Consider the following 230,686-nt stretch of genomic DNA (forward strand, 5'->3'; position numbering starts at 1 on the left):
TGCCACTAATCCCGAAGGATCCGTTCGACTTGCATGTGTTAGGCCTGCCGCCAGCGTTCGTTCTGAGCCAGGATCAAACTCTCAGGTTTTACTGAATATTAATCCCAACTTAAATCACGTTTCTGTACTCAAATCTAACCGACCATAAATGGCCAATTAATAGACGAGGAACACGCAAATAATTTAGACCGAAATCCAAATCTTTGGTGTTCTGAAAAACGTAAACTAAGTCAGTTATTCCGTAACAGTGCCTTGTTACCAAAACACTCGCGAATAACCGCCGTCCACGTTTCTCTTTCTTCTTCCGTATTCAATTGTCAATGAACAGGGCTTTCACCCACACTCAAAAGAGTAAATCACTCATCAACACAATCATCTCTGATTGTGCATGAGCAATCAATCCTTTCGAGGAACTCAAGAGCGCATCGTGCCGTCGCCGGCAGCGCCGTCGCTCTCGATGAGCTGGGTTATAGGCCTGAGCCCTCCAACCGTCAACCTGAAAACGACAAAAAAACGCAAAAACATCATCTACCTATGTGTAAAACATACCTAATCCGCAGAAACACGCCGTTTCAATTCCACACCAGACCTGTGGGGGACAATTCCATCCAATTAAGCTCACCTAACGGGAACGTTGAGCCGCCTCATTTCCCCTTAATACCACCAGCCACTTTCCGGCTCTAACTCCCAGCCACCAGAGACTCAGGGAGAACATTACAGGAATAGACCGCGATCAAATCAGACTGCACTCTCTCAAAACGCCTGCAAGCAATCTTCGGAGCAATCCGCGTTCTTTGAAAACTGAATAGTGAATGAGAGGGCATGGAGGTCGTGGCTTATGCTGCTGCACCCTGAACTCACAGCAATCCCGACGGGGCAGTGAGCAGACGCCTAGTGAGAAACGCAGTCATTGCGTTCATTTGCGTGATTTTGCGCGAAACAGCGTTTTTGTGCGTTCTTATGTGCACTCACGACAATGGAACAATGCGTTTGGAAAAGCGTAGGACTATAACTGGCATCATCAAACGCCACCTGCTCCGGCCAATTGATAGGCAGGACTTACTCCCCTTCTATCAAATCTTATCCCCCCCAAACAAAAAAACTCCCCCCGCTGCAAATGGCTTTTGATCATTAGCTTCAGGTATGGAAAGGCGGTTATGGCGCATTGCTTAGTTTATTTTTGTGTGATCCCCTCCTTCCTGGGAGTTTTAATAGCGGAAATAACGATGATTTTCAGAGCTTTGAAAGATATGAATGCGTCTGTGCTGGGGTTTGGCTGCTGGGCTGTGGGTGGCACTTGGAATGACACCGAGGATCAAACCTCAATCCGAACCATGCGAAAAGCCGTTGGGCTGGGCATCAATTTCTTTGATGTCGCGCCGGTTTACGGGCTGGGGCATGCAGAAACGCTTTTGGGTGAGGCCCTCAAGACCTTTGAACGTGATCAACTGTATATTGCCACCAAGTGCGGGCTGGTTTGGAACAACCCGGAAAGAGCTGTCAAAAACAATCTGACCAAGGCTTCCATTATAGAGGAGGTGGATCAATCACTCGAGCGCTTACAGACAGAGTATATTGATGTGCTGCAATGTCATTGGCCTGATCCCCATACACCTATTGAAGAGACCGCCGAAGGTTTGCGCGCTGTTGTGGAGAGTGGGAAGGTTCGACATCTGGGCGTCTCCAACTTCTCACTGAAGATGACCAAAGAGCTGATGCAGCATTGTGAGCTGGCAACCTATCAGGGGCTTTATAATCTTCTGGAGCCAAATGCCACGCATTATCATAATATACCGCTGAGTTACCGTAGTCGTGATGAGATCATTCCGCTTTGCGAGGAACATGACCTCAAATACTTGCCTTATAGCCCCTTGATGCAGGGATTGCTGGCAGGAACTTTCAAAGCAAGCGGTAACTTTGATCAAAATGATGATCGTGCCAACAACCCGAAACTGAATTCTCCGCTATTAGAGCAGTATCTGGGCTGTGCTGACGAGTTGAAAGCTTACGCTGAAAAAGCCAGTATGCCTCTGGCCCATCTGGCTATGGGGTGGTTGATGGCACAGGACGCTGTCGGGCCCATTATTACCGGGGCCTATCAGGAATGGCAGGTGAAAGAGAATATAGAGGTGACAACACGCTCTTACGATGCTGACCTTTTGACAGGCGCTGAAGGCATCGTTGCCAAATGGGCGCTTTCTTAAGGTACAGAGAGCGATCCAACAAAACCCAGTTCTGAGGAACTGGGTTTTCACTTCGCAACCCTGAGCCAAAGTGTCTTTAATATATAGGCTGTGCCCTCATAACTTGGTCGACTACATTTAAACGCAGCTACAACACCCGGATCGCTGTCTCCAAGATCAGCATTGGTTTTATTTTCAGACACAAACCCAATCTCCTTCTCTTTCATAAATCGATAGGAAATGGCTGTTGGACCACGGAGCTCCAGAACATGTCAAAGAACCGTTTCGATGCCTGAGTGAACCTATATATCTGGCATGAAACTGGCTGTTTCCCCTTGAATGATATTATCTGCACTGTGTCCGAACCTCAATTCACTCAGTCAGGTTTGCGATGAGAAGACCATTAATGAGAAAGCAGCCCGACTGACGTGCTTCATTGGGCCTGAAATATCTTCATCTTTGCATAGTCAAGACTACATGGAAGAGATCGCTATTCTTTGAACCTGGCAGATTCGAACGGTATGAGGCCTCAAAACAGAATATGAAGATCACGCGCTTAGAGATGTGAGACAGGATTTCTGGTCTCTCTGACATTGCTTTTGCAGGATCGGGCAAATCATCAAAAGCTATCCCCAAGACTACGTATTTTTACTCTTGTGTGTAATGCATTTAAATTTGTAGGTTTCGCGCACACCAAGTGGTGCCTAACTAATCACTGTCAGCGACGGCTTCTTGCTAAGCCAGATCACTTTCGCTGTATGGCATCGCTATCCGTCTGTGCCTCCGCCATGGAGGCAACCGCGTTGCCAGCTTCCGCCCTTTGTGCGTGGAACCCATTTCTGGCAGTGATCGTATAGGCTCGCCCATGAGCTTTCGCGGCAGATGGCTAACAAGCGGATCATGGCTCTTGGCTGAGCTGCTAAATCCACGTGACGTGCGCACTCGGGCTGCATGCGTGGATATCTGCCAATAAACAGGACCAGTATGACTGATCAAACCTGCGCAGATCTTATCCCGGCCCCCGAAGGGCCGTCCAATCTTATTGATACTGATTATGAAGTAGGACAAGACAATATTACGCCGCGAATCGCTGGTGTTGCGTTTGATGTCCACAATATCGTTTTCACCATCTCCAGTATTGCGATTGCAATTTTTGTTGCGATTACTCTGCTCTATAAAGACGCTATTGGTCCGGTCTTTGGTGATCTACGTGTTTGGCTCACTTCTAGTTTTGACTGGTTTTTCCTAATTGCCGGCAATATCTTTGTGTTGCTTTGCCTCTTCCTGATTGTGTCTCCACTGGGAAAGGTTCGCATCGGCGGCAGAGATGCAAAACCAGATTACAGCTACAGCGAATGGTTCTCCATGCTATTTGCTGCAGGCATGGGCATCGGCCTTGTCTTTTACGGCGTGGCTGAGCCACTTGGCCATTTCTCTTCCATCACTTCTGACAGCAGCTGGGCCCCATTGGGCGGTGAAGCGCTGAGCGGTGCGGAAGCAGAACGTCTTGCCATGGCGTCCACCATCTTCCATTGGGCTTTGCACCCGTGGGCAACTTACGCTGTGATTGCGCTTGGTCTGGCTCTGTTTGCTTATAACAAAGGCCTGCCGCTGACCGTCCGCTCTATCTTTTATCCAATTCTGGGTGAGCGCGTTTGGGGTTGGCCGGGTCACGTGATCGATATTTTGGCTGTGTTTGCCACCTTGTTTGGTCTGGCAACCTCTCTGGGTATTGGTGCGGAACAGGCTAATGCTGGTTTGAACCACTTGTTTGGTCTGGAAATCACGACAACAACCAAAGTCATGCTGATCATCGCGATCTCTGGTATTGCACTTTGTTCTGTTGTTATGGGTCTGGATAAAGGCATCAAACACCTTTCCACCTTCAACGTGATCACCGCTGCGTTGTTGCTAGGTTTTGTTCTGCTGGCTGGTCCGACATTGGACATCCTGCAGAAGCTGTTCTGGAATCTGGAAGCATATCTGGAATATCTGCCAGCACTTTCCAACCCAGTTGGCCGCGTTGACGATAACTTCCGTCAGGGTTGGACAACTTTCTATTGGGCTTGGTGGTTCTCCTGGGCACCGTTTGTGGGCATGTTCATCGCTCGCATCAGCCGTGGCCGCTCTGTTCGTGAGTTCATGATCTGCGTGCTGGTTATTCCAAGCGTTGTCACCACTCTCTGGATGACAGCCTTTGGCGGCACAGCGATTGAACTGGAAGCAACTTCTACCCTTGGCAAAATTGCAGGCGCAGCGACTGAAATTCAGCTGTTCGAGATGCTGAGCAACTTGCCACTTGCTGAAATCACGTCTGTACTGGGTGTTGTTCTGATCATCACATTCTTTGTGACGTCTTCAGATTCCGGCTCTTTGGTGATCGACACTATTACAGCTGGCGGTAAGGTGAATGCACCGGTTCAGCAGCGCATCTTCTGGGCCTCTTTGGTTGGTCTTGTTGCGATTGCATTGCTGCTTGGCGGTGGTCTTTCCAGCCTTCAGGCAATGACGGTTTCAACCGGCTTTCCGTTTGCAATTGTCTTGCTTGGCGCATGTTTTGCAATCGTCAAAGGTTTGCTTAGCGAGCCTCGATAGGCAAACTTCATACTGAAATCAAAAAGCGGCGGGATCATTCCCGCCGCTTTTTTGTTTGAAATGAGCGTATGTGAGATCGTGGTGTGACCCGCTCCAAATCAGTGGATGGTCGCGGCCAGCTTCTTGGCATCTGCGCGCATGTTGGCCGGAAGCGGGATGTAGCCGGAGGAAATTGCTGCTCCCCTTGCCTGTCCGCTCAAAACAAATTCAGCAAACTGACGCACCGCAGTGCCTGTTTTCACATCAGGGTAGACGTCTTCCGTCACCAGCCAAAAGAATGAAATGATGGGGTAAGCGCTGGGGGCTTCGGGGTTGTGGATCTCATCGATGGAGAGCGGGTCACCACTTCTGCTGATCTCCTCGATGGCTGCTTCTCCGGCATTGAGTGAAGGTGCTACGAAGTTGCCCTTTTGATTTTCCACCAGTGCCATAGGAATTCCCAAAGTACTGCCGAAGGCTGAGGGGGCGTAGCCGATTGCGCCATTGTTCTCGGTGATCTTGGTGACGACCTCAGAGGAACTTGGCACGAGGACAGCGTCTTTCGGGAAGGTTTCCAGTGGCCAGATGCTGGCGGATTTACCGGACCATGCATTTTCGGCGGTGTACAGGTGCTTGGAGAGGGCGAGGTTTGCGCCGCTGGCATCACTGCGACCAACAATGGTGATCTTCAGTTTTGGCAAGCGCAGGTCCGGGTTCACCATGCGGATTTCGCGGTGGTTCCAATATTGGATAGAGCCGTCGAAGATACCGGAAAGTGCGTTGCGTGTGAGCTTCAAGTGGCCGACGCCCTCAATATTGTAAAGAATGCCGAGCATGCCTGCGGTGATGGGGATCTCCAGCAGTTTGTCCTCTATGGCGACAGGCTCATCGGCAGTATCAACATCGAGGTCTTGCTCCAGGATCGCTTCCAGCGGAGCGCTGGAGACAGCAAAATCGACCTTGCCAGCTTGCAATGCCAACACCCCTGCTCCACTGCCGATCGGGTCGTATCGCACTTCGATTTCAGGGTTGGAGGTTTTGAAGAGGCGCAGAGTTTCATTGAACAGGACGTCGGGGTACATGGAGCCCGCTCCGCTCAGTTCCTCGTAGGGTTCTGCTTGGGCGTAACTGTCCTGAGCCATTGAGGAGTTAATCAGAAAACCGGTTGCCAAAAGCGAAAGGAATGAAGCAGCTAAAATCTGAACGCACAATTTTGGAGAGATCCGGTTGAGCATGGCACATCTTTCTCGGAGATTTTCCAATATGTAGACGCTGGTGTGCGTCATTTTATGCTGAAGGGCGGCTATATAACCGCCCGCGCAAGGCCCCTCATAACTTAGATTTTATAAAGGCTTTCTCATTGTGGGCTGCGGTATTCTTTGAAAACTTTAGCTATAGAAATACAGCATTGGTTTTGCTTGATCTTAGGGAGAGATTTACTTCGCTGAGGCATGGTCTGCACACGCAGAAAATCGTACCCAGACAAAGGTGCGGAGGATGGCAAAGAACAAGAAGCCACTTCAGTGGAGCAGCAAGGCAGACACCACCGCGCATGAGCACAACAAGCAGGTGCTGAAGACGGTGCGCCATTTGCTGCGCGCACACGAGACCGGCTGGTTGGTGAAGCGGCTGAAGAAGTGGCCACCGACGGACCTGCTGCAGTTGCTGACTGCCCTGCCCCTGCCGGACGCTCGCAAGTTGTTTGCGCTGTTGCCTATTCGTCCTTCTACCAAGATTCTTGCCGAGCTTTATCCGGATTTTCGGGCGGAGCTTCTCAAAGACGGGACCACCACGCGGCTGGTGGAGATTCTCAATACGCTGAAGGAGAATGATCTGGCGGATACGCTGGATGAGTTTCCGCAGAGCTTGCTCGACATCATAGTGCCGCAGCTGGATGCACAGGCGGAGATTGAGGAGCGGATACGGCATGGGGAGGATACAGCCGGACGGTTGATGAGCCGGAAGTTTGTGGCGTTTCATGAGGACTACACGGCGGAGAAGGCCATTGCGGCGATCAAGAGCCAGTATGATCTGGTGGGGCGGTTTCGCACGGTGTTTGTGGTTGATGCCAAGCACCGGCTGGTGGGGCGGCTGGATGTAACGCGGCTTTTAACGCTGGAACCGAAGGTGCGCATTGGGGATGTGATGGACGCCAATGTGCTGGCGGTGTCTGCGGAGATGGATCAGGAGGATGTGCTGCGTAAGGCGGCGAAACGGCAGATCTCCTCCATGCCGGTGATTGATGTTGACGGGAAGCTGATTGGGCGGATTACGACTGAGCAGATGAACCAGATTGTGCGGGAGGAGCTCTCCGAGGATCTGATGTTGATGGGCGGGGTTTCGCCGGAAGCGCGGCCATCTGACTCCGTGCGCCGGATCATCAAAGGGCGGCTACCGTGGTTGATGACAGGGTTGATTGGGTCGGCTGTTGCGGCGCTGGTGGTTGGGTCATTTGAGGATGAGCTGGAGAAGGCGGCTATTTTGGCGGCGTTTATTCCGGTGATCATGTCGATGGCGGGTAATTCCGGGCTTCAGGCGTCTGCTGTTGCGGTACAGGGGATTGCGACGGGGTCTATCTGGACGGGCAGCACGCTGTTTCGGCTTTGGAAGGAGTTTTGCGGGGCGCTGTCTAACGGGGTGATTGCGGGAAGTGTGCTGACTGTGCTCATCAGCATTGGGGCCGTACTGTTTGAGATTCATGATCCCGTGTGGCTGGCGCTGACGGCAGCGTCGTCGCTGGTCATCGTCACCACGGTTGCGGCGATGGTGGGGGCGACGGTGCCTGTGGTGCTGGACAAGATTGGCATTGATCCGGCAGCGGCGACGGGTGTTTTCATCACCACCAGCAATGATGTGCTTGGGGTGCTGGTTTACTTCACCACCGCCAGTTTTCTTTATCTCTAGTCGACTTGTGCCCTGCCCTGCTGGTCCCTGTGGTTGGAGCAGGCCTAACTATCCTCTCTTTAAGGCATTCCTACGAGAAAATCAGGCCGACAGCAGACTTTCGAGTCGGCCGATCATGGGTAGATATCAAATCTGACAGGCGGCGTTTATGGACTATTGAGAAACTGGCAACACAGCGCCGCCGCAAGATCCCTTCACAGAGGCTCGGCCATCCCAAAACTCTTACCTGAGCTCTGATAAAACCTAATAGAGCCCCTACAACGATGGAAAACAGACCTGTCCGGCAAGCTTTGTACAGCGGAGCATGCCGGACGACCTAAGTATAGCACGAGCAGAGGCACCTAGCATCTTAGAGCGGACATAGGGACTCGCAACACTGCAAAGGCTACATCGTCAAATTTTTAACAACGGCTTCCTTACCCTGATGGGCCTTTGTTTCGCTACGTCGCGCACGCTCTCGTCGTGCACGCTCTCGCAGGACCTCAACGTTTTGAATTCCATCCCAATAGTTATCAACCCACTGCTCATTCACAGCTGTCTCTGCCTTTGTAGCCGAAAAAACAGCGCGACCAATCTTTCGGTCAAAGGATTTATCCAGGCTCGCATCATCTGTTTTCAGTCGCTCATGACCATCGCCTGAATGCCGGATGAGTGAATCGAGTTCCACATCAATGAAACCCATAGATTGAAGAGTGCATTTCATTCCGATGACGTTGAAGAAGGTACACGATGTTGGATCATAAGGGCCTTTTACTTCACCGGCAGGGCAGAACATCATCGGGTACTGGCTCATCGAAGTGAGAATGCCGCTCTCAACAATCATGGTGCCGCCTGGACTTAGGCATTCTTGAAGCTTTTTCATCACCCAAAATGGATATCTGAGATGATAAAGAACACCGGCAAATATAATGACGTCGAACTTTCCGAATGTGTCTTGGCGGAGGTCATTTACGTTCATTTCCACCATCTTGACCTTCGATTTCCGGGCTGGAATAACGATTTCAACTGCGCCGGTCGATATCAAGTTATCAACCCCAATGACTTCTGAAGCCCCTTTTTCTTCTGCATAAAAGCTAAAGAGGCCATCGCGGCAGCCGATGTCCAGAACCCGTTTCCCAGTGAAATCGATCTTATCGAGAGATTCGATCACCAAATCCCACATGTATTTAAAATGCGGACGTCCGGGTGTCTGAAGTCCAAACGGAAGATCAATGATGTGATAAAATTGGTGCCTTGTTAGTTGTTCTTCAATCTGTGTTCTGGTCAACGCGGTCATTTAGAAGCCTTCGACAGTACAATAATGCCTCCGGAGAGCGGAGAAAAATAATAATGGCGAGAAACTCTACGGTAGATTAAAAAATGGCGCAATTTACTAAAAGTAATGACCGAAAATGCCCAGTGTAACCATGTCAGTTTATGCGATTTGTTGACTTTGTAATGAGCCTACGTGTTGTTGAAGATCTACTGGTTGTACTGCGATTAATGCTCAGTCATGAGACTGAGCCGGGTCTTGGCGGTGCTCTCTTTTCTCTTCGGTAAACTCAAGATAGTTTTTGTTTTATTCGGCACCTACTGAGTTCAGAGAGGGAGGGATTTTTATGGAACAGGAACAGAGTTTCAGCCACAGCGAAGGTGAGGCTGGGGAGTTTGAGGCGCGGGGGTTGCGGAGTTATTTTGAATATCGCGACCTTGGCGTGGCGGATGCCACCAATGGGGCTGTGGTTGCGCATGTGATTAAAGCGCGTGAAGGGCATAATGCGACGGGGCAATGGCATGTGCATGATTGCTCCTTTCAGTTTTATTATGTGCTGAAAGGCTGGGCGCGGTTTGAGTATGAGGGGCATGGCATCCGCACGGTGAAACCGGGGGACTGCGTGGTGCAGCCAGCGGGTATTCGCCACCGCGAGATTGAACATTCAGAGGATTTTGAGCTGATCGAGATCGTCTCGCCTGCCAATTTTAGCACCCGTGCGGAGGACGAGGCGACTGAGTCTGCTGAAGCCTGAAAGCAAAACCGGGGCTTGTGAGCCCCGGCGTGTTTTATAAAATCAGCGCTGCGCAGCTGCTGGTTTTGCGCGGCGTGGTCTGTTGCTCTGACTACGGTTTGGGCCGTTTTTCTGAGCCGGACGCGCATTGGCGTTTGGTTTGCCGCCGCGGCCACGACCTGCGTTTGGCTTTGCACCAGCTGGTCTTGCGCCTGCTTCACCTGCTGGTTTGCTGCCTTGTGCGGCACCCTTGCAGCCTGCACCGCCAGCTGGGCGACCAGCACCACCGGCTGAGCGGCCAGCACCGCCACCTCCACCACCGCTGCGGCGACGGTTGCCTTGCGGGCGTTTGTGGCGCTTCAGCTGTGTTTGTTCGTTTGTTGGGTCATACGCAGGCATTTCACCGCCTGCCCAATCGCCATCCCCAGACGGGATTTTGCGGCCAATCAGGCGTTCAATGTCGCGCAGGTATGGCTGTTCTGTTGCATCACACAGGGAGATGGCAACACCGCTTTTGCCTGCGCGGGCTGTGCGGCCAATGCGGTGAACGTAAGCTTCCGGCACATTCGGCAGCTCGTAGTTGACCACGTGGCTGACGCCATCAATGTCAATACCGCGGGCAGCAATGTCTGTTGCAACGAGGATTTTGATGGAACCGTTTTTGAAGCCATCAAGCGATCTTTCGCGCTGGCGCTGGCTCTTGTTGCCGTGGATGGCTGCGGAGCTGAGGCCTGCTTTGTCCAGATGACCGCTGACACGGTCTGCGCCGCGCTTGGTGCGGGTGAAGACGATGGCGCGTTCGATGTCTTTTTCCGACAGGATTTCCTGCAGGGCAGCTCGCTTTGAGCTTGAGTTGAGGAAGCGAACGGACTGCTCGATTTTCTCAATTGGACGAGAGACCGGCGCCACGGAGATTTCACGCGGGTTGGTCTGGAATTCTTTCGCCAGCTTGCGGATCTGGTGTGGCATGGTTGCGGAGAGCAGCACTGTCTGGCGTACTTTTGGCAGTTTGCCAAGAATACGGCGGATGGCTGGGGCAAAGCCAAGGTCCAGCATCTGGTCGGCTTCGTCCAGTACCACTGTTGTTGTGGCATCCAGCTTGATGCCACCGGTGCTCATGTGGTCTTCCAGACGGCCCGGTGTGGCGATCACAATGTCCAGACCTCTGGACAGGGCGCGCAGCTGTGGGCCGGGCTTTACACCACCAAAAATAACGGCAGTTGATGGGCCGATAAACTGGCCGTAGGTGCGCACGCTATCGGCGATCTGCGAGGCAAGCTCACGGGTTGGCGCAAGGATAAGCGCACGGCAGGTGTGCGGCGCTGGTTTTTTGCGGTCTTCTGCCAGACAGGTCAGCAGCGGCAGCACGAAGGCTGCGGTTTTGCCGGTGCCTGTTTGTGCGATGCCGAGGATGTCCTCGCCCGCTTTCATGTGCGGAATTACTTCACGCTGGATTGGGGTTGGGGCTTCATAGCCCTCTTCTTTTACGGCGCGCAGGATAGGCTCTGCCAGGCCAGCTTCGTCAAAATTCTTCACTCTCGTTCTTCCAAGATGTGCAGAGCACGCCCCCTGATATGGGATCAGGAAGATGCTCATAGATTAAACGCCAGCATGTCCCTCGCAGACAAGTGTCTACGCGGCCAGACTGGCTAAAATTGAGATCCATGGAGTTTGAGAGGAGCTTTGAAAGCGACCTAGAAACGCTGCGGACCACGGTGCGTGCCCGTGTTACATCCCACTCGAGCAGGCTGCCTTGCTGAATATATTGCAGGCAGCGGGGTGGCGCTCCAAGCATTTGCCCGATGAGCGCGTTGCCTCGGGAGATATAGGTAAATGCGCGGGAATGCAAGGGGGTGGGTGTGAGATGATCCACGCAAAGCCCTCCTCGCCGCCGTCATCCTGTGCTTGATGCGGGAACTAGAGCGACCACTAAAGCCCTCACGCTAAGTCCTGATACAGATCACGCCACGCTGGGTTAAGTGTTTCAATCAGCTTCAGTTTCCACGCTCGTCTCCAGCGTTTCAGCTTTTTCTCGCGAGCGATCGCATCACCAATGCGCTCAAACTCTTCGTAATAAACCAGCTGAGAAACCCCATAACGAGCCGTAAATGAGGTTGCCACCTTCTCCCGATGCTCATGAATACGGCGTGCCAGATTATTGGTGACGCCCGTGTAGAGCGTCCCGTTTCTCTGACTTGCGGTGATGTAGATGTAATAGGGCATGTCGTAGTTTGCAGGTGCCCGTGTGGCCTGCCAACTGCGTGATGTGGCTAGGATGTTATCAGGGGTTAGTTACAGCTAGATCCCGCATCAAGTGCGGGAAGACGGCGGTGGGGGCTTTAAGGTTTGCCCAAATGCCCCTAGCCGTCATGCCGGACGAGCGAAGCGAAGATCCGGTATCCAGAGCTAAGCAGTAGGGCGACGCTCACAGCGTATGCCCGATGAATGCGTTGGCTGAGGAGGCGTTTGTGAGCATGCTGTAGTTTGTGGGTGTACATGCAGATTGCCAACCGTGTGATATGGCTAGGTCGTTATCTGAGGTGAGTTCCGGCTGGATCCCGCATCAAGTGCGGGAAGACGGCGGTGGGGGCTTTATGTTCTGCCCAAACGTCCCTCACCGTCATGCCGGACGAGCGAAGCGACTATCCGGTATCCAGAGCAAGACAGGAGAGCGGTGCTCACAGCGTATGCCTGGTGAGAGCGTTGGCTGAGGAGGCGTTTGTGAGCATGCTGTAGTTTGTGGGTGTACATGCGAAATGCCAACTGCATGATATGGCTAGGTCGTTATCTGAGGTGAGTTCCGGCTGGATCCCGCATCAAGTGCGGGAAGACGGCGGTGGGGGCTTTAAAGTCTGCCCAAACGTCCCTCACCGTCATGCCGGACAAGCGAAGCGAAGATCCGGTATCCAGAGCAAAGCGGCAGGGCCCAGCCCACAACACTTGCCTGATGAGTGCGTTGGTTGAAGGGAAATAGGGAAGATTGTGGGAATGCAAGAGGTGGGGCGTAAGACATCTAAGTTAGATTGAAACGCTCTTTAAGCTCCTCGACATAAAGTGTCATCATCAAATAGCTTGGCAATGGAAGCCCCAAACGAGCTGCTTCTTGTTCTGCAGCATCAATCATCACCTGATCTTCCGGGGCTGTCGTTCCAAACATCGCAAGCGAGATAATCGCACCATTATCTGCTCCTTGCTTGAATGATGCACTCATAGGCTTTTGCATGGTAAGCTCGGTAAATCTTTGAGCTATTGCCATACCGCTCATATTGGAGAGAGCAGAAAAGCTTTCTTGGAGTACATAACCTCTATCAGTTCGGCTCAACTTACCTTTGGCAAGTATCAACGCAACCATGCTAGCCATGGACCCAAAGAAACCTACAACAAACTCATCCTGCCAAAATCCTGCAGGGATACCGTGGTGGTGTTGAAATATTGCATACGGCTGCTTAACCATCTCGATGGTCTGTCGTGTCACCTTTTTCCGAAAACCACCAAACATGCAAAATCCCTTTCGCATCACCATGCCAACGTTGCAGCTTAAGGTAACTGTTACTGTCCAAGCATTTTGCAATCGAATTTGGCTAGTCGAACGATGCAAACATAATGAAGAGAACAGCGCCGACCATCACCACTGTCTACATCCAATCTTCGTCGAAGCAGTTATAATTGCAAGAAAATTTTATACAACTAATGCATAATTCATCAATAAACAACAGCAAATTCGAAATACGCATTACTCTCTGAAAGTTATGAGATAATTGTAGTTCATCTGTAAATCATAACTGATCAAGCCAATATCGAAAGAGCTACTGCTTGCTAGATCCCGGCTCGGAGGCAGGGATGACGGTGGTGGGCGTCGTCAGCGTATCCTTGGGGCAACACCTCCGCCTTCTTCTGCAACTTTTCGTTGACAGGGGCACGGTTCCATTCCACATTCATATGTGAGGCGTAGAAACCTCTGAAAAGCGGCTACCGCTCCCGTCAACTAGCGGATTTTTTGTGTCTTTTTTCTAAGGGCGCAAACCCTTTGCTATGAGCGGGAGGGCGGTGAATACAACACCTCCTTCGGGGGGGAATAAACTCGCCTGTCTTTTCCAGGTTTCTAACCTCCCGCTCGCCAGTGGGTCGTAGAAAACTCCTTGTCGTGCGGATCTTCAACAGCCAGAAAAGAAGGCTTTGAATATGGACGACACTGCATGCGCCTGTGGCGCCACAAATACTCTTCAAAATGAAATTGACGAAGTAAACGTTGCTGTTTCTGATCTTCAGAACTTTGCTTACATGCAGCATCTAGTGCTGTGCGAGCGGATGAAGAACAGTTGTGAGCGGGATGCTTTGCTCACTTTGCATTGTGCACTATCTGACCGCCTAGAGGCACTCAACAAGACCTGCGGAATTTTAACTGATGCGTTGTCCGGCAGCTCCTTCCCTAGAGGATTATCCGGTCACGCGACACGCAGCGTCGCCTCTCCAACATTGGTCAACACTAAAACTGTGTCTCTTGATTAGATCACCGTGAACGGCACTCCAAGGGCTGGCAGCACCACCCTTACACAGCCCTTCATGAGTGTCCTGCTGGTCTGCGGCCGGGCGAATTGTGCCCGCAGGCCAGCATCTTTGTGTCTGTTTGGTTGAGGTGGGATGCCGGGGTTACAACTCGAACCTGAATACCATTGAGACCAGTGCGACCAGCCAGAGGAGCTGGACTGCACGCTCCCACAAGCCGACCTGTTTTGCGATGGCCTCCAACTCTGCCTGCGGGGCTCCGGCGGCTCTTCTTGTCGCCAGTTTCTTCCAGTTGCGGCCAATCATAAGACCGCCGATCAACACAATTGCGAGGCTGGCTGCAAACCCCAGCGAGATGGACCATGGCACGGCATCAAAGCCACCCAGAAGATGGATGAGCCAGAACCCGCTGGCGATAACACCCAGACCGATCAAAGAGCCTGCAACGGAGGCTTTGCGCAGGTAGATCTCTGGCGGGGCTGCTTTTGCAAGGTTTTCGCGTGCAAACCATTGGGCTCTTTGCTTGCCGCTTATTGTCATGCCAAACCATGCCGCAATGAGAAGAATGTGCACAAAGCGTGCGATGAGGTAGTCCATTCCTTACTCCAAACTCATGAGGATCCGCAGAACATGCCCCTGCGGCAAACTTCAGGAGACGGATAGCATCGTCCAAATTTCGATTATATGATAAAGAATTGTCATCAGCTGCTCATTTGGAAGACGAATAATGTTCAAAAAACCCAGCGCAGATCGTTTGCTTGAGTTTAAAGCTATCGTGGATTGCGGGAGCATCATGGCGGCAGCAGAGCACTTGCAGATGACGCGGCCCACCCTGAGCCGGCGTCTTGGTGACCTGGAGAAAATGCTTGGTGTGAGGCTGCTGCAGAGGAACACACGCAGTTTGTTTCCAACCGTTGCCGGCAAGGAGCTCTACCACCGTGCCACGCGGGTTGTTGCGGATATTGATGCGGCATGGACGGCGGTCCAGAATTACGACAGTGAGCCCAGTGGTCCGTTGTGCGTTTCCTTGCCCGAGAGCGATATGCTGGCCGTGCCGTTGTTTACCGAGTTTGCTGCCAAGTATCCCAAGGTCTCGCTGGATGTGGTTGTGACCAACCGCAGGACTAATTTTCGCGCTGCGGGTGTGGATGTGGCTATGTGCTTTGGGCCAGTGCGTGATCCCGACCTGATCGTGAAGAAGCTGTTTCTCAGCCGCAGAATACCAATGGCCACAAAGGGCTACCTTGATGCAGCGGGTACCCCTGCAACGCCCGAGCAGCTTGCCGACCACAAGTGCATTACTCTGCGTGACTCTGATGGTTTGCCGGAGACCCGATGGCCGACAACTGCTGGCGGTTCAATTGAGATTCAGCCGCGGTTGCTGAGCGCCGGGTTCCGGCTGATGTTGCAGGCGGTCCATTCCGGGTTGGGGATCGGCCTTTTGCCTGAGAGCGAACTCGCCAAGAACCCGGAGCTGGTTGCGCTGTTTCCTGATGAGGTGCAAAGCCTGAAAAACTTCAGTCTGGTTTATGTGGAACGTGACTTCCAACTGCCACACGTCCGAGCCTTCGTTGATGAGGCAAGCATCTTCTGGAAACGATGGATTGAGGAGTGGTAGGGGCGTTCAGCCGGCACGAGGCCCAGTAGTTCTGGCAGGGCTGTCATGGATTGGAAAGGGTGTGCTCCGAAAAGGTTTGTTGGGGTTGGGATGTTTTCTGGTGAGTACACAAAACAGCGCATGCCGGCGCTGGCGGCGGCCTTCATGCCGGTGGCGCTGTCCTCAATCACAACGCAGTGCTCCGGGCTGATGCCTGCCATTTTCGCGCCGTGCAGGAACAGGTCCGGCGCTGGTTTGGGGATGCCTACATCGGTTGCGGTGAAGACGTTGTCGCCAAACCATGGCAGCAAGCCGGTGATTTCCAGCGACATGCGGACCGTGAACGGATGGCCGTTGGAGCCGACGCAGATGGGAATACCAGCATTTGCGAGTTGCTTTATCACCTGCTGAATGCCGTTGACGGGCTGGACTTCCTTCTCCAACAGAGCGTTTGACTGCTCGTGGAAGTCCTTGTTCCAATGATCGGGCGCGGTTAGGCCCTGCTCCTTGAGGTAGGCCTCTACCTCACGGCTGGTTTTGCCGACGAACATCTCCCAGCATTCCTGGAAGGTCAGCGTCCCTCCGTAGGACAGCAACAGTTTATGCAAGACGCGTATGTAGAGCGGCTCAGAATCCACGAGCACGCCATCACAATCAAAAATCACAAGCTTAGGTGGGACCGATAAAAAAGGCACAGCAATATTCCCAATGGCAAAACGGGAGCGTAGCTTTTGGATGCGGGTGTGGCAAGCGTGGTTTGAATGGTGGATTCTGTCAGGACTATCCAGCGACTTTACGCATGAGGGCTTCGATTGGGCCGCGTTTGAAGTATCTGCTCCAAATGAATGCATAGATTACGCAGAGCGTGCAGAAGATGCCAGAGGCGAGGAAGGCTACTTGCGTTGTCTGGCCGCCGAGCAGGCCAAGCTCGTCCATTACGCCCATTCCCAGTAGGATGTGAGCGAGGTAGAGCGTCAATGTTTGACGGCCTGCCGGGTTGACAACAGTCAGCACGCCAAGGTCTTTCAGCAATGGGGCTGCGCGCAGGCATATCCCGACAACCATCGAGGCAACAGACATGCCTGCCATGAGGTAAAACGGCATGGGTGGGATGGGATTGGTTGTGACCAGATCCACCAATTCCGGCTCTACCATAGCGATGAGTGGTTGCAGGTAAGCGCTGATAGCGTTGACGAGCAGGAAGACCAGAAGGCCGCCGAACATGAGCGCGTCTTGCGTTTTGGTAGACGAGAGTTTTGAGCGACTAAGCATCACGCCAAACAACATGAAACCAAGCCACGGGACGACCGGGTGCCAGCCGTTGAAGAACAGGTTGCGGATGAAGCCGACGGGTGTCCAGAACTCAGGATAGGTCAGGTCGGTCCAGTTCCAGCCAGCCTCATAATCCAGCGTGAGAACCATGAGGACGGCGGCACCTGCCAGACCAGCAATAAGCCAGCCCAGAGCACGGGTGCCCACTGGCAACAGCAGCGCACCGAAGAGGAAGTAGAACGCATAGTAGTGCAGAATGTCAGCATCAAAGATGAGCATGTTGAGCAGGCCCAGCACGAGCAGGAAGGCAGCGCGTTTGAACGTGGTGAAGATGGTGAGATTGAGCTCCCCTTTCATCCCAGCCAGTCCAAGGCCGATGCCAGCTAAAACGACAAAGGTGGCTGCCGCGCGCCCTTCCAGTGCGTGGATGATGTTACTGAGCATACCCTCAGTGCCTTCTGCGCCCATCACGATGGAGAAGTTGACGATCACCATGCCCACGAAGGCGATGAACCTGGCCAGGTCCAGCCCCTCTAGTCGCCCGATTTTTGTTGCTGCAGCCATCACGTTCCTATCTGACCGGATGTGGCCTTTACTGTTCGTTCTGCCTCCTAGAGCACGCTGCGTTCATTTACATTCACGCACCGCACTCTCACATCTTTGTCGGAGCAAATTCTTTTCGTTTGCTTGAATCCAATCAAACGGAACACGCTCTAAACCCCAACGGGTTGTATGCCCTTTACCTTCTTTGTAATGCCGCCAAATAAGGTTTGGATTGCAAGTGCGCTGGCGTCGTTGGTTGCGATGTTTCCGGCCTGCGATGTGCTTGCTGCTGCGTATAAAACAGCGTCCAGTGAGGCGATGATCCAGCTGTTTGGAATGAAGGAGAGAATGTCGCCTTCTTCCTTTGCGCGATCAATTAAATCACAGAGTTCCTTGTCGTGGCGCTTGATTTCTCTAGCAATTTCGGGATCATCCCACACGTCGGGATTCTTCCAGAGGAAGTGACAGGAATCTGCATAAGGCACCAGAGCGCCTACAATGGCTTTGAGCTGTTCAAACGCTTTGCGCTTGCCTTTGATGGCTGCATAAGACGCTTCGTCCATCTGGTCTAAAGCGCGCAAGGCCACGTCACGCAGCAATTCCTCACGTGTGCCAATAACACGGTGAAGAGTTACGCGCTTTACGCCTGCGGCCTCTGCAATATCTGCCAGAGACGCCCGTGGCTGATTGTTGAGCACACGTACGGCTGCTTCCAGCAGTTTGTCTTTTGTGGTGTTGTTCAATGGTATCGACATGATACTTATATGTATCATTAGATACACAACTGTCAATAAAAGTCCTGTAATTTTCTGCAGGAAATAAGAAGGTTAGAAGCCCATGTTTTTTCTCAATACAACGGATTTTTTATGAATATTATCAAAAGAATGCGCCAAGCTTGCTTTATGGCATCGGCTCTTTTCGTGAGCGTGTTTATTAGCCCCCCAGCCTTTGCTGACCATTGGGTGCCCTGGGCGTTTTCGTGGGATAAGAATGGCGCAACTCAGCACCACATCAGCCCACAACAGGGCTTGAGCAGAATAAAGACAACGTCTCTGTGGAGCCCAGATGGGGAGTTGCTGGTAGTTCAGCTGGTGTCTTCCAAAAGCTTCAAAAAGACGGTTGAGCTGCTGGACAAGGACATTTCCTCCAAAAGCAATCCGGAACTGATCGCCCGGTATGGCACGCTTCTTACGTATGGGGCTTATATGTCTGAGGATGAAGGCGAGATGGCTGAGCTGGCAACCCGTGCTGACGCCTACTTTGACCAAGCATTGAGTAAGGATAAGGCCAGCTGGGGTGCTTGGCTTGGGAAAGCAACGCTCTATGGCTTCTCTCAAGAGCGGGATCTGCAAGCCTCCTCTATCAAGATCCTGAAGTCGATGATTGAGGCGCAGCAGAAAACCAAGTCCAACTGGCATCATGTCTACCCCTATCTGGTGCTTGGGGCGATCTATGAGCGAAAGCGAGACATTCTGACTGCTAAGGAAATCTGGACAGAAGGCCTACAGCACTTCCCCAACAACGAAGCGCTGCATACCAAAATGATCGACTGATCCTGATGTGCTGGCGAGATAGCTTCTTGCCAGCCCTCTTCTGCTACTTCTTCTTCAAGGCCTTGATGAACGAGTGCGCCGTTAATCCGTGGAGGATGACACTAAGGCCGATGGTGGTGACAGCAGTTGAAGCGATGATGGAACTGCCCGGTAGGTTCGCATCCAAAACGATGATAGCGAAGACGATGCTTGCAAGCCCTCTTGGGCCGAACCAACCAATAAAGAGCTTTTCCTTTGTGCTCAAAGGCTCTCCGCGCAAGACGAAGTAGACAGGCAGAATTCTGACAACTGTCAGGCTGAGGATGGAGTAGGCCAGGATTTCCCAAGTGAACTCATGCAGGACAGAGCCGATGATAGCTGCACCGAAAATGAGCCATGTCATAAGGGAGAGCGAGTCCCCTATTCCTTCGGCTGAATCCAAGAGCTGCTCTTTGTAGGGCTTCTCCAGCCAGCCGAAAACAATGCCGCCGACAAAGGCAGCAATGAACCCACTGCCGCCTGCCAGCTGTGCGATTGAGAAGCAGCAGATCGCCAGAGCAACAACGGTCACCTGCTCCCACGTTTTGGATTGCTCCTTGGTCTGGAAAGAGTAATCAATGATCTGCCCAGCGAGAATGGCGATGCCGATCCCCACGAGAACACCAAGGCCAATCTGCTCAGCAAGCAGCTGCGCCGCCATTTGGTTCAGGTTGCTAATCAGGGATGGATCGGCTGCGATTGGTAGCAGAGAAAACACGATTGGGACGCAGATACCGTCGTTTAACCCACTCTCTGCATTTAAGGTTCCTCTGATTTTGGCTGGTACAGAGGGGTCAGTCACCACGGCTTTGCCAAGCGCTGCATCCGTTGGAGCAAGCAAAGCGGCCAGAATCGCGATCTCGATGACGGGAAGTTGTGGCAGTAGCGCCATCCCGGCACCGATGCCAAATATGATTGTGAGAGGCAGCCCTACCAAAAGAAGGCGTCGTGGAAGGTCAATATTGGTGGCAAGGACTTTGAGATTTGCTTTGGCAGCGTCCGTGAACAAGACAATGGCAAGGGCCAATTCGGCCAGTGTCTTAATGGATTCATTGGTGAGTTTGACCTGAAACCACTCCAAGCCATCATTGCCAAGCAAAAAGCCAATAATGCAAAACAGCAATGCTCCATTGATCGGCTTTTGCTCCAGCCGTCGGCTCATCACGCTGTACAAGAAAACCACTGCAAAGATGACGGTCAGATTCTGATAGGACATTTGGCCATTTTGATCCCGGCGGTATCCACCATCTGTAATGAGTGGATCGCCTTTAGGTTGCGCATTCCCGATACTCTAAGAAGATAGTCTTTGCATTGGTTTAAGCTGTACAAGCCGATTTGCCTGAGCTTCTCAACAGTCTCATTTGTGTCCGGAGAAAACCTGTGTTGAATAATCAATCACGATTTGCTCGTCCTCAGCCCAATATTCTTGCAGAATCTGATCAAGCTCATTCAGAAAAACTCCGTTGCTTGCTTTGATAGCTGCCTGTACTTTTGAGGAGGATTTGGCCATTTCAACAAAACCTTGATGTGACATGGTACGAGACCAAGGGAACCGCCGGACATCTGCCTTTGCAAAGCCTGCCGTTTGCATTTCCTGCGCATAGTCGAACCTGCGGTAGTCTCTGGAGTAGCCGCTGTTGTGCGTTTCGATCAGAGTTTCATAGGCGTGCATGAAAGCGCTACCTTCCAGCTGCCGATTGTTCTCAATAATCACCAGACATCCTTGTGAGATGAGAACACGCCGCGCTTCTTTGTAAAACTTCGGTCGATCAAACCATTGCGCGGCCTGTGCGACGGTGATGAGATGAAAGGCATTGTCTTTGAACGGAAGCTCTTCAGCAGCGGATAGATGCCAAGAGATTTCTCCCGCCTTATCCATCGCTTTTGCCTGAGACAGCATGTCTTTGTTGACGTCGCAGCCTGTAAACTTGCTACCTGGTGACAGCTCCAGAAGTTGGCGCGTCAAAATTCCGGTGCCACACCCCACATCCAGCAGGCCCCCCTGCTCTGCTCCCCTTGATGCCGCCAACCGATCCACGATGTGGTTTAGCGCATCCAACGGATAGCGCGGACGGGCTTGATCATAGATCTTCTGCAGGCCGGAAAATGCGTGATCATTTGCAACATTCATAGGACATCTCCATATTGCACACATAAGTATACAAAAATATGACCTATCTCAAGTTGTTATTGGCAGATCACGCAAGAGCCCTTCAAAAATGGGATGTTCATTTTCCGAAGTTCGGAAGGATCAACACTGTGATGTTTGACGTAAACTCACTTGTTCAATCTGTGCCGGGCACGTTAGGTTTCTGCCATGAAAACAACGAATGATATCATTGATGGTGTCCCGGTCATCGAGAAGCTCAGTGTTGATGAGCTTGCTGCTGGGAAGCACCGTTTCTTTTTTAAAGCCTCCACGGACTCCTTGGGAAACTATCACCGTATTCCGGTGATCGTGATCAAGGGTGCTGAGCCGGGAACGAAGCTGTTCATTCAGTCAACGCTGCATGGGGATGAGGTTCAGGGGGTGGATGTGATCCATCAAGTCCTGCCGCATCTAGACCCTGATACGTTGAAGGGAACTGTTGTATTGGTACCGGGAGCAAACCCTCCGGGCATGCAGCTGGCTTCACGCTATTACCCTTCGCAGAATGAGACGCAGACCTTCACAAACCTCAATCGCATGATGCCGGGGGATGCGAAGAGCTCAAATGCTGGTAGCCGGTATGCCCATGCGCTTTGGCATAATCTTTACATGGGCAATGCAGATATCTTTCTGGACCTGCATACCCAGTCAACCGGCACTGCATTTCCGTTGTTTCTCTTTGCTGACTTTCGCAGTGCAGATGTGTGCCGTCTGGCAGCGCTTCAGCCAGCTGATCAGATCCTAGAAGATGACGGTATTGATGGCTCGGTTGAGACTGAATTGGTTCGCGCCGGTATTCCATCGCTCACGGTTGAGCTGGGCTGTGCCAATGTATTTGACCCGGATATGACCCAGCGCGGCGTTCAGGGCATTTTGAACACTATGATCGACTACCACATGATTGCGGGTAAAGTGAACCTGCTTGGCATCGAAAGCTATGTGGGGAACGACGATGTGTCGATCACTGCAGATACTGGTGGATTTGCCCGTGTGATGGTGCAGCTCAATCAGGAGGTTTCCAAAGATCAGCTGGTTGCCACCATGACAAACGCTTTCGGCGATGTTGTTGCAAAGTACACTGCACCTTGTGATGGGCGCGTGCTTTCCGTTTGCACAACTCCTTTGCGAGAGCCGGGCGCGACCATCGTACAGATCCTGCGGCGGGTATAGACTTCCAAGTGAGAGCAGGCAGCTTTATATCGGCCTGCTCTCGCCTTTCATTTACGCATATCGTTTGGCACCGACAACGCACCCAACCACAACAACTGTCGCTGCAATCATCATTGAAGAGATCGTCTCCTGAAGCAGCAGCGCTGCGAGCATGAGGCCGAAGAACGGTTGCAAGAGCATGAGCTGGCCAACACCTGCAGCGCCACCCAATGCCAGCCCGCGGTACCAGAATACAAAGCCAACCAGCATGGAGAAGACGGAAACGTACATGAGGCCGTACCACGCGGTGGACTGACTATCTGGCAGCTGAGCAGGTACACTCAGGATTGCAGCGATCAGCATGACTGGAAGAGCCAGTACAAGCGCCCATGAAATAACCTGCCACCCCCCAAGCTTTCTTGAGAGTGTGGCCCCTTCCGCATATCCAAGGCCGCACACGATAATTGCGCCAAACATGTAAATAGAGCCGAGCAGTGAACCCTCTGCATTTTGTGAAAGCGCGAACGCCGCGACTGCCAGACTGCCGACGCCTGAGAACACCCAAAAGAATGGCTTTGGTCTTTCCCCTCCTCTCAAAACAGCGAAGATGGCTGTCGAGAATGGTAAAATGCCCATCAGAACCAGCGACTGCGCTGCCGTCATCTGTGCAAGCGCCAATGCAGAAAGCAGCGGGAAGCCTATCACCACACCGAGGGCAACGACTGCCAACGATATGATATCCTGCCGCTTTGGGAAAGGCTGCCTCAACACGCTCAGCAACGCAATACCCAGCAGTGCAGCAATCACCGCCCGAATGCTTGTCAGAAAAAATGGATCAAATCCGGCGACTGCTGTACGTGTTGCAGGCAAGGAGCCGCTGAAAATTATGACTCCGAGCAGACCGTTTCCCCAACCTGCTGAACCTCTTTGTGCCAGTGATGCTTGCATCATTCACCTCCGTTTTCCGTTTTTTATCGAGGTGGGGCTAGGCACAACAGCCACAAAACAATACAATTACGAGAAACTGTACTGCTACAATCATCAATACAGCAGGTGAGATGTAAAATGGCTTATGGGCAGCAAACACAACGTGTGATGCAGGCGGTGCGCAGCAAGATCAGCAGTCGTGCGTTGGAACCGGGTGAGAAACTGCCGAGCATCCGGGGTTTCGCTTCCACAATGAAGGTCTCCGCCTCCACTGTGGTTGAGGCTTATGACCGACTTGCTGCCGAAGGGGTTATCTTTGCGCGCAAAGGGGCTGGGTTTTATGTCTCCCCAAAAACTCAACCCTTTTCGGTTTCAGAGATTGGTCCGCATCTGGACAGGGAGATCGATCCGTTCTGGGTCTCTCGTCAGTCGCTGGATACCGGAAGGGATATGCTCAAACCCGGATGTGGCTGGATGCCTGCGGACTGGATGCCGAATGCATCCCTGCGCAAGGCCATTCGAAATTTGAGCAAGGCGGATGATCATTTGCTTTCGGATTATGCGAGCACGCGAGGTGCCAGCAATCTGAGACGGTTGCAGGCCCGGCAGTTTGCGGCAGAGGGCATTGAGGTTGATCCGAACCAGATCTTGCTGACTGGTTCTGCTACCCAATCTATTGATCTGTTGTGCCGGTTTTTGCTGCGCCCCGGAGATAAGGTTCTCGTCAGTGACCCATGTTACTTCAACTTTCAAGCAATTCTAAAGGCGCATCAGGTTGAGATTGTGAGTGTGCCCTACACCAAGACGGGCATGGATTGTGAGCAGTTTGAGCAAGCTGTTGTGGAGCATAAGCCGCGTTTTTACATCTCCAACACCTCCTTGCATAACCCTACGGGGGTCACCCTCTCTCCTCAAGGTGCTCATAAGATCCTGAGTATCGCGACCCGGCATGATCTCATCCTTATTGAGGATGATGTGTTTTCTGAGTTTCTACCAGAAATAACACCGCGGTTGACAGCCTTGGGCGGCTTTGATCGCGTGATCCGTCTTGGCAGCTTTTCAAAGACACTTTCGGCTTCTGCACGTTGCGGATACATCGCTGCCAAACCAGAATGGATTGAAGCTCTGGTTGATCTTCAGGTGGCCACGAACTTCGGTGGTCCAAGCCCAATCACCACGGAGCTGATTTATGCCTGCCTGAGCGATGGGTCCTACCGAAAACACATGGAAGCCCTGCGCATTCGCCTTGCCAAAACACGCCGCGAGGTTTCTGCCAATCTGGCCGAGTTGGGTATTCAGACCTGGCTGATGCCAGAAGGCGGCTTTTACCTCTGGTGCTCCCTGCCCGAAGGCATTGATTCAGCCGAACTCGCCCGTGCAGCCCTGCAGCAAAACATGGTTCTCGCTCCAGGTGATGTTTTCAGCCCAACCCAATCTATGGGCCAGTTCATGCGCTTCAACGTCAGCCAGATGGGGAACCCGATGACCTACGAGATACTGGCAGACGTGATGTGCAATCTTTAGAAACTGTCTGGTTGCCTTGTTTGGTGCACCACAAGCTCTCAAAGCTTCGCTCCAAGAGCTTGTGGTTGGGATCACAACGCTACAAATTCATCTGCGATCAAGGCTGATTTTATCTGTGCTTTCAACGCAATTTGGTCCGTAAGCTGAACATAGATGAGTGTGCCGTGTCTGGCAGGTTTCTTTAATTGAAGAGCCTCGTCATTTCCGTCAAGAAGAGCACCTCGCCTGGCAAGCTGTTTTACGACATTTCGTGATATTCCCAGTTCCTGAGCGAGCAATCTGTCCAGCCTCAGGTTAACAGGCACTGCTGCGTTCAGGGTGATTTCGAGATCTGTCCAGTCCTGTACTGTGCCTTCCACGATGTGCTTATGAACGGCAATCGACGTTTCGCCTTCTCGTGACGCAGCTACGGCGGGCAAACCCGTTTTATCAAAGGCATACCTTTTCACTTGCTCAGGGCAATTAATTTGCAGTGCTCCCAGTAAATTCGGCGCGATCTGCTTGCGGTTGCGGCGTTCGATTATCGGGCGATTCCACGTGGCATCGCAAGTCATGCATTTGTAGATAAGCCATGCATCCAGCCTGGAGCCATTTGCATTCAGACGGAACTTACCCGATGGCTTGAAAGGTTTAAGAATGCCGCAGTTCTTACAGGGAATGACTGGGTGTGGTGGGTTTTCTGGTTGAAGGGTCCAGACGCATTTAAGCGATTTCGACATGCTTTTAGGTTTCCACTTGTCAAAAAGCGGATGCGCAACATGACGCCGTTACAGCACACGGTAAGGCTAAGGATTTTATAGAAAGCGGCGCGCAAAAGTGCGCAGGGATAGTGCCAGAAATCACGAGGCCAAACCGGTCTCATGCCACCATCCGCACAACAAAAAGCGCGCCGCAAAAGAGTATCTTTTGCAGAACAATGATAGGCTAAAAGAGACCGGTGATTACATAGGCAAAATTGATTTCTCACGTTGTTAAACTAGGCAGTCAGCCCTAGCAAAACATGCTCATCAGTGAAAGAGGCTTTGAACGCTGCGGAACTTTCCGAAAGCTTGCTGTGGCTTTACCGCAACTTCTACCTAAGCCCTAACAAGGATACTTTTGGTGTCAATATACAAAAACCCCGGAGCAGGTGCCCCGGGGTCTTTTTTCGAGCCGCAATGTTTAGCTTGCAGGATTGGCGTTGGACTTAAGCTTTCGCTTTAGAGGCTTTTTTCGCTTTTTCCTGCGCAAGATCTACAACATCCTCCGCGCGGCCCTCTACGTAGACGCGACCGTAGTAACCATCGAGAAGGAGCTGTTTGATCTCATCGATCAGTGGGTACCGTGGGTTAGCTCCGGTGCACTGGTCATCGAATGCTTCCACTGCGACTTCGTCGAGCTTCGCCATGAACTGCTCTTCAGTGATGCCCAGATCTTTGAAGCCTGCAGGGATCTCAAGAGCCTTCTTGACGCTTTCTACCCAAGCAACCAGTTTCTCAACCTTTGCTTCACGGCTGTCTCCAGCTGCTGTGAGGCCCAGATGGTCAGCAATATCGCCGTACCGGCATTTTGCCTGAGGGCGCGCATACTGAGAGAATGCGGTCTGTTTGGTTGGGTTATCATTTGAGTTGTAGCGGATCACGTTAGAGATCAGCATGGCATTGGCCAAACCATGCGGTACGTGGAACGCTGCACCTACTTTGTGAGCAATAGAGTGACAAACACCGAGGAAGGAGTTCGCAAATGCGATACCTGCGATGGTTGCGCCATTGTGCACTTTCTCACGTGCATTCGGGGATTCAGCACCCTTTTCGTAAGATTCTACGAGGTTCTCTTTGAGGAGTTTGAGAGCCTGCAGAGCCTGACCGTCAGAGTATTCGTTTGCCAGAACAGAGACGTAAGCTTCTGTTGCGTGGGTGATGGCATCAATGCCGCCAAACGCTGTCAGAGACTTCGGCATGTTCATGACAAGGTTCGCATCCACGATTGCCATGTTTGGTGTGAGTTCGTAATCCGCAATTGGGTACTTCATGCCGGTTTCGTCATCAGTCACCACCGCGAACGGGGTTACTTCAGAACCGGTGCCAGAAGTGGTTGGGATTGCAACCATCTTGGCTTTTTCGCCCATTTTAGGGAACTTGTAGATACGCTTACGAATGTCCATGAAGCGCAATGCCAGATCAGCAAAGTCAACTTCCGGATGTTCGTACATGACCCACATGATCTTTGCTGCATCCATTGGGGACCCACCACCAATTGCAACAATCACATCTGGCTTGAATGCCTTACACAGGTCAGCGCCTTTGCGCACGATGGACAGTGTTGGATCAGCCTCTACTTCGTAGAAGACATCTGTTTCCATGCCCAGGCCTTTGAGAACACGAACAGTCTCATCAGCGTAGCCATTCTTGAACAAGAACCCATCGGTTACGATCAGTGCGCGCTTTTTGCCTTCCAAATCACCCAGAGCGATTGGCAGACAGCCGCGACGGAAGTAAATGGATTCAGGCAGTTTGTGCCACAGCATGTTTTCAGCTCGCTTCGCAACGGTCTTTTTGTTGATCAGGTGCTTTGGACCTACGTTCTCACTGATGGAGTTACCACCCCAAGAGCCGCAGCCCAGTGTGAGGCTTGGCGCGAGGGAGAAGTTGTAAAGGTCACCAATGCCGCCGTGGGATGCAGGAGAGTTGATGAGAATACGGGCAGTCTTCATCCGACGGCCAAATTCTTTCACGCGATCTGCACAACGGTCCTGGTCTGTATAGAAGACTGAGGTGTGACCGATGCCGCCCATGGTGACGAGCTTTTCAGCGGTGTCACATGCGTCTTCAAAACTTTTTGCCTTGTACATGGCAAGCGTTGGAGACAGCTTTTCGTGTGCGAAGGCTTCGGCTTCGCTGGCTTCGGTGACTTCACCGATCAGGATCTTGGTGCCAGCAGGAACCTTTACGCCTGCCATTTCGGCAATTTTTGGTGCTGGCTGACCTACGATAGCTGCGTTGAGACCGCCGTTTTTCAGCAGTACATCTTTAACAGCCTGAAGTTCTTTACCTTTCAGCACGTAGCCCTGGTGGCTGGAGAAGCGCTCTTTAACCTGCTCGTAGATTTCCTCGACAACAATGACAGACTGCTCAGATGCGCAGATCACGCCGTTATCGAATGTCTTGGACATGAGAACAGAAGCAACGAGGCGCTTCACGTCGGCAAACTCATCAACCACAACCGGGGTGTTACCTGCGCCCACGCCGATGGCTGGTTTACCAGAGGAGTAAGCTGCCTTCACCATGCCCGGGCCACCGGTTGCGAGGATCAGGTTGATCTCATCGTGTGTCATCAACGCGTTGGAGAGTTCCACTGTTGGAACGTCAATCCAGCCGATGATGTCTTTTGGCGCGCCAGCTTTGATCGCTGCATCCAAAACGATGCGAGCAGCTTCATTGGTTGCCAGTTTTGCACGAGGGTGTGGGCTGAAGATGATACCGTTGCGGGTCTTCAAAGAAATCAATGCTTTAAAGATCGCAGTAGATGTCGGGTTTGTAGTGGGAACGATGCCGCAGATGATGCCTGTTGGTTCTGCAATGGTGATGGTACCAAAAGTGTCATCTTCATCGAGGATACCGCAGGTCTTTTCATCCTTGTATTTGTTGTAGATGTATTCGGAAGCAAACTGGTTTTTGATAACCTTGTCTTCCATGACGCCCATACCGGTTTCTTCAACCGCCATACGGGAGAGTGGGATGCGAGCATCCGCAGCAGCCAAAGCCGCCGCACGGAAAATCTTATCTACCTGCTCTTGTGTGTATGTAGCGTAAGTCCGTTGCGCTTTCTTAACCCGAGCAACCAGGGCGTCTAATTCTTCGCGATTAGTGACAGGCATTCTCTTCTCCGTAGGCAAGATCCGAAGCAGAAACGTGACAGACTATCCGTAGTTGTCACAAAACAGCTCTAGGGAGGAAACCGCTCTTCTGTTCGACACAGATATTATTGGGTCACATTGTACTTTAGGCGCATGACTTAAGTCAAAAATCAGAGATATATGAATAGGATGTCATAAAACTGGCCATCTGAAGGCTGCTTTCAGAGACTGGAATCACCATAAAAGCCAAACTTGTCATTTATTGCATAGCATTGCATACAGTTTTCACTGGTGATGCCAGTGATATTATACTTTTATTTCAATGACTTAATGATGAACGAGAGTAGGCATATGACTGAGAGGCAGCAAGCGATTTGCTTATAGGACAAGTACTCTGTCTTATACTGTGCGAAAGTTCTTTTTCTGCAATAATTTGACGGTAGTTTCACCTAGTGCTTGTGAATAGTGCGCTCTGGCTGCACAAAATACGATATTACCCGTATTTAATGTGACTCATTTTTACAAATTCCATGAGTCTGGCAGGTATTGGCGACTTACAGATCCCAAAACGGACAGGAAGCTGTAAAGGTATTGTATTCACCACCTATGGGATGACGCAGCTCAAGCGTCTGTGCGTGAAGCTGCAATCGCTCTGAGAACATCAGCGCCTCTCCGTTTGCGTAGAAGCGGTCTCCCACAATGACATGCCCAAGCGCGAGCATGTGTACGCGGAGCTGGTGAGAGCGACCTGTGACTGGCATCAGCTTTACAAGGGTCGTCGCTTCCTCACGGCGGACAACTTCCCAGCGCGTGAGTGCTGAACGGCCCTGCTCATGGTCAACCATCTGCTTTGGGCGATTGGGCCAGTCACATCTTAAAGGGAGGTCAACCTCCCCTTGATCCTCAGAGACATGTCCCCACACACGGGCAATATAAGTCTTTCGCGTCATACGCTTTTCGAATTGAAGCCCGACATGACGGTGTGCGTCTTTGTTCATGGCCATAACAAGCAGGCCAGAGGTGTCCATATCCAACCGATGGATGGTTGTTGCTGTTGGGTAGGTGGATTGTGCACGGCTTTCCAGACAGTCCTTATGCTCATCTGCGCGACCGGGTACACTCAGCAAACCACTTGGCTTGTTGAGGACCAGAAGCTGCTCATCCTGATGGACGACATCAAGAAAAGGCTCCATAGGCGGTGCATAGATAAAGGATGGGCTCGGACTGTTCATGGGGGCGCTTATAACGGCTTGCGGGCAAACGTCAACGGATGAGCCACTGCCTGTGTTGTACGAGACTGCGACGGCCCCATATAACCGTCAGTATCCTGTTTTATGAGGCTTTCATGATTGGCAATTTTAATTCTGAGTTTGAAAAGGTCACTGACTACTGGTCCCCTCGCGTCGTCGCTCAAGTGAACGACCAGTATGTTAAGGTCGCCAAGGTCAAAGGAGATCTCGCCTGGCACAAGCATGATGAGGAAGACGAGCTCTTCTATGTTGTGAAAGGCAGTGTCATTATTGAGTACGAAGGGGAAACCGTTACCCTGAATGAGGGCGACTTTCATGTTGTCCCCAAAGGTAAAATGCACAACCCGGTTGCTCAAGAGGAATGCTGGATCGTGCTTATCGAACCTGTCGCCACAAAGCACACGGGCGATGTTGAGACTGAGAAGACGAAGTCTTTGGCAGATCAGCTGGCATAACGCCCTACTAAGGCAGCAGGGCTAATCCCGAATAAGCGGAATCTGGTGTCTTTACATTCAACGCATGCTGAATTACGCTTACGTTAACACGATGCCTGATGCGTAATACGTAGTGCGCTACCTAGGACACCTTAGGCATCTGCCCGGATTTTTCAAACACTGTAATTTAACAGATGGAGGGAACAAATATGAGCATGGACGCACTTTTGAATGACCTGAAAGGCCGCGTAGAATCCAGCGACTTTGACAGCTCAATCAAGTTTGACTGTGGTGACGAAGGTGTTCTGGTGATTGATGGCAATTCCATCTCCACCGACAACAAAGACGTTGATTGCACAATCGGCGTTACCTTTGAAGACCTTCAGTCTCTGATTGCTGGCGATCTGGATCCAACAGCAGCATTCATGCAGGGCAAGTTCACTATTGATGGTGACATGAGCGTTGCAATGAAACTTAGCCAGCTGATGTAATCTCGGCTGCTAAAAGATCGTGCATTCGGGCCAGGTGCCCGGATGCCACATAGACTAAAGTCTACGCGGATTCCTGCATTCTATGCTCGATAAGTTGCTGCAAAAACATCGCCCAGTGCTCGATATAAGCCTGCTTATCTTCTTCTTTCATAAACAAACCATCCGAACTGATCAGACCTGTCATCATCTGACGTGAAGCTGTGATGAGCGTCCGCGCGATTGTTTGACTTATTTTATTACTATCGAATATCGCGAGAATTCGATCGTCAGTCACTTTTGCGAAATTATCGAAGGTGGGTTTGATGCGGCGACGCAGCGAGTCCTCTGTTCGCGCTGCAACAAGAATTTCCACCATGGTGAGATACTCAGGAGAGTTCGCCTGATTCGTCCACCATTTGATAGTCAGCTCAGAAATTCTGCTTTTATCCTCACCGATTTCGTTCAACCACTCCAAAGTTAATCGAACGGATTTGGCGAGCAACCTTTCCAGAACAAAGACCATCAGATCTTCTTTAGTCGGGAAATGATGCTGCAGCGCACCCTGCGAAAATCTGGTCTTTTCGGTAATTTTCTTAATAGATGCACGGTGATAGCCAAATTCGTGCAAACAGCTGATAGCCGCAAGGAGGATCTCCTTACGCATGCGGTCACTCTTCTCTGCCTGAGTAGATTTTCGCGTTTCGCCGGTATCTTGAAAATTATTTTCCATGGAGCCTCACATCAACGCTTGTAAAAAAACCATATGCATGTATTTTTTTCAAGAGATAAGACGAAACACGTAGTGCATAGTTTAGGGAGGAGAAATTATGTATCGGGAGCGTCAGTCCACTGTTGGAACCCTAAGGGAGAAGGTTTCCATGCACACTGTTATTATTGGTGATCCACATCCGGCATTTTCCAGAGCACTTGCGAGTATCTACTCCAATGAATGCCATGGCGTGAATGTACTTGTGACAAAGAGCTTTTCCGAGTTGCAGACTTGGGTAGAACTTCACCCTTCCGCAGTGGTACTTGTGAACCCTCGTATGAAGGGGGCACCAGGACTCGGCACAGCATCCGCGCTGCTGGAGACCTATGAGATTTCCAGCCTTGTCATGCTGCTTGAGCAAGACAATCCGGGCCTTGCGGATTATTTCATCGCCCGCGGTGCAAGTGCAGCTGTTCCAAAGACTGCTGATTTTTCTGTCTTCAAAGCGATTTTGACCGGCGGCACTGTTGAGGTGACCACCGAGTCCGAAGATGCACAGAACGCGTTTGGTATCGACTTTTATGAAGGTCTGGCCAATCTGACACGTCGTCAGGCAACAATTCTGACGTATCTGAAAGAAGGTAAGTTGAACAAACAGATCGCTCATGAGCTCGGTATCTCCGAAGCGACCGTGAAGCATCATGTTTCTGCACTGCTGAGCACTCTGGGCTTTTACTCCCGCTCTCAGCTGGTCGCAATGATCAATGAGCTGGGCATCAACGTGGATTATCGTGGCGGGAACCGCAAAGCGGCGCGTGCCAAGACCAATGCACGCCGCGGAGCCAATGGCTACAAGATTTCAGGCGCAGGCGCTGGTGTGACACCGTCCTCCACATTGCAGCCAACGTATGTTGCAGCTCCTTAAACGGAACTGACACACCTGTGGCGAGAATACCGCTCCCTCGCCGCAGATTATTCTCCTTCCTTTTACGAGTGTTACAGCAACGGCCAGTCCAACAGATGGCGTTGCTGTAGCTCTCTTGCCACAGCAAGCGATTTGTTTCTTCAGTTTGACTGTTTGCGCCTTACACGCACTTGCCGTTACGTCATCTTTTCCTCATTATTGATTTTGTAGGCTCCCAAGGCCCGGCTTCAATCTTTAAGAGGACTAGAAAACTGTGCAGCCAAGCGATTTTGCCAGTTTGAGCGACCTTGAGGTCATTTGGAGCGATCATGGCGGTATATGTCCGATCCCCACGCGCACCCTTGTTGCTTCTGATTTGCTCTTAAGCATCGGTCCCTCACCGGACAGAGAGTTCGACCAGACGTTTCAACGCATTTCTGGTGCGCTTGTACTCGCCTATGGGGATCCGCTTTATAATGGTGGGCTCCGCATTATAGATGAAGCTGTAGCGCCTGAGCAGAACCAGTTGAACCTTGTGTTTTCGTCCAAACATCAAGGCCACTTCAACACGGTTAGCCATGAGGCCTTCTACAACAACGAAAATGCGTTGTATGTTCCGTTTCGCAATTGGAGCGAAGTACATCCAGAGGACGACATCGAAAGTCTGTTTGGGGATTACTCACCCGGCATCTTTCTGAGATACGTAGTGAGTGAACGTACACGGTCCTTCCCAGATATCCTTGTAAGACTTGCAGAACGCGCCACTGGGTTACAGGTGTGTAGTAAGAACCGATCCTTGCTGTTTTCCAGCCTCTCCGAACTTCGGCGAAAACTTCCAAGTGATCTTATTCTTGTCGATGGTAGCGGGTTTGGCGGCCAACCAACATCGCGCCAACAGAAGAAACCTCTGCTTTACACGACAAACTGGATTTCGCGAGAACTGATCGAACCTTCAGAGCTGCATCACACAGAAAGCGATGTACCCAGCCTCTTTGATTTACGGCGCAGGTTCTCACTCAGCTCCTGAGGAGCTTTCCAACTTTTCTTGGCAGGATGCACATGTGCCTTTGATTTCGATGGAGGTTGATTTGGCATCAAAGCCATTCGCGCTGGCCCAACCGCTCAGAATTTCCGCGACATCATTGTCGGCAAATTCCAGCGCCTTGCCGCAGGATTCACAAATCGCAAAGCCAACCATCTCAACAGAATGACATGAAGGGTGTGCGCAAGCGACGAAGGCGTTCATGCTTTCAAGGCGGTGGATCAGACCCAATCCGATGAGTTTATCCAGGGCACGGTAGACTTGTAGTGGCGCGCGAAGTCCCTCAGAGCGAAGTTGATCCAGAATGGAGTACGCGCTCATAGGTGCATCTGAAGCGCACAGCAGATCCAAAACCAGACGCTGATTTTTTGTGAGCTTCACTTCTGCAGTTGCCATTGCCACTTCTTTCACCCTGGAGTTCGTCGCGTTCATATGCATTCACGCATCACGCTCAAACTCTTTCCTCTCAAGCGTATTCTTAATCCGAAAACCGAAACCACTTTTCGGGAATTCGCTATTGCCCTCGCTCCTTTCCCAATACTCCGTTTATGAGCCGGGATGCAAACAATGAAAGCAAAAATAAGCACAAGCTAGCCACAACGATAGATGGACCGGACGCGCTGTCAAACTGCAATGACCCTTCCAGACCAAGGATAACACTCGCCACACCGATGATAGACGAGGCAATGGCCATTTGCTCTGGTGTTCTGGCAAACCAGCGCGCTGTAGCAGCAGGGATGATCAGGAGCGCTGTGATCAGCAGAACACCCACGATTTTCATAGCAATCGCGATAATAGCAGCCATCATGACCATAAAGACCAGCTGTGTCAGGTCAGGATTGAAACCTTCTGCTTCCGCCAGTTCCCGATTAACCGTGGACGCCAACAATGGACGCCAGAGGAAGTACATCAAACCGAGAATGACTGCGGCACAAACATAAATTGCAATGACGTCTTCATTGCCGACAGCGAGGATATCGCCAAACAGCAGTGAGAGAAGATCGAAGCGCACAGAACTCATGAAGGCAATCAGGACCATGCCGAGTGCAAGGGCAGAGTGCGAGAGCAGCCCTAGCAAAGCATCGGTTGAAAGTGAGCCGCGTTTTTGCAAGATGAGCAGGCACAGCGAGACCGTCACAGTCACACCCAGTACACCCACCATGAGGTTGATGTTCAACAGGAAGGCAAGTGCAACGCCGAGGAGCGCTGAGTGGGACATGGTATCGCCGAAATAGGCCATCCGACGCCAGACAACGAAACAGCCAAGAGGTCCGCTTACGAGAGCAAGTCCAATCCCGGCCAACATGGCTCTTAGAATAAAATCATCCATGATTGCAGCAGTCTCCAGAATCCCCTTTGGAAGGAACGATTGTCCCGTCGGCCTTGTGGCTGTGGTCGTGATGGTGGTGGTAGATCGCAAGAGACTGTGACGCCGCATCTCCGAAGAGCTGCTTGTAGGCATCCGAGGCTGCCACATGTTCTGGTGCACCGCTGCAGCACACATGGCCGTTGAGGCAGACCACCGTATCTGTTTGTGCCATCACCACATGCAGGTCGTGTGAAATGAGCAGGATACCGCAGTTCAATTCCTCGCGAATTTTGAGGATCAGGTTGTAAAGAGCGATTTCGCCAGAATAGTCGACACCCTGCACTGGCTCATCCAGAACGAGGAGGTCTGGGCTGCGCAGGATTGCTCTTGCCAACAGAGCTCTTTGATATTCACCACCCGAAAGTTGCTGCACATTGGAATCGATGAGATGGGAGATACCGGTTTTCTCCAGCACTCTATCAATCTCTATCTTCGAGGGTTTGGCGGTCAGGCTCATCAAGCGGCGGACGGTCAGTGGCATTGTCCAATCCACGGCAAGCTTTTGAGGAACGTAGCCAACTTTGAGGTTGGGTTTGCGTTTGATCTTTCCGGCATCTGCTTTCAACACGCCCAATGCGGTTTTTGCAGTCGTGCTTTTACCAGCGCCATTCGGCCCGATGAGCGTTACGATCTCACCAGCTTTCACACTCAGAGTTACATTCTGGATCAACCAACGACCTTGTCGTTTGATCCCAACTCCATCCATCTCAATCAATTGCACAATAGGCACCTCAACTCACCGTGGGCAGCACCACGAAGGGGATGGCTTTTATATGTTATGTAATAATATTACACAAATAAAATATTCGTTGATTTCACAGTGAGTGCAAAAAAGCCGGAGCAATGCCCCGGCTATTTGATGCTTGATTTTCGGAGTTTCGCTTATGCAGGTTCGCGCATTGCCCGGACAGCCGTTTCAACACCGCGCAACTCTGCAAGGCCGCGTAGACGACCTACCGCCGGATAACCCGGTGCAGATTTCATTTGCAGGTCTGAGAGCATGGCATGGCCGTGATCTGGCCGGAACGGGATTAGATCATCAGAACCCGCTGCTTTTCTGCGCTCTTCTTCATCCACCAAAGCTGAGATCACACCAACCATATCAACGTCGCCGGTCAGATGATCTGCTTCGTGGAACGACAGCGGATTGTCTTCGCGTTTGGTCGCCCGCAGATGGACGAAATGAATACGCTGCGCGTATCGCTCTACAATGCCTACAAGATCATTATCAGGCCGAACACCCAGAGAGCCAGTGCAGAATGTAAAGCCGTTCTCAGGTACATCGACTGCCTTCGAAATATATTCGTAATCAGATTCAGTGGAGCAAACCCGCGGCAAGCCCAAAAGAGGACGTGGAGGATCATCCGGGTGGATTGCCATAAGTGCACCGGTTTCTACACACACTGGAATAACCTCTTTGAGGAACAACGCCAGATGCTCTCGCAGTTTATCTGCATCCATGCCGTTGTAGCGTTCCAGGTGGGCGCGAATGTCTGCAACTGTGTAGGATTCTTCTGAGCCTGGAAGCCCTGCAAGGATCGTTTTGACCAATCCGTCTTTATCTTCCTGAGACATCCCCTCGAAGACAGCAGTTGCGCGTGCAACTTCTTCTGCTGAGTATTCTTCTTTAGCGTTCGGGCGCTCAAGAATGAAGATATCAAAGGCTGTGAAGACATCTGCGTCAAAGCGAAGACAGGTCGCGCCTGTTTCCAGTTCATAGGTCAGATCTGTTCGTGTCCAGTCCAGTACAGGCATGAAGTTGTAGCAAATCTTGGTGATGCCACAGGCCACCAGATTGCGGATGGACTGCTTATAGGTCTCGATATACTTTTCGAAATCCCCAGTGCGCGTTTTTATATGTTCATGTACCGGAACACTTTCGACAACAGACCAGACGAGACCGGCAGCTTCGATCTCATCTTTGCGCTTTTGAATTTCTTCAACTGGCCACACTTCGCCATTCGGGATGTGGTGGAGAGCAGTGACAATGCCCGTTGCCCCTGCCTGCCGAACATCTTTGAGGGTGACCGGATCATGTGGGCCATACCAGCGCCAAGTCTGTTCCATGTTTAGCTCTTTGCTTTTCAAATTTTGGGGCCAAGGCCCGGTTTAACATTTCACTTCGGTTATTTTTTGAGATCGTTCACCGCAGCCAGCGGATCTGTATCAAACAGGTACGCATCAAATGCAGGGTCATCGACATCGGAGAGTTCCAGCAGTGTCATTCGCACATTCTCCAGATGCTGCCACATGGCTTGTCGCGCCATTTGTGGGTCCCGGCATTGCAGCGCGGTTAGGATTGCCTGGTGATCATCCAACCATTTGATCTGATAGCCTTGGTCGAAAATGCGCTGGTGCAGTTGCTCCCACATGCGGGAACGCTTGCGCAATGTCCAAAGGTGCTCAACAGATTCGGTCAACACGGAGTTCTGGCTCGCCTGCGCAACCAGTCGATGGAACTCCTCATCAGCTTTATGGCTTCCAGAACCGGATTCTATCTCAACCCGCTCCTTTGCCAGCGTCTCACGCATCTGCATCACATCGGCTTTGGTTGCCATTGTTGCGGCAAATGCTGCGATATTGCTCTCTAGAAGCTGGCGTGCCTGCAGCAGCTCAAACGGCCCGATGTCCTGTTCCAATGAACTGTCTGGTGTCACGTCACCCGGCAGACCAAGAACATAAGTACCCGAGCCTTTGCGCACATCAACGAGGCCCTGCACTTCGAGCATGATCATCGCGTCTCTTACCAATGACCGGCTGACGCCCAGATCTTCAGAAATCTTGCGCTCTGTGGGGAGCTTGTCACCAATGGCAAATGCACCGTTCGCCAAATCGCGAACCAGTTCTTCTGCCACATCCTGATAACGTCTTCTGTTCGAGTCTAATGTCATGGTGCAATCCAGATCAGTTTTTCGCTTTCAGCTCTGCATAAAAATCTGCAAGAAGTTTGAAGGCTGTTTTCTTGGTTTTCTTGTCTGAGGCAATCAAGCCTTTGCGGTTCCAACCTTGCTGGAACATATTCTGTCGACGTTCGACACGGAAATCATAGAGAATCCAAGGTGAGATGCCCTTCACGAATTCTCGCTGGCGCAAGGTTGCAATTTGCTTGCGGTAGACCTCGGCCATATAGCTTTCACTAAAGAAGCCCTTTTCCAGTTTCCCTTCACCGATGTAACCATCAGCACCAGTTTCAGAGATGACCACAGGTTTGCCCGGCTCGGAGTTGTCCAGGAAATCGATCAGGTCTTCGAAGTTCTCCTCATACCAGCCGTAATACTCGTTGATGCCGATCACATTGATGTGCTGGATCAGGCGATCCTCGATACGGTTCTTGGCATGGTTTACGAGACACGCAGCCGAGGTCAGGCGTGTTGGGTCTATCTCTCTTGCGGTATCGACCAGTTGCTTCATGAAGGAGAGGCGCTCGTCTGTGTCCGGATTCTCATTGCCAACAGACCAGATGACGACAGATGCTCTGTTGCGATCACGTTTGATCAGCTCCTGAAGCTGATTTCTTGCGTCTTTTAGGGTATTCGGGTTCTTGAAGTCGATTGCCCAGTAAACCGGTATCTCTTCCCAAAGAAGAATACCTTCACGATCGGCCATTTTGGCGGCGCGTTCATCATGCGGGTAGTGGGCGAACCGCATGAAGTTGCAGTTCAGCTCCTTGGCATGTTGGAACCGTTGCTCCAGATCTTCATCACGTAAGACTTTGCCGGTGAACTCGTCATCCTCGTGCACGGAGATGCCTCGGAAAAAAATTGGTTTGCCATTGAGCAGAACGTCCGTTCCAACCTGCTCTATCTGACGAAATCCGATCATGTCTTCAACACGATCGTCTCCAACTGAGGCTGTTACCTGATAGAGGCGTGGGTGCTCTGGTGACCACAGTTCTGGCCTAGCTGGGATGACCAGTTTTCCGAATCCGTCTTCATCGACGGAAACCTCAGTCTTGATGCCCAGTTCTTTGAACTCGACTGTAACGGATGCCCTGCCCGGACCGCTGACTTGCAGCTCAACCGCGATTTTATCGTAGGAGTTATCGGGGACTAGGTAGGCGAAGAAATCTGAAATGAATGTTTTCGGGGTTCTATAGAGTTCAACATCCCGATAGATGCCACCGTAATTGAACCAGTCTGTATTTCGCATTGGCACGCGGTCGAGGGTGCGGGTGTTGTTCACGCACAGCATTAACCAGTTGCGTCCCGGTTTTGCGTGTTTGGTGAGCTCGACATTGAAGGGAGTGGATCCGCCGTAGTGGTTGCCGAGAAACTCGCCATTCAGGAACACCTTACAATCATACTGCGCTGCTCCAACTCTTAGGAACAAGCGCTCATCTTCTGGCAGTTCTTCCAGATCCAGCGGGCGTGTGTACCACGCACTACCTTCAAAAAAATACCATTTGTCCTTGAGCATAGACCAGCACGAAGGAACTGGAACGGTTTCGCCTGCATAAGGGTCGTAATCGTAAGGCTCAGTCTTATCTTCTGGTGCTTCTGGCGTGAAAGAGAACCATTTTTGGCGCAGGCCAGTATCCAGCAGGTCAACGCAGAAGTTCCACTCTCCGTTTAGCGACTCAGCTTTACGGCCACCTGTGAAAATCAGCGTGCTGCTGTTCAGATTCTGCTTATTGAAAGGGACGTCATAATCCTCATCATGCAAGCAAGCCAGGCCATTATCGGCACCTTCCATCCGCTCAAGCATCACTGATCCTCGTTGACCAATATTGGTTTCGTCGTTGTTGGGACCTCAGTCCGAGTTGGTCGACCTATTTAGGTGTATCTGAACAAACAGGGTGATTACGTCATTGAGTTGAAAACCGTCACACTGGAACTTCTCTACACTCAAAGAGCGCCGTCATTCCGCAACGTATGTATCAAACCAACAACCCAAACTCTCAAGCTACTGTTATAAATAGTTTAAATAGCTAATTGAGAGTTTTCTCCCCTTTCCTTCGCCTCTGAATACATCTTTCAACATACTACCGCTGGTTTGCACCTCGCCCACCTCCACATCTTCTTTTTAAAACAAGAGGTCAGAGCATTTCCACTGGTAACGTTGAAATGTGGAGAAAGGAGATCAACCAAACCTCTCTCCACACATGTCACATTTGTACAAAACTGCGACATTGTCAAACCATTTTATCATATTGGTTGACCAATAATCAAAAATCAGCAATTAATTAGGAGAGAGGTAATTTAATAGGATTCATTGGATATCCGTAGATCTGCAGATCTCCAATTGAAACCCTCTCACGAATTCAAGGTCTCTTGAGCAACACCTCAGGAGAAATTGGTCGCCCACTGTAGATTCTTTCTGCATACTAAGCCCGCGCCTTCACCTGGATTAGGGAAATAAAATGCAAGCGCTGACCAAAATAGTTAACACGATCCTCAAGGCCGTCACGGTGTCGGTTTTTGTCGTGCTCGTGGTGTGTGTGGTTTGGCAGGTTTTTTCGAGATACGTTCTTGGCACGCCAAGTACCGTGACCGATGAACTTGCTCGTTTCATGTTTATGTGGATCGGCCTGATTGGTGCGGCCTATACGCTTGGGATGCGAAGACATCTGGCAATTGACCTTTTAACCGGCTCTCTGGTCGGCAAACGGAAATTGCTCTCAGATTACTTCATCATTCTGGCGATCGCCTTCTTCTCAGGTGTTGTCATGCTTTACGGCGGCGGACAGTTGGTCCTGAAGACACTCGCCAATGGGCAGGTCTCGCCCGCTCTTCGCGTCCCAATGGGTTACATCTACGCAGCTATTCCGTTCTCTGGCGGCATCATGCTGTTCTATTGCGTTGAGTTCTTCATTGGTCTCGTCAATGGCACAGGTACAGGTCCAAACGACCAGATGCCTGACGCTGCTGATCCTGCTGCTAAATAAGAGTAAGTCTGATGGAATTTTTAAGTAGTGAGCTTCAAAGCGGTCTTATTCTGTTTGGCGTGTTTGGCGTTCTTGTCACGCTTGGTGTGCCGATTTCCTTTGCAATCGGGTTGGCTGCCACCGCAACAATCACCTTCCTGATCTCGTTTGATCAGGCTCTTTTTGTTGTTTCGCAGAAGATGGCCAGTGGTTTGGACAGCTTTACGCTGTTAGCGATCCCGTTCTTCATTCTTGCTGGCAACATCATGAACTCTGGCGGTATCGCGCGCCGTTTGATTGAGCTGGCTAAGATCGTCGGGGGGCGCTTGCCGGGGGCTCTGGCACACGTCAATGTGCTGGCGAACATGCTGTTTGGCTCCATTTCCGGCTCTGCTGTGGCCTCTGCCGCTGCAATCGGCGGCATCATGTCTCCGCTACAGCGCAAAGAAGGTTATGACCCTGCCTTTTCTGCTGCAGTGAATGCAGCCTCCTGCCCAACTGGCATGCTGATCCCTCCCTCCTCTACCCTGATCGTTTACTCTCTGATCTCTGGTGGCACATCCGTGGCAACGCTATTCGTTGCAGGGTATTTACCAGGCATTCTGATGGGTCTTGGTGTGATGGTTGTGGCTGGTATCGTTGCAGCGAAACGTGGCTACCCACTGATCCCGCTACCGAGTTTCAAAGAGATCCTCTTCAAGATAGCGGATGCCTTCCTGCCATTGTTGCTCATCTTCATCATCATGGGCGGTATTATTGGCGGCGTCTTTACTGCGACAGAAGCCTCTGCTGTTGCTGTTGTTTATACTCTGCTGCTCGCAGTTGGTATTTACCGGGAAGTTAAAGTCACCGACCTGCCAACCATCATACTTGAGAGTGCTATTACCAGCTCCATCGTGTTGCTGCTGATCGGGTGCTCTATCGGCATGTCCTGGGCCATGACCTTCTCTGACATTCCGTACGCAATTGGTGAAGCTCTGGCGAATGTCTCTGAGAACCCATTCATCATCATGTTGGTGATCAACATCTGCCTGCTGGTAATCGGCACCTTTATGGACATGACCCCTGCGCTGCTGATCTTCACACCGATCTTCCTGCCTGTTGCGACGGAGCTTGGAATGGACCCTGTGCACTTCGGCATCATGATGACCTACAACCTGTGCATCGGCATCATCACACCACCAGTGGGCAGTGCGTTGTTCATCAGCTGCTCTGTGGGCAAGGTTGCTATTCAGGATCTGATCAAACCAATGCTGCCGTTCTATGCTGCAGTGATTTCCATCCTGATGCTGGTGACTTTCATTCCAGAAATTAGCCTGTTCCTGCCACGCGTCATTCTTGGCTACGGCGGATAACAAACAGATACTTTGCAACCATAACAACACCCAACAAAACTGGTTGAAGCATAATGAAAACGCTAGGTAAGTGGTCCTACATTGAGACCGAACAGAACCGGGTAGATCTGCTCGTAGATGACAAGCATCTGCTTTCTCTGTTCGTTCTTGAAGACAAGCTTGTTCGGGTTCTTTTGCGCAAGAATGGTGAGTTCCGGCAAGGACGGACGTGGTCCATAACTCCGGCAGAAACGCCGGTACCGTTTGAAGGCCGGTGTCGTCTTTCTGTCGAAGGCTTTTCGCTGCCAGAGTTTAAGCAGGAGTTTGCAAAGGACACACTTACACTGGAGACGCGGGCTTTGCGCGTCTCCGTGAAAACACCGCTTCAGATAATCTGGGAGGCGAAATACGACGACGGGTCTTATCAGGTCATCGCCAGCGAACGGCCTACAGGCGCTTATGTGCTAGGCGTCAAAGACCACAAGAACTCGCATTTCTTCAGCCAACCAGCAGATGACCGGATTTATGGTCTTGGTGAAAAGGCTGGCAATCTGCTGCGTAATGGCCGTCGCTACGAAATGCGCAATCTGGATGCAATGGGCTATGATGCAGAGATCACCGACCCACTTTACAAACATCTGCCGTTTACGCTGACACGCACCGGTTATGGCATTTCCTATGGCGTGTTCTACGATAATCTAGCAAGTTGCTGGTTTGATCTTGGTAATGAGATCGACAACTACCATCGGCCTTACAGATCTTACCGTTCAGAAGATGGGGATCTGGACTATTACTTTATGCTTGGCCCTTCCCTGCTGGATGTCACCAAAACGCAGGTCTGGCTGACGGGCAAGCATATCTTCCCACCGAAGTGGAGCCTCGGGTATTCCGGTTCGACTATGTATTACACTGATGCAGACAATGCTCAGGAGCAGTTGGAAGGCTTTGTTGACCTGATCAAGGACCACGCCATTCCTTGCGATAGTTTCCAGCTTTCCTCCGGTTACACATCGATTGGTTCAAAACGTTATGTGTTCAACTGGAACTATGAGAAATGTCCTGATCCGAAGGCCATGACCTCGAAGTTTCTGGATGCTGGCGTTCATCTGGCTGCCAACATTAAGCCTTGCTTACTCCAGGACCATCCGATGTATGGCGATGTGGCAGAGACAGGCCTGTTCATACGGGACAGCGAGGCTGATCAGCCAGAGCGTTCCTTGTTTTGGGATGATGAAGGTTCTCACCTCGATTTCACCAATCCAGAGACTGTGAGCTGGTGGAAAGCCAACGTCACCGAGCAACTGCTTGAGCAAGGTATTGGCTCCACCTGGAACGACAACAACGAGTATGAGATCTGGGACTTCTCTGCTCGCTGTCAGGGATTTGGTGAAGAGATTGAGGTTGGACTTATTCGTCCACTTCATTCTTTCCTGATGATGCGTGCCTCTTATGAAGCACAGGTGGAGTATGCGCCAGACGAACGCCCTTATCTTATCTCTCGCAGTGGCTGCCCTGGCTTGCAACGCTATGTGCAGACGTGGACTGGCGATAACCGAACTGGCTGGAACAATCTGAAATACAACATCAAGATGGGTCTCGGCCTGTCGATGTCAGGTATCTACAATGTTGGCCACGATGTGGGTGGCTTCTCAGGTGCTCGTCCTGATCCTGAATTGTTTGTTCGGTGGGTTCAAAATGGTGTCATGCATCCGCGTTTCACGATCCATTCATGGAATGATGATGCAACAGTCAATGAAGCCTGGATGTATCCAGAGGTGACGCCCCTCATCCGCAATGCCATCCAGCTGCGCCAGCATCTCATGCCGTACTTCTATACCATGCTGCACGACATGCATGTGATGGATGAGCCGCTTTTGCGCCCAACGTTCCTTGACCATGAGAGCGATGAACGCACCTTCGCAGAAACGGATGACTATCTGCTTGGCAAGGACCTACTGGTAGCTTCTGTGATTGAGCAAGGTGCGACAACACGTGAGGTTTATCTGCCAGATAATGGCGATGGCTGGTACGAGTTCGATACAGGCGTGTATCACAAGGGTGGGCAGAGCATTGTGGTTGATGCGCCTTTGGAACGCCTACCTCTGTTCGTCCGTGCTGGTACCGTCATTCCGCTTGCGAACCCAACAGCGAAGAACACTACTGAGTGCCATCTTGATGCCTTAGCGATCTTCCCGTTCCAAGGCACCGGAAAGCGAGAGCTTGCTGTGTTTGAGGATGATGGCATCAGCCATAACTGGCTCGAAGGCGAACACAGTACGTTGCATCTCGTTCTTTGCAGCACTTCCGATGAGCAGACCTTAACTCTATGCCGCAGTGGCTCCCTCAGAACTGATGGACGGAAGCTCTCTGTTCACATCAAGGGGAGCTCTCCAAATGGCCTCACCTCGACTGTGGTCGTGAACCGGCAGCCAGTTAAGGACGACACTCTGACTTTCCTCTTTGATGAGCTTTGATAAGGCCGCCTCCTATGACTTTTGACTTTAAGAAACTCGACCTCAACGCGCTTCCAAGTGATGTTGCCGTGCCATCTTACGATCGTACTACGTTGAAACCGCGTGTTGCTCATATCGGTTTTGGTGCCTTTGCCCGTGCTCACGTTGCAATGCATTTGCACGAAACACTTGCTGCCGCTGGTGGTGATTGGGGCTTGCGGGTGATTGAGCTGTTCGGCACGCCAGACTTGTTCGATAAGTTGGCCGAGAATGATCACCTCTACACGCTGGTTGAGACAGCTGATGAAGGCACAAACACGCGGCTGCTCGGCGCTGTTTGCGAAACACAGCATGTGGCACGCGATGGTGTAGCGGCTCTGATTGATGGGCTTGCAGAAGAACAGCTGAAGGTCATTTCTCTAACAGTTACCGAAAAAGGTTATTGCGTTACGAACGGGGCGCTGGATCTGGACAATCCGATGATCCAGCAAGACCTTGCTTCCCCTTCGGCTCCCAAAACCGCAATTGGGTTGATCGTTGCCGGCCTTGCGAAACGCCGGGCACTTGGCAATGGTCCAATCACTGTGATGTCTTGCGATAACTTACCTCATAATGGCCTGCTCTGCGGGATTGCCGTTCGTGAGTTTGCTGCCAAGCAAAATGCAGAGTTAGCGGCATGGATTGAGGACAATGTATCTTTCCCATCCACCATGGTGGACCGCATTGTGCCTGCGCTGACTGACGAGTCTCGAGACCTCATCCGTGACAGCCTTGGCGGACAAGTTGATCTGAACGGTATTGTATGTGAGCCGTTTCGCCAGTGGGTGATTGAAGACAACTTCAAAGCCGGACGGCCACAGTGGGAGCTTGCAGGAGCACAAGTTGTTACGGATGTCGAGCCGTTTGAAGAAATGAAGCTTCGCACTCTGAATGGCTCTCACTCCTTCCTTGCCTATCTTGGCTTCCTTGCTGGCAAAGAGACCATTGCTGATTGTGCTGCCGATCCTGTGTTTTACGCTGAAGCGCGCAAGCTGATGGTGGAGGAACAGTTGCCCACACTGGATGTTCCGGGTGATGTGGATCTGGTGGCCTATGCTGACTCACTTCTCAAACGCTATTCCAACTCCAAATTGAAACACCGTACCTGGCAGATTGCTGCGGATGGAACGCAGAAGATACCTCAGCGCTGGTTGAATTCAGTGAGATTCCATCTGGCAAACGGCACCGACTGCCGTCATCTGCTGCTGGGTATTGGTGGTTGGATGAATTACATCCGCGCGGATCGCAATGGCGAGAGCTACGAAGTGGTTGATCCGATGAAGGAGAAGCTTGCTGAAATTGTCGCCAAAGACGGTGGCGACGCAACGACCTATGTCGATGCACTGCTTGCTATGCATTCTGTGTTCCCATCTGAACTTGTTGCTAACGATGAGTTCAAGAAAGCGGTTCACAAGGCCTACCAAGCAGTGGCAGAAAAAGGTGCCGCGCAGGCTGTCGCTGATTTGGCTGACTAGGTTTTAAGGAAAATCTTGCTCGGCCTCAGGCTGAGCAAACGCTCAAACTCAAGGGTTGATCATAGGATTGATCCCACCACTTTCAGGGCAAAAACGATGCAGCCATTTCTTGGACAAGACTTCCTCCTCGAGACTGAAGCAGCACAAAAGCTTTACCACGACCACGCCGCAGAAATGCCAATCGTGGACTATCACAACCATCTGTGTCCGCAGACCATTGCTGAAGACCGTCGCTTTGATGACATTGGTCGTGTCTGGCTGGAGGGCGATCACTACAAATGGCGCGCTATGCGGTGGGCAGGGATTGATGAGAGCCTGATCACCGGCAAAGACACCAACTTCAAAGAGAAATTCCTCGCCTATGCCTCCGTGATGCCGAAGTTTCTCGGGAATCCGCTGTATCATTGGACGCATTTGGAGATGTATCGCTACTTCGGGCTGGAAGGTGTGACCCTCTCAGAAAAATCTGCTGAGACTGTCTGGGAAGTTTGTAACGCTAAGCTTGCGACCAAACCTTTTTCAGCTCGCGGCCTATTGCAAATGCAGAACGTGAAGATGCTGGGAACGACGGATGATCCTTGTGATGCTCTGCATTGGCATAAGATGATCGCTCAGGATCCAACCTCAACCATGGTTGTCCGCCCAACCTTCCGCCCAGATCCAGCTTTCAAGATCGATAAGCCGACCTTTCCTGATTACATCATGAAACTCAGTAGAACCGTTGGTTTCCATATCGACAAGTATGAGCGTCTGCTTGAAGCACTTTCCATGCGGCTGGATCACTTTGGACGACATGGTTGCCGTGCCGCAGATCATGGTCTGGATTCCATGCTGTTCTGTCCGGTTCCGTCCGGTACTGAGCTGAACCGTATCTTCAAAGAGGGACAAAGCGGAGCAACTCTAAGTCTTGATGATGTAACTGCATTCCAGTCAGCTGTTCAGGTGTTCCTTGGCAAGGAATACGCCAAACGTGGCTGGGTCATGCAAATGCACATTGGAGCGACACGGAACAACCGCAGCCGCATGTTCAAAGCTCTTGGGCCAGACGTCGGCTGTGATGGCATTGATGACCGTGAGCTCGCTAATCCACTCAACCAGTTCCTCGACACGTTGGATCGCGAGAAAGCATTGCCCAGAACTGTGCTGTATTCTCTTGATCCAACCAAGAACGAAGTTGTTGTAACAACTGCCGGAAACTTTCAGGACGGGTCCTTCGGCGGTAAAATACAAGCTGGAACAGGCTGGTGGCATAACGATCAGCTGGACGGCATGGAACGCCAGATGACACAACTTGCGCAAATGGGATTGCTTTCGCAGTTCCTTGGCATGTTGACAGATAGCAGATCGTTCCTATCTTTCCCTCGACACGAGTATTTCCGTCGCTTGCTTTGCAGGATCGTTGGTGAATGGATGGATAAAGGCCATATTCCGGGTGATTTTGAGCTTGCAGGAGGCATGATCAGGGACGTTTGCTACAACAATGCAGCAAACTGGTTCCTTGATGAGAAGTAGGTAAGCTTTGGCCCCTGCTTTATCCCATGAAGCCCCTTGGACCATGCCTCTGGACCAAGGGGTTTCTACTATCAGTAGACTTGCTTTACTCGTCGTGCTTGTAAATTGTTTCAAGAGCGTCGGCGTGGTTATTCAGCACTTTTGCGCGTCTGATCTTGAGTGTTGGCGTCAGTTCGCCGGTCTGAATCGAGAAGCCGTCCGGTAAGATCTCAAACTTGCGAATACGCTCAACCCGTGAGTGACGCGCATTCATTTTTTTTATGCCGGCCTGTATAACACTCCGCAACTGATCTGATTTCAGAACATCTTCCGGCTTAATATTGTTCTCGGTCGCAAATCGCTGTGCCATTGCTCCATCAATGGTGATCAGAGCGCTTAAAAAGTTCTGATTGTTGCCTGCAACAACTGCATATTCGACCAATGGAATTTCCATCAGGTCTTGCTCAAGCAAGGCAGGCGAGATGTTCTTACCTCCAGAGGTGATGATAAGCTCTTTTTTACGGCCTGTGATAAAGAGATAACCTTCCTTGTCGAAGTAGCCAATATCACCGCTGTAAAGCCAACCATCGCGCAGAGATTCATCTGTTGCAGCAGGGTCATGCGCATAACCAGAGAAATTTGTACCTGCCTTACAGAGGATCTCACCATCGGCAGCGATCTTTATCGTGACCCCTTCCATCGGCTTACCGACAGAACCCAGACGGGTTGCACCAATGATGTTGATGGTCGCACCACCACAGTTTTCTGACTGGCCGTAGACTTCACGGATAACAATATCCAGTCCCGTAAAGGCCTCCAACACACGTTTGGATACAGGCGCACCACCGCTCACGAACATGCGCATTTTATCGAGGCCGATCTTGTGTTTGATCTTATCAAGTACGAGACGGTTTGCGATCTTCTTTTTAGTGTTCAGTACCAAGCCAGCAGACTTGCCGTTGATGCTTTCTTTATACCAATCCTTGCTCGTTTGAAGAGACCATTGGATGAGTTTGCCTTTGAAGCCTTTCTCTTTGCTGAGCTGCTTTTCGACTTTCTCATTGATCTTCTCAAAAATCCGCGGAACCCCAAAGGTTACAGTCGGCCTCACCTCTGGCAAGTGCTCGCCGAGACTGGTTACGGACTTGGCGTAGTAAACTGGGTAGCCAGTGTCACAAGCCTGAATAATGGTGCCACACTGCTCTGCGATATGAGCCATTGGCAGATAGGAAATATAGCGGTCAGCTGGTGTCGGCTTAAAGGCCAGATTCAGTGCATCAGATTCTGCACGGATTGCGCGGTGGCTGATCTGCACGGCTTTTGGCAAGCCTGTCGTCCCTGAGGTGTAAATCTGGAGCGCAATGTCTTCTGCCGCGATATCATTGAGGCGTTGGTCAAGTTCTGCATCCAGTCCCGGGCTGTTCTCCCCTAAGGACATAAAGCTGGCCCATGTATATTGATCTGGATTTTCTACGCGCCCATCCAAGCGAATGGTTTTACGCAGATGGCGCATGTTTTCCGCCTGCTCACCAATACCTTTGAGCTGGGCTTTGGTTTCAGCAAGCAGAATGCGGCCTTGAGAGTGGCGCAGAATGTAGTTGATCTCGGGTGCTGCTGCTGTCCAGTAAATGCCTGTTGGCACAGCCCCAATCATCATGGCAGCCACGTCCATGATGGTCCATTCAGGACGGTTGTAACTTAGAATACAAACAGCATCACCAGGATTGACGCCCAGTGCGAGCAGCGCTTTTGCAGCATTGCGTACCTGCTCGCCATATTCAGTCCAGCTCGTTGCTTCCCATCCAGCTTCCCCACGAACTAAATATGCTGGTTTGTCAGCAAGGCGTTCGACAGATTCCATGAATGCTTTGGGAATGGATTTAAACGGGTTTTCAGCTTGTGCTTGAGCAACGGGCCGGGCCTGCGAACTCATGTTATTCTCTCTATTTTTATTATTTCCAGAGCTTTACATCCTCTGAATTTGCTGGTGTCAAATACAGATACCAAGAATACCCCTCAAACCCACAAGAACTACAGGTATTTTCTCTTATTTTCTTCTCTCTGGTTCATGAGCAACGAATATTCATTTTTGATTTGACAGAGATTTTACTGAATCTCTGATATATCTAATTGGAGATATACTTTAATGCTTCTTAGAGGCATTAAAGATTGATCATCATCCAAAGAGTTCTTTGGGGATGCTTCTTATTTAGTTGAGTGGATTCTGCAATTTAGCGGTAAACCAAAAGAATAGATCTCCTATGGTAACAGGGATCGAGAGTTACTCAGTCGGGCAAGTTTATTTATGCAGCAGTTCAGTGTTACGCGCGGTCTAAACCTACCAGATCCTGTTCGCATCAGTCGCTATAAGCGCCTGCCAGAACTCGGCCCTGCCTTGCTGTTCTTCAGCGGTGGAAGCGCACTTAATCCAACTGCTCGCGCTTTGAAGCAGTACACCCACAACTCCATTCACCTGATGACACCGTTTGATAGCGGCGGAAGTTCTGCAGTTTTGCGTCATGCCTTTGGTATGCCTGCGATTGGAGATCTACGCTCGCGTTTGATTGCTCTGGCTGATGAAAGCGTTCTTGGGCAGTCCGAAATCTACCGTCTCTTCACACATAGATTTCCCAAAACAGCTTCTCTTGAGGACCTACACAGCGAGCTAGTGGATTTGCTGGAAGGGCATGATCAGCTGATCGCACGGGTTCCCAATCCAATGCGACGCCTGATCCGGCATCAGCTCGCGTTTTTTCATGATGCAATGCCATCGGGCTTTGATCTGAGAGGCGCCAGTATCGGCAACCTGATCCTTGCTGGTGGGTATCTCAACAACAATCAGAAGCTTGATCCGATTATTTTCCTATTCTCCAAGCTGGTGAACACGCTCGGCACGGTTCTAGCGACAGTTGATGCTCGTCTGCATCTGGCTGTCGAGCTGGATTCTGGTGAGATCATTGTTGGTCAACATAATATGACTGGCAAGGAAACAGCACCCATCGCGAGCCGGATTAAGAGGACCTATCTGACCCGCTCCCTAGCTGGCGGTGATCCAGTGGAGATTGAGGTCTCCCCTAAGAAGCAGCATCTTATCGAGACTGCAGACATGATCTGCTATCCTCCGGGAAGCTTTCACAGCAGCCTGATCGCTAATCTTCTGCCAAAGGGCGTGGGCAAGTCTATTGCACGTAGCTCAAACCCGAAAGTTTATGTACCCAACCTTGGCAATGATCCTGAGCAGTTCGGGATGAGTCCAAACGAGACAGTGGACGCACTCCTGAAACATCTGCGCGCTGATGCGGGGGCAGATACGCCAACAGACAAGTTGCTCAACTTTATCGTCACAGATGAAAAACATGCTGCTGAGTTTGATTGGGCTGAGCTGGAAGCTCAAGGCATATCCCTGATTGGTGCTGATCTGACAAGCACGCATTCGGTTCCTTATTACGACCCGGAAAAACTAGTTTGCATGTTACTGAGTTTTCTCTGAAGTCTTTTTCGTTCAGTTAACTCACTGTATTTTGACAATTTATGCCTTTCGCAGCACACCATCTGACAGAAGTAGATGATTTGCAGTAGCTTGCTTTACCCTATCGCAGGTTGATCACGGCTACATAGTTAGATCACCTCAAATATCATCTTCAACTTTACTTAAAAACACCCCAATGCTTTGCAATATTTCATTTGCGATGACGCTTAATCAAGAAACAGAAGACATGTTGACGCAAGTATACGCATAGATATTAGGTAGCGGTAGTATGTTTACATTCGACACATAACCAAGCGGAAAAGCAAATGTCGAAGTTCAAGTTTCCTACCGCGTTTACAATTCTATTTGCCCTCATCATTCTTGTTGCAATTGCAACCTGGTTCGTCCCTGCTGGTAAATATGATCGGGTGATCAACCCAATCCTCGATAAGGAAGTTCCGGTCCCCGGCACCTATCATCTGGTGGAGGCTAATCCTCAAGGCCCTGTTGAAGTCTTTATGGCGCCAATTGCGGGTCTTTATGACCCGATCTCCTACACGGCGAATGCAATCGACGTTGCAGTCTTTGTCCTTGTGATTGGTGGCTTCCTGATGGTTGTGACCCGAACAGGTGCAATTGATGCAGGGATCGCCAAGATTATGACGGGATTGAAGGGGCGAGAGAACCTGATGATCCCCATACTGATGGCCTTCTTTGCGGCTGGAGGCACGATCTATGGGATGGCGGAGGAAAGTCTTGCGTTTTACGCGCTCATCATCCCGGTTATGATCCGCGCAGGTTACGACTCGATGACAGGTGTGGCCGTTATCCTTCTGGGCGCAGGCATAGGAACGCTTGGCTCAACCATCAACCCGTTTGCAACCGTCATCGCCTCTAACGCTGCTGGCGTGCCGTTTACAGACGGCATCGGCCTTCGTTTCTTAATTCTGATTGTTGGGTGGCTTGTCTGTGTGGCTTGGGTCATGCGCTATGCTGCAAAAGTGAAAGCGGATCACACCTCATCTCTCGTCTCAGAAATGAAGGAAGAAAACGAGAAGCATTTCCTGCAAGGCGTTTCAACGGACGATATTCCCGATTTCACGGCAAAGCACGGCTGGATCATGGCCATCTTCGTCGTCACATTCGGACTACTGATCTACGGTGTTGCTGTCCTTGGCTGGTGGATGGGCGAAATGGCTGCCCTCTTCCTTGCTGCCTCTATTCTCGTGGGCATCGTAGCCCGACAAGGTGAACACGAGTTCGTTGACAACTTCTTAGATGGTGCACGTGATCTGCTTGGTGTCGCACTGATCATCGGGGTTGCACGCGGTATCGTTGTGGTGATGGATGCTGGTTCAATTACCGATACGATCCTTTACTGGTCCGAGCAGGCGGTCAGTGGTCTCAGCAAAGTAGCCTTTATCAATGTGATGTTCTGGCTGGAGCTGGTGCTGTCGTTCTTCGTGCCCTCATCCTCGGGCCTCGCAGTACTGTCCATGCCGATTATGGCTCCGCTGGCAGGCTTCTCAAACGTTGGTGCAGAATATGTGGTCACAGCCTTCCAGTCCGCCAGTGGACTGCTGAACCTGTTCAACCCAACCTTCGCCGTTGTGATGGGCGGCCTTGCGATTGGACGGGTGCCTTATGACAAGTGGCTTCGGTTTGCCATCCCTCTCGTGATCATTCTGTTCGTTTTGATCTCACTCGCGCTGTCGCTCAGCGTTTAGAGGCGGTTTCTTCAAACTTTGCAGAGGCAAACATGCCTCTGCACCGCACAAATCAAACCTCTGAACCAAACATAGAGACGTTGATCTCTCACAAAACAAGAATTCTGGAACGGAGTCTGCAACATGACTGAATTTGGTGTTCATTCGGAAGTTGGCAAACTGAAAGAAGTGATGGTTTGCCGTCCCGGGCTTGCGCATATGCGCCTTACGCCCGGCAACTGTCAGGAGTTGTTGTTTGATGATGTGATCTGGGTTCGAGAAGCACAAAAACACCACTACGACTTCTGCCTTAGAATGGAAGAGCGTGGTGTGAATGTGCTGGAGATGCACAACCTTCTGAAAGAGACGCTGGAGGATCAGGAAGCTCGTAAGTGGGTGTTGGAACGGCGTATCACACACAACCGCGTTGGTTATGGAATGGCCGAGGATCTGCGAGCCTGGCTTTACGAGCAGCCCGAGAAGTTTCTTGCAGATCATCTGATTGGCGGCATTGCGCGGTGTGAGTTGGGGTTCAAGCCAACAGGTGTGTTTGGGAGTTATCTGGACCCGAACGACTTCGTCATTCCGCCTCTGCCAAATACACTGTTCACCCGCGATACGACCTGCTGGATCTATAACGGGGTTACGCTTAACCCGATGTTCTGGCAGGCACGCCAGAACGAGACGCTCCTCACCACTGCAATTTACAAGTTCCATCCTCACTTCAAGGGCAAGGTTAACTTCTGGTGGGGTGATCCCGATGAGGACTTCCATGAATCTACCGTGGAAGGCGGCGATGTCATGCCAATCGGCAATGGGGTTGTCTTAATCGGGATGGGAGAGCGCACCACCCCCCAAGCTGTCGGTCAGGTAGCCCGTGCCCTCTTCCGCAATAAGGCGGCAACTCGCGTCATTGCCTGCCAGATGCCAAAGAGCCGTGCGGCGATGCATTTGGACACTGTTTTCACTCTTCTTGATCGCGACAAAGCAACTGCGTTCTCAGGCGTTTGTGATGAGATCATCTGCTTCTCGATCCGTCCTGGAGACAAACCGGAAAGCGTCGATTACAGGCAGGATGAAGGACATCTGTTTGATGTCATCGCCAATGCACTTGGCATGCAAAAGCTGCATGTGGTGACCACCGGCGGCAATGCTTATGACCAGGAACGTGAGCAATGGGATGATGGTAACAACGTTGTCTGCATCGAACCAGGTGTCGTGGTTGGATATCGCCGAAATACCTACACAAACTCCAAACTCCAACGAGCCGGTGTGGAGGTCATCGCCATTGACGGGTCCGAACTGGGCCGTGGTCGCGGTGGTGGACACTGCATGACCTGTCCAACAGTGCGTGAGGCCGTGGAGTTCTAGTCTTTTCAAACTCCGTTGAACAATAAAAACATCCAAGAGATGGAGAGTAAGGAAAAATGGCTTTCAATCTGAAAGGTCGCAGTTACCTCAAGCTCAAAGACTTCAGCCAACGCGAAGTACTTTACATGCTGGATCTCGCCCGTGATCTGAAACGAGCCAAATACTCTGGAACAGAACGACAAACACTTGTCGACAAGAACATCTGCCTGATCTTCGAAAAAACCTCTACCCGTACCCGTTGCGCCTTCGAGGTTGCCGCACATGATCAGGGAGCACATGTGACTTATCTGGATCCATCCGGCTCTCAGATCGGCCATAAGGAATCCATGAAGGATACTGCACGTGTGCTGGGTCGGATGTTCGATGCCATTGAGTTTCGCGGTTCCGGACAAAAGGCCGTTGAAACCTTAGCTGAGTATTCTGGCGTCCCGGTCTATAATGGTCTGACCGACGACTGGCATCCAACTCAAATGCTAGCCGACATGTTGACGATGACTGAGCACAGCGCCAAACCACTGCATGACATTTCTTTTGCTTATCTGGGAGATGCTCGCAACAACATGGGTAACTCTTTGCTGATGCTGGGCGCTCTATGTGGCTGTGATGTTCGCATTATTGGTCCGCAAGAGCTTCATCCTGAACCTCATGTATTGAAAGCAGCCGAGATCAATGCGAAGCGGTATGGCGCACGCATCACAATTACGGATGATGTCAAAGAAGGCACTGAAGGTGTTGACTTTATCCATACAGATGTCTGGGTCTCCATGGGTGAACCGCCGGATGTCTGGGACAGCCGCATCAAGTTGTTGCGTGACTACCAGGTCAACAAGGCTCTGATTGAAGGCACCGGTAACCCAAACACGTTCTTCATGCATTGTTTGCCAGCCTTCCATAACCGGGAAACCAAGGTGGGCGAAGAGATCTTCCAGAAGTTCGGTATCTCCGAGATGGAAGTGACTGACGACGTCTTTGAATCAGATCGCAATCTGGCGTTTGAGCAAGCTGAGAACCGACTCCACACCATTAAAGCCATCATGGTTGCGACGATTGGAGGTCGATAATGCGTGTTGTCGTCGCTCTTGGCGGGAATGCCCTTCTCCGGCGTGGAGAGGCAATGACTGCCGAAAACCAACGAAAGAATGCGCGGATCGCCGCGGAAGCGTTGGCACCACTTTATGATGATGGCCATGAGGTGGTCATCACTCACGGGAATGGCCCGCAGGTCGGCTTGCTGGCTTTACAGGGAGCAGCCTACGAGCAGGTTGAGGCCTATCCGCTGGATGTGCTTGGCGCTGAAACAGTTGGCATGATTGGCTACATGATCGAGCAGGAGCTTGGAAACCTCCTCCCATTTGAAAAGCCATTTGCTACGATCCTCACACAAGTTGAAGTCGACCCAAACGATCCTGCTTTCAAAGATCCAACCAAGCCGATCGGTCCGCTTTATTCCAAGGAGGAAGCGGAGAAACTTGCAGATGAGAAAGGGTGGTCCATTCGAGAGGATGGAGATAAATGGCGGCGCGTTGTGCCAAGTCCGCTGCCCAAACACATCTTTGAGATCCGGCCAATCAAATGGCTTCTCGACCATGATGTTCTTGTCATCGCAGCAGGTGGAGGAGGCATTCCAACGATGTACAACGAGGAAAAGAAACTCGTTGGCGTGGAATGTGTGATCGACAAAGACAGATGCTCAGGCCTTCTTGCCAAAGAGATTGATGCAGACGTCTACATTATGGCGACGGATGCCGATGCGGTTTATCTGGATTGGGGCACGCCAAGCCAACGCGCAATCAAAACGGCCTCTCCGGATGCACTGGATGCTTATGGCTTTGCTGCTGGCTCTATGGGGCCGAAGGTGGAAGCTGCGCAGACCTTTGCGCGGCAAACCGGCAAGAAATCCGTCATTTGCACACTCTCTGAAGTGCCTCAAGCAATTCTGGGAGAGAAAGGGACTTCGATCACCACAGCGGCTGGTGAAACCAAGTTTTATTGAGATGGTCGCCCCGAAGCTGAATGAGCTTTGGGGCCTCCCTGTTTTCAAATGCATTTGATTGTCCTTGGGCTCCATTTTGCCCATCAAAAACAACAGGAACACAAAGGACGAATTGCATATGGCCAAGGTGCCAGCTCCCTATTCTCAAAAAATGTCGCTGGTCGGGGCAATCATTCCGGTTGCATCACTCATCATCCTGCTTGCGCTTTCTTACTATTTGTTTGGAGATGAAGCCTCCTCTGGACCAAACCAGATTGCACTTTTGTTTTGTGCCTTGATCGCCAGCTTTGTGGCGCTGTTTCATGGCTTTCACTTTGATGAACTGAAGGATGCAGTCGTTGATAGTGTGAGCACCGGCCTTCATGCGATCTTCATTCTGTTTGCCGTGGGCTCCCTGATCGGCACGTGGGCGATGTCGGGCACCATCATGGCCATGGTTTATTATGGATTACAGCTCCTTAGCCCAAACTACTTTTACTTCACGACCGTCATTATTTGTGCCCTTGTTTCAGTCAGCATCGGTAGCTCGTGGACTGTTGCAGGGACCATTGGCATCGGGTTGATGGGGATTTCAACAAAGATGGGTCTCGATCCCGCTATCACTGCCGGCGCTATCCTGTCGGGCGCTTATTTCGGCGATAAGTCTTCCCCACTTTCTGACGCGACTAATCTGGCGACAGCAGCGGCGGGATCCAACCTTTATACGCACATCAAGGAAAATCTCTGGACCTCCATACCTGCACTCATTATTTCGCTGGCCCTCTTCTGGTGGCTTGGGGAACCTGGAGACTTTGTGGCACAAGGTACGTTGACCAGCATTGAACAGCATTACGACATTACCTTGCTCAATTTCCTTCCGCTCTTGCTGGTTTTAGGACTGGCAATGATCCGCTATCCTCCGTTTACAACTATCTTTATTGGCGCGCTGGCGGGTGGTCTTTTTGCAGTCATCATGGATCCAGACAAAGTGATTGGTCTTGCCGCCTCTCCGGCGCTGCCCTACTCGCTTGAGGTGATCAAAGGCGTTTGGATCGCGATGTCCAACGGCTATGTAAGCGTCACAGGAGATCCTTCCATCGATGCTCTTTTAAGCCGTGGTGGCATGGGCAATATGCTGACAACCATCTGGCTGATCATGACTGCTTTGGCATTTGGAGGCGTGGTTGAGAAAGCTGGTATTCTGGATCGGATTATTGGCCCTATCCTGCACGCAGCCAAGACCACTGGTGCGCTAGTATTGTCACTGGTTTCAACTGCAATTGCGACTAACATTCTGGCTGCAGACCAGTACATTGCGATTGTTATTCCGGGTCGGATGTATCGCAAATCTTTCCGCCAACGCCGTTTGCGGCCTGAGGTTCTGTCTCGTGCTGTTGGGGATAGCGCAACAGTGACGTCCGCTCTGATCCCGTGGAACAGTTGTGGTGCTTATATGGCGGCTACGCTTGGTGTTCCAACTCTGGCGTTTGCCGGGTTTGCCTTCTTCAATATTGTCAGTCCCATACTGACAGTTATGTTTGCTGTGATGGGATGGCGGATGTTGACAATGACAGATCACAAACCTGAGCGTATTGTGCTGCCGGATGATGAACAAGAAGCCTGATAAGCAAGAAATGCAGCACCGCCATGAAGAATTTTAGCTGGCACCAGATGCAAGAAAATGATCTGCCGGAGATAGACCAGATCATGCAGCAGACCTATCCACATTTGCCAGAGGATATCGACTGTATTCGGGAACGTGTGCGACTGTTCCCTCATGGCTGTCATGTGCTGCGGCAAAACGATGAAGAGACCATCTTCGGCTATATCATCTCACATCCATGGGAAAATCGCAGCATCCCGCCGCTTTCCAGCTTATTGGGTGCCCTGCCCTTTAAGGCTGAAGTCTATTACATTCACGACATTGCACTGTTGCCTGAAGCACAAGGCGTTGGCGCGGCCCGGGCTATTCTTGAGCAGTTGAGCCAGGTCGCCCGCAGTCTGCACATCAACAAGTTTGCACTGGTTGCCCTCGACAGCGCCTTCGAGTTTTGGCAGGCCCGTGGCTTTCGAGTAATTCACGAGCAAATACTCAAGGAAAAACTCAGAGCGTATGGAGCGAACGCACACTACATGCAACGTGGTGTCGACTAGAACGGCCTGTCTTTGACCTGCTCCATGCAAACGAAGGTGGATGTCTGGGCAACGTAAGGCATCTCAGAGAGCTTCTCTCCGAGTACGCGACGATAACTCCCGATGTCTCTGGTTCTCACTTTCAGCAAATAGTCAAATCCGCTTGCAATCATGTGGCATTCTTCGATCTCTGGAATCTCCCGCGCAGCGGCGTTGAAAGCTTCCAAGGACCGTGAGCGCGTGTCGTTAAGCTTGACCTGCACAAAGGCGATATGACCCGCCCCCAACTTGGTGTGATCTACTTCTGCCCGATAGCCAAGAATGTATCCTGCATCCTCCAACTTCTTCATGCGAATTTGGCAGGGCGTTTTGGAAAGACCTACCTTTTTCGCAAGGTCAGTGACGGTGATGCGCCCGCATTTTTGCAGTTCTTCCACTATCTTACGATCAAAATCGTCCAATTTCTCCATGATATGCCATTTTTTTATTCATAACGACCATTTCGCCTGAATATCAAAGTCGAATAGTCTTTACCATCAAAAAATACAGGAAACATCCCTATGGGTATTTTGCTAATGTCGGATCAACAATAGGTATTTAACAGTAGGGAGCACGGCATGGGTTCAGAGGCTACGCCGGAGATCATCCGCAACAAAATCAGAGATAACTACCTTCCTGACGAAAATCAGGTGGTTCAGGAGCTCATTTCATCCCTGCAAATGGACGAAGCAGCGCGTAAGCGGGCATCGAACAAAGCGGCCGATTTGATCTCGGATTTGCGGGCGAACACCTCTCCAACAATCATGGAGAGTTTTCTCGGCGAATACGGCCTCTCAACTCAGGAAGGCATTGCGTTGATGTGCCTTGCGGAAGCTCTGCTTCGCGTGCCTGATGCTCAGACAATCGATGCATTGATTGCGGATAAGATTACTCCGAGTGCCTGGGGAGAGCACCTGGGTCAGTCTTCTTCCACACTGATCAACGCATCCACATGGGCTCTGCTGCTGACTGGTAAGGTTCTGGCACAGGATGATCAGGGCCTCGTCGGCACCATTCGCGGTGTTGTGAAGCGCCTTGGTGAGCCAGTGGTTCGTACCGCTGTTGCACAGGCAATGAAAGAACTGGGTCGCCAGTTCGTTCTTGGCCGTACCATCCGCGAAGCGATGCGCAATGCGCGTGCTGAGGAAGGCAACGGCTTCACATACTCCTACGACATGCTTGGTGAAGCGGCACGGACTGAGGCTGATGCAAAGCGTTATCATCTGTCTTACTCCAAGGCGATTACTGCACTTTCCAGCAACTGCACGAAGGCGAGTATTCGCGAAAACCCGGGCATTTCTGTCAAGCTGTCTGCCCTGCACCCACGCTATGAGTTTGCCAAGCGCGAACGTGTGATGAAAGAGCTGGTGCCTCGCACCCTCTCACTTATCATGCTCGCGAAGTCCTCCAATATGGGCTTTAACATTGACGCGGAAGAAGCGGATCGCCTCGACATTTCCCTCGACGTGATTGAGGCATTGCTGGCCGATCCTGCAACTGAAGGCTGGGACGGTTTTGGTATTGTTGTGCAGGCATTCGGTCCACGTGCAACTCACGTGATCGACTGGCTCTATGCAGTTGCTGAGAAGTATGATCGCAAGATCATGGTACGTCTTGTGAAAGGCGCTTACTGGGACAGCGAGATTAAACGCGCCCAGACCCTGGGCATTGACGGCTATCCGGTCTTCACCCGTAAGGTGTCCACTGACATCTCCTACACCGCTTGCGCTGAGAAACTTCTGGGTATGACGGACCGGATCTATCCGCAGTTCGCAACTCACAATGCGCACAGTGTTGCAACTATTCTGGAGTTGGGTAAAAATCTCCCACTGAGCTCCTACGAATTCCAACGTCTGCATGGCATGGGTGAAGCGCTTCACGAGCGCACCATGAAGAAGCATGGTTCCAACTGCCGTATCTACGCTCCGGTCGGTGCACACAAAGACCTGCTGGCTTATCTGGTTCGACGCCTGTTGGAGAACGGTGCAAACAGCTCCTTCGTTCATCAGATCCGCGATGAGAACGTCACTCCGGAGGTTATTGCTCAGGATCCACTCGTTCATATCGAAAAGTATGGTGAGCACGTCGCGAATGCAAAAATCGCACTTCCACCAAAGCTTTACGGCGCAGGACGTAAAAACGCAAAAGGCTGGGATCTGAGTGATCCGCGTCAGGAAGCTGAGTATATTGAGAACCTGAAGTCCTTCTCAGCAACCAAGTGGAACGGTCATCCTGTCATTGCAGCTTCCGTCAAAAACGCTGAAGCGGTGAGCGTAAAGAATCCAGCAGATCTGCGAGATGTCGTTGGTAGCGTAGCAACCGCGACGCCTGAGCAGATTGAAGCTGCTCTAACCACTGCACATCACGGCTGTGCTGAGTGGGCAGACAAGAGCGCGGAAGACCGTGCTGTCATTCTGCGCAAAGCAGCAGACCTGTTTGAAGAGAATGCCCCTGAGATCTTTGCTTTGCTCACACGCGAAGCTGGCAAGACCTACATGGATGCCATTAATGAGCTGCGTGAAGCGGTTGACTTTGCACGCTATTACGCGAACGAAGCGATCCGTCTTGATGAGCGAGATGGCAAGGGCGGCCTTCGCGGTCCAATCACCTGTATCTCGCCTTGGAACTTCCCACTGGCGATCTTCTCAGGTCAGATTTTTGCTGCTCTTGCAGCTGGAAACCCAGTACTTGCAAAACCTGCACCTCAGACCCCGCTGATCGCAACGTTTGCTATCGGCTTGATGCACAAAGCTGGCATTCCTGTCGAGACTCTGCAGTTGCTACCGGGTGCAGGTGAAGTTGGCGCTGCGTTGACATCTGACAGTCGTGTAGCTGGTGTCTGCTTTACTGGCTCCACTGGAACTGCGCAGCACATCAACCGTGCTATGGCAAAAGCCCTTTCTCCATCTGCTCCACTGATCGCGGAGACAGGTGGTCTCAACGCCATGGTTGTAGACTCCACGGCTCTGCCTGAGCAGGCTGTTCGTGATGTCATTGCTTCCAGCTTCCAAAGTGCAGGTCAGCGTTGTTCTGCGCTGCGCATGCTTTATGTTCAGGAAGACATCTTTGAAGATTTCAAAGAGATGCTCCTGGGTGCCATGAGTGAGCTGGAACTGGGCGATCCTGCTGTTTTATCAACCGATGTTGGTCCGGTGATTGATGCAGCTGCTCAGAAGAAGATTGCTGCACACTGCGAGAAGTGGGCTGAAAAAGGTCGTGTCATCAAACAGATGAAGGCACCAACCAAAGGTCATTTCATTGCTCCAACACTGATCAAGCTTGAAGGCATCGAAGAGCTGGACGAGGAGATCTTTGGTCCTGTTCTGCACATCGCGACTTTCAAAGCAGAAGAAATCGACCAGACGATTGATGCGATCAATGCAAAAGAGTTCGGCCTGACATTTGGTCTGCACACCCGTGTTGATAGCCGTGTTCAACATATTGTAGAGCGTGTGAAAGTAGGCAACCTTTATGTGAACCGAAACCAGATTGGCGCGATTGTTGGATCTCAGCCGTTTGGCGGCGAAGGCCTGTCTGGTACCGGACCGAAAGCAGGTGGTCCTCACTATGTGGCTCGCTTCCGTCTGGCTGATACGTCAGCTGCGGAAAGTGTGACGCTTGGCAAGTCCATTACTGCCGGGGATATCTTCAAAGCAAAAGGGGCATTACGCACCAGCACATGGGAAGGCAACTTCGGTCGCTTCACCGAGCTGGCAACCCTTTTTGAGAAGGAAACCGGCCTGCTGAACCGCATCGCTGCTGACCATGCACACGACATGCCTGGGCCGACTGGAGAATCCAACCGCCTTTATGCTGCACCACGTGGCACTGTGCTTTGCCTTGGGCCGGACACCGAGAGCCTGAAGCATCAGGTGGCTTTGGCTCTAGCTGCTGGCAACGGCGTCATTGCAGTTGGGCAAGGCGCTGAGAAGCTTGCTGTGAAGTTGCGTTCTCTTTCCGCTCCAATCGTCGCTTTGGAAGGTCATCTGGCCGTTGGTGCACTGACTGAAGTTCAAGGCGTTGATGCGATTGCGTCCAACCACAGCGAGCAAGAGCTGAAAGAAATGAAGGCAGAGCTTGCTGAGCGTGATGGCGCACTGATGCAGCTGATCATGGAACGTAACCAGCCGGAGCGTTATCAGTTGGAGCGCCATCTGTGCATTGACACAACAGCGTCTGGTGGTAACGCGAGCCTGCTTGCCGCAACAGAAGACTAAGCCACTTTGAAACAACAAAAAAAGCCGCCTCAGATTGAGGCGGCTTTTTTCATTTTAAACCACTATCAATGACTATGACGTGGAAGACCTTTTTGCGCGATGCGCTGGTATTTGACGGCAGGCTTTAGCACCATGCCTTCATCAAACTGATCCACGATACCACGTTGGATTTCTTGCCATGGCGTTTGATGTTCTGGGAACTCATAGCCACCGCTTTCAGCCAGCTCTTGTTTGCGTTTCACCAGTTCTTCCTCCGAGATCAATACGTTCGCTTCACCTTTGTTGAGATCAAGACGAACGATATCTCCGTTACGCAGCAGAGCGAGGCCTCCCATGACGGCAGCTTCGGGGGATGCGTTAAGGATAGAAGGTGAACCTGAGGTGCCTGACTGACGACCGTCACCAATGCATGGCAGTGCGTCAATACCTTGCTTCAAGAGCTCATCCGGTGGCTGCATGTTGACAACCTCCGCGCCGCCTGGATAGCCGACCGGGCCGGTTCCTCGAATGACAAGAATGGTGTTGGCATCAATACCAAGAGCCTCATTGTTGATGTTGTGGTGGTATTCTTCAGGACCATCAAACACCACAACCTTGCCTTCAAAGGCATCCAAATCGTCCGGGTTAGACAGATAACGCTCTCTAAAATCCTTTGAAATTACAGAAGTTTTCATGATCGCGGACTTGAAGAGATTGCCTTTGAGGTTGAGGAACCCGGCATCCTTCATCATCGGCTTGTCATAGGGATAGATCACGTCGTAATCAGCGACAGTGCTCTCGCCATAGATTTCACCCGTGGTCTTTCCTGAAACGGTGATCGCATCTTTATGGATGTGGTCGTGTTTCATCAACTCTGAGAAAATACCCGGAATACCGCCGGCACGGTGGAACTCTTCTGAAAGGTAAGCACCAGCAGGTTGGACGTTGGCAAGCAGTGGGATCTTATGGCCGTGGTTTTGCCAGTCATCGTTGTGCAGCTCAACGCCAATATGTCGTGCAATTGCGTTGATATGTATTGGGGCGTTGGTTGAGCCACCAATAGCTGAGTTCACGGCAATTGCGTTTTCAAAGGCCTCGCGAGTGAGAATATCTGACGGCTTTTGATCTTCATGCACCATCTGCACGACGCGCTTGCCAGTCTCATATGAGATCTGGCCACGTTCGCGATATGGCGCGGGGATAGATGCACAACCCGGCAGGCTCATGCCCAATGCTTCTGCAAGCGAGTTCATGGTTGAGGCAGTGCCCATGGTGTTGCAACATCCCACTGATGGTGCAGAGTCTGCAACCATGTCCATAAACTCTTTGTAATCAATCTCGCCAGTCGCATACATCCGACGGGCTTTCCAGATAACTGTTCCAGAGCCAACACGTTCTCCCTTGTGATAGCCATTGAGCATTGGCCCGACAGTCAAGCAGATGGCGGGAATATTGACGGTTGCGGCAGCCATGAGCAGCGCTGGAGTGGTCTTGTCACAGCCGATGGTCAAAACAACACCATCGAGAGGATAACCATAAAGCGTTTCAACAAGACCAAGATAAGCAAGGTTGCGATCAAGCGCTGCTGTTGGGCGTTTGCCGGTTTCCTGAATAGGATGGACAGGAAACTCAAAGCAGATGCCGCCCATTTCGCGGATGCCTTCGCGTACACGCTCTGCCAACACCAGGTGGTGGCGGTTGCACGGGGATAGGTCGGATCCCGTCTGGGCGATACCGATGATCGGTCGGCCAGACTGAAGCTCTTCACGCGTAATGCCGTAATTCAGGTAACGCTCCAGATACAGTGCGGTCATGCCCGGATCGTCTGGCGAGTCAAACCACTCTTGTGAGCGGAGTTTTGTTTTTGGAGCTTCAGTCATAGCTCTTCAGTTCCTTCCCGAACCAGAGCAACCCCTGCTGGAGGCAGCTCCAATCCATCCAATTCCGCTGCATCAGCGAGACGCAGCGCTTTCAAATTCATCTTATTTTTCGAATAGTTATAGTAGAAAGTGCCGGCAGATGTTTTGCTTCTTCTCAATCCATTCGGCAATTCCACCTTATCAATTTTCGCAGGTTTGAAGACCTCATCCAGAATGGCACCCATGAGTGTTGGGTCGGCCCAGGCGGAAACGTAGTAGATGTTGTTTTCGCCCATGAAGACCGGTTGGCCGCTGGTGTCTTCGAACAGGATTGGCAAGCTGGTGGTGACCTCTTCTTGCCAGACATAGGCTTTGCCGCGTTCCTGATCCGCAAGGTCAGCGACAGGTGCCGCGAACGCTTTCGGGCTGGTACTGACACGCAGAACCTCAACGCCTTCAAAGGGTTCAGCAAGATTCAGAGTCTTTTGAGAAATCTGATAGTTCTTGTCTTTTTGGGCCAAACGAGGGCCACCGAGGACAACACCTCCAAACTCAATATAGGCTTTGAGGTTTTCTGAGAGTTCCTCACTCATTGCATAAAGTGCAGGAACAACGACCAGCTTGTAGGGGGATAAGTCCTGTGAGGCTGGTCTGATGATCTCGACATCAACACCCTTCTGCCTCAGCGCACGGTAGTAGGAGAGAACGAGACGGAAATAGCTAAAGTCTTGACCTTGCTGCTGAGTTTCATGTGCCCAGTGACTTTCATAGTCAACAATAAGAGCAACCGGAGCTTCTGACGGAGTGAAGGCGCCAAGCTCCTCTATTTCACGAGCAACCTGAGCAGCCTCAACATAAGCCTGCGCTGGCTTATTATCAGTCTGCTTGAGTCCTGCATGCATTTGCTCCTGAGCGAACGGAGCTTGCCGCCAGCGGAAATAGCTTGTGGTTTCAGCACCATGAGCAAAGGCTTCCCAACTCCACAGGCGTACCATACCTTTTAGCGGGATCGGGTTATACGGCGCCCAATTCACGGGGCCGGGTTGCAGTTCCATGATCCAGAGGCGGCCATGGCCTGCTTGTCTGTAAAGGTCGTGGTGAAAGGCCTGATAGTCTGGGTCACCTTGCTCGAAGTAGTCTTCCCAATAGCCTTCCGGTGTGCCCAGCGGGTCTTCCATCTGATATTGGCTATGGAAGCCAATGGGATAACAATCCCAGCTGGAGATATCGAGCTGGTCGCCGACCTTGTAGTGATCGAAGGAGAACGTGTTGCCCATGAAGTTATGGAGGATTGAGCGGCCCGGCGAGAGCTTGCGCAGGATATCGACTTGCTCTCCGTTGAACTCAGCAACTTGATCTGATGAAAATCGTTTGAAATCAAGCCTATGAGACGGGTTACTCTCTGTCACCGTCAGGTTTGGCAGATCGACCTGCTCAAAGCTGTTGTATTCCATAGACCAGAACACGTTGCCCCAAGCCTCGTTCAAGGCTTTGATATTGCCGTACTTTTGCGCCAGCCAAAGTTGGAAGGCCTTGTGTGCGGAGGCGGACCATGAGCGGACTGTCTCGTGACATCCGTACTCGTTGTCAGTTTGCCAAGCGGCGATGGAGGAGTGATTACCGTATCGCTCAGCGAGGATTTCTGTGATCCGGCGGGATTCCCAGCGGTAGCCTTCGTGGGAGAAGCAGTAGTGGCGGCGGCTGCCGAATTTTCGAGGGTGGCCGTTCTCGTCAACGGCGAGCATGTCCGGGTGTTTATCCACCATCCAGCGTGGAGGTGTAGCAGTTGGGGTGCACATTACGATCTTGAGACCCGCACTTGCGAGAGTCTCAATCGCGCTGTCCAACCAGCCCCAGGAAAAACGCCCGGGCTCTGGCTCTATGCGGGACCATGCAAACTCAGCGATGCGCACATAGGTAATGCCCAGCTCGGCCATTTCTCTGGCGTCTTCTTGCCACAGATCCTCTGACCAGTGTTCTGGGTAGTAACAGATACCTAAGTGTTTCTTATCGCTCATGAGATCACATTTGTAGTTCAGGGTCTGGCAGACCTGGAGTATCAATAGGGACTGCAAAAACCGATCCAGCGAGAGGCTCTTTCGCCAATTGCTCCTCACTCAGGTTTTCGCGAGCCGTGGTAATGAACAGCGTTTTGTAGTCGGCCCCACCAAACGCAGGACAAGATGCCTGACTTGCGTCAATCTCAATAATGCGATCCACCATTCCATCAGGTTTATAGCGAACGACTCTGTATCCGCCCCATTGAGCGTTCCAGAGATATCCCTCAGCATCAACCACGGAACCGTCGGGGCCAAATCCTGTCCCGGAGATATCAGCAAATATCTCCGCGGGCCCTTCTGGCAGGCCAGTTTGCGCATTTAGTGACCATTTGATGATCTGAGATGTCACCGTATCTGAAAAGTACGCAGTGTCCCCATCTGGCGAGAAACAAAGGGAATTCGGGATTGTGATGTCACTGGCGACCCGCGCTAATTCCCCTTTGAAAAAGCGATAAAGACTGCCTGCGCCTTTTTCTGCTTTGCGGCCCATGGAGGAAATCCAGAATCCGCCGGTGCGATCGGTGCGGGCGTCGTTGGAGCGGGTGACGGGGTTTTGGTCCTCGACAGGGAGGATAAGGTTGCGGGTGTGCGTTCCCGGAGACCAGCGATACAGACCTGTTGCAGAGGATAACATGAAGTCATCACTGCTTGGGATCTGCGCAAAGGCGGAGACCGGCTCATCGAACTTCCATGTTTCGATGTCACCGGTTATGCCCTTTTTCAGCACCAGATGATTGTTGATGTCCACCCAAAACAGCGCGTAATGGCGGGCGCTCCAAAGAGGGCCCTCTCCTAAGCTACATTCTGTTTTGGCGAAAACATAGGGCTCACTCATGCACTCTCTCCGAGTTTGAGCGCATCGTATGCTGCAACCATTTCTTTTGCGTTTTCAGAAACCTGCGCGGCAGTGTGCCCCGGCTTGTACAGGTTGCTTGCCATGCCGAAGCCCTGACAGCCTGCTTCCACATACTGCGCAAACTCCGCAGGACCGACACCGCCAACGGCATACACAAGGGTCTCTTTTGGCAGAACTGCACGTACTGCCTGAATGCCTTTTACTCCCACCTGAAAGGCCGGGAAGATCTTGAGCGCATCTGCGCCTGCTTTCAGCGCTGCAAAGCATTCCGTTGGGGTGAGAACTCCCGGATAAGACGCCATGCCTTCTGCTTTGGTGGTGCGGATAACGTCTTCATCGTAGTTGGGAGAGACAATGAAGGTTCCGCCTGCTGCGCGGACTTGCTTAACTTGCTCTGCGGTGAGAACTGTCCCCGCTCCGATGGCGGATAGCTTGCCGAACTTGTCTTGCGCCATCCTGATAGAATTGATAGCGTCCGGTGAGTTGAGTGGCACTTCGATTTGTGAAAACCCTGCTTCTATAAGCACTTCCACAATATCCAGAATTTCGGTTGGCTTTACTCCACGGAGGATAGCCATGAGATTGCGCTCTGGTGTTTGTTTAACTGTTGTCATTGAGTGCCCCTTGTCTGACGGCGGATAGTCCAGTGAGTGCGGCTTTGTCTGCATCATGCACGATCGGTGTTAAGCCGAGATGTTGCAGGGCCAGCGCGTAATTTTGTGCAAGCGTGTTGCCCCCAACGAGGTGGACTTGCTTGGGTGGGTTGTCCCCGCACTTTGCGAGCATGTCGAGAAGCTCTGTTCCGATAACAAGTGCGGAAAGTTTGGAAGCGCCAGCTTGCGGGCTGGTGTCGTTCAACAGCTGTCCAGCGCGCAGGCCAAACAGGTTGCCGAGCAATGTAGCTTCCTGATTTTTCAGCTGATCCAGCGTGGCGAGGAAGACATCCTTGTCCAGCTCTGCCTCAGTCTCCAGCGAGTGACGCAGAATGGATTGCTTGGCGATGAGGGCGAATAACTCGCCGCTTAAAAAGGTGGAGGTCCGAGCAACTGTCCCCTCTTCCATCTCCACCCATTTGCTGTGGGTTCCGGGTAGGCAGAAGACGCCGGATTTGTCGGATAACTCGTCCAGAATGCCGAGCAGCAGGGTTTCCTCACCGCGCATAACATCTGGCTGCTGCTCTGATTTCTGACAGAGACCGGGCACGATGAACGGCAGGATGCGGGCATTACCTGTTTTGGGCGAAACCAGATGCTGGTGCAGTTCTGTCAGTTTGGTTGGCACAGGCACATATTCCGCCTCCTGCCAGCCCTGACGGCTGCCAGCCATGCCGCAAATGAACACTTGCGTTGGTTTTGCGTTGCTGTGTAACCAGTCTCCGATCAGACCCAGCAAAACACCTTCAAATTCAGAAGGTTGCAGTGTTCCTGCACCTTGCGTTGATTTTGCGTTGCTTTGCGTTACACCGTTTTCGTCAATCAGCCATGCACGAAGACTGGAGGTCCCCCAGTCCACGGCGACCCAGCTGCTTGCAGTTGTGATCTGACGGAGGTCGTTATCTGGCGATGCCATATGGTTCACTTATGCCCCCTGTTCCCTTTTATGTTTATTATTAGCTTCAGGCACATTTTCAGGCGCCTTTGGCATTGATGGATTTTTGGAAGCAGGATTGCTTGGGACATTCCTGCTTCCGGTAATTTGTCAGCCCTTGGTCGCCCCCAGCGTTAGCCCTGCAATGAAGTGCTTTTGCATGAGGAAGAACATGATGACCGGCGGCATGGCTGCAACGACAGACCCGGCTGATACCAGATGCCATTGTGCAACCCACTGGCCATTGAGCGAAATGATGCCGCCTGTGACTGGCATGGCGTGTGTGCCCTGCACCAGAACGGTGGCCCAGAAGAAGTCGTTCCAGATGAAGGTGAAGATGAGCACCGACAAAGCCGCGATGGCAGGCCGCATGAGTGGCAGTACAACGAACCAGAAGATGCGCAGTTCCGAGACGCCTTCTACGCGGGCAGCTTCGATCAGTTCACTTGGCAGTGCCTTGATGAAGTTGCGCATGAAGAGCGTACAGAAGCCCGTCTGGAAGGCCACGTGGAAGAGCACGAGACCCGTCACCGTGTCGTATAGGCCCATCTTCAAAGTGAGGTCACGAACTGGCACCATGAGGATCTGGAACGGTACGAAGTTGCCAGCCACGAACATGAAGAACAGCCAGAGATTGGTTTTGAACTTGTAGGTCGCCAGCGCGTATCCGGTCAGGCATGACAGGGCGACCGCACCAATCACAGTTGGGATGGTGACCTTGAACGAGTTCATGATGAACAGGCCCATGGGCGTGTTTTGGAAAACGGTCAGGTAGTTACCCAGCTCAAACGAGGATGGCACACCGAAGTAGTTGCCCATGGCAAGATCTGAGCCCGGGCGAATGGAGGTGACCATGACGCCGATCAGCGGCAAGAGCCAGACTACTAGGGAGATTGGCAGTGCAACCTTGTAGGCGACACGGGTTGGTGCGGATGCATTTGCAACGGGAGTTGGAAACATCTTAGTAGCCCTCCCTTTCATCTTTCAACATACGCACGATGAAGAGCGTGATGAACACCATCATGATGGCGAAGAGCACAACTGCGATGGCCGCACCGTAGCCCATGCGGAAGCCGTATTCAGACAGTGCTTGCTCGTACATGTAATAGGAGAGCACGCGGCTGGAACCGTACGGGCCACCGCTGGTCATGATGGAGACCAGATCAAACGAGCGCAGAGCGCCGATGATTGTGACGACAACCGCGATGAAGGTGGCCGGACGCAGCTGCGGGATGATGACGTACCAAAGCATCTTCCAGCCTTTGGCCCCATCCAGTCGCGCCGCTTCAATCTGGTCTGGCGAGACGTTGTTGAGGCCTGTCAGGTACAGGATCATGCAATACGCGATCTGCGGCCAAAGGCCAGCGACGATGATGCCGTAGGTGACAAAGCGCTCGTCAGCAAGGATGGCAATGCCTTCCATGCCCATAAACTCCAGCAGTTTGGTGAACAAACCGAAGTTGGGGGCATAAAACCATGAGAAGATGAGGCCAACGACGATCTGGCTGATGACAAACGGGAAGAAAAACAGAGACTTATAAATACGGATGCCAGTCACAGTCTGATTGAGGAAAATCGCAATCAGCAGCCCGGCAGGCACTGCCAGCATATACAGCACGAGCCACAACACGTTGTTGTACAGTGCGGTGTAAAACGCCTCGTCATCTATAAGCTCAATATAATTTGCAATGCTGATGAAGGTTTTGACTCCGATGCCATCCCACTCATACAAACTGATCCAGAGTGACTGGCCGATTGGCGCGATTACATAGACCAGAAACATCACAACACCCGGCGCTAAAAACAGCCAGGGTGCAAGTTTGCGCTGGTTGGCAATCCACTTTGAAGATCTGGTTTTGCTGGCGCCTGATGTGGTAGGTCCTCCAGAAAACTTTGGTGAGTTTCCGGAAGATACAGGAGCCAAGGCCTGCTCGCTCATCTATGTCCTCCTGCAGAAGGTCGTGCTTCTGCGCTATTCATTCCTAGAGCATAGGGCGGCGAAATCTTCCGCCACCCTACTTAAGAATTCCGCTTATCTACTACTTGTAGACGCGGGTCCGGATCTTCTCGAGACGGTCCAGAATGGCGTCAGCACGCTCTGGCTTCACCATGAATTCCTGGAAGCCTTCCATGCCAGCTTTTGCCATTGCTGCCGGAGCATCACGGTCGTAGAACTGCGCCAGCGCGTATGCATTGGAGAGCATGTCGAAGCCCTGTTGCAGGATGCGCTCTTCAGGACGCTCTGCACCGGAGTTTACTGGCAGCTGACCGAGTGTGACGTTTGTTGCTGTCTGCACATCTGCACGTGCCATGTAAGCAAGGAACTTCTTCGCATCTTCCTTGTTTTTGGCGTTTGCCGGAATGTGAATGGTGTCAGTCGGAGCATCTTCAGCCATTGGAATGCCCGGTGTGATTTCCGGGAACTGCATGAAGCCGATCTGCTCTTCCTTCAGGCCACCGTTTTTGAACACGTCAACTGCGAAGTTGCCCATCAGGTACATTGCTGCTTTGCCCTGCACGAGTGCTGGTACAGCTTCCTGCCAGTCCAAAGCCGCATGGTTTGCGTTGTAGTAGCCTGGCTTCACCAGTTCTGCCCACTTGTCGAAGGTCGCTTTCACACGCGGGTCGGTGTAAGGCACCTTGCCTGCGGTGAGGTCCATGTGGAACTCGTAGCCGTTGACGCGCAGGTTCATGTAATCAAACCAGCCGCCTGTTGGCCAAAGTGCTTTTGTGCCGATTGTGAACGGGTCAATGCCAGCTGCTTTGAGCTTTGCGGACGCTGCAACCAGCTCGTCCCAGCTGGTTGGTACAGCAATGCCCTTCTCTTCAAAGATATCTTTGCGGTAGTAGATGCCCCACTGGTAGTAGGTGTAGGGCACACCCCATTTTTTGCCATCAATGGTCATGGATGCGGCGGCTGATTTCAGCTGCTCGTTAAGGCCATTTTCTTCCCAGACATCCGAGACGTCTTCAAACAGGCCAGCATTGACGAATGGTGCCATGCGGTTGCCTGCGTACCATGTTGCCAGATCTGGCGCGTCTGCTGTGAGGAAGTTGCGGATGGAGGTTTTATAGCCCTCCTTATGCATCGTGTTGACGATGACGTTCACATCCGGGTTCTCCTTGGAGAAGCCAGCCACGATGTCTTCAAATGCTTTTTTTGGAGCCGGATCCGTCTGGTCGAGATTGATAATCAGATCGCCAGCGGCATATGCGGAACTTGAAATCATGAATGCTGCAGCAAAACTGCCCGCAGCTACTTTGCTAAAATTAAACACCTAAACCTCCCAATATCGCCAAGAATTAAGTTCCATTGAATGAAACTTTGTTTTGACCATTGAAATAGTTACGTGCTAGTGCATAATTGTCAACCAAAGGAACTAGGAAGGGATCTGTATGAAAATTGCAGATTTCCGGAACGGGTAAGGAAACAGCAGGAAATGGGCGCACAAACCCTGAGTATCCCTGAGGAAACTGAGCAAGACCTCACGAGCCCCATTTCTAAGGCACTGGTGGTGCTGGACGCAGTTGCGCTTGCAGAATCACCCCCACGGTTTGTGGAGCTTTTGAATGCTTTGCCGCTGAGCCGGGCTACATTGCACCGCCAGCTACGGCAATTGGTGAAGGAAGGCATGCTGGTGCATGATGAGGTGCATCAGACTTACTCCATTGGCATGCGCGTGCTGCGGCTGGCCCATTCTGCCTGGAGCCGTGCGAGCCTTGCCAGTGTGGCGCGGGATACGCTGGACACGCTGAGCACGCAAATTCCGGAGACCATCCATCTGGCTGTGCTGGACAACAATCAGGTGCTTTACGTGGACAAGCGATTGCCGCCGCGCAGCGTTTCCATGTTCTCCAGCCCCGGCAAGATTGGTCCTGCCTATTGCACTGGCGTGGGCAAAGCGATGCTTTCTGCGCTTCCTGAGGCGCGACTTGTTGAGGCGATCAAGGCGCAATCATTCCAGCGCCATACTGATAAGACACTGGTGAACGAGACGATGCTGCGCAATGAGCTGGCTCGTATTCGCACGCGCGGGCATGCCTACGATGATGAGGAGCATGAAGGCTCCATCATTTGTGTGGCCTTGCCGATCCTGAACAAACGCGGAGAGCCGATTGGCGCGCTTTCTGTGACCAGCACGACCTATGTGACCTCGCTGGACACCATGGTCGAAACCTATTTGCCTGCCATGAAGGCGGCGACCAATGAGATTTCAGCGAACGCTCAGATTGCGCTGGGTGTTTGATTTCGTTTTTAATTTGCGGGGCTTGGGGAGGCGCTCGCACTTTATTTGAAGACATTTTCGGGAGGGGAACAGATGACCGCAGTTGTGTTGCGCGATCTGAAGAAGAGCTATGGCGACACGCAGGTGATCCACGGTGTGGACCTGGACATTGAGGAGGGCGAGTTTGTCGTTTTCGTTGGTCCTTCCGGCTGCGGGAAATCCACCTTGCTGCGGACCATCGCCGGGTTGGAGACCAGCAACAGCGGAACCATCCATATTGCGGATGAGGATGTGACGGACATCGACCCATCCCAGCGCGGCATTGCCATGGTGTTCCAGAGCTACGCGCTCTACCCGCACATGACCGTTGCGGAGAACATGGGTTTTGGCCTGAAGATGACCGGACACCCCAAAGCCGAGATCAAGCGGCAAGTGGATGAAGCTGCGCGTATTCTGAAGCTGGAAGAATATCTGGACCGTCACCCCAAAGCGCTTTCCGGTGGTCAGCGGCAGCGTGTGGCGATTGGGCGGGCGATTGTCCGCAACCCGAAGGTGTTCCTGTTTGACGAACCGCTTTCCAATCTTGATGCAGAGCTGCGCGTGCAAATGCGCATTGAGCTTGCCAAGCTGCACAAGGACGTGGCGGCCACGATGATCTACGTGACCCACGATCAGGTCGAGGCCATGACGCTGGCTGACAAGATTGTGGTGCTGGAAGGTGGCTACATCCGGCAGGTGGGCAAGCCGCTGGAGCTTTACGATAACCCTGCAAACCAGTTCGTGGCAGGCTTTATCGGCTCCCCGAAGATGAACTTTCTGAGTGGTAAGGCTGTGCGTTCAACCGATGCAGGGTTGGAGATTTCCGTATCCGGTTTTGACGGGCAGACGTTGGTCGTACCGGGGCTCACCTCCTCCGTGGTGGAGGGCGCTGTGGTGAACGTTGGCATTCGCCCGGAACACTTTATGGTTGGTTCGTGTGAAGACGGTGTTGGTGCAGATGTGAGCGTGTCACTTGTCGAGAACCTCGGCGAAACCAGCTACGCCTACTGCACGTTGCCCGACGGCGTCCAAGTCATAGCAGAAAGCCGCGGCAACCGCCTTGAGCAGGGTTCCGAGACGCTACGACTAACGCTGCCCGCTTCACGGGCCTTGCTGTTCAAGCCGGATGGCGAGCGACTGCGGTAGCGGCTGGGATGGTTGCTTTTACGACTGGAGTGGTGACTTAGCGGTCATGCCCCCATTTCAATCACGGTACATCAGTTCAACGCCAAGGCTGTTTTGGGCTGACAGCGTGACATGCCTATCACTGTCATCTTAACTTTGCATAGGTCACTAAATGCTCGCTGCAGCATACTAAATAAGAGCAACCTAAGTTTGAATTTTTTTGTTTTGAAGCGGGCACCCCGAATCGAGGCAAATGATAGTTATGGGCAACAATAATATGTCAGAACCCACTAGAATTTCGGGCCATTTGCGGAAATTCGAGCGATTCCATCTAGGGTTGAGATTGTTCGCAACGGGGGGATTACGAGCACCGCTGAGAAATACTAGAGATTGGTTTTGAGAAGTCACCAGCACCTTGGGACTATTCTCGGAAAGCGAATAAGTCTCACACCGACAAGCTACTCTATTCTCGTGCGGCAACGACTAACGATATTAGCTGTTTGAACTCGCACCGCGAGATAAAGCGATGCTCGATGCAATACTCGGTTTCACGGGTGGCTGCTTCGCGACAGGAAAGAATAAGCTGCTCGATAGCCTCTTCACCAGTCATTTTTTCACTGCTGATCAATGATATGAACCGCTTCAAGAACTCAATGGTGTCTGATTGGTGGATGACAATCGTATTCCATTCCGGGATCACTATGAGGGCCTGATTTCCCAGCCCCCACGCCCAGAACGTCCCCTCAGGCAGACCGGTCTCTGGGCTGGGTATCCACCACAAATATCCATGCCCCCCTCGCAATCCGCCAAGGCCTATTTCAGTGAAATCAGACGTAATGAGGCTTGTCCAGTTTTCTTCAAGAATGTGTTGTCTGCCAGCAAGTCCGCGATTGAGATAGAGATTTCCAATTCTTGCAAGGTCACGCAAAGACATTTTGAACATCGCCGCCCTATGCTCAGACTGCTGAGGATCAAAGGTATAAGACACGGCGGAGCGTTCAAAATCTTGCATTCCGACTGGTTGTGCTATCCCGATATCAAACGCCTCTGCAACCTCGGAGCCTGTTGTATTTTCAAAAACAGTCGTCAGCGCGTTATAGTCCCAGTTGTTGTAAGCCCAGATAGTACCTAGCTGGTTTTCTGTGTGTCCCAAACGCCTGTCGATATCTGCTTGCAGACTACCCCATGCGGCAGCCGGGTGATTAATACCTGAAACACTATGCAGCAAATGACGCACGGTTGTCTGTCGCTGCAACTCCGTCAGCGAAATCGGGGCGTCATCAATTCCCAGCTCCAGAAGTGTGGCATCAAGGCGCAGTTTGTTTGTAGGCGAAGCCAGTTTCTGACCGAATAGAGCGCTTAGAAGAGGTTTTCTTATAGAATGAATACTGTAGGGCTTTGAAAGATCACCGAAGGCACCAACTCTTTGAGCATCGGTGATGATCATGAAGGAATCTGTGCTTAAACTAGCAGCGTAGTTGAAAACTACATCCAACCCTTTTGCATCCCAACCTAAATTCTTGATTTTAGTTGCGTCAAGTTGAATCACGCCCAAACTTCGGGTAGGCCGCGCTTGACGTCCTAGTCCACGTTCTCCGGTCTGTATGAGATAAGTCAGCACGGATGCAGCAATCAATACGAAGGCTAGCACAACTAACAGATAACGGCGATTCATGCTAAGTACACTCCCAAAAATTCAGCCCTTGGAATTCAATTTCCAGCCACCTACAAGACATGTCCCCGTGCTCCAAGGCCTGTAAATGATGCCGACGTTGCAATGAAATCACTTAGGTTGGCACCAGTCACAGTAGCGAGTGTAACATGCTTCTCTCGGTTGATAGCACTGCTAGGAACAAGAAGTACCGTTGGCAATGTGGGCATATGAACTGGAAAGGCAGAGATTTTGCCGTGATCCGTGGCAGGCGTGATGATTTGAGGGGCAACAGCCCATAACTGGAGTGTCGGGCCATCAGCAGACCATCGAGCGGTTCCATCATTGGTTAAGGCGACACCACAGAAGTGATGCAATAGAGTTCTTCCGACAATAGTAACTGGATGAACAACGGAAGAGCGGGCCAAATCAGAAGTTGAATGGTAGCTGCTGGGACGCTAAAAGAACGAAATGAACGCAAACTGGCTTGTCACTCCCTTTTTCTTCGATGAACGCGATGAGCGCTTGAAAGAAGCTGTACCGTTGCCCTTGTCTTACACAACCAATGACTCCGAAGGCGTAGTGGACAGAACACCAGAAAGCTTATCCAAGGTACATCGCCCAATTGCTGACTTCGTATGTTCAGTGGTCAAGCAGAGCAGAGTTCCTGTCTCAATTGCTGGCGATTGTGCTGCAAGCCTGCCGGTCATGGCAGGATTGCAGCGAGCGGGCTTGGAGCCGATACTCGTCTGGCTTGACGCTCATGGAGATTTCAACACTCTCGAGACATCTCCCTCGGGCTTTTTGGGCGGCATGCCATTAGCTATGATGGTTGGACGCGGCGACCTTTTGATTGCTCAGAAATCAGGGCAAACACCAGTCCTAGAAGAAGACGTATGGTTGATTGGTGCTCGCGACCTTGATCCGTTTGAAGAAGTTGCCCTCGGATCATCTCAGATAAATCGTAGATCTTTAGACAGTCTGGACGAGTTAGTATTCGACAGACAGGTCTATCTCCATGTCGACAATGACATTATCGATGCAGAGGACGTACCCGCAAACAATTACCCAGTACCCAACGCCCCAGTCTCTCTGAGACCATCGAAAAATGCATGACCTTCGCGGCGCGGAACTCAATATGCGCAATTTCACTTAGCGGATGGAACGGATACCTGGATCACGATGGAAGAACGGGGCGCGCTTGCCAGAAACTGCTTTCTTCTATTGTTTCTGCAGCACGTTGATTGATGCCATCCGAGTGGCGACTTCGTTCTGCAATCCGTTTGTGGAAACGAAATGAACCAGTATTTCTGCCTCGTGCAACGAGATATTTGATATCGACTTTAAGTTGATCTTTTACTTGGATTGAGACTGTCTTAGCTCAAAGTCAAAATCCGCAATGGTCACGCTACTACATGCTAGAAATGTCTAGAAATTTGGGCAGTGGTTTCAACTGGTCGCGGCAACACACTGTGAGAACTTCTCAGCTGGAGTTTGATATTGCAAGGTCTTGCATGGTCGTTCGTTGAGTTGTCTTGCGATTGCATCAAGTTCAGGCCGCGTATGTACAGATAAGTCAGTGCCACGGGGCAAATACTGCCGCAGCAAGAGGTTCGTGTTTTCGTTTGATCCGCGTTGCCACGGTGAATGTGGGTCGCAGAAGTATACAGCAACATCCGTTACTAATGTCAGGCTTAGATGATCTATAATCTCCTTGCCTCGATCCCAAGTCAAGGATTTGTATAGCTCTTTGGGTAATTTGTGGGTGTGTTTGATCAACCCGGAAATAACACTGCTCGTGTCTTTGTTGGCAACCTTGATCAACATGACAGAGCGTGTTTGCCGCTCAACAAGAGTGGCGATATAGCTATTCTTGGATCCTCCGATCAGATCGCCTTCCCAATGCCCTGGTATTGCACGGTCTTCTACGCAAGCAGGCCTTTTGCTGATCGAAACAGCATCCTTAATTTGGCCTAGCCTTTTTCGTTTGAGGCTTGCGTGTCTGGACCGGCGTATCGTGCGTTTGGCACGCAGATGGTCCAGCAGTTCTTTCTTCAATACGCCGCAGGCCTGTATGAAAAGGCTTCGATATATCGTCTCGTGGGACACCTGCTTGTTTACGTCTCCTGGAAGGCTACGTTTGAGCCAGTCAGAAATCTGTTCTGGAGACCACTTGCTGCGCAGCTTCACCGATACTGCGTGGCTCAAAGAAGGATGGCAAGCGAGTTTGCATGCCTTGGGCCGCAGAGCGCGGTCCCAGGCGGCTTGATCCGCCGCTGCTGCGCGATAAGCGACCTGACCACCATTTCGCTGCACCTCGCGACTGATCGTAGACGGGCTCCGATTCAACTTGCGGGCTATAGATCGTAAAGAGACGTTGATGCTGAGACCGCGCGATATTTCCTCACGCTCCTTCAAACTTAGCGCCAGCTTACCACGATGCCGATCGGTAGGGCGAATGCCTCCGGTTGGCGAAATGACAGAAAATACCGAGGAGGAGTTTCGGTCAAACAGGCGGTCAATCGAACTCATCGCCTCTCCCCGCTGCCATCTATCCCAAATCTGTGTTCGTTGTGCGGAAGAATAGTAAATACGGCGGCGATACTTCATGTAGAACACTCCATCTCTATTTAAAGATTAAAGTGTTGCACCCACCGCCAACTGCGGACATTCAAGCAGTTCTATCAAGAGTTGAGACAGTTTTCGTAGAAGGTGTTAATTAGATGAGGCATCGACATATACAGCGCCTCATCTGTTATCGTTATTATCCGCCAAATCCACGGCCTGATCTGGATCCGAAGCCACCACGGGACGCGATGGAGGTTCTGGTCTGCACTTTTGGCGGCTTAGGGAGTTTTGCTGTCGCTTTTTTAGGAATACGAGCAGACCGATTGCTCGACGACATGTCGAGAAGATATCCGCCGCTAGTGTAAAAATGGCGTCGATTGCGATCTGGATAAATAGGGCGAACGCGATACTTCCAGTCAGACAAACCTTGCGCAGCATTAGCAATAAAGTATCCGGCCGCGATTGGAACAAAGTAGCTGCTATGCGAGGTTCCAGTCCCATGTGCTGGAACACACGCATACCGTCCATGCTGATCTTCACAAAGGCGGTTGGTATTGTAGCGCGGTGCGGAGGCATTGTCTGCATCTTTGGCAACCTTGAAGGCTGCGGTGCATTCATTCACGCTATATTGCTCAGCAGAAACACACTGCTCCTGATCGACAAAAACTTGTCCGTCTGCCTTTTCCTCGAACTTATCACAAGCAGCAAGAGACACCCCTGCTGTTGCCATGACTACGAGTTTTAGAGGTCCTGAACGTTTCATCTGGTTTCCTCCAAGGCTCAATAGGTCATGCAAGCGGCATTCAAAAGTCCGACGCTAATAGAAACGCCACCAAGATGGATACCAATTGCGGTTTCACCCTTTTCAATTCGGCTAGAGACTTGCGGGTAGAACGCTCGGAATACCAAAAATGTGATGATTTGCAGGACACCTGCAACAACACCCCAAACAGCAAAATCAATCAGACCTACAGAGTTGGCAGCGGCGCTTGCGATAGGAATGGAAAAACCAAGAACAGTGCCTGTTAGTGAGAGAGAGGCAGCACTATTATTTTCTTTGATAAGCGCCATTTCCTTATGAGGAGTGACAAACTTGTAGATCGTCACGAAAATCACAAGCATCACAACGGCGACAATAAAATAGGCCAGAAAAGGCAGTAAGCCAAATAAAGAATTTTGAAGTTCAGCCAAGATATTCTCCATAAAGATCAAATATGCAATTCGTGTTGTGAAAGACTACGCCCGAGCATAAAGGCTACACTGCGCTCGCTTGTGCCTTCCACTTCTTCCATGTTCACCAGCAACATCTCGTCTTTGCCGTCGCTTAGTTCTCGTGCGAACAACATGGCGCTTTGGAAAATTTTACGTCTAGATTTGCCAGAACGATCTTCACTCACGCTTTCCCAGTACTGCATGGGTTCTTCTGGCTGGTCAGAGCTGTCAAACCATGCTCGCTCAAACAGCACATCGCCCTCTGAAGTGGCGAGTGAAAAGGTTTTTTGGCAGATAGAGCGGCGGATTTCGCGCCATTGGTGATCTGTGCTGGGGTACTGAACATCGTAGTAAGACCACAGCATAATCTCATCAACACGCTCATCGGTGACGCCATCCCCACCTTGAATTTGCAAGAGAAGGGCGTCGTCATCTGGATAGAAGCGGTGCAAGTGTGACTGTTCGCCAAGATCACAATGGCCTTGCGCAACGATTGAAAACGTCAGCTGTGGCACCTCGATCAAACTGTCCTGAGGCAGCAACTTGACGGAGATACTGTCAACAGTAACAGCCCGACCAATGGTAACACCAAGCACTTCAGGTAATTCATTTTGTGCTTTTGATTTACGCCAGAACCGCAGCATCAAGCTTCTCCATTAAACGAGACCATGTCTCCGGCTCAAGACGCTGCTGAGCCACATAATAGACGGTGGTACCGCCCCTCAAATCGCGTGGAAACGGCTTGAATGACACATCATCCGCTCCATTTTGACCCACAGCAAGCAAAACGGCATTAACGGAAAGAAGTTGCAGCTCAACTTCAGCAGCCAGATATCCGCATGCCCCTTCCAGAACACCAGAATAGATGGTGGCGTTATGCGTTGCACTGCTCAATGCCATGATAACCCGGCTTGCTCCCGGATCCTGAGCAGCACGTACAAGCGTTTCTGTTGCACTCGAAACCACTGCTTCCACATGTGCTAGTTTGGTTGCACGGCGGGCTGTGTCGCGGTCCCCGAAATAGGCCGCAACATGTACATTGCCGGAGAGCTCACGGATAGCAAGGCAGGTGTTGAACGTTTCTGCATCGCTTTCGGTGTAAACGATGATCTTTTCTGCATGCTCCACCGCAGCCCGCTTCAGTGTTTCCAGCGTATCGAGCCGGTCACCGCGCACATAACGAACCCCTTCAGGCACAGTGATATCGGCGGAGGTGGCAAGCAACACAATCTTGGTGTCGTTGTCTCTGCCTGCAATCAAGTCTGTAATCATGCGCTCGGTACGGTCCCTGTGATACCCGATGATGACTGTGGCACCTGTAAGGCTTTTGAAGTTACCTCTGCCATCGACCATACGTCTTACCCCTTGAACGAGAGAGCTGGTGAGCTTGCTCAGCACAGCAGTGAAAATAAGCAGTGCGCCAGGCACAAACCAGATTGCCGAAATGAGGCGGCCAGCTTCTGTCGCTGGTGACAAATCACCATAGCCTACTGTTGAGGCGGTTGTTGAGGCAAAATACAAGAACACGACAGGATCAGAGGTCAGACCCGTTTCGCCTGCCCAGTAGAAAAGCGCCCACGATATCATCAGATATGCACAAATGAGCGAAAACAAGACCCATAAACGCAGCTCGACAAGGTGGTCGTAGAACTTGGAATAAATCCGCTGAATAACTGGCACTAATAAAACTTCCTGCGGCCTACGTGCAATAGATCAAACACTGGACAATCTTATGATGACCTATTGAAATTAACCCCGTAATTAATAGGTACTTATATTGACTCGGTGAATAGGGAAAAGCAATTATTCGCAGGAAATACGAGAAATCTCAGATTTTCATACCAGCAGCTACGGATGGCAATCTGATGCAAACTCATTTCTTATTACCCCGTTGACCTGCATGGTTTTGGATTGGAGAATTGATAATGGCTCAGCCGGTTAGCCACTGGACTGCATCAAGCCTGGTAGAGGCGCTACAAGCTTCACCGGAAATATCCTCAGAAGAGATGGAATTTGTCGCCGCGCCTGAGACAAAGGACGTATTTGAAGTTCACATGAAGAGCGCGGGCGATGTTGTTCTTTTTGTAGTTGTCAGCGCCGCACAAATCACTACTACAACAATTCTTTGGGGAAGGGATGAACTGGACGATCCGCAAGCCTTTGAGGCACTTATGCTGCGTTCTCACCGCACCCTCATGCCACTCAGCGCACTCTCAATCGGCAAGATTGGTGACCGTGAGTATCATGAGCTGTTCGGCACCATGTCCTCTACCTCTCCAATTGCTGAGATCGTCGAGGAATTCAAAGTAATCGCAGAAAACGCAATCGAACTGGCCCGTGAACTCGGCCCAAAAGCCATCGCATAATCAGGAGGCATCTATGAGCATCTGGGGCAAACTGTTTTCTGCGGTGAAAGGCCACGCCAACAACGCAGCTGAGAGCATTCAGGATTCCAACTTGATGGTAATTCTGGAACAGGAAATTCGCGAAGCGAAAGACGCCATCGCCAAGGCCAAGGACGAGCGCTCGCGCATGACCGCTAACAGAGTGCTGAAAGAGCGCTCCGTTGCCGAGCTGGAAGGCGAAGTACAGCGCCGCACAGACGCGGCGCGCACCGCAAAATCATCCGGTGATGAAGCACTGGCTGTCGAGATCATTGAGAGCATTCTCAAACTGAAAGAAAAGTCGATCTCTGAACAGGATCTGGCGGATCAGTACAAATCCACCGAAGAGAAAATGGATGCTTCTATCCGTCAGTCTCAGGATCGTATTGAAAACCTGAACCGAAAGATTGAAAGCGCCAAAGCAACCGAAGCTTTGATCAATGCTCAAAAAGCTTCCTCCACCAGCACAGTGGCCTCCAATGGCAAACTGGCAAGCGCGGTGGACAGCCTTGACCGTCTTGAACAGCGCCAAGCCCACCAGCAAGCTATGCTTGAAGCTGCCGAGCAGGAAGCGCGGGTTGATAGCGGGGCAGACCTTGAAGAGAAGATCAAGCGCCTTGAGCGTCCGGGACAGGGCGACGTGCAAAAACTTCTTGAAGCACTGTAAGCATCTGAGCTGATTTATGAAACGAATATTGTTGCCTGAGCGCTCCGACTGGAAACAACAGGCAGAAACGTTAGGCTTCAATTTTCACAGTATGTACGGCGAACCCTATTGGGATGAAAGCCGTGCATACCAGTTCACACTCAGGCAGATCGAGGACGATCTGGAAGACGTAACAGCAGAGATCTATGGTCTGTGTCTGGAGCTAGTCGACAAAGCCGTCCAAAATGAGCAGATGATGCGTGCGCTACAACTTCCAGAGAAATACTGGGACTGGATCGCGCAATCATGGAAGAACTTCGAGCCAGCGCTCTACGGGCGGTTTGACTTTGTCTACGATGGCAACGGCCCTGCAAAGATGCTGGAGTTTAACGCCGACACGCCAACTTCTTTGTATGAGACAGGCTTCTTCCAGTGGAACTGGTTAGAAGACCAGCTCTCCCGCGGCGGGATCCCGCAGCAAGCCGATCAGTTTAACTCACTTCAGGACAAGCTGATCGGCCGTCTCTCACAGATTCTGGAAGCTGGAGACCACCTGCACCTGTCCTGCGTGAAGGATGCCATTGAAGACCGCGCAACCGTGCGCTACTTGCAAGACTGCGCACGTCAGGCAGGTCTCCAGGACCATTTTGTCTATATCGAAGATATTGGCGTAGATGAGCAATTCCAGTTCGCGGATCAAGAAGAGTACGTGATCGAAAACCTCTTCAAGCTCTATCCCTATGAAGACATGTTCCGTGAGTCTTACGGACCTATCCTGCCCAAAACCAACATGCGCCTCATAGAACCTCCCTGGAAGGCCATTTTATCCAACAAGGCCATGCTCCCACTGCTTTGGGAAATGTTCAAAGGCCACCCCAACCTGTTGCCATCCTATTTTGAGCAGGATGAAGACAAGAGCGATCTCACCGACCGCTATGTACGAAAACCCATCTTCAGCCGAGAAGGGGCTAACGTTTCCATTATGGAGGGAGCGCAAGTCACCGAGGAAGCGCAAGGCCCATACGGTGTTGAGGGCTTCATCCAGCAAGCCTATTGCCCAGTCCCGCAATACGGTGAAGACTTCACGGTAATCGGATCCTGGGTCATTGGTGACGAGCCCGCAGGCATCGGCATCCGCGAAGACCGCTCCCAGATTACAAAAGATCTATCAAGGTTTGTGCCACACTATATTTGCGATTAACGCTTAATTGAGGCACCTTAACTTTTTCATACTGTTTGCCTGCTGCGAACGACAGTTAGTCAGTATCGCGCTTGTCAACTCATGGGAACAGATGATCTACCACTGCTTTCACAGGAAGTTTAAGGAGATCGTCTTGAAGTTGAAGTCAAACATTGGCTGCGACTGCCGAGGAACAGCACCAATGGCAGCTTTTGGTCACGAGCGACTTGCCGCTTCTGCGAAGCTTTGTATTCCAATCAACGTCAGCAAAGGTCTCTTCAGAATGAACTTTTATTAGTTCCCCCGCAATGAAGGCATGCCTGAGGGAAGACCTCAGGCGATTTCTTCTGCGTAGAATGGGAGGTGTTTGCGGAGGCGGATGTAGGTGATTTCGCAGTTGAGGTCTTCGTCGAACTTGGTGGCCTCGCGCACATCTTCGTATCTCATGTGGTGATAGAGACCCAGAGCGCGTTCGTTCTGGATGAGGACAGAGATTTCTGCGGTGTGGTAGCCACGGGCGGCGATGCGGCGCTCAGCTTCTTCTGCCAGCGCGGTACCCAGTCCGCTGCTCTCATAGTCCGGATCAATCCAGAGGTCGGTGATGAAGTTGTCGGCATGTTCTGTTGCAGCAAAGCCGAGCACACGATCTTCTTTAACCGCCACCACGATCTGATCCAGACAGGCGCTTGCAAAATCGGTGAAGGAGGCCTTGCTCATGGTGTCGTGAGCAACTTGCGGCACGTGGGGGCCGATGCCCCGTTTCCATGAGGCCAGACCGACCTCTCCGATCTGTGGGATATCTTTTGAGCGAGCACTACGAATTTCAAAGGTCTTCATCAGACTGATCCACCTCTCTGTGGGCCTTTCAACATCTCTCGCAAGTCTCGCTTAAGGATCTTGCCGTAGTTATTCTTGGGCAACTGATCCATGGCGACGTACTGCTTTGGACGCTTGAAACGCGCGATGTTATCAATGCACAGCTGATCCAGCTCTGCAAAATCGACGGTCTTTCCCTTCTCTGGCGAGATGATTGCCACCACCTCTTCGCCCCACTCCTCATGGAACCGACCGACTACAGCGACTTCAGATACATCCGGATGCATCAGCAGAATTTCTTCCACTTCGCGAGGATAGATATTGGATCCGCCCGAGATGATCATATCTTTCGAGCGGTCGTGCAAGGTGAGGAACCCCTCCTCATCCAGCGCACCCATGTCGCCTGTTTTCAACCAACCATCGACAACCGTGGAAGCGGTTGCTTCCTCATTGTGCCAGTAACCCAGCATGACCGCCGAACCTGACACGACAATCTCGCCAATCTCACCGACGGGCAGGTCTTTCATGTCTTCTCCTACCACACGGACATTCGAGACGACTTGAGCTACCCCAACTGATTTCAATCTTTCTTCCCAACGGGCATGTTTTCTGTCGCAGACCTGCTCACGACTGAGAACCGTAATCCCCATTGGGCATTCACCCTGACCATAGATCTGCGCAAAGCGTGGGCCGAGAACGTCAACGGCCTCAACGATATCAGCGAAATACATAGGCCCACCGGCGTAGATGATGGTGTCCAGCCCCTCACCCGTTGCGCCTGTGGCTTTGGCGACTTCCACCAGCCTGTGCACCATTGTGGGTGCTGCAAACATGGCGATCCTGCCTATCTGCGGGGCGATCTCCAGAATCTCTGCAGCATCAAACCCGCCAGAGACCGGGCAAACGTGACGGCCACCAGCCACAACGTGCATGAAACTGTAGATGCCTGCACCGTGAGACATGGGAGCGGCGTAAAGCGTGGCGTCTTCGTGCGTTGGTGTGCCGATGCCTGCATAATAACCGAGCATCATGCTCTGGATATTTTGCGAGGACATCATCACACCTTTGGGTCGGCCTGTCGTGCCGGAGGTGTAAAACAGCCAGACCATATCCTGCGCATCAATGGGCACCGGCTGCCCCAAAGGCTCTGCAGAGAGCATCTGTTTGTAGCTGTCCTGATCCACCGAGATGACCTTGATTTTGGACTGATCAATCTCCTTGATCAGATCCTCCCCCACATCATCAGAGATGAAAACGGCAGTGGCTTCCGCGTTCTCGATGATCCACGCCGCCTCTTTGGGATGCAGCTTGGCATTGATCGGGATTGCAGCAGCACCGGACCACCAGATGCCGTAGCTTGCTTCAAGATACTCTGTGCGGTTCTTCATGAAGATGGCAACGCGATCGCCCTTGGCAACACCGTAGTCGCGCTGCAACGATCCGGCGATGGCCGCGGAGCGTGCGCCGAACTCGCCGTAGGTTGCCACAAGCTGCGTTCCGTGAAAGAGCGCAGGTGCGTCCGGTGTTATTCTGGCTGTACGGGCCAGCCACTCTGCCAGGTTCATTCGGTCTCCCCCTCAAATCAGATTGCTTTCCTCAAAAGCAATCCTGCTGCCGCCGTCTCATCGCCTTGCAGTTCATGACGATAACGCACTGTTCACTCACGTATTGTTATTGGTCTGGGAGCGTCGTGGTGACGAAATTTGGTTGGCAGCTTCACTCAAACTTTAAGATGCGCATACTATAGTTTTTTGCAAGTCTGGGTATACGCCTCTTGTTTAACGCAATTTGCAAGTTTACGCTGCGGCTTTCTGCACTTTACATTTCTTTGTTGCTCAGAACATCCCATGTTCTGCGTAAATTCAACTAGTGGTTTTATAAGGACGCTTGTGATGAACCTTCAAAAAGCTGGCGGAATAGCATCTCTTATTGAAGCGGCCACCTACATCATTGGCTTTGCTCTATTAACGACTTTATTGGCAGATGCAGGCTTTGGCGAAGACGGCAGTGATGCGAACCTGCTGGCATTCATCGTTTCCAATCAGAGCCTTATGTATCTCTGGAATTTCATCATCTACATCGTCAATGCAGTGTTTCTGGTAGTGCTGGTGATTGCGCTGCATGACCGGCTGAAAGCTGCAACACCGGGGCTCTCTCAGGTCGCCGCTGCTTTCGGGTTGATCTGGGCGGGTCTGATTTTGGCCAGTGGCATGCTGGCCAACATTTCTCTGGCAGAAGTTTCAGCGCTCTATGCACTGGACCATGACGAAGCACTGGTGATGTGGGCAACCCTGAACAATGTGCAGGAAGGCATTGGCGGCGGTAATGAGATCACCGGTGGCCTGTGGGTGTTGCTGCTGTGCTGGGCAGGTCTGCGCGGTTCCAGCCTCTCCAAAGCCCTTGGCTGGCTTGGCGTTATCGTAGGGTTGGCGGGACTTGCAACGGTTATTCCGGGTATGAGCGATTTGGGCGGCGTCATCTTCGGGCTTGGGTTCATTCTCTGGTTTATCTGGGCAGGCGTGTATCTGCTCAGGCATGGCGAAGCTTCTGCTTAAAAAATTATTCCCCTACAGCCTGAAGAAACGGTCTGCGAATAGGTCTTAGTTGCATTTGTAACAGGTAACACTTACCTGTGATGAATATTCATTTGATCATTGCAGAGGCATTTATGGGAAAAATTAGTAGAAGAGCATTTCTTCTTGGAGGCGCAGCATTTGCAGGTGCTGCCGGGTATCATTTTCTTTCACCCTCACCTCGTTCCTATGGCGGCGCATTCCCAACAGATCCGCAAAATGAAGTAGCTGACACTATTTTGAGTGACGCTGGTGAACTCACTCAAGTAACTGTCAAAAAGCACGAGACCTTCTCCGGCCTTTCCAGTGATGCGCTGCGCACAGAGCTGTCAGCACACTTTAAGCAGGCAGCCGATGAAAATCACCCTGTGATGGCTAGTGTTGCCCGCCATTCAATGGGTGGACAGACTCTACCAACCAATGGAGCTGCCCTTTCATTGCATGGCGGGACCATTGAGCTTCACCCAGAGCGTAAGACTTACACCGTTTCAGGTGGCGTGCGGTGGCATGAAGTAATCACCAAACTAGACGCAAATGGCTTTTCACCTGCTGTGATGCAGTCCAACAACGACTTCGGCGTGGCCAGCACATTTTCCGTTAATGCCCATGGCTGGCCTGTTCCGTTTTCCGGATGCGGGTCAACGGTTCAGTCTTTGGAGATGGTGCTTGCAGATGGTCAGACACGACGCTGCAGCCCATCTGAGAACAGTGAGCTGTTCAACGCTGCCATGGGTGGTTACGGACTCTTTGGCATCATCACCGAACTGGAGCTGGAGATGGTTCCAAACAGTCGGTTGCTTCCAGAGTTTATCGAATTACCCTCTGCCGAATATGGTTTGCGCATGCAAGAGGTGCTTGCGGAAGATCCGTCCATCCAGATGGCTTATGGCCGTATGAACGTTGATATTGATCGCTTCTTTGAAGATTCATTATTGATTGTTTATCGTCCGGATGAAGATCAGTCAGACCTGCCTGCTGCAAGTGGTTCTGGCTTTATCAGCAAGGCCTCGCGGCATATTTTCCGAGGTCAGCTGCATTCTGAGTCAATAAAAAGGACGCGCTGGGATATTGAAACCGGCATTGGCGCCTCATTAGGCAGTGGTCCCGTTACTCGCAATAGCTTGCTCAATGAGCCGGTTATTACGCTGGATGATAAAGACCCCAACAGAACGGATATCTTGCACGAATACTTTGTTGAACCTGCACGGTTTGCGGAGTTTATAAAGGCCTGTCAGGATGTCATTCCTTCCTCCTATCAGGAATTGCTCAACATCACCCTGCGCTACGTTCGCAAAGACACTCAGAGTGTGTTGCCTTTTGCCCCAACAGACCGGATTGCGGCTGTAATGCTTTTCTCTCAGGAAAAGTCGAAGCGCGGCGAAGCGGATATGGCAAGAATGACCCGTAAACTTATCGAGCGCACACTGGAAATTGGCGGGACCTACTATCTGCCTTACCGCCTACACGCGAGGCAGGACCAGTTTGAGCGTGCCTACCCTGACCACCAAAGATTCATCGCGCTGAAGCAGAAATATGACCCTCAGATGAGGTTCACCAATCAACTTTGGGATACGTACATGTCTGCGAAGGAGCCTTTGAATGTATAGAAAAATTGCATTTGCTTATGCCTTGATCCTTTTCGCTGTTACAGCTCTCAATTACATTCCAGGCATTCCTGATGAGAATGGGTATGTTTTCGGCATATTTGCATTGGATCTGTTTGATGACAGCCTTCATGTAGCAAGTGCCACATGGGCTCTTGTTGCTGCTCTGATTTCACAAAATGCATCGCGAATATTCCTGCGCTACTTCGGCGCCCTGTATTTAGCGGATGCTGTGTTCGGGCTTCTGACGGGGTCTGGTTATCTGGATTTTGCGATCTTTACGATCGGCTTCCAATCTTTCCCGCTCGGCCTGAAAATTCTTGCGAACCTGCCACACTTTGCACTCGGCGGTTTCGCTCTGGCAGCAAGCTTTTGGGGACGTGAGAAGTTTGAAAGGGAGAGCCAACGTGAAGCTTCTTAAACGGCTCTCCATCGGCGTTTTATGTTTGGTTCTGGTCATTGGTGTTGGTGCTGCAGCGCCTATTTTATACGTGGAGCAGGCCTGCACGTCACCACAAGTTGCCGATAACTACCAGAGTCTGCTGGAGCCTGCTCACAGGCGCGAGGAAGCCCGCAGTTTTCTGACTTACCCGGAATGGCACATTGTTTATGCTTATGAGGACTATGCCGCCACACTCGCAAACGGCATGCCGCACGATTTCAACTATCTGAATGCCATTGGCAGCTTCTGGTCCAGTTTGTGTGCGCTGAAGAGTGAAGCGGATACGCGGGGGGCGGCTCAGTTTGACACCAAAGCCACCATCTACACCATCGGGGTTAGCTTCTCCTTCGAGATGCTGATGAAAGCGGCCTATGAAGAGACTTTGGGCAGGCTGGCAGCAGCGACCAGCACGAACAATGCGTCGTTGCAGGACCAGCTTGAGTACAGCGTTTCAGCAGACTATGCCAAATTCCTCCACCAGACACCCTGGTATAGGTTTGACTTCGAAGGCGCGCGTCAAAAACTCAACGCCGCAACAACCGATGATGGCGTACGGAGTTGGGAACGGTGGTTTGCATTGAATCTGGAGTGGTGGGCAAAGGCGCAGTACGCCAAAGCCATTGCGACTGCGGTGGACACGATTGGTCATGATGAATTGACCATGCAGTCCGTCATCAGCAGTCCGGGTAGCCAAGATGTTCTTTCAGAGTATGATCTGGAGGTTATTCAGCAGCTTGATGATAAACTCATTATCCAGACACCCCGGTATCGCAAGTTCACTGAGCTGGTGCTTCGCCTTTCGCAAGACGGCGTCATGTTCCACGAGATTGCTGGCAACGATGACATTTTAATATCTGCGCTTACTGGAGGTTCCGCAAAAAAACCGAGTTTGTCAGCGGCCTCCATCCTGTCTGAAACCGAGAGGAATACGGGCAATCAGCAGAGATTGCTAATAGAATCAAAGGTTCCAGCTCTATCGCGGACACTTCAGGAACTGGCGCAGCAAGGCGTCATTGTTGAGCACATTTACGATTACTAGCGGAACTCTGGTTTGCACAAGTCAAAGCAAATAGCTCTTATCCTCGTTCTCATCGGATTGGCATGGGGCGCCATCGGGCTCGCCGTGCCATTCCTTGGCAATGCAGATGAAGTGGCTGTACCCTTTCCGCAAAACCTACAGATGGAACTGCTTCCGGCTTCAGTCAGGATTCTGAGTTACGACGATAAGATCGCGGTGTTTGCAAGTGAAGAACCACAGCTTGCCTCCCACCTTTACGAGGCTGGCGCCTGGGCGGTACTTCCCTCTTCAAACGGCAGCTGTATTAATCTCTCAGAGATTTCTAAACCAAATCGCAAGCGCCCTCCCCCTGCCAACGCAGGACTCTCAGGCAACTGATTGGATTGTTGGTAAATTACTCAGCGTAACAGTTCTCAGATTGCAAACTTATGCTTACGCTACAATTTACCGAATTAAATTTTCAGGAAAAATGGCTGGGGTGGTAGGATTCGAACCTACGGTACACGATACCAAAAACCGTTGCCTTACCACTTGGCTACACCCCATCGCTGTGTGTGGGGCGGGTTATAGCTTTATGATTTGGAATAGGCAACCACTCAATTTCTTTTTGCTGTGAGAAACTTACAAGTGTTCCACAGGTGAGCATAAAAGCGGATTGTGTGAGTGCTGAAACTGGCCTGTACCCTTGAGCTTTTGCCTTTGTAATTTCTGATCTGAAAATAGCTTATCTCGTTTCCTTGAGGCATTGAAACCTCTAGGAATTCTGCCGTTTTGATCGTTTTGCCTATCTCTTAGCGTTATGAGCTTGGGTCTGGCTCACCGTTTCCCTTTGGCATTTCCTCCGCTTTATCATCGGGTTGTGGCAGTTTGGAACGATCTTGTGCGATGAGCATGTAGACGTTGGGGACGACGAACAAGGTGAAAAGTGTTCCGATGGACAAGCCGGTTGCAATTACCAGTCCCATGTTGAAACGAGAGGCTGCGCCTGCTCCGCTTGCCAGCACCAGCGGGATCACCCCAAGCACCATGGCAGCGGTGGTCATCAGGATAGCGCGCAGGCGGATTTGCAGGGCGCCGATCACAGCTTCACGTTTGGATGCGCCCTGATTTTCCTGAAGTTCGCGGGCAACTTCTACAATCAAAATGCCGTGCTTGGAGATCAGGCCCATAAGCGTGATGATGCCAACCTGCGTGTAGATGTTAATGCTGGCGCCGCCCAACCCGATGTTGATGAAGAACAGGGCTCCAGCGATTGACATGGGAACTGAGACGAGAATGATGATGGGGTCGCGGAAGCTTTCGAACTGAGCTGCAAGCGTTAGGAAGATGATAAGCAAGGCAAAGGCAAAGGTAACCACAAAGCCGCTGCTTTCCTGCTCAAACTGGCGCGACTGTTGGGCATAGTCGACATCATAACTTTCTGGCAGTTCTTCTGCTGCAATTTGTTGCAGGACTTGCAAGGCCTCGGCCAAAGGCACGCCAAAGCTGGGCACGCCGGAGAGTGTCATGGAGTTTAGCTGCTGGAAGTGCGGGATAAACTCTGGCGTAACCTCCATATCCAACGTGGCAACGCTGGAGAGCGGTACGATTGTACTGCGCGGGGCATTGCTGCTTGTGTTCGTTCCTGATGCTCCTGCTGCCGACGCACTGGCGGCAGAGCTGGGTGACGAGGTTCCGCTTTGCGCCGCACTGCTGACAGCTGCACTGCTTGGAGATGCAGAACTGTTTGGCACCCGAATATATGTGTCCAACAGTTGTTCTGGATTGAGGCGATCATACTGAATGATTTGCGGGATGACCCTGTAAGAGCGGCCATCAAAATCGAAGTAGTTGATGTAACCACCACTCATCAGCGCTGTGAGTGATTGCCCTACATCCTGCAAGGTGAGGCCTAGTTCAGCGACACGGTCGCGGTCGATGTTGATTTTGCCCTGCGGTTTATCGATCTTCAGATCCTTATCAATGAAGATGAACTTACCCGTGGCCTGCGCCTTTTCCAGTATCTGAGACCCAACGACATTGAGTTTGTCGACGGGTTGGGTGGTTTTGATGACAAACTGCACAGGCAAGCCGCTGCTGCCCGGTAAGGGTGGGTTTTGGAACATCACGGTTTTGAAACCTGCCACCCCCTCCATTGGGGGCTGCATGGCGTATTGCAGCTCAGTGGCGGTCCTGGTGCGCTCATCCCATGGAGTGAGCAGCACGCCTGAGAGTACGCTAGAAGAAAGAACCAGCTGGAACACGCCTTCAACCTCAGAATATTTCTGGGCGATGCGATAGATCTCTTCTGTGTAGAGCATCTTCTGCTGCAGAGTGGCCGAAGGCGCTGGTGTTGACTGAGCCAGAACAAGGCCCTGATCTTCCTGCGGTGCCAACTCTTGCTGCGAGGTGGAATAGAGCACTGGGATACTGGAGAGGATCAGAAAGGCAAAGGTGAGTACGACCAGTCTGTTATCCAGTGAAGCTTCCAAGACGCGCAAGTAGCGTTTGCGGAACCGGTCGTAGATATCATCAACCGTACGGGTCAGCGCATCATCCCACCCAGAGGTCTTCTCTGATCTTGCTTTGAGTATCTTGGAGCTCATCATGGGTGTCAGGGTGAGCGCGACAATGGCTGAGATGGTCACCGAACCAACCACTGTGAAGGCGAATTCTGTAAACAGGGCGCCCGTCAAACCGCCCTGAAAGCCGATGGGGGCATACACCGCGACAAGAACAACCGTCATCGCCAAAATGGGCCGGCCCAGATCTTGCCCGGCTTGAACAGCAGCCTGAAACGGCGTGCTGCCTTCTGAGATATGTCGTTCTACATCCTCCACCACGATAATCGCATCATCAACCACAAGGCCGATGGCAAGCACCAAGGCAAGGAGCGTGAGCAGGTTGATGGAGTAGCCCAGAACCAGCATGATAAAGAAGGTGCCGATCAGCGATAGCGGGATCGCGATGATGGGGATGGCAACTGTGCGCGGCGAACCGATAAAGAGGAAGACCACGAACGTCACGATCACCAACGCTTCCAGAAGGGCGCTGATCACCTCATCAATTGCAGCGTTGATGAAGAGGCCAGAGTCGTAGACAATCCGTGCTTCCAGCCCCGGAGGCATAGCATTTTGGACTTTGGGCACGACCTCGCGCACCTGATCCAGCATGGCAAGCACGTTTGCAGCTGGCGCGGCCTGTACCCCAATGTACACAGCTGCCTTGCCGGAATAGAGCACGGCCAGATCGTAGTCTTCAGACCCCAGCTCCACTCTGCCCACATCGCGCAGACGAATGATTGCACCATCGCTTTCTGCCACAGCAAGCTGACGGAAATCTTCGACATCAGTCAGGTTGGTGTTGGCCGTGAGTTCCACCTGAACCATCTGCCCCTTGGTGTTGCCCACACCGGAGATAAAGTCATTGCGGGCCAGAGCATTTGCGATATCAGTGCCAGTGAGGCCGTATGCCGCCAGTTTATCCGGGTAGAGCCAGGCGCGGATTGCAAAGCGTTTTTCGCCGTAAAGCTCAGCGGTTTGCACACCATCGATTGCCTGAATTTGTGGCTGCACAACACGGACGATGTAGTCCGTGAGCTGGTTGCGATCGATCACGTCAGAGGTGAAACCGATATACATGGCGTCGATGGTCTCACCGATCTGAATAGTGAGCACCGGGTTTTGCGTTTCCTGGGGGAGCTGGTCCAGTACCGAGCTGATCTGGGTGTTGATCTCCGTGAGGGCTTTGTCCGCATCGTAGTTGAGCACCAGATTGACCGTGATGGTGCTGACTGTGCTGGCACTGGTCGAGGTCATGTAGTCAATGCCGTTGGCCTGTGCGATGGCCTCTTCCAGCGGGGTGGTGATGAAGCCCGCAACAGTCTCAGCGCTAGCGCCGAACAAGGTGGTTGAGATGGTGATGACGGCGTTTTCCGTCTTTGGGTATTCCAACACGGGCAACAAGAAGATTGCCCGTAAGCCCAGTGCCAAAATCATCAGGCTGATGGTGGAGGCCAGAACGGGGCGGCGAACATAGATTTCTGTGAAACTGTTCATGGCCCACCTATTGCTCTACGGGTTTCGGGTCAGGGTCATTGAGTGGCAACACTGAGTTGTCGATAACGACCTTTGAGCCATTGCGGAGTTTGAGCTGCCCTGCACTCACCACCAGTTCATCCGTCTTAAGGCCTTTTGAAATCACGATCTGATCGCCTCGTTTTGCGCCAGTCTCGATGAAGCGCTGCTTGGCGGTGTAGACAGGTTTGTCCATGTGCTTTTCGTCGGTCTTAGTCAGCACATAAACGGTGACGCCGTAGGAATTGTAGGTGATTGCCGTTTGCGGCACTGTGACCTGTTCCTTTGGTGCCGATATCACCGTCTGTACATCAACGAACATGCCCGGGATCAGCTCTTTATTTGGATTTGCAAAGCGGCCACGCACTCGGGCGTTGCCGTTGTTGATGTCGACCTGAGCATCAATGGCAACGACTTTGCCTTTGATGGACTTGCCCGGATAGGTATCAGCCGAGACCTCAATTTCCTGATCGCGTTTGATGGTGCCCAGAAAACGCTGGGGGATGTAAAAATCAACGAAGAGATCATCAAGTTGCTGAAGGTTGACATAGGGCTGGGCCACATTGAGATATTGTCCAACGCTGACCTGCCGAATGCCCAGACGGCCAGAGAACGGTGCGCGGATGTTTTTCTTGGCGATGATCGCAAGCTGGTCTTGCACTTGCCCCTGAAAGTCTCTCAGGCTCGACCAATCGGAATCGATCTGCTGTTTGCTGACAGCGTTGACTTTGTACTGCTTCAAGTCTCTGTCCAGCGTTTGTCGCGCCAGAGTTTCCTGAGCCTGCAAGGACTTAAGTTGCGCAATCTCCTGGGTGGTATCCAACTCAATCAGCAGCGCGCCTTTTTGGACATCCTCACCAGATGCGAAGTTGATATGGGTCACCGTACCGGGAAGCTCAGGCGACAAATCTGTTCCCATGATTGCCACAAGTGTTCCAACTGCAGAGACTTTCTCGGTCCAGAGTTGTTTGGTGGACTTATAGGAAGAGACGGTCTCGATCTTGTTTTGCAGACCGGAAACGATTTTCCCGAGCACTTTGGATTTGTAAAGCTGGAACCCATAGAGCCCGCCAAACGCTATACTGACACAAATCAGCATAATGATCATATTCTTTTTGGTGTTGGGCTTTTTGCGTTCACTCATGGCTGGTTCACCGGCTGAATCTGTTTGCGATTGAACGGCGGGACAGCCGAAATGATAGTCAGAGGTCTTCCATCCCTTATTGGTGCGGCGTTGGGGCGGTTCCACCACCCTCCGCCGAGCGCAAAGAACAGTGCGACAGTGTCTGTGAAACGTGCAGCTTGTGCCTGCACCAGATTTATCTTCGCTTGCTGATAGGTTTGGACTGCAAGCAGCAGTGTTGTGAGATCGATAGCGCCTAAATTGTATTGTTGCTGTGTCAGGCGCAGGCTCTTTCTGGCAGAGCGTTCGGCGGCAAGACTGGCCTTCAGGGCACGGGCATCATTCTTCAAAGCACTGATCGCATTGGAGGTGTCACCAAATGCGGTCAGCACAACCTCACGATAATTAGCAGCAGAGGACTCGAAGGCAGCAATGGCAGCTTTACGCTGGCTGTTGAGTGCCCCTGCATCAAACACGGTTTGAGCTACAGAAGTTGTGATTTGCCAGGCACCCGTTCCGGAGAAGAACAGGCGGTTGAAAACATCGGAGTCGTTGCCAACGTTGCCGGTAATCTGGAAACTTGGGAGCTGATTGGCCAGTGCGACACCGATGTTGGCGCTGGCTTGCCAAAGTTGTGCCTCTGCAGAGCGGATGTCTGGCCTTCGCGCGACCAGCTGCGAAGGCAAGCTTAGCGGCAGTTTTCTTGGCAGTTTCAGATCAGAAAGATCAAACTCCTTCACGATGTCCTGGGTGGGATAGAAGCCGCCCAGCGTTTTGATCTGATTTTTCTGCACCACCAACTGCTGTTGGAGTGGTGGCAACGTTGCCTTGGTTTGCTCCAGCGTCGCCAGCTGTTGCAGGACCTGACTTTCATCCACGCCCCCTAACCTGAACTGCGCTTGCAGGATAGAGAGTTGCCGCTGTTGAACCTTGATGATTTCTTCAGTTGCACGGATCTGACCTCTGAGTGAGGCTTCCAGAATGACGGCATTCAACAGGTTGGATGTGAGCGTCAGGTGTGCTGCCTCAACCTGAAACTGCGAGTACTGGATGTTGGCGACCTGAGATTCAATGTTCCGGCGTGTGCCTCCCCAAACATCCAGCGTATAGGAGATGGCCAATGACAAGCTGTAGGTCGTGAAGAACGGGTTCAGGTTCGCAACAATCTCACTTGCTCCACCGCCACCGATGGGGAACTTCTGCCTGTTACGGCTCGCATTGCCGGTGACAGTTGGATAAAGCCCTGCGCCTGCCACATAGGCATTTTCCTGTGCCTGTCTGAGATTGGCTTCTGCCTGCGCAATTGTGGGACTGTTAGCGACTGCAAGGCTGACATACGTGTTGAGGGCTTGCGACTCAAACAACTCCCACCACTCTCCCGGCAGATCCCTATGAGTAGAGAAGTTTTGCGAGGCTCCGCCTTGTATGTCTGCGGATACAGTTGCTCCGGGATCATTGCGGGTGAACTTGGCTTCTGGTGAGAGCTCTGGCCTTTTGAAATCCGGCCCCACCATGCAAGCTGACAGCAGGAAGAACAGCATAAGAGAGGAACGCCGACACACCGTAGGCGCAGGAGAACTCCTCGTCTTGCTGCAAAACCCGAACCAGACACTCAACAGTGGTGCTCCAATGACCTGTATCTTTTATTGGCGGAGAACAAAGCTGTACGCACACTCAAACACTGGCCAAGAACACGGCTGACCTTAGGGTACTTGATGCTGATTTTGCAGGTCAAACACGCTTGTGGTGTGTGCTGGGTTATCCCACGCTAATGGCGTGAGGCATCCTATTTTACTTAGTTATATTAAATGGTTAGGCTGCCAAATCCCATGGAGACCGCTCTTAGTTCAGGTCTGCGACACGCTCAGAAATCATGGAGAGGAGCAGTTTCTCATAGGCGTCGATTGCGCGTTCCTGAGAGAAGTCACGCGCTCTCGTGGCCAATGTGTCGTCGGATCTGTCGCATTTTACTGCAGCGAGAATTGCTTCTGATAGTTTGTCAGCATCGCCTGACGGGACAAGCCAGCCATTGCGGACATCACTGAGCACTTCGCGGGCACCAGCGCCGCTGTCGAGCGCTATGATGGGAGTTCCCAGGGCCATTGCACGCACCAACTCACCAGACACGCTGTCTTGTTGGGATGTTGAGACATACACGTTGGCCGCTCTTAGGAATCTCTCCGGTTTGGTGACTTCACCCGGCATGGTGACGATATCATCGAGTGCCAGATTGGAGGCCAGCAGCTGGAGTTCTTCCTGCTCCTCTCCGTTGCCCAACAGATACGCCCTCAAATTATCCTTGTAACGGCTGAGCGCCATGGCGCGGAGGAGCTGGTGATGGGCATTGCGACTGGACGGGGCCCCGACGCTTATCACCTTGCTGGTACCTTGCGCCTCAAACCATTCCTCTTCAATCGGCTCTGCTGCCGTTTCAAACACATTCATTTCAACAAGAGGGTTATAGATGACACTGATCTTTTCTTTGGGCACCTGCTCACATAGATCAACGACATGTTCGATAGATTTGAGTGTACAGATCACCCGCTCAGCTTCGCGGTAAATTAGCGGCACAGCGATGGTGGCTGCGCTCTTTTGGGTTTTCAGGGCGAGTCGATCTGAAATGGTAACCGACGAATGGAGCGTAATCGCCACCGGGACCTTCAAACGGGAACGTGTTTTGACGGCAGACAGACAGGCTATGTTGCTGCCTGTACCGTGAGAGAGAATGATATCCGGTTTCTCTTTCTCAACCAGTCTGGCAACGCCTGCTGCAGCTGCGGCGGCTCTGGCCTTTTCGAGAAAGACCGGCGTAATTCGCGGTGAGTAGTGGGAGAGGTCTCTTGGTTTGCCCGTCAGGGTGATCAGAGTGATGTTGTGTTGACGCGCAGCAAGACCGTTGGAGACCACCTCGGTGATCTCAGTAATGTCTTCATCAAGGAAGCTTTCCTGTACTATAAAGAGCTTCATGAAGTGCCCCCGGCCCACCGGTCGAACAGATGCGCCTCCAGACACTCGAAAATCTGGTTTTAAGAGCACGCACCGAAGCTCAATCTAGAAATCTACGGTGTTGTTCTCAATCTGGTTGATTTGATACCCGATTATCTCCCAAGGCATTTATCAGGGTAATTCCTTACTTGGCACCCTATCTCCTGCGTATCTGGATCTGTCTGCACAAGCTTAGTGGTTTTAATGGTTTCAACCGCGGGTATAGAAAAGAATCACATTGCTGCAGCACAATGCTTTTTTCTGCATCCCAGTGTTGATTTACCCTTTAAAAATTAGGAGCTCCCGCCTATTGTGCGCGGCAGCAAATTCAGTTCAAACGTGTAGATTAAGCCTCCTATGAACACCAAAGCCAACTATGTGCTCACCCTTTCCTGCGGAGACAGAAAAGGGATCGTGGCAGCGGTTGCAAATTCAATCGCTTCTCAAAACTGTAACATCTGTGAAAGCGCTCAGTACGGCGATGCAGAGACCGATCGCTTCTTTATGCGCATCTCTTTCAATGCTCCGGACGGGATGACTAAAGAACAGTTTGAAGAGGGCTTTGGTCCTGTTGCAACGGGCTATGGTTTTGACTGGAAGGTTCATGACCTTTCCAAGAAGCCTCGTGTTCTCGTGCTGGTCTCTCAGATGGGCCACTGTCTGAACGACCTGCTCTACCGCAATTCCACTGGCCAGCTGCCGATGGATCTTGTGGCAGTTGCATCCAACCACACCAAGTACCAGTCCCGCGTTGAGCATGAGCAGATTGCATTTCATTATCTGCCTGTGACCAAAGAGACCAAAACGGAACAGGAAGCCCAGATTGTTGATCTGGTGGAGCGCGAAAACATCGATCTGGTGGTGTTGGCGCGTTACATGCAGATTCTTTCCAATGAGCTTTGTGAAAAGCTTGCAGGCAAGGTGATCAATATCCACCACTCTTTCCTGCCAAGCTTTATAGGTGCAAAACCGTATCACCGGGCCCATGCACGCGGCGTCAAGATGGTTGGTGCCACCGCGCACTATGTGACCGCAGACCTTGACGAAGGACCAATCATCGAGCAAGACGTGAGCCGGGTTGAACACTTCCATTCGGTGAACGAACTCATCGCCCAGGGGCGTGATACGGAAAGTCAGGTTCTTGCTCGTGCTGTCCGCTATCATCTGGAGCACCGAATTCTCCTTAACGGTGACCGTACCGTGATCTTTAAATAGGACTTGCCATGAGTGAGGCTCTTATTATCGACGGCAAAGCCATTGCTGCATCTGTAACCGACGAGATTGCTGCGCGTGCTGCACGGCTTGAATCTGAGACAGGTATCAAGCCGGGGCTGGCTGTTGTGATTGTGGGTGAAGACCCTGCCAGTCAGGTTTATGTACGCAACAAGGGCCGAACCGCGAAAGCATGTGGTTTCAACTCCGTCACACACACACTGTCAGCTGATGTGAGTGAGGAAGAGCTTCTGGCTCTCGTGTCATCATTGAACGAGGATGAAACCATTCACGGTATCCTGGTTCAGCTGCCTCTGCCACAGCACATCAGTGAGAATAAGGTTCTTGACCTTATCAAGCCTGAGAAAGACGTTGATGGGTTCCACCCGATCAATGTTGGTCTATTGGGCAGCGGCAATACGGACCGCGCGCTTGTGCCATGCACTCCTGCGGGCAGCGTGCTGCTGGCAAAGAAAGCGCTTGGCGATAATCTTTCCGGCAAGACCGCTGTGATCGTCGGGCGTTCCAACATTGTTGGCAAGCCGATTGCTCAATTGCTGTTGCAAGAGCATTGCACCGTGACGATTGCGCATTCCCGCACAAAAGATCTGCCTGATGTAGTTCGTTCTGCAGATATCGTTATTGCTGCAGTGGGGCGTCCGCAGATGATCAAGGGTGACTGGCTGAAGCCGGGCGCAACTGTCATTGACGTGGGCATCAACCGCATTCCTGCGCCTGAAAAGGGCGAAGGCAAGACCCGTCTGGTGGGTGATGTGGCGTTTGATGAAGCCCTCGGCCATACAGCTGCCATCACACCTGTTCCACGTGGTGTTGGACCTATGACCATCGCGATGTTGATGAGCAATACTCTGACTGCTGCACGCCGCCTGATGGGACTGGACGAAGAGCCACCGCTCTTTGAAGCCCTGAACAGTTAGAGCATTGCGCCAGCCAGACAAACATTCCTTGTTTTCAGGCGCCCTTGTTTAGCTGAAATAGATTTATTGATAAGGCCCCGAAACATCTTCGGGGCCTTTCTTATTTGTAGTGATGTTTAAGTTCAGAATGCAACTATGCTTTGCAGCAGTTTGTTTTATTTGCATTCTCCCGGCCCAATGTTCCTTTCAGCACATCGCAGGTACTGGTGACTCGCTAGCTTCCTCTCAAGCACCGGTATTGAGGGCATGCATGATGCAAAACGTGGACCGTATCGTCCCAGTTATTCGCGAGACGCTTGGTCTGCCAGAGTTGATGTTTGATGAGGCCGGGCATGTGGCACTTCTTTTTGAAGGCAGCTTTTCTGGTGTGATGAGCCGCATTGACGGCAACAATCTGGAATTCAGTTTTTATCTGCCGGACCTGGACATCAACCAGCCTCACATCCTGAAAGCAATGCTTGCTGCAAACTGCCTTGGCACATCGACCGCAGCGGGACGTCTGGCCATTGATGAAGACAAGATGCAGGCGCTTTATTGCGAGCGTTGGAGCCTTTTCGATGTGCACGCCGACACAATTCCAGAGCGGTTGATTGATGTGGTTTCGACAGCCGCCTTTTGGCTTACCGAAGGCACAAACACCTTACTTCAGAATGACTTCGTATAAACGCGTAATGCTGCTTTTGAGTGCTGAAAAGAACAGAGTAGCCACCAGAGAAATACTAGTCTGACCTTAACAGCAGGAAATGTTTAAGCAGCACGGTTTGGTCTGCTTCAGAAAAGTCGAGAGAGCAATGCGTCAACTACTGGATGAACTCTTCAACGAGATCGGACGAAGAATTGGCCTTGATGGTCTGTCTTTGGATGAAGACAACACGCTTCTGCTTGGATTGGAGCAAGAGCTCTTCATGACCGTGCAGTGGCGCGATGAGACGCAGACGCTGTTGTTCAATGCAGTGTTGTGTATGCAGCCTTGCAATGATCTGGAAAAGCTACAGACCCTCATGCAGACGAACTGTGTTCTGACACACGGGTACGGCATGAGCTTCAATCTTGACCCTGCGACAGACCATATCAACCTGTCTCAAGTGGTTAACATTACTGATAAATCTTCCTTCACGCTGCAAGAGAAGCTGGAGCTGTTCATTAGCACGTCTGCCGCCTGGCATGAACGATTGAACAGCACGGCACCTCTTCAAATGGACTGGCAACATTCCGCCAGTGCTGCAGCCGAGTCTTCTTTTGAAACATTAGGTATGAGAGTATGACCAATATTAGCCTTGCACATTTTCAAAGCGCAGCCGAAAGCGCTGCAATAAGCGGTAACCTGAACCAGAAGCTGACTGTTACAGACAGTGGCGATCTGCAAACACGTGAAGCAAGCTCCAGCCTCGCCGGAAAGTTGGTTTCCTGGCACAAGCTGAGCTCTTCTGAAGGCACTGCAAAAGCTCAAGATCAGGGCGCATTTCGCACTGCACTACAAGATAAATTTGGTAAAGATCTCGGTGAACAGGCCTATAAGCATGCCTGCTCCGCTTGCGGTTATACAGATGGCAAGGCCCACAGCCTGACGGCAAAGCAGATTTCAACTGGTATCGACTTCGCTGTAAGGCAAGACCTTCATAAACAGGGCGCCGTAGCGCAGAACAAAGACATCATTCAGCATTTTGCGAATAACCCCAATGAGCTTGCAACTCAGGGCATCGTTCGTGTTCCCGGCGTTAAGTCTGTGATAGACAATTTGGTCAGTTCCAGAAACGCAGATGCGTTGGAAGGCACATCCGCCCACGCGCTGGCTTCTACATTCAAACAAAACCTTCGCGACAATCTTACTGAAGCTGACTCACGGATTGTTCTTAGCTTCGTAGAGCAGTTTAAGCAGGACAATAACGAGTTACCTCAACTTGGAGAACTGCCTGAGCTTGTTCAAGATGCTGTTCACTTTGCTAAAATGGTCGAAGAGCATAAAGACGCAAACAGCATGAAAGCAAGCAATCTTGGAATTTGCTTTGGCCCCAGCATTACCAAGGATGACGGCTTAGAGCCTATGGCAGCGCTTGCTCTCAATCAGACGAAGACCCAGTTCTTCACTGCACTGATTACACTCGCTGACTAACAGTCATCACTCAAACAAAAAAGGCCGCTGAGAAGAGAACTCAGCGGCCTTTTTTGTATTTTACTGGTTTGATTACTTGCTCAGTTTTTCAGCCATGATCTGGATTGTCTTGACGTACACACCCGCACGGTTCCACGAACGGATCACCTCATAGTTTGGTGTACCCGGTCCCCAAGATTGACCCGGCTGCCAGCCGTAAGACATGAGGAAATGTGCAGTGGAAGCCAAAGTATCTGAGGTGTTGTACAGCAGATCCCGTTTGCCATCGCCGCTGTAGTCAATCGCGAACTTGATGTAGGAGGATGCGAGGAACTGGGTCTGGCCTAACTCGCCTGCCCAAGCGCCCTTCATTTCACTCGGCTTCAAGTCGCCCTTCTGGACGATGAGCAGCGCATGATAGAGCTCATTGCGGAAGAAATCAGCACGGCGGCAATCATAAGCCAAAGTTGCCAGAGAACGTATGGTGCTCATATTGCCTATACCGCGACCATAACCAGTCTCAAGACCCCAGATGGCGGTGATGATCTCACGCGGAACGCCAAATTCATTCTCAATACGATTGAAAAGGGCGTTGTGCTTCTTCATCAATTTGCGGCCCTTATTAATGAGCGCATTGTTGACGCGGAGCTTGTAAAATTCATCAAAGCTGAGTTTGAAAGATTTCTGGTTCCGGTCATACCCAATCACCTTGCGGTTATAGGTTATGCCATTCAAGGATCTGTTCAAAGTTGCCTTTGAAATGCCCTGAGACTGGAGTGTCTTTTTATAGGACGCCAACCAGCGGTCAAAGCCCGCCCCTGTATCGCCACAGGTTGCGGCTTGAGCAGAAGATACGCCTAGCAACACCAGACCAGCGCCAAGTAATAGCCCGGCTTTTCTGGTTTTGAACTTAACCTTGTCAATAAATGATTCGAACACCCCAAACTCCTGCATGTTCACTAAGCAATTTTGATCGTTATAACGAATAAAAGTAGCCAAATTGGCGGATAACTGAAAATTTTTGCAGTCCTAATATATTTATTCGCATTTTAACCTTGATCCTAACACCGGCATGTGTCCAACTAAAGGCCGTACACATAACTGTTTTCAACATGCCTGATCGTTTTGGACAACCTATAGGCGCATAATTAAGGACAAGCTAACACTTAGCTGGACTTACGCAGGGGAAGTTATGCACTTAGACGTTCACCTCAATGAGGTGAGTCTCCAGGTTGGGATTTAGTGGTGAAGACGGACTTGGGGACAGGGCAACGTGAAGGTTTCCCATTGGGATATAACGGAGGAATGGGTATGAAATCCATCAAAACCATCGCTGCAACCGCAGTATTGGCAGCAGCAATGAGCACAACTGCTATGGCAGCGGACTTTAAGCCTGCAGTTATCTTTGACATGGGCGGCAAGTTCGACAAGTCATTCAACGAAGCTGCTTATAATGGTGCTGAGGCTTTCAAGGCTGAGACCGGTATCGAGTATCGCGAATTTGAGATCTCCAACGCTTCTCAGCGTGAGCAGGCTCTTCGCAACTTCGCACGCCGTGGCATGAACCCAATCGTAGCGATGGGCTTTGCGCAGGCTGCTCCAGTTGAAAAAGTTGCTAAAGAATTCCCAGATGTAAGCTTTGCTATCATCGACTCTGTTGTAGATCTGCCAAACGTACGTTCTGTTGTCTTTAAAGAGCAGGAAGGTTCTTACCTTGTTGGTATGATGGCAATGCTCTCATCCGAGACCGGCAAAGTTGGCTTTGTGGGCGGCATGGACATTCCGCTGATCTCCAAGTTCTCCTGTGGTTACAAGCAGGGCGCACTGACCACCAACAAAGACGGTGAAGTCTTCGCAAACATGACTGGTACTACTCCAGCTGCATGGAACGATCCGGTTAAAGGTGGTGAGCTTGCTAAGTCTCACTTCGCACGTGGCGCAGACGTAATCTTTGCTGCTGCTGGCGGTACCGGCCTTGGTGCTCTTCAGGCAGCTGTTGATGAAGACAAGAAGTTCATCGGCGTTGATTCCAACCAGAACCATCTGGCTCCAGGCAAAGTGCTGACCTCCATGGTTAAGCGCGTTGACGTGGCTGTTGCAAATGCATTCATGGATGCAAAAGAAGGCAACTTCACCACCGGCATCCAGTCTCTTGGCCTTGCTGAAGACGGTGTTGGCTACGCAATGGACGAAAACAACGCTCCACTGGTTAGCGAAGAAATGAAAGCAGCTGTTGAAGCAGCTCGCGCAGACATCATTTCCGGCAAAATCACCGTTCATGACTACATGAGCGACATGGCTTGCCCATACTAAGATTTGCTTAGTATGCTGGCTTAGGTCAGAGAAAAAATTAGCCCCTGCCTGAACACAGGCGGGGGCTTTTTTTATGCTCTACCCCACCATTGGTCTTGGGGTCTGTATGTCTTCCAAATGTTCGATTGACGCTTTCAGAAGAGATATCGCTTCTTCAAAGTGCTTATGATGCGCGATCGTTGACAGGCTGACACGCAATGCGTTGATGTCCGTGCGTGGCATTGCCTGAAAATTGCGGTGCGACAGGACTTCCACGCCCCTCAAAAGAGCCGCTTGCGCCACTAGTTCTGCACTCTGCTGTTCTGGGAGTTGCAGCCATGTGAAGAGCTTCTCCTCGCCACCTTGCAGCACATTGTTTGGAAACATCTCCTTCATGTGCAGATAGCGTTGCCGCAGAACTTCTCGTTTTCTCTGCAGTGTTTCTTGCAGTTTCCCACCTGTAATCCATCTGGACACAATCTCCACGTTGAGCGGAGCTGCCATCCATGTGCTTTCACCAATGGCGTTGGCAAAGGCTGTTTTGACATTGCCCGGGACATGGATGTAGCCAGTGCGCAACCCAGCTGACATGACTTTGGAGGGGGAACCGATCAGAACAGTGTTCTCTGGCACCAGCTCAAGAAAGCTCTTCTGCTTGCGGGAAATGAAGGGCGTATAGGGATCGTCCTCAATAACCGTGAGGTTGTGCTTTTCGATCACAGTTGCCAGTCTCTGGCGCTCGGCATTACTCAGGGTATGAGTTGTCGGGTTCTGTGCGTTTGGTATCAAAAAGACGCCACGGATGTCATGCTTAGTGCAAGCCTCCTCCAATGCATCAGCAGACATAGCCCCCATATGCCCGTTCTCATCCCGTTCGGCTTCAATGGGTACAATTTGTAGGCCCAGAGCCGGGAGCACAGACAGAATAGGTGGATAGATCATCTCATCGACAGCAATAACATCGCCGCGGTTGAACATGGCTAACATGGCGATCTGAATGCCATGTTGCGCTCCACATGTAACCAGTGTCTGACTGGCATTTGCAGGCGCACCGTAAAACTCTGCGAGAAACTGCGCACCTATCTCCCGATGATAGAACGTCCCCTCAGATGGACCGTATTCGTTCAGGGAATTAACCAGAGGATCGTCGCTCAACTCCCTGAGCATTTGGCCCAGATCCGGGTTGAGGTGAGCCAGACCCAAGTTGCGAGCTAAATCATAGCCCTGAATGCCTTCTGTGTTTGGCATCAACATCAGTGGTGAATGCACATTTGCCGTCTTGGCAATGAATGTGCCCCTGCCCGTTTCCCCGCGCACCAGTTTTCTACGCTCAGCCTCAGCATATGCTCGCGTGATTGTACCAAGCGTTACTCCAAGCTGATAGGCGAGCTCGCGCTGAGGCGGAAGCTTGTCACCTTCCACAAGGCGGCCAGTTTGGATGTCTTGTTCCAAAGCCGTTGCAATACTTAGGTATTTTGGGCTTGAGAGCTTGTTTGGGTCAGGCTTCCACATTGTATTCATAACAATAAAGAGATTGATAGATACGATCGATACAATAATTTAGCACATCGTGTAGATTGTATCAATTGACTGGAATAACAATATGGATTGGGCAACGCTCAGCGCATTCGCGATTTTTGTAGCCATTATGACCGGCACTCCGGGACCGGGAAACCTCACCTTCATGGCGATTGGTGCCAGCGCAGGTTATCGCACTGCCTTTCCGGTGATCATTGCGGCAGAGCTGGGCAGCCTCCTGCTCAATCTCTGTGTAGCTTTCGGATTGGGGCAATTGATGGCGCGCGGGGGGCTGATGGTTAATGCCTTCAAGTTTGCCTCGATGGCCTACATGACATACCTAGCCTGGCGCATTGTGCAGCTGAACATAAAGCCGAAGGGCGAAGTTAGTCTTCCGACATTCTGGGAAGGATTGCTCATTCACCCACTCAGCCCTAAAACATGGGCGATGAGTCTCGTGGCGTTTACCAGTTTCTTTGCGGCCAACGGAATGGGACTTTATGAGAACGCGGCCATTCTGACTGCCGGTTTCTTGATCGGCGGCATGATCTCTCACAGTGTATGGGCAATGGTTGGGGTTTCAATTCTTAAGGTGATTGGAGAAGGCGCTTTGATGCGTGGCATCACAATAGCTATGGCTATCGCGATGCTTGCAGCAACTGCATGGTCCTTATTGCTTTAGAGGCGTCACTGGTGGCGCGAGGCTAGCGCTGCCAGTGTTCCTTCTAATATCCGCTCCACTTTTGGGCGATCTGCCCGCTCCATGATGCCGATAATGGGCGCCTGCGTTTTACCTTCATGATCCAGAATGGTCGCACCGCGGGCAAACTCTCCACCTGTTTCAACGAGTACGCCGCAAACAATGGTTCGGGCGATGACCTCAGAGTCTAGTAGTGCAGCAGCGGCCAATGGATCAGGCAGGATGAGAAGATCTTCGTGGTACCACGTCTTACCGCGCTCTCGCATAAACGCGCACATATGCTCCGCAAACTTAGCCGGAATCGTATCCCCTAAACGCTCAAAAATACCATCAACAACATCCCCCGGGAGGGCATCATGAAGGCTTGGTTCCCATGGAATGAGCGTTGTGTTGATCGCCTGTGATAACACTGCTTTTGCCGCTTCCGGGTCACAAAGGATGTTAAACTCGGCGGCAGGTGTAACGTTACCGCGTCCATGACAGGTTCCGCCCATGGACCAGATGCGGTCAACACCTTCGACCAGATCCGGTTCCTCACGCAGGACTTCTGCCAGATTTGTGAGTGGTCCAATGGTCAGGATCTGAAGCTTAGGCCCACCGAGTGCAGCTTTGCGCAGAACATCCCGGAGAGCATTGTGCGCTGTCTCCCCTGAATGCCTCAGGAGGTGCTGGGGGCGTTCCACTCCGCCTAATCCGTCTGGTCCATGAACATAAACCGCATCGATACGCTCACCGGAAATTGGATCAGATGCACCTTTATGGACCGGAATATCTGCATTGCAGATTGCGAGCGTGTCCAGAATATTCTTTGTTGCCTGCTCCAGATCGACATTGCCAAATGTGGTCGTGATGAAATCTATCTTCTTGCCTGAGCCAATGAGCATCATGAGCGCGATGGCGTCGTCAACACCGCCATCCGTGTCCACTGCAAAAACAAAATTATCCGGCACGTCATTCTCCTGGCACGCCTTTTTGGCAGTGCGTATCCGTCAATCAAGCTCAGTTTCAGCATTTTGCGTTGGTGAGCAAGCCCTCGTTTCCTCAGGTCTTCAGGCCACCTTGCCGTTATCCATATAGGGCGGAAGATACCACGAAGGGTTATTCAAATGATTTAACTGCACATTTGCCAAATTCAGCCGCCTTGCAATATCCCCCTAGGGGGGATAAAAGCGAGACATGACTGAAAAGCACACACACCAGTCCCATCCGGGAATTGTTAATCGCCTTAAACGCGCTGATGGGCACCTCAAATCCATTATTGGTATGATTGAAGATGGTCGCCCATGCGTGGAAATAGCCCAGCAACTACATGCGGTTGAGAAGGCTGTTATGCAGGCAAAGAAGACCCTGATCTACGATCATCTGGACCACTGCCTTGATGACACGGTCAACAATCCGGATGCAAATTCCGAGCAGACGATTGAAGAGTTCAAAGCAATCTCCCGTTACCTCTAGGGGGATATAGTCAACTCAAGAAAACAAGAAGCCAAAGGAGTTTCCGCGTGCTGTCCGTACTCGCGAACCGAACCTATCGCCACCTGTTTCTTGCTCAAGTCATTGCCTTGTTTGGTACTGGCCTTGCCACTGTCGCCCTAAGTCTGCTGGCGTTTAATATCGCCGGAGAAGACGCTGGTTCGGTGCTTGGAACTGCCTTTGCGATCAAGATGATTGCCTACGTTGGATTGGCCCCGATTGCAGCCGCGTTTGTTGAACGGTTGCCGCGTCGTGCTGTACTGGTGGGGCTGGACCTCATCCGTGCGGCAGTTGCTCTTGCCCTGCCGTTTGTGACTGAGATCTGGCAGATCTATCTGCTTATCTTTGTGCTGCAGTCCGCTTCCGCAGCCTTCACGCCCGCATTTCAAGCCGTTATTCCTGATGTGCTGCCGGAAGAGAAAGACTATACCAACGCCCTGTCCTTAAGCCGCCTTGCTTATGATCTTGAAAATCTTCTCAGCCCGACGATTGCGGCTGGCTTGCTGCTGGTGATCAATTTTCATGGTCTGTTTGGTGGCACTGTGATCGGTTTCCTTGCCTCTGCAGCTCTCGTCGTTTCGGTGACTTTGCCAAAGCTCAAACCGGTCGAAAACCAGCGCACAATCAAACGCATGACGCAAGGCACCCGCATTTATCTCAGCACCCCTCGCTTGCGCGGAATGTTGGCTGTTTATCTGGCTGTCGCGGCTGGTGGGTCCATGGTGATTGTAAATACGGTGGTGATTGTACAAGGCACGTTTGGCCTGCAAGCTGATGACGTTGCCATTGCTCTTGCTTGTTTTGGTGCAGGCTCCATGATTACAGCGCTCAGTCTCCCTAAAGTTCTGGAGCGCTTTAAAGACAGAAGCGTCATGATCTTGGGCGCCAGCGTCATGGCCGTTTGCCTCAGTTTCGGTTTTTTATTGAGCAGCTTTACGCAGTTGTTGCCGCTCTGGTTCCTGATGGGCCTTGGTTATTCTGCTGCACAAACACCTTCAGGCCGGGTTTTGCGACGCTCTGCGAGAGGTGGAGATCTTCCATCAGTGTTTGCGAGCCAGTTTGCGCTGAGCCATGTATGTTGGCTGATTGGCTATCCAATGGCTGGTTGGGTTGGTGCTCGTTTGGGCATTCCGGTCAGTTTTCTCTTTATGGCGGTATTGGCTTGGATCAGTGTTTTCGCTGCAATGCTGTTGTGGCCGAGTAAGGACGCAAAGAAGTTGCGGCATTCCCACGAGGACCTGCCAGACAATGATCCACATTGGTCAAAGGGCGTCGACAAAGTAGGCAAGAGTCACGTGCACGAGTTCAAGATTGACGATCTGCACACGCGATGGCCAAGCAGCCTGTAAAGCGCTGTTACTCAGACATGGCCCAGCCGCATTGCGATGGGCCAACTGATCTTACGGAGTTGCTGCGGATCTCCCCAAAGGCTGGTCAGCTCCTTTGCAAAGCTTTCCATAAGGCTTTGTTTGCCAGCTTTTGCAGCTGCTTTGACAGAGGACCACGTGCGCACGTAACCGATGAATTGCTCCAGCGTCCAATCCCGTTCAATAGACATCTCTGGATACTCCAGCTCCTGAAAGGGGAAATCAAAACTGGCATATCCGTTGTCAACGTGCTGGCGCTCTGGTGGCCAAAAAGGACCGATTTCATCGTAATAGAACAGGCGAAAACGGGCGTTGCATTCGGCGTGATTGATGGAGAGAACGCCATAGCTGACGAGTGCGAGCACACACCCTGGTGCAGCAATACGCCTGACTTCCTCATAAAAGCTGGCCAGATCAAACCAATGTGCAGCCTGTGCAGCGACAATCAGATTGAGGCTCGTGTCTTCAGCTGAGCAGTGCTCTGCTGGTTCCACTGCAAAGCGAATGTTTGGAACAGGTGCTGCGTTTTCGATTTGAGAGGCACTGACATCTGTGGCAAGCACCTGCCTGAAGTGCTTCGCGATTATGCTACTGAACTGACCATTCCCGCAGCCAACATCCAAAGCCAGATTATGCTGCTGGCATTGTGAGACCAAAAACTCAACAAGCTCGTCAGGATAGGTTGGGCGATACTTTGCGTAACTCTCTCCAGCATTCTGGAAATGTGATGCAGCCAGATTGTCCTGAGTCATGTGCAAGCCTCCCCTATTGCCGGAGGCAGACTAACAAAAAACGCGGCCCCAGTAAGGGACCGCGTTCTAAAACTTTCGCAGTCTGAAGGATTAGTTCAGAGGAGACAGGATGATCTCTACGCGGCGGTTCTGCGCGCGGCCAGCTTCTGTTGCGTTGGATGCGATCGGGCTGGTCAGGCCGTAACCTGCAGCGGAGATACGTGCACCATTTACACCCTGGTTAAACAGGTAGTTGCTGACGGAGTCTGCACGGCGCTGAGACAGCTGCAAATTGAACTGAGCGGAACCGGTGTTGTCGGTGTGGCCGTAAACGTTCAGACGTGTCTGCTGAAACTCTTTCGCCACCAGAGCAACACTGTTGAGGACCTGCATTGCGCGGGAAGACAGAGATGCCTGACCAACAGCGAAGGTCACATCGTTTGGCATGTTCAGCACGATCTGGTTGCCGTTACGGGTTACGGAAACACCAGAGGACTGAAGCTGCTGACGAAGCTGAGCTTCCTGGCGGTCCATATAGTTACCGATACCGCCGCCGATCAGACCACCAGCAGCTGCACCAACGAGTGCACCTTCAACACGAGCACTTTTACCGCCAGCGATTGCGCCGATGATTGCGCCAGTGGCTGCACCAAGGCCTGCACCGCCTGCAGTTTTGGAAACGCGGGACTCACCCGTGTATGGATTGGTTGTCGTACATGCTGCAACGGAAAGGCCGAGAACAATAGCAAACGCGGCGTGCATCAGTTTTTTCATTTAAAATTCTCACATCGTAATTTTTGAGGGACAGATGAATCACAATGAATCTGTCTCCCTATCGAACATTAACCCTATCAAAAGCCACTGAGCGCCTAATACAAGTGCCCAATAGGAGTGTGTCCTTGAATTCCACCGGATTTGTCGCTGAAAACAGCCATTTTCTTTGGTTTGTGATGGCAGTCACACAAATCATCACTGAATTAAACAAAGCCTTTTGACACTCTAAAATTTGCCACAATTTCGGCAAGGCAATTTAAAGCATGCTGTTTAACGCCGTTTTTTCCTAAAAGATGAACACTGAAGGAAGCCCAAAAACAAATAAGAAGGTGGGGTTCCATGAAAACGGTGCTTGTCCTTGCATTCAGCATTCTCAGCATGACGTGGTCATTTGCTCAAAGCCCAAATGCAGATGACCAACTGCTTTTCGCCCCTGACCAGCCAGCACCACCTGAGCAGCCCTGCATCACTCTTAGTAATAAGAAGATACTTTGCGGAAAAGCTGATGATGCCGGAAGCCAGCTTCTTAGCGTGTTCAAAGGCGTGCAGTATGGGCAAGCGACCCGATGGCAGCCTTCCAGTGTGTTTGATGAGTATGAGCCCAACGGCTACGAAGCATTGCAGTACGGCGCTCGTTGCCCGCAACCGATTTGGAATCCCAAAGATCAGCTGCGTGGTGAAGAAGACTGCCTCTATATGAATATCTGGGCACCAGCGGACGCTATCAAGAACCTCAGCAAACTGCCTGTCATGGTATTTTTCCATGGAGGTGGTTTTATGGCTGGGGGTGCAGACAAGGCCTATCACGCTGCTGATAAAGAGATCATTGAGCTTTATTCCGGCAAATCGTTCGCTGCTGATCAGAACATTGTGCTTGTGACCGTCAACTTCCGCCTTGGTATTCTTGGTACATTGGCGACACACGGGATCACCGGACAAGAGCCCTCCAACGGTGGCAATTACGGTTTGCAGGATCAGCAGACTGCACTGAAGTGGGTGCAAAAGCACATTTCATCATTTGGCGGAGATCCTGAGCAAGTCACGATCTTTGGCGTGAGTTCCGGCGCAATGGCTGTTGGCCTGCATATGTTCAGCGCTGAGAGCTCTCAGGATCTGTTCCGCGCTGGCATCATGCAAAGCAGCGCATCTGCCTATAAGTATCGCAATAAAGAGGAAGGGCGTGATCTCTTCTACTTCTACCTAAAATGCCTGAGGGCCGTCATTCGCAATCCAGACTCGGATGAATGTGCGCTAACAGCACAGCTTGATGATCTGGAAAAAGCGAATACGCGACAAATTCTTCTGGCTCAGGCTTTGCTTCAGGATATGCTCTTCAAAAAAGGAGTATTCCTGAGCGCTCTGCCTGGCAGCATAGCCTTTTCCCCCATCATCGATGGCAGTTTCCTTAAAGAACAGCCCAATGTGCAGATGGAGAAGGGCAATGAAAAGCCGCTGATGTTGGGCTTTAACAAAAACGAAGGCGTTCTATTCGCGAACTTTATTGACGCGACCGGGAAGCTAAACGCAGTAACTTTCAACGGGATTTTGGGTCGGGATTACGAAAACCCAATGTTGATTGTGGGCCGCACTGGGTATGGCGCACAAACCCCTGCTGCATATGGTTTGCGCCCCAAGACACCGGCCACAGCCCTTTCCAACCTGATTGGGAACTCAGTGCTCACCTGCCCTACCATGTCTGCTAATATCGAACGGGAAAAACCGAGCGATAACACGTGGCTCTATTTCTTCGCGCAGACATCTGTCGAGAATATGGAGAAACCGCCCACTAACCCGAAGGTGAATAATGTTTGCGGCCCACACAACCAGTGGGACAACGCCTGCCATGCTTCAGAATTGCCGTTCGTGTTCAACACTATGCCGCCGGACGCGACACAAGAAGACAAAGACCTTGCTGTGAAGATGAACGCGCTTTGGGCGCAATTTGCAAAGACACCCACAGAGGGTCCGTCCAAAGATTGGAAACTGTGGAGCTGGCCGAAGATCGGTAACCCATCGAACTTCAATGTCCTGCAGGGTGCGAACCTCGAGACAACCTATGAGGATCTCTTCGAGCAATCCGATTGCGCGTTCTGGCTTGGGGAAGTTATTGAAAGGAATGCAAATGCCATTCTTATTCCCAAGCAAATACCCGAGGAATAATCCAGTCTTTTCAAGGAACTAGGGAAAAGAACTGGCGAAGCAGATGATCTCAACTATCTCACTAAGGAGCCTTAAGAAGAGATGGTACAGACGAGTGGATTCGAACCACCGACCTTCGGAGCCACAATCCGACGCTCTAACCAACTGAGCTACGTCTGCTTGCCAGTGGCGCGGAACATAGGTAGAATTTTTGAGGTTGGCAAGTCCCTTGAAACATCAAAATGAAAAAAGTCCACAACACTGATAAAAAATCGCCAGTTACACACTGTGACTAGGTGGTTTCACTCTGTTTTTCAGAGGCTTAAACGCAAAATCCTCCCGCATGAGTTGCAAATTGTTGTGCAATCCAATCGGGAGGATATGTATGTTCTTGAAAAAATTTAGCTGGAATTATGCCAGCTTCATATCTTTCATAGATTTGTCGAAAGCTTCTTTTGCAGGCTGAGACATCGTGGTCGCAAGTTTCGTTGCAGTTTCCTGCATCTCTTTCACCTGCTGGCTCATCGCATCATACTGTTTGCGGCTGTATGCAGACTGAAGTTCGATTGCTTCAGACAAGCTCTTCACGCCGAACATGTCGCGAATGTGAGAGAATGCAGCTTCGGAATTGTCTTTCGCTGCATCGACGGCTTTCAGATTGATTTCCATGAAGCTGTCACGTGTCACTTCCATGGTCTCTTCGAGCATTGCGGATGCTTCTTCAGAAGCAGACTTCACTTTGGCATAACCTTCACGCGCCTGATCAACGCTCTTTTCAGTCATTTCCTGGATAAATGCAGGCACTTCCATCTTGTTCATTGCAAACACCTCATTCTCTACAGACTTGGCGGCTTTCGGAGCAGCCTGTTCAGTCTTCTTTTCGGATTTAGCAGTATCAATTTTCGCAGTAGTCATTTGGATTGCTCCTTATCGTCTTGGGAGAAACATAAAGGATCAAGAGGGAGAGAACTGTCTCCCCTTAGGTCAACTTGAGATTAATATAGGAGCTATTTTGTGCATTGCAACATTATTTTGCAGCGCAACAATATCGATCGCACTTAAGCTGCTGAAACGAAGAAGAAAACTTTTTTATTCTGGTGGTGCAAATCGCGACTTTGCAGCGAAGGGTTTCAATCGCGCACCTCGAACGAGGTGCTGATACACCTCGTTCGGCTGTTGGTTCGAGCCGGAATCAGCCCCTTAAAACCAGACTTCCTCAGAAGTCTCCTGCTTTCTTGGCTGCATCTTTTACAGCGCGGGAGGCCTTCTCGCCCATCTCGCGCATTTGGGCTCCACTTTGCTCCATCTGCTTGTGCAAGTACTCTTGCTGCAAGCCTACGAGCTCTTCCATGTCGCGCGCCTGAAACATGCGCTGCGCTAATTCAAAAGCGGAATTCACATTTTGCTCGGCGAATGAAAGGGCCTGGCGGTGCATGTCTGAAGAATCCACATGCATGGTGCTTGATGCATCTTCCATGCTGCTCACCGCATTTTCGGTTGCATCCATGAAATTATCAAAAGCCTTGCGTGCCTGATCAATGCTTCGATCAGCAAATTCACGCATTTGATCTGAAACTTCAAAAGGAACTTTTGTATCTACCATGCTCAAGCCTCCACCCTTGTTGATTAAGGTTTCATTCGCATTGTGGAAAGGACCTATTCCCTCCCCTATTTGCAACTCGTTTACTCTGGTGTGGCAATGCTATACTTAACCATAGGGAAAGAAAATAGGAGCTTAGACGAGCACTGCAGTTTACGGTACTTTAAGTATACAAGAATTGTGGGGTGAATAATTGAGCGGCTCGTATCTATTGGAATTGACAGATGCGAACTTCGACGCTCATTTGTTAAAGTCTAAGCCTTTATCAGGATTTAGCTTTTGAAAATGCCGGTGGGTGGGTTGCCATAAATGGCAGGCTCTGGTTTTTCAAAGCTTACAGATAAAGTAGGGTGGGGCTATAATTGGGAAAATGTACCCCTGATAAATTGAGGCAGGTTTCTTTAGTAAGCTTACAGCAAAACTGCTGAAGTCGCTTACATGCCCGTTTCAAACCGGATATCATTTGATTGCACCGCCAATTTTGCGTCTTGGTGCCTGTGAAAGAGAGTAGATTGCGTTTCTCAACCAACCCCTTCTTGGGAAACCTTCAGAGTAGGGACCGAGCTCGTGGCTGACTTTGTCTTCAAACGCCGACAACGGCCGATCCGCTTCACTTGGGAGCTGGACCGAAACGGCTGCTTTCGTAGCTTCTCGAAGGAGTTCGCCGAGCTTTTAGGCCCACAGGATGCCGCTCTGATCGGCCTCCCGTTCGATGCTGTCCGCAAGAAACTGCGGATTGGTAAGGTCCCGGCGATTTCAAAGGCAATCAAAAAGCAACGCGCTGTCAGCGGCGTGACACTGCTTTGGCCTGCCTGCAATTCAAACAAGGTTGTTCCTCTCGATTTATCCGCTCAACCAGTGGAAACGAAGTCAGGTGAGTATGACGGCTTGCGCGGATTTGGGGTTATCCGCAGCGTTGATGCAAAAAAATCTGATGAACCAGTCGATCCGCTTGCGGTCCTGACCAAGTTGCGTGCTGCCTTGCGAGAGGAAAGCGACAACACCGAATCTATCTCTGAACCGGCAAAGACAGATCCTTCTGTCAGTGAGCCTGATATAGGGCTGACGCTTGAGCATGATCAGCCTGAACGATTTGTGCAGGGAGACGTCGCACCAATCGAAGCCCTTTCCGATACTGAGACACATCAGGTAACGGAAATTGTTGAAGCACCACTAGTTGATGGCATTACAGCTCCGGGTTTCCTACAGAGTGAACCTGAGATTCCAGAGTTGATCGTTGATTTCAGCGAGGATGTAGAGGAAGAAGAGCAGAAAGTCGTTGAGAGTGCCGAACACTTTGAGCCGGAAACCTCTCCTGAGGCTGATCCGGTTGAAGAGGTGGTAGTCGCGGCTACTCTTGAGCCTGAAGCAGACGCTGAAGCTGAAATCAATCACACTCCAGAACCAGACTTACCCGCATCAGACACGCAGCCAGATGAGAATGGGCTGCACTTTCTTCATGAAGAAGAAGCAATTGTTGTTGCAGAGAATGAGGGCCTTCTTCAGCTGACGGATGCAGATGTCCTTCACGATCCAACAGATCCTCTTGAGATTGTCGCTCCCGTTGAGGTCGAAGCGCAGCCGGAGGATATTTCTGAGCCAGAAATAGTTGATCAGGCCGAGCCTACTCCGGAAGCTGCTGTGCAAGTGCCTGGAGATTCAGATTTACAGGCTTTTGAAGAGGATCTTACTGAGATTGAGGATGTCCCTTCAGAGGCAGCAGAACAGGTAAGCGTTACTCCGCCAATTCCGGAGCCTACCAGTAAAGATGATTTTGAGCGTGCTATTGCAAACTTGCCGGACGCGCCACAAAAGAAAGTCAGAACAGGTCCACGCAGCCTTGCGGAGTTGACCAACAGCATCGTTCGGCTGGTAGATAAACATCCTGTTCCAAGAGAGAATGCTGGACTTTCCAAACCAGAACGTGATGCCTTCGACAAAATTGCGCGAGCATTAGGTGCTGAGAAGAAAGATGAGCAAACTGATCTTCCGGCACAAGCTGAAACCGCAAAAACGGTCTCGACTACGCCCGAAGAGACAGCAGCTCTCGCGGTAGCTGAAACTGATGTGGTAGAGACTGAGTTCCACGAGGAACCAAAGCCTGCGACCGCGGCTAAAACTGACAACATTATTCCGCTGCCTGCAGAACCAGCGGCACGTGATGAAACCGTTGAGGTTGAAGCTGAGCCAAAGCAGGACAACGTAACCCATGTGGTTTTGCCACGGGTTCCGCCAGATATTGAAGAAGCCGCAGAGCGCGCTCGCGAAAAGACAGGACGTATTCCTGATAAGCCGATTGTAGCGCCAATCGACCCTCGCCTTCTGGATCGTCTTCCAATTGGGGTCGCCGTTGTTCGCGACCGTGATGTTGTTTATGCAAATGATACTCTACTTGAGCTGCTTGGTTACGAGCGCTTTGAGGGGTTGAACGAAGCAGGAGGCCTTGAGGCGATCTTCGCAGAACCAGAAGAGTGCCCTACTCCAAGCCCTCAAACTGTTGACCGTGTGGTCCATGTGCGGCTTGCAGAAGGTGGCGTGCTTTCTGTTGATGCCCGTATGCATGCTGTGCCCTGGAATGGTGCGCAAGCGCTGATGATCTCTGTGGTGGAGAAGGTACAGGGTGAAGCAGATGCACCCGCAGCTTCGGCACACGTTCAGGCTACGGCTGGCTCTGAAACTCAAATCAAACATCTGCACACACGCATTGAAGAGCTGGAATCCGTTCTTGCTACTGCGACAGACGGTGTGCTTGTGATGGATCAGCACGGAACCATCCGCAGTGCAAACCACTCCGCAGAAGCTCTGTTTAATGCCGGAGAAGATGATCTCCTTGGCGCTCCATTTACGAGATTCCTTGCGGATGAGAGCCACATTGCAGCGCTGGATTATCTGGATGGATTGGTCGCCAATGGCGTTTCCAGCGTGCTCAATGATGGTCGCGAGGTTATTTGCCAAACGCTGGATGGCGATATCTTCCCAACCTTCCTGAGCATGGGACGTGTCAGTCATGCTAACGAACAGCTTTTCTGTGCGGTTCTGCGCGACATCACACAGTTCAAACGAGCTGAAGAAGAGTTGGTGAGTGCCCGGTATAAAGCAGAGAAAGCCAACACGCATAAGTCCGAGTACCTGACTAAAATCAGCCATGAAATCCGTACACCACTGAATGCGGTGATCGGGTTCTCAGAAGTGATGCAGGAAGAGCGGTTTGGTGAGCTTGGGAATGTGCGTTACAAAGAGTACGCCCGCGATATCCATCGCTCTTGCTCCCATATGCTGACGCTGATCAATGACTTGCTTGACTTGGCCAAGATTGAAGCTGGCAAAATGGATCTGGCATTTGAGGCCGTTTCTGCAGCCGACATCATCAATGAATGCGTAGCACTGTTGCAACCTCAGGCGAATGACCAGCGCGTAATTATTCGAGCCAGTACGCCTCTGTCTGTTCCAAAGATTGTGGCGGATCCGAAAACGCTGCGCCAGATCACACTGAATCTGTTGTCCAATGCCATCAAATTCAACCGGTCCGGTGGTCAGGTGATCATCTCGCTTGTGCTTGATCCGAATGGTGAAGTGCACTTGCGCGTTCGGGATACTGGCCATGGTATGTCAAAGGCTGATCTTGAAGCTGCGCTTCAACCGTTCCGTCGTCTTAATGCCTCTTCTTCAACAGAAGGGTCTGGCCTTGGTCTTCCATTAACCAAAGCCCTCGTGGAAGCGAACCGTGCTTCGTTTTCAATAAATTCTGAAGAGGATGAGGGTACGCTGGCAGAAGTCACTTTCCCACCGCAGCGAGTTCTCGCCGAATGACGCGCTCCTGTGGTGGCCTGACCATCGCAGGAGATTTGCATGCTCACACTGGCTGCTTTGGAAGATGCGTCGCAGGAACTGCGGCGCCATATGGCGCCGACAGCGCTTTACAGCTGGCCCTTGCTGAATGACGCCTTGGGCTGCGAGGTCTTCATCAAGCACGAGAACCATGCGCCCACCGGATCGTTCAAGGCCCGATGCGCCTTGCTTTATCTCCTGCGCCAATCACAACGGCATGTCAGTTCCACGAGCTTTGTTGCAGCCACTCGCGGCAACTTTGGGCTGGGTATGGCGTGGGCAGCAAAGATGTTGCACCAACGAGCAGCAATTGTTGTTCCTCAAGGCACTTCCAAAGAAACGACATCCGCCATCCAAAGCTACGGTGCATTTTTGATAGAGCACGGCAAAGACTTTGAAGAAGCCCATACGTTCGCCTGCCAGATGGCCGAGGATTCTAAGCAGGTGCTCTCCCCCGGCTTTGATTATGATCTTGTTCTTGGAGCCGCGACTTACGCGCTTGAGATCTTCCGTACGATTAAGGATCTGGATGCCATCTATGTGCCTGTTGGTTTAGGCACTGGCATATGCGGACTAATTTCTGTGCGTGACCTCTTTGGCCTGAAGACGAAGATCATCGGCGTGGTTGCGGAAAAGGCGGATGGGTGCGCACGCTCTATTGAAGCTGGTGAATATACACTCACGTCATCAGCCAATACCTTTGCTGAGGGGATTTGTGTGCGGGGGCCTGCCCGAGAAGCTTTTGCCTTAATCAGATCAGGCGCTGAGCGCATTATTCGTGTCAGCGAGGATGAGATTGCAGAAGCAATCCGCCTGCTCTATCGCACTACACACAATGCGTGCGAAGGTGCCGCCGCTGCTGGCCTAGCAGGTCTTTCAAAAGAACGTGCCAATCTGCAGGACAAAAAGGCTTCTTTCATCCTCTGCGGGCAAAACATGAACCGCATCTGGATGGCACGAGTGCTGCAAGGAGACACTCCAACTCCTTAAAATTGGAATCATTTCTGCATATGAATGCAGGTACTGCACCCCCTCCAGACCCGTTTGTTTTCAACAACTCTGAGTTTTTCAGTAAACTTTCCCGTGAGGTCGATATAAGCCGCAATTGAAAATCATTCGCAATTGCAGATGGATAGCGCCTTAAAAGCTGAATTTTACAGTTTAGAATAGTTCTATCTCATTGTTTTCACGCAGTTTATTAGTTGACAGAGAAAGTCAAGTTTCCGATATAACGGCAAATGACAAGCGTTTGCAGGCGCATACAAGATCACTCAGGAGATGTTCCGATGAAGTCGTTGTTTAAGGGAATTGGGCTAACAGCAGCTGGTTTTGCAATTGGTACAACCAGTATGGTCGCATCAGCTCAGGCAGAAGGCGAAGTGAATATCTATTCTTACCGCCAGCCAGAATTGATCAAACCACTTCTCGATGCATTCACTGCTGAGACCGGCGTCAAAGCAAACGTTGTTTTCGCTAAGAAAGGTCTTGGCGAGCGTATGAAGGCTGAGGGCAAGAACTCTCCAGCTGACGTTCTTCTTTCCGTAGACATTGGCCGTTTGCAGGGTGCTAAAGACCTCGGAGTAACCCAGCCAGTTGTTAGCGATGTCATCAATGGCAACATTCCAGCAAACTTGCGCGACGCTGAAGGCCACTGGTTCGGTCTGACAACTCGCGCCCGTGTCATCTATGCTTCCAAAGATCGTGTTGCTCAAGACAGCATCACCTATGAAGAGCTTGCTGATCCTAAATGGAAAGGCCGTATCTGCACCCGTTCTGGTCAGCACGTATATTCTATTGGTCTGTTTGCATCTATGATCGCCCATAAAGGCGAAGCTGAAGCACAGAAATGGCTGGAAGCTGTACGTGATAACCTTGCTCGTAAGCCAACCGGCAATGACCGCGCACAGGTTAAGTCCATCTTCGCTGGCGAATGCGACATCTCATTGGGCAACACCTATTACATGGGTAAAATGCAGACCAACGAGAAAGATCCTGAGCAGAAGGATTGGGCAGCGTCAGTTCGCATTCTCTTCCCGAACACCGAAGGTCGCGGCACTCACGTAAACATCTCCGGCATGGTTCTGGCGAAGAATGCTCCGAATAAAGACAACGCTGTAAAGCTGATGGAATTCCTCGCTTCCGATGAAGCGCAGGCTATCTATGCCGCACAGAACTTCGAGTATCCAGTAGAGCCTGGCATCGCACCATCTGAACTGGTTGCGTCCTGGGGTTCCTTCAAAGCTGATGAAGTTTCTCTCAATGAGATTGCTGCTCAACGCGCAAAAGCTAGTGAGCTGGTTGATATCGTTGGTTTTGATAACGGTCCATCCAGCTAAGTTCCAACAAGTAAATTGAGTTGAAGCCATTCCATGACATCCAGACACGGACATAGTGGATCGCCACAATACAGAACCGCCGCCCCCTCTTCTCGAGGGGAGCGGCTTCTTGCGTTTGGGACCTACTTTCTGACCGGCCTCGTTGTGATGCCGGTTCTTGCAATTGTTATTATGGCTATGGGGTCTTCGGGCAATCTGTGGCCGCACCTTGTTTCAACAATTCTGCCACGCTCAATTGCCACCACATTCCAGCTGATGGTTGGTGTTGGTGTGATCGTGTTTGTAGTTGGCGTCAGCACGGCATGGTTAGTTACCATGTGCCGTTTTCCCGGGCGGCGCTGGTTTGATCTAGCGCTGTTGTTGCCGTTCGCAGTCCCGACCTACATTATTGCGTTCTCTTATGTAGAACTGCTGGATTACACTGGTCCGGTGCAAGGTCTGATACGCGATATCTTCGGATTCAAGACCTCTCGTGACTACTGGTTCCCTGAGATCCGCTCTCTTGGCGGTGCCATGTTTGTTATGGGTTTTGTGCTTTACCCTTATGTGTATCTCAGTGCACGCGCCTCATTCCTTATTCAGTCAGCTTGTGCATTGGATGTGTCTCGCACCCTCGGTGCTGGTCCATTTCGCTTGTTCTGGAAGGTCGCGTTGCCGCTGGCTCGTCCTGCTATTGTAGTTGGTGTGACGCTCGCCCTGATGGAGTGCCTGAACGACATTGGTGCAGTGTCCTTTTTCGGCGTGCAGACGCTCACATTCTCCGTTTACGACACATGGCTCAATCGCTCTAATCTGACGGGCGCAGCTCAGATCGCGACAATCATGCTGGTGTTTGTGCTAGCGCTGATGTTCCTCGAGTATTACGGCCGTCGTAAGCAGCGTTTTCACCAAACAACGGGTACCTATCGCGCTTTACCAAGCTACGAGCTGAGAGGCTGGCGTGGCTGGATTGCTGTGGCTGTTTGCGCCCTGCCTATCATTCTGGGCTTTGTCTTTCCTTCTCTGCTTCTGCTCAGCCGTGCAAGCCGCCGTTTAGAAGATCTATTTGAACCGGCTCTCTGGGCAGCGGCTGGCAACACTCTTTGGCTGGCTGCTGTGGCTGCTGCCGTATCTATCGGCATCAGCCTGACCCTTGCCTATCGCCGCCGCCTGTTCCCAAGCAAAGTGACCACGACACTGGGCCGGGTGGCTTCAATTGGCTACGCTGTTCCCGGAACTATTCTGGCAGTTGGTATTCTGTTCCCCGTTGCTGCGCTAGACAATATGATCTCAGAGGGCTTTGAGGCACTGTTTGGCTTTGGTACTGGGCTGCTTCTTATTGGATCAGGCACAGCGCTCATCTACGCTTATGTCGTCCGTTTTCTGGCTATGTCATACGGACAGATAGATGGCGGCTTTGGCAAGATCACCCCGCACTATGATATGGCTTCTCGGAGCCTGGGTCAGACCGCCTGGGGCACGCTCGGCCGCGTTCATATGCCATTGATGAAGCCAGTCATTCTCTCTGCAACCCTGCTTTCCTTCGTTGAGTGCATGAAAGAGCTGCCTGCAACGTTGCTTCTGCGCCCGTTTAATTTCGAGACACTCGCAACAACGGTTTACAATGCAGCTTCTCGAGAAGCGTTTGAAGACGCAGCTTTGCCGGCCCTTTGCATTGTGCTGGTGGGGATCATTCCGGTAATCATGCTTGCAAAGACAAGCGCTGATACGTTCCGCGAAAAACGGGGCAACAAGCGCTTTTCCAAGGACACTTCAATGGTGCCTGCTGAGTAAGAACAGAAAGAATTTGCGATAAAAAAAGCCGCTGAAGATGTTCAGCGGCTTTTTTATATCTGATGCGTCTCTATTCGTTGTTATCTGGTAGCAGCTGCCAGTTTCAGCGCCATTCCGACAAAAACAACAGATGCAATCCGGTTCATGACTTTCTGAGCAGTTACAGACTTGCTCAAACGATCGCCAATGGCACCAGCTGCGAAGGCGACTGAGCCAAAGACCAGAATTGCCGAAAGCATAAATACTGCACCCAACTGCAAGAACTGCGGCATAACAGGACCATAAGCAGGATCAACAAACTGCGGAAAGAACGAAAGGAAGAAGATCGCGACCTTTGGATTGGTGATGTTCATGATCACGCCGCGACGGTACAAAGGGATCAAGGCGGAATGATCGACTTTATTCTGCTGTACCGGCTCAGGCTTCGCTCTGAAGGCGCCCCATGCGAGGTAGAGCAGATACCCAACACCAAGTATTTTGACGAAGGTAAACGCCAGCTCAGATGCCTGAAAGATCGCAGAAACGCCGAGCGCCACAGCCGTAGTGTGAAAAATCAAGCCAGTGCAAAGACCAAGCGTCACCGCAATACCTGCTATTCGACCACACACTGCTGACTGCGTCAGCACAAAAATATTATCAGGGCCAGGTGCCAATGCCAGCAAAACAGTGACAGTGAAGAAACCAGCCAATACGTCTATCGGGATCACACAGTGCTCCATCCATTCAGAAAACTGAAGCGCACAATGCCCCAACTTCCTAATCAGGGCAAGTTTCTTGGCTTTATATGAGCGTTAATGTCGCCTCAATTTCAATCTTAAGATCAGGATGGAAGAGCTTTTTCTTTGAAATGGCTCTGTTACTTTCTCCTAAAAGCAAAAAGCCCAACCAAAAAGGTTGGGCTTTTAATTACACACGCTGAATAGCTGTTAGTCTACCAAATTAGCTTCAGTTTTCTCTTTGATCTCGTCCAACGTTACACCCTCTGCCATTTCGACGACTTTCAGGCCGCCGTCGACGATGTCGAAGACGCCGAGGTTGGTGATGATGCGGTCGACGCATTTTACACCTGTGAGCGGTAGAGCGCATTTATGGAGGAGCTTTTTATCACCGCGTTTGTTGGTGTGATCCATAATGACCACAACGCGTTTAACGCCTGCAACAAGATCCATTGCACCGCCCATGCCCTTGACCATTTTGCCAGGGATCATCCAGTTTGCGAGATCTCCATCTTCGGAGACTTCCATCGCACCGAGGATGGACAGGTCGATATGACCGCCACGGATCATCGCAAAACTGTCAGATGAAGAGAAGTAGCTGGTACGGTCCAGCTCAGTGATGGTCTGCTTACCTGCATTGATCAGGTCTGCATCCACTTCGCCTTCAGTTGGGAACGGCCCCATGCCAAGCATGCCATTTTCCGACTGCAGCGCTACATTCATTCCATCAGGAATGTAGTTTGCAACCAGTGTCGGGATGCCGATGCCGAGATTTACGTAGAAACCATCTTGCAGTTCTTTTGCCGCGCGGGCGGCCATTTCGTCACGATTCCAAGCCATGATTACTGCCCTCCCTTAAGCTTCGCGTGTGGTGCGCTGCTCGATGCGCTTTTCGAACGAGCCAACAACGATGCGGTCAACAAAGATACCTGGAGTATGGATATGATCTGCATCCAACTCACCGATCTCCACGAGTTCTTCAACTTCAACAATAGTGGTTTTACCAGCGGTTGCCATCATTGGGTTGAAGTTGCGTGCTGTCTTACGGAAGATCAGATTGCCTTCTTTATCGGCTTTCCATGCTTTCACGAGAGACACGTCTGAAATCAGACCCGTTTCCATGATGTAGGTTTCACCGTTGAAGTCTTTGTGCTCTTTGCCTTCAGCAATCAGGGTGCCAACACCGGTTTTGGTGTAGAAGCCTGGGATGCCTGCACCACCAGCACGGATGCGTTCAGCAAGAGTGCCCTGAGGGTTAAACTCTAGCTCAAGATCACCGTCCAGATACTGACGTTCAAAGGTTGCGTTCTCACCCACGTAAGACGACACCATCTTCTTGATCTGGCGTGTCTGCAACAGCAGGCCCAGTCCGAAGTCATCAACGCCTGCGTTGTTGGAGATGGCGGTTAGGTCTTTCGCACCAGAATCTCGCAGCGCAATAATCAGGTTTTCAGGAATGCCACAGAGACCAAACCCACCTGCCATGACGGTCATGCCATCAAAGGTAAGTCCTTCCAGAGCAGCGGCAGCACTTGGATAAACTTTATTCATTATAAACTCCCAATACATGAGTTGGTAAAACTCACGCTTCTCATTCTCCAGAACGCAAGCAATACCGCCTTTTCATGCTGGCAATGGGACCTGACCCTCCATCCGGATCAGCATCCTGCCGTTCCCTCCTAGGGAAAATAGGTATAGCGACAGCAATGTTGATAGCCGTGTTTTATGTCCTCGCCAAGTGCTCTTTGTACAGAGAGCGACTATTTATTGAGGTGAAAACCACAAAGCTGGGAGGAATGAGTGTTTGCAGTGCACAATTTTATGAAATTAATACTCAGACCCATGAAAATTCTTAAAGATGGGCTGCTGCGAGTCGCTCTTCTTCCATGCGCTTAAACCTCTGCCTTTTGGTGAGGAGAGAGGCCAAAATGACGCCAATCGTCACGATGACGACCAGTATCGTGCAAATAGCATTGATCTCAGGAGTTACGCCTAATCTTACCTGAGAATAAATCTTCATAGGCAAAGTGGTTGATCCGGGTCCGGAGTTGAAGCTCGCAATCACCAAGTCGTCCAGAGACAATGTGAATGCCAGCATCCAACCTGCGAGCACTCCTGGCAGGATCTGAGGTAAGGTGATGCGGAAGAATGTTCTGACAGGAGGGCAGCCCAAATCCATTGCAGCCTCCTCCAAGGAACGGTCAAATCCAGATAGGCGGGATTGCACGACGATCGCTACGTAGCACATGGAAAATGTCGTGTGCGCAATCATGATTGTCCAGAAACCGCGATTTTGATCAATAGCCACGAAAAGCAGCAGCAATGACAACCCGAGGATGACTTCAGGCATCACGAGTGGTGCGTAGATCATCCCCGAGAACAAGGTACGTCCGAAGAAGCGTCCTTGCCGGGCTAAGACCAGCGCAGCTAACGTACCAAGAACCGTCGCTAGCGTTGCAGATGTGAGACCAATGCGGAATGTAACCCATGCAGCTTCCAACAGCTGTTCGTTCTGTAGCAGAGCTGCATACCACTTGGTGGAGAAACCGGCCCAAACCGTGACTAATCGAGATTCATTGAATGAAAAAACAATCAGAATGACGATAGGCAAATAAAGGAAGCTGAACCCCAAAACCAATGATGTGAGATTAAACCAGCTCGGTTTTGACGGCATTACATGTCCCCTTCGTTGCGTCGGGTCTCATGCCGCTGAAACAGCAAGATTGGGATCACAAGTAATACCAGAAGAACAATTGCCACCGCAGACGCAACTGGCCAGTCCCTGTTGGAGAAGAACTCGACCCATAGAGTTTTCCCGATCATCAGTGTTGATGAGCCTCCCAACAAGTCAGGAATAACGAACTCTCCTACGGCTGGAATGAAGACTAGGAAACACCCTGCAATCACGCCCGGCATAGCAAGAGGGACTGTTACCCGCCAAAATGTCTTCCAAGGCGGACAGCCAAGATCTTCAGCAGCTTCTATGAGTGTCGTATCTAGCTTCTCCAAGGACGAATAGAGCGGGAGGACCATGAAAGGCAGGTAAGAATAGATAATGCCAATGTAGACAGCGATGCTGGTGTTGAGGATGACCAGAGGCTCACTGATGATACCGATCGCGATTAGTGCCTGATTGAGCAAGCCATCGGTTTTCAAAATGCCGATCCACGCATAGACCCGGATCAGAAAGCTGGTCCAAAACGGCAGGATGACCATCATAACCAACGTTGGCTGCCAGCTCCTTGGTGCCCTTGCCATGCCGTAAGCAAGAGGGAAGCCAACGAGCAAAGTCAGCAATGTGGATATAAAAGCTATTTGCAGGCTGGAGACATAGGCACGCCAGTAGAGGTCATCCTCTGTTAGCCAGATGTAATTATCCAACGACCAGCGCTGCGCAGCCTCCCAAAGGCCAAGCAGGCCTCTGCCCCAATCAATTACCGGCAAGTAAGGCGGAATTGAAACGGCAGCTTCAGACAGCGAGATCTTGGCAACAATGACAAACGGAACAAGGAAGAAGAGCAGTAGCCAAACGTATGGCACGCAGATGAGTGCGAAGCGGCCCCATTTTCCGGTTGGATTGGTCGGTGAGTTTTCTGGATCCTGAAGTTCATGACGCGGTGGTGGGATCGTTTCTGATCTCAAGAGGTCAGTTGATGAAAGGTTGGGGTCAGTCATTTACCACCTCTCATCGTGTCAAGATCACGCCGGCATCGCTGTCCCATGACAGCCAGACCTGATCTTCCCAGGTGATCGGTCTTTCAACCAGTCGTGCTGTATTGGCGACAATCGCCCGCAGCGTCTCTGTCTCTGCCACTTTAATATGATAGATGGACACGTCTCCCATGTAGGCGATATCCCAGACTTCTCCTTGAATGGCATTGGTGCCCAGGCGTTCTGGTTTATCAAAGGAGATACGCATCTTTTCCGGGCGTATGGCCAGAGCGGCATGATCGCCGACGTTTGCAGCGGTTGGATAGCACACGTCCAAATGGCTACCCAGAACGGATGAGAACATCTTGACGTCCTCAAGTTCTTTATTGGTGACTTGCCCGTCCAGAACGTTGATATCACCAATGAATTCCGCCACAAATCGGGAATTGGGTTGCTCGTAGATTTCTCCCGGTGTCGCATTCTGAAGGATCTTGCCCTTATCCATAACCGAAATGCGATCTGCCACGGTCATGGCCTCTTCCTGATCATGGGTTACAATCAGGAACGTCATCCGCAGTTGTTCTTGCAGGTTGATCAATTCCAGCTGGGTTTCTTCACGAAGCTTCTTATCGAGCGCAGCAAGAGGTTCATCGAGAAGGAGCACTTTGGGGCGTTTGGCGAGAGATCTAGCGAGTGCAACGCGTTGACGTTGACCACCGGACAACTGGTGCGGCTTGCGTTTGGCAAATCCTTCCAGCTTGACCAAGCTAAGCATCTCCATCACACGGCTTTTGATTTCTTTGGAAGGCAAGCCATCCATTTCCAAGCCAAAGGCGATGTTCTTTTCGACGTTCATGTGCGGGAAGAGTGCGTAGGATTGGAACATCATATTGACCGGACGTTTATATGGCGGCACGCCGGCGAGGTCTCGCCCTTCCAGAAAGATCTGACCTTCAGATGGAGCCTCGAACCCTGCAAGCATTCTCATCAAAGTGGTTTTACCGCATCCAGACCCGCCCAACAGGGCATGAAATTCACGCTTGTAGATTTTGAGAGAAAGATTATCAACGGCGACAAAATTGCCAAAACGCTTGGTAATATTCCGAAATTCAATAAAAGGCTGCTCGCTCGGGTCGTCCCAAGGTGAAAATGCACGACGTACGGGGCCAAGCGGTTTTTTCGCCAATACTCCAATCCTTTTCAGCGGCCTGCGTGGTCAATGGTTCAAGGTAGGGTTGCGTGTTACTGAGCAACCCTACATTCACAGGCCCGTAGTTTTTAGTGACCGGTTTTGACAGTTGTGAAGGTGCGGTTCATCAGGCGCTGTGCTTTGAGCGGCTTGGCACCGATGGTGTAAAGACGCTGCTTCACCTCATCTGTCGGGTAGATGTTTGGGTTTGAGGTCACTTCTTCATCCACCAGAACTGTCGCATCTTTGTTGCCGTTGGCGTAGTAGACATAATCCGACATTTTCGCGATCACTTCCGGGCGCATCAGGTAGTTGATGAATTCGTGTGCTTCTTCAACGTGCTCTGCATCAGCGGGAACTGCGATCTGGTCAAACCACATCTGCGCGCCTTCATTCGGCAGGATGTAGGTGACTTCAACGCCCTTATCAGCCTCTGCAGCACGATCCGCTGCCTGCAATACATCACCAGACCAGCCGTAAGCCAAACAGATGTCGCCGTTGGCAAGGCCGTTTACGAATTCAGAATTGTGGAATTTGCGAATGTAAGGGCGGATCGTTTCCAGAAGTTCGCCAGCCGCTCGAATGTCTTTCGGGCTGTTGGAGTCGGGATTGAGACCGAGATAATGCAGCGCTGCCGGGAACATTTCATCCGGCTCATCCATCACATATACACCACATCCCGCGATTTTTGAGAGCTCTTCAACGTCAAACAACAGATTCCAACTGCCAATCGGAGCATCTGGATTGAGTGCACGCACCTTTTCCTCGTTTACCCCATAGCCAGAGGTGCCCCACATATAGTTGACGGAGAACTCATTGCCTGGATCGAACACTTTAGTACGCTCTTGCAGAAGCGGATCCATGTGTTTGAGATTTGGAAGTTTGTCTTTATCGAGCTTTTGATAGACGCCAGCCTGAATTTGACGCTGCAGGAAAGTGGCACTTGGAACAACGACGTCGTAACCAGTTTTACCAGTCAGTAGTTTTGTTTCTAAAACCTCGTTAGAATCAAAGGTATCATAGTTCACTGTGATACCTGTTTCTTTCTCGAAGTCTTTGAGAACCTGCGCATCAACATAGTCAGACCAATTGTAGATATTTACAATGCGATCCTTAGCGTTGGCGGCAGACAGAGAGAGAGCCAGCGCTGCTGCTCCTGATAGCAAAATTACAGTTTTCATTCTCAAATACTCCAATCTCAAATACAGGGGCTCAAAGCACCTCTACGAAGCGAACCTCTGCATACAGCCGCCATGGTATATCCTTCTGGTGGCAGATTAATTTCGGCCTACATTCCAACCCAATATTTTACAGGAATGCCATAGGTTCTTTGAGAGACTCATCCATCCAGCGCGTCTGTCCTCTCAACACTATCAGGATTTCTACTGAGCAGCCTCAACCTGTGTCCAGAGGCGGTTGGTTAAACACCGCATTTTTGGAGGAAATACGGTGGTTTTATACAGAATTTCGATAAGTGCCCTAGGGAACACTTAGCAGCGGCGGCCTAAAACTTCTTTAGTTGCGTAGATGCATCTCGGGGCATTGCAAACCTTAGGTTTGCGACAATCTATTAGAATCAAAGGTTTTTATTGAGACCAGTGATTCCAGCTCCATTCTCAAAAGCCCTGAAAACATCTTCATCACATTGGTCACATCAATGGCTGATTATCTGAAGTGCCATTAGCTGTCTTGGAAGCCTGCAAAACCACATCATGTAATCAGGCCTTACAGGTTCCCTCCAACCAGCCAGGAAACAAGAAAGCGGTCTGTTCTCAATGCCATAGCTTAGTATCACCCCCAAAATATAACCTTGAGTAAGTGATGTAATTATCTGCGAACATAACGTAGATTTAAATTCAAAATATTTGAAGAGGTGATGGAATTGAACTTCCACAAAACAACATAATTTACGACTTGAGCTGACCTCTGCTAAACTACTTTTCCAACCAGAAGCAAGCTGGACCTTCTAGCAGCCATAAAGAGCTGAATTACTTTTCATGAGTGAATGATTGCCATAACACTTGGCAGCAAACCCAATTGGAAGTCCTATGAGTTCTGAAATTAATCCGGATGATGAAGCGGCGCTCAATATGCGCGGTGTGAGCAATCTTGAAGAAGCCCGCACCTGGCTGCAAGCCCGGAACATTGGAGATATTGAGTGTGTTGTGCCTGACGTTGCCGGAGTACCCCGCGGCAAGATGATGCCGACAAACAAGTTTTTCAGCAGCAATACGCTGACAATGCCTTCCTCTATTTTTGCCCAGACCATTTCTGGCGACTATCCTGAGGATGATGATCGGTTTCAATATAATCCGACAGACGGTGATCTTTACTTCAAGCCCGATTATTCGACACTGACGATTGTGCCTTGGGAAACCGACCCAACAGCACAGCTCTTACATGATGCTTTCACCAAGGACGGAAAGCCCTTTCCGATTGCTCCGCGTAATGTCTTGAAGCGCGTCCTTGAGCTTTATGATGCCGAAGGCTGGAAACCGATTATCGCCCCTGAGGTGGAATTTTATCTGGTAAAGCCGAATACTGATCCTGATTATCCCCTGGAGCCTCCTGTTGGTCGCTCTGGTCGTCCTGAGGTTGGCAGACAGTCTTATTCAATCTCCGCTCTCAACGAGTTCGACGAGTTGATTGACGACATCTATGATCTCTCTGAGGCTCAGGGATTGGAGATTGACACCCTTATTCATGAAGAGGGTGCTGCTCAGATGGAAATCAATCTGAGACATGGCCATCCTTTGGAACTGGCAGATCAGGCCTTCATGTTCAAACGCACCATTCGCGAAGCTGCGCTGCGTCACAATATTTACGCCACCTTCATGGCCAAAGCGATGTCCTCTCAGCCGGGGTCATCCATGCACATTCATCAGTCTATCCTTGATCGGGAGACAGGGCAGAACATCTTCAACAGTGCAGATAACGAGGCAACGCCTGCCTTCTTCCATTTTATTGGTGGGCATCAGCATTACATGCCAGCCCTGATGCCGATTATGGCGCCCTACGTGAACTCCTACCGCCGTTTTGCACGGGATAGCGGCTCTCCAACCAACCTGTTTTGGGGCTACGACAACCGGACTGTGGGCCTTCGTGTTCCAAATTCATCTCCTGATGCACGGCGGTTAGAAAACCGAGTGCCCGGGTCTGATGCCAATCCCTATCTCGTAATTGCTTCCAGCCTTGCTGCCGGATATTTGGGTATCAAGAATGGGATTGAACCGGATAAACCGAGAGACACAGACAACAGTGAGGTGATGAGCAAACTGCCGCGTACATTGCTTCATGCCGTTGATGAGTTTGAAGCAGATGATGATTTGCTGGAAATCTTTGGCGAACAGTTCGTCGCAACCTATCGTGCCATCAAGCTTGAAGAATACGAGACCTTTATGTCCGTTATCAGTGCCTGGGAACGTGAATACCTGCTGATGAACGTCTGATTCCCGCCGGGTGGGGTGTGACTTTCACGCGAAACTGTGGATACCACACCCTTTAGTTGAGCCAATTAGGCCCAGCAATTTAAAATTTCATAATATTCATTAGGACCAATCACAGCAAAGTTCCTAAGAGATACTTTTGCAAAACAGAATTTAAACCGATTAATATTTCGAATTTAACTAATTACAAATACATATACGGATCTAATTTTCGTTAAAACATCACACAAATGTGATGTTATGCGAAATTATACTTACATATTTTTGAATTTACTGGGTATTTAATTTCAGAATTCCTAGTCTATCATGCAATTTTTGATTTTATTTAATTTTATCACAACTTTATGTCTAATTTTAAATACATTTCAAATATTGTTTATTACAAGCCATATTCGAGGCTATTGATGGCGGTTAATAGGTTGCGAACGCAATTTTAATCGCATTTGCTGGTTTTTGAGGACATCACATGCCAGATCAGAAAAAGAGCATTCTTCTCGTTGAAGATGCCAATTTCTTTGCTCGCGTTACTGAAAGCGAGATTGAGCGTGCGGGGCATTATCATGTCACGACGGCGAAAACGTATGCTCAGGCTAAAGCTATATTGGAAGAAGGGAAGGTAAAGCCGTTCCTTGCTCTTGTTGATCTGACGCTGCCAGATGCGCCGGATGGTGAGGTCGTGGATCTGACCATCAACGCCAGGCTGCCGACAATTGTATTTTCTGGGCGCTTTGATCAGGGCACTCGTCGATCCATCCTGAAGAAAGGGATCGTTGATTATGTTCTCAAGGACTCCCCTGCCAGTCTTGGGTACCTTGGTGAGTTGGTCAATCGTGTAGACAGAAACCTCAGCACCAAAGTATTGATTGTGGACGATTCCTCGCATGCATTGGCGTTGTTAAAGAAACGGCTTCAGCTCTATTGCCTTCAGGTGATCACGGCAACTTCCGGCGAAGAAGCGCTGGAAACACTCAAGCAAAACCCTGATATCAAGCTGCTGATCATTGATCACCTGCTACCAGGAGCGACTGGCTTTGAAGTCATGACGCAGATCCGCCGGAGGCATAGCTTCAGTACATTGGCGGTGATTGGGATATCGGCAACAGACGACCCAGCCCTCACCGCAAAGTTCCTGAAATCCGGCGCTAACGACTTCCTGAACAAAGCCTGCACGCCTGAGGAACTGATGCTGCGGGTTTCGCAAAACCTCAATCAGTTGGACCGTATAAGTGAACTGACTGAAATGGCTCATCGTGATCCAATGACAGGCCTGTTCAACCGGCGCCATCTCTACAACGTCGTCGATAAACTTCATAAAGACCAGATGCTCGCTGGCAAGGAGATGCGATATGCCATGATCGATATTGATCGCTTTAAGCAGATCAATGACAAGTTTGGCCATGAAACCGGAGACAACCTGATTATCTCTGTCGCGCATCGCATTTCGGATCTCCTGCCACCACGAAGCGTTGCCATTCGCATTGGTGGAGATGAGTTCTGCGTTGCACTGCCCGATATTGATGAACCAACATCCAAGCAGTTTCTTTCTGAGCTCAGAAGTTCCATGCCGGTCACAGATCCCGGGAACGACGAGCATACTTTTGCACCAACGATCAGTGTCGGTCTTTCAGCAGGCTCTGAGAAGTCACTGGCGAGCGCTCTGAGGGTTGCGGACCGTTGCCTATACAGAGCCAAGAAATCGGGCCGCAACCGCATTGTAACGTCTTCTGCAACCACTCTTGATGCCATGTAGTCTGACGGCACACCTCAGCCGTCAGATTGTCCTTCCTCCATCGACTTCCAAAGCAACACCCGTGATAAACTGGGCTTCATCTGAAGCAAGCCAGAGCGCTGCGTTTGCAATGTCTTCTGGTTTGGAGAAGCGCCCCAGAGGGATGCTATCACGAAACTGCTGGCGCTTTTCTGGGGTATCTTCGCCCATGAAGAGCGCCAACATGCCGGTTTCGCCAGCAACTGGGCACAAGGCGTTGACGCGGATGTTTTGAGGAGCAAGCTCTACGGCCATGGATTTGGTTGCAGTTATGACCCACCCCTTGGAGGCATTGTACCAAGTGAGCCCGGGACGCGGACGGATGCCCGCTGTAGACGCGGTGTTGATGATGACGCCGCCACCTTGTTTTTCCAACTCAGGCAAAGCTTCAAGCGTTGTCAGGTAGATGGCTTTGGCGTTCACTTCAAAAATACGATCAAAGTTATTTTCATCTACCTGCTCCATCGGGCAATTGCGATGGGTGTAGCCAGCGTTGTTGACGACGACATCCAAACGCCCACTTATCTCAACTGCGTAAGCGACCATAGCTTTCACATCAGAGCGCACGGTGACGTCTGTCTCAATGGCATGCGCGTTGTCGCCGATTGCATCAGCAAGATTTCTTGCTGCAATTCCATCGAGATCAGCGATGATGACCGCTGCGCCTTCTTGCGCATATTTTCGAGCGATACCTTCCCCGAAACCAGCGGCGCCACCAGTGATTATAGCCGTTTTTCCTTCCAATCGTCCTGACACGCTTTTCCTCCCCGCGTGTGAAAGTCCGCTTTAAGCGTGACTGACAACAATAGTTTTCAGAACAGAGAATTCTTTAAGTGCTTCAAAGCCTTTTTCCCTGCCGTGACCAGATTTCTTAACCCCGCCAAATGGCAGCTCAACCCCGCCACCTGCTCCGTAGGTGTTTACGAAGACCTGACCGGATCGGATGGCTTTGGCAACACGCGTTGCTCTTGCGATGTCTTTGGTCCAAATGCCGGCCACGAGCCCGTAAGGAGTGCCATTGGCAATGCGAATTGCTTCTTCTTCCGTTCGAAACGGAATGAGAGAGAGAACCGGGCCAAAAACTTCGTCCAGCGCAAGTGAGTGATCTGTTGGAACCGGACCGTAAACTTTTGCTGTGGTGTAGTAGCCTTCTGTCGGCGCGTCCGGCGCGATTGTCCCCTCCCCGATGAGCGGAATACCGTCGGCTTCCGCCTGCTCGCAAAAGGCATTCACACGGCGGAGCTGGCTCGCGTTAATCAATGGGCCGAGATCGCGATTGTCCTTGTATTGGCCTGAAACAGTACTTCTGAAGGCCGATCTGAGTGTATCAACTGTCTCTTCCCAACGACTTTGATGCACCAAAACACGAGATCCTGCAGAACAGGTTTGGCCGCCATTCTTCAAAATGCAGTCCTGAATAACAGGTAACGCTTTGCTCAAGTCAGCATCTTCAAAGATAATTTGCGGGGATTTGCCGCCAAGCTCCAATGTACAGCCGATATGATTGCGCGCGGCGGCAGACTGGATCATCGCACCAACATCCGGCGATCCTGTAAAGGTGATGAAATCCACCTCAGGATTGTAAGAGAGCGCAGCTCCGGCCTCTTCTCCCAGGCCTGTCAGGATGTTGAGCGTTCCAGCCGGAAACCCAGCTTCTACTGCAAGTTTGGCAGTCTCAATGACAGATAAGCAGGCATCTTCAGAGGGTTTAACGACCAGTGTGTTGCCCATGGCTAACGCTGCTCCTGCAACGCGCGCAAAGATTTGCATGGGGTAATTCCATGGCACGATGGAGGCAACGACACCATGCGGCTCGCGAACTGTCATAGCGAGGTAATCAACTGCAATCGGTAGCGTCTCTCCTGTGATTTTGTCAGCCGCCCCACCATAAAACCGGAAGTACTGTGCGGCAGCATCAATGTCCCCGTAGCCCTGGCTTAGGGGTTTACCGGTGTCACGTGCCTCAAGCTCTGCCAGATGATCCCGGTTTTGAGAGATCAATTCCGCAAGCCTTACTAAACGCTCTCCACGTTGCCCGGCAGATAGTGTGGCCCATTCCTTTGAGATGAGCGCTGCTCTTGCAGAAGAAACCGCTTTACCGACATCAGATGCAGTACACCGAGGAATCGTTGCGTATGGCAAGCCCGTGCTTGGGCAGATCATATCAATGGTTTCTCCAGAGGACGCATCACACTGTAAGCCATTGATAAATGATTGGTATTTTTTCAAATTCTGAGAATTGAGTGTTGCGCTAAACTCTGTCATTCCGCCCCCCTCGGATGATAAGCTTTGTGCTGGTCATCCAAACGCTAGTTCATGTAGGAGGGCGGCGCAATTCTCTTCTTGGGGGAGTTTTACTGGGTTTCGGTTGGTGTCAGAACCGTTTCCGTATTCTTCACTCCATAAAACTGATTGTGCCAGAGCTCGGCATATATCCCATCTTTTGCCAGTAATTCCGCATGCGTTCCTGCTTCAACAATCTGCCCTTTGTCCATCACGATCAGACGATCCATTCTGGCAACCGTTGTCAGCCGGTGAGCGATTGCAAGCGTGGTTTTGTCCTTCATCACATCATTCAGGATCTCCTGAATATCTGCGTCTAGCTTAGTATCCAGAGCGGATGTAGCCTCATCCAGAATCAGGATTGGCGGGTTCTTCAGGAATACGCGTGCCAACGCAATCCGTTGACGCTGTCCGCCGGAAAGCTTAATGCCACGCTCGCCTACGAATGCCTCAAAGCCTTTACGGCCTTTATTGTCCTCCAGTGCCTCGATGAACTCCAATGCATGCGCTCTGCGGGCGGCTTCGCGCACGTCTTCCATCCCGACATCATCTTTTCCGATGGAAATATTATCAAAAATAGATCGGTGAAACAGAGATGTATCCTGCGTTACCAACCCAATTTCAGCACGCAGAGACTCTTGCGTTAAGTTGCGAAGATCCTGATGGTCGATCATGATAGCCCCACCTTCAACGTCATACATACGCAGGAGCAAGTTCACGACGGTTGATTTGCCAGCACCTGAATGACCGACGATGCCAACTTTCTCTCCGGGCTGGATTATGAAGTTCAAATTCTTCACAATTGCCGTTTGCTGGCCGTAAGCGAAGTCCACGTTGTTGAATTCAATCAGGCCCTTCTCATAGTTAAAGCTTGTGGCATCGGTATCATCAACAAGGCCCAGGGAATGCTCCATGGTTCTGGCGGTGGATTTAAACGATCCGTATGAACGAAACAGACCGGTTAGTTGAGCCAAAATTTCCAGCAGTTTGCTTTCCAAGCGAATGGCAAAACCGAGGACGATTGCAACCTCACCAGTTGTGATTGCCTGCTGATGCCACAACACAAGGCTCAGGCCTGTGAAGGCTGCAAGACCACACGCTCCAACCAGAGCAACAAGCATTCGTGATGTTACCACAGCTGCACGAAACCGAACGATAGCCTTTTTGAATCCTTTAAGCTGATCTGTGAAATTGCCAAGCGCACGGTCATTGCCCTGAAAGAGCTTCACAGTCTGAATATTGGAATAAACATCAACGACCGAACCATTCACAGCGTGCGCAATGTCTGCCCCTTCTTTTGATGCATCACGAATGATTGGCACCCGGAAGTACGCAAGAACAGCAAACAAACCGATCCAGAGCAGCATGACGGCTCCAAGATACCAATGCAGCCATGACAATGCGATCAGGAGTGATCCGGCAAAAAAGAAATTTGGGATGACAACCCCGATACCTGCCCAGAACAGTTCCGCAACTTCACGCCCACCTACAAAGGTTTTGCTGGCGAGGTTTCCCGCAAACTCTTTTTGAAAGAACGCCATGTCCTGATTCAGTAGACGATCAAAGAACGTCACTCGTGTTGAGGTCAGAATATTAACGTGAAGAGTCAGAGAGATCAGAATCTCGTAGGCTATTGAAAATATTGGCTTTGCAATAAGAAATGCAACCGCAGCAGTCACAATCAGCCACATGTTCTGCTGCCAGAACAGCTCCGGTCCGCTCGCTTCCATCTGATCAATCAGGAAGCCCACGAATGACAGCAATGAGACAGTCAGTATAGTCTCAACCAGCACCACCAGCAAAAGAACCAGAGTGTGCTTTGGAAAGATGAATACGAGAGAACGCAGTTGTTGCAGATGCGTTTTGCTCTCCCATTCCATATGTTGTTTGGCAAATGGGTCAACATGATTGGTTGCCCACTGATAAAGCGCATTCAGCACGATCTGCTCCGGGAAACAAAAAGAGAACAGTTAGAATATCTCGCGACTCGCTCAGTGAAAACCTAGAAGAATTCATCTAATCAAATTTGAACTCAAGACTGTGCGCTAATGTACCAATCCAAAGTTTATTCATAATTTACTATTTTAAATTCATACACTTACCTTAATATTAGCATTTCCTAATTTTAAGTGTTGTTATTTTAGTATTTTCTAATATTATGATTTCAACTTCAAAAAAGGATTAGCCCAATGCGTTATCTTAGCAATTTAGGTGAGCGGTATTCTCCTCTGTACTTTTTGTCTGCCGTTGGTGCAGGCGGGTTGGCCATTAGCTTCTTTATGTACCTGATGTGGATGACACCACATAAGGGATCTCCAATCGCCAACTTTGCCTCATTGACTGAAGCCTTCAGCAACGGTTCCATCGCCATGCAGGCACTGATTGTTGTTGCCGCAGTTAGCATCATTTTCTTCTCACTACTGCATTTCCGTCTGTTGTTCTGGAACTTCTCTGAGTACGGAAAGTGGAAAAATACTAAGGTTTTTGAGGGCTTTAAGAACTCCAATGCGGAAAGTCAGCTGATGACTATTCCATTGGCTCTTGCCATGACAGTCAATGTCAGCTTCATCGCGGGTGCTGTGTTTGTACCAGGCCTTTGGAGCATTCGTGAAATCCTGTTTCCCTTCTCCTTACTGGCTTTTGCAGCTATCGGAGTGTTGGGTTTCCGTATCTATCTGGACTTCATCTCCCGTGTCCTGACAGAAGGTGGATATGAGTGTGCGAAGAACAACAGCCTTGGCCAGATGATCTCCGTGTTTGCATTTGCCATGATTGGCGTTGGGTTCTCTGCTCCGGCAGCTATGAGCCACACCAAAGTGATTGCAGCAATCGGCATTGCTGGTAGTGCTTTGTTCATTGGTGCTGCGATTGTGATGGGTACAATCAAGCTGATCCTCGGCTTCCGTTCCATGATGGAGCACAAGGCAGCGGGTGAGACCACACCAACGCTCTGGATCATTATTCCGTTTCTGACCGTTGTCGGCATCGCGATCTATCGCATAAAAATGAGCCTTGCACATAACTTTGATGTGCCTCCAACTGCTGGTGGCATCTATGTTTTCCTGATCAACCTGTTCGCAATTCAGATCCTGTTTGGCCTGATCGGTTGGTCTGTCATGAAACGGGTTGGCTATTATGACCGTTGGATTGCTGGGCCGGATAAGTCTCCAGGTTCATATGCGCTGGTTTGCCCTGGTGTTGCACTGTTCGTCTTCGGTAACTTCGTCATCAATGCAGGCCTTGTAAAGCTTGGTGTTCTTGGCTCTATGTCTATCGCCTACTTCGCGCTGTATGCCCCATTGATCGTGATCCAGATTGCAACAGTCTGGCTGTTCTTAAAGCTCAATGGAAAGATGCTTTCTGCGTCCAACCAGCTGCAAGCTCAACCAGCCGAATAAAAAAAAGGCGGGTGCTTGGCCCGCCTTTTTTCTTTGAATTTGAGTGTCTTGATCTAAAATCAGATTGGACGTCGCGCCCATGGTCTCGTACCAGCGGGCGCTTCTTTTCGCGCAAAGACTGGCTGCGTGTAGGCTGTGACCTCATTGAGGTTTCCGGACTCCAGATCAGCTCGCAAACGTGGGTTGTCCAATGCAAAGCTGTTGATGCCAACGCGGAGCATGAAGCCGATCTGATCTAGAATGAACGGACCAACCGCACGGATCTCACCACCATAGCGTAGTCCATCTCTCAGGATGCGAGCAGCGGAGAAACCACGGCCATCTGCAAAGCTTGGGAAGTCCACTGCGATGAGTTCAAGCGCCTCAAGATGATCAGCCAGCTTTTCAGCCTTCTCACCAGCACGAAGTACAACACCTAAAGACAGCTTCGTCTGCTTAAGCTTTTGTTCTTCTGACAGAAAACGCTCCAGAGAGAAGATGAACTTCCCCTCAGCAGGCAGGGCATCATCCTCTGCGATGTAGGCCCAGTCATCGGCAATGATCTTGTCGTTCTTGAAGATCTCAGTGGTCTTTTTGAGTTCTGTTGTCATTTGAACCTCAGATGCTTTGGGCTGCGCCGCCCTTGGACGCACTTGAGAAATGAATTCCACATTCGGTTTTGTCCTGACCACGCCAGCGGCCTGAGCGCGGGTCTTCGCCCGGAGCAACCTTGTCTGTGCAAGGCATACACCCGATGGAGGGATACCCTTCTGCGACCAGTGGATGTGGTGGCAGGCCATTATCCTTTGCGTATTGAAGGACTTCGGCAGCCGTCCAGTTGGCCAGCGGGTTCACTTTGATGCGACCTTCTTCGACTTCAAAATGCTCCAGACTGGCTCGAGTGTCAGCCTGATGGCGTTTGCGACCTGATATCCAAGCTTCGAAACCACCAAGTGCTTTTGCAAGTGGAACCACTTTACGAATGTGGCAGCACGCGTCCGTATCAGATGCCCAGAGAGCACCTTTTGGGTCTTTCACAGCAAGATCTTCTGGTTCAGGCGTGATGACACGCACGTCCAAAAGGCCAAGCTGCTCAACCAGTTCATCACGATAGCGCTTTGTTTCACCAAACAGTTTGCCGGTGTCGACAAACAGGACCGGTGTGCGCACGTCGATCTGAGAGACCATGTGAAGCAGCACGGAGCTGTCCGCGCCAAATGAGGACACCAGAGCAATCTCTCCAGAGAATTGCTCTGTGAGCGCGTGCTGCAGGATGTCCTGAGCATCGCGCTCAGAATACATCCGGTTCAGCAGCTTCACCTGTGCCTCCAAGGAGGCCTTATGTGATTGACTATGCTCCATAAAGAGCGTCCTTAAATGGCTGATCACCCAGGCGGCGGTAGGCTTCGATGAAGCTTTCGTCCTCATCCAGACGGTTCGCCAAATAGGTATCGACAACAGTTTCGACAGCATCGGTGATCTCTGCTTCCGGGAAGCCGCGACCGATGATTTTGCCGATAGAGGTGTTTTGGTCCGCAGAACCTCCCAGTGTGATCTGATAGAGCTCTTCGCCTTTACGGTCTACGCCCAAAATGCCGATGTGGCCGACGTGGTGGTGACCACAGGCGTTGATGCAGCCGGAGATTTTCAGTTTCAGATCACCGATCTCATTCTGACGCTTAACCTCTTCAAACCGCTTGGAAATTTCCTGAGCGATCGGAATTGAGCGTGCGTTTGCCAGAGCACAGTAGTCCAGGCCTGGGCAAGCGATCATGTCGGTGATCAGGCCTGCATTGGAATCTGCAAGCTCGTTTGCCTTCAGGATCTTGTAGACAGTGGGGACATCTTGCAGTTTTACATGTGGCAGAACGAGGTTCTGCTCATGTGTGACGCGCAGCTCATTATGTCCAAACCGTTCTGCCACATCAGCAATTACATCCATCTGATCTGCGGTCGCATCCCCCGGCGCTCCGCCAATCGGCTTCAGCGAGATGGTGACAGATGTGTAGCCTTCTGCTTTGTGCGCATGCAGATTGCGGCTGGAGAACAATGCCAGATCACGGTCTTCGCGCTTGGCTGCTTCCAGCTCTGTACTGATCTTTGGCATGGCTTCAAAAGACGGCGGGGCGAAGTATTCGTTGATGCGAACGACTTCTTCATTTGGCAGGTCGAGGATACCGTTTTTGGTTGCCTCAAATTCAGTCTCAATGTCCTGCTTCAGCTCTTCCAGACCAGTTTCGTGAACCAGGATCTTGATGCGAGCCTTGTACTTATTATCGCGGCGACCATAACGATTGTAGACACGCAGGATCGCCTCGCTGTATGCCAGCAAGTCATTTTCTGGTAGGAAATCCCGTACCTTACGGCCAACCATCGGCGTACGACCCAAGCCACCACCCACGAAGACCACAAAGCCGATTTCCCCGTTTTCATTGCGGGTCAGCTGCAGGCCGATGTCATGGACCTGTACGGCTGCACGGTCATGTTCAGCACCTGTGATCGCAATCTTGAACTTGCGTGGCAAGAACAGGAATTCCGGATGCAGAGAGGACCATTGGCGCAAGATTTCGGCGTAAACGCGTGGGTCTGCGAACTCGTCTGCGGCTGCGCCTGCGAACTGGTCGGAGGTGACATTACGGATACAGTTGCCAGAGGTCTGGATGGCGTGCATCTCGACGTCGGCAAGTTCATGCAGAATCTGCGGCGTATCAGAGAGCTTTGGCCAGTTGAACTGGACGTTCTGGCGCGTTGTGAAGTGGCCGTAGCCTCTGTCGTAAGTCCTTGCAATATGGGCAAGTTTACGCATCTGACTGCCGTTGAGCGTGCCGTATGGGATGGCAACGCGAAGCATGTAAGCGTGCAGCTGCAGGTAAAGACCATTCATCAGGCGGAGTGGCTTGAACTCGTCTTCGGTCAACTCACCAGACATACGGCGGCGGACCTGATCTTCGAACTGGCTCACGCGCTGATTAACAAAGTCGCGATCAAATTCATCGTAGCGGTACATGGAAACTCCTGAATCTAAAAGGACTTAGGCCGAACGCAGGTGGCGTTCGGCTTGCTTGCCGAGGTCGAGACGAGTGGTTGGCCCTTGGGCGCGAATGCGCTCTTTCAGGCTCTTTGGCTGCAGGTGGCCGTCTTTCAGTTCCAGATCAATCGCGTAGGTGCCGAGAACGTATTGCTTGTCTTCACCGGCTTTTGCGAAATCCAGAGCTGAGGTCATGTCTTCATCGGTGTTGAGGATCCAGGCTGCCTCAACAAACTCGACCCACTCTCCGTTGTGGCCGAGCCAGACGACATCACCATCGACCAGTCTGTTGGCGGTAATAGTTTTCATCGGGTCTCTCCCTAGGCTGCGACAACAGCCGGTAAACTTGCATATTTAATTGGGCTTAGAGGGAGCGAACGCGACTGATCTGCGTGGGCCACTGCCTTACCGATGATGATAAGTGTGGGTCCGGTGACGCTGTCGTGTTGCTCGAAATTACAAAGGTCTTGCAGGGTGCCTGCAAAATTGCGTTCTTTTGTCTGGGCTGCGTTCTCAATCGCCATGACTGGGGTGGATAAATCCAATCCGGATTTCACCAGAAGGTTGGCAACTTTTCCGGCAACGGTACGCCCCATATAAACAGCGGTTGTCGCTCCATTCAGAGCAAGATCCGCCCAGTCCGGGAGGATATCTCCATGCTGGTTATGCCCTGTAGCAAACACCAGCGAGGAGGCAACACCCCGTAATGTCAAAGGAATTTGCGCACTAGCCGCGGCAGCGAATGCAGCGGTGACACCGGGTACAATCTCAAAATCCACATCATGCTCACGCAGAGCTGCGATCTCTTCTCCAGCCCGGCCAAACACCATTGGGTCCCCTGCTTTCAGGCGGACAACCCGTTTGCCGGACTTGGCGGCAGAGACTAATAACTGGTTGATTTGCGTTTGCGTTGAACTGTGCGTTCCTTTGCGTTTTCCTACGCTGATGCGTGTAGCGTCGCGGCGGCCCATGGAAACCACGGCATCCGGTACCAATGCATCATAGAAAATAACATCTGCTTCTTGCAGGACACGCTGTGCGCGCAGGGTCAGCAGGTCTTCTGCTCCTGGGCCTGCACCCACGAGCCAGACATATCCCCGCTGATCCTGCTCACTGTTCAGTAAGCGATGCGCTTCGGTCAGAGCCTTTTGTGTCTCACCAGCAAAAGTGTTCGCAGCAACGGAACCTGAAAAAAATTCAGCCCAAAAGCGACGACGCGCACTTCCCGAAGGCATCAGCTTACCAACTGTAGCACGGAAGCTGTCTGCCAACCTTGCGAGTTGACCGGCTTCACGCGGTAACAAGGCTTCGACCTGTGCGCGGATGTGGCGGGCATAAACAGGGCCAACGCCTGTTGAGGTGATCGCCACGGCAACAGGCGCGCGATTGACCATCGCACCGGTGTAAAAATCACAAAGCTCAGGACGGTCCACCGCGTTGACCGGGATGCCCTTCTCACGAGCTGCTTCCACAATTTCGCGATCCGACTCTTCTTCATCGGTGGCAGCAAACACGAGGACTGCGCCATCTAGATAAGCCGGGTTGAACGCGCTGAGCATGAAGACACCGTCTGCATCGGCAACGGCTTCAGCCAGAGCTGCGCTAGGGCGCTCATGGCTGACAACGCGGATATGTGCTTTGGTTTGCGCCAAAAGCCTCACTTTCGCAGCAGCTTCATCACCACAACCAACAACAACAACCATTTTGCCTTCAACCTTGTGAAAGGTCGGAAAGACAGCGAGTTTATTGCTCTCGTCCTGTTGTGTGTTGAAGCTCTCTACCAAAGCCATTGCGCTCTCCAAGCGTTTTGGGATCATTGGGAGCGAGTTTACAGAGTGGAGTTCCTCTAAGCTCGGTATGGCATTCCAAAGCTGGATGACTGCGTAGAAAAGATTTTTTTCATGCGCTCGAACGGAGGAAAGATACGCTGACCTGAAAAACGGCGCATGTGAAATACCATTCTACATTATCAGCAGATAGAGCCACGTAAGCCCTCAAAATTACCGCTGCATTTTATGATTGAGAAAATAAATCTACATATTGCTATTACTCGTTCGAACAACAAACAGCAAAAATGAAAACCTGTCAGTTTCGGACAACGCGCATTTTGAAGAATCTGGTTCTTCGTGTTTCACAGGCTGCTATCACGAGTTTTACGCCGAGTGCCAAGCCTATGAAATCTGTCCCGGCCTATCCTATTAAGTCTTCCAAACAGGATCAGACAGCATAGCCAGCCTTGTCTTTTTCCATTTCACTCAATATCCAGTCTCGGAACAGCTTTATTTTTCGGTTGTTTTTCTGCGTTTCGCGGTAAACAAGCCAAACTGGATTTTCAGCCGTGCACTTTAATGGAAAAGGCTGGATAAGCAGGCCATCACGCAACGCACTTGAATGAAACAACGGTGTCAGGATCGCGACACCATGTCCTGCAATCGCGATATTGCCATCAACCGTTTGCGTGCCCATTTGGGAAACGGGTTGGTTTGAAAAATCGGGGTCTTTCACGCCAGCTGCTTCAAACCAGTTTCTCCACCAAGGATCTCCTGTATCGATAATGGGAAGTTTCAGCAGATCTTCGGGCTTGTTCACACCGCCAATGCTGTCAGCAAGCCCCGGACTTAACATAGGAGTATATGTAACTTCGGCTAGTTTGAAAGAACATAACCCAGGCCATTTTTTGGGGCTGTTTCTGATTCCTATATCGATATCAGAGGATGCAAAGTCGACAACATCGCCAGAGACTTCCAATTGAACAGCAATTTTTGGGTTCGCCATCTGGAACCCTCCGATACGCAACGAAAGCCAGTTCATGGCAAAGGTGGGAACCACACTTAGTTTCAGTGTCCCATCCTGCGTTCCTTGCACCGCCGAAAAGCCAGCCCGAATAGACTGGAAAGCCTCACTTGCAACTGCCGCAAGTTGCGCACCTGCATTCGTTAAAACAACTTGTCTTCCCACCCGATTGAACAAGGGTTTACCGGTACGATCTTCCAGCACTTTTATCTGATAGCTCACCGCTGCTTGCGTCATTCCCAGCTCCTCCGCAGCGCGGGTGAAGTTGGAATGTCTCGCCGCCGCTTCAAAGGCGCGAAGAGCGTTGAGTGGAGGTAGACCGTTCGGCATTATTAATAAAATCTCCTTATGCTTTGATCCCTACATTCGATTGGACTGCAAATGCAACCTCCGGCATTAATTCCCCAACAACAGCAGGAGAAAAAGCATGGCAGATTTCACCATAGAAACTCAGAAAACAAAAGCATTACCTAATACTTTCAATATCTTAAAAAAATTATTTGGAGACTTTCTCTTTTCAATGAAAAGCGGGAGTGAGCGTTTGGATGCACGTGATCTGCCAGCACATTTACAAAAGGATATCGGTGTCAACTTAGAGTCAGGGCCAATTATCAGATAAAGCGACATAAGGATGTCATATGGTTCTTATCACCCTCTTTATCTCCTAAATCATTCCAAACCAGAAAATCCACACCAAGAATACAGGTGCATCACCCACCATAATGCGCGCTTACGATGACGCGGACTTCTACCAGCGCGCCTTCGCGGCGGAGGCCGGCGGCCTCAATGGCGGTCCAGGCTGGGTAGGGTTTGGAGAAGAACTCGAGGCGGATGGAGTCAAACAGCTCGAAGTGCTCTCGCAAGCCTATATGGTAGCTGGTCATTTCGACGATGGCATCCATCTCGACATTCGCTTCATGGAGGATGCATTCGATTTTTTTGAAGGTGTTGCGGAACTGGGCCTCAGGGTCTTCCGGCATCTGGCCGCTCATATCCGCGCCAGTCATACCACTCAGGAAGATGTGGTTTCCTGAGAAGATGGCTGGTGACATGTTGAGCTCTTCTGAGACGGACTGAAACTCATGCGGAAGCACTAAACGCTTGACCATAAAATACCTTTCACGGCGCATCTCTAAGGAGTGTTGTTTACATTCAAAGACATGCAAACCTAAAACGCCCCCTGAACTTATCAGAGGGCGACACAAATCCAAATGGCATTGTCACATGCTGTTGCCTATTGCTTAAACTTGGATTCTATGAACTCAACGGCTTTACAAGGAATGTAGTTGCCGCGTCTGATCAGGTTGCGGGACTTAGATTTGTAGACCACATCTCTAAGCACCAGATACGCAGGCAGTTTGGCGCCGGAGCCGTAGACTTTCATGATCATTTCCGCCCATTTCTTTGCCAGATCACTTGGCTTATCGACGATAGGTACACCATTGTGCTTTTCACCGGTGTATTTGAGGATCAACTCCTTTTGAACCGCAGGCTTTGACAGGGCTGCCAGTGCACCTGTCAGCGAGGCTTCGTGATCCTTTGAACTGCCGTCTGTTTCTGTACGGCCACCTTCCGATGCACCGTCTGTCTCTTCGACTTCCTCTTCTTTTTCTTTGACGACGACATTGTAGAGATTCTTCTTGCCATTTGGGTCAGGCTTGAACTCGATCTCAAACATCATTGCCCAGGGCTGTTTACTTGCCCACTTCTTGATGTTCTTGAGGCTGGTACCCTTGCCCATTTTGGCGATAACCTGATCAAGAATGTTTTTCTGCAGAGCATCGAATGCTTCGTGAGCTTCGCCAAAACTTTCCAGCAGGCCCTCGCCTTTGGAACTAAGGAACTTCTCAAGCTCTGCTTTATGTGCTTGCAGTTTCTCAGCTTTGCGGGCCTGATCTGCTTTGAGGTCAGCCATATTGTCTGCGAGGTCAGCCAGATCTCCGGCCATATTTTTTGGTGCTGTGCGAAGCTTTTGAGCTGCCTGAACGGACTCTGAGGTATCCTTATAAGTCACCACGTGGACTTTCTTTTCAGGCTTGCCGCGCTTGAGTTTTCCTTTAAGGCCAGAGCGGTTTTCGCGATACCAGACTTCCTTCACCTCCATATAGTCAGGCAGTTGATCCGATATGTCCTGGCCTTGCTTTTGCGCTGTTAGCAGGGTTTTAGCCCATGCCATGGAGGCCTCGCTGGGTATGCCCACGAATGGCACGTCATCCGGCCCTTTTTCTCCTGTTTCACGATGAGACATGGAAGCCATCATCTGATCTGAGCGAAGGCCGTTGAAGACCAGCTCCGGAGTGTTTGCCAGATCTGTTTTGGTTACAGCTTTGTGGGGCATGTCCACGTGGTTGTCGACCATCGGGTCGCCCGTGTTTGCTTGCGTTTCCGGCGCTGTACGCTGTTCTGAGGTGATGGAGTACTCACGTCCTTCCTTCTTAATGCTGACCTTCACCATCGGCGCCCATGGCTGTGTCTCTGCCCATGCAAGGGTCTTCTTGACGTTGTTGCTCTTGCCAAGGTGGGTGTGCACCATTTCTTCTGCTGTGCGCTGCAATCCAGAGGAGGCGAAAACAGCTTTGGGCCGCTCATCAGACAGTTGTAGGACGGCTGCTTCAACCTCAGCTCCCCGACTGATTGCTGCTTCCACGCAGTTGGTGCAATTGAGCGCGAAAGCCATTTGTTTGGAGGTGGCGGTGCCATAGGCGATGGCTTCTTCTTCCAGCTCGGCCAGTCGTTTCTTTTCGCGATCCGTCACCGCATTCGCTTTGGCTTCGTGCAGGGTCTTCATCATGGTGTCGCCAAAGGCTTTTTCGTGCATCAACTCGTTGGTTGTGGCCACCAGCTCATTGCCCAGCACCTTCATATTCTGGCTGAAGAACATGATGGTTTCGCGCTGAGCAGTCTCCATCTGGTTGGAGGGTGTATCACTGGCCTGACGGAGATAGGCTCTGAACTCAGGCGCGGTTGCCTGATCCTGAAATGCTTCACGGGTGAGCTGGCGAGATTGTTTTTTCAACTCAATTTCGTGCTGCATCAGCACCATTTGCCGGGCTTTACTATCACTCTCCCCTAAGGTGCCTTTGACCAGTCGGTCCCATTTGACGGCCTCCGGGTCTGCATAGGCTGCGCCCAACGGGTCTTCATCATAGTGGGATTTTTGGGATTGATAGGAGTTGAGCCGCTCCGTGAAACCTTCAGTAGGTCTGATACCTGCATCACTCAAAGCGGCAGTCAGCGGGCGCTTTTTACGTTCTTCAGCCGGTGTGCCAGCAACCACATAATCTGCGATATCAGGGTCAATGGTCCAATCCGGGGTATCTTCATCAGTCTCCTGACCGATGGCGACCGTTGCCTCAGAGGGTCTGCTGGTGACGCTTGTGGAGCGTTTCTTCCGGGCACCACCAACGAGATCATGGAACTTCCAGTTCATCTCTGAATAGACTTTTTTCAGCCAATCATCGTATTTGGGGGCTGACTCTTGTCCTGGCATAGACACACCTCTCCTGACCTTGCGTCACACAAGAGGTTTACCACGTTCACATTGGCGTGATGATGGTGGTCTGGGGGCTTAGTTAGCGATTGGCTAGCGGCAAGGCCACAATGCAAAAGAAAAGCCCCGGCAGGCCGGGGCTCTCCTGATTATTCATCTGGCTTCACTGCGCTTATTTTAGGCGCTGCTGATCAGGCCCCGCCACCTTCGCACCAAACCGCAAGACCTTGTCTTGTGTTTACTGCATAGCTGTATGATTGGAGGGCCTATGCTATGAGCATACAGATCTTCTATAATCTGAGGCAACGACGCCTTGCGCTCTTAGGATGATCAATGGCAACATAATGTCTGATCTCGTTTTCGCATATTCCTCAAATTCTGCCCAATCTCCACCGCCTTCCATTAATGCCAATGTCATCCATGTTAACCCACATCGTTCATCTTTGAGGAAGGGCTTACCCAAGAACATGCCTCTACCAAGCTCCCATTGTGCTGTTTCACTACCTCTCTTTGCGAATTTTTCTAAGAGTATTTCGCGAGAGAGCGCTTTGAGCAAACCTTGATTGAGGCGCCGATTATAAGTCTGAACTTGATCTTTCACATAATCTAGATGTTCACTAGAGCGGCCCTCAGATTCTTTTATTTCTTCTTCGTGGTACTCGAATCTCCGAACCACGATCTCGTATATAGTTTGATGAGAAGGCACGCGGAACTGATATGCCAACTCAGCAATATCTAGAAGCTGCTCTGCGGTGAAATAATAACTCGAAAGAAGTTCAACGTAGAAGTCATGAGCAGGACCTTGGAGATGTTCAAGATTAAATTTGTAGCCCCAAAGCTCTTCGAGTCTTTGTTCCTGCCTTTTCCACTTTGCGGACGGTTCAAGGTCGGGAAACTCAAAGACGTGAACATCGAAATGAGAGTCGAGCCTCTGTGCGTCAAACTCGGTACCCAGCCCAACGTTTTCAACGAAAAGAGATGCGTAGGCGTCGACAATCCCTTTTCCCTCCAATTTCTGCGCTCTTATACCCCAATCAATTGCAGAATTAACATCTTCAGAAGCTCCCAATCCCAGCTTAAACATTTTGGATAGTTGCCGTGCTGCTTGCGGATTTCCCGCCTCGGCTAGTGCTTTAAAAGCTGGAAGAGCTTCTTCATAGCGTTCAGCATCGAACAAACTCACGGCCTCTTCATAGGAGACATAAGGTGCCTTAGGCGGTGTCGACTCTGCAAATGTAATTACCGGGACGAGCGAAAAGGAGAGTATCAAAACCAAAAATCGGATGCTTCGGGAAATCATTGCAAATGCCTGTAGTAATCATGCGAAACAATTAGTTGTAATGTTGTATAATACAACCATTACAGGCAAGCCTATTTGATATTAGTATTTTGCCAGTGTTTTATTCAATTCATTGCCCATCGACATGTAAAGCCGGACTGAGCTGGGTTTGAATAGCCGAGCGTTTGTCCTGAGCTCAACGAACCTGCATTTTTCTCCTAGAAGCAAGTTTAATGATATTGCCATGGAGTTGAAGCCTATTAGTGGCTGGGTTGCACAATGGCTGGCCACATGTCAGCTATGCTCACCAAGCAACATGCTGCAATAGCAAAGGCTCTTTGACTGATGAACCGCGGCTATAGCACTCGTTCAAAACGAGAGTTTCTTACTCTCCCGCACTTGCAAGATCTTTCTCCGAAAAACACAAAAGCCCCGAACAAACGGGGCTTTCATGCGTTTGCCGGTATCTCCAGTCGCGCTTACTTGAGGCGCTGAAGCACGGAGACGTAGTTGGCGACGGCTGCGCCGCCCATGTTGAAGATGCCGCCGAGTTCTGCGCCTTCTACCTGAATGCCACCAGCGGTGCCTGTGAGCTGCATGGCTGTGAGGGCGTGCATGGAAACACCGGTTGCGCCAATCGGGTGGCCTTTTGCCTTCAGGCCGCCAGATGGGTTGACCGGCAGTTTGCCGTCCTTCTGGGTCCAGCCTTCCAGAATAGCCTTTGCGCCCTGACCTTCTGGTACCAGCCCCATGGCTTCGTATTCAATCAGCTCAGCGATAGTGAAGCAGTCGTGAGTTTCAACGAAGGACAGGTCTTCGATGGTGATGTTGGCCATGGAGAGCGCACGCTTCCAAGCTTCGGTACAACCTTCGAACTTGAGGATGTCGCGCTTGGACATTGGCAGGAAGTCCTGCGCATGACCCATGCCGCGGAAGGCAACGGCTTTTTTCGCGGAGAGTGCTGTGGTGGTGTCGGTGAGGACGATGGCTGCTGCGCCATCGGAGACCAGCGAGCAGTCGGTGCGTTTCAGCGGGCCAGCCACGAACGGGTTCTTCTCGCTCTCGTTAAGGCAGAACTCGACGCCAAGATCCTTGCGCATCTGCGCATATGGGTTTTCGACGCCGTTCTTGTGGTTCTTTGCAGCAATATGGGCCAGCGCTTCGCTCTGGTCACCATGCTTCTGGAAGTACATGCCAGCGATTTTGCCGAAGACACCTGCGAAACCAGCCGGGGTGTCGCCATCTTCCGGAAGGTAGGAAGCTTTGAGCAAGTTCGCACCGATTTCACGGCCTGGCGTGGTGGTCATCTGCTCAACACCAACGACGAGCACGAACTTGGCGTCGCCTGCCTTGATGGATTTGACGCCCTGATGCACTGCTGCTGAGCCAGTCGCACATGCGTTTTCAACGCGGGTGGTTGGCTTGAAGCGCAGTTTGTCATCTGCCTGAAGCACGAGACTTGCTGTGAAATCCTGCTTCGAAAAACCTGCATTGAAGTGACCCAGAACGATCTCATCAATGTCTTCAGCGGCGAGACCGGCATCGGCAATCGCTTGCTTGGCAACTTTTGTGACTAGAGTCTCTACAGTCTCATCTGCCAGTTTGCCAAACGGTGTGTGTGCCCAACCAATAATTGCGGCCATTTTCTTCTCCCAAAGAAATTAAAGTGGGTGCCGAAAGTCTCGCCTCAAACCCGGCTCTCAAATGCGCGCAAATCGTTTCACCCCTGCGCGCGAGATGCAATCATACGGAAGTTGTAGTGAACGGGGCTATCCGAGGGACTTTATGCTAGGTTTTGTCGATCTGACAGTCATTTCCACCCAAGCAGGGTGATGGTTGCTGGTTAGCCTTCTCCGCGTGAGCAAGGTTAGACTGGCGGTGTGCGATGACTTTCTCATTCATCTCCCCTTATTTGATATTGATGGGTTTCTATTGGGTGAAAACAGTCCTTCATATTGAACGAATTTCGGAATGTGTATGGGGGAGTAAACTCTAGATTATTGCGGATAATCCAAGAGTTTGAGGCCCGATATCTCCACCCAGAGCAAAATCATCGACATTGCAGCAAAGCGAGCCCAGCAAGGAAGGCCAACCGCTGACGAGCGATCTGATGAGGCCCGCATTCCGATATCTGTTTTCATCATCGCGATGAATGAGGAAGACCGTATCGGACAGACGATTGCCAGCTGCATTCACTGGGCTGATGAGGTCATTGTGATTGACAGCGGATCTACGGACCAAACCGTCACCGTCGCCCAGCGCATGGGGGCACGTGTGCTGCACAATGACTGGAACGGGTATGGCTTGCAAAAGCGGTTTGGCGAGGACCAATGCCGGAATGACTGGATCCTGAACATTGATGCCGATGAGGTGGTTACGCCTGCATTGCGTGATGAGATACTGGGCTTGTTCCAGACCTCCGTTCTAGCGGAGAACGACTTTTGGGAGGTGGACATCTGCGATGTTTGGCCTCACGAAAAGACCGCTGCAAAACACGCTTACTCTCATAAGCAAATCCGACTTTACCGCAGGAGTGTAGGCCGTTTTTCTGCCAGCTCGGTGCATGACACAGTCCGTCCGCCCAGCGATGCCAAGGTGGGTATGCTGAAAGGGCATATGGACCACCGCAGTATTCCCAGTGTTGCCTTCCACTTTGAGAAGATGAACCGCTACTCCACCATGCAAGTGCATGAGATGCGTGGACGGGGTCGCAAGATGCCAAAGTCACGGCTGCTCTACGAGTTCCCCGCAGCCTTTCTGAAGGGCTATCTGGTGCGCGGATACTGCCGTTATGGCTGGTGGGGCCTAATTGCCTCGACCAATTACGCGGTTGGGCGATATCTGCGGGTCGCGAAGTCCATTGAAGCAGATCTTCTGGGCCAAGCACATGCATCTCAGAGGGGTTCAGCTGCTATGCGGCAAGATAAGACCTGAGTCAGCTTCCGCCCAGCATCCCAGATTTTTCAAAGAAACGACGCAACATAACAAACGCTTAGCTACCTTCGCAGCCTCTGCTGGAAGACAAAAAAGCTTAAGCAGATAGGTGGCTTATTCAATGGCTGAAAAGCAACAGCAGGACCCCGCCCCTCTTGTCAGCGTTTTGATCCCTGCGCGCAATGCTGCAAACACGCTTGGAGAAACTCTGAGCAGCCTGCTGGCACAAAGCTTCACCGATTTTGCTGTTGTGTTGGTAGATGATGCTTCTACTGATGAAACCCGTGAGATTGCCGAGCATTTTGCTGGTCATTTTCCAAAGGGCCGGTTTCAGATCCTTGAAGGGCCGGGTCAGGGGATCTCAAATGCCCTGAATACCGGACTTGCGGTAATTGAGAGCCCCTTGGTTGCCCGCCTTGATGCGGATGACTTGTCGGAGTCGCTTCGGCTGGAGCGGCAGGTCCGGATTATGAACCGGAACCCTGACTGGCAGTTGTGCGGAACAGAAGTTTCCGTGATTGACGAAGCCGGGCAGATCATTGACCAGATGGAATGCCCGAAAAGCTCGGTCGAAATCCGCAAACGCCTTTTTGAGAAGTGCTGCTTGTACCACCCGACTATCATGTTCCGCCGTGATGCTGTGCTGGCTCTTGGCGGGTATCGTCCGCATTTTGATGGTGCAGAGGATTATGACCTTTATCTGCGCTTGCTGGAATATGGGAAGATTGGCGCTCTTAACGAGCGGCTTGTTCGGTATCGGCTGCATCCAGGTCAGGTGACGGCACGCAGCGGACGACCTTACCGGATGGTGGCTGATATGGCGTTGCTCTGTGCTGTTGCGCGGTTGCATGATGAAGAGGAACCGAATTTCAGCGAGGATACATTGGCGAATGATGTGGGCCAAGCATTGCGTGCCGAACTTCGGGAACGCGGCTTCTCGCATATCTCGCCAAAGGTGGCGCGGCATATGGCACAGCGGATCAAAAAATCCAAGGCGCGGTTGGAGTATCTGAAGGGACTGCTATTTATTGAGAACGCGAAGGCCCGGAACTACAAGGAAGCAACCAAGGCGTTGTTGGTGTGAGGTTTTATTCTCAAGCTTGCAGTGATTGCACGGTCTCTACCATCTGTGATGAGCACGAGACAGCAATTCTCCTTGACGTCCAATGTGGGATTGCTCAGGGGCTGTAGAAGCAGACATTGTTATTCATGCAGGTACGCTTTTTTGTATGCGCCTGCCCTGCGACCGATCTTTCGCTGATCGAAGCGACCAGTTTCACATGCCCGCCCTACTCTGGCTTGGTCCACTGCGCTAATTCTATTGTGATTTTTTCTGGTCCGAACAGAAACACCAATTTTCTGTCGTTAAACTCCATGACTTCAGAGCGGGCTTTGAACCCGGCGGTTTGAAGCTTTGACAGTCTGTCCTCCAGATCATCAACCGCGAAACACAAGTGATTGTAACCTGTTCGGCAGAGGTCTTCGGGGTAAGGTTCACTACGTGGCTCTGGGTTGTGGTAGTGTAGCAGCTGAATTTCAAACCTTGGGCTATGGCCTTTCAGCACCAGCGTGACGTGCTCTGCTTCCAGTTCCGGAATGCCCATGTACTTTGAAAACACGGGACCGGAGATGACGAGAGATTTTTCTTCCTGAAAATCAAGCAGGGCAAAAAAGGAGCGCGCCTCCTCTAGATTGCGGACCGCCACCGTCACATGATCAGGGTGCATTTTGTTGGTCTCCTCGCATGCAGGTACACTCCGAAGCCGACTTACGCCCTCTACCAGCCTCATACCTCGATTGCTTTATTCTGACACGAGCATGTGGTCGATGAGACCCTGTGTATTGTCGGAACCGCTGACGAAGTCGTCCCACAGGCTCATGAGCATGTCATCATAGTTTTCTGCGATCTGCTGGATGTTGAAGAGACGAAGTACTCTTTCTCGTCCCGCCTCTGCCATGTCTTCGCGCATGGGTTGGTTATCAGCCAGATCGAGCAGTGCTGACGCAATTTCTTTGGGCGCTCTTGGGTTGATCACCTTGCCAGTTTCTCCGACCGCCTCCCACAAGCCGCCTGAATGCGTGGTGATCACCGCTGCACCGCAGCTCATGGCTTCAATCGCAGTGCGGCCAAACCCTTCTGCTACGATGGAGGGCACCACCGCGATGGATGATCTGGCGAGGCGTTTTTGGACATCTGAGGCATTGAGATTGGTCTCGATGGAGACGCTGGCAGCATGGTTTGAAAGCATTTGCCTGAGAGAGTTTGCAGTCGATTGCTCCCCTTCCTCGGTAACGGCCAGTACCAAGTTCAGTTTCCAGCCCGTTCGGTCCAGGCGGTCAGCGCAGGCAAGCCAAGCCTGGGCCAGGTCGAACACGCCTTTGTCTTCCCGCGCTCGGCCTACATAGATCACCGAGTTTTCTTTGGGAGCTGGGGACCAGAGGTCGCAATCTATGCCGTTGGGCACGACAACACTGCGGGCTTTCACTCCGGTGAAATTCTCGCAGAAATTATTGCGTGCATCCTCGCCAACCCAGATGATGCCTGCGAGGCGGTTCATTTTGCGAGTATACTTCCAGCGTTTGAAGGCGCTGTTGCGCTCAAACCTGCCATGCCTGTGCAAGACCACAGGGGTGCCCGGAAAATCCGTGATGATCTGAAACGCTGTTTCCAGATGCTGATGCACGACAATCAGTTGCGGGCCGAACTCTGACAGCGGGTCGTAAAACCTTGCTGGAGTTGGCTTTTTACCCGGTTCTGTCACTGCTAAAACATCAACATCCTCAAAAAGATCCTCCTCGCCCCCTGCAAAGATACGCAGGTTGCCTTTGTTCTGGCTATGAAGCGCAAGATCATGAGCGCACAGATCTATTGATGTGGCTCGAGACTGGCAAAAATGCATGTTACGCGGCATTACGATTGCAGTTCTCAATGCGGCCCCCACTCTACTGTTTGCATTCAGCAAAGCTTGAAGTGCGCGGACTGTACATTCCTTAGAAGTCTTCCTTCTAAAATCAGGGGTGCTTCTTTAAGGAGGTGAAAATCCCTGATGCTCCCTGGGCTACATCTGTGGGAGGGGGTGCTCTTCCTGCTTGTAATTGGCGGAAAACAAAGGCAATAGAGCTGTGAATGTCATTGGCTGGAACCTCAATGACCTTAAGCGGATTGGATGGATCTTTGACAAAGCACGTTGCAATCATCGGGGCAGGCCCCGCCGGGCTGTTTGCTGCTCAACATCTGGCAGAAGCCGACGTGCGCGTGAGCCTCTTTGATCAACGCCCCTCTCCTGCCCGCAAGTTTTTGATGGCTGGGCTTGGGGGGCTCAATCTAACCCACAGTGAGGATCTGGAGGTTTTTCTGAGCCGCTACCGTCCTGCACACGCGCAATTGCTGAAGTCGGTGCGAGATTTTCCTCCTGCTGCACTGCGGGAATGGAGCGCGGGGTTGGGACAACCAACGTTTGAAGGCTCGAGTGGCAAGGTATTTCCTGAGAGTTTCAAGGCCTCTCCGCTGTTGCGGAATTGGTTGAAACGGCTTGATCAGCACGGTGTGACTCTACATACCAATACTCGTTGGCATGGATTTGATGAAGCTGGAAGTGTGCTGCTGCAGAAAGGCAATGAGCCCATTGAAGCACAGGCATTTGACGCTGTGCTGTTGGCGCTTGGAGGAGGTTCCTGGGCGAAACTTGGGTCTGATGGAGCGTGGGTTTCGACATTGCGTAACAAGCAGATTGAAGTGAACGCGCTACTCCCTGCCAATTGCGGATTTGAGATTGCGTTTTCGGATCACTTCAAGAACCGTTACAAAGGTACCCCCCTGAAGAAGGTTGCCGTGTCCCACGGAGAGCGCCGTGTTGTTGGCGATGCCATGCTGGATGCTTCTGGGATTGAAGGCGGCGTGATCTATGCGCTCTCAGCTGATCTGCGTGATGCAATCCTTGCAACAGGGGCGGCCCAGATTGAGATTGACCTGAAGCCGGACGTTTCCGCTGATAAACTCGCGTCTAAACTGAAGCGGCCTCGTGGCAAGCAATCCATGAGCAACTACCTGCGTAAGGCGACTGGTTCGCCTGCTGCCGCTATCGCTTTGATGCGGGAAGCCGGGCCACTTCCGACTGAGGCTGATGAACTGGCGGTGCGTATCAAGGCATTGCCGTTGCAGCTGACAGCGCCACGGCCTATTGACCGGGCAATCTCCAGCGCGGGCGGCATTTCGTTTGACGAAATCGACGAGCACTACATGCTCACCAAACTGCCGGGTGTGTTTGTGGCAGGCGAGATGCTGGACTGGGAAGCTCCAACGGGTGGCTATCTGCTGCAGGCGGTGTTTGCCACAGGCCGCTCTGCTGCACTTGGCATGAACGCGTTCCTTCAGGACTGACGGGTTTGGAACTGACGCCTGTAGGCAGTTGGTGTGGTGCCATATTTGCTTCGGAAGTGATGCCGCAAGGTTGCTGCTGAGCCGAACCCACACAGGTGGGAGAGCCTCTCCATATCCATAGTTTCCATTGCTTCCAGCAGGTGTTTTGCCGTCTCTAATTGCTTGGTACGTCGCCATTCTGCGGGCGCCAGTCCGGTTACCTTTGAGAACTTGCGAATGAAGGTGCGTTGGCTCATGCCCATCAGATCTGCCATTTCTGGCACGGACATGGTGTAGGCGCGCTTCTTCTCCAGTTCTTCAAAAAGCGAGGCAAAGCGTTTGCTTTCTCGTTCATCTGGTACAGGCTGCTCTGCAAACTGGGTTTGCGTTCCTTCCCTGAACGGAGGCGCGACCAGTCGTTTGGCAACGCTGTTGGCGATCTGTGAACCGTAATCCTGCCGGATGATGTGGAGCGCGAGGTCAATGCCTGCTGCACTGCCTGCGGAGGTAAACACCCTGTCGGTCTCCGAGTAGAGCCGGTCTTCTTCCACGTTGATGGACGGAAACTCTGTTTGCAGCGCCTCGGCATAACGCCAGTGCGTGGTAGCTGTGCGGCCATTGAGTAAGCCCGACTGCGCCAGAACGAAAGCGCCGGAGCAGATGGAAGCAACACGGGCTCCACGATTGTAGGCCGTGCACAGGGCCTCAATCAGGTCCTCCGGCACCGGGGTATCAATGCCACGCCAGCCGGGGATGAGGATGATGTCGGCGTGCTCCAGCGCTTCCAGCTGCTTTTCTGCGTTGATTTCCAGACCACCCGCGGCTCGGATAGGGCCGTCCTCGATGGCAACGGTCTCATATCTGTACCAATTCGCGCCAAGCTCTGGTCTTGGCAGGCCGAACAGCTCGTAGGCCTGACCGAACTCGAATGTGCACAAACCGTCGTAGATGAGCGTTGCAACAAGCGGGCCTTCAGGGCCGCGAGGTGTAGATTGGACCATCGGAAAATTCAACTCAAACAAGATTGGCGTATTTTTTACGAATATAGTCATTTGAGCCAGTTTTTTACAACCGGGAAATTCTCCAGATTACGTGAGCAGGCGAAAATCCTGTCATCACCCAAGACAGCTTGCCGAGGCACCCCTCATGTAAGCTGCTTTAAAATAAGTATTTTTGGTGCTCGACTCCCTAATTGAGAGCATCCTTGCAGATTTGGAGAAGTACATGTCCCCACGCGCACTCGAATATTCCCCAGCAGACCCAAAGCTGGCACTCTCGCATTTCCGTTCAATCCTGCAGTTCGAAACAGATTGCTCTGATGTGCAAGCAGATCTGGCAGATGGCACTGCAGAGTTTGTTTTGCTTGATGTTCGCGGTGCTGCCCGCTTTGCGAAAGGACACGTGGATGGTGCGATCTGTCTGCATCACCGCGATCTGACTGAAGCGAACCTTGCCAAGTGGCCAATGGATACTGTGTTTGTCGTCTATTGCGCTGGGCCGCATTGCAACGGGGCAGACAAGGCCGCCTATAACCTCTCCCGCTTGGGACGTCCGGTGAAGATTATGCTGGGCGGTATGACTGGCTGGATCGATGAAGGCTTTGAGCTGGTTTCCTCGAAAGCTTTACAGCCCGCTTAAATAACAAGCACCGAGGCTTAGCCTCGGTATGTCCCCAAAATCGCATGGATTTATTAGAGCACAGAAGCAATGTAACTAAGTATGCTACATATTAATATCAACTTCGGTCATATTTATCATGCAGTTATTTTTTACTTTAGCTTACCTATTTATTGGCTTTGTACAGCTCTTCGCCATCATGGACGGCATCGATTACGCTTTGGATATTGGCAGTGTTTTAAGCGCTATTCTCGCATTCATCGTCACATATATCCCTCTTTTAGGTTCTGGATTAGGCATTTACGGTGCAATTAATGCTTGGGACTGGTCAACATTGCAGGCATTTGCCCTCTTCTTATGGTATGTTCCCGTTCTTTTGCTTTTCGCTATTTTTTCACGAAGCTAAGATTAGTTACGCTGCAGGTTCTTTGTGATGCACCCTACGGAAGATTGGTTTTCTTTGAGCACAAGGCGCAATCGAAGCAGTTATATTTTTGCTACCGTGATGCTAAATTTATTCTTGGCTATAGTTTTTTCAGCTTTGTATTTTTTTGAAGCTTCATATAGCTCAGGCCTATTCATTGCAGCAACCTTCGTAGTCCTATATGCGCTCGCAAATTTTACTTTGACAGCACAAAGGCTTCGAGATTTCGATGTTTCTGGCTGGTTAGCTCTTCTGTGGATACCAATTATTATTTTGCCTAAACCATTTTCACTAGCCGCACTCTTAGCCGGTTTCATCATTCTAGCGACACTACCGGGGACAAGAGGCGCCAATAGATACGGACCAGATCCTCTTTCACAGTAAATATTAAGGTGACCCTCATAAAAAAGGCACCGAGGTGGGAGGATACCTCGGTGCCAAACAAAGCAGGCATAAAAAGGCCGATTGGGAGGGGAGGTACGGCCTTTAAAATCGTCGGGGTAAGACAACCTGCCTTGAAACAAGGGAGACCCACCAAGCAATGGAAACGGGTCACCCTTCAGTTGTCCGCATAGTGATATGCAGATAATCCCTTTTCAGGACTTATTGTTATTTTGGTAATACTGACTGCAAAGCACTCAGTACTTAATGACGCCCTGTTAAACCAGTGTTCTTATTGCTATTGAAGGTATCAGGATCTTGTTATCATCAGGTTGTCAGAGATGGTGAACAAACACTTAGCCGACACACCTGCAGAGAGACGCGGCCTAACGGCTAATTGAGGTGTAAACAGGGCAAAATACGGCTTTTCCATGGCGCATGGCCGTCAGCTTGTCGCAGTGAAAGCGAGAGCAACCACAATGGCTTACAGTAAATTGCGATTTTTATCTGCTTTAACTGGCAACACAAAGAGTAATTGCAAATAATTGACAAGCTTACAGATCACAAAAATCGATTTTTGATAAAAAATTATGGCTAGATGAAATTTATTTTCGAAAACAGCAAATACAAGTGATCTGCTCAAACCTTAACAATTTGGCTCAATCTGGAATCATTGACTCCTTCCTAAATACATGCGTCAACTATCTTTACGTTGTTTAAGGGCAGGCTTGCGAAGTCTTTTGAAGCGGTGTTTGCGTTTAAGACGGCCCCGAGACAACGTGGGAGGGGGTTCATTATGCATAAATTACTAAGGGCCGCGGCAGTTAGCCTGGCGGCCAGCGCGTTTGCGCTTTCTGTTTCTTCAAATATTTCCTCTGCGGAAGAGCCAATCAAGATCGCCCATGTCTATGGTAAAACCGGTCCCTTTGAGGCCTATGCCAAGCAGTCTCATGTGGGTTTGATGATGGGGCTGGAATATGCCACTGGCGGCACAATGGAAATTGACGGCCGCAAAATTGAGGTCATCGAAAAAGACAGCCAGCTCAAGCCGGATATCGGACGTGCCATGCTGGCCGAGGCTTATGGCGATGATGAGGTTGATCTAGCAATTGGGCCGGTCTCCTCTGGTGTTGCCTTGGCGATGCTCTCAATTGCGGAGGAATACGAGAAGCTTCTGATCGTGGAGCCTGCCGTTGCTGACAGCATCACTGGCGCCAACTTCAACCGCTACATCTTCCGCACATCGCGGAATTCCTCTCAGGATGCGATTGCGAATGCTGTTGCCCTTGGGCAGGACGGTGCTTCTATTGCCACTCTGGCGCAGGATTATGCGTTTGGGCGTGATGGCGTGGCTGCGTTCCGCAATGCAATTGAAAAGACCAATGCCAAACTTGTGTTTGAAGAGTACGCGCCAACGGACACCAAGGACTTCACCGCGAGTGCCCAGCGTATCTTTGAGGCACTGAAGGGTCAGGAGGGACGCAAGTTCCTGTTTGTGATCTGGGCTGGTGGCGGAAACCCGCTGGCGAAAATCAACGCGATGAACCCGGAACGTCATGGGATTGAGATTGCAACAGGCGGCAATATTTTGGCAGCTCTGAAAGCCTATAAGGCCATGCCGGGCATGGAAGGCGCGACCTACTATTACTACGAGATCCCTCAGAACCCAGTGAATGACTGGTTGGTGAAGGAGCATAAGGCTCGTTACAGCTCACCGCCGGACTTCTTTACGGCAGGTGGTATGGCGGCTGGCATTGCGGCTGTTGAAGCGATCCGCAAGGCTGGCTCCACGGATACGGAAGAGCTGATTACTGCGATGGAAGGCATGGAGTTTGAAGGGCCGAAGGGGCTGATGAAATTCCGCGCAGAGGATCATCAGGCATTGCAGTCCATGTACCACTTCAAGATCCGCGTGGACCCTGAGGTTGAATGGGGCATTCCTGAGCTGGTGCGTGAACTCAAAATTGAGGACATGGATATCCCAGTTCAGAACCAGTAGGTCCCAGTTTTACATAGCTCAGAGAGGGAGCGGACCACCTGCTCTCTCTGCTAAATCGCAAAAGATAACGCTCTGAAACCATGAGACATTTCTGCAGAATTGCTGACCTCATCCTCAGTTACAGATTGTCCCGCTCATGGATTATCAGAGCCTCAAAGAGCGAAGTACAAGACCATGGACATTCTCTTAAAGCTGTTTTTGCCGCTTTCGCTGGCGTTCATCATGTTCTCCCTCGGGATCTCCCTCACACTGCAAGACTTTAAACGTGTGTTGCAGATGCCGCGGGCTTTCAGCATTGGTATGCTAGGGCAATTGCTGGTGTTGCCCGTTATTGCCTTTCTCATTTTGCAAGTGGTGGAGCTGGAGCCTGCCATGGCATTTGGTGTGATGCTGCTTGCCTTCGCACCCGGTGGCGTCACCTCCAACATGCTGACACGGTTCAGCGGCGGGTCTGTAGCACTGGCGGTGTCGCTCACGGCAGTAACCAGTGTGCTGTGTGTGCTGACGGTGCCGGTTTTTGCAGCGGCATCCGCAAACTACTTTCTTGGCGCAGCCATGCCCAAGATTGATGTGACGTCCATTGGCATTTCCATGGCACTGATTACGGCTGTTCCCGTTGCGATTGGGGTTCTCGTCAATCATATGGCGCCATCGTTTACCGCGGCAATTTCCAAAGTGGTGTCGCTGTTGGCCTCCGTACTGTTTGTGGTGATCGTGCTTGGAGCCATTGCCACCAACTGGTCTGTGCTGACGGCTAACATTCTGGAACTGGGGCCAGTCCTTATTCTGCTGAATGTGGTGATGTTGCTGATTGGGTATGGCGGCGCCAAGCTTATGAAGCTCTCGCATCCTGACAGTGTTGCGATTGCAATGGAGGTGGGCGTCCAAAATGCCACGCTTGGGATAACCGTTGGGGCTTTGATCGCGATGAACGGCGAAGCGTTGCCGCCGTACAGTCTGGCCTCCGGCATTTACGGCATCACCATGTATGGCTGCGCCTTCCTCTTCATCCTCTGGGCACGGCGGAAAGCACGGGCAAATCCGAGCCTTCGTGCCCTAAGTGAACTCTCATAAAGGGCAGGTCTTTGGAATTGCAGAAAGACGAGAAGCCGGTTCTGAGTACGCGTGATCTGACCATTCGTTTTGGTGGTCATGTGGCTGTTGATGCAGTGTCCTGCGATTTTCATCGCGGGACACTGACTACCATTGTAGGGCCGAATGGAGCGGGCAAGACCACTTACTTCAACCTGATTTCCGGTCAGCTCTCTGCCAGTGCCGGTCACGTCTGGTTTAATGGCGAAGACATCACGCGCCTTTCAGTTGCCGACAGGACGCTGCGTGGCATCGGGCGGGCGTTTCAGATGACCAATCTGTTTCCCGGCCTGAGCGTGCGGGAGAATGCACGACTGGCGGTGCAGGCTCATCAACGGATGGGCATGGATTTGTTTTCCATGGCGGACAGTCATGTGGAGCTTATTGAACGGGCAGAGCACATTCTTGCAGAGGTGCATTTGCTGGATAAGGCCGAGCAGATCACTTCTGAACTATCGCATGGAGATCAGCGCAAGCTGGAGGTGGCGCTGATGATTGCCATTGGTCCGCAGGTACTGATGTTTGATGAACCAACGGCTGGCATGAGCGTTGATGAAGTGCCCATAGTACTCGACCTGATCCGCGAGCTGAAGCAGGACAAGGACCGCACAATTTTGCTGGTTGAGCACAAGATGGATGTGATCCGCTCCCTGGCTGATCGGATTATCGTGCTGCACAATGGAGAGCTGGTGGCAGATGGGGACCCTGCTGAGGTGATCGCCTCTCCTGTGGTTCAGCAGGCTTATCTGGGTGTTGCGCCTGAAGAGAAAACAGAGGGTGCGCATGTCTGATGCTCTTCTCAGCCTAAACGGCATTCACACGCATATTGGCCCCTACCACATTTTGCAGGGCGTTGATCTTGAGGTTCCACGCGGTGGTGTCACGGTTCTGCTTGGGCGGAATGGCGCTGGCAAAACGACGACACTGCGAACCATCATGGGCCTGTGGCAAGCCTCGCAAGGTACGATCCGTTTTGATGGAGCGGCAATTCAGAAAGAGACGACACCGGCCATTGCCCAGCGTGAGATTGCTTTTGTGCCCGAGGATATGGGCATCTTCTCTGACCTGACCGTGCATGAAAACATGCTTTTGGCGGCACGGGGTGGAGCGATTGATGAGGAGCGGCTGGGATGGATTTTTGGCCTGTTCCCTCCCCTCAAAACATTCTGGCAGAGTGCGGCAGGTAATCTTTCTGGCGGACAAAAGCAGATGCTGGCCGTTGCTCGTGCGATCATTGAGCCGAGGAAACTGATCCTGATTGATGAGCCGACCAAAGGGCTGGCACCTGCGATCATCAACGCCATGATTGCAGCCCTGAAAGAGCTGAAAGAGCTGAAAGAGATGCAGACCACGATATTGCTGGTGGAGCAGAACTTTTCCATGGCGCGGGCGGTGGGAGACACTGTGGCCGTGATGGATGACGGGCGGATTGTTTATTCCGGCGACATGGCAGAGCTGGCAGCAGATACTGGATTGCAGGAGCGGTTGATGGGACTTTCACTGGAGGCACACCAATGAGCAACAGCCTGATTAAACCACGCATCGAGCGCCCTTCCCTTTCTCAGATAATCGAGGCAAAAGCACCGCTGTTTCTTGTACCTGTGCTGATGCTAATTGGCCTGCTCGCGATTGGTTCCGGCTCCACCTGGTTGACGCTGACGGCGGCGGGGCTGGCGATGGGGATGATGATTTTCATTATGGCATCCGGCCTTACCGTGATCTTTGGCCTGATGGACGTGATCAACTTTGGGCATGGCGCCTTTATCTCGCTTGGAGCCTTTGCAGGGTTCACCATTTTAGGTCTGTTAGGCGGCTGGATCGAAAGCCCCAGTATTGCGCTTAATCTGGGGGCAGTTCTGCTTGCTGTGGCATTTGCCATGCTGGTGACGGGCCTTGCAGGCTATGGCTTTGAGCGGCTGATTGTGAAGCCGGTTTATGGCCAGCACCTCAAGCAAATCCTCGTGACCATGGGTGGGCTCGTTGTGACCCAGCAGCTGATCTATGTGATTTGGGGGCCGGATGAGATTGTACTGGCGCGGCCTGCAGCTTTTCAGGGATCCTTTGTGGTGCTGGGCGCGGCCATTGAGAAGTACCGTGTGCTGGCCATTGTGATCGGACTGGCATTGTTTGTTGCCATGCGGCTGGTGCTTAATCGGACACGCATCGGGTTGCTGGTGCGGGCTGGCGTTCAGAATGGCGAGATGGTGGAGGCCCTGGGTTATCCGATAAAGAAGCTGTTTCTGGCAGTCTTTATGGTGGGCTGTGCGCTGGCAGGGCTCGGCGGTGTGATGTGGGGCATGTATCAGGAAACCATTAGTGCTCATATGGGGGCTGAGGTGATGATCTCCGTGTTCATCGTGGTGATCATCGGCGGGCTGGGGTCCATTGAGGGCTGTTTCATCGGCGCGATGCTTGTGGGCTTGCTGACCAATTACACTGGCTTCCTCATCCCCAAACTGGCTCTGGTTTCGACGATCCTGCTGATGGGAGCTGTGCTGATGTGGCGGCCTCAGGGGCTTTACCCCGTTGTCAAAGCACATTGAGGAGTTTGTCTGATGATTGTAAAGCTCCTTTCCGGTGATCGTCCACGCAGCAAAATGCTTAGTGCAGTCTTGCTGCTTATTCTGTTTGGCTTGCTGTTTGCACCCTTTCTCTTTCCCGGCACGCGTTCCTTAGATACAGCTGCTCGCATCTGCATCTTCATTGTGCTGGTGGCCAGTTATGATTTGTTGCTAGGGTATACGGGCGTGGTGTCGTTTGCGCACACGATGTTCTTTGGCATTGGTGCCTATGGGACGGCCATTGCACTGGTAAACATGGGTGCCTCTTACAGCGCGATTGCGCTTGGCACTGTGTGCGGTGCGTTGGTTGCCGGGGCTTTTGCGTTTATGATTGCGCTGTTCTCGCTGCGGGTCAAAGCGATCTTCTTTGCCATGATGACGCTGGCTGTGGCCAGTGCGTTTCTGGTGCTGGTCTCGCAACTTTCTGGTTTCACTGGCGGTGAGGACGGACTGAGCTATCGTATCCCGCGAGAAATGACGCCTGCATTCAAGCTGGTTAAGGAGAAGGTGCTCGGCGTTCGCCTTAATGGCAAACTGATCACGTACTATGTTGTCTTCTTCAGCAGCCTGTGTCTGTTCCTTGTTTTGCTGCGCATGGTGAACTCACCGTTTGGCCGTGTTCTGCAAGCTATTCGTGAGAATGCATTCCGTGCTGAAGCAATTGGTTACAAGGTTGTGCGGTATCGCAGTGTGGCGACGATTCTATCTGCTGTGATGGCTGCGCTTGCCGGGTCTTTGATGGCCCTGTGGCTGCGCTATACGGGACCAGCGACAACACTCTCTATGGATATCATGGTGGACATTTTGTTGATGGTTGTGATTGGCGGAATGGGGAGCATGTACGGCGCTGTCATCGGGGCTGTCCTGTTCCTTCTCACCCAGTCCTATTTGCAGAACCTCTTGGGTCTCCTTCAGGAATCGCTGGGTAGTCTGCCTATAGTGTCAGAGGTGGTTTCACCGGAACGCTGGCTGCTTTGGTTAGGAATGTTGTTTATCTGTAGTATTTACTGGTTCCCTAAGGGCATCGTGGGCCGTTTAAGAGGAACATAATGCCTCAATTGGGCTCTTTTTTTAAATTGCACCTTGTGGATTTCTTAAGGAGCAACTACATCGGTAGGGACGAGCGAGCTAAGAGATTTGCTTATCCCGTAGTATTAGAGGGGCGACATATACCCCGCCTCACTATATGAACCATTAGGACTGAATTCTTTTAGATAGAATGAGAGCTCAGACCTTATGACTGCGGGCTGTTATTAGAGACACGGTTGGCAGTGTTGCGGTGCATGTATCGGAACAATGTCCTTTTCTGCCTTTGATTACATTGCTCGTCACGACTGACCCGCCTTAACCAGGCGAGTTGACTTTTTTGGCTTAAAGGACGTTTCCATGCGACAAGACGGTACCCTCAAATTCTTCAACCACGACAAAGGCTACGGCTTCGTTACTCCAGCTGACGGTTCCAAAGACATCTTTGTTCACATCACTGCTTTCGAACGCTCTGGCATCGCAGTTCCTGCTGAAGGTGCAGCGATCACTTTCGTTGCTGAAGAAGATCGTCGTGGCCGCGGTTTGCAGGCTTCCCAGATTGAGCTTGCTTAATCTGTACGATTTGCGGGGCTCCAGAGTTTGTTTCAGCGCAAGCTGAATAAACTTTGTGACCGCCATATAATTGGCCTGATGCGCGCTGGCAACTGCCAGGCGCCGTCAGGCCTTTTATTTTTTGCGTCAAGCCCACCTTCTCCATGGCCTGACCAGAGCTTGCCTAATGCTCTCCCTCCCCCATCTTTCAGATGAGAACTTCTTAAAAGAGCCGCAATCACGGCTATTTTATCTGGCTCAACGAACATCGTTGTTTTCACTTCATAAATTTCGTGGTTCACATAACGACTTGGCCTCGCAAAGTTGTCGCTGATGGCCTATACTGACAAAAGTCGCAGATCTGCGCTTATAAGAACAACTTTTTTCTCTGCGACCTCTCGCAGAATTGGGCAAGGGACTCATTGTGAAGGGCACGACCAAAGCCAGCAGAACGCAGCATCGCATTCTTGAAGCGGCCATCGACTATGTGCAAGCACAGGGCGGTGGGCAGTTTTCGTTGGATGCAATCGCCAAGCATGCAGGCGTTTCCAAAGGTGGGCTGCTCTATAACTTCCCAAGCAAACAAGCTCTCATCCGCTCCATGGTCCAATACCATGTCGATGGCACGCGCGAAAACATTGCCACAGAAGAGCAGAAGCTTGCTGATGATCCCTACCGCCATAAACTGATGCGGGCTTTCCTGAAGGGGCTTTGCAGCAAGTTTAAAGAAGACAACAAAGCGGCCTCTGGCATGCTGGCAGCTATTGCAGACGACCCAAGCCTGCTTGACCCTGTCCGCGTCTTCCACAAAGACATGTACACGCGCATTCAGGACGAGTCAGAAGACCCTGAGCTGGCAACCCTTGTTTATCTGGCGGTTGAAGGCATTCACAGCAACGGGATGTTTCAGGTTCTTGATGAGGACCAGCTGAATGTAGAAGAGCAACTCGAGCGCATGTTCGAGATACTCAAGTAAAGCTCTCCCTGACTTGATTTCTTCTCAGCCCTGACCGCTGAAATATATCGCCAGACTCGCCTGCCCTCTGCTAGCATTAATACCTACGTATTTTATGAATTAGCGGAGACGGGCAGATGAAACGCCGTGACTTTCTGAAAACAGCAATGGCAACTGGTGCTGCGGGCGGCGCTTCTGTCCTTGCTGCGCCAGCACTTGCAAACGCCACATTGAACCTGAAACTCGTTGGCTCTTTCCCAAAGGGTTTCCCGGGTGTGGGCACTTCAGCTGAGCAGCTGGGCAAACGCATTGAGGCGCTTTCTGACGGTAAGATCTCCATCAAGTACTTTGGCGGTGGCGAGCTGGTGCCTCCGTTCGAGACATTTTCAGCTGTTTCCTCAGGCACAGCTGATATTGGCCACAACGCGCCTTATTATCAGGTGGGCAAGATCCGCTCGACCATGTACTTCACCACTCTGCCTTTTGGTCTGGATGCGACCGAGCTTTCCGGTTGGCTGCGTCATGGTGGCGGTCAGGCGCTGTGGGATGAAGCTTATGCTCCACATGGTGTTAAGCCCTTTTATGCGGGTAGCTCAGGCGCTCAGGCAGGCGGCTGGTTCAAGAAGCCAATCAAGTCTCTGGATGACCTTGTCGGGCTGAAGATGCGCATTGCTGGCCTTGGTGGCGACATCCTGCGCAAAGTGGGTGCAACCACTGTTGTGACACCTCCACCAGAGATCTACCCTGCCCTGCAGTCTGGTGTGGTTGATGCAGCTGAGTTTGTTGGCCCGTGGAACGATCTCGCTCTCGGCCTTTACAAAATTGCGCCGTACTACCACTTGCCAGCATTCCATGAGCCGGGCCCGGGGCTGGAAATGATTGTGAACCAGAACACCTATGAGAACCTGAGCCCCTGGTTGAAGGAAGTTCTGGCACAAGCAGCGACAGCACAGGCTGAAGAGAGCACGGCGGAGTTCCGCTACAACAACACCATCGCTCTTTCCACTCTGGTGGAGCGCGGTGCTATTCTGTCTTCCTTCCCACCGGATGTGATTGAAGCGATTGGCGCGGCTGCACGCGAAGTGATTGCGGCCTATCCTGCTGGGGACGCCATGAGCGAGAAGATCCATGGTTCCTACATGGACTACGTGAAAGCTTGTTCTCTGTATGGTGCTCGTATGGAAGGACAGCTTTATCAGGACCGTGCGCAGGTGTGGTCTACGTAAGCCCCACCTGACCGAGATTTTGGAATGGAGAGCTTTGCTTTCCATTCCGCAAGCTGCTTAAACGAATCATCAAAAGCTGATTAAATAACGTGAATGCTCTTGTACTCGCTGAAAACTCAAGTATATTTCCGAAATAGTAATCAATTGCAACCTGCACATATACTTAGGCACTAAGTATTTCACCTATTTATATTACTTAGGTGAGAATAAGTAGGCAGTTAGTACAAATCCAAGCAACAGAATAAACGCTCTATAAAGAATTACTGACTCAATTTATGCGTGTAATCACCAAACAGTCAAACGGGCTGTTTTGCTTCGCTCAAAATTGGAACTCGAGTTTCCCTTTCAGGTGCTCTCATGCGTCGTATTCTTTTAAAGTATCGCATTATCGCGATATTCATGCTTGCATTTGTGCCCATGCTCTATTTTGCTGGCTCACAAATCACCACCGCCTATAACAAAAAGGTGGAAGCATCCTCTATTGGCCAGGTTGCAGAGTTTGTTCCTGTATTGAGTGCTGTTGTTCACGAACTGCAAAAAGAGCGTGGCCGCTCTGCCGGATATCTTGGAGCTAAAGGCAAAGCCTTTGCCGAGGGCCTTGCAGCTCAGCATAAGCTGACTGATAGCAAAATCCGTATCTACAAAACTGCGCTGGACAACATCCACCTTGCTTCCATTGATAAGGGTCTTGCAGCTCAGGTGGACATGGTGAACAGCCGTCTGGCGAACATCGATCGGATCCGCAATAACGTCAAAAGCCTGAACACAACCGTTGGCGAGACTGTTGCTTACTACAGCGGCACCATCAACGAGGCTTTTAAGTTTTTGCCAAGCACAATTGCTGTGAGCCGCGATGCAAGCCTTGTTCGCAAACTGAGCATGTATGAAGAAGTTTTGCTTGGTAAAGAGAATGCAGGCATTGAGCGCGCAATTGGTGCAAACGGCTTTAGTGCTCAGGAATTCAATCCGACTATCTATCACCGTTTTGTACGCCTTAGCGCCAGCCAGGACACGCATTTCAAAACCGCCCGTTCTTTGATGACCGGTCCTCAGGTGAAGTTTCTGGAGAAGATCTTCAACCGGCCTATCATGAGCCAGGTAGATGCTGCCCGTAAGTTGGGTTACGCCGCTGCGTTTGGTGGCGATATCTCCTCTATCTCCGGTACTGAGTGGTTTGATCTGGCGACCGAACGTATCGACTCGCTGAAGGATTTTGAAGACTACCTTGCGGACGAACTGGTGATGCATGCGCAAAAGCTGACTGCGAATGCACAGTGGGAGTTCATGCTCGCCCTGATCATCTCCGGCATCGTGACTGTGCTGGGTATTGGCGCGGCTTACACGATCATTCGCAGTGTATCTATTCCGGTAACAGCCCTACTTAGCGATGCTCGCAAACTGGCTGAAGGCGACACCACTGTGACGTTCGCTGGTGCGACTGGCGTTGATGAAGTTGGCCAGGTGGCGAACGCTGTTATGTCTTTCCGTGATACAGTTGCTGAGCAGAAGCGATTGCAGAGCCTTTCTGAGAAAGAACATGAGCAGGAACGCGACCGTCAGATGCATGTGGATCAGCTGATCAGTGTGTTTAATGATCAGGTTTCCAGCGTTCTTGACCGGGTTGATGACAACACCGGCAAGATGCAGCAAACCGCTGACTCTCTCACGCACATCGCGACAACCACATCTGACCGTGCCAACAGCGCTGCAGGTTCTTCTGAACAGGCCTCACAAAACGTACAGACTGTGGCATCTGCTGCTGAGGAGCTTTCAGCGTCCATCGAAGAGATTGGCCGTCAGATCTCCCAGACCAAGCAAACCGTTGATGATGCCACCAGTGTTGCCACTGCAACCAACGACCATGTGGCAGATCTGGATGTTGCTGCGCAGAAGATTGGCGAAGTGGTCAACCTCATTCGCGACATCGCCGAGCAGACCAATTTGCTGGCCCTGAATGCGACCATTGAAGCAGCGCGTGCTGGCGAGATGGGCAAAGGCTTTGCGGTTGTTGCTTCTGAGGTGAAGGAGCTGGCAACCCAGACCTCCAAGGCGACAGAAGAGATTTCCTCGCAGATCTCGGGCATTCAGGGTTCCACGAAGGAAGCCGTGACTGCCATTGAGCAGATTGCTGGCACAATGCATCAGGTGAATGAATACACCAGCTCCATTGCAACTGCGATTGCTCAACAGAATGCGGCAACGTCCTCCATCAGCCAGAACATTCAACAGGCTGCGCAGGGCACTCAGGATGTGGCGGACAGCATGAGCGTTGTGACGAGCTCGGTTCAGGAAACCAACAGCTCTGCCAATGACGTGCTTGAGGCATCTTCCTCTGTTTCCAAACAGGCAACAGAGCTGCGCCAGACAATCTCCAGCTTCCTGAGAGATGTTGTTGCAGCTTAAGCATTGAGCATTACCGAAATGCATTGAGGAGGGCTCTGGCCCTCCTCTTTTGTTTGATCCCGAGTTGACCTTGGCTGGAAAGCCCATATAAGAGCGCCATGCAAAACATTGACGTTCTTATAATAGGTGCAGGCGCTGCCGGCCTGATGTGTGCCATTGAAGCTGGAAAGCGAGGACGCTCTGTGCTGGTGATTGACCATGCCAAGCGCCCAGCGGACAAGATCCGTATCTCCGGTGGCGGGCGGTGCAATTTCACCAATCTGCACGCATCTCCTGCAAACTATCTTTCTGAGAACCCACGTTTTGCTGTTTCCGCTTTAAAGCGTTTCACCCAGCAAGATTTTATTGCGCTGGTAGATAAGCACCGCATCAGCTGGCACGAGAAGACATTGGGCCAACTGTTTTGCGATGACAGCGCGCAACAGATCATCGATATGCTGCTCCAACTTTGCCAGCAGTCTGGTGTACGGATTCAACTGGGCACCAGTGTTACCTCTCTCACCAAACCTGATGATCGCTTCACCGTTGGCACCTCCAGAGACACAGTGAGAGCGCAATCAGTGGTTGTGGCTTGTGGCGGACCTTCCATTCCCAAGATGGGAGCTACCGGCTTTGGCTATGAGATTGCCAAGCAGTTTGATCTACCGCTCGTCTCCCCTCGCGCTGCCCTTGTGCCGTTCGTCTTTGATGATGCCATGCGCGAGCGTACCAAACACCTTGCGGGTGTTTCAGTGGATGCTGTTGTGTCTTTCAAAAAGACCAGTTTCCGCGAAGGTTTGCTTTTCACTCATCGCGGCCTTTCCGGGCCATCTATTTTGCAGATTTCCTCTTACTGGGAAGAAGGCAAAGACATTCGCGTCAATCTATTGCCTGACACAGATGTTTTTGAAGCGCTGAAGTCCGCTAAACAAAGCCAGCCGAAGCAGGACATTAAGACCGCTTTGGCGAGTTTGCTGCCCAAGAAGCTGGCCACACATATTGCTGAGGAGCATAAGCTGGGCGGACGATTAGCCGACATCTCCGACAAGGTGCTGCGCAAGGCTGCTCTGGCAATCAACGAGTGGACCCTCAAGCCCGTCGGCACCGAAGGCTACCGCACCGCAGAAGTCACCCTCGGCGGCGTGAGCACAAACGCCCTTTCCTCCAAAACTATGGAAACCAGCTCAGTCCCTGGCCTCTTCTTCATCGGCGAAGTCGTCGACGTCACCGGCCATCTCGGCGGCTTCAACTTCCAATGGGCCTGGTCCTCAGGCCACGCGGCGGGGCAGTTTGTTTAGGCAAGCAAATTAAGATCGAAAAAATTACCTAAACATCCATAACCACAACCTGCCTAATAAAGACTACTGGTGCTGTTTTGTCTCGCGACAATTGCGCGCGTTTAATAGGAGTAGGTAGAATAGCTCAAATATATCAAAATTTTAGAGAAGTTTGAATTTGGTGTTTGTATTAGGCTTGGTGGATTGAAAATTTGGTGTGACGCGGTACACTTTTGGGGCTTAATCAAGAAACAATAGTAAAGCCAACAAATGGCACTTATTCTTCATCTGCTGCAGCAAATGTGTGTGTATTTGGTGATCGTTTATATGGTCAGCAAAACGCCGCTGTTTAAAATCTTTACGGAAGACGCCCCTCGCCTGCCGCACAAGGTACTTATTTATCTGGTGTTCTCTGGCTTTTGCGTGATTGCCACAACATTCGGTGAACAGGTTGATGGGGCTATTGCTAACACCCGCGCTATGGGCGCGGTTCTGGGTGGCCTTTTGGGTGGCCCGGTTACGGGATTTCTGATTGGGTTGACGGGCGGTTTGCACCGCTACGGCTTTGGTGGGTTTACTGATCTGGCTTGTGCGATCTCGACCACCTCAGAAGGCCTGTTGGCCGGGATGACTGCATTCTATTTGCGCACGCATAACAAACGCGCACTGCTGTTTCGCCCGATGTTTGTGTTTGGCCTCACCTTTGTAGCGGAAGTGGTGCAGATGCTCATCATCCTGATTGTAGCCCGGCCATTTGATCAGGCTCTTGCGCTTGTCCAGCAAATTGCGCCCCCGATGTTGTTCGTCAACTCACTGGGAGCAGCTTTCTTTATGAGCATTGTCCGCGATCAGAAGACGATGTTTGACAAACTATCATCAGCCTTCTCCAGTCAGGCACTAAAGATTGCAGAACGATGTGTCGGCGTCCTTGCTAAGGGGCTAAATGAAGTCTCTGGAGGCAAGGTTGCCCAGATTGTTAAAGACGAAACGAATGTAGGGGCCGTCGCGATTACGGACCGTACCAAGCTGCTTGCCTTTATTGGTATTGGTTCGGATCACCACAAACCGGGGACAGAGATTTCCTCTCAACTGACTACTGATGCTATCGAACAAAACAAGGTTATGTATGCAGACGGTGTTGAAGAGCCATATGGCTGTTCGCTGTCATCCTCCTGCAAGTTGGGTTCATGCCTTGTTATTCCGCTTCATAGCGACTCTCAGGTGATCGGCACAATCAAACTCTACGAGCAGAAGAACAAGCTGTTTTTGAATATCAACCGAACACTGGGCGAAGGCATTGCGAAGCTTCTCTCCAATCAGATCCTTTATGGAGAACTGGAAGAGAAACAGAGCCTTTTGACACGGGCTGAGTTGAAACTGCTGCAAGCGCAAGTGAACCCGCACTTTCTGTTCAACACGCTCAATACGATTGCGATCATTACAAAACGCGACGCGGAGAAGGCTCGGGAACTATTGCTCCAGCTCTCCAAATTTTTACGCATTAACCTGAAGCGCACCTCTGGCCTCGTCACTCTTGGTGAAGAACTTGACCATGTGGACGCCTATCTGGCGATTGAGAAAGCTCGTTTCCCGGACAAACTGGCTGTCGAGCTCGATGTTCCCGCTGAACTGCTATCCTTGAAAATTCCAGCATTTACGTTGCAGCCACTCATTGAAAACGCCATTAAGCATGGCATTTCGCAGAGCATAGACGGTGGATGCGTTAGAATCCGTGGGCTCTTGAGCAATGAGTATGTGGAACTTCAAGTGGAAGACGATGCCGGGCTTTATGTGCCACCACAGAACCGCGAAGGACTTGGAGTTTCACTGGTCGACAAACGCTTGAAGAAACAGTGGGGGGAGGAGTTTGGCCTGCACATTGAATGGGAAGAGGACGCTTTTACCCGGGTTTCAATCCTACTCCCTGCTCCTATGTTGGAGGCAGCCCAATGATTAGTTGTCTGATTGTTGATGATGAACCTTATGCTCGTGAGGAGTTGAAGGATTTGCTCACTGGAGCAGATGGTATCGAAGTACTTGGCGAGTGCAGTAATGCGATTGATGCCCTTGGGTTTATAAATAAGCACAAGCCTCAACTGGTGTTTCTGGACATTCAGATGCCGCGCATCTCTGGCATGGAAATGATTGGCATGTTGGACCCGGAGACTATGCCGCGCATTGTGTTTTCTACCGCTTATGACGAGTATGCCATTAAAGCCTTCGAGCATCATGCTTTTGATTATCTGCTCAAACCAATTGAAGAGGACCGGCTTGCCAAGACACTTGGCCGGGTCCGGTCTGATCTGCGTCCGCAATTGATGGAAGAAATTACTCCTCAAGAGCTTCAGCACCTCCCCTGCTATCTTGGAAACAAGCTGAAGGTCGTTCCAGTGGCAACCGTTGAATATGTGTTTAGCGACTTGTCTGGAATCCATGTGGCGACCGCAGAGTCTTATGTCCACACACACCTCACCCTTAAAGTGCTGGAGCAAAGAACCGCATTGGCCCGTTGCCACCGCCAGTACCTCGTCTCACCGGATGCGATTTCGGAAATCGTGCTGCAAGAAACAGGTGCGGAAGTGGTGACGCACAACGGCACCAAGATCCCAGTTTCGCGTCGCTACCTGAAAAGCCTGAAGCAACATTTTGGATATTCATAAGTGCGTATATACACTTAGCCCTTGGGTCACTTCAAGTTTACGTGAAACTGTCGCGTCGCAATTAACCGCTTATTTGTTTTAATTGCCGCTCACCTTGCCTCAACTGCCGCTTAGCTGAAACTTCAGCGCCTTGCCCTTGAAACCGGTCTAATCGCTCCCAGAGATTTGTGGAGGAAGAAAGATGTCCTGGTTTCTCTTAAGTATTGGCCTGCTGTTCGGCGGCTATTTTATCTATGGCATGTTTGTCGAGAAGGTTTTCGGGATTAAGCCCGCACGCCAGACACCTGCCCATGCACATACAGACGGCGTCGATTATGTGCCGATGTCCACCAAGAAGGTCTATCTGGTTCAACTGCTGAACATTGCAGGTGTTGGACCGATTTTTGGTCCGATCCTTGGAGCTCTGTATGGTCCAGCTGCGATGCTCTGGATCGTTTGTGGCTGCATCTTTGCAGGCGCAGTGCATGATTACTTCTCCGGCATGCTGTCCGTTCGCAACAAAGGGCAATCCGTCCCCAACCTTGCCGGTAAGTACCTTGGCAACGGTGCGAAGCACTTCATGAACATCTTTGCAATTGTTCTGCTTTTGCTCGTGGGTGTCGTGTTCGTGTCTGCTCCGGCAAGCCTGCTCGGCCGCCTGACTGGTGTTGATGTAACCATCTTCCTAGTTTGCATCTTCGCATACTACCTAATCGCCACCATCGTTCCTGTCGACAAGATCATCGGGCGCTTCTACCCCTTCTTCGGCGCATTACTGGTGTTTATGTCTGTGGGCTTGACGGTCGCTTTGCTGCTATCCAGCGAACACACCATGCTGCCAGGTGTTGAAGTTGGCGATTTCTTCCAGAACCTGAACCCGAATGACATGCCACTGTGGCCTGCTCTGTTCATCACTATTGCTTGTGGTGCGATCTCCGGCTTCCATGCCACGCAGTCCCCTCTGATGGCCCGTTGCATGGAAAATGAGGAAAATGGTCGCTTCGTCTTTTACGGTGCGATGATCGGTGAAGGCGTCATCGCGATTATCTGGTGCGCAATTGCTCTGTCCTTCTTCGGCGGTGTTGAAGGCCTTGCAGAAGGCATGGGCGGCAATCCTGCGAACCTGGTTTATGAAGCATCCAACGGTCTTTTGGGCGCATTTGGTGGCTTCCTTGCGGTGCTCGGCGTGATTATTCTGCCAATCACTTCTGGCGATACTGCATTCCGCTCAGCGCGCCTGATCCTTGCTGAGTTCTTCAACATGCCGCAGAACCAGATGCCAAAGCGTTTGCTGCTGGCGATCCCGCTGTTCGTTGGAGGAGCACTCCTTACTCAGGTGGATTTCGGCGTGATCTGGCGTTACTTCGGCGTCGCCAATCAGGCAACTGCCGCACTGATGCTTTGGACTGCAGCTGCCTACTTGCTGCGCCACAACAAGCTGCATTGGATCTGCACTATACCGGCAACCTTCATGACCACCGTTGTTGTGACCTTCCTGCTGAACTCCACCAAACTTGGGTTTGGCCTGCCAATGACGGTCTCCACCATCGGCGGCATCCTCGCAGCCCTGCTGATTGCCTCAGCAGTCTGGGTGAAGGTGAAGGGTAAAGTCGTCGACCACGAAGACGTGCTTGAACCTGGCGAGTAACCCTCCCTCCGCTCGCCAAAGCAAAACAGCGCAAGGACCCTAGTCCCTGCGCTGTTTTTTTGTACTTACCAGCCTTCCAACTTTCACTATAAATAAGAAGAACTTATCGCATCGTGCAAAAGATGCAATTTCACTTAATGCTCCTGGAGATCTATATTCAGTCTAGAATTTGCTGGATGCATCGTTTCGTCACACCGCTTAAGGTAAACGCTACGTCAAAACCAGCAAGAGCCAAATTAGATAGTGGAGACAGCAATGCACGGTAACGATGTCAAGACAGCCGGTGTTTGTCCGGTGGTACATGGCGCGAATACATCGATGGATAAGCCGGTTACCCGATGGTGGCCTGATGCTTTGAATCTCGACATCCTCCATCAACATGGTGCGCGTACCAACCCGATGGACCCAGGCTTCAACTATCATGATGCTGTCAAATCACTCGACTTCGAAGCGGTGAAGGCAGACGTCCATGCGCTCATGACCGACAGTCAGGACTGGTGGCCAGCAGATTGGGGCCATTATGGCGGCCTTATGATCCGCCTTTCATGGCACACAGCTGGCTCTTATCGTCTTGCAGATGGTCGCGGTGGCGGCGGTTCCGGCAACATTCGCTTTGCTCCGCTTAACTCCTGGCCTGATAACGCAAGCCTTGATAAAGCGCGCCGTTTGCTTTGGCCTATCAAGAAAAAGTACGGCAATGCTCTCTCATGGGCTGATTTGATTATCCTCGCAGGTACAATCGCCTATGACTCCATGGGTCTGAAAACCTTTGGTTTCGGATTTGGCCGTGAGGACATCTGGGGTCCAGAGATTGACACCTATTGGGGATCTGAAAAAGAATGGCTCGCACGTAGTGAGGAGCGTTATGACGATCTGGATGATCCTTCAACGCTAGAAAACCCGCTTGCAGCTACTCATATGGGCCTGATCTACGTGAATCCGGAAGGCGTGAATGGCGTTCCCGGTCCGCAAAAAACTGCTGATCAGATCCGCGAAACTTTTGCTCGTATGGCAATGAATGACGAGGAAACTGCAGCGTTGACCTGTGGTGGTCACACCGTTGGTAAGACACATGGACGGGGTGCCGTCGACAACATCGGTGTCGCACCGGAAGCCGCTGGTCTGGACGAACAGGGACTAGGCTGGTCCAATCCTGGACAAGACGGCAAGGCAACGAATGCCTTTACCTCTGGCATCGAAGGTGCGTGGACCACACACCCAACCACATTCGATATGGGCTTTTTCGATATGCTGTTCGGGCATGAATGGGAGCAGGTAAAATCTCCCGCTGGCGCGTGGCAATGGGAACCCGTCTCCATCAAGGAAGAAGACAAGCCTATCGATCCAACCGACCCGTCCGTTCGTCATAATCCAATCATGACTGATGCGGATATGGCGATGAAGGTTGACCCGATCTACAACGAATACTGTCAGAAGTTCATGGCAGATCCTGAATATTTCAGAGATACATTTGCACGTGCGTGGTTCAAGCTGACCCACCGCGACATGGGACCGAAGGCAAACTATCTTGGCCCGGATGTACCGAAAGAAGAGCTCATCTGGCAGGATCCTGTTCCAGCAGGCAGCACCAACTATGATGTTGCTGCTGTGAAAGCAAAAATCTCAGCAAGTGGTTTGAGCAATGAAGATCTGATCAAAACCGCTTGGGACAGCGCGCGAACCTATCGCGGTTCTGATATGCGCGGTGGTGCTAACGGTGCACGCATCCGTCTTGCTCCTCAAAAGGATTGGGTTGGTAATGAGCCTGACCGCCTCGCCAAAGTTCTGGCTGTGCTTGAACCGATTGCGGCAGAGGCAGGAGCCTCAGTTGCAGATGTGATCGTGCTGGCAGGGAACGTTGGTTTAGAAAATGCGATCAAGGCAGCTGGTTTCAACGTAGAAGTTCCATTTGCTTCTGGTCGTGGAGATGCCACTGATGCGATGACTGATGCCACATCCTTCTCTGTATTGGAGCCTATTTCTGATGGCTTCCGTAACTGGCAGAAGCAAGAGTACGCTGTTAGCCCGGAAGAAATGATGCTGGATCGTGCACAGCTCCTCCGCCTGACCGGATGGGAAATGACTGCGCTCGTTGGTGGTCTGCGTGTTCTTGGTGCCAATTATGGCGGATCAAAGCACGGTGTCTTCACTGACCGAGAAGGTCAGTTGACGACAGACTTCTTTGTCAACCTGACCGACATGGACAACAGCTGGCATCCACTCAAGGATGGTACCTATGAGATCCGTGACCGGAAATCTGGCAAGCCAAAGTGGACTGCAACCAGCGCTGACCTTGTGTTTGGCTCCAACTCAGTCCTACGAGCATACGCTGAAGTGTACGCTCAAGATGACAACCACGAAAAGTTCGTCCGCGACTTCGTGGCAACATGGACCAAGGTCATGAACGCCGACCGCTTTGACCTGACAGCCTAATAAATAAGATAAGCCCGGACAGGACACTGCCCGGGCTTCCTCTTGCAACTCCATACAGGTGCCCTCTCTACCCCAGCTATATCCGGTTGCGTTCCTGTGGTTTTCCGGTTAAGAACCGCTTGACCTCGGGGTGCGCGTATTTGTCGTGCTGAGATGCTTTAGTGGCGAACCCGTTGAACCTGAACCGGCTAGAACCGGCGGAGGGAAGGGTACCGGTTTCATCCATCCTTGCCCTCTCGCCGCAATGGAGGATGACTTGAAACATCTGTTAATTGCTGCGGGACTACTCACTGCAACATCAGCGATGGCTGCTGAGAAGCCTCAACTGACAATTTACACCTATGACAGCTTTGTTTCTGACTGGGGCCCAGGCCCAAGAGTGGAAGAAGCGTTTGAAGCTGTATGTGAGTGTGACCTGAAACTTATTGGCGTCGAAGACGGCGCAGCACTGCTTTCCCGCATTCGCCTTGAGGGTCAAAACTCAGATGCCGATGTGGTACTGGGCTTAGATACCAATCTCGTTGAGACTGCCAAGAAAACTGGCCTGTTTGCACCGCACGCTGTTGAGGCCCAATACACGCTGCCAGTGGAATGGGCTGATGAAACCTTTGTGCCGTACGACTGGGGCTACTTTGCCTTCGTACACAAGAATGGCGAAACCGTACCAACCAACTTCCGCGAGCTTGCAAAGAGTGATACCAAGATCCTTATTCAGGACCCACGCTCCTCAACGCCAGGCCTTGGCCTGCTGCTATGGGTGAAAGCGGCTTACGGAGATGAAGCTGCCGATGTCTGGGCGGACCTTTCCGACAACATCGTGACCGTTACAAAAGGCTGGTCCGAAGCTTATGGTCTTTTCCTTGATGGGGAAGCGGACATGGTGCTCAGCTACACCACGTCACCGGCATATCACCTGATTGCTGAAGAAGATAACAGTAAGACCACTGCCGCGTTTGAAGAAGGCCATTACATGCAGGTTGAAGTGGCGGCAAAGCTTGCCGGAACTGATCAGCCTGAGCTGGCAGACAAATTCCTGAACTTCATGGTTTCAGACGCTTTCCAGACAATCATTCCAACGACCAACTGGATGTATCCTGCTGTGACACCAGAAGGTGGTTTGCCTGCTGGCTTTGACACATTAAAGGTGCCTGAGAAAGCTTTGTTCTTTAAACCTGAAGAAGCTGCTGCTGCAAGAAATGAGGCTCTGCCGGAATGGCTAGAAGCGCTCAGCCAGTAAGTTCGCTTCCCGGTGTTGCCGCGGCATTTCTTGTCGCGGCACTTATACTTGGCACGCTGGCTGCAGTCGCATTGCGTGCAGAAGCGGGCCATGGCTTTTCCTCTTCCGACTGGGCTGCTCTCAAGTTTACGCTCACTCAAGCTGTGCTTTCTGCCGTGATCAGTGTGGCACTGGCTGTGCCCGTTGCACGGGCCTTGGCACGACGTCGGTTTCCAGGTCGCAGTTTGCTCATAGCATTGCTTGGTGCTCCCTTCATTCTCCCAGTTATCGTTGCCATTCTTGGGCTACTGCAAGTGTTTGGCCGTGCAGGCTGGATATCTGATGTGCTTGTCTATTTCGGCGCTTCGCCTATCCGCATCTATGGCCTCCACGGTGTTGTGTTGGCCCATGTTTTCTTCAACCTTCCGCTTGCAACTCGATTGATTTTGCAAGGGTGGCAAGAAGTCCCTTCAGAGCGTTTTCGCCTTGCTGCACAGCTGGGATGTGATGGAAAAGCTCTGTTTCGACTGATCGAACTGCCCATGCTCGCGCGCATTTTACCCGGTGCACTGGCTGTGATCTTTGCTATCTGCCTGACAAGCTTTGCTGTTGCTCTGACACTTGGTGGTGGGCCACGGGCCACAACCATTGAGCTGGCGATCTATCAGGCATTTACATATGACTTTGATCTTGGGCGGGCCGCGCTGCTTTCTGCATTGCAACTCACGCTCACTGCTGCAGCAGCCTTTGCAGCCCTAAAGCTTTCGCACGGTGAAGGGTTTGGTGCAGGACTGGACCGTGCGATCCAGCGCTGGGATGGAGGTGCGCCTGTTGCAGACGCCTTCTGGATTTTGCTTGCAACATTCTTTTTACTTTTGCCGCTCAGTGCCGTTGTTCTTTCAGGCCTTAGCGGTCTGTTTTTGGTGCCCTTTATTGTGTTGAAGGCGGCGCTTGTTTCCGTTGCTGTCGCTGCGGCCAGCACGGTGATCTTGTTGCTGTTCGCATTGCCTATGGCAGCAGCCGTTGCCGTTCGCCGACATAGCGTGGTTGAGCTTGTCGGAATTTTGGGGTTGGCAGCCTCTCCACTGGTGATCGGAACGGGCTTGTTTATCATCATACGCCCGTGGGCAAACCCGTCTGACCTTGCTCTTCCCGTGACGGCACTGGTCAACGCGGCGATGGCGTTGCCGTTTGCGCTTCGTATTCTAGTCCCTGCTGCGCGGGATACCGTTTCGCGTCATGGACGGTTGGCCTTGTCACTGAACATGGAAGGTTGGGTGTTCTTCTCACGCGTCCTCATTCCACGTATGCGACCCCAAATCGGGTTTGCTGCAGGGCTTGCAGCAGCACTTTCCATGGGAGATCTTGGCGTGATTGCCCTGTTTGCAGATCCGGAAATTGCAACGCTGCCTCTACAGATCTACCGCTTGATGGGGGCATACAAGATGCAGGCAGCAGCTGGCGGCGCACTTTTGCTGCTCGTGCTTTCAATGACACTATTCTGGATTTTAGACCGAGGAGGCCGCTGGCATGCTGAAGCTTAACTCTTGTCTCATTGCCAATGGCGCGTTCGAGTTGCATGCCAATTTGTACGTTGAAGCTGGCAGCAGCGTCGCCGTTATTGGTCCTTCTGGCGCGGGGAAATCAACTCTGCTTGAGGCCATTGCTGGATTCCGCGAGATATCGCAGGGGCAGCTTTTCTGGAAAGAAGGTGAAATCACCAAACAGGTTCCGGGAAAACGCCCAATCGCCATGTTATTTCAAGATGGCAACCTGTTCCCTCATTTAACAGCCGCACAAAACGTGGCTCTTGGTTTGCGGCCTAACGGAAGGCTCTCAAAGCCTGAGCAAGAGCAAGTCACAGCTGCTCTTTCACGGGTTGGACTGGCAGCTATGGGAGAGCGTAAGCCAGCTGAGCTATCCGGTGGTCAACAGAGCCGCGTCGCCCTTGCCCGTGTTCTGGTTCAGCACCGTAATCTGTTATTACTCGACGAGCCCTTCGCCGCCCTCGGCCCTGCTCTTAAGGCTGAGATGCTGGATCTTGTCGCGGAACTCATCGCAGAAACTGGCACGACGCTTCTTATGGTCAGCCACGACCCACAAGACGCCCGCCGCATTACCAGTCAAGCAATCCTCGTCGCCAACGGGTCAGCGCACCCACCGGCTGAGACCGATCAACTCCTCAACAACCCTCCGCCAGCATTGCGGGAGTATTTGGGGTAGCATCTTCGCTCATGAGGTCCATTTTAAGTTGGCTGGCACCGTCTACTCAAAAGCGTGATTGGTGTAATTGGCGCATCTCTGATTTTATCTAGCTACTCTCTGATGCGAAAATGTGAATGCCAGATGGCTTCAGTTGATCTTCATGAGAGCATTTAATTTTCAGACATATCACTAAAGATGTCTATCTACGTGAGGTGGCGTTCAGATCATGGGTTTACTTCAAGATGGTCGTTGGGTCGATCAATGGTATGACACCTCAAAAGCAGGTGGTCGCTTTTTGCGCAAGGCCTCTCAGTTTCGGAGTTGGATCACTCCTGAAGGTGCTTCTGGCCCAAGCGGTCAAGGTGGCTTTAAGGCAGAAGCAAACCGCTATCATCTATATGTCTCACTCGCCTGTCCATGGGCGCATAGAGCCCTGATCTTTCGCAGTATCAAAGGATTAGAGTCTCAAATCTCCCTTTCCGTTGTACATTGGCACATGGCAGAAAATGGCTGGACATTTAAAGAAAGCGACGGCGTCGAACCAGATTGCATTCATCATTCAGATTTCATGCATCAAGTATATACGGCAGCACAGGCGGATTACTCAGGTCGTGTGACCGTTCCAGTTCTATGGGACAAGAAGAAAAACACTATAGTCTCTAATGAATCCTCAGAAATCATCAGGATGTTTAACTCAGCTTTTGACAAGATCGGTGCGAAACATGGAGACTATTATCCTGAGGCCAGACGATCTGAAATTGATGCACTGAACGAGCGTATCTATCCCACAGTGAACAACGGTGTTTACAAAGCCGGCTTTGTTACCACCCAAGCTGCCTACGAAGAAGCGGTCCTAACTTTGTTTGACACATTAGACTGGCTTGAGAACCGGCTTGGCGCCCAGCATTATCTGACAGGTAACAAAATTACAGAGGCTGACTGGCGCTTGTTCACGACGCTTGTCCGATTTGATCCTGTTAATGTCGGACATTTCAAATGTAACTTGCGACGCATAATGGATTACCCAGACTTATCGGGTTATGTGCGCGACCTATATCAAGAACCGGGCATCGCAGAGACTGTCAATATGGATCACATCAAAGATCACTATTACACCAGTCATGACACGATAAACTCAACACGGATTATCCCTGCTGACCCACAGATCGATTACACCTCTGCCCCACCAACGTGCAGTGTTGAGATGATCCTTGATAACAGCTAACAGCTCATATGCCCTTAAGACTTCGCCTTTCGGAATACTGCAGGGGTGGCGCCGGTCCAGCGTTTGAAGGCGACGGAGAAGGCGGCTTGGTCGGCGAAGTCGAGCAGGAATGCGACTTGCGCGATGCTGTCAGTTCCCACCAACAAGCGCTTTGCCAGATCACAGCGGGCAGACTCTACCAGTGACTTGAAATTGGTGCCTTCCTCGGAGAGTTTGCGCGTCAGGGTCCGGCGGGTCATGCAAAGTTCTTTGGCAACTTCATCGCCGCTCGGCAGGCTACCGGGCAAACGGGAACGCACCAGCTTGATGACTTTGGCAGACAGCCCGGTTCGGTTTTGCGGCAGCTGGTTCAGTCGTTCCTCTCCATGCTTCAGCAAATGCTCTCGCAAAGCTGTGTCGGAAGTCGCGATCTGAAACTCGAACCCACCAGTGGGCAACCTCACACCGTTGATCGATTGAACGCCTGTAACCTCGCAGTCTGCCAACTCAGAAAGACGTGCGCAGTGCTCTGTGTCCTCACATTCCAACATGACGGACATCTTTCCAAATCCATCACCCGCAATTTGCTCTGTGCGCTTGAGCAAGCCAAATACCAGAAACTCGCGATGTCTTGGGAATTGATGCGCGCTGAGAATGTCACTGCTCAGGCAAATGGTGGGCTCAGCTTCACTGCCATCCAGATCAAAGCGAAGATCCGGGTCTTCCAATGCGTAGTATTTTTGCGCGAAGCGAAACACCTGTCCGATGTTGTCACTGGCCTGAGCCAAATACGCCAGTAGTGTCTTCGCTCCCGGTGATGCGAGGCCAGCGCGAGCCGCGAAGGTTGGGTCCTCCAAAGCCTCGCAGGCTGTTTCCAGCGCGGCGGCTTCTCGTTGCAGATCTATTCTGGCTGTTGCGTTGCTCAGCTCGTCCACTGAAACACCGACAGCCTCCAGGATCTTGTCAAAGCCGAGAGCCGCATTTGGCTCCCGCCCATATACTTGCGCTGCATGGCGCAATCGGTAGGCGCTTATGCGTGTCATGCTGACTCCACCATTCTTAAAGAAGCCAGTTTTCTGCTTATCTGCAGATTTAGCCTCTCAAATGTCCAGAAATCAAAAACCGATGACCAGAACTCTAAAGAACGTCCTTTGCTCATCCGTTAATTTACGAACATCAACAAACGGTGCTGCCTAGGACGGTAGCTTTCTAATCAAAGCAAAGGACATCCACCGTGAAGTCGATCATCCTTTCAAGCGTCATGGTAATGGGCGCATTCACCACGCAAGCCTCAGCGGCAGGTGGTGAACCAAGCTGGTGGGTTCCACCAGGACAGTCTGATAGCTACTCCATTGTTAGTCTTGTTGTTTTCTTTCTGGCCTTTCTTTTGGTTGTGCATCTTTATTCCCGTTTTGACCGCTATGCGGAACACAAAGCAAAGGGAACACCGCTTCGCACAACAGTGCCCGTGATGCTCACAGTGGCTCTTGCTTACGAGGTTATGCCCGCGCTGTCTCATTTCAGCGTGTTGCTTCCAGCGGCTCTTATCCTCACAGCCATCGCTCGCGATTTTATGCTGTGGTGGAACCCTAAAATGCAGGAGGCAGGCAAATGATTGAGCTTCTTGTAACCTCTTTTCCCTTCGTGTTGCGGGTATGGTACCTGCGCTGGAAGGGCATGCCGATCACCCTTTACAACGTGCACTACGCCTTGGTTTTGTGGATATTCATGGCTCTCGCCGTCTTCTTTGCGGTGTTCTATTACTACCCGAAGTCGTTCACTGGCATCGTGCCTTTCAAAACGGTTCCTGTTGTTGCCGAAAACGGCGGAACAGTCACGGAAGTCTTCGTGGAAGGTGGAGATCGCGTCAAAGTAGGCGACCCATTGTTCTCCACTGAAAACGCGATGGAAAAAGCCAAAGTCGAACACGCCACCCGCAAGATTGATGAAATCAAGAGCGCCATCAAAACAGCGCACCTTGAAGTGGAAACAGCAGATGCCGCCCTGGATGCAGCCAAGACAGGCTTGAATCAGGCAGAGATGACACTGGCAGACCATGAAGAGCTCAAGATGAAAAACTCTGCAGCATTTCAGCGAGCCCGGTTAGAGCGTGCCATCTCTCAACGAGACACAAGCGTGGCAGATGTGAAAGCGGCAAAAGCGAAACTGGAAGCAGCTAAAGTTCAGGCTCATTCCACGCTTCCATCCCAGCTGGCCAGTGCGCAAGCCACATTGGAACAGGCACAAATCGAGTTGAAGAAAACAAAGGTTTACAGTCTGGTTGATGGTGTCGTTGAGCAAGTAACCTTGCATGTTGGAGCACGAGCTGCTCAGGCTGCCATGGCTCCGGCAATGGTGATCATCCCGGATCGCACCAAACGTGAAGGTTCCCGAGTGGTCGCAGGTTTCTCTCAGGTTTCTCGCACCGAACTTTACGAAGGTATGGCCGCTGAGATCGCTTGTGAAAGTAACTTCAACATCGCGATGTACCACACGGTTCTTCCAGCACGAGTTTCTCGCATCCAGCAGTCTATCTCCTCAGGCCAGATGGCACCGACAGGTCGGCTGATGGAACCAGGAGAACGCGCCAAACGTGGTCAGGTCGTGGCTCACCTCGATCTGGTCTACCCGGAACACCAGAAGTACCTGGTTCCTGGCAGTGGATGTGTTGTGCAGACCTATACGACAGACCTGAAAGGTGACATGGCAGGCGGTGTAACAGCCCACATAATCTCAGCCCTCGGCGTCATCAAAGCAGTCGGCCTTAGAGTGAAAGCATGGCTTGGCCTTGCAATCGGAATTGGCCTTGCAGGATCCACTCACTAAGAGCGCAGTTTCAAAAAGTTTCTCCCGATGACGGAAAGCAAACCGATCAAGAACTCAAGGATCCGGACTGGTTCCACTCGGGAGTACCATCGAAGAGAGCAGCCCTAACTGGCAATCTGAGCAATCCGTTCTCTTCAAAGCAACCCAGTGGTCAGAGCAGTAAGGACCAACGGCGAGAACCCTGAAAGCCGAAGCAAAGCCTTACGACCACCAATAAAAAGAAGAAGAAAAATGTCTATCAAAGCCCTGACAATCGCAGCAGTTGCCCTCTCCGTTGGTTACACAGTGGATTATAACCCAAGACCTTCGCAGCCTGGCACCAAGTCCATCTCACCAATCTCCTTCAAGATAGGTGAGGCAAATGCCCAGACAGCAGAACGCAACGCAGCCCGCCGGACCGCACGCCGCACATCCCGCCGTGTAAATCGTCGCCACGATATCGCAGGCTGTACCCCATACAACGCTTACTACAACTGCGGTGGCGTCTACTATCAGGCCATCGTCGAAAACGGCACAACAGTTTACGTGGTTGTAAATCCATAAGGGAGATTACCGTCCCTCCCAGATGTCCCACCGTCCTGACATCATGGATGGACAACCACAAAAGGCCTCTCATCACGAGAGGCCTTTTTTCTGTTTGCGGTTAGTGGTGAGAGTGCAGGATTTCAGATTAAAGCAGCCCCTTGTCCCAATAGGGCTTATCGCCGCCGATTTCGGTGGAGATGAAATCAATGAAGCTACGGGTTTTGGTGGGGAGGTATTGGCGGTTGGGGTAGACGGCGTACATGTATTGGGTTGGTAAGGTGTATTCTGGTAAGACTTGACGTAACTCTCCTGATCTTAAGAAGTCACCTGCAGCGAAGGTGGTCAGTCGACCGATCCCGCAACCTCCCAAAACTGCGGTTGTGAGAGCATCGCCATTGTTGACCTGGAAATTACCGGAGGCTGCAATTTTGACTTGTCCGTCAGGGCCTTCCAGGGTCCATTCTTGCTGATCACTAAAGTATGCGTAATGCATGCAGTTATGGTGGAGCAGATCTTCCGGTATCACTGGGACTCCGAACTCTTCCAAGTAACTTGCAGAGGCTGCCAAAATGTTGCGGCACGGCGCTATCTTTCGAGCGATTAAGGACGAGTCCTGAAGGCGCCCTCCTCTGATTGCCAGATCAAATCCACCATCGACCAGATCCACCCGGCGATCATCCATGATCATGTCGATGCTGATTTCTGGATTATTCTTGAGGAACTTAGGAATCAGAGGGGCAATGTGAAGTCGGCCAAATGTCATGGGAACGTTTATCTTTAGTCGCCCCTTTGGTTTGCCCTGTAGCTGTGCGACTGCGCTTTCTGCTTCCTGCGCTGCAGTCAAAGCGTCTACTGCGCGAGCGTAATACAGTTCTCCTGCTTCCGTAAGGCTGATGTTGCGGGTAGTGCGATGGAGAAGGCGAGCTCCAAGATGCTCCTCCAGCAAGGATATACGCTTGCTGATAGCTGACTTAGAGACTCCGAGTTGCCGAGCAGCAGCGGCAAATCCCTTTTGCTCAACCACCGCAACAAAAACGGGTAGTGCACCTATATGTTCCATTCGCCTGCTCAATTCGTTCTCTTTTTCTCACCAACAAGTTTCCATATTAGGTGATTATCGTAAAATGGGAAACTGACTAAGTTCTCTTCAGAAGAAGAGGACAGTCCAATGGCTATGATGCTGATCAATGGGCAACTGCATGAAAAACCCAAAAGCAGTGACGGAACCTATCGCCCTATCAGTAGCGATGTTCGTAACTGGATAGAGCCAAATGTGGATGCTGAGTTTTCTGTCGAAGAAAACCGCTATCACCTTTACACATCACATGCTTGTCCGTGGTGCCATCGCGTGATGGTTATGCGGTCATTGATGGGCTTGCAGAGGATCATTTCTGTCAGCGAGATGCATCCAATCATGGAGGATAAGGGATGGCGGATCGACCAAACCTTATTTGACGATACTGCAAGTGTCCCGAGAGACACATTTATCTATGAAGTCTATTTACGATCCTTCCCCCAATACACTGGCACGCTTACCGTTCCGCTCTTGGTCGATAAGAAGACAAACAAGATCGTCAGCAATAACTCAGCAGACATCATGCGGATGCTGAACACGTCTTTTGCTGGTTTGGCCTCCTCAAGCACCAATTATTATCCGGCAGCACTGCGGAGTGAGATTGATGAGCTTGCTGACTTCATTCAGGAAAACGTAAGTTCTGGTGTCTATCGCGCTGGCTTTGCAACGTCTCAGAGTGCGTATGATGCTGCTGTTTCCAAGTTGTTTGAAGCTCTCGATCTCTTGGAGGTGCGGCTGAGTGTTCGACGGTATTTGGCGGGTGCTCAAATCACTGAAGTTGATTGGAAGTTTTTTGCCACTCTCATTCGGTTCGATGCTGTTTACGTAACGCATTTCAAGACTGATCTCTGGCGTATCGCAGATTATCCCAATCTCAGCTCTTATCTCCGTGAGCTCTACCAGCATCCTGGCATCGCTGAGACAGTGAACTTCCAACGCATGCGGGAGCATTACTTCCGCAGCCACCGTCATCTCAACCCCGCAGGTATCGTTTCAATTGGACCGCAGTCGGACCTGCTGAAACCACATGGGCGCGACCAGATCAGGATCTTCCAGAAAGGAGCTGCGTAATGGATCGGCAGGTAACTTATACAGAAATTGAAAAACACAAGAATCCAACAGGTTACATCATCCTGATCGGGGCAATTGTTGGCGTTAATTACGCTCTTGCCAAGTTTGTGACGAAAGCTGGGATCACGGCGTTGAGCGCAACATTTGCGCAGTTACTATTGGCAGGTTTGTTCCTCTACCTCTTGCTTCACCTGAAGCATGAGAGCCTCTCGCTGAAACGCCGCCAAATCAAGTATTACATCATCAATGGCTTTCTTGGGATCACTGTCCCCTCGCTTGTTGCTTACCTGGTCCTACAGCATATTCCGGCTTGGCTTTTGACTGTTCTGGTAACTTTATCGCCTTTGATTACAGCAGGATTCTCATCGATCATTGACCGAAAGCTGATTGCGCTACAGCGGCTTATCGGGATTTTGATTGGGCTTGCCGGGATTAGTTTTGTAACGTTCAGCAGTGCTCAAGTCAGTCAGTTTGATCCTATCTGGATTTTGATTGGGGCAGGCATGCCTTTCTCGCTGGCAATTGCAAACATCTACCGCAACAAAGCCTATCCTAAAGACGCCTCCTCAGTGGGTACAGCAACTGGAACCATGTTCTCGCAAGTGCTGTTGCTACTGCCACTTCTTCTTCTCAGTGACAGCACGCCAGCATTTGTTGAACCGATGATGGACATCTGGTGGATCATTCTGGGTATAGGTTTTCTTAGTGCAGCTAGTTATGCGCTGACGTTCTTTATTCAAGACAGAACGGACAGTGTTGGCTTCAGTCAAGTCGGATACTTCGCAACAGTTTCCGGCATTTTGGTTGCTGCGCTGGTGTTTTCAGAACCCATCAGCATGGCCATCTTCGCTGCCATTGCCGTTCTGTTCGTTGGACTGGCACTGACAAACGGGCACATTCAACTCACAAAACCTCAAGCTTCCTGAACACTGCGCTTTCAGATGCAGCAACTACTCCCCCAACCTAAAAGAACGATAGGAAAGAAAATGTCATCACTCACTAAGGCACACGTAGATGCACGCGACTTTGCCAATAAGCTCTATCAAGCTGTCGACTCTTTGAGCGCTGATGCTGTCGGATCCTTCCTTGCTCAAGACGTAAGGTTCCAGCTGGGAAATTTTGATGAGATTTCGGGCTACCAGCAGGTTGTCGATGCAAATGCGGCCTTTTTCCAATCCATCGCAGCGATGTCCCACACACTCAAAGACGTCTGTAGTGTTGGCGATACGGTCATTTGCACGGGCGCAGTGCATTACACGCGCCATGACGAAAGCACACTACAGATCCCCTTCTCAGCTGTTCTGAAGCTCAAAGATACCCTGATTTATGACTATCAAGTCTATGTCGACATTTCTCCGCTTTAAGAAAAATACCTGAGCTGGACAGAGAGACTCATTTAAGAGCACGGCGTAAAACTTTTGGTTTTGCGCCGTGCATTCTGTTGTAAAACACCATGTTTTCTACTGGACTTTACTTAGCTCCCCAAGCTGAGAACATTCGCCAAGAACCTGCACCAGAAAATATTTTAGCCCTAAGACACTGAATTTTAGTCACTAATTCACCCACCTCTTCGATTGTCAGACAATATTGATTTTTCTCAAGACTTGATATGCATTTTATGCAATAGTCGATTGTAGGACAATCGACGGAGTACATTATGATCAAGGCACTTCGCCTTAATGCTGCAGACAATGTTGCAACCTTGCTGGAAGATGCCGGCAAGGGTGAGACAGTTCTGGTGATCTCCGAACAGAACGAAACCTTGGGAGAGCTGGAACTTTTGCAAGCTATTCCCTTCGGCAACAAAGTCGCGCTGCGCCCCATGAAACCAGAGGACCACCTGATTAAAGGTGGCGTCGCAGTCGGCAAAGCAATCAAACCTGTTCCTCAGGGTCAGCTTGCTCACGTTCAAAATATTCGAAGCTTAAATCTGGATATCCCTGAGGTAATGATCAACGAAATCATCACCCAAATGGAAATTGAGGTGGACTGATGCAGACGTTCAGAGGCTATCAGCGAGAAGATGGATCTGTCGGCATCCGCAATCTCATCATGGTTATCGCTGCTGATGAGTGCGCGGAAGGCATCGCCCGTGCGATCTCCGAGAAGACGCCCGGTACTGTTGTCGTCACCAATTACAATACCTGCATGTATGGTGGCAACGAAGAGATGATTGGCACCATGATCAATGCAGCGACCAACCCGAACATCGCCGGGGCGCTGGTGATCAATATGGGTTGTGGCAGCATTACACCCGACCTCGTGGCTGGGCCGATCCGTGCAACCGGGCGTCCCGTAGAGACCCTCACCTGCATAAAAGAGAGCGGAACAGTTTCGACCATTCGCGAAGGGTTGAAGCGTATTGCCAAGATCGTAGAACATGCAAACGCAACACCGATGGTTGATGCTCCAATTAGCAAACTTCTTGTGGGCATCAAATGTGGTGGCTCAGACACTAGCTCTGGCATTGCTTCCAACCCAAGTGTTGGTCTTGCTGCAGATAAGCTGATTGATATGGGAGCTTCCGCTGTGGCGGGAGAGCTGCTGGAGTTGCTTGGCTGTGAGCATATCCTCAAAGAGCGGGCTGTAACCTTAGAAGTCTCTGAGAAAATCAACCAGCTGATCAGTGATGAAGAAAAGCGCTGGCATGTTGAGGGCACTCAGGTCGAAACCATGAGCGTTGGCAACAGCATCGGCGGTTTGACAACTATTGAAGAGAAGTCGCTCGGAGCTCTTGCAAAGACCGGTACCAAGCCAATTCAGGATATCTTGCGCATCAATGCGACTAAGCTGGAGAAACCAGAGGCTCCAGGCATGTACATGTCTGAAACGACAATGCTTTGTGGCGGGTCAGCAATGCATTTTGCAGCACTCGGCTGTCAGGTGATCCTTTGGACCACTGGTGGGGCCGGGTTCAATAATCCAATTGTTCCCGTCATCCGCGTCAGTGGCAACAGCCAATTGATCAATGAAGACATTGATATTGATGCAACCGGCGTCATGCGCGGTGAAGACAGCCTTGAGAATGTCTCTGAGCAAATCCTGAAAACACTTGAAGGCGTGATCAATGGCGAGAAAACCGCCATCGAAGACTTTGGCTACGCTTACTGTTCACTCATTCAGAAAGATCAGCGCGTCGAGCGTTTGCTTTCCATCCCCGCAGAATAATTAAAACAACGCGCAGGCCTTCTTGGAGGACCGGCGCATCAGGGAGAATAAAATGAAGATCACTGATGTTGAGGTCATCCATCTTCGCGTCCCGCTGCTCGCACAAAATTGCGAGTGGGGCGAAGATGCACTGATCGTACGCATCCACACCGACACTGGTCTGGTGGGGCTTGGGGAGTCAGACAGCTCGCCAACCGTGATTGCAGCACTCATTGAAGCACCGCAATCCAACTTGTATTGCACCGGACTCAAGTCCCTGCTGATCGGCGAGAACCCGCTTGAAATCAGCCGCTTATGGAACAAGATGTATTGGTCCAGCAACTATGTTGGTCGTCGCGGTGCTGGCATTCATGCCATGAGCGCTATCGATATTGCACTGTGGGACATCTCCGCCAAGCACTATGGTGTGCCACTGCATATTCTGCTGGGAGCGAAGTACCGTGACCGGATTCCGGCTTACGGCACTTTCATCCCGGCAGATAACCCAGAAGATAACCGCAAGATCGCACAGGATCTGGTCGCGAAAGGCTTCACTAGTCTGAAATTCGGCGGCGGCATTCTGGGTGATGATCCAGACACTGATTATGAGATTGTACGCGTCGTACGTGAAGCAATCGGTCCAGACATCGAGCTACAGATCGATCTTGCCACCAAGTGGCGAACTGCCTCTCATGCTTTGCATATGTGTAAGCGTCTGGAACCTTTCAATCTGCATTGGATTGAAGAGCCAGTCATGGCTGACGATGAACGTGGCTATGTGAAACTTGGAGCTCAGGCTTCTCAAAAGATTGCGGGCGGTGAGGCTCTGACCACATGCCGTGAGTTCCACGACATGCTGGAGCGTTGTGAGCCAGACATCATTCAACCAGACATTACGCGTTGTGGTGGCATCACCGAGATGCGCAAGATTTATGACATGGCGCAGATGCGCGGTGTCCAACTCATTCCTCACGGGTTCAGCACAGATATTCTGCTCGCTGCATCTGTGCATTTCCTTGCCTCCTGCGAGCAAGGAAACCTGATGGAATACTCCCAGAGCAATAGTCCGCTTGTTGCGGGTAACGGGCTGGCTAAAGAGCCAGTGGTCTTCGCTGAGGGGCAGCTTGTTGTTCCTGATCGCCCAGGCCTTGGGATCGAGCTGAACGAAGACCTAATCAAAAAATATCAAGTGAATGCACAACCTGCTTACGCTTGAAGATGGAGGAAAAACAAATGTCTAACACTGGGAAAAGATTAGACACCTTACTGCTTTCAATAAGTCTAGGGTTTGTCATCGCCATTGTTGCTGGCCTGACAATCTTCCCTGAAAAGGGCAACGAGATAGCCAACTACCTGTTCGCTTCATTCAATGCGATCTTCGGCACGCCTGTGCTGCTGCTTGTGTTTGGGTCAGTTATCTTTCTGGCTGCGCTTGGTATCAGTAAATACGGTAATATCCGTCTGGGAGAAGGTAGCCCTGAGTACAGCACGTTCGCATGGGTTTCCATGATGATCTGTGCAGGTCTGGGTTCTGCAACAGTATACTGGGCCTTTACTGAGTGGGCATACTACTTCAACGCCCCTCCTTTGGGAGTTCAGACTGGTACGACTGCTGCTTATGAGCTTGGCACTGCTTACAACCTGTTCCACTGGGGCTTCAGCGCCTGGGCAGCTTACTGCATTGTCTCTCTGCCAGTTGCTTACCACTTCCACGTTCGTAAGAACCCTGGTCTTAGCCTTTCAGCTGTGTGTACTGCTATCCGTGGTGACAAGCCAGTCACTCCGCTTTGGCGCTTGATCAGCCGTGTGATTGACGTGATCTTCATCTTCACCATCTTCGGTGCACTTTCCATCACACTTGGTGTGTCTGTGCCGATGGTTTCTGAGATCTTGTCTTCTCTGATCGGTATTGAGCCTACCTTCAATGTGAATCTGGTTCTGATCCTGATTATCTCCGCATTCTTCTCTCTGAGTTCATATGTGGGCATTCAGAAGGGTATGGCACGTATCAGCTCCATGAACACATATCTGGCAATCGGCTTCTGTATTGCTGTGTTCCTGGTTGGCCCAACAATGTTCATTGCGAAATCTACGGTGAATGGTCTTGGCATCATGATCCAGGATTTCATCCGCATGAGCCTTTACACTGATCCGGTCGAAAATGGTGGCTTCCCAGAAGGTTGGACAATCTTCTATTGGCTCTACTGGATCACCTACACTCCATTCGTATCCATCTTCGTGACCAAAATCTCCAAGGGTCGTAGTATCCGCGGCGTTATCACGAACATGCTGCTGAGCGGTAGTGCAGGTTGCTTCTTCTTCTTCGGTATCCTTGGTGGTCTGTCTCAGTCAGCAAACGTAACCGGTCTTGTTGATGTGGCTGGTCTTGTAGCTTCCGGCGAAGGAAATCAGGCGATTGTTCAGGTCATGAACACCCTGCCACTCAGCGCGATCTTTATCGTTCTGTTTGCGCTGGTCTCCGTTCTCTTCCTGGCAACCACTCTGGACTCTGCAGCCTTCACCATGGCAGCGGCTTCTACAAAGGGTATGAAAGAGAACGAAGAGCCATCTCCAATGCTGCGCCTGTTCTGGTGTGTAATGCTGGCTGCAGTTCCACTTGCGATGATGTTCATTGACGCCCCACTGAACACCATCAAAACATGTGCCATCGTAACCTCTATCCCACTGATGTTTATCATCAGCTACATGGTTTACGGATTCATCAAGTGGATGCGTGAGGACTTCGCTTTAACAAGTGGCGAAGATATTCTCCGGCAGTCCCGCGAAGCAGCTGGTGCTGTTCCTGCGGAATAAGCTTCCTCCTCAGGCAAAGCAAAAGGGCGACCTTCGGGCCGCCCTTTTTTATGACTATCTCAAATCTTCACGCACTGTCAGTCATCAGTCGCCAGTTTGACATGTTCATGTTTCAGCTTATGGCCCATTTCAGTGAAGGTACTGATATTCTCAATAGCGAGTTTGCGGGCTTTTTCCGCCTCACCAGAACAAATCGCTTCGACTAAACCAACATGGGTGTTCGCACTGTCTTCAATATCAAAGTCAAAGTGCGTGATACGAATATAGATTGAAAGCTGGTTGATCACACTCTTGTACATGTGTGCCAAGCGCGCGCTCTCACTCAATTCAATGATCAGTTTGTGAAGCTCAAAGTCATAGAACGTGACTTCTGTAAGGGATACACCGTCTTGCTGACAGATCTCCTTGAAGACTTCAAGTTCCTTGCGCAGCCGAACGGCCTTTTCCGGCGTGATGGTTTCAGCTGCCATTTGAGCAGCCTGACTCTCCAACGCAACACGGAGATGGTAGATTTCCCAGATATCATGGTCCGTCAGTGTCGTCACACTCCAACCCGCGTAAGGCTTCTGTGAAACAAGACCTTCGCTCGAGAGTGTGTTCAACGCCATGCGCACAGTTGTGCGTGAAAGCTCCAGACCTTTCGCGAGCGTACTTTCCGTAAGCTTGTCACCTGAGACATAATGACCCGCCAAAATCTGCTGCCTCAGAAAATCTGCGGCCTGCTCCTCAAGGCTTTGTTTTGAAATCTTCATTGGAACTCAATTGCGTCCGTCGTGTTCACTCTCTTAGTTGAGCTGTATCACCATTAGCTTGCTGAATAAATGACGAGTTTCTTGCGCCAGATATTTGCGCTGTGATTATTGTAGGATCAGTTGGATTTAGATATATTTTGCGCGTGCACTGGCAAAAGGACGGTGTCGGGTTTGTTTTCAGCACCGGCAAAGTTTTTAATGACTCTAAACTAGGAATGGTTTATTGTTGAGTTAGAGATGCATATTTTTATTGACGACAGACACCGGAAGACGCATAGCTAATATTATGAGACTCACTCAACAAACCAACTATGCTGTACGTGCCCTGATGTATTGTGCGGCAAATCCTGGCAAGCCAAGCAAAGTTGCTGAGATCGCGGCTTCGTTTTCCATGTCGGAAACTCACCTTTTCAAAATCATGAAGGTGCTCGTTGACGCTGATCTGATGAAAACCATCCGAGGGCGTAACGGTGGTATCGTGTTGCCGCGTCCAGCTGAGCAAATCAGCGTAGGTCAGGTAGTACGTGCGACTGAAGAGTCATTCCTTCTTGCAGAGTGCTTTGACAGTGGCCGTCAGGACTGCCCACTCGTCAACCATTGCGGTTTCAACTCTGTTCTACATGAAGCGCTGGAAGCATTCCTCGGTGTGCTCGACAAGTGCACGATTGCGGATCTTGCTGACAACCGTGCGAGCATTCGCCACCTGTTGCAGATTGAAGACCCACTCCTGCCAAAGAATATGGCTGCTGCTGAGTAAGCGCGCCATCAGCGACGAGATAATCAGGCAGCGAACATTCGCTGCCTTTTTTGTTATCGTGCTTTAAAGACTATCGGCGCTGTTCTACTGATCGTATTGTTCCTCATCGAAGTCGGAAATGCTGGGAATGGTGCAGCGGCCTTTAGGGCTTTCAACGCGGCCTGATCAAATCGCTTATTCCCACTCGATCGAGATAGCTTAATTCCCGTTACAGCCCCATCTCTGTGTACGACAAAACTCACACGGACGATGCCTGACTTCTTCCGGTTCTTCTCTCGTCTCGGGTACCGTCTATCCGCAGCACGCTGGATCTTCTTTTGCACCTTGCCCCAGTAATTGCTTGTCGCAGCATTGCCAGCGCTGTCACCGGAGCCCGCAATGTTATTGCCATTCTTCGAGGTATTGGAGCCTTTTCGTGCGACCTTGGAGCCTCGAGCAGAATTGACATCCGAGTTACCTGCTTTCTTGGCAGGCTCTTTTTTGGCTTTTGCAGGAGCCTTCTTTGCGGTTTTCTTAGGCTTGGTTTTCTGCGGCTGCTTTGGACGTGGCGGCGCTGCTCGCGGGACTGGAACAGTTACTGCAGCAACTTCAGTCTCAACGGGCTTTGCCTCAAGCTCTTTCTTTTCATCAACGGGTTCAGCAGACTTCTTTTCTACCGGCTTCAGTTCTTCCGGCGTTTCCTGCTCCACCACTTCCAGTTTTTCTGGTTGAGATGGTTTGGCTTCCTCCGGTTTGATTGGGTCTTGTTGCTCTTTCAGCTTTACAGGATCAACGTCCTTGGTTGGCTCTAATGGTTCTTTCTGCTCAACAGGAAGAACTTTTGCAACTTCGACAGGCTTAACCTCCTGCACTTCCGCAGGTTTGATTTGTTCAGGCTGAAGCTGAAGTTTAAGCGGTTCAATCTCTTCCTTTGGCTTGATTGGCTCAATCTCAGCCTTAATAGTAACACCTTCAGCAACAGGTACTGGCAGCGGCTTCACAGCCTGCGTTACGATCGGTTCGATTGGTGTAATCTCTGCTTTTGCCAACTCAATTGGCTCAACAGCCTCAATCTCTTTGACTTGCTCAACCGGCTTTTCAGCTTCTATCTCACGAGGCTCGATTTCATCTGATTGTTCAAGCTCAATCGGTTCGACAACTTCCTTGGAACCTGCAATGAGATCCTCAATTGATCCAACGACAGAAAGTGACGTTGACCGGGTTGAGGCAACTTGGACTTCAGGAGCTCTTGTATAGAACCAAGCAAATCCACCTGCGTGAACACTGACTGACACGAGTAAGGCGGTCGTGAGGGCTGAGCCACCGATTTTCCTACGAATTCCCTTCTTCATTGAGCAGCCCTTACGGTGACCAATGTGATATCGGAGAATCCTTGCTTTTTCAGCCCCGCAAGGGTTCTAGCAAGTGTCTGACCAGAAAGTGCCTTGTCAGCAACAACCATCAAAGGATCTTTGTTGCCCTCCAGCGGCATCAGGTCCTCGACAAGAACTGGCTTTTCATTTTGGGTTATCGTTCCATCAGGCGCGATGATCAGCGCTCCGGCAATAAGCTCACGACTAGATTGCTCCTGCGTTTCTGCAGGGCTCACGTTTTTTGCATCGTCTCTATCAATTGAACCTGCAAAGAGGAAGAAGATGAGCATCAGAAACACGATATTGATCAATGGGATCGTGTTCTCAAATGTCCTCTTTTGTGGTTTTGTCTTCAGACGCATTCTTTAAACTTCTTATTTCGCAATATTCTGAATTCAATTGCCAACGATCGTCGCTGACCAGCCTGCTGTTTTAAGCATCTCAAGCGCACTCACGACATCTTGCACCGTGGAATCCTTGGCAGGAATGATCGCCACAGGTCGTATTTTTTCGATGCCTGCGTCGCTGAGCGTCGCGATCAAAGCCTCAACCTTTACCCGATCACCATTCACCGACAGCTGTCCTTCTCCGAAAACTTGCAGAAGGATTGGGGACTGCTCCATTTGTCCTGCGCCTTCTGCTCCCGATGTCACATCTAACTTTTGATAGATCGAGAACGTTGAGGCGAGCATGAAGAACATCAGCAAAAGGAAGATCACATCAATCAGAGATGTGAGGCCAGGTGCACGGCTTCGTTTTGGAGCCTCACTAAGGCGCATCGTGGACTACCTCAAAGCGCGGCTGGGTTCCAACCTGTTCCGCTTCTTCAGTTTGAGTGGCGATGGACGTGACTGCCCCGGTGAAGAGTTCGGTTACAATCTTTTCCATTGCCCCCTGCTCGCGTTCGATGCGGCCTTCGAACAATGACAACATCACGGAAGCTGGGATTGCAACGGCCAGACCAACGGCTGTTGTCAGCAGCGCAACCCAGATGCCACCAGCCAGAGTAGATGGATCGACCTGCGAACCAGCGTCAGCCATAGCCTGAAACGCCCCGATCATACCAAGCACTGTTCCGAACAGACCGAGTAGAGGAGCAATCTGAGCAATCATGTCCAATGCCCGCAGATAACTGCGGAGATCCGCGAGATGCGTGAAGCAAACGCGCTCGACATCTTCCCGGACTCTTTTTTCAGGCACCTGCGGTTTCATGAGACCGCGCATCGCATGTGCGAGAACATCGGAGACCGGAGAGCGATCTGTTACCACGATCCTGTAGGCCTGATCACGCTTGCCGACGCGCCAAAAGGCCACGGCCTGCTCAGCTTTACGATGACGACCAACACCTGCAATCCAGAACTGCCAGAGTTTTGCGATGACAATTGTTAGAGCAAGTACGCTGACAACCAGCAGCAACCCAACGACCACGCCACCTTTTGCAAGCAGATCCATAACAGGTGTCATTGCTGCGGTCAGGCCCAGGTTTTCAATCATGGCATTCATTCTGGAAATCTCGTTGTTTTTCTAATTCGGTTCTGCAGCGGTTCAGAGTGTTAGTTCTATCGCAGCGCGAGAGGATACATTCAATGAGTCTAAGCAGCTAGCCGGAGATACATTTTCAGCTCCCTCACACTGGCTGACATCATTGATGAGCAATGACGAGATGTCTGCACAACTACTGGATGGGAGGTCATACTGCTGAACTCGCGTCTTTCCGGAAGGAAGACGACCTGTCTTCATGCTCAGGAAATCAGAGATTCCACCTGTACTATCAAAGACTACCAAGTCCAATGCCAGTTGATTGATCTCATCTTTAAGGTGATTGCGAACAAGAAGACTTACACGACACCCGTTCTGAGTGCTCTCAGCTTTGTTCAACTGGAGAGCGATCACTGGTTCTTTTGTCGTGTTTGCTGCTTCAGCTGCAGTTATTTGCGTTATCCACAAGGCAGCAAGAGCAAGAGAAAACAGCTTAACCAACTTATTCATAGGACCCCAACCCAAAAATTAAAACTTAGTTGCAAATGCAAATCAGTCGCAGATATCAAGGATATCGTGGGCTGGCTGGCTGTTGAGGGAGAGAGTAACAGCTGGCTTGCGCATCGATACAAATCCTACTCCAGGACGGTTTGCGGGAGGACGCGATCTCCAGCAATTATTGAGTAGGCATTGCACTTGTAATAAAACATGAATATGAAAGTCAAGAAATAAACGCGATAGAGTCCCCCCTAGCTCTTGAGGGTATCGCGACCATCCACGCTAGCCAAAATTGGGGAAAGGCTGAGGCGAATGACTGATATGGAAAAAGCTCAGGAAAGCTCACAAAGTCAGCCACATGAGCGCACTGTTGATAGCAAGGCACTCTTTGGCGATGAGCGCGAGATCACAATCTCCCATCGCGAGGATAACTACCGATTGTCGATCACGAAACTTGGCAAGTTGATTCTTACTAAGTGACGAACTTGTCATGAAAAAAGCCGGCCTGAGATGAGGCCGGCTCTTTCCTTATTTTGACTGTTCTGAACCTTAGTTCAGAGCCTGCTGAAGCGCGAATGCATCGCCTTCGACCTTAAACAGGCCGTAGGAACCAGGAACGTCACCTGCATTGTCGAAGTTTAGGTCGCCAGAAGCGCCCTTGTAGTCGATGTCTTTGCCAGCTGCGATCAGCTCGACTGCTTTCTTCCATTCACCTGGAAGAACAGCTTCGCCCTGTCCGTTGGACACAGCAGCCATCGCTTCAGAAACCTTCGCAGCCTCGCCACCAGCTTTTTCCAGAGCCAGAGCCATCAGGAATGCAGCATCGTAGGAGTTGGATACGAAGATTGCATCCGGGTTGCCGCCAACGGACTTGTAAGCTTCGTTGAAGAGCTCAAGGCTGTTGGACTTCTCGCCTACTGGAGAAGAAGCAATGAAGGTGGTCAGGTTTTCTGCGCCGAGTTCACGGATGATTGCGTCAGACTTCATGCCGTCGCCGCCAACGAAGTTGGTGAAGAAGCCGTTTTCCAGTGCCTGACGCAGGATAGTCAGGCCAGTGCCATCACCGTAATCGAAGATTACAAGCGTATCTGCGCCACCACGGGACAACTCAGCAAGGTTGGAACGGTAAGATGCCTTACCTTCTTCATGTGCTGAATATCCAGCGATCTCACCGCCATTTGCTTCAAATTCAACTTTGAAGGCATTTGCCAGACCGCTGCCATAGTCGTTGTTGAGGTAAGCAACAGCAACTTTCTTTGTGCCGAGGTTCAACAGCGTACGAGCGAGAGAGCGGCCCTGGAAGTCATCGGAAGGTACTGTACGGAATACCTGACCTTTGTCTTCCAGACCTGTGATTTCAGGGGAAGTGCCTGATGGCGTGATCAGAGTAATACCAGCCGGAACGGTCACAGAGTTTGCAACTGCCAGAACTGAACCGGAGCAATGTGGGCCGATAAGACCTGCAACCTGCTCAATGTTTACTAGCTTGGTAGCGGAATCCACGCCGTTCTGTGGGTTACACGCACTATCGCCTACAACAGCTTCGAGCTTCTGGCCTCCCAGAATGCCGCCCTGCTCGTTCACCTGCTGAATTGCCAGCTTTGCAGAGTCCAGCATTGGTGGAGCCATAGCCGCGATTGGGCCAGAAATGCCTCCTAGAAGACCGACTTTTACATCAGCCTGAACAGCGTTGGATGCAAGTGCAGTAGCGCTGAACAAGCCTGCTGCCAATGCGATTTTCTTAAGCATCAGTTCACCTCCAAAGAGCCCTGCTTCAAATACTATCCGGATTGACCAGGGCGTTAAAATTGATTTCCATGAGTGCTGGCGTTACTTCGCTGCACTTTCTTGTTTTTGAAAGGTTTTGACTTCTGGACTGCCAGCTGTTCCCTGAGGTTCCGGCAAGATTCCTTCCGGTCTGAACCGGAGGACCAATTGCAGAAGCAAGCCAATGATGAATACGCGCATGTATTTGGCTTTAATGGCGTATTCTGTTGGCAGTTGATCCGTTACAAACTCTGACGCAGACCAGATGATCCAGACAACAGCAACGCCGAGAAGGGCTCCGCGGTTGTTACCTGAACCGCCGAGGATCAACATAATCCAGATCAGGAATGTGGCGATCATCGGATCAATGGCTTCTGGGGTTATGGACCGGTTAAAGTGAGCAAACAGCGCCCCACCAAGTCCCATCACAGCAGCACCGAAGATGAACGCTTCCAGACGACGAGCCTTAATATCCTTACCCATCGCAGTTGCCGCGTCTTCGTTGTCACGGATACCGCGCATCATGCGTCCCCAAGGCGCAGAGATCTGACGCTCGATAGCCCAGTACACGACGAGCACGATGGCAAAGACGAGAGCGAGATAAGCCAACTGAGAATAGAGATAAGACAGATCACCAAATGGACGTGGGATCTTGTTCACACCACGTGCGCCACCTGTCATCCAACCTTCTGACTTCACGACAAGACGTATGATCTCCGCCACGCCGATTGTCGCGATTGCAAGATAATCAGAGCGGAAACGCAAGCATACCTTGCCGATTGGCCATGCAATTGCGCCAGCGGCGATCATCGCGCCGATCCAACCGACAACGACAGGTAGCTGGTAGCCACCCAGATGAACAGCGGATTCTGGCGCTGTGAGCAGTGCGGATGAATAAGCTCCAACAGCGAAGAAGCCCGCAATACCTGCGTTAAAGAGACCGGAAAAGCCCCATTGAATGTTAAGACCGAGGGCCAGAAGGGAGTAAATGCCGATAAAGATCGCCATGAACACCGCGTAGTTAAGCAGACCGATGAGTTCCATAGTTCATCTCCCTCCTACAGAACTTTACCCTTGAGCAAGCCGGTTGGCCGCACAAGAAGGATGAGCAGGAGGATCGCAAACGCCATAGCGGCCTTGTACTCTCCCGGGATAAACAGAACAGATGTTTCTTCAGCTATGCCAACAATTAAGCCACCGATCACGGCACCTTCTACGCGACCAACACCGCCAAGAATTGCAGCTGCGAACATTGGCAGAAGCATTGTCCAGCCCATGAGCGGTTTCAGCTCTGTGTTGATGCCGAGGAAGAAACCGGAGGCAGCGCACAAGATGCCTACAATACCCCAAGTCAGCATTGTAATTTTGCGGTTATCGACACCCGAGAGCAACGCAAGGTCAGGGTTGTCAGACATGGCACGCATGGCCTTGCCCCACTTGGTTTTCTGCAGAAACGCCCACAATACGCCGACAATCACGAACATTGCTATGATGGTGTAGATCTCACGATCACGGATGCGGATGCCCCAGTAATCGTCAGGTCTGACGATACCACGGGTGTAGGTTTCCGTATCAACACCCCAAACCACCTGAACCACGGCACGCAGCATCAGAGCGATACCCAGTGAAGACATCACTACGATGATCTTTGGGCGCTCGGAGAGATAGTCGTAGAATAGCTTGTCGATGCCGATGGCCATAAACGCGCAAACAACCATAGCAACGGGAAGAGCAACCCAAGGGCTAACTCCGAAGATGGTCACCACTCCGAGGGCTGCAAATGCGCCGAGCGTTGCGAGGTCACCGTGCGCAAGGTGCGCAAATCTCAAGATACCGAATACCAGCGTGATACCAACTGCGCCCAAAGCGTAGATTGAGCCCAGTACGATCCCCGGCATGAGGTAAAAATTGACGAATTCCATGAATGGCATTGGATTTTCCCTTATTACCCGCCGAGGAACATTTCAGCGACTTCACGATCTGCGAGCAGCTCTTGCCCTGTTCCTTCATGCCGGTTGCTTCCAGCTGCAAGAACGTAGCCTTTGTCAGCAAATGCCAGCGCTTGCTTGGCGTGCTGCTCTACGAGCAAGATCGAAAGACCTGCATCACGCAGGTTGCGGGTGATCTCAAAAATTTGCTCCATGTATTTTGGAGAGAGACCAGCGGTCGGCTCATCCAGCAAGAGCAAAGACGGGTTGAGCATCAATGCGCGGCCCATTGCCACCATCTGACGTTGACCGCCAGACAGGTTTCCAGCCAACGCACTGCGGCGCTCTTTGAGATCAGGGAACAGGGTGTAGACCCTTTCCAAGCTTTCAGAAATGTCACCTTTCCGAAGGAAGGCCCCCATTTCGAGGTTTTCGTGAATGGTCATCTCACGGAAGATGTTGTTGACCTGAGGAACGTAACAAACACCGTGTTGTACAATACGGTTTGGCTTCCAGCCTGCGATGTCTGTTCCGTTGACGACAATAGAACCGCCACGGACCTTCAGAAGACCAAAGATCGCCTTCATCGCTGTCGACTTGCCAGCTCCATTCGGGCCGACGATTACAACAATTTCCTGCTCGGTTACTTGCATGTCGACACCCTGTAGGATGTCCGCATCGCCATATCCGCCACGAACACCAGTCATAGTGAGGATTGGTTTGCCGGAGTACTTTTGTTGCACGGAGTTCTTTGACATTGGTTGCTCTGCAATTGCTTGAGACGTCATTAGAGTGCAGCCTCCCCAACCGTTTCACCGAGGTAAGCTTCAAGCACCCGCGCATCAGAACGAACGGTCTGGAAATCGCCTTCGATCAAGACAGAGCCTTCCGCCATACAGATGACAGGATCGCAGAGCTTCTCAATCATCTCCATATCGTGCTCAATCAGGACAAATGTGTAGCCGCGTTCCTGGTTCAGGATTTGGATTTTATCTTCAAGGCGGCGTAGCAATGTTCTGTTAACACCAGCGGCTGGCTCATCCAACAGCACCAGCTTTGCGTCAGTCATCATTGTACGGCCAAGCTCAAGAAGCTTCTTCTGCCCGCCAGACAGATTACCTGCACGCTCATTTACAACATGAGACAGCTCCAGAAAATCCAGTGTCTCCAAAGCTTTCTGGCGTACTTTTTCTTCTTGCTTCTTCACGCTGCCAAAGCTGAGCCAGTTCTGGAATAAGTTCTCACCTTTTTGAGAGGGCGGAACCAACATGAGGTTTTCGAGAGCTGACAGACGATGAAACTCATGCGGGATCTGAAATGTGCGTACCAAGCCCTTATGAAACAGCTGATCAGAGCTGAGGCGCGTTACATCTTCTCCCAAAAATTTAATTTTTCCAGCAGTTGGCTGAAGAGCACCAGCAATCAAATTAAACGTTGTGGTTTTACCAGCTCCATTTGGACCGACTAAACCTGTGATTGTGCCCTTTTGAACCGAAAATGAGCAATTATTGACGGCTCTAAACCCGCCGAATTGCTTCGACAGCTGTTCGATTTCCAGCATTATTATCCCCCCAGACTGCAAAGGACTGGCGTTTTATTGTTGTCAAGCACCTACCTAATGCCCTTAGTAGCATATTATTTCAAGGCAGGATTCCGCGCCATTTGCAGCCTAATCACTCGATTATTGTGGTTCTATCTGGACAAGTTGAGTGAAACTTTCCAGATTCCACCTCCTAACAACCTTCCCATAAGTTGCGAGGAAATAGCTTCGACTGCGCATATATTGCCTGAAACATATAGATAATTCCACTTATATGCGCAGTTTGAAGTGTTTTTAGAACAAAATAATTTCACAAATTAGGTAATTTTCGCAGCAATCTTACAGATCGCTGCGTACCTGCCAAAGTTCTGGAAACAGCACAGTATCCAACATTTTTTTCAGGTATGGTGCACCAGAGGTGCCCCCGGTGCCCATTTTGCTTCCAATAATACGCTCTACGGTTGTGAGATGATTGAATCGCCACCGCCGAAAAAAGTCCTCAAAGTCGATTAGCTTCTCTGCTAGATCGTAGAAATGCCAATTATCACGTGGATTGCGATATATTATTTCCCAAGCCTTCTGAACTGACGCATCAGTTGTGTATGGCTTAGTGACGTCCCGGTTGAGTACTTCATCGGATATTTCGAAGCCTGCACGCGCAAGAGCACGCACCATCTGATCATAGATACCTGGAGCCTCGTAGATCTGATGAAGCCATGCTGAGACCTCCGGCATATGCTCATGTGGTTTCATCAGGGCTGGATTTTTGTTGCCAACCACAAACTCGATGGCACGGTACTGGTAGCTCTGAAACCCAGATGACTTACCAAGGCTATCACGAAACGTAGTGTAATCGCTTGGTGTCATAGTGCGCAGAATGTCCCATGCACTGTTGAGCTGCGCGAAGATCTTGTTGACGCGAGCCATTAGCTTTGAAACCTCAGCAAACTCATCCGCTGCCAAAGCTGAGCAAGCCTCCGACATCTCGCGGATCGCCAGTTTCATCCAAAGTTCTGCCGTTTGATGCTGAATGATAAACAGTAGTTCATCATGAGCTTCGGTCAACGGAGCTTGCGCACCCAACACGTCAGGAAGACGAAGGTAATCGCCATAAGACATGTTTTCTTTGAAAGAGAGCTCAGCCCCATGATGCTCTAATTTGCGATCAATACTCTCAACCATGCTTATGTAACCTTGCTTTTTTGGTGGTATTCCGGCTTATCCCAGAGATCACCTGCAATAATTTCTTCAAGAATTTCAGCAGCTTTATAAACTTCTGCAAAGGAGAGGTACAAAGGAGCAAACCCGAAACGGATGATGTTTGGTGCTCGGAAGTCTCCAATCACTCCACGATCAATGAGCGCTTGCATGACCGCATAGCCCTGCTCATGGCGGAATGAAACTTGTGAACCGCGCTTAAGCGGATCAATTGGTGACGCAAGTTCCAAATTAGGACAGCGGCGCTTGACCTCGGAAATGAACAACTCACTCAATTCGATGGATTTGCCCTGCAATGCCTCCAAAGAGGTTTCATCGAAGACATCCAAAGATGCATCCAGAGCGGTCATGGCAAGAACCTGAGGCGTGCCAACTCGCATCTGGTCTGTTTTCGCAGATGGGGTGTATCCCAGATCAAAGGCAAACGGCGCATCGTGCCCCATCCAACCCGTTAGCGGATTGCCTGAATGACTTTGATGTTCGGGTGCTACATAAACAAATGCCGGAGCGCCGGGACCACCATTCAGATATTTGTAGGAGCAACCAACAGCAAAGTCCGCTTTCGCTTCCTTCAGGTGGACCGGGAAAGCACCTGCAGAATGGCAAAGGTCCCACATCGCCAATGCACCAACGGAATGCGCTTTTTCAGTCAGCGCTTTCATGTCGTGTTTGCGGCCCGTGCGGTAATCTACCTCGGTGAGCATCATGACTGCAACAGTCTCATCAAGAGCGGCTTCAACCTCTTCCGGAGCGGCCAGACGCAACTCTATATCGCCGCCGGTCAGTTCTTTCAGACCTTGCGCCATATAAAGGTCAGTCGGAAAATTTCCAGTATCGGAGAGGATAACTTTACGGTCTGGGCGCATCTTGATGGCAGTCGCCAGAACTTTAAAGACATTAAGAGAGGTGCTGTCAGCGCAGATCAAAGTTCCATCATCAGCTCCAACGAGCTTTGCAATTCGGTTTCCAACTTTGCTTGGCAGGTCAATCCAGCCGTGGCAATTCCAGCCTTTGATGAGACTTTTACCCCATTGCTCTTCGACTGCACTGGCTAAAGCCGTAGACACATTCTTAGGTAAAGCCCCCAGTGAGTTTCCGTCCAGGTAGATAATCCCATCAGGAATTGAGAAAAGCTGGCGCAAACGAGCGAGCGGGTCAGCTCCATCTCTTTGCTCAATGCTTACTGCATCCAGTTCCACTATCAGCCCCCTATTATCGTTTTTATGATCACACTCTTTTTGGCATCAAATCAATACCGAGCTGCGATTCCATTTTTTAATATTTCAAGTTTAAAGTAATTTTAGCAACAGTCTTGCCATGAAGTCTAGGTAAAAAGTATTATCTGGAAATTTCAGAACAAATATTCTAAATATGTAGAAAAGGAAATAAATCTCGCTCAATCGGGCTGCAATCACAGCGATATCTTGCAATAGCGCTGAAAAAATATAAGCAGTACACTAGATAGTTAGGGGCAGATCCAACTTCCTACCAGAAACAAAGGAAAACTCTGCTCACGGCTGAAGATCTGGATCAAACAAAAAATGGAACAAGGCCGGATCACTGTTAAGGAAGAAACCCATGAAGAGTGCCCTTAGAAAGACAGAGGCACAAGTCTGGCCAGAACCAAAACGCCAGTTTGCTGCACTGCCTTTCAAGAAGAATAAAAAAGGTAAACTACAAATTCTTCTGATCACATCCCGCGAAACCAAGCGCTGGGTTCTCCCTAAAGGCTGGCCAATGAAGGATCTCACTGGTGGAGAAGCGGCCGAGCAGGAAGCCTTCGAAGAAGCTGGCATTAAAGGTGAGCTGACAGATCAAGCTGCGGGCATTTATCATTACCCTAAGCTTCGAGTCACCAAAGAGCCGATTCCTTGCCGCGTGAAGGTTTTTCCGTTGGAAGTGACTGAAATGCTCGAGGATTGGCCAGAGAAGGACGAACGCACGCGGAAATGGTTCTCCGTGAGCGATGCTGTTCATGCCGTTGATGAGCCGGAACTGAAGGCTCTGCTGGCAAACTGGTCACCTGAGAAAAACTAGGTAACAGCCTGGTTGTTAGGCATGCTCAGCCTTAAAGCGACGTTCCAGCCAACGAACCCCCTGTGAGACAATCAGGATCAACACCAGATACTCCAGCACAAGGACGCTGTAGATTTCGAGTGGTCGATATTCTGTGACGACTAGCTCATTTGCACGCCTTGTAAGGTCTTGCAGGCCAATCACAGATACCAAACTCGACATTTTCAGCATGTAGACAAGTTGGTTCCCAAGCGGTGGCAGCATACGGCGGATCGCGAGTGGGAGAATGATAAAACGTAAACGCTGAAAATAGCTCAATCCGAGCGAACGGCCCGCTTCGATCTGTCCCTTATCGACTGACTGTATACCTGCTCTGAAGATTTCAGCCTGAAATGCACTGTCTGACAAGGCAAGAGCCAGTACACCCGCCCAAAATACGTTGATCGAGATGTTTGCGACAACAGGCAAGCCGTAATAGACCCAGAAGATTAGCACCAGACTTGGCACTGAGCGCACCACTTCAACGTAAGTTCTGTTAAAGGCAACTCCGTACTTATTCTCTGAGAGCCCCGGCAGAGCAACAATAAGGCCAACAAACATAGAGATCGCGATTGCAGTGAGCGAGACGCTGACAGTTTCTTGCAGCCCGGCGATCATGAAACCGAGATTGACTCTTCCTGTCTCAGTATTTGGTGAGACTACATACCAGCCCCACTGATCTCCAGTGCAGCCCGCCAAAACGAATGCCAATGCGACGAGCACTGCTGCATTTCGGAAATTCAAGGTATCCACCTTCCAAATTTAAGAAGGCTGCCAACGGAAGCAAAACACGTAAGCAGCTCATGTATCTGCCTCAACACAGATAGATTGCCGGACACAAAACCTAGAGTGTCGTGCGCTCTTATACAAATCTTATAGGGACTTACCGCACACAATAAGTTGAAGTTGGTTTTCTCTCAAAAAACAGCGTTGTAGTTATCGCTAAAATGACTAGGTTTGGACTGGGCCAGATTCCAACTGCGTTTCAAGGAACTTTCATGAAGATGCTACGTTCATTTCTTACTGTAATTTTCGCCGTGGGCACATTGTTCTCCGGCTCTGCATTCGCGCAATCCGCGCTTAACAAAATTCTGGATTCCGGAGAACTGAAGGTTGGTACAACCGGAGACTGGAACCCAATGTCTGTTCGTGATCCTGCCAGCAATGGGTATAAGGGGTACGACATCGACATCATGAACGAACTTGCAAGCGATCTTGGCGTGAAGCTTACCTTTATTCCAACCGATTGGAAAACCTTGGTGAACGGTATCGTTGCAGGCAAGTACAACCTGACTGGGTCTGCCTCAATCTCTCCAAGCCGCATGAAAGTGGCCGGTTATTCTGAGAGCTACATTTCCGTTGAGATCCTGCCATATACGACCAGCAGTAAACTTGGTGAGTTCAACAGCTGGGACAGCATTAACCAAAAAGACGTTACGGTCGCAACCACACTTGGCACTACGTTTGAGAAGCTGAGCAAGGAATGGTTCCCGAATGCAACTATCAAGGTTGTTGAGGCCCCTGCTCGCGGTTATCAGGAAGTGCTGTCAGGTCGCGCTGATGTTTTCATCACCTCCAATATCGAAGGTGCGACGCTGAAAGCGAAGTTCAAGCAGATCACCAACGTGCCGGTTGCTGAAAGCAGAAATCCAACCCCAATCGCAATGCTGATGCCACAGACTGATCAGGTTTGGATCAATTACATCAACAACTGGATCAAGATTAAAAAAATGAATGGTTTCCTTGATGCGACAGCTCAGAAATGGGGACTGGCGCAGTAACAAACTGCTCATAAAAAAAATGCGCCTCGATTTGAGGCGCATTTTCTTTTGGCTTCATTGTACGCTTAAGCATCCACCTGAATAAACTTGGCGACCCAATCTTGCATCGCTTTGCGGTTTATATCGATCGATGTTGCCGCATGAGAAAGAGACTGCATGGCCTGCCACCAGTGTTGGCATTTTGGCTTCAGCATGAGCTCTCCACCGAACATACCTGCAAGCTGCTGAGCTTGAGAAAACGTAGTGGCATAGGCAACATCAACGAGGGTGACGTGATGACCTACGGCATAAGGCTCAGCGTCAATCATGTCTTCTAAGCGCTCAAACGCAACACTCATATCATTGATCAACTGCTTGTAGACTTCGTCCCTTGGAGGCTTGCCTGCTTTGATCGGAGCATAAAATGCACGAACAGATGGCTCAATGCGCGTATCGTGCAGGCCCATCAGAGCTCTGACTTTAGCTCGCTCGATAGGATGTTCTGGCAGCAGAGCTGGAGACGGTGCGGTTTCCTCGAGATACTCAAGGATCGCGTTTGAATCTGAAAGAGCGGCTTCACCATCCTTCAGGCCGGGGATAGAACCGGCTGGAACAATCTTCTTGTAGGCTGCTGATCCATACCCATCTGGAGGCGGTAGTTCGGCGTAATCCAGATCTTTCATGTCCAAAGCAATTCGAACTTTCGCGCAAAATACGGATTCTGGGTAGGCAAAAAATTGTATCATTGGATCACCAGATTGTGCTTAGCAACGGCGCTGATTTATGCGCACGCTTGGGAACATGCGGCAAACAAGAGCGCCTAGGAAGGAGGACGCAATACAATTTGTGTTGCACTGCAAACGTGGTGTTTTTAGCAGTCTATGAATTGTTTCGCCACTTCAACCTTTGGGTACGCTGTTTTTGGACGGCAAATTGCTTCGCCGCCGCAAGTGTCATCTTTGATAAGCTAGAGCTGCTTGGCGCTGTCCAAGTTCACCTTGAAGATCATTAGATCATCCCGACGCTCGACTTCACCTTCCAGCGAAATCAAAAGAGCGACCCAATCTTCAACCTCAGTGGTCAAAGGCTCACCATTCTCGTCAGCCAACACGAAAAACTCACTTCCCATAAGGGGCGTAGAGGTTACGAAAACGGGAGGAATACCACCAATGATGCAGAGATTTGCGCAGGCCTTGTGGGCTAAGCCAACACCTGGACGCATTGCGCCGTTGTAGCATTTGCCGTCACAGATCTCGCCAGTTAACCGCCATTTGCCTAAATGCTCTGCTGGTGCTGGTGTAAAGTTCTGAACTGGGTTTTCCGCAGCGCGAAGAGAGACCTTTCCTCCGACCTGCAGCATATCCAAATCACCACGCTTCAGCAAAATACCACCCGCATCAACCGGTTGCCCATCTAAAGGCCCGGCAAGTTGCTGCATACCCCGTTTGCCAACACCAGAAATCAGCATGGCATGCGGCTTGTCACGCCCATTTTCTCCGGCGGGAAGCCGGAGAAGTGGGTAAGGTTTTGCATCTACGTAGCCCGTAAACGTTTGATATCCAGCACCCCATGCAAAGCGGGCATCACCCGGGTCTGGGATAGACGAACCAACACCAAACGCCACGCCTGCTGCTGCGCCAACGAGGATTGCAGAGATCAGGAACAAGAAGCCTTGCAGGCTCTTTGGTGGCTTCTTCGCCCAACCGATAAAGAAGGGATCAGGTTTCTTTTTGGCCATCAGCTTCCCTCCATCATTATCGGAGAAACAGTAGGTTCAACATACGTTCCAGGTGGCTGAGCTTCTACGTTCAGCCACAAACGACCGTTTTCCAGTTTAAGGCGATATGTGGAAATTTTCTCTGTAAATGGTGGTGGAGATTTTCCATCTTCCAGGCGGTACTGATAGCCATGCCAAGGGCAAGTCACGCAGCCATAAACAATTTTGCCTTCTCCCAAAGGCCCATTCTGGTGGGCACAAACATTGGAGATCGCAGAGAGTTTCTTGCCATTTCTGAAGATCGCGACGCGCTCGTCATCAGTAATGGAGATAATTCTCGCCCGCTTATCAGGAACATCTTTTGGATCACCTGCATCCATCCAGGTGCCGCTGTCATCCATCGTATTCTGTTGCGTATCAAAGAGATGCTCTTTTCTTGCAGCAAGCAGATGCAAGGTAGCGACAAGCGCGACGGACGCCCCGACTGCAGTGGTCATGAAAGGACCAGCAGCGCTTTGCAAAGCGCCTAGTGCGACGTGGGCAACAACCAGCGCATACGCCAGATAGATCCCCATATGGAGTGTCTTCCAAAGCGTAGGCTTTAGGAAATGAAGCCAGAAATCATGACTTGTAACTGCGAGAATGGTCAGGATCAGAAGGGCAAAGACTCCGAGGATTTCGAAAGGGAAACCCAGGAAACGATCAAAGCTGGTATTTACAATGAAGACCGAGACGTAACGATTAATCGGCGAGAATGCATTGTACCAGCCGAGGATATTGTCGACATGGAAGTACGCGAGAACGCAAGTGATCACGCCTAGGTGACGGCGGTTATACAGAAGCGGCAGGAAGCGCTTGTCCAACCGTGCTAGCGGTCCGATACATAGAATGAACGTGAGCAGGAAGAAGACACAGGTTCCAAATGCCTGAGCTTTGTAGATGTCCCAATCAATCGGTCTTGTGACTGTCTGGAACATCGGCGCAACGTAGATGTAGATTCCCAGATATGCGCCAACAGTTGCCAAGACGACGGCATCATAGACAAATTTTGTACGGTTCCAGATTACCGGTACATATTTAACACTCACTGGTTTGCCTCCAGAGCCGACTTTGCTGTGTCGTCAAGGGGAACAGGCGGCTGTTCGTGCGTTCCTGTCGGACGCATCAAAAGCGCTAGTCCCAAAACGAGAGGAATAAGAATGGCCAAAATGAGCCAAATGGTGCGGTGGGCTTTTCTATAGGCGCGCTGCATTACTTCTTGGCCTCCTGCTCTTCGTGGAGTTCTTTTTCTTCTTTATCGAGCAAGATTTTTTCACCGGAGCGTTCCAGTGCAATCCAACGCACAATGACAACTGGCCAAAGAAGGATCAGCCCCGGGATAATCTGTAGGCGGAAGAGATAAGCTCCACGCGCAGCAAGTTCCACACGCCCCAGGCCGAAACTGATAAAAGCCAGAGCGACGACAAGACCAATCACGCAGTAAACTTGTGCAATCAGAATAATACCTTCAGCAACGATCATTTCTGCACCCTACTGATTTTGTGCTGCCGTTGTTGGCAGGGAGAATTAGTCATTGGAGCCGTGCCCTGCCCAGTTGATGCCAGCAAGCTCCGCCATATCCTTCTTCCAACTCGTGATGTCATCGATAGAGAAATCGGAGATATGTGCATGCCCACAGGCCCGGGCCATCACTTTCATCAGTTCAACTGAGGCCGTGAAAAACTTCTCCAAACGCTTTGCGGACTTTTCAACTTCCAAACGCGCAACCAGATGGTCTTTCTGAGTGGCGATACCGACTGGGCAGTTGTTGGTATGGCACGCTCTCATAGCGATACAGCCGATGGCCTGCATGGGCGCATTCGCCAAGGCTATTGCATCGGCACCCAAGGCCATTGCTTTCACGAAATCTTCCGGTTTACGAAGTCCACCGGTAATGACAAGCGTTACATCCCGTTGACCGCTGCGATCCAGATGACGACGCGCTCGCGCCAACGCCGGAATGGTTGGAACAGAAATATTATCTCTGAACACGAGCGGAGACGCACCAGTGCCGCCACCGCGTCCATCGAGGATAATATAATCAACGCCAACTTCCAGAGCGGCATCAATGTCTTTTTCGATGTGCTGTGCAGAAAGCTTGAAGCCAATTGGGATCCCGCCAGTTTTATCCCGCACTTCATCTGCGAACTTGCGGAAATCTGCAGGCTTCATCCACTCTGGAAATCTTGCAGGCGAGATTGCGCCCTCTCCCGGTGGCAACCCTCTCACCGCTGCGATTTTCTCAGTCACTTTCGCAGCTGGAAGGTGTCCACCAGTTCCGGTTTTTGCCGCCTGTCCGCCTTTGAAATGGAAGGCTTGAACTTTTTCCAGCTGGTCCCATGAAAAGCCGAAGCGCGCAGAAGCTAACTCATAAAAGTAACGCGTATTTTCTGCTTGCTCTTCTGGCAACATCCCACCTTCACCGGAGCAGATACCTGTGCCGACGCTCTCCGCTCCGCGAGCAAGTGCTATTTTTGCTGGTTCAGACAATGCACCGAAGCTCATATCTGAGACGAAGAGCGGGATTTGCAGGTGTAAAGGTTTTTGAGCTTTGGGACCAATAACGATATCTGTTCCAACGGGCTCTTCATCCAAACGCGGCGGCTTCTGCAGCTGCGCTGTCAGTATCTGGATGTCCTCCCATTGAGGCAGTTCTGTCGTTGGCACCCCCATAGCTTCAATTGCGCCGTGATGGCCCGTCTGCTTCAGGCCTGCACGTGCGTATGTTTGAATCAGTTTGTTATGGGGTTCTTCTTCCGTGCCATGAAAGTCCGCATACTCACCCAGATAGGCTTTGCGGAAATAAGGTTGCGGATTGTCCTTTGCCCATGCCTTCACTTCATCTTCATCAACATAGATGTTGCCGTCTTCAACGAAATGCGTGAACTTTCGCAGGCACTCTTTATTGTCATAGGCGCTGACGCCAGAATTCAGGCGATAATCCCATTGGTGCAGTCCACAAATCAGATTGCGACCTCTGACATATCCATCAGAAAGCAATGCACCGCGATGGAGGCAACGGCCGTAGAGGACGGAGATGTCCTCATCAAACTTTACGACAACGAGATCCACCTCGCTAACAAGTGCATGAGCAGGCTTACGATCTTCAAGTTCATCTAATGCAGCAACTTGCACTTTACGCATTAAGCGGATTCCTTACGCTTTGCAGCCCAACAGCTGTTTGAGTGCATTTCAAAATTCAGATCGCCAAGCTATTCTACGTACTTATCCATATCTGTTCTATTTAGCACAGTTGCAGAGTACATGTCCGAAACATCCCGGCGCATCAAAGTTGTAAGCTGAGAGTGTCTTAGAATAACTGCACATGACCTTACCCAAAGTTAGTATCTGACTTGCAAGAGACTATTACTGTTACGAGTAAAATGCATCTCAATCTGTTGCAGCTTCTCCCCCCAGATTACGTAGATAACACCCTAAAAACTTCAGTAATGACGGGATAGTAACGTTTAAACAAAGAAGCGTCAGTCTATCAAAATACACAGTGAGAAACACATGGGGGGGTAGAAAACAAACCCTGGAAAGGGGCTGGCTCTCTGAGGGTCTTAAAGAATAAGAGGACAAGGAAAGCCGCAGGCAATTAATGTTTGAACCCAAGCATTTCCATGCTTACTCTCACTGGAAATCATCCGTGTCTATGAGAGATATCCATGAAGATTGCAGCTGTTACCATCTCCGACCGCGCCAGTGATGGAACTTACGAAGACAAAAGTGGCCCAGCTATTCTCGCATACCTTGAACAAGCTGTGACCAGCCCATGGGAGCCCATCCATAAGATCATTCCGGATGGAATCGAAAGCGTCAGCACTACTTTGAAGCAGTTGGCTGATGAAGATGGTATCGACCTGATCCTGACTACAGGTGGAACAGGCCCCTCTCCTCGTGATCTGACGCCAGAAGCTATGGAACTGGTGATGGAGAAAGAACTTCGCGGATTTGGTGAACTGATGCGTCAGCTTTCTTTGAAAGAAGTGCCGACTGCAATTCTTTCGCGTCAGACAGCAGGAATTCGTGGCAAAAGCCTCATCATCAATCTGCCGGGTAAACCAGCCAGCATCAAGACCTGCCTTGATGCGGTGTTCCAAGCGGTGCCGTACTGCCTGGACCTGATCGGTGCAGGGCGCATTGAAACAGATCCAAACGTGATCGTGGCGTTTCGTCCAAAGGCGAAGTAAGTACTTTACTCCGGTATCCAAGTTGAATGGATTTCCTGGGCTTCTTGTCTACCCTTGGCGGGTCTTGTTTCATCAACTTTGCCAATGGAGATAAAGCACAGGAACTCCTCATTGTCTGAGAGACCCAGCCCTTTATGGAAGGCAGATGAGCGTGCACTGCTGCCGCTTGTAATCCGGGACGCATATCCCATTGCATGAGCTACAAGCACCATATTTTGCAAAGCTGTTCCTGCTGAGAGCATTTGCTCATATTGGGGAATGCGGGTCTCATCCGAACCGTGAAAACATCCGATCAAAACCAGAAGCACAGGCCCTTTGTGCGCTTTTTCCCGTGCACGAGTGAGCGCTTCTTCGGTTGGTTCATCTTGAACCTCTTCAACGGCCTTTACAAAAAGATCTCCCAGATCATTGCGTGCGTCTGTAGGGATCTCCAAAATCCGGAATGGATGTAGATGCCCGTGATCAGGAGCAGCTGCAGCGGCCTCAATTATCAGCTTCATCTCTTCTCTATTCGGACCAGGCGCTTTCATGAGCTTAAGTGATGCTGATGTGCGCGAACGAATGATCTCGACCAGTTGTTGAGCGTTCATGATAACGCCTCTCGCCTTTAACTATTTATAGAACCGTAGAAATTCGTTTTCATATTACCCAGAAGCTCCTCTCAGTGACAAGGAGATACAAGCTATACCTCCCCTTGAGCGATGACAGCCCATGGTTGAGGCAACTGGACAAATATGGAATTTACCCTAAGGTAAAGTGATATTTCCCGGTCGGTGACTGCAAACATATTGGGCGTCTATTATGGGTTTCTCTTATTTAAAGGTTGGTTTAGGTGCAGTCGTGATCGTAGCTGCAGCGGGATATGGCATCATTCGATCTGGCTATATTGCCCAATATGTTGATCAGTCCCAAAATCAGATTGTCGAACACACTCCCTATTCCATCAGCGCAGACGCACAGGCTTTGCACGACAAGCTGCGGATTGCAGACCTGCATAATGATGTTTTGCTCTGGGGCAGGAACATATCTCAGGAGTCAGAGATCGGTCACTCTGATCTGCCACGCTTCAAAAAAGGTAATGTAGGAGTGCAAATCTTCACAAGCGTTACCAAGTCACCTCGTGGTCAGAACTACAAGAAGAACTCAGCTGAGGCCTTTGACAACATTACCTTGCTAGGTTGGCTGCAAAGCTGGCCGTCTAACGCATTAAACAAGCTTTCTGAGCGTGCGCTGTTGCAAGCGCAGCGCCTTTACGATCTGGAGAAGAAGCATCCAGACGAGATTACCGTTGTGCATGATAGAGAAGAACTGGAAGCTGTCCTGAAAGCCAGAGCCCAAGGCTCCAAGATCATTGCTGGCATTTTAGGTACAGAGGGCGGGCATGCACTGGATGGTGACATCAAGAACTTGGACCGGCTTTACGAGGGTGGTTTGCGACTGATGGGCCTACAACACTTCTTCGACAACAAACTGGGTGGCTCCCTCCATGGTCAATCAAAGGCAGGCCTCACCGATTTTGGCAAGGATGTGGTTCGGCTTATGGAGAAGAAGGAGATGATTGTCGATGTTGCTCATTCCTCTCCAGCAGTGGTTGAAGATGTGCTGGCAATGGCTACACGACCAATTGTCGTTTCTCATACAGGTGTAAAGGGGATTTGTGACACTCCTCGCAATCTCACAGATGACCAGGTCAGAGCAATTTCAGCAAAAGGTGGGTTGATTGGTATCGGTTTTTGGGATGCTGCAGCTTGCGACATTAGCCCAAAGGGCGTTGCAGCTTCAATTGACTATGCTGTTTCAATTGCCGGTATCGACCATGTGGCATTGGGATCGGACTTCGACGGCTCTGTTACGACTGCGTTCGATACATCCGAATATGCGGTTTTGACGCAAGAACTTTTGAAAAGAGGTTTCACAGAAAAACAGATCGCAGCAGTGATGGGCGAAAACATCATCAGATTTTTGCTCGAGAACCTTCCACAAGGGCAAAGCGAAGAAGAAACTCTCGCCTCAAGCAATTAAGCGCTCGAAGAGTTTAGTAGGCACAATTCACCTATCTGATGAAGCGCATAAATTTTAGGAGAGAGAAAATTGGCGCACCGGGGAGGATTCGAACCCCCGACCCCCAGATTCGTAGTCTGGTGCTCTATCCAGCTGAGCTACCGGTGCGCTGTTTCTTGCGAACAAGAATTATATGTTGGCCTAGTGCTATTTAAACCATCTACTCTTTATATGAGAGTAAATGGCGCACCGGGGAGGATTCGAACCCCCGACCCCCAGATTCGTAGTCTGGTGCTCTATCCAGCTGAGCTACCGGTGCAGGCCGTGTTCCCTGCGGAACGGGGGTCTATGTAGCCGCCTTACTGGACCTTGGCAAGCGCTTTAGAGAAGTTTTTTGAAGTGAATTTGCGTTTTGGGGATAACAATTTCTGACTATCAGAACAAAGACGTAGGGCGTTGCAGCCTAAACGTGAGAAAAGCTGCACTTGCACAGTGCAACTTTTCCAGAGATTAGCCCTTGCTGCTGTCAGCAGGGAATAGTCTCGTAACTTTTTCAGCAGCTTGTACACCATGTTTGTATGGAAGCTGAATTTTGAAACAGGCTCCCGTGGTCACATCTTTTTCCAATGTGATCTTACCACCATGGGCCACAACAATCTCCGCAGCGATCGCAAGGCCCAATCCAGTGCCGCCAACCTTGCCTGAGGTCTGGAAGGCTTTGAACAGGCCTTCCTGCGCCTTGGCAGGTATGCCCGGTCCTGTATCTGACACATAGATAGAGAGCATATCCTCTTCTACTTCAGAGTGGATCTCGATCCGACACACGACCTCAGATGCACCTTTGGATGCTTCCATTGCCTGCACCGAGTTTCGACAGAGATTGAGAAGGACACGGAAGATCTGTTCCGGGTCAGCTTCCAGCTCTTGCGTCTCCGGCACATTCACATGCATCTCAATGCCCTTGGAATAACTGGAGAGGCCAAGAACCTCCTCCACATCACGCAGGACAGACGCCAGACGGATAACACGCAACTCTGGCGCAGCCTCCTGAACCTTGCCGTAGGAGAGCACTGCGCTGGTGTAACTGGCCGCCCGGTCAAGTGTCGCAAGGATCTTAGGTGCAACACGTTGTACGGTCGGGTCTGGCAGCAACTCCAGTCGTTCAAGAAACAGCTGCGCTGATGCCAGCAAATTCCGCATGTCGTGGTTGATCTTGGAAACAGCTAGTCCCAAGGCTGCCATACGCCGTTGCTGGTTCAATGTCTGGTTCAGAGACTTCTGCATGGACTGCAGCTGAATTTCTGCCTCACCCAATTCATCCGCACGCCCGCTTGGTTTGATAATTTCGCGAGCATTTTCCGGAGACTCAGCGAAACGCATCATGGAGCCGGTGAGCCGCTGTAAAGGACGCAACAGCAAAGAACGAATGGACAGATAAACGAGCGCTGCTGTCAGACATGAGATGAGAAGAGATAATTGCAGAATGTTGAGAGCATATTTCTGCAAATCGTCTCTCAGCAAAGAGGCTGGGAAAACCATATCCACTCTGCCGCCTGAACGCATATCAATATCGCCGATGACGCGGATCTGGCCGGTTCGCGTCCCAGTCAGGAACTGAAGGCTACATCCAATCGCGTCCCATGGAGAATCCTGCGTCATATCAATCGTCTTGGTGATGTTCATTTCGGAACTCTCCATCGCGATCAAATTACGACGCTCTCCAACGGCAAGAGAAATCGCCTGAGCGCCTGTTGCATCCAGCAGCTTTTGCTGGACTTGCGGAGACAGTGTCTCACTTTCTGACAACAAAGTTGCGGCAACACCGCCAACTGCCAAGCGGTCACGCAGCCAAGTGTTTCGATAATTTGCAATTGAAGGGACAAAAATAAGAACTTCACTGAGCATGACAAACAAGATTGTCAGCAGCAGAAGTTTGCCAGAGAGGCCCATTCCACCGCCAAATATTTTGCGGTGTCTGCCTTTCGGAGTTTCATCCGAGTTCAGCTTTTTCGGTGTGACCTCTGTTTCAGAGGCCACTCTCCCATTATTTTGAGCCATCCACCTACCTGATGAGTTGGTACACAATGATCGTGCAGCGCAAATTGTTGTTACGCGCTATGCCTTACTCATTTTTAGCAGATGACGTGTGCCAAGCAACACACTTCTCTCACAGCTGATCACAACTGCGTCATCCAAGCTTTCTTAGAAGCGCCAGAATTCTGCGGACCCACGGATTTTGGGGGGCATCCGCATAATACGTAAGTGCAGCCCTACGAATTGCTTCATTTAGTGTCGGGTACGGGAGGACCACTCCTAAGAGAGCACCGACTTTCAACTTCTGAGAGATCATCAAAGCCAGCAGACCAATCTGTTCACCAGCGCCTGGACCCACAATAGATGCTCCAACGAGCTGTCCTTTTCCGTTAGTCAGGAGCTTAACCTGGCCCTTGCCTTTGCCTTCAGCAAGCGCTCTGTCGTTTCCGGAAAACTCTGCGGTCAAGATTTTCAGTTTATCGCCCAGCTGTTCACGTGCTTGCTGCTCTGAAAGACCAACCTGTCCGATCTCAGGCTCAGTGTAGGTCACCGCAGGCATTGTTATGTTGTTGTGGTTGACCGGCATGCGGAACAGGATTGAACGAATGACAAGTGAGGCGTGTGCACCTGCCGCATGTGTAAACTGCGCTCCACCGGCGACATCACCAATCGCATAGACTTTTCGGTTTGTGGTGCGCAATCCATCATCTGCTTTGATGCCTTTGCGGGTGTATTCGATGCCAGCCGCTTCCAAGCCAAGAGAAGAGACGTTCGGCGCACGACCTGCCGCGATCAGAAGATGGGAGCCTTCAACGGTTCCTTCGGCTTCATCATCAACCTTGATGGTAACTTTTACACCAGTGTCAGTGCGTTCGACGCTATTCACCTTGGTGTTTGCAAGGATCTCAACACCTTCTGCTTCCATCTTCTCTATGACTTGAGCAGCATGTGCAGGATCGGTCACCGCCAATGGACGCAGCACTTCGATGACTGTAACACGGCTTCCCAAACGACGGTGAGCCTGTGCCATCTCCATTCCAATTGGCCCCGCACCAATAATGATCAGGTGCTCTGGGCGTTCTTTCAGTTCAAACAGATTTTCGTTGATCAGGTAAGGTGTGTTTTCGATACCAGGGATCGGAGGGACCGCAGCGCTGGAGCCAGTGGCAATGACAAACCGGCGCGCTTTGATGAGTTGCTCTCCGACTTTGACGGTATCTGCGGAGATAAACTCACCCGCGCCTTGAATAACATTTACACCCAAACCCTCGAAGCGCTCAGCAGAGTCATGTGGCGCTATGGTGGCGATAACGTCATGAACGTGATCATTCACCTTAGAGAAGTCGATCTCAGGCTCCTGAGCACCAACCCCAAATTTTTCGGATGACCGGAAGGTGGCCGCGGCTTTACCTGCTGCAATAATTGCTTTGGATGGGACGCAGCCATAGTTCAGGCAGTCACCACCCATCTTACCCTTTTCAATCAGGACAACATCCACGCCAAAGGCTGCTGCAGCTGCTGCAACTGAGAGGCCGCCTGAACCAGCGCCAATAACACAGATGTCTGGGGTCAATGTTTTTGCATTATTGTTATTTGTCATCGAGAAAGTCCGTAAATTTGAAATTGATCTGTTCTGAGAATTATTTGCCGCGAAAACGCTGAACAATCGGCGGGATGAGCGCAACCAAGCCAAGCGCTGCAAATGCCCAAATCAGCTCAGGCGTTATGAGTGCGGAGATCTCCACTTCGCATGTCCCAGCAGCTGAACAACCCGGATTTGCCTGCTCTTGCGCCAGGATCACACTATCCAGACCAGCCCCAACGAAGGCATAGGCGAATGTACCTGGGATGATACCAACGAATGTGGCGATCAAATATGTGCTCAACGGAACATGGAACAGTGCTGGTGCAATGTTGACGAGCCAGAACGGAAACACTGGAGTAAGACGCAGGAAGAGAAGGTAACTGAACGCGTTCTTGCGAAAGCCCTCAGACATCTTATCGAGGAACGGCCCTGCCCTTGCTTTGAGCGTTGCACCAACCGATGTTTTTGCAGCAATGAACAGCAATGCAGCACCAATTGTTGCTGCGAGAACTGTGAGCAGGCCACCGAAGAACCACCCAAACAAAAAACCACCTGCAATGGTGAGCAAAGATGCACCTGGGAAAGATAGCGCAACAGCGAGGGTATAGACGACGAAATAGATGAGAGGGGTCAGGATTGGATATTCGGCCAGATAACCAGAAAGCAGTTGCTGGTTTTTGATCAGATTGCTGATTGTAATTTGTTGATGCCAGCCCTGAGAAATGCCATAGGCAGACACGGCAAGGATAACAAAGAGTAGTCCCCAGCGTTTGATGAAGCCCAAAGCTCCCTCGGCTGATGACTTGTTATCATTGTGTTCCGTGATTCCCATGTGCTTTTCCCTAGATGGTTTCAACGTTCAGACCTGAAAAGAACCGAAACCTCAGTGTTCTTGCCTAGTCTAGACTGAATAGGTTACTATGTTTTTTGCAGGCTCAATCGCCTAATGAATTGATGTCTTACAATTTTCATACAATCAGAAAGACCTCCGGTGTTATCACAGGTTCGTGCGTTACCCGTAGTTTCACTCTGTTTTGAATGAGGGGTAACAGCTCTACACGAGGCTGTGAGGCAATAAAGAGTCAGGATATCGTAGATTCCGGCACAGCAATTATTGACTTGAAGCACGCACACTAATATAAGCGCCGACGAATAGGAGTGCGGATCCCCTGCGCAAAGTCCTGCAACTTGAATAAAGTCGCGGTGACTTCGGGGAGAAGACGCACAATCCAAATTAACGTTTAAGTTGGAGCCAACGGCTCTGCTAGGGTAATAAAATGAAGCGTACTTTCCAACCGAGCAACCTTGTTCGCAAGCGTCGCCACGGCTTCCGGGCACGTATGGCAACTAAAAATGGCCGCCAGGTTCTGGCACGTCGTCGTGCTAAAGGCCGTAAGCGTCTTAGCGCTTAATCGCGACGTTGCGCGGCGGCATTCACTTCATATCCATTGAACAAAAGTTCCGCCGCAAAAACATGAAAACACTCAAAAAGCGCTCCGAGTTTCTTACCGTCGCAAAAGGCGGAAGGATAGCTCGGCGTGCTTTTGTGCTTCAAGCGGCTAAAACCCGCAGTGATGGCGACCCTCGAATGGGGTATACGGTCACCAAGAAAACCGGAAACTCTGTTGAGCGCAGTCGAATAAAGCGCCGACTTCGAGCCGCTGTTGCCTCCCTTGATTTGGATATTGCCCAGATAGGCGCTGACTATGTTTTGGTTGGCAGACGAGCTGCGCTTTCACAACCTTTCGAGGATCTTTTGAAAGACCTCAAAGGCAGTGTAAAAAATGCGTTCAAGCCTCGTAAACCTCGCCCTATCCGATCAAAACCGAATTCGCTGGCAAATTCTAAACCTCCACATGATAAAGTTGAGGCCAACTGACCAGTGATGACTAATAATTCCACCCTTTTTGAAATGAGTGATCCAGTCGATGAACGATAATCGCAATATGATCGTAGCGATCGTGCTGTCGCTGGTTGTGCTATTGGGCTGGCAATATTTTATTGCCGGACCACAGTTAGAAGCTCAGCAGGACGCGCAACAGGCGCAGCTGGCAAACGATGCACAACAAGCCGGTTCCAGCTCACCCGTTGCACTGCCTGAAGGTGCATCCGGTCAAGTGGCTGCTCCAGGCACCGACGGCGGGGCTGCTGCGCAATCATTCGTCAGTCGCGCACAAGCACTGGCTGCCTCTCCTCGCCTGACCATTGACACCCCTAGCCTCTCCGGCTCTGTCAATCTGCAAGGCGCGAAGCTGGATGACCTTCGTCTGAACGACTACCGTCAGACACAGGCTAAGGACAGTGAAACTGTTGTTCTGTTCTCGCCTAAAGGTAGCCCAGAGCCATACTACGCTGAGCATGGCTGGGTTGCAGATCCGGGTGCACAGGTCAAACTTCCTAATGCTGAAACTATCTGGACTGCAGAGACTTCCGGTGACCTGACACCATCTTCCCCTATCGTTCTGAGCTGGGACAATGGTGAAGGACTGGTGTTCAAGCGCACTTTCTCCGTCGACGAGAACTACATGTTCACTGTTGACCAGGAAGTTCAGAACAGCACTGGTCAGAACGTTCAGCTTTACCCTTATGGTTTGATTGCACGTAACGGCGAACCAGAAACCGCTGGCTTCTTCGTATTGCATGAAGGCCTCATCGGCGTTATCGGCGACGAAGGCCTCCAGGAAATCAACTATTCCGACCTGATTGAGGACGGAAGCGTTCGTCCGGGTCGCGCGAACATGGGTTGGCTCGGCTTTACTGATAAGTACTGGGCCGCAACGCTGATCCCAACTCCGGGCACAGAGTTCCAGCCGAACTTCTCCTACAACGCTAGCACTCAGAACTTCCAGAGTGACTACCTTGGTGATGCTGTTCAGGTTGCTGATGGCTCCAAAATCACCAGTTCCTCCCTGCTTTATGCGGGTGCGAAGGTTACCAGTCTGATCGACGGCTATCAGGATTCCTATAATATCCTGAACTTCGACCTGATGATCGACTGGGGTTGGTTCTACTTCCTGACTAAGCCAATGTTCTGGACCATTGACTGGCTCTATTCTCTGGTTGGTAACTTCGGTATCGCGATCCTGCTCGTGACCGTGATTGTGAAGGCAATCTTCTTCCCGCTGGCAAACAAGTCCTACGTCTCCATGAGTAAAATGAAACTCGTGCAGCCGAAGATGACTGAAATCCGCGAGAAGTATAAGGACGACAAGCAGAAACAGCAGCAAGCCATGATGGAGCTGTATAAGACGGAGAAGATCAATCCGTTGGCAGGCTGTTTGCCGATGTTGATTCAGATCCCTGTCTTCTTCTCGCTCTATAAGGTGCTGTTCGTAACCATTGAGATGCGCCATGCGCCATTCTTTGGATGGATTCAGGATCTTTCTGCTCCAGATCCAACAACCATCTTCAACCTGTTCGGTCTGATTCCATGGGATCCGCCAACATTCCTGATGATTGGTGTCTGGCCTCTGATCATGGGTGTAACCATGTTCCTGCAGATGAAGATGAACCCAGCACCAGCTGAGCCTGCACAGCAGATGATCTTCAACTGGATGCCTGTTCTGTTCACCTTCATGCTGGCAACCTTCCCAGCAGGTCTCGTGATCTACTGGGCATGGAACAACACTCTTTCTGTTGCACAGCAGGGAATCATCATGCGTCGTCAGGGCGTGAAGCTTGAGCTGTTTGATAACCTGAAGAGCACGTTCAAGCGCAAGCCTAAGGAAGAAAGCAAGTAAGCTTTCGCCTTCGAATAAGACTTCAAAAACGCGGCCTTTGGGTCGCGTTTTTTGTTTGGGGTTAGCACCTTTTGTGGTGAAGCTTCACCATGGTAAACATTAGGGCTGTGCTTTGGAAAACAGCACTCGACCAAATCAAGATTGCAGGTTAAAAGGCAGGGCATGAGCTCAGAAAAAGAATATTCAGCAGAACAACTGGAGGCGGGACGCCTTCTGTTTGCGCGTCCTTGGGATTTTATTACCAGTGTGAAAGAGATGCATCAGCTTCCTGAGCTGGATGGTATCGAGATCGCGTTTGCCGGTCGTTCCAATGTTGGCAAGTCCAGTCTGATCAACAAGCTCACTGGCAAGAAAACGTTGGCTCGTACATCCAACACACCGGGCCGGACCCAGATGCTGAACTTCTTTGGGGCAGAGCACTCCATCTTAAAGATTGTCGATATGCCGGGCTACGGATACGCCGAAGCGCCAAAAGGTATGGTTGATGCGTGGACATCACTTATTTTTGACTATCTGCGTGGTCGAAGCACCTTGCGTCGTGTGTTTTCTTTGATCGACTCACGTCATGGCATCAAAAAGAACGATCTTGACGCTATGGCGATTCTGGACAAGTCCGCTGTGCCTTATCAGGTCGTGCTGACCAAGGCTGATAAACTGAAGCCGGGGCAACTGCAGCGCATGAAAGACGAGACGCTGAAAGTACTCGCGAAGCGTCCAGCTGCACATCCGGAAGTCATTGCCACATCTTCAGAAAAAGGCAACGGTCTGGATGAATTGCGTGCAGAGATCGCGCAGCTGGTCAGTTACGGCTAGTCAATTGCAGGTGCAGGGGGCATATTTCCCTGCACCCTCCTCTTTCGGATAGCGGCTCTGCAAACATATCCAACACGCCTTGTCCATCCTGCAATTCCCCTGTTCTCACGTTTTGCTGCCTTTTCCCCAGCCCGCCTTAACCCGTTCTTGACCTAGGGTCAATTTACCCCCCGAATATAGACAGACCGTCGTCGAAGGGGAGGTCGTCGGATGTCTGGAAAAGACAAGCAAGATTACAATCACAGTGCTAAAATCAGTCAAAGGGGATGATGTATGTGTGCAACTCCGTCCCTCCGTCACCATTGGGCTCTTGTACCAGAGCATGCCATCACCAATGCGTTGACCTATATTTGGCGTTTCATTCATGCGCTACCAGCACTGCTGTTGGCAGGGCTGAATTTGAAGAAGTGGTACAAAGCTCGCCAGCTTGGGCCTAACCCGCTGGAACGCTCTCTGATTTCTGCCTACCTCCGTGATGAGTTCGTGCTGCACTATCAGCCGATCGTGCGAGTTGCTGATCGCAAGCTGGTTGGGGCTGAGGCTCTGATCAGATGGGAACACCCTGAGAGCGGCCTACTGCCCCCTTCCCGTTTCATAACCACTTTGTGCCGGAGCTGTCTTGGCAAGGATGTGGGCTACTGGGTCATTCGAGAAGCCTGTAAAGCACGCAGCGGATGGAGCAATCTTGTTGATCCCAACTTCAAAATCTCCGTGAACATTTGCGGTAGAATGTTTGTTGACCAATACATCGTCTCCCGCATCCAAAAGATTCTACAGGACACTGGCACACCCGGGCATTTCTTAGAGCTTGAAGTCACAGAACGAATTGATCTGGACAGAGCTCCCCATGCCATGGAGAGCATGCGCAAACTGCAAGAGATGGGCATCTCAGTCGCCTTTGACGACTTCGGCACTGGCTTTGCTTCTATGAAGCACTTGTTGGATTGCCCGGTGGACCGAATTAAGATCGACCGCAGCTTCCTGTCTGGTGTGCCGACTTCAGCTGTTCACAGCACTGCTTGCGCTCACCTGATTGAACTCGCTCACTTACTCGACATGGAAGTGACAGCAGAAGGTGTTGAGACGGAAGAGCAGATGAAGCTGCTCGAAAGTAGCGGCTGTACCAATGCTCAGGGCTTCTTATTCTCCCCTCCTGCGGGTGAAGACGGTTTTGCGGACTATCTGCGCGAGAGGCATTAGACAATTTCCTCGATTACTTGAGTAAATCCACGCAGGTGGGGATGACTGAACATTTGTGACGTGCTCATAATGCGGTTATATACTTCACACGCAGTCCGTGTGATTTGCGTATCAGTCCTTTGTCTTCTCCAGGTGTACAAATCGCTATGAGTTTCTCGGAATCCAGTAATCGTGCGCACGTCATTGCCCAAGCTCTTCCTTATATGCAGCGCTATGATGACCGACGTGTTGTTGTAAAATACGGCGGCAATGCAATGGGAGATGACTCCCTTTCCCGCGCTTTTGCCCGAGATATCACTCTGTTGCGCCAGTCTGGTGTTCATCCGGTTGTTGTCCACGGTGGTGGTCCTCAAATCGGCTCCATGCTTGATCGTCTCAACATCAAGAGCGAGTTTAAAGGCGGCCTTCGTGTGACGGATCAGGCAACCGTAGAGGTTGTCGAGATGGTGCTGGCTGGCTCCATCAACAAAGGCATTGTGGCGAGTATCAACCGCGAAGGTGGGCGCGCTGTTGGCCTTTGCGGCAAAGATGGCGACATGGTCACCGCTCGTAAGCTACATCGCAAGCACCGTGACCCAGATTCCAAGATCGAAGAAGTGCTGGATCTTGGTTTTGTTGGCGAGCCCGAAGCTGTGAATGCAAAGGTGCTTGAGCTGATCCTTGAGCGTGACCTCATTCCTGTTGTTGCTCCTGTTGCTCCGGGCCGTGATGGTGCGACCTACAACATCAATGCAGACACATTTGCCGGGGCCATTGCTGGCTCTCTTAATGCTAAGCGCTTGTTGTTCCTGACCGACGTTCCGGGCGTTCTGGACAAAGACGGCAAGCTCATCAAGCAACTGACCCGCGCAGGTGCCCGAGCTCTTATTGAAGATGGCACAATCTCCGGCGGCATGATCCCGAAGGTTGAGACTTGCCTTGAGGCCCTTGAACAGGGTGTTGAAGGTGTTGTTATTGTCGACGGAAAAGTCGCCCATGCTGTTCTTCTGGAACTCTTCACCGACCACGGTGCAGGTACTCTAATCGTACCTTAATAATCAATGCAGGGAGGCGAAAGATACTCGCCTCCCTTGCTATCCTTATTCTTTCCTGTTTTGCTTGGTATCAAACAACACTTATCGGCATAGCTGATAACTGAACGGATAAGCATGACCAATTCCCCATTTGCCAGCGTTGAAAGCTGGGTTTTCGATCTGGATAATACTCTCTACCCTCACCATTCAAACCTGTTCGATCAAATCGATCAGCGGATGTCTGAGTTTGTACAAAAGCTCACTGGAAAGCCGGCTGAGCAGGCGAGAGAGTTGCAGATCTCCTATTACAAAGAGTATGGAACCACTCTGCGTGGTTTGATGCTTGAACATAACATTGAACCTGATGAGTTCCTTGAATACGTGCATGACATTGACCACTCCGTGCTGGACCCTAACCCCCAGCTTGCAGATGCGATCAACCAACTGCCGGGCAAGTGCTACATCCTGACAAACGGAACGCGAAAACACGCGGAATCCGTTGCTAATCGTCTGGGTATCACACAGCACTTCGAAGACATCTTCGGGATTATGGAAGCAGATTTGATCCCGAAACCTGCAGAAGAAACCTACCAGCGCTTTTTGGAAAAAAACGGCATTCTTCCGCAGAAAGCAGCCATGTTTGAGGACCTTTCACGCAATCTGGTTGTTCCTAACTCTCTTGGAATGCGCACTGTGCTTGTTATTCCGGACGGAACACGCGAGGTTTTCCGCGAAGATTGGGAACTTTCGAGCGGTAGCGAGCCTCACGTGGATTTTGTGACAGATCATCTGGATGGCTTCCTCTATAATATCCTAGGGGAACTCAAGAATTAGAGGAATTCCTTCGAAACACGAAGGTGCCTCTGTTTCGCATCTCAAACTCCTGTAGGGGCAGTTTCGACCAAAAATTGCAATTTTTGCGCATAATAAGGCGCAAAGAGAAAAAATATCACGATCGTCTAGACGAATGCCTTTTTTCCCTTTATTGAGATTAATTCAAGAACTCATAAGGAAGGGCATTCGTCATGGTTTCACTGCGCGCGCTACACGCATTTTCACTGTTGGCCAAACACGGCCGAGCAGCTCGTGCCGCAGAGGATCTTGGCGTTACACCATCAGCCCTGACACACCTACTCCGATCATTGGAAAACGAACTTGGCGCCGCGCTTGTTATTCGTGATGGCCGCGGGCTTGCGCTGACGGAAGAAGGGCAGCGCCTGTCTTCCAATCTCGGCAATTCGTTTGACCAGATCGAGCATGCTGTTGAAGCGTTTCGGCGTAGAAGCCGGACTGAGTTGCGCATTTCTACCCTTTCTACAGTTGCAACGCGCTGGCTTATTCCGCGCCTGCCGGACTTTCAGGAAAAGCATCCGGATATTGAGCTGCTTATCTCGACAAGTATGCGCGTCGTGGACC

The 230,686-nt window shown here is 51.1% G+C and carries 207 protein-coding genes, 4 tRNA genes, 1 rRNA gene and 1 riboswitch (1 of these 213 cut by a window edge); of the genes, 106 read left to right on the plus strand and 106 right to left on the minus strand.

Annotation, left to right across the window (positions count from 1 at the left end; translation table 11 throughout):
• Positions 1–89, minus strand: a 16S ribosomal RNA gene (locus BM231_RS08555); the annotation flags it as partial.
• Positions 90–1,226: 1,137 nt separating this feature from the next.
• Between BM231_RS08555 and BM231_RS08560 the strand changes: the two genes are divergently transcribed.
• On the plus strand, positions 1,227–2,204 hold the full coding sequence (locus BM231_RS08560; protein WP_093518547.1) for an aldo/keto reductase: 978 nt from the start codon (positions 1,227–1,229) through the stop codon (positions 2,202–2,204).
• Between the two features lie 47 nt (positions 2,205–2,251).
• Here BM231_RS08560 and BM231_RS27470 read toward each other — a convergent pair whose 3' ends face one another.
• Positions 2,252–2,386, minus strand: coding sequence for a hypothetical protein (locus BM231_RS27470; protein ID WP_280142332.1), 135 nt, complete (start codon positions 2,384–2,386; stop codon positions 2,252–2,254).
• A 781-nt stretch (positions 2,387–3,167) separates the two neighbouring features.
• Here BM231_RS27470 and BM231_RS08565 point away from each other — a divergent pair.
• On the plus strand, positions 3,168–4,778 hold the full coding sequence (locus BM231_RS08565) for a BCCT family transporter (protein WP_093518548.1): 1,611 nt from the start codon (positions 3,168–3,170) through the stop codon (positions 4,776–4,778).
• A 98-nt stretch (positions 4,779–4,876) separates the two neighbouring features.
• Here BM231_RS08565 and BM231_RS08570 read toward each other — a convergent pair whose 3' ends face one another.
• A complete protein-coding gene (locus tag BM231_RS08570) occupies positions 4,877–5,992 on the minus strand; it encodes an extracellular solute-binding protein (RefSeq protein ID WP_093518549.1) in 1,116 nt (371 codons plus the stop codon).
• A gap of 262 nt (positions 5,993–6,254) precedes the next feature.
• On the opposite strand from BM231_RS08570, the gene mgtE reads away from it, so the two are divergent.
• Positions 6,255–7,661 carry a magnesium transporter gene (gene mgtE, locus BM231_RS08575; protein WP_093518550.1) on the plus strand — a complete coding sequence of 469 codons (1,407 nt, stop codon included), beginning with the start codon at positions 6,255–6,257 and terminating at the stop codon, positions 7,659–7,661.
• A gap of 385 nt (positions 7,662–8,046) precedes the next feature.
• Here the strand turns inward: mgtE and BM231_RS08580 are convergent, their stop codons facing one another.
• Complete coding sequence (locus BM231_RS08580; protein ID WP_093518552.1) at positions 8,047–8,937, minus strand: class I SAM-dependent methyltransferase; 891 nt, start codon at positions 8,935–8,937, stop codon at positions 8,047–8,049.
• 322 nt (positions 8,938–9,259) lie between these two features.
• Between BM231_RS08580 and BM231_RS08585 the strand changes: the two genes are divergently transcribed.
• A complete protein-coding gene (locus tag BM231_RS08585) occupies positions 9,260–9,667 on the plus strand; it encodes a cupin domain-containing protein (protein WP_093518554.1) in 408 nt (135 codons plus the stop codon).
• 42 nt (positions 9,668–9,709) lie between these two features.
• On the opposite strand, the gene BM231_RS08590 is transcribed toward BM231_RS08585, so the two are convergent.
• Positions 9,710–11,182 (minus strand): DEAD/DEAH box helicase, encoded by a 1,473-nt coding sequence (locus BM231_RS08590; protein ID WP_093518556.1) that lies wholly within the window; start codon positions 11,180–11,182, stop codon positions 9,710–9,712.
• A gap of 402 nt (positions 11,183–11,584) precedes the next feature.
• On the minus strand, positions 11,585–11,869 hold the full coding sequence (locus tag BM231_RS08595; RefSeq protein ID WP_093518558.1) for a GIY-YIG nuclease family protein: 285 nt from the start codon (positions 11,867–11,869) through the stop codon (positions 11,585–11,587).
• A gap of 296 nt (positions 11,870–12,165) precedes the next feature.
• On the opposite strand from BM231_RS08595, the gene BM231_RS26855 reads away from it, so the two are divergent.
• The gene (locus BM231_RS26855; protein WP_139226345.1) at positions 12,166–12,357 is read left to right on the plus strand and encodes a hypothetical protein; all 192 of its coding nucleotides are present in this window, start codon (positions 12,166–12,168) and stop codon (positions 12,355–12,357) included.
• A 302-nt stretch (positions 12,358–12,659) separates the two neighbouring features.
• On the opposite strand, the gene BM231_RS08600 is transcribed toward BM231_RS26855, so the two are convergent.
• Positions 12,660–13,145, minus strand: a complete 486-nt coding sequence (locus BM231_RS08600; protein ID WP_093518560.1) for a hypothetical protein — start codon at positions 13,143–13,145, stop codon at positions 12,660–12,662.
• 683 nt (positions 13,146–13,828) lie between these two features.
• Between BM231_RS08600 and BM231_RS08605 the strand changes: the two genes are divergently transcribed.
• The gene (locus BM231_RS08605; protein ID WP_093518562.1) at positions 13,829–14,155 is read left to right on the plus strand and encodes a hypothetical protein; all 327 of its coding nucleotides are present in this window, start codon (positions 13,829–13,831) and stop codon (positions 14,153–14,155) included.
• A 141-nt stretch (positions 14,156–14,296) separates the two neighbouring features.
• Here the strand turns inward: BM231_RS08605 and BM231_RS08610 are convergent, their stop codons facing one another.
• Positions 14,297–14,749, minus strand: coding sequence for a hypothetical protein (locus BM231_RS08610; protein ID WP_093518564.1), 453 nt, complete (start codon positions 14,747–14,749; stop codon positions 14,297–14,299).
• A 130-nt stretch (positions 14,750–14,879) separates the two neighbouring features.
• Here BM231_RS08610 and BM231_RS08615 point away from each other — a divergent pair, with 130 nt between their 5' ends.
• Positions 14,880–15,770, plus strand: coding sequence for a LysR family transcriptional regulator (locus tag BM231_RS08615; RefSeq protein ID WP_093518566.1), 891 nt, complete (start codon positions 14,880–14,882; stop codon positions 15,768–15,770).
• Here the strand turns inward: BM231_RS08615 and BM231_RS08620 are convergent.
• The 3 genes from BM231_RS08620 to BM231_RS08630 all read right to left on the minus strand — a co-directional run bounded on the left by BM231_RS08620 (position 15,680) and on the right by BM231_RS08630 (position 18,319).
• Positions 15,680–16,444 carry an HAD family hydrolase gene (locus BM231_RS08620; RefSeq protein ID WP_208860216.1) on the minus strand — a complete coding sequence of 255 codons (765 nt, stop codon included), beginning with the start codon at positions 16,442–16,444 and terminating at the stop codon, positions 15,680–15,682. The genes BM231_RS08615 and BM231_RS08620 overlap by 91 nt on opposite strands.
• Before the next feature lie 85 nt (positions 16,445–16,529).
• Positions 16,530–17,585: a DUF418 domain-containing protein gene (locus tag BM231_RS08625; RefSeq protein ID WP_093518568.1), complete on the minus strand. Its 1,056-nt coding sequence runs from the start codon at positions 17,583–17,585 to the stop codon at positions 16,530–16,532.
• Between the two features lie 149 nt (positions 17,586–17,734).
• Positions 17,735–18,319 carry a TetR/AcrR family transcriptional regulator gene (locus BM231_RS08630; RefSeq protein WP_208860217.1) on the minus strand — a complete coding sequence of 195 codons (585 nt, stop codon included), beginning with the start codon at positions 18,317–18,319 and terminating at the stop codon, positions 17,735–17,737.
• A gap of 111 nt (positions 18,320–18,430) precedes the next feature.
• Here BM231_RS08630 and BM231_RS08635 point away from each other — a divergent pair, with 111 nt between their 5' ends.
• Positions 18,431–19,117, plus strand: coding sequence for a tetratricopeptide repeat protein (locus tag BM231_RS08635; RefSeq protein WP_208860218.1), 687 nt, complete (start codon positions 18,431–18,433; stop codon positions 19,115–19,117).
• 43 nt (positions 19,118–19,160) lie between these two features.
• Here the strand turns inward: BM231_RS08635 and BM231_RS08640 are convergent, their stop codons facing one another.
• Both BM231_RS08640 and BM231_RS08645 read right to left on the minus strand, forming a co-directional pair.
• Positions 19,161–20,351: a cation:proton antiporter gene (locus BM231_RS08640; RefSeq protein WP_093518572.1), complete on the minus strand. Its 1,191-nt coding sequence runs from the start codon at positions 20,349–20,351 to the stop codon at positions 19,161–19,163.
• Positions 20,352–20,492: 141 nt separating this feature from the next.
• The gene (locus tag BM231_RS08645) at positions 20,493–21,266 is read right to left on the minus strand and encodes a class I SAM-dependent methyltransferase (RefSeq protein ID WP_093518574.1); all 774 of its coding nucleotides are present in this window, start codon (positions 21,264–21,266) and stop codon (positions 20,493–20,495) included.
• 186 nt (positions 21,267–21,452) lie between these two features.
• On the opposite strand from BM231_RS08645, the gene BM231_RS08650 reads away from it, so the two are divergent.
• Positions 21,453–22,454, plus strand: a complete 1,002-nt coding sequence (locus BM231_RS08650) for a succinylglutamate desuccinylase/aspartoacylase family protein (protein ID WP_093518576.1) — start codon at positions 21,453–21,455, stop codon at positions 22,452–22,454.
• A 51-nt stretch (positions 22,455–22,505) separates the two neighbouring features.
• On the opposite strand, the gene BM231_RS08655 is transcribed toward BM231_RS08650, so the two are convergent.
• Positions 22,506–23,381: a DMT family transporter gene (locus BM231_RS08655; RefSeq protein ID WP_093519121.1), complete on the minus strand. Its 876-nt coding sequence runs from the start codon at positions 23,379–23,381 to the stop codon at positions 22,506–22,508.
• Between the two features lie 117 nt (positions 23,382–23,498).
• Between BM231_RS08655 and BM231_RS08660 the strand changes: the two genes are divergently transcribed.
• Positions 23,499–24,884 carry an aminotransferase-like domain-containing protein gene (locus tag BM231_RS08660; protein WP_093518578.1) on the plus strand — a complete coding sequence of 462 codons (1,386 nt, stop codon included), beginning with the start codon at positions 23,499–23,501 and terminating at the stop codon, positions 24,882–24,884.
• Between the two features lie 71 nt (positions 24,885–24,955).
• Here BM231_RS08660 and BM231_RS08665 read toward each other — a convergent pair whose 3' ends face one another.
• From BM231_RS08665 to BM231_RS08675, 3 genes are all read right to left on the minus strand, one after another.
• Positions 24,956–25,603, minus strand: a complete 648-nt coding sequence (locus tag BM231_RS08665) for a DUF1062 domain-containing protein (RefSeq protein ID WP_093518580.1) — start codon at positions 25,601–25,603, stop codon at positions 24,956–24,958.
• 467 nt (positions 25,604–26,070) lie between these two features.
• Complete coding sequence (gene adhE / locus BM231_RS08670) at positions 26,071–28,740, minus strand: bifunctional acetaldehyde-CoA/alcohol dehydrogenase (protein ID WP_063301337.1); 2,670 nt, start codon at positions 28,738–28,740, stop codon at positions 26,071–26,073.
• Positions 28,741–29,273: 533 nt separating this feature from the next.
• The gene (locus tag BM231_RS08675; protein ID WP_093519123.1) at positions 29,274–29,912 is read right to left on the minus strand and encodes a pseudouridine synthase; all 639 of its coding nucleotides are present in this window, start codon (positions 29,910–29,912) and stop codon (positions 29,274–29,276) included.
• Positions 29,913–30,064: 152 nt separating this feature from the next.
• Between BM231_RS08675 and BM231_RS08680 the strand changes: the two genes are divergently transcribed.
• Together BM231_RS08680 and BM231_RS08685 are read left to right on the plus strand one after the other, a co-directional pair.
• Entirely contained in the window at positions 30,065–30,424 is a 360-nt protein-coding gene (locus BM231_RS08680) for a cupin domain-containing protein (RefSeq protein WP_093518582.1), read from the plus strand.
• A gap of 188 nt (positions 30,425–30,612) precedes the next feature.
• Positions 30,613–30,894, plus strand: coding sequence for an SCP2 sterol-binding domain-containing protein (locus BM231_RS08685; RefSeq protein WP_057464754.1), 282 nt, complete (start codon positions 30,613–30,615; stop codon positions 30,892–30,894).
• Positions 30,895–30,955: 61 nt separating this feature from the next.
• Here the strand turns inward: BM231_RS08685 and BM231_RS08690 are convergent, their stop codons facing one another.
• Positions 30,956–31,603 (minus strand): TetR/AcrR family transcriptional regulator, encoded by a 648-nt coding sequence (locus BM231_RS08690; protein WP_063309749.1) that lies wholly within the window; start codon positions 31,601–31,603, stop codon positions 30,956–30,958.
• A 148-nt stretch (positions 31,604–31,751) separates the two neighbouring features.
• Between BM231_RS08690 and BM231_RS08695 the strand changes: the two genes are divergently transcribed.
• Both BM231_RS08695 and BM231_RS08700 read left to right on the plus strand, forming a co-directional pair.
• On the plus strand, positions 31,752–32,507 hold the full coding sequence (locus tag BM231_RS08695) for a response regulator transcription factor (protein WP_208860220.1): 756 nt from the start codon (positions 31,752–31,754) through the stop codon (positions 32,505–32,507).
• Positions 32,508–32,760: 253 nt separating this feature from the next.
• Positions 32,761–33,513, plus strand: a complete 753-nt coding sequence (locus tag BM231_RS08700) for a hypothetical protein (protein WP_093518584.1) — start codon at positions 32,761–32,763, stop codon at positions 33,511–33,513.
• Here BM231_RS08700 and BM231_RS08705 read toward each other — a convergent pair.
• From BM231_RS08705 to BM231_RS08730, 6 genes are all read right to left on the minus strand, one after another.
• Positions 33,499–33,960: a Fur family transcriptional regulator gene (locus BM231_RS08705; RefSeq protein ID WP_280142333.1), complete on the minus strand. Its 462-nt coding sequence runs from the start codon at positions 33,958–33,960 to the stop codon at positions 33,499–33,501. The two genes, BM231_RS08700 and BM231_RS08705, sit on opposite strands and share 15 nt — an antisense overlap.
• An 82-nt stretch (positions 33,961–34,042) precedes the next feature.
• A complete protein-coding gene (locus BM231_RS08710) occupies positions 34,043–34,858 on the minus strand; it encodes an iron chelate uptake ABC transporter family permease subunit (protein ID WP_093518586.1) in 816 nt (271 codons plus the stop codon).
• Positions 34,851–35,618 (minus strand): ATP-binding cassette domain-containing protein, encoded by a 768-nt coding sequence (locus BM231_RS08715; RefSeq protein ID WP_093518588.1) that lies wholly within the window; start codon positions 35,616–35,618, stop codon positions 34,851–34,853. The genes BM231_RS08710 and BM231_RS08715 overlap by 8 nt, the downstream gene beginning before the upstream one ends.
• A gap of 161 nt (positions 35,619–35,779) precedes the next feature.
• On the minus strand, positions 35,780–36,964 hold the full coding sequence (gene uxuA, locus BM231_RS08720) for a mannonate dehydratase (protein WP_093518590.1): 1,185 nt from the start codon (positions 36,962–36,964) through the stop codon (positions 35,780–35,782).
• Positions 36,965–37,023: 59 nt separating this feature from the next.
• Entirely contained in the window at positions 37,024–37,788 is a 765-nt protein-coding gene (locus BM231_RS08725; protein WP_093518592.1) for an FCD domain-containing protein, read from the minus strand.
• 13 nt (positions 37,789–37,801) lie between these two features.
• On the minus strand, positions 37,802–39,601 hold the full coding sequence (locus tag BM231_RS08730; RefSeq protein WP_093518594.1) for a glycoside hydrolase family 2 protein: 1,800 nt from the start codon (positions 39,599–39,601) through the stop codon (positions 37,802–37,804).
• Positions 39,602–40,256: 655 nt separating this feature from the next.
• Between BM231_RS08730 and BM231_RS08735 the strand changes: the two genes are divergently transcribed.
• The 5 genes from BM231_RS08735 to uxaC all read left to right on the plus strand — a co-directional run bounded on the left by BM231_RS08735 (position 40,257) and on the right by uxaC (position 47,573).
• The gene (locus BM231_RS08735) at positions 40,257–40,781 is read left to right on the plus strand and encodes a TRAP transporter small permease (protein WP_093518596.1); all 525 of its coding nucleotides are present in this window, start codon (positions 40,257–40,259) and stop codon (positions 40,779–40,781) included.
• Positions 40,782–40,792: 11 nt separating this feature from the next.
• Positions 40,793–42,115, plus strand: coding sequence for a TRAP transporter large permease (locus BM231_RS08740; RefSeq protein WP_063301348.1), 1,323 nt, complete (start codon positions 40,793–40,795; stop codon positions 42,113–42,115).
• Between the two features lie 53 nt (positions 42,116–42,168).
• The gene (locus BM231_RS08745; RefSeq protein ID WP_093518598.1) at positions 42,169–44,568 is read left to right on the plus strand and encodes a glycoside hydrolase family 31 protein; all 2,400 of its coding nucleotides are present in this window, start codon (positions 42,169–42,171) and stop codon (positions 44,566–44,568) included.
• Between the two features lie 14 nt (positions 44,569–44,582).
• The gene (locus BM231_RS08750) at positions 44,583–46,061 is read left to right on the plus strand and encodes a mannitol dehydrogenase family protein (RefSeq protein WP_093518600.1); all 1,479 of its coding nucleotides are present in this window, start codon (positions 44,583–44,585) and stop codon (positions 46,059–46,061) included.
• Positions 46,062–46,157: 96 nt separating this feature from the next.
• Positions 46,158–47,573, plus strand: a complete 1,416-nt coding sequence (uxaC, locus tag BM231_RS08755; protein ID WP_093518602.1) for a glucuronate isomerase — start codon at positions 46,158–46,160, stop codon at positions 47,571–47,573.
• A gap of 85 nt (positions 47,574–47,658) precedes the next feature.
• Here the strand turns inward: uxaC and BM231_RS08760 are convergent, their stop codons facing one another.
• Positions 47,659–49,485, minus strand: a complete 1,827-nt coding sequence (locus BM231_RS08760; protein ID WP_093518604.1) for an AMP-dependent synthetase/ligase — start codon at positions 49,483–49,485, stop codon at positions 47,659–47,661.
• A 372-nt stretch (positions 49,486–49,857) separates the two neighbouring features.
• Here BM231_RS08760 and BM231_RS08765 point away from each other — a divergent pair, with 372 nt between their 5' ends.
• The 7 genes from BM231_RS08765 (at position 49,858) to BM231_RS08795 (ending at position 58,224) form a co-directional block, all read left to right on the plus strand.
• The gene (locus BM231_RS08765) at positions 49,858–51,042 is read left to right on the plus strand and encodes a GAK system CofD-like protein (RefSeq protein ID WP_093518606.1); all 1,185 of its coding nucleotides are present in this window, start codon (positions 49,858–49,860) and stop codon (positions 51,040–51,042) included.
• 305 nt (positions 51,043–51,347) lie between these two features.
• Positions 51,348–52,748 (plus strand): YfcC family protein, encoded by a 1,401-nt coding sequence (locus BM231_RS08770; RefSeq protein WP_063309735.1) that lies wholly within the window; start codon positions 51,348–51,350, stop codon positions 52,746–52,748.
• A gap of 123 nt (positions 52,749–52,871) precedes the next feature.
• Entirely contained in the window at positions 52,872–54,098 is a 1,227-nt protein-coding gene (arcA, locus tag BM231_RS08775) for an arginine deiminase (protein ID WP_093518608.1), read from the plus strand.
• 56 nt (positions 54,099–54,154) lie between these two features.
• The gene (gene argF, locus BM231_RS08780) at positions 54,155–55,159 is read left to right on the plus strand and encodes an ornithine carbamoyltransferase (RefSeq protein ID WP_093518610.1); all 1,005 of its coding nucleotides are present in this window, start codon (positions 54,155–54,157) and stop codon (positions 55,157–55,159) included.
• A complete protein-coding gene (arcC, locus tag BM231_RS08785) occupies positions 55,159–56,091 on the plus strand; it encodes a carbamate kinase (RefSeq protein ID WP_093518612.1) in 933 nt (310 codons plus the stop codon). The genes argF and arcC overlap by 1 nt, the downstream gene beginning before the upstream one ends.
• Positions 56,092–56,209: 118 nt before the next feature.
• Complete coding sequence (gene nhaC / locus BM231_RS08790; protein WP_093519127.1) at positions 56,210–57,694, plus strand: Na+/H+ antiporter NhaC; 1,485 nt, start codon at positions 56,210–56,212, stop codon at positions 57,692–57,694.
• 23 nt (positions 57,695–57,717) lie between these two features.
• Positions 57,718–58,224, plus strand: coding sequence for a GNAT family N-acetyltransferase (locus tag BM231_RS08795; RefSeq protein WP_093518614.1), 507 nt, complete (start codon positions 57,718–57,720; stop codon positions 58,222–58,224).
• Here BM231_RS08795 and BM231_RS08800 read toward each other — a convergent pair.
• Positions 58,221–58,673 carry an Lrp/AsnC family transcriptional regulator gene (locus tag BM231_RS08800; RefSeq protein WP_057464775.1) on the minus strand — a complete coding sequence of 151 codons (453 nt, stop codon included), beginning with the start codon at positions 58,671–58,673 and terminating at the stop codon, positions 58,221–58,223. The two genes, BM231_RS08795 and BM231_RS08800, sit on opposite strands and share 4 nt — an antisense overlap.
• A gap of 147 nt (positions 58,674–58,820) precedes the next feature.
• Between BM231_RS08800 and putA the strand changes: the two genes are divergently transcribed.
• Positions 58,821–62,459 (plus strand): bifunctional proline dehydrogenase/L-glutamate gamma-semialdehyde dehydrogenase PutA, encoded by a 3,639-nt coding sequence (gene putA, locus BM231_RS08805; protein WP_093518616.1) that lies wholly within the window; start codon positions 58,821–58,823, stop codon positions 62,457–62,459.
• A gap of 65 nt (positions 62,460–62,524) precedes the next feature.
• On the opposite strand, the gene BM231_RS08810 is transcribed toward putA, so the two are convergent.
• From BM231_RS08810 to BM231_RS08845, 8 genes are all read right to left on the minus strand, one after another.
• Positions 62,525–64,318 (minus strand): IlvD/Edd family dehydratase, encoded by a 1,794-nt coding sequence (locus BM231_RS08810; RefSeq protein ID WP_093518618.1) that lies wholly within the window; start codon positions 64,316–64,318, stop codon positions 62,525–62,527.
• On the minus strand, positions 64,315–66,315 hold the full coding sequence (locus BM231_RS08815) for a beta-galactosidase (protein WP_093518620.1): 2,001 nt from the start codon (positions 66,313–66,315) through the stop codon (positions 64,315–64,317). Before BM231_RS08815 ends, BM231_RS08810 begins: the two co-directional genes overlap by 4 nt.
• A gap of 4 nt (positions 66,316–66,319) precedes the next feature.
• Positions 66,320–67,192 carry an SMP-30/gluconolactonase/LRE family protein gene (locus BM231_RS08820; protein ID WP_093518622.1) on the minus strand — a complete coding sequence of 291 codons (873 nt, stop codon included), beginning with the start codon at positions 67,190–67,192 and terminating at the stop codon, positions 66,320–66,322.
• Positions 67,189–67,827, minus strand: coding sequence for a 2-dehydro-3-deoxy-6-phosphogalactonate aldolase (locus tag BM231_RS08825; protein ID WP_093518624.1), 639 nt, complete (start codon positions 67,825–67,827; stop codon positions 67,189–67,191). The genes BM231_RS08820 and BM231_RS08825 overlap by 4 nt, the downstream gene beginning before the upstream one ends.
• Positions 67,814–68,782: a 2-dehydro-3-deoxygalactonokinase gene (locus BM231_RS08830; RefSeq protein WP_093518626.1), complete on the minus strand. Its 969-nt coding sequence runs from the start codon at positions 68,780–68,782 to the stop codon at positions 67,814–67,816. Before BM231_RS08830 ends, BM231_RS08825 begins: the two co-directional genes overlap by 14 nt.
• Before the next feature lie 129 nt (positions 68,783–68,911).
• Positions 68,912–69,760 carry a carbohydrate ABC transporter permease gene (locus BM231_RS08835; protein WP_093518628.1) on the minus strand — a complete coding sequence of 283 codons (849 nt, stop codon included), beginning with the start codon at positions 69,758–69,760 and terminating at the stop codon, positions 68,912–68,914.
• 1 nt (position 69,761) lies between these two features.
• The gene (locus tag BM231_RS08840; protein WP_093519129.1) at positions 69,762–70,583 is read right to left on the minus strand and encodes an ABC transporter permease subunit; all 822 of its coding nucleotides are present in this window, start codon (positions 70,581–70,583) and stop codon (positions 69,762–69,764) included.
• Positions 70,584–70,839: 256 nt separating this feature from the next.
• A complete protein-coding gene (locus tag BM231_RS08845; RefSeq protein WP_063286964.1) occupies positions 70,840–72,030 on the minus strand; it encodes an ABC transporter substrate-binding protein in 1,191 nt (396 codons plus the stop codon).
• A gap of 210 nt (positions 72,031–72,240) precedes the next feature.
• Here BM231_RS08845 and BM231_RS08850 point away from each other — a divergent pair, with 210 nt between their 5' ends.
• Both BM231_RS08850 and BM231_RS08855 read left to right on the plus strand, forming a co-directional pair.
• Positions 72,241–73,047: an IclR family transcriptional regulator gene (locus tag BM231_RS08850; protein WP_093518630.1), complete on the plus strand. Its 807-nt coding sequence runs from the start codon at positions 72,241–72,243 to the stop codon at positions 73,045–73,047.
• 72 nt (positions 73,048–73,119) lie between these two features.
• Complete coding sequence (locus tag BM231_RS08855; RefSeq protein WP_093518632.1) at positions 73,120–74,211, plus strand: ABC transporter ATP-binding protein; 1,092 nt, start codon at positions 73,120–73,122, stop codon at positions 74,209–74,211.
• 442 nt (positions 74,212–74,653) lie between these two features.
• Here the strand turns inward: BM231_RS08855 and BM231_RS08860 are convergent, their stop codons facing one another.
• Complete coding sequence (locus BM231_RS08860) at positions 74,654–75,865, minus strand: serine hydrolase (protein ID WP_093518634.1); 1,212 nt, start codon at positions 75,863–75,865, stop codon at positions 74,654–74,656.
• Between the two features lie 447 nt (positions 75,866–76,312).
• Between BM231_RS08860 and BM231_RS08865 the strand changes: the two genes are divergently transcribed.
• The gene (locus BM231_RS08865) at positions 76,313–76,957 is read left to right on the plus strand and encodes an arginase family protein (protein ID WP_093518636.1); all 645 of its coding nucleotides are present in this window, start codon (positions 76,313–76,315) and stop codon (positions 76,955–76,957) included.
• Positions 76,958–77,290: 333 nt separating this feature from the next.
• On the opposite strand, the gene BM231_RS08870 is transcribed toward BM231_RS08865, so the two are convergent.
• The 5 genes from BM231_RS08870 to BM231_RS08890 all read right to left on the minus strand — a co-directional run bounded on the left by BM231_RS08870 (position 77,291) and on the right by BM231_RS08890 (position 81,301).
• Positions 77,291–78,451, minus strand: coding sequence for an IS30 family transposase (locus BM231_RS08870; RefSeq protein ID WP_093518638.1), 1,161 nt, complete (start codon positions 78,449–78,451; stop codon positions 77,291–77,293).
• Positions 78,452–78,605: 154 nt separating this feature from the next.
• Positions 78,606–79,172: a DUF1190 domain-containing protein gene (locus tag BM231_RS08875; RefSeq protein ID WP_093518640.1), complete on the minus strand. Its 567-nt coding sequence runs from the start codon at positions 79,170–79,172 to the stop codon at positions 78,606–78,608.
• A 17-nt stretch (positions 79,173–79,189) separates the two neighbouring features.
• Positions 79,190–79,600, minus strand: a complete 411-nt coding sequence (locus tag BM231_RS08880) for a DUF350 domain-containing protein (protein ID WP_167550284.1) — start codon at positions 79,598–79,600, stop codon at positions 79,190–79,192.
• 17 nt (positions 79,601–79,617) lie between these two features.
• The gene (locus tag BM231_RS08885; protein WP_093518642.1) at positions 79,618–80,265 is read right to left on the minus strand and encodes a DUF2491 family protein; all 648 of its coding nucleotides are present in this window, start codon (positions 80,263–80,265) and stop codon (positions 79,618–79,620) included.
• On the minus strand, positions 80,246–81,301 hold the full coding sequence (locus BM231_RS08890; RefSeq protein WP_093518644.1) for an ion channel: 1,056 nt from the start codon (positions 81,299–81,301) through the stop codon (positions 80,246–80,248). Before BM231_RS08890 ends, BM231_RS08885 begins: the two co-directional genes overlap by 20 nt.
• Positions 81,302–81,546: 245 nt before the next feature.
• Between BM231_RS08890 and BM231_RS08895 the strand changes: the two genes are divergently transcribed.
• The 4 genes from BM231_RS08895 to BM231_RS27170 all read left to right on the plus strand — a co-directional run bounded on the left by BM231_RS08895 (position 81,547) and on the right by BM231_RS27170 (position 84,129).
• Complete coding sequence (locus BM231_RS08895) at positions 81,547–81,987, plus strand: DUF2170 family protein (protein WP_093518646.1); 441 nt, start codon at positions 81,547–81,549, stop codon at positions 81,985–81,987.
• A gap of 13 nt (positions 81,988–82,000) precedes the next feature.
• Positions 82,001–82,672, plus strand: coding sequence for a PspA/IM30 family protein (locus BM231_RS08900; protein WP_093518648.1), 672 nt, complete (start codon positions 82,001–82,003; stop codon positions 82,670–82,672).
• A gap of 16 nt (positions 82,673–82,688) precedes the next feature.
• Positions 82,689–83,852: a glutathionylspermidine synthase family protein gene (locus tag BM231_RS08905; protein WP_093518650.1), complete on the plus strand. Its 1,164-nt coding sequence runs from the start codon at positions 82,689–82,691 to the stop codon at positions 83,850–83,852.
• 133 nt (positions 83,853–83,985) lie between these two features.
• Positions 83,986–84,129, plus strand: a complete 144-nt coding sequence (locus BM231_RS27170) for a hypothetical protein (protein WP_208860223.1) — start codon at positions 83,986–83,988, stop codon at positions 84,127–84,129.
• 35 nt (positions 84,130–84,164) lie between these two features.
• Here BM231_RS27170 and BM231_RS08915 read toward each other — a convergent pair whose 3' ends face one another.
• On the minus strand, positions 84,165–84,668 hold the full coding sequence (locus BM231_RS08915) for a GNAT family N-acetyltransferase (protein ID WP_093518654.1): 504 nt from the start codon (positions 84,666–84,668) through the stop codon (positions 84,165–84,167).
• The gene (locus BM231_RS08920) at positions 84,668–86,212 is read right to left on the minus strand and encodes a class I adenylate-forming enzyme family protein (protein WP_093518656.1); all 1,545 of its coding nucleotides are present in this window, start codon (positions 86,210–86,212) and stop codon (positions 84,668–84,670) included. Before BM231_RS08920 ends, BM231_RS08915 begins: the two co-directional genes overlap by 1 nt.
• 327 nt (positions 86,213–86,539) lie before the next feature.
• Here BM231_RS08920 and BM231_RS08925 point away from each other — a divergent pair, with 327 nt between their 5' ends.
• The 5 genes from BM231_RS08925 to BM231_RS08945 all read left to right on the plus strand — a co-directional run bounded on the left by BM231_RS08925 (position 86,540) and on the right by BM231_RS08945 (position 90,662).
• On the plus strand, positions 86,540–87,202 hold the full coding sequence (locus BM231_RS08925) for a DUF4386 family protein (RefSeq protein ID WP_093518658.1): 663 nt from the start codon (positions 86,540–86,542) through the stop codon (positions 87,200–87,202).
• Between the two features lie 113 nt (positions 87,203–87,315).
• Positions 87,316–88,827 (plus strand): FAD-binding oxidoreductase, encoded by a 1,512-nt coding sequence (locus BM231_RS08930; RefSeq protein WP_093518660.1) that lies wholly within the window; start codon positions 87,316–87,318, stop codon positions 88,825–88,827.
• Complete coding sequence (locus tag BM231_RS08935; protein WP_093518662.1) at positions 88,820–89,245, plus strand: DUF4383 domain-containing protein; 426 nt, start codon at positions 88,820–88,822, stop codon at positions 89,243–89,245. Before BM231_RS08930 ends, BM231_RS08935 begins: the two co-directional genes overlap by 8 nt.
• On the plus strand, positions 89,232–90,305 hold the full coding sequence (locus tag BM231_RS08940) for a hypothetical protein (protein ID WP_093518664.1): 1,074 nt from the start codon (positions 89,232–89,234) through the stop codon (positions 90,303–90,305). Before BM231_RS08935 ends, BM231_RS08940 begins: the two co-directional genes overlap by 14 nt.
• Before the next feature lie 12 nt (positions 90,306–90,317).
• The gene (locus tag BM231_RS08945; protein WP_093518666.1) at positions 90,318–90,662 is read left to right on the plus strand and encodes a hypothetical protein; all 345 of its coding nucleotides are present in this window, start codon (positions 90,318–90,320) and stop codon (positions 90,660–90,662) included.
• Positions 90,663–90,754: 92 nt separating this feature from the next.
• Here BM231_RS08945 and BM231_RS08950 read toward each other — a convergent pair.
• From BM231_RS08950 to BM231_RS08970, 5 genes are all read right to left on the minus strand, one after another.
• Positions 90,755–90,829: transfer RNA gene (locus BM231_RS08950), tRNA-Gln, on the minus strand.
• A 252-nt stretch (positions 90,830–91,081) separates the two neighbouring features.
• Entirely contained in the window at positions 91,082–94,321 is a 3,240-nt protein-coding gene (locus BM231_RS08955) for an efflux RND transporter permease subunit (RefSeq protein WP_093518668.1), read from the minus strand.
• Between the two features lie 7 nt (positions 94,322–94,328).
• Positions 94,329–95,483 (minus strand): efflux RND transporter periplasmic adaptor subunit, encoded by a 1,155-nt coding sequence (locus BM231_RS08960; protein WP_093518670.1) that lies wholly within the window; start codon positions 95,481–95,483, stop codon positions 94,329–94,331.
• Positions 95,480–97,003: an efflux transporter outer membrane subunit gene (locus BM231_RS08965; RefSeq protein ID WP_093518672.1), complete on the minus strand. Its 1,524-nt coding sequence runs from the start codon at positions 97,001–97,003 to the stop codon at positions 95,480–95,482. The genes BM231_RS08960 and BM231_RS08965 overlap by 4 nt, the downstream gene beginning before the upstream one ends.
• A 301-nt stretch (positions 97,004–97,304) precedes the next feature.
• The gene (locus tag BM231_RS08970; RefSeq protein WP_093518674.1) at positions 97,305–98,429 is read right to left on the minus strand and encodes a glycosyltransferase; all 1,125 of its coding nucleotides are present in this window, start codon (positions 98,427–98,429) and stop codon (positions 97,305–97,307) included.
• 375 nt (positions 98,430–98,804) lie between these two features.
• Here BM231_RS08970 and purU point away from each other — a divergent pair, with 375 nt between their 5' ends.
• From purU to BM231_RS08995, 5 genes are all read left to right on the plus strand, one after another.
• Positions 98,805–99,662 (plus strand): formyltetrahydrofolate deformylase, encoded by an 858-nt coding sequence (purU, locus tag BM231_RS08975; RefSeq protein ID WP_093518676.1) that lies wholly within the window; start codon positions 98,805–98,807, stop codon positions 99,660–99,662.
• An 8-nt stretch (positions 99,663–99,670) separates the two neighbouring features.
• The gene (locus tag BM231_RS08980) at positions 99,671–100,597 is read left to right on the plus strand and encodes a bifunctional methylenetetrahydrofolate dehydrogenase/methenyltetrahydrofolate cyclohydrolase (protein WP_093518678.1); all 927 of its coding nucleotides are present in this window, start codon (positions 99,671–99,673) and stop codon (positions 100,595–100,597) included.
• 250 nt (positions 100,598–100,847) lie between these two features.
• Positions 100,848–101,261, plus strand: coding sequence for a type III secretion system chaperone (locus BM231_RS08985; protein ID WP_208860224.1), 414 nt, complete (start codon positions 100,848–100,850; stop codon positions 101,259–101,261).
• 127 nt (positions 101,262–101,388) lie between these two features.
• On the plus strand, positions 101,389–101,862 hold the full coding sequence (locus BM231_RS08990) for a type III secretion system chaperone (RefSeq protein WP_093518680.1): 474 nt from the start codon (positions 101,389–101,391) through the stop codon (positions 101,860–101,862).
• Positions 101,859–102,710, plus strand: coding sequence for a Rho GTPase-activating protein (locus tag BM231_RS08995; RefSeq protein WP_093518682.1), 852 nt, complete (start codon positions 101,859–101,861; stop codon positions 102,708–102,710). The genes BM231_RS08990 and BM231_RS08995 overlap by 4 nt, the downstream gene beginning before the upstream one ends.
• A gap of 72 nt (positions 102,711–102,782) precedes the next feature.
• Here BM231_RS08995 and BM231_RS09000 read toward each other — a convergent pair whose 3' ends face one another.
• Positions 102,783–103,628 carry a lytic murein transglycosylase gene (locus BM231_RS09000; protein WP_342029951.1) on the minus strand — a complete coding sequence of 282 codons (846 nt, stop codon included), beginning with the start codon at positions 103,626–103,628 and terminating at the stop codon, positions 102,783–102,785.
• Positions 103,629–104,000: 372 nt separating this feature from the next.
• Between BM231_RS09000 and BM231_RS09005 the strand changes: the two genes are divergently transcribed.
• The gene (locus BM231_RS09005) at positions 104,001–105,002 is read left to right on the plus strand and encodes a BMP family lipoprotein (RefSeq protein ID WP_093518686.1); all 1,002 of its coding nucleotides are present in this window, start codon (positions 104,001–104,003) and stop codon (positions 105,000–105,002) included.
• Positions 105,003–105,080: 78 nt separating this feature from the next.
• Here the strand turns inward: BM231_RS09005 and BM231_RS09010 are convergent, their stop codons facing one another.
• Positions 105,081–106,493 carry an aminotransferase-like domain-containing protein gene (locus tag BM231_RS09010; protein WP_093518688.1) on the minus strand — a complete coding sequence of 471 codons (1,413 nt, stop codon included), beginning with the start codon at positions 106,491–106,493 and terminating at the stop codon, positions 105,081–105,083.
• A 91-nt stretch (positions 106,494–106,584) separates the two neighbouring features.
• Between BM231_RS09010 and BM231_RS09015 the strand changes: the two genes are divergently transcribed.
• Complete coding sequence (locus BM231_RS09015; protein WP_063309697.1) at positions 106,585–107,181, plus strand: LysE family translocator; 597 nt, start codon at positions 106,585–106,587, stop codon at positions 107,179–107,181.
• 5 nt (positions 107,182–107,186) lie between these two features.
• Here BM231_RS09015 and BM231_RS09020 read toward each other — a convergent pair whose 3' ends face one another.
• The gene (locus BM231_RS09020; RefSeq protein WP_093518690.1) at positions 107,187–108,149 is read right to left on the minus strand and encodes a nucleoside hydrolase; all 963 of its coding nucleotides are present in this window, start codon (positions 108,147–108,149) and stop codon (positions 107,187–107,189) included.
• A 226-nt stretch (positions 108,150–108,375) separates the two neighbouring features.
• Between BM231_RS09020 and BM231_RS09025 the strand changes: the two genes are divergently transcribed.
• Positions 108,376–108,654: a metal-sensing transcriptional repressor gene (locus BM231_RS09025; protein ID WP_063286897.1), complete on the plus strand. Its 279-nt coding sequence runs from the start codon at positions 108,376–108,378 to the stop codon at positions 108,652–108,654.
• A gap of 47 nt (positions 108,655–108,701) precedes the next feature.
• Complete coding sequence (locus tag BM231_RS09030; protein WP_093518692.1) at positions 108,702–110,021, plus strand: MFS transporter; 1,320 nt, start codon at positions 108,702–108,704, stop codon at positions 110,019–110,021.
• 11 nt (positions 110,022–110,032) lie between these two features.
• Here the strand turns inward: BM231_RS09030 and BM231_RS09035 are convergent, their stop codons facing one another.
• Positions 110,033–110,791 (minus strand): class I SAM-dependent methyltransferase, encoded by a 759-nt coding sequence (locus tag BM231_RS09035; protein ID WP_093518694.1) that lies wholly within the window; start codon positions 110,789–110,791, stop codon positions 110,033–110,035.
• 90 nt (positions 110,792–110,881) lie between these two features.
• A complete protein-coding gene (locus BM231_RS09040) occupies positions 110,882–111,544 on the minus strand; it encodes a YiaD family glycine zipper/OmpA-like lipoprotein (protein WP_063309693.1) in 663 nt (220 codons plus the stop codon).
• A 339-nt stretch (positions 111,545–111,883) separates the two neighbouring features.
• Here BM231_RS09040 and BM231_RS09045 point away from each other — a divergent pair, with 339 nt between their 5' ends.
• The gene (locus BM231_RS09045) at positions 111,884–113,704 is read left to right on the plus strand and encodes a carboxylesterase family protein (RefSeq protein ID WP_093518696.1); all 1,821 of its coding nucleotides are present in this window, start codon (positions 111,884–111,886) and stop codon (positions 113,702–113,704) included.
• Between the two features lie 82 nt (positions 113,705–113,786).
• Here the strand turns inward: BM231_RS09045 and BM231_RS09050 are convergent.
• The 3 genes from BM231_RS09050 to BM231_RS09060 all read right to left on the minus strand — a co-directional run bounded on the left by BM231_RS09050 (position 113,787) and on the right by BM231_RS09060 (position 115,361).
• Positions 113,787–113,863: transfer RNA gene (locus tag BM231_RS09050), tRNA-His, on the minus strand.
• 231 nt (positions 113,864–114,094) lie between these two features.
• Entirely contained in the window at positions 114,095–114,598 is a 504-nt protein-coding gene (locus BM231_RS09055) for a phasin (protein WP_093518698.1), read from the minus strand.
• 301 nt (positions 114,599–114,899) lie between these two features.
• On the minus strand, positions 114,900–115,361 hold the full coding sequence (locus BM231_RS09060) for a phasin family protein (RefSeq protein ID WP_208860226.1): 462 nt from the start codon (positions 115,359–115,361) through the stop codon (positions 114,900–114,902).
• Between the two features lie 489 nt (positions 115,362–115,850).
• Here BM231_RS09060 and BM231_RS09065 point away from each other — a divergent pair, with 489 nt between their 5' ends.
• The 4 genes from BM231_RS09065 to BM231_RS09080 all read left to right on the plus strand — a co-directional run bounded on the left by BM231_RS09065 (position 115,851) and on the right by BM231_RS09080 (position 123,220).
• Complete coding sequence (locus BM231_RS09065) at positions 115,851–119,093, plus strand: PAS domain-containing sensor histidine kinase (RefSeq protein WP_093518702.1); 3,243 nt, start codon at positions 115,851–115,853, stop codon at positions 119,091–119,093.
• A gap of 39 nt (positions 119,094–119,132) precedes the next feature.
• On the plus strand, positions 119,133–120,101 hold the full coding sequence (locus tag BM231_RS09070) for a threonine dehydratase (protein WP_093518704.1): 969 nt from the start codon (positions 119,133–119,135) through the stop codon (positions 120,099–120,101).
• Positions 120,102–120,397: 296 nt separating this feature from the next.
• Complete coding sequence (locus BM231_RS09075) at positions 120,398–121,447, plus strand: Fe(3+) ABC transporter substrate-binding protein (RefSeq protein ID WP_093518706.1); 1,050 nt, start codon at positions 120,398–120,400, stop codon at positions 121,445–121,447.
• Positions 121,448–121,594: 147 nt separating this feature from the next.
• On the plus strand, positions 121,595–123,220 hold the full coding sequence (locus BM231_RS09080) for an ABC transporter permease (protein ID WP_093518708.1): 1,626 nt from the start codon (positions 121,595–121,597) through the stop codon (positions 123,218–123,220).
• An 80-nt stretch (positions 123,221–123,300) separates the two neighbouring features.
• Here BM231_RS09080 and BM231_RS09085 read toward each other — a convergent pair whose 3' ends face one another.
• The 7 genes from BM231_RS09085 to BM231_RS09115 form a co-directional block, all read right to left on the minus strand.
• Positions 123,301–123,927 carry a LysE family translocator gene (locus BM231_RS09085; protein WP_093519133.1) on the minus strand — a complete coding sequence of 209 codons (627 nt, stop codon included), beginning with the start codon at positions 123,925–123,927 and terminating at the stop codon, positions 123,301–123,303.
• A 219-nt stretch (positions 123,928–124,146) separates the two neighbouring features.
• Complete coding sequence (locus BM231_RS09090; RefSeq protein ID WP_063295261.1) at positions 124,147–124,776, minus strand: CoA transferase subunit B; 630 nt, start codon at positions 124,774–124,776, stop codon at positions 124,147–124,149.
• Positions 124,777–124,791: 15 nt separating this feature from the next.
• A complete protein-coding gene (locus tag BM231_RS09095; RefSeq protein ID WP_093518710.1) occupies positions 124,792–125,487 on the minus strand; it encodes a CoA transferase subunit A in 696 nt (231 codons plus the stop codon).
• Positions 125,488–125,788: 301 nt separating this feature from the next.
• The gene (locus BM231_RS09100) at positions 125,789–126,610 is read right to left on the minus strand and encodes an ABC transporter permease (RefSeq protein ID WP_063295259.1); all 822 of its coding nucleotides are present in this window, start codon (positions 126,608–126,610) and stop codon (positions 125,789–125,791) included.
• Positions 126,610–127,611, minus strand: a complete 1,002-nt coding sequence (locus BM231_RS09105; protein WP_063309684.1) for an ABC transporter permease — start codon at positions 127,609–127,611, stop codon at positions 126,610–126,612. Before BM231_RS09105 ends, BM231_RS09100 begins: the two co-directional genes overlap by 1 nt.
• A 10-nt stretch (positions 127,612–127,621) precedes the next feature.
• Positions 127,622–128,773, minus strand: coding sequence for an ABC transporter ATP-binding protein (locus BM231_RS09110; RefSeq protein ID WP_208860228.1), 1,152 nt, complete (start codon positions 128,771–128,773; stop codon positions 127,622–127,624).
• 92 nt (positions 128,774–128,865) lie between these two features.
• A complete protein-coding gene (locus tag BM231_RS09115) occupies positions 128,866–129,957 on the minus strand; it encodes a polyamine ABC transporter substrate-binding protein (RefSeq protein ID WP_093518712.1) in 1,092 nt (363 codons plus the stop codon).
• An 867-nt stretch (positions 129,958–130,824) separates the two neighbouring features.
• Between BM231_RS09115 and BM231_RS09120 the strand changes: the two genes are divergently transcribed.
• Both BM231_RS09120 and BM231_RS09125 read left to right on the plus strand, forming a co-directional pair.
• Positions 130,825–132,225 (plus strand): glutamine synthetase family protein, encoded by a 1,401-nt coding sequence (locus BM231_RS09120; RefSeq protein WP_093518714.1) that lies wholly within the window; start codon positions 130,825–130,827, stop codon positions 132,223–132,225.
• 463 nt (positions 132,226–132,688) lie between these two features.
• Positions 132,689–133,972: a diguanylate cyclase gene (locus BM231_RS09125; protein WP_093518716.1), complete on the plus strand. Its 1,284-nt coding sequence runs from the start codon at positions 132,689–132,691 to the stop codon at positions 133,970–133,972.
• A gap of 21 nt (positions 133,973–133,993) precedes the next feature.
• On the opposite strand, the gene BM231_RS09130 is transcribed toward BM231_RS09125, so the two are convergent.
• The 3 genes from BM231_RS09130 to BM231_RS09140 all read right to left on the minus strand — a co-directional run bounded on the left by BM231_RS09130 (position 133,994) and on the right by BM231_RS09140 (position 138,213).
• The gene (locus BM231_RS09130; protein ID WP_093518718.1) at positions 133,994–134,746 is read right to left on the minus strand and encodes an SDR family oxidoreductase; all 753 of its coding nucleotides are present in this window, start codon (positions 134,744–134,746) and stop codon (positions 133,994–133,996) included.
• Between the two features lie 30 nt (positions 134,747–134,776).
• Positions 134,777–136,255, minus strand: coding sequence for an aldehyde dehydrogenase family protein (locus BM231_RS09135; RefSeq protein WP_093518720.1), 1,479 nt, complete (start codon positions 136,253–136,255; stop codon positions 134,777–134,779).
• A gap of 89 nt (positions 136,256–136,344) precedes the next feature.
• The gene (locus BM231_RS09140) at positions 136,345–138,213 is read right to left on the minus strand and encodes an ABC transporter ATP-binding protein (protein WP_208860229.1); all 1,869 of its coding nucleotides are present in this window, start codon (positions 138,211–138,213) and stop codon (positions 136,345–136,347) included.
• Between the two features lie 249 nt (positions 138,214–138,462).
• Between BM231_RS09140 and BM231_RS09145 the strand changes: the two genes are divergently transcribed.
• A complete protein-coding gene (locus BM231_RS09145; protein WP_093518722.1) occupies positions 138,463–139,671 on the plus strand; it encodes a TsoY family (seleno)protein in 1,209 nt (402 codons plus the stop codon).
• A gap of 59 nt (positions 139,672–139,730) precedes the next feature.
• Here the strand turns inward: BM231_RS09145 and BM231_RS09150 are convergent, their stop codons facing one another.
• From BM231_RS09150 to BM231_RS09175, 6 genes are all read right to left on the minus strand, one after another.
• Positions 139,731–140,261, minus strand: a complete 531-nt coding sequence (locus BM231_RS09150; RefSeq protein ID WP_093518724.1) for a DUF934 domain-containing protein — start codon at positions 140,259–140,261, stop codon at positions 139,731–139,733.
• A 7-nt stretch (positions 140,262–140,268) separates the two neighbouring features.
• Positions 140,269–141,012 (minus strand): phosphoadenylyl-sulfate reductase, encoded by a 744-nt coding sequence (locus tag BM231_RS09155; protein ID WP_093518726.1) that lies wholly within the window; start codon positions 141,010–141,012, stop codon positions 140,269–140,271.
• Positions 141,002–142,657 carry a nitrite/sulfite reductase gene (locus BM231_RS09160; protein ID WP_093518728.1) on the minus strand — a complete coding sequence of 552 codons (1,656 nt, stop codon included), beginning with the start codon at positions 142,655–142,657 and terminating at the stop codon, positions 141,002–141,004. Before BM231_RS09160 ends, BM231_RS09155 begins: the two co-directional genes overlap by 11 nt.
• Before the next feature lie 24 nt (positions 142,658–142,681).
• The gene (locus BM231_RS09165) at positions 142,682–142,987 is read right to left on the minus strand and encodes a DUF2849 domain-containing protein (RefSeq protein ID WP_063290794.1); all 306 of its coding nucleotides are present in this window, start codon (positions 142,985–142,987) and stop codon (positions 142,682–142,684) included.
• Positions 142,988–142,998: 11 nt separating this feature from the next.
• A complete protein-coding gene (gene cysG / locus BM231_RS09170; protein ID WP_208860230.1) occupies positions 142,999–144,468 on the minus strand; it encodes a siroheme synthase CysG in 1,470 nt (489 codons plus the stop codon).
• A 427-nt stretch (positions 144,469–144,895) separates the two neighbouring features.
• Complete coding sequence (locus BM231_RS09175; RefSeq protein ID WP_093518732.1) at positions 144,896–145,801, minus strand: LysR substrate-binding domain-containing protein; 906 nt, start codon at positions 145,799–145,801, stop codon at positions 144,896–144,898.
• Between the two features lie 97 nt (positions 145,802–145,898).
• Between BM231_RS09175 and BM231_RS09180 the strand changes: the two genes are divergently transcribed.
• Positions 145,899–146,090 carry a hypothetical protein gene (locus BM231_RS09180; protein WP_093518734.1) on the plus strand — a complete coding sequence of 64 codons (192 nt, stop codon included), beginning with the start codon at positions 145,899–145,901 and terminating at the stop codon, positions 146,088–146,090.
• A gap of 91 nt (positions 146,091–146,181) precedes the next feature.
• Here the strand turns inward: BM231_RS09180 and BM231_RS09185 are convergent, their stop codons facing one another.
• The 4 genes from BM231_RS09185 to BM231_RS09200 all read right to left on the minus strand — a co-directional run bounded on the left by BM231_RS09185 (position 146,182) and on the right by BM231_RS09200 (position 151,883).
• Positions 146,182–146,580 carry a RidA family protein gene (locus tag BM231_RS09185; RefSeq protein WP_093518736.1) on the minus strand — a complete coding sequence of 133 codons (399 nt, stop codon included), beginning with the start codon at positions 146,578–146,580 and terminating at the stop codon, positions 146,182–146,184.
• A 125-nt stretch (positions 146,581–146,705) separates the two neighbouring features.
• Entirely contained in the window at positions 146,706–148,961 is a 2,256-nt protein-coding gene (locus BM231_RS09190; RefSeq protein ID WP_093518738.1) for a hypothetical protein, read from the minus strand.
• A 271-nt stretch (positions 148,962–149,232) separates the two neighbouring features.
• A complete protein-coding gene (locus BM231_RS09195; RefSeq protein ID WP_139226346.1) occupies positions 149,233–150,144 on the minus strand; it encodes a hypothetical protein in 912 nt (303 codons plus the stop codon).
• A 575-nt stretch (positions 150,145–150,719) separates the two neighbouring features.
• The gene (locus BM231_RS09200) at positions 150,720–151,883 is read right to left on the minus strand and encodes an acetyl-CoA acetyltransferase (RefSeq protein ID WP_093518742.1); all 1,164 of its coding nucleotides are present in this window, start codon (positions 151,881–151,883) and stop codon (positions 150,720–150,722) included.
• A gap of 376 nt (positions 151,884–152,259) precedes the next feature.
• On the opposite strand from BM231_RS09200, the gene BM231_RS09205 reads away from it, so the two are divergent.
• Together BM231_RS09205 and BM231_RS09210 are read left to right on the plus strand one after the other, a co-directional pair.
• Positions 152,260–153,174, plus strand: coding sequence for a glycosyltransferase family 2 protein (locus BM231_RS09205; RefSeq protein WP_093518744.1), 915 nt, complete (start codon positions 152,260–152,262; stop codon positions 153,172–153,174).
• 121 nt (positions 153,175–153,295) lie between these two features.
• Entirely contained in the window at positions 153,296–154,258 is a 963-nt protein-coding gene (locus BM231_RS09210) for a glycosyltransferase family 2 protein (RefSeq protein ID WP_093518746.1), read from the plus strand.
• Positions 154,259–154,463: 205 nt separating this feature from the next.
• On the opposite strand, the gene BM231_RS09215 is transcribed toward BM231_RS09210, so the two are convergent.
• Both BM231_RS09215 and BM231_RS09220 read right to left on the minus strand, forming a co-directional pair.
• Positions 154,464–154,901, minus strand: coding sequence for a VOC family protein (locus BM231_RS09215; protein ID WP_208860231.1), 438 nt, complete (start codon positions 154,899–154,901; stop codon positions 154,464–154,466).
• 75 nt (positions 154,902–154,976) lie between these two features.
• Positions 154,977–156,104 carry a glycosyltransferase family 4 protein gene (locus BM231_RS09220; RefSeq protein ID WP_208860232.1) on the minus strand — a complete coding sequence of 376 codons (1,128 nt, stop codon included), beginning with the start codon at positions 156,102–156,104 and terminating at the stop codon, positions 154,977–154,979.
• A 197-nt stretch (positions 156,105–156,301) separates the two neighbouring features.
• Between BM231_RS09220 and BM231_RS09225 the strand changes: the two genes are divergently transcribed.
• Entirely contained in the window at positions 156,302–157,555 is a 1,254-nt protein-coding gene (locus BM231_RS09225; protein ID WP_208860233.1) for a TIGR03862 family flavoprotein, read from the plus strand.
• Here the strand turns inward: BM231_RS09225 and ftrA are convergent.
• Positions 157,546–158,535: a transcriptional regulator FtrA gene (ftrA, locus tag BM231_RS09230; protein ID WP_093519141.1), complete on the minus strand. Its 990-nt coding sequence runs from the start codon at positions 158,533–158,535 to the stop codon at positions 157,546–157,548. The two genes, BM231_RS09225 and ftrA, sit on opposite strands and share 10 nt — an antisense overlap.
• 223 nt (positions 158,536–158,758) lie before the next feature.
• Between ftrA and BM231_RS09235 the strand changes: the two genes are divergently transcribed.
• The 22 genes from BM231_RS09235 (at position 158,759) to BM231_RS09345 (ending at position 184,392) form a co-directional block, all read left to right on the plus strand.
• Positions 158,759–159,172 carry a rhodanese-like domain-containing protein gene (locus tag BM231_RS09235; RefSeq protein WP_093518750.1) on the plus strand — a complete coding sequence of 138 codons (414 nt, stop codon included), beginning with the start codon at positions 158,759–158,761 and terminating at the stop codon, positions 159,170–159,172.
• A gap of 118 nt (positions 159,173–159,290) precedes the next feature.
• A complete protein-coding gene (locus BM231_RS09240) occupies positions 159,291–159,557 on the plus strand; it encodes a hypothetical protein (protein ID WP_093518752.1) in 267 nt (88 codons plus the stop codon).
• A gap of 99 nt (positions 159,558–159,656) precedes the next feature.
• On the plus strand, positions 159,657–159,959 hold the full coding sequence (locus tag BM231_RS27540; protein WP_425287816.1) for a DUF805 domain-containing protein: 303 nt from the start codon (positions 159,657–159,659) through the stop codon (positions 159,957–159,959).
• Positions 159,960–160,752: 793 nt separating this feature from the next.
• Positions 160,753–161,955, plus strand: a complete 1,203-nt coding sequence (locus BM231_RS09250) for a substrate-binding domain-containing protein (protein WP_093518756.1) — start codon at positions 160,753–160,755, stop codon at positions 161,953–161,955.
• A gap of 174 nt (positions 161,956–162,129) precedes the next feature.
• Complete coding sequence (locus tag BM231_RS09255; RefSeq protein ID WP_093518758.1) at positions 162,130–163,029, plus strand: bile acid:sodium symporter family protein; 900 nt, start codon at positions 162,130–162,132, stop codon at positions 163,027–163,029.
• Positions 163,030–163,046: 17 nt separating this feature from the next.
• The gene (locus tag BM231_RS09260) at positions 163,047–163,838 is read left to right on the plus strand and encodes an ABC transporter ATP-binding protein (protein ID WP_093519143.1); all 792 of its coding nucleotides are present in this window, start codon (positions 163,047–163,049) and stop codon (positions 163,836–163,838) included.
• Complete coding sequence (locus BM231_RS09265) at positions 163,831–164,565, plus strand: ABC transporter ATP-binding protein (RefSeq protein WP_093518760.1); 735 nt, start codon at positions 163,831–163,833, stop codon at positions 164,563–164,565. The genes BM231_RS09260 and BM231_RS09265 overlap by 8 nt, the downstream gene beginning before the upstream one ends.
• Positions 164,562–165,590, plus strand: coding sequence for a branched-chain amino acid ABC transporter permease (locus BM231_RS09270; RefSeq protein ID WP_093518762.1), 1,029 nt, complete (start codon positions 164,562–164,564; stop codon positions 165,588–165,590). The genes BM231_RS09265 and BM231_RS09270 overlap by 4 nt, the downstream gene beginning before the upstream one ends.
• Before the next feature lie 12 nt (positions 165,591–165,602).
• Positions 165,603–166,658 carry a branched-chain amino acid ABC transporter permease gene (locus tag BM231_RS09275; protein ID WP_093518764.1) on the plus strand — a complete coding sequence of 352 codons (1,056 nt, stop codon included), beginning with the start codon at positions 165,603–165,605 and terminating at the stop codon, positions 166,656–166,658.
• A 336-nt stretch (positions 166,659–166,994) separates the two neighbouring features.
• Positions 166,995–167,207 carry a cold-shock protein gene (locus BM231_RS09280; protein WP_057461006.1) on the plus strand — a complete coding sequence of 71 codons (213 nt, stop codon included), beginning with the start codon at positions 166,995–166,997 and terminating at the stop codon, positions 167,205–167,207.
• A 403-nt stretch (positions 167,208–167,610) separates the two neighbouring features.
• Positions 167,611–168,162 (plus strand): TetR/AcrR family transcriptional regulator, encoded by a 552-nt coding sequence (locus BM231_RS09290; RefSeq protein ID WP_093519145.1) that lies wholly within the window; start codon positions 167,611–167,613, stop codon positions 168,160–168,162.
• 116 nt (positions 168,163–168,278) lie between these two features.
• A complete protein-coding gene (locus BM231_RS09295) occupies positions 168,279–169,367 on the plus strand; it encodes a TRAP transporter substrate-binding protein (protein ID WP_063286857.1) in 1,089 nt (362 codons plus the stop codon).
• Positions 169,368–169,724: 357 nt separating this feature from the next.
• A complete protein-coding gene (locus BM231_RS09300; protein WP_093518768.1) occupies positions 169,725–171,770 on the plus strand; it encodes a methyl-accepting chemotaxis protein in 2,046 nt (681 codons plus the stop codon).
• Positions 171,771–171,868: 98 nt separating this feature from the next.
• Positions 171,869–173,047: a BaiN/RdsA family NAD(P)/FAD-dependent oxidoreductase gene (locus BM231_RS09305; protein ID WP_093518770.1), complete on the plus strand. Its 1,179-nt coding sequence runs from the start codon at positions 171,869–171,871 to the stop codon at positions 173,045–173,047.
• 249 nt (positions 173,048–173,296) lie between these two features.
• Complete coding sequence (locus BM231_RS09310) at positions 173,297–174,979, plus strand: sensor histidine kinase (RefSeq protein WP_093518772.1); 1,683 nt, start codon at positions 173,297–173,299, stop codon at positions 174,977–174,979.
• Entirely contained in the window at positions 174,976–175,686 is a 711-nt protein-coding gene (gene btsR / locus BM231_RS09315; RefSeq protein ID WP_063309596.1) for a two-component system response regulator BtsR, read from the plus strand. Before BM231_RS09310 ends, btsR begins: the two co-directional genes overlap by 4 nt.
• Before the next feature lie 181 nt (positions 175,687–175,867).
• Positions 175,868–177,313 (plus strand): carbon starvation CstA family protein, encoded by a 1,446-nt coding sequence (locus BM231_RS09320; protein ID WP_093518774.1) that lies wholly within the window; start codon positions 175,868–175,870, stop codon positions 177,311–177,313.
• Positions 177,314–177,568: 255 nt separating this feature from the next.
• Positions 177,569–179,746, plus strand: coding sequence for a catalase/peroxidase HPI (katG, locus tag BM231_RS09325; RefSeq protein ID WP_093518776.1), 2,178 nt, complete (start codon positions 177,569–177,571; stop codon positions 179,744–179,746).
• A 116-nt stretch (positions 179,747–179,862) separates the two neighbouring features.
• A riboswitch (TPP riboswitch) is annotated at positions 179,863–179,969 on the plus strand.
• Positions 179,970–179,990: 21 nt separating this feature from the next.
• Positions 179,991–180,983, plus strand: coding sequence for a thiamine ABC transporter substrate binding subunit (thiB, locus tag BM231_RS09330; RefSeq protein ID WP_208860234.1), 993 nt, complete (start codon positions 179,991–179,993; stop codon positions 180,981–180,983).
• The gene (locus BM231_RS09335; RefSeq protein WP_093518778.1) at positions 180,959–182,506 is read left to right on the plus strand and encodes a thiamine/thiamine pyrophosphate ABC transporter permease ThiP; all 1,548 of its coding nucleotides are present in this window, start codon (positions 180,959–180,961) and stop codon (positions 182,504–182,506) included. Before thiB ends, BM231_RS09335 begins: the two co-directional genes overlap by 25 nt.
• Complete coding sequence (locus tag BM231_RS09340; protein WP_093519149.1) at positions 182,493–183,185, plus strand: thiamine ABC transporter ATP-binding protein; 693 nt, start codon at positions 182,493–182,495, stop codon at positions 183,183–183,185. The genes BM231_RS09335 and BM231_RS09340 overlap by 14 nt, the downstream gene beginning before the upstream one ends.
• A 208-nt stretch (positions 183,186–183,393) precedes the next feature.
• Positions 183,394–184,392, plus strand: a complete 999-nt coding sequence (locus BM231_RS09345; protein WP_093518780.1) for a glutathione S-transferase family protein — start codon at positions 183,394–183,396, stop codon at positions 184,390–184,392.
• Positions 184,393–184,406: 14 nt separating this feature from the next.
• On the opposite strand, the gene BM231_RS09350 is transcribed toward BM231_RS09345, so the two are convergent.
• Complete coding sequence (locus BM231_RS09350) at positions 184,407–185,414, minus strand: helix-turn-helix domain-containing protein (protein ID WP_208860235.1); 1,008 nt, start codon at positions 185,412–185,414, stop codon at positions 184,407–184,409.
• A gap of 191 nt (positions 185,415–185,605) precedes the next feature.
• Between BM231_RS09350 and BM231_RS09355 the strand changes: the two genes are divergently transcribed.
• The 3 genes from BM231_RS09355 (at position 185,606) to BM231_RS09365 (ending at position 187,740) form a co-directional block, all read left to right on the plus strand.
• Positions 185,606–185,986, plus strand: a complete 381-nt coding sequence (locus BM231_RS09355) for a hypothetical protein (RefSeq protein ID WP_139226347.1) — start codon at positions 185,606–185,608, stop codon at positions 185,984–185,986.
• Positions 185,983–187,197 carry an HlyD family secretion protein gene (locus BM231_RS09360; protein WP_093518784.1) on the plus strand — a complete coding sequence of 405 codons (1,215 nt, stop codon included), beginning with the start codon at positions 185,983–185,985 and terminating at the stop codon, positions 187,195–187,197. Before BM231_RS09355 ends, BM231_RS09360 begins: the two co-directional genes overlap by 4 nt.
• Positions 187,198–187,428: 231 nt before the next feature.
• Complete coding sequence (locus tag BM231_RS09365; protein ID WP_093518786.1) at positions 187,429–187,740, plus strand: hypothetical protein; 312 nt, start codon at positions 187,429–187,431, stop codon at positions 187,738–187,740.
• A 127-nt stretch (positions 187,741–187,867) separates the two neighbouring features.
• On the opposite strand, the gene BM231_RS09370 is transcribed toward BM231_RS09365, so the two are convergent.
• Positions 187,868–188,782, minus strand: a complete 915-nt coding sequence (locus BM231_RS09370; RefSeq protein WP_093518788.1) for a LysR family transcriptional regulator — start codon at positions 188,780–188,782, stop codon at positions 187,868–187,870.
• A 108-nt stretch (positions 188,783–188,890) separates the two neighbouring features.
• On the opposite strand from BM231_RS09370, the gene BM231_RS09375 reads away from it, so the two are divergent.
• The 7 genes from BM231_RS09375 (at position 188,891) to BM231_RS09405 (ending at position 195,829) form a co-directional block, all read left to right on the plus strand.
• A complete protein-coding gene (locus tag BM231_RS09375) occupies positions 188,891–189,868 on the plus strand; it encodes a glutathione S-transferase family protein (protein WP_208860236.1) in 978 nt (325 codons plus the stop codon).
• The gene (locus BM231_RS09380) at positions 189,868–190,794 is read left to right on the plus strand and encodes a DMT family transporter (protein ID WP_093518790.1); all 927 of its coding nucleotides are present in this window, start codon (positions 189,868–189,870) and stop codon (positions 190,792–190,794) included. The genes BM231_RS09375 and BM231_RS09380 overlap by 1 nt, the downstream gene beginning before the upstream one ends.
• A gap of 60 nt (positions 190,795–190,854) precedes the next feature.
• The gene (locus BM231_RS09385; protein ID WP_093518792.1) at positions 190,855–191,232 is read left to right on the plus strand and encodes a nuclear transport factor 2 family protein; all 378 of its coding nucleotides are present in this window, start codon (positions 190,855–190,857) and stop codon (positions 191,230–191,232) included.
• Between the two features lie 293 nt (positions 191,233–191,525).
• Positions 191,526–191,861 carry an SAF domain-containing protein gene (locus BM231_RS09390; protein WP_063309584.1) on the plus strand — a complete coding sequence of 112 codons (336 nt, stop codon included), beginning with the start codon at positions 191,526–191,528 and terminating at the stop codon, positions 191,859–191,861.
• Positions 191,861–193,036, plus strand: coding sequence for a UxaA family hydrolase (locus tag BM231_RS09395; RefSeq protein WP_208860237.1), 1,176 nt, complete (start codon positions 191,861–191,863; stop codon positions 193,034–193,036). The genes BM231_RS09390 and BM231_RS09395 overlap by 1 nt, the downstream gene beginning before the upstream one ends.
• A gap of 52 nt (positions 193,037–193,088) precedes the next feature.
• The gene (locus tag BM231_RS09400) at positions 193,089–194,231 is read left to right on the plus strand and encodes a mandelate racemase/muconate lactonizing enzyme family protein (RefSeq protein WP_093518796.1); all 1,143 of its coding nucleotides are present in this window, start codon (positions 193,089–193,091) and stop codon (positions 194,229–194,231) included.
• 17 nt (positions 194,232–194,248) lie between these two features.
• A complete protein-coding gene (locus BM231_RS09405; protein WP_093518798.1) occupies positions 194,249–195,829 on the plus strand; it encodes a BCCT family transporter in 1,581 nt (526 codons plus the stop codon).
• 77 nt (positions 195,830–195,906) lie between these two features.
• On the opposite strand, the gene BM231_RS09410 is transcribed toward BM231_RS09405, so the two are convergent.
• Positions 195,907–196,581 carry a GntR family transcriptional regulator gene (locus BM231_RS09410; RefSeq protein WP_057462842.1) on the minus strand — a complete coding sequence of 225 codons (675 nt, stop codon included), beginning with the start codon at positions 196,579–196,581 and terminating at the stop codon, positions 195,907–195,909.
• Between the two features lie 286 nt (positions 196,582–196,867).
• Here BM231_RS09410 and rirA point away from each other — a divergent pair, with 286 nt between their 5' ends.
• On the plus strand, positions 196,868–197,338 hold the full coding sequence (gene rirA, locus BM231_RS09415) for an iron-responsive transcriptional regulator RirA (protein ID WP_082596779.1): 471 nt from the start codon (positions 196,868–196,870) through the stop codon (positions 197,336–197,338).
• A gap of 53 nt (positions 197,339–197,391) precedes the next feature.
• Here the strand turns inward: rirA and BM231_RS09420 are convergent, their stop codons facing one another.
• From BM231_RS09420 to BM231_RS09440, 5 genes are read right to left on the minus strand one after another with little or no spacing between them, the layout of a single operon-like run.
• On the minus strand, positions 197,392–198,669 hold the full coding sequence (locus BM231_RS09420; RefSeq protein WP_093518800.1) for an energy transducer TonB: 1,278 nt from the start codon (positions 198,667–198,669) through the stop codon (positions 197,392–197,394).
• The gene (locus BM231_RS09425) at positions 198,666–199,052 is read right to left on the minus strand and encodes an ExbD/TolR family protein (RefSeq protein ID WP_093518802.1); all 387 of its coding nucleotides are present in this window, start codon (positions 199,050–199,052) and stop codon (positions 198,666–198,668) included. Before BM231_RS09425 ends, BM231_RS09420 begins: the two co-directional genes overlap by 4 nt.
• 33 nt (positions 199,053–199,085) lie before the next feature.
• Positions 199,086–199,469 carry an ExbD/TolR family protein gene (locus BM231_RS09430; protein ID WP_093518804.1) on the minus strand — a complete coding sequence of 128 codons (384 nt, stop codon included), beginning with the start codon at positions 199,467–199,469 and terminating at the stop codon, positions 199,086–199,088.
• Positions 199,459–200,184, minus strand: a complete 726-nt coding sequence (locus BM231_RS09435) for a MotA/TolQ/ExbB proton channel family protein (protein ID WP_208860238.1) — start codon at positions 200,182–200,184, stop codon at positions 199,459–199,461. Before BM231_RS09435 ends, BM231_RS09430 begins: the two co-directional genes overlap by 11 nt.
• 51 nt (positions 200,185–200,235) lie before the next feature.
• A complete protein-coding gene (locus BM231_RS09440; protein WP_063295202.1) occupies positions 200,236–200,679 on the minus strand; it encodes a hypothetical protein in 444 nt (147 codons plus the stop codon).
• Positions 200,680–200,979: 300 nt separating this feature from the next.
• On the opposite strand from BM231_RS09440, the gene hemP reads away from it, so the two are divergent.
• The gene (gene hemP / locus BM231_RS09445; protein ID WP_082596781.1) at positions 200,980–201,147 is read left to right on the plus strand and encodes a hemin uptake protein HemP; all 168 of its coding nucleotides are present in this window, start codon (positions 200,980–200,982) and stop codon (positions 201,145–201,147) included.
• Between the two features lie 69 nt (positions 201,148–201,216).
• Here the strand turns inward: hemP and BM231_RS09450 are convergent, their stop codons facing one another.
• The 7 genes from BM231_RS09450 to kynU form a co-directional block, all read right to left on the minus strand.
• Positions 201,217–202,416: an ABC transporter substrate-binding protein gene (locus BM231_RS09450; protein ID WP_093518806.1), complete on the minus strand. Its 1,200-nt coding sequence runs from the start codon at positions 202,414–202,416 to the stop codon at positions 201,217–201,219.
• 81 nt (positions 202,417–202,497) lie between these two features.
• A complete protein-coding gene (locus BM231_RS09455; RefSeq protein WP_063291384.1) occupies positions 202,498–203,478 on the minus strand; it encodes a branched-chain amino acid ABC transporter permease in 981 nt (326 codons plus the stop codon).
• Positions 203,479–203,492: 14 nt separating this feature from the next.
• Complete coding sequence (locus BM231_RS09460) at positions 203,493–204,365, minus strand: branched-chain amino acid ABC transporter permease (protein ID WP_063317548.1); 873 nt, start codon at positions 204,363–204,365, stop codon at positions 203,493–203,495.
• Positions 204,366–204,379: 14 nt separating this feature from the next.
• Positions 204,380–205,150, minus strand: coding sequence for an ABC transporter ATP-binding protein (locus tag BM231_RS09465; protein ID WP_244276698.1), 771 nt, complete (start codon positions 205,148–205,150; stop codon positions 204,380–204,382).
• Positions 205,150–205,923: an ABC transporter ATP-binding protein gene (locus BM231_RS09470; RefSeq protein ID WP_093518808.1), complete on the minus strand. Its 774-nt coding sequence runs from the start codon at positions 205,921–205,923 to the stop codon at positions 205,150–205,152. The genes BM231_RS09465 and BM231_RS09470 overlap by 1 nt, the downstream gene beginning before the upstream one ends.
• A gap of 318 nt (positions 205,924–206,241) precedes the next feature.
• The gene (kynA, locus tag BM231_RS09475) at positions 206,242–207,084 is read right to left on the minus strand and encodes a tryptophan 2,3-dioxygenase (protein ID WP_063309571.1); all 843 of its coding nucleotides are present in this window, start codon (positions 207,082–207,084) and stop codon (positions 206,242–206,244) included.
• A 2-nt stretch (positions 207,085–207,086) separates the two neighbouring features.
• Entirely contained in the window at positions 207,087–208,319 is a 1,233-nt protein-coding gene (kynU, locus tag BM231_RS09480) for a kynureninase (protein ID WP_093518810.1), read from the minus strand.
• Positions 208,320–208,698: 379 nt separating this feature from the next.
• On the opposite strand from kynU, the gene BM231_RS09485 reads away from it, so the two are divergent.
• Positions 208,699–209,157, plus strand: coding sequence for an NUDIX hydrolase (locus BM231_RS09485; RefSeq protein WP_093518812.1), 459 nt, complete (start codon positions 208,699–208,701; stop codon positions 209,155–209,157).
• A 15-nt stretch (positions 209,158–209,172) separates the two neighbouring features.
• On the opposite strand, the gene BM231_RS09490 is transcribed toward BM231_RS09485, so the two are convergent.
• Positions 209,173–209,928, minus strand: a complete 756-nt coding sequence (locus tag BM231_RS09490) for an amino acid ABC transporter permease (protein ID WP_244527155.1) — start codon at positions 209,926–209,928, stop codon at positions 209,173–209,175.
• A 245-nt stretch (positions 209,929–210,173) separates the two neighbouring features.
• Here BM231_RS09490 and BM231_RS09495 point away from each other — a divergent pair, with 245 nt between their 5' ends.
• On the plus strand, positions 210,174–210,956 hold the full coding sequence (locus BM231_RS09495; RefSeq protein ID WP_208860239.1) for a transporter substrate-binding domain-containing protein: 783 nt from the start codon (positions 210,174–210,176) through the stop codon (positions 210,954–210,956).
• Positions 210,957–211,021: 65 nt separating this feature from the next.
• On the opposite strand, the gene BM231_RS09500 is transcribed toward BM231_RS09495, so the two are convergent.
• From BM231_RS09500 to BM231_RS09520, 6 genes are all read right to left on the minus strand, one after another.
• Positions 211,022–211,681: a glutathione S-transferase family protein gene (locus tag BM231_RS09500; RefSeq protein ID WP_093518816.1), complete on the minus strand. Its 660-nt coding sequence runs from the start codon at positions 211,679–211,681 to the stop codon at positions 211,022–211,024.
• A 221-nt stretch (positions 211,682–211,902) separates the two neighbouring features.
• On the minus strand, positions 211,903–212,673 hold the full coding sequence (locus BM231_RS09505) for a hypothetical protein (protein WP_093518818.1): 771 nt from the start codon (positions 212,671–212,673) through the stop codon (positions 211,903–211,905).
• Positions 212,673–213,740, minus strand: a complete 1,068-nt coding sequence (locus BM231_RS09510) for a Rieske 2Fe-2S domain-containing protein (RefSeq protein WP_093518821.1) — start codon at positions 213,738–213,740, stop codon at positions 212,673–212,675. Before BM231_RS09510 ends, BM231_RS09505 begins: the two co-directional genes overlap by 1 nt.
• On the minus strand, positions 213,737–213,904 hold the full coding sequence (locus tag BM231_RS26935; protein WP_159096913.1) for a hypothetical protein: 168 nt from the start codon (positions 213,902–213,904) through the stop codon (positions 213,737–213,739). The genes BM231_RS09510 and BM231_RS26935 overlap by 4 nt, the downstream gene beginning before the upstream one ends.
• Positions 213,904–214,173 carry a hypothetical protein gene (locus BM231_RS09515; protein WP_093518823.1) on the minus strand — a complete coding sequence of 90 codons (270 nt, stop codon included), beginning with the start codon at positions 214,171–214,173 and terminating at the stop codon, positions 213,904–213,906. Before BM231_RS09515 ends, BM231_RS26935 begins: the two co-directional genes overlap by 1 nt.
• A 45-nt stretch (positions 214,174–214,218) precedes the next feature.
• Positions 214,219–215,835, minus strand: coding sequence for a glutamate synthase-related protein (locus BM231_RS09520; RefSeq protein ID WP_093518825.1), 1,617 nt, complete (start codon positions 215,833–215,835; stop codon positions 214,219–214,221).
• A 524-nt stretch (positions 215,836–216,359) separates the two neighbouring features.
• Here BM231_RS09520 and mog point away from each other — a divergent pair.
• A complete protein-coding gene (gene mog, locus BM231_RS09525) occupies positions 216,360–216,884 on the plus strand; it encodes a molybdopterin adenylyltransferase (protein ID WP_093518827.1) in 525 nt (174 codons plus the stop codon).
• A gap of 5 nt (positions 216,885–216,889) precedes the next feature.
• Here mog and BM231_RS09530 read toward each other — a convergent pair whose 3' ends face one another.
• Positions 216,890–217,474, minus strand: coding sequence for a nitroreductase family protein (locus tag BM231_RS09530; protein WP_093518829.1), 585 nt, complete (start codon positions 217,472–217,474; stop codon positions 216,890–216,892).
• Between the two features lie 211 nt (positions 217,475–217,685).
• On the opposite strand from BM231_RS09530, the gene BM231_RS09535 reads away from it, so the two are divergent.
• Positions 217,686–218,906, plus strand: a complete 1,221-nt coding sequence (locus tag BM231_RS09535; RefSeq protein WP_093518831.1) for a dipeptidase — start codon at positions 217,686–217,688, stop codon at positions 218,904–218,906.
• A gap of 70 nt (positions 218,907–218,976) precedes the next feature.
• On the opposite strand, the gene BM231_RS09540 is transcribed toward BM231_RS09535, so the two are convergent.
• The 5 genes from BM231_RS09540 to BM231_RS09560 form a co-directional block, all read right to left on the minus strand.
• Positions 218,977–219,053, minus strand: a tRNA-Arg gene (locus tag BM231_RS09540).
• Positions 219,054–219,127: 74 nt separating this feature from the next.
• A tRNA-Arg gene (locus BM231_RS09545) sits at positions 219,128–219,204 on the minus strand.
• A gap of 191 nt (positions 219,205–219,395) precedes the next feature.
• The gene (locus BM231_RS09550) at positions 219,396–220,943 is read right to left on the minus strand and encodes a sensor histidine kinase (RefSeq protein ID WP_208860240.1); all 1,548 of its coding nucleotides are present in this window, start codon (positions 220,941–220,943) and stop codon (positions 219,396–219,398) included.
• A gap of 130 nt (positions 220,944–221,073) precedes the next feature.
• Positions 221,074–222,519, minus strand: a complete 1,446-nt coding sequence (locus BM231_RS09555) for a dihydrolipoyl dehydrogenase family protein (RefSeq protein WP_093518833.1) — start codon at positions 222,517–222,519, stop codon at positions 221,074–221,076.
• Positions 222,520–222,559: 40 nt separating this feature from the next.
• Positions 222,560–223,336, minus strand: a complete 777-nt coding sequence (locus BM231_RS09560) for a TVP38/TMEM64 family protein (protein WP_063309557.1) — start codon at positions 223,334–223,336, stop codon at positions 222,560–222,562.
• A gap of 445 nt (positions 223,337–223,781) precedes the next feature.
• On the opposite strand from BM231_RS09560, the gene rpmH reads away from it, so the two are divergent.
• The 8 genes from rpmH to BM231_RS09600 form a co-directional block, all read left to right on the plus strand.
• Complete coding sequence (gene rpmH, locus BM231_RS09565; protein ID WP_014283918.1) at positions 223,782–223,916, plus strand: 50S ribosomal protein L34; 135 nt, start codon at positions 223,782–223,784, stop codon at positions 223,914–223,916.
• Positions 223,917–223,978: 62 nt separating this feature from the next.
• The gene (gene rnpA, locus BM231_RS09570; RefSeq protein WP_208860241.1) at positions 223,979–224,383 is read left to right on the plus strand and encodes a ribonuclease P protein component; all 405 of its coding nucleotides are present in this window, start codon (positions 223,979–223,981) and stop codon (positions 224,381–224,383) included.
• A 49-nt stretch (positions 224,384–224,432) separates the two neighbouring features.
• Positions 224,433–226,244: a membrane protein insertase YidC gene (gene yidC / locus BM231_RS09575; RefSeq protein ID WP_093518837.1), complete on the plus strand. Its 1,812-nt coding sequence runs from the start codon at positions 224,433–224,435 to the stop codon at positions 226,242–226,244.
• 162 nt (positions 226,245–226,406) lie between these two features.
• Positions 226,407–227,057 (plus strand): ribosome biogenesis GTP-binding protein YihA/YsxC, encoded by a 651-nt coding sequence (gene yihA / locus BM231_RS09580; protein WP_057462867.1) that lies wholly within the window; start codon positions 226,407–226,409, stop codon positions 227,055–227,057.
• A gap of 273 nt (positions 227,058–227,330) precedes the next feature.
• Positions 227,331–228,257 (plus strand): EAL domain-containing protein, encoded by a 927-nt coding sequence (locus BM231_RS09585; RefSeq protein WP_093518839.1) that lies wholly within the window; start codon positions 227,331–227,333, stop codon positions 228,255–228,257.
• Positions 228,258–228,403: 146 nt separating this feature from the next.
• Positions 228,404–229,291: an acetylglutamate kinase gene (gene argB / locus BM231_RS09590; protein WP_063291370.1), complete on the plus strand. Its 888-nt coding sequence runs from the start codon at positions 228,404–228,406 to the stop codon at positions 229,289–229,291.
• A gap of 114 nt (positions 229,292–229,405) precedes the next feature.
• Complete coding sequence (locus BM231_RS09595; RefSeq protein ID WP_063309554.1) at positions 229,406–230,104, plus strand: pyrimidine 5'-nucleotidase; 699 nt, start codon at positions 229,406–229,408, stop codon at positions 230,102–230,104.
• Between the two features lie 191 nt (positions 230,105–230,295).
• Positions 230,296–230,686, plus strand: the beginning of a protein-coding gene (locus tag BM231_RS09600) for a LysR substrate-binding domain-containing protein (RefSeq protein WP_063295182.1). 503 nt of this gene lie beyond the right edge of the window; only the first 391 of its 894 coding nucleotides appear in the window; the start codon lies at positions 230,296–230,298; the stop codon falls past the right edge of the window.

Source organism: Pseudovibrio ascidiaceicola (genome assembly GCF_900114245.1).
In the GTDB taxonomy this organism is placed as follows: Bacteria; Pseudomonadota; Alphaproteobacteria; order Rhizobiales; family Stappiaceae; genus Pseudovibrio; species Pseudovibrio ascidiaceicola.

Bases quoted from the DNA above. Each gene is read 5' to 3' on its own strand.
- BM231_RS08615 (WP_093518566.1), top strand. From the start codon at position 14,880: ATGTTCAAAAAACCCAGCGCAGATCGTTTGCTTGAGTTTAAAGCTATC.
- BM231_RS09515 (WP_093518823.1), bottom strand. From the start codon at position 214,173: ATGATCGTTGCTGAAGGTATTATTCTGATTGCACAAGTTTACTGCGTG.
- BM231_RS09430 (WP_093518804.1), bottom strand. From the start codon at position 199,469: ATGCGCCTTAGTGAGGCTCCAAAACGAAGCCGTGCACCTGGCCTCACA.
- BM231_RS08800 (WP_057464775.1), bottom strand. From the start codon at position 58,673: ATGGAGAAATTGGACGATTTTGATCGTAAGATAGTGGAAGAACTGCAA.
- BM231_RS09015 (WP_063309697.1), top strand. From the start codon at position 106,585: ATGGATTGGGCAACGCTCAGCGCATTCGCGATTTTTGTAGCCATTATG.
- BM231_RS09235 (WP_093518750.1), top strand. From the start codon at position 158,759: ATGTCCCCACGCGCACTCGAATATTCCCCAGCAGACCCAAAGCTGGCA.
- BM231_RS09385 (WP_093518792.1), top strand. From the start codon at position 190,855: ATGTCATCACTCACTAAGGCACACGTAGATGCACGCGACTTTGCCAAT.
- BM231_RS08735 (WP_093518596.1), top strand. From the start codon at position 40,257: ATGCAAGCGCTGACCAAAATAGTTAACACGATCCTCAAGGCCGTCACG.
- BM231_RS09595 (WP_063309554.1), top strand. From the start codon at position 229,406: ATGACCAATTCCCCATTTGCCAGCGTTGAAAGCTGGGTTTTCGATCTG.
- mog (WP_093518827.1), top strand. From the start codon at position 216,360: ATGAAGATTGCAGCTGTTACCATCTCCGACCGCGCCAGTGATGGAACT.
- BM231_RS09300 (WP_093518768.1), top strand. From the start codon at position 169,725: ATGCGTCGTATTCTTTTAAAGTATCGCATTATCGCGATATTCATGCTT.
- BM231_RS09420 (WP_093518800.1), bottom strand. From the start codon at position 198,669: ATGAAGAAGGGAATTCGTAGGAAAATCGGTGGCTCAGCCCTCACGACC.
- BM231_RS09465 (WP_244276698.1), bottom strand. From the start codon at position 205,150: ATGACGTCTCAAGCAATTGCAGAGCAACCAATGTCAAAGAACTCCGTG.
- BM231_RS08925 (WP_093518658.1), top strand. From the start codon at position 86,540: ATGAACCTTCAAAAAGCTGGCGGAATAGCATCTCTTATTGAAGCGGCC.
- BM231_RS09470 (WP_093518808.1), bottom strand. From the start codon at position 205,923: ATGCTGGAAATCGAACAGCTGTCGAAGCAATTCGGCGGGTTTAGAGCC.
- rpmH (WP_014283918.1), top strand. From the start codon at position 223,782: ATGAAGCGTACTTTCCAACCGAGCAACCTTGTTCGCAAGCGTCGCCAC.
- BM231_RS09435 (WP_208860238.1), bottom strand. From the start codon at position 200,184: ATGATTGAAAACCTGGGCCTGACCGCAGCAATGACACCTGTTATGGAT.
- BM231_RS08795 (WP_093518614.1), top strand. From the start codon at position 57,718: ATGAAGAATTTTAGCTGGCACCAGATGCAAGAAAATGATCTGCCGGAG.
- btsR (WP_063309596.1), top strand. From the start codon at position 174,976: ATGATTAGTTGTCTGATTGTTGATGATGAACCTTATGCTCGTGAGGAG.
- BM231_RS26855 (WP_139226345.1), top strand. From the start codon at position 12,166: ATGGCTAGGTCGTTATCTGAGGTGAGTTCCGGCTGGATCCCGCATCAA.
- BM231_RS08695 (WP_208860220.1), top strand. From the start codon at position 31,752: ATGCACACTGTTATTATTGGTGATCCACATCCGGCATTTTCCAGAGCA.
- BM231_RS08915 (WP_093518654.1), bottom strand. From the start codon at position 84,668: ATGAAGACCTTTGAAATTCGTAGTGCTCGCTCAAAAGATATCCCACAG.
- BM231_RS09160 (WP_093518728.1), bottom strand. From the start codon at position 142,657: ATGTACCGCTACGATGAATTTGATCGCGACTTTGTTAATCAGCGCGTG.
- BM231_RS08600 (WP_093518560.1), bottom strand. From the start codon at position 13,145: ATGTTTGGTGGTTTTCGGAAAAAGGTGACACGACAGACCATCGAGATG.
- BM231_RS08740 (WP_063301348.1), top strand. From the start codon at position 40,793: ATGGAATTTTTAAGTAGTGAGCTTCAAAGCGGTCTTATTCTGTTTGGC.
- BM231_RS08685 (WP_057464754.1), top strand. From the start codon at position 30,613: ATGAGCATGGACGCACTTTTGAATGACCTGAAAGGCCGCGTAGAATCC.
- BM231_RS08955 (WP_093518668.1), bottom strand. From the start codon at position 94,321: ATGAACAGTTTCACAGAAATCTATGTTCGCCGCCCCGTTCTGGCCTCC.
- BM231_RS09125 (WP_093518716.1), top strand. From the start codon at position 132,689: ATGCCAGATCAGAAAAAGAGCATTCTTCTCGTTGAAGATGCCAATTTC.
- nhaC (WP_093519127.1), top strand. From the start codon at position 56,210: ATGGCCAAGGTGCCAGCTCCCTATTCTCAAAAAATGTCGCTGGTCGGG.
- BM231_RS09505 (WP_093518818.1), bottom strand. From the start codon at position 212,673: ATGGCCAAAAAGAAACCTGATCCCTTCTTTATCGGTTGGGCGAAGAAG.
- argF (WP_093518610.1), top strand. From the start codon at position 54,155: ATGGCTTTCAATCTGAAAGGTCGCAGTTACCTCAAGCTCAAAGACTTC.
- BM231_RS08630 (WP_208860217.1), bottom strand. From the start codon at position 18,319: ATGTCGATACCATTGAACAACACCACAAAAGACAAACTGCTGGAAGCA.
- BM231_RS08705 (WP_280142333.1), bottom strand. From the start codon at position 33,960: ATGAACGCGACGAACTCCAGGGTGAAAGAAGTGGCAATGGCAACTGCA.
- BM231_RS08895 (WP_093518646.1), top strand. From the start codon at position 81,547: ATGGCTCAGCCGGTTAGCCACTGGACTGCATCAAGCCTGGTAGAGGCG.
- BM231_RS09100 (WP_063295259.1), bottom strand. From the start codon at position 126,610: ATGCCGTCAAAACCGAGCTGGTTTAATCTCACATCATTGGTTTTGGGG.
- BM231_RS09305 (WP_093518770.1), top strand. From the start codon at position 171,869: ATGCAAAACATTGACGTTCTTATAATAGGTGCAGGCGCTGCCGGCCTG.
- BM231_RS09405 (WP_093518798.1), top strand. From the start codon at position 194,249: ATGTCTAACACTGGGAAAAGATTAGACACCTTACTGCTTTCAATAAGT.
- BM231_RS09585 (WP_093518839.1), top strand. From the start codon at position 227,331: ATGTGTGCAACTCCGTCCCTCCGTCACCATTGGGCTCTTGTACCAGAG.
- BM231_RS08680 (WP_093518582.1), top strand. From the start codon at position 30,065: ATGATTGGCAATTTTAATTCTGAGTTTGAAAAGGTCACTGACTACTGG.
- BM231_RS09200 (WP_093518742.1), bottom strand. From the start codon at position 151,883: ATGGCCGCAATTATTGGTTGGGCACACACACCGTTTGGCAAACTGGCA.
- BM231_RS09095 (WP_093518710.1), bottom strand. From the start codon at position 125,487: ATGAATAAAGTTTATCCAAGTGCTGCCGCTGCTCTGGAAGGACTTACC.
- mgtE (WP_093518550.1), top strand. From the start codon at position 6,255: ATGGCAAAGAACAAGAAGCCACTTCAGTGGAGCAGCAAGGCAGACACC.
- BM231_RS09390 (WP_063309584.1), top strand. From the start codon at position 191,526: ATGATCAAGGCACTTCGCCTTAATGCTGCAGACAATGTTGCAACCTTG.
- argB (WP_063291370.1), top strand. From the start codon at position 228,404: ATGAGTTTCTCGGAATCCAGTAATCGTGCGCACGTCATTGCCCAAGCT.
- BM231_RS26935 (WP_159096913.1), bottom strand. From the start codon at position 213,904: ATGCAGCGCGCCTATAGAAAAGCCCACCGCACCATTTGGCTCATTTTG.
- BM231_RS08970 (WP_093518674.1), bottom strand. From the start codon at position 98,429: ATGAAGCTCTTTATAGTACAGGAAAGCTTCCTTGATGAAGACATTACT.
- BM231_RS09240 (WP_093518752.1), top strand. From the start codon at position 159,291: ATGCAGTTATTTTTTACTTTAGCTTACCTATTTATTGGCTTTGTACAG.
- BM231_RS08980 (WP_093518678.1), top strand. From the start codon at position 99,671: ATGAGTGAGGCTCTTATTATCGACGGCAAAGCCATTGCTGCATCTGTA.
- BM231_RS09370 (WP_093518788.1), bottom strand. From the start codon at position 188,782: ATGGAACATATAGGTGCACTACCCGTTTTTGTTGCGGTGGTTGAGCAA.
- BM231_RS08580 (WP_093518552.1), bottom strand. From the start codon at position 8,937: ATGACCGCGTTGACCAGAACACAGATTGAAGAACAACTAACAAGGCAC.
- BM231_RS09225 (WP_208860233.1), top strand. From the start codon at position 156,302: ATGTCATTGGCTGGAACCTCAATGACCTTAAGCGGATTGGATGGATCT.
- BM231_RS08725 (WP_093518592.1), bottom strand. From the start codon at position 37,788: ATGACATTAGACTCGAACAGAAGACGTTATCAGGATGTGGCAGAAGAA.
- BM231_RS08765 (WP_093518606.1), top strand. From the start codon at position 49,858: ATGCAGCAGTTCAGTGTTACGCGCGGTCTAAACCTACCAGATCCTGTT.
- BM231_RS08850 (WP_093518630.1), top strand. From the start codon at position 72,241: ATGGGCGCACAAACCCTGAGTATCCCTGAGGAAACTGAGCAAGACCTC.
- BM231_RS09165 (WP_063290794.1), bottom strand. From the start codon at position 142,987: ATGAAAACTATTACCGCCAACAGACTGGTCGATGGTGATGTCGTCTGG.
- BM231_RS08855 (WP_093518632.1), top strand. From the start codon at position 73,120: ATGACCGCAGTTGTGTTGCGCGATCTGAAGAAGAGCTATGGCGACACG.
- katG (WP_093518776.1), top strand. From the start codon at position 177,569: ATGCACGGTAACGATGTCAAGACAGCCGGTGTTTGTCCGGTGGTACAT.
- BM231_RS09215 (WP_208860231.1), bottom strand. From the start codon at position 154,901: ATGCACCCTGATCATGTGACGGTGGCGGTCCGCAATCTAGAGGAGGCG.
- BM231_RS09185 (WP_093518736.1), bottom strand. From the start codon at position 146,580: ATGGTCAAGCGTTTAGTGCTTCCGCATGAGTTTCAGTCCGTCTCAGAA.
- BM231_RS09485 (WP_093518812.1), top strand. From the start codon at position 208,699: ATGAAGAGTGCCCTTAGAAAGACAGAGGCACAAGTCTGGCCAGAACCA.
- BM231_RS09105 (WP_063309684.1), bottom strand. From the start codon at position 127,611: ATGACTGACCCCAACCTTTCATCAACTGACCTCTTGAGATCAGAAACG.
- BM231_RS08810 (WP_093518618.1), bottom strand. From the start codon at position 64,318: ATGACTGAAGCTCCAAAAACAAAACTCCGCTCACAAGAGTGGTTTGAC.
- BM231_RS09365 (WP_093518786.1), top strand. From the start codon at position 187,429: ATGTCTATCAAAGCCCTGACAATCGCAGCAGTTGCCCTCTCCGTTGGT.
- kynA (WP_063309571.1), bottom strand. From the start codon at position 207,084: ATGGTTGAGAGTATTGATCGCAAATTAGAGCATCATGGGGCTGAGCTC.
- BM231_RS08840 (WP_093519129.1), bottom strand. From the start codon at position 70,583: ATGTTTCTGGTCTATGTAATCGCGCCAATCGGCCAGTCACTCTGGATC.
- BM231_RS09360 (WP_093518784.1), top strand. From the start codon at position 185,983: ATGATTGAGCTTCTTGTAACCTCTTTTCCCTTCGTGTTGCGGGTATGG.
- BM231_RS09115 (WP_093518712.1), bottom strand. From the start codon at position 129,957: ATGAAAACTGTAATTTTGCTATCAGGAGCAGCAGCGCTGGCTCTCTCT.
- BM231_RS08865 (WP_093518636.1), top strand. From the start codon at position 76,313: ATGAACGCAAACTGGCTTGTCACTCCCTTTTTCTTCGATGAACGCGAT.
- BM231_RS08675 (WP_093519123.1), bottom strand. From the start codon at position 29,912: ATGGAGCCTTTTCTTGATGTCGTCCATCAGGATGAGCAGCTTCTGGTC.
- BM231_RS08920 (WP_093518656.1), bottom strand. From the start codon at position 86,212: ATGAACCTGGCAGAGTGGCTGGCCCGTACAGCCAGAATAACACCGGAC.
- BM231_RS09180 (WP_093518734.1), top strand. From the start codon at position 145,899: ATGGCAGATTTCACCATAGAAACTCAGAAAACAAAAGCATTACCTAAT.
- BM231_RS09345 (WP_093518780.1), top strand. From the start codon at position 183,394: ATGGGTTTACTTCAAGATGGTCGTTGGGTCGATCAATGGTATGACACC.
- BM231_RS09560 (WP_063309557.1), bottom strand. From the start codon at position 223,336: ATGGGAATCACGGAACACAATGATAACAAGTCATCAGCCGAGGGAGCT.
- BM231_RS08610 (WP_093518564.1), bottom strand. From the start codon at position 14,749: ATGGACTACCTCATCGCACGCTTTGTGCACATTCTTCTCATTGCGGCA.
- BM231_RS08875 (WP_093518640.1), bottom strand. From the start codon at position 79,172: ATGAAACGTTCAGGACCTCTAAAACTCGTAGTCATGGCAACAGCAGGG.
- BM231_RS08960 (WP_093518670.1), bottom strand. From the start codon at position 95,483: ATGAGTGAACGCAAAAAGCCCAACACCAAAAAGAATATGATCATTATG.
- BM231_RS09035 (WP_093518694.1), bottom strand. From the start codon at position 110,791: ATGACTCAGGACAATCTGGCTGCATCACATTTCCAGAATGCTGGAGAG.
- BM231_RS08745 (WP_093518598.1), top strand. From the start codon at position 42,169: ATGAAAACGCTAGGTAAGTGGTCCTACATTGAGACCGAACAGAACCGG.
- BM231_RS08825 (WP_093518624.1), bottom strand. From the start codon at position 67,827: ATGACAACAGTTAAACAAACACCAGAGCGCAATCTCATGGCTATCCTC.
- BM231_RS09455 (WP_063291384.1), bottom strand. From the start codon at position 203,478: ATGGAACTCATCGGTCTGCTTAACTACGCGGTGTTCATGGCGATCTTT.
- rnpA (WP_208860241.1), top strand. From the start codon at position 223,979: ATGAAAACACTCAAAAAGCGCTCCGAGTTTCTTACCGTCGCAAAAGGC.
- BM231_RS09340 (WP_093519149.1), top strand. From the start codon at position 182,493: ATGCTGAAGCTTAACTCTTGTCTCATTGCCAATGGCGCGTTCGAGTTG.
- BM231_RS09450 (WP_093518806.1), bottom strand. From the start codon at position 202,416: ATGCTTAAGAAAATCGCATTGGCAGCAGGCTTGTTCAGCGCTACTGCA.
- BM231_RS09040 (WP_063309693.1), bottom strand. From the start codon at position 111,544: ATGAAAAAACTGATGCACGCCGCGTTTGCTATTGTTCTCGGCCTTTCC.
- BM231_RS09120 (WP_093518714.1), top strand. From the start codon at position 130,825: ATGAGTTCTGAAATTAATCCGGATGATGAAGCGGCGCTCAATATGCGC.
- BM231_RS08690 (WP_063309749.1), bottom strand. From the start codon at position 31,603: ATGGAAAATAATTTTCAAGATACCGGCGAAACGCGAAAATCTACTCAG.
- rirA (WP_082596779.1), top strand. From the start codon at position 196,868: ATGAGACTCACTCAACAAACCAACTATGCTGTACGTGCCCTGATGTAT.
- BM231_RS09555 (WP_093518833.1), bottom strand. From the start codon at position 222,519: ATGACAAATAACAATAATGCAAAAACATTGACCCCAGACATCTGTGTT.
- BM231_RS09410 (WP_057462842.1), bottom strand. From the start codon at position 196,581: ATGAAGATTTCAAAACAAAGCCTTGAGGAGCAGGCCGCAGATTTTCTG.
- BM231_RS08870 (WP_093518638.1), bottom strand. From the start codon at position 78,451: ATGAAGTATCGCCGCCGTATTTACTATTCTTCCGCACAACGAACACAG.
- BM231_RS08585 (WP_093518554.1), top strand. From the start codon at position 9,260: ATGGAACAGGAACAGAGTTTCAGCCACAGCGAAGGTGAGGCTGGGGAG.
- BM231_RS09255 (WP_093518758.1), top strand. From the start codon at position 162,130: ATGGACATTCTCTTAAAGCTGTTTTTGCCGCTTTCGCTGGCGTTCATC.
- BM231_RS09320 (WP_093518774.1), top strand. From the start codon at position 175,868: ATGTCCTGGTTTCTCTTAAGTATTGGCCTGCTGTTCGGCGGCTATTTT.
- yihA (WP_057462867.1), top strand. From the start codon at position 226,407: ATGAGCTCAGAAAAAGAATATTCAGCAGAACAACTGGAGGCGGGACGC.
- BM231_RS08665 (WP_093518580.1), bottom strand. From the start codon at position 25,603: ATGTCGAAATCGCTTAAATGCGTCTGGACCCTTCAACCAGAAAACCCA.
- BM231_RS08930 (WP_093518660.1), top strand. From the start codon at position 87,316: ATGGGAAAAATTAGTAGAAGAGCATTTCTTCTTGGAGGCGCAGCATTT.
- BM231_RS09535 (WP_093518831.1), top strand. From the start codon at position 217,686: ATGGGTTTCTCTTATTTAAAGGTTGGTTTAGGTGCAGTCGTGATCGTA.
- BM231_RS08635 (WP_208860218.1), top strand. From the start codon at position 18,431: ATGAATATTATCAAAAGAATGCGCCAAGCTTGCTTTATGGCATCGGCT.
- BM231_RS08710 (WP_093518586.1), bottom strand. From the start codon at position 34,858: ATGGATGATTTTATTCTAAGAGCCATGTTGGCCGGGATTGGACTTGCT.
- BM231_RS09010 (WP_093518688.1), bottom strand. From the start codon at position 106,493: ATGTGGAAGCCTGACCCAAACAAGCTCTCAAGCCCAAAATACCTAAGT.
- BM231_RS08860 (WP_093518634.1), bottom strand. From the start codon at position 75,865: ATGAATCGCCGTTATCTGTTAGTTGTGCTAGCCTTCGTATTGATTGCT.
- BM231_RS08995 (WP_093518682.1), top strand. From the start codon at position 101,859: ATGACCAATATTAGCCTTGCACATTTTCAAAGCGCAGCCGAAAGCGCT.
- BM231_RS09375 (WP_208860236.1), top strand. From the start codon at position 188,891: ATGGCTATGATGCTGATCAATGGGCAACTGCATGAAAAACCCAAAAGC.
- ftrA (WP_093519141.1), bottom strand. From the start codon at position 158,535: ATGGTCCAATCTACACCTCGCGGCCCTGAAGGCCCGCTTGTTGCAACG.
- BM231_RS09265 (WP_093518760.1), top strand. From the start codon at position 163,831: ATGTCTGATGCTCTTCTCAGCCTAAACGGCATTCACACGCATATTGGC.
- BM231_RS08750 (WP_093518600.1), top strand. From the start codon at position 44,583: ATGACTTTTGACTTTAAGAAACTCGACCTCAACGCGCTTCCAAGTGAT.
- BM231_RS08645 (WP_093518574.1), bottom strand. From the start codon at position 21,266: ATGAATGTTGCAAATGATCACGCATTTTCCGGCCTGCAGAAGATCTAT.
- purU (WP_093518676.1), top strand. From the start codon at position 98,805: ATGAACACCAAAGCCAACTATGTGCTCACCCTTTCCTGCGGAGACAGA.
- BM231_RS09350 (WP_208860235.1), bottom strand. From the start codon at position 185,414: ATGACACGCATAAGCGCCTACCGATTGCGCCATGCAGCGCAAGTATAT.
- BM231_RS08570 (WP_093518549.1), bottom strand. From the start codon at position 5,992: ATGCTCAACCGGATCTCTCCAAAATTGTGCGTTCAGATTTTAGCTGCT.
- BM231_RS09400 (WP_093518796.1), top strand. From the start codon at position 193,089: ATGAAGATCACTGATGTTGAGGTCATCCATCTTCGCGTCCCGCTGCTC.
- BM231_RS09275 (WP_093518764.1), top strand. From the start codon at position 165,603: ATGATTGTAAAGCTCCTTTCCGGTGATCGTCCACGCAGCAAAATGCTT.
- BM231_RS09335 (WP_093518778.1), top strand. From the start codon at position 180,959: ATGGCTAGAAGCGCTCAGCCAGTAAGTTCGCTTCCCGGTGTTGCCGCG.
- BM231_RS09210 (WP_093518746.1), top strand. From the start codon at position 153,296: ATGGCTGAAAAGCAACAGCAGGACCCCGCCCCTCTTGTCAGCGTTTTG.
- BM231_RS08885 (WP_093518642.1), bottom strand. From the start codon at position 80,265: ATGCTGCGGTTCTGGCGTAAATCAAAAGCACAAAATGAATTACCTGAA.
- BM231_RS09090 (WP_063295261.1), bottom strand. From the start codon at position 124,776: ATGGCTTGGAATCGTGACGAAATGGCCGCCCGCGCGGCAAAAGAACTG.
- BM231_RS08965 (WP_093518672.1), bottom strand. From the start codon at position 97,003: ATGCTGTTCTTCCTGCTGTCAGCTTGCATGGTGGGGCCGGATTTCAAA.
- arcC (WP_093518612.1), top strand. From the start codon at position 55,159: ATGCGTGTTGTCGTCGCTCTTGGCGGGAATGCCCTTCTCCGGCGTGGA.
- BM231_RS08815 (WP_093518620.1), bottom strand. From the start codon at position 66,315: ATGAGCGATAAGAAACACTTAGGTATCTGTTACTACCCAGAACACTGG.
- BM231_RS09155 (WP_093518726.1), bottom strand. From the start codon at position 141,012: ATGGAGCATAGTCAATCACATAAGGCCTCCTTGGAGGCACAGGTGAAG.
- BM231_RS09150 (WP_093518724.1), bottom strand. From the start codon at position 140,261: ATGACAACAGAACTCAAAAAGACCACTGAGATCTTCAAGAACGACAAG.
- BM231_RS09380 (WP_093518790.1), top strand. From the start codon at position 189,868: ATGGATCGGCAGGTAACTTATACAGAAATTGAAAAACACAAGAATCCA.
- BM231_RS08655 (WP_093519121.1), bottom strand. From the start codon at position 23,381: ATGCAAGCATCACTGGCACAAAGAGGTTCAGCAGGTTGGGGAAACGGT.
- yidC (WP_093518837.1), top strand. From the start codon at position 224,433: ATGAACGATAATCGCAATATGATCGTAGCGATCGTGCTGTCGCTGGTT.
- BM231_RS09270 (WP_093518762.1), top strand. From the start codon at position 164,562: ATGAGCAACAGCCTGATTAAACCACGCATCGAGCGCCCTTCCCTTTCT.
- BM231_RS09055 (WP_093518698.1), bottom strand. From the start codon at position 114,598: ATGACTACTGCGAAAATTGATACTGCTAAATCCGAAAAGAAGACTGAA.
- BM231_RS09250 (WP_093518756.1), top strand. From the start codon at position 160,753: ATGCATAAATTACTAAGGGCCGCGGCAGTTAGCCTGGCGGCCAGCGCG.
- BM231_RS09005 (WP_093518686.1), top strand. From the start codon at position 104,001: ATGAAATCCATCAAAACCATCGCTGCAACCGCAGTATTGGCAGCAGCA.
- BM231_RS08660 (WP_093518578.1), top strand. From the start codon at position 23,499: ATGGCTTATGGGCAGCAAACACAACGTGTGATGCAGGCGGTGCGCAGC.
- cysG (WP_208860230.1), bottom strand. From the start codon at position 144,468: ATGGCTTTGGTAGAGAGCTTCAACACACAACAGGACGAGAGCAATAAA.
- BM231_RS08625 (WP_093518568.1), bottom strand. From the start codon at position 17,585: ATGGCTGCAGCAACAAAAATCGGGCGACTAGAGGGGCTGGACCTGGCC.
- BM231_RS09425 (WP_093518802.1), bottom strand. From the start codon at position 199,052: ATGCGTCTGAAGACAAAACCACAAAAGAGGACATTTGAGAACACGATC.
- BM231_RS09500 (WP_093518816.1), bottom strand. From the start codon at position 211,681: ATGATACAATTTTTTGCCTACCCAGAATCCGTATTTTGCGCGAAAGTT.
- hemP (WP_082596781.1), top strand. From the start codon at position 200,980: ATGACTGATATGGAAAAAGCTCAGGAAAGCTCACAAAGTCAGCCACAT.
- BM231_RS09295 (WP_063286857.1), top strand. From the start codon at position 168,279: ATGAAACGCCGTGACTTTCTGAAAACAGCAATGGCAACTGGTGCTGCG.
- adhE (WP_063301337.1), bottom strand. From the start codon at position 28,740: ATGCCTGTCACTAATCGCGAAGAATTAGACGCCCTGGTTGCTCGGGTT.
- BM231_RS08990 (WP_093518680.1), top strand. From the start codon at position 101,389: ATGCGTCAACTACTGGATGAACTCTTCAACGAGATCGGACGAAGAATT.
- BM231_RS09280 (WP_057461006.1), top strand. From the start codon at position 166,995: ATGCGACAAGACGGTACCCTCAAATTCTTCAACCACGACAAAGGCTAC.
- BM231_RS27540 (WP_425287816.1), top strand. From the start codon at position 159,657: ATGCTAAATTTATTCTTGGCTATAGTTTTTTCAGCTTTGTATTTTTTT.
- BM231_RS09025 (WP_063286897.1), top strand. From the start codon at position 108,376: ATGACTGAAAAGCACACACACCAGTCCCATCCGGGAATTGTTAATCGC.
- BM231_RS09175 (WP_093518732.1), bottom strand. From the start codon at position 145,801: ATGCCGAACGGTCTACCTCCACTCAACGCTCTTCGCGCCTTTGAAGCG.
- BM231_RS09190 (WP_093518738.1), bottom strand. From the start codon at position 148,961: ATGCCAGGACAAGAGTCAGCCCCCAAATACGATGATTGGCTGAAAAAA.
- BM231_RS08650 (WP_093518576.1), top strand. From the start codon at position 21,453: ATGAAAACAACGAATGATATCATTGATGGTGTCCCGGTCATCGAGAAG.
- BM231_RS09075 (WP_093518706.1), top strand. From the start codon at position 120,398: ATGAAGTCGTTGTTTAAGGGAATTGGGCTAACAGCAGCTGGTTTTGCA.
- BM231_RS08595 (WP_093518558.1), bottom strand. From the start codon at position 11,869: ATGCCCTATTACATCTACATCACCGCAAGTCAGAGAAACGGGACGCTC.
- BM231_RS09135 (WP_093518720.1), bottom strand. From the start codon at position 136,255: ATGACAGAGTTTAGCGCAACACTCAATTCTCAGAATTTGAAAAAATAC.
- BM231_RS09310 (WP_093518772.1), top strand. From the start codon at position 173,297: ATGGCACTTATTCTTCATCTGCTGCAGCAAATGTGTGTGTATTTGGTG.
- BM231_RS09520 (WP_093518825.1), bottom strand. From the start codon at position 215,835: ATGCGTAAAGTGCAAGTTGCTGCATTAGATGAACTTGAAGATCGTAAG.
- BM231_RS09080 (WP_093518708.1), top strand. From the start codon at position 121,595: ATGCCGGTTCTTGCAATTGTTATTATGGCTATGGGGTCTTCGGGCAAT.
- BM231_RS09045 (WP_093518696.1), top strand. From the start codon at position 111,884: ATGAAAACGGTGCTTGTCCTTGCATTCAGCATTCTCAGCATGACGTGG.
- BM231_RS08830 (WP_093518626.1), bottom strand. From the start codon at position 68,782: ATGGCATCGCCAGATAACGACCTCCGTCAGATCACAACTGCAAGCAGC.
- BM231_RS09070 (WP_093518704.1), top strand. From the start codon at position 119,133: ATGCTCACACTGGCTGCTTTGGAAGATGCGTCGCAGGAACTGCGGCGC.
- BM231_RS08770 (WP_063309735.1), top strand. From the start codon at position 51,348: ATGTCGAAGTTCAAGTTTCCTACCGCGTTTACAATTCTATTTGCCCTC.
- BM231_RS08845 (WP_063286964.1), bottom strand. From the start codon at position 72,030: ATGATTTCAAGTTCCGCATATGCCGCTGGCGATCTGATTATCAATCTC.
- BM231_RS08605 (WP_093518562.1), top strand. From the start codon at position 13,829: ATGGACGACACTGCATGCGCCTGTGGCGCCACAAATACTCTTCAAAAT.
- BM231_RS09530 (WP_093518829.1), bottom strand. From the start codon at position 217,474: ATGAACGCTCAACAACTGGTCGAGATCATTCGTTCGCGCACATCAGCA.
- uxuA (WP_093518590.1), bottom strand. From the start codon at position 36,964: ATGGAACAGACTTGGCGCTGGTATGGCCCACATGATCCGGTCACCCTC.
- arcA (WP_093518608.1), top strand. From the start codon at position 52,872: ATGACTGAATTTGGTGTTCATTCGGAAGTTGGCAAACTGAAAGAAGTG.
- BM231_RS08820 (WP_093518622.1), bottom strand. From the start codon at position 67,192: ATGAGTGAGCCCTATGTTTTCGCCAAAACAGAATGTAGCTTAGGAGAG.
- BM231_RS08760 (WP_093518604.1), bottom strand. From the start codon at position 49,485: ATGAGTTCGCAGGCCCGGCCCGTTGCTCAAGCACAAGCTGAAAACCCG.
- BM231_RS08730 (WP_093518594.1), bottom strand. From the start codon at position 39,601: ATGCTTGAGCGGATGGAAGGTGCCGATAATGGCCTGGCTTGCTTGCAT.
- BM231_RS09145 (WP_093518722.1), top strand. From the start codon at position 138,463: ATGCGTTATCTTAGCAATTTAGGTGAGCGGTATTCTCCTCTGTACTTT.
- thiB (WP_208860234.1), top strand. From the start codon at position 179,991: ATGGAGGATGACTTGAAACATCTGTTAATTGCTGCGGGACTACTCACT.
- putA (WP_093518616.1), top strand. From the start codon at position 58,821: ATGGGTTCAGAGGCTACGCCGGAGATCATCCGCAACAAAATCAGAGAT.
- BM231_RS09440 (WP_063295202.1), bottom strand. From the start codon at position 200,679: ATGAATAAGTTGGTTAAGCTGTTTTCTCTTGCTCTTGCTGCCTTGTGG.
- BM231_RS08560 (WP_093518547.1), top strand. From the start codon at position 1,227: ATGATTTTCAGAGCTTTGAAAGATATGAATGCGTCTGTGCTGGGGTTT.
- BM231_RS08565 (WP_093518548.1), top strand. From the start codon at position 3,168: ATGACTGATCAAACCTGCGCAGATCTTATCCCGGCCCCCGAAGGGCCG.
- BM231_RS08640 (WP_093518572.1), bottom strand. From the start codon at position 20,351: ATGTCCTATCAGAATCTGACCGTCATCTTTGCAGTGGTTTTCTTGTAC.
- BM231_RS09460 (WP_063317548.1), bottom strand. From the start codon at position 204,365: ATGCCATTCATGGAATTCGTCAATTTTTACCTCATGCCGGGGATCGTA.
- BM231_RS08900 (WP_093518648.1), top strand. From the start codon at position 82,001: ATGAGCATCTGGGGCAAACTGTTTTCTGCGGTGAAAGGCCACGCCAAC.
- BM231_RS08905 (WP_093518650.1), top strand. From the start codon at position 82,689: ATGAAACGAATATTGTTGCCTGAGCGCTCCGACTGGAAACAACAGGCA.
- BM231_RS09395 (WP_208860237.1), top strand. From the start codon at position 191,861: ATGCAGACGTTCAGAGGCTATCAGCGAGAAGATGGATCTGTCGGCATC.
- BM231_RS08835 (WP_093518628.1), bottom strand. From the start codon at position 69,760: ATGTTTCCAACTCCCGTTGCAAATGCATCCGCACCAACCCGTGTCGCC.
- uxaC (WP_093518602.1), top strand. From the start codon at position 46,158: ATGCAGCCATTTCTTGGACAAGACTTCCTCCTCGAGACTGAAGCAGCA.
- BM231_RS08935 (WP_093518662.1), top strand. From the start codon at position 88,820: ATGTATAGAAAAATTGCATTTGCTTATGCCTTGATCCTTTTCGCTGTT.
- BM231_RS09550 (WP_208860240.1), bottom strand. From the start codon at position 220,943: ATGGCTCAAAATAATGGGAGAGTGGCCTCTGAAACAGAGGTCACACCG.
- BM231_RS08985 (WP_208860224.1), top strand. From the start codon at position 100,848: ATGATGCAAAACGTGGACCGTATCGTCCCAGTTATTCGCGAGACGCTT.
- BM231_RS09495 (WP_208860239.1), top strand. From the start codon at position 210,174: ATGAAGATGCTACGTTCATTTCTTACTGTAATTTTCGCCGTGGGCACA.